The 225,712-nt window shown below is 67.9% G+C and carries 200 protein-coding genes, 4 tRNA genes and 2 pseudogenes (2 of these 206 only partly in view); 97 read left to right on the top strand and 109 right to left on the bottom strand.

What is annotated here, in order from left to right; translation table 11 throughout:
- A protein-coding gene (treA, locus tag AC06FD_RS07990) for an alpha,alpha-trehalase TreA (RefSeq protein WP_478077508.1) crosses the window boundary here: on the bottom strand, positions 1-1,248 show its 5' portion. 381 nt of this gene lie to the left of the window's left edge; the window shows 1,248 of its 1,629 coding nt (coding positions 1-1,248); the start codon lies at positions 1,246-1,248; its stop codon lies beyond the left edge, outside the window.
- A gap of 136 nt (positions 1,249-1,384) precedes the next feature.
- On the opposite strand from treA, the gene AC06FD_RS07995 reads away from it, so the two are divergent.
- From AC06FD_RS07995 to AC06FD_RS08005, 3 genes are all read left to right on the top strand, one after another.
- A tRNA-Thr gene (locus tag AC06FD_RS07995) sits at positions 1,385-1,460 on the top strand.
- 321 nt (positions 1,461-1,781) lie between these two features.
- Positions 1,782-2,702: an RHS repeat-associated core domain-containing protein gene (locus tag AC06FD_RS08000; RefSeq protein ID WP_478077509.1), complete on the top strand. Its 921-nt coding sequence runs from the start codon at positions 1,782-1,784 to the stop codon at positions 2,700-2,702.
- The gene (locus AC06FD_RS08005; protein WP_159095148.1) at positions 2,699-3,226 is read left to right on the top strand and encodes a hypothetical protein; all 528 of its coding nucleotides are present in this window, start codon (positions 2,699-2,701) and stop codon (positions 3,224-3,226) included. The genes AC06FD_RS08000 and AC06FD_RS08005 overlap by 4 nt, the downstream gene beginning before the upstream one ends.
- 315 nt (positions 3,227-3,541) lie before the next feature.
- Here the strand turns inward: AC06FD_RS08005 and AC06FD_RS08010 are convergent, their stop codons facing one another.
- Positions 3,542-3,949 (bottom strand): type ISP restriction/modification enzyme, encoded by a 408-nt coding sequence (locus AC06FD_RS08010; protein ID WP_478077766.1) that lies wholly within the window; start codon positions 3,947-3,949, stop codon positions 3,542-3,544.
- Between AC06FD_RS08010 and AC06FD_RS08015 the strand changes: the two genes are divergently transcribed.
- The 10 genes from AC06FD_RS08015 to AC06FD_RS08060 all read left to right on the top strand — a co-directional run bounded on the left by AC06FD_RS08015 (position 3,948) and on the right by AC06FD_RS08060 (position 11,338).
- Positions 3,948-4,799, top strand: a complete 852-nt coding sequence (locus AC06FD_RS08015) for an RHS repeat-associated core domain-containing protein (protein ID WP_478077510.1) — start codon at positions 3,948-3,950, stop codon at positions 4,797-4,799. The genes AC06FD_RS08010 and AC06FD_RS08015 overlap by 2 nt on opposite strands.
- Positions 4,789-5,106: a hypothetical protein gene (locus AC06FD_RS08020; RefSeq protein WP_478077511.1), complete on the top strand. Its 318-nt coding sequence runs from the start codon at positions 4,789-4,791 to the stop codon at positions 5,104-5,106. Before AC06FD_RS08015 ends, AC06FD_RS08020 begins: the two co-directional genes overlap by 11 nt.
- A 320-nt stretch (positions 5,107-5,426) precedes the next feature.
- Positions 5,427-6,350, top strand: a complete 924-nt coding sequence (locus AC06FD_RS08025; RefSeq protein WP_478077512.1) for an RHS repeat-associated core domain-containing protein — start codon at positions 5,427-5,429, stop codon at positions 6,348-6,350.
- 105 nt (positions 6,351-6,455) lie between these two features.
- Entirely contained in the window at positions 6,456-6,788 is a 333-nt protein-coding gene (locus AC06FD_RS08030) for a hypothetical protein (protein WP_478077513.1), read from the top strand.
- Positions 6,789-6,949: 161 nt separating this feature from the next.
- A complete protein-coding gene (locus AC06FD_RS08035; RefSeq protein WP_478077514.1) occupies positions 6,950-7,129 on the top strand; it encodes a hypothetical protein in 180 nt (59 codons plus the stop codon).
- Positions 7,107-7,628: a hypothetical protein gene (locus AC06FD_RS08040; RefSeq protein ID WP_478077515.1), complete on the top strand. Its 522-nt coding sequence runs from the start codon at positions 7,107-7,109 to the stop codon at positions 7,626-7,628. Before AC06FD_RS08035 ends, AC06FD_RS08040 begins: the two co-directional genes overlap by 23 nt.
- Before the next feature lie 378 nt (positions 7,629-8,006).
- Positions 8,007-8,369 (top strand): hypothetical protein, encoded by a 363-nt coding sequence (locus AC06FD_RS08045; protein WP_478077516.1) that lies wholly within the window; start codon positions 8,007-8,009, stop codon positions 8,367-8,369.
- Positions 8,370-8,911: 542 nt separating this feature from the next.
- Positions 8,912-9,310, top strand: a complete 399-nt coding sequence (locus AC06FD_RS08050; protein WP_478077517.1) for a DUF4279 domain-containing protein — start codon at positions 8,912-8,914, stop codon at positions 9,308-9,310.
- Positions 9,311-9,718: 408 nt separating this feature from the next.
- Positions 9,719-10,117, top strand: coding sequence for a hypothetical protein (locus AC06FD_RS08055; RefSeq protein ID WP_478077518.1), 399 nt, complete (start codon positions 9,719-9,721; stop codon positions 10,115-10,117).
- Positions 10,118-10,933: 816 nt separating this feature from the next.
- Entirely contained in the window at positions 10,934-11,338 is a 405-nt protein-coding gene (locus AC06FD_RS08060) for a DUF4279 domain-containing protein (protein WP_478077519.1), read from the top strand.
- 168 nt (positions 11,339-11,506) lie between these two features.
- On the opposite strand, the pseudogene AC06FD_RS08065 reads toward AC06FD_RS08060, so the two are convergent.
- The 5 genes and pseudogenes from AC06FD_RS08065 to AC06FD_RS08085 form a co-directional block, all read right to left on the bottom strand.
- Positions 11,507-11,905, bottom strand: a pseudogene (locus AC06FD_RS08065) (DUF695 domain-containing protein); the annotation flags it as partial.
- A 181-nt stretch (positions 11,906-12,086) separates the two neighbouring features.
- Positions 12,087-12,896: a hypothetical protein gene (locus tag AC06FD_RS08070; RefSeq protein ID WP_478077520.1), complete on the bottom strand. Its 810-nt coding sequence runs from the start codon at positions 12,894-12,896 to the stop codon at positions 12,087-12,089.
- Between the two features lie 91 nt (positions 12,897-12,987).
- A complete protein-coding gene (locus tag AC06FD_RS08075; protein WP_478077521.1) occupies positions 12,988-14,310 on the bottom strand; it encodes a GGDEF domain-containing protein in 1,323 nt (440 codons plus the stop codon).
- Positions 14,307-15,092, bottom strand: a complete 786-nt coding sequence (locus tag AC06FD_RS08080; RefSeq protein ID WP_478077522.1) for an alpha/beta fold hydrolase — start codon at positions 15,090-15,092, stop codon at positions 14,307-14,309. The genes AC06FD_RS08075 and AC06FD_RS08080 overlap by 4 nt, the downstream gene beginning before the upstream one ends.
- Before the next feature lie 271 nt (positions 15,093-15,363).
- A complete protein-coding gene (locus tag AC06FD_RS08085) occupies positions 15,364-15,714 on the bottom strand; it encodes a hypothetical protein (protein ID WP_478077767.1) in 351 nt (116 codons plus the stop codon).
- A 140-nt stretch (positions 15,715-15,854) separates the two neighbouring features.
- Between AC06FD_RS08085 and AC06FD_RS08090 the strand changes: the two genes are divergently transcribed.
- The 6 genes from AC06FD_RS08090 to cyoD all read left to right on the top strand — a co-directional run bounded on the left by AC06FD_RS08090 (position 15,855) and on the right by cyoD (position 22,876).
- Positions 15,855-16,859 (top strand): 2-hydroxyacid dehydrogenase, encoded by a 1,005-nt coding sequence (locus AC06FD_RS08090; RefSeq protein WP_478077523.1) that lies wholly within the window; start codon positions 15,855-15,857, stop codon positions 16,857-16,859.
- Between the two features lie 43 nt (positions 16,860-16,902).
- The gene (locus AC06FD_RS08095) at positions 16,903-18,531 is read left to right on the top strand and encodes an L-lactate permease (protein ID WP_478077524.1); all 1,629 of its coding nucleotides are present in this window, start codon (positions 16,903-16,905) and stop codon (positions 18,529-18,531) included.
- A 265-nt stretch (positions 18,532-18,796) separates the two neighbouring features.
- On the top strand, positions 18,797-19,885 hold the full coding sequence (cyoA, locus tag AC06FD_RS08100) for a ubiquinol oxidase subunit II (RefSeq protein ID WP_259203915.1): 1,089 nt from the start codon (positions 18,797-18,799) through the stop codon (positions 19,883-19,885).
- A gap of 8 nt (positions 19,886-19,893) precedes the next feature.
- On the top strand, positions 19,894-21,891 hold the full coding sequence (cyoB, locus tag AC06FD_RS08105) for a cytochrome o ubiquinol oxidase subunit I (RefSeq protein WP_259204912.1): 1,998 nt from the start codon (positions 19,894-19,896) through the stop codon (positions 21,889-21,891).
- Entirely contained in the window at positions 21,888-22,529 is a 642-nt protein-coding gene (cyoC, locus tag AC06FD_RS08110; protein WP_259203916.1) for a cytochrome o ubiquinol oxidase subunit III, read from the top strand. Before cyoB ends, cyoC begins: the two co-directional genes overlap by 4 nt.
- A complete protein-coding gene (gene cyoD / locus AC06FD_RS08115) occupies positions 22,529-22,876 on the top strand; it encodes a cytochrome o ubiquinol oxidase subunit IV (protein ID WP_259203917.1) in 348 nt (115 codons plus the stop codon). Before cyoC ends, cyoD begins: the two co-directional genes overlap by 1 nt.
- Positions 22,877-23,075: 199 nt before the next feature.
- Here cyoD and AC06FD_RS08120 read toward each other — a convergent pair whose 3' ends face one another.
- The gene (locus AC06FD_RS08120; RefSeq protein ID WP_478077525.1) at positions 23,076-25,139 is read right to left on the bottom strand and encodes a putative bifunctional diguanylate cyclase/phosphodiesterase; all 2,064 of its coding nucleotides are present in this window, start codon (positions 25,137-25,139) and stop codon (positions 23,076-23,078) included.
- Positions 25,140-25,288: 149 nt separating this feature from the next.
- On the opposite strand from AC06FD_RS08120, the gene radA reads away from it, so the two are divergent.
- Positions 25,289-26,668, top strand: coding sequence for a DNA repair protein RadA (gene radA / locus AC06FD_RS08125; RefSeq protein WP_259203920.1), 1,380 nt, complete (start codon positions 25,289-25,291; stop codon positions 26,666-26,668).
- A gap of 1,282 nt (positions 26,669-27,950) precedes the next feature.
- Here the strand turns inward: radA and AC06FD_RS08130 are convergent.
- On the bottom strand, positions 27,951-28,748 hold the full coding sequence (locus AC06FD_RS08130) for a cytochrome C assembly family protein (protein WP_259203921.1): 798 nt from the start codon (positions 28,746-28,748) through the stop codon (positions 27,951-27,953).
- Between the two features lie 131 nt (positions 28,749-28,879).
- Here AC06FD_RS08130 and ffh point away from each other — a divergent pair, with 131 nt between their 5' ends.
- The 9 genes from ffh to AC06FD_RS08175 all read left to right on the top strand — a co-directional run bounded on the left by ffh (position 28,880) and on the right by AC06FD_RS08175 (position 35,511).
- Entirely contained in the window at positions 28,880-30,259 is a 1,380-nt protein-coding gene (ffh, locus tag AC06FD_RS08135; RefSeq protein WP_259203922.1) for a signal recognition particle protein, read from the top strand.
- Positions 30,260-30,371: 112 nt separating this feature from the next.
- A complete protein-coding gene (locus tag AC06FD_RS08140) occupies positions 30,372-30,806 on the top strand; it encodes a hypothetical protein (RefSeq protein WP_259203923.1) in 435 nt (144 codons plus the stop codon).
- A 75-nt stretch (positions 30,807-30,881) separates the two neighbouring features.
- Positions 30,882-31,958, top strand: a complete 1,077-nt coding sequence (locus tag AC06FD_RS08145) for an NAD(P)H-dependent flavin oxidoreductase (RefSeq protein WP_478077526.1) — start codon at positions 30,882-30,884, stop codon at positions 31,956-31,958.
- Positions 31,955-32,761 (top strand): aminotransferase class IV, encoded by an 807-nt coding sequence (locus tag AC06FD_RS08150; RefSeq protein WP_478077527.1) that lies wholly within the window; start codon positions 31,955-31,957, stop codon positions 32,759-32,761. The genes AC06FD_RS08145 and AC06FD_RS08150 overlap by 4 nt, the downstream gene beginning before the upstream one ends.
- A gap of 111 nt (positions 32,762-32,872) precedes the next feature.
- Positions 32,873-33,133, top strand: a complete 261-nt coding sequence (rpsP, locus tag AC06FD_RS08155) for a 30S ribosomal protein S16 (protein WP_017356068.1) — start codon at positions 32,873-32,875, stop codon at positions 33,131-33,133.
- 43 nt (positions 33,134-33,176) lie between these two features.
- Positions 33,177-33,689, top strand: coding sequence for a ribosome maturation factor RimM (rimM, locus tag AC06FD_RS08160; RefSeq protein ID WP_259203926.1), 513 nt, complete (start codon positions 33,177-33,179; stop codon positions 33,687-33,689).
- Positions 33,690-33,694: 5 nt separating this feature from the next.
- Entirely contained in the window at positions 33,695-34,453 is a 759-nt protein-coding gene (trmD, locus tag AC06FD_RS08165; RefSeq protein ID WP_259203927.1) for a tRNA (guanosine(37)-N1)-methyltransferase TrmD, read from the top strand.
- A 155-nt stretch (positions 34,454-34,608) separates the two neighbouring features.
- Positions 34,609-35,013, top strand: coding sequence for a 50S ribosomal protein L19 (gene rplS / locus AC06FD_RS08170; RefSeq protein WP_259203928.1), 405 nt, complete (start codon positions 34,609-34,611; stop codon positions 35,011-35,013).
- 129 nt (positions 35,014-35,142) lie between these two features.
- Positions 35,143-35,511: a DUF6404 family protein gene (locus AC06FD_RS08175; RefSeq protein WP_449336023.1), complete on the top strand. Its 369-nt coding sequence runs from the start codon at positions 35,143-35,145 to the stop codon at positions 35,509-35,511.
- Here AC06FD_RS08175 and AC06FD_RS08180 read toward each other — a convergent pair.
- Positions 35,463-36,998 carry an MATE family efflux transporter gene (locus AC06FD_RS08180; RefSeq protein WP_259203930.1) on the bottom strand — a complete coding sequence of 512 codons (1,536 nt, stop codon included), beginning with the start codon at positions 36,996-36,998 and terminating at the stop codon, positions 35,463-35,465. The genes AC06FD_RS08175 and AC06FD_RS08180 overlap by 49 nt on opposite strands.
- A gap of 64 nt (positions 36,999-37,062) precedes the next feature.
- Between AC06FD_RS08180 and AC06FD_RS08185 the strand changes: the two genes are divergently transcribed.
- From AC06FD_RS08185 to AC06FD_RS08195, 3 genes are all read left to right on the top strand, one after another.
- Positions 37,063-37,350 (top strand): hypothetical protein, encoded by a 288-nt coding sequence (locus AC06FD_RS08185; protein ID WP_259203931.1) that lies wholly within the window; start codon positions 37,063-37,065, stop codon positions 37,348-37,350.
- Positions 37,343-37,750: an RNA-binding S4 domain-containing protein gene (locus AC06FD_RS08190; RefSeq protein WP_259203932.1), complete on the top strand. Its 408-nt coding sequence runs from the start codon at positions 37,343-37,345 to the stop codon at positions 37,748-37,750. Before AC06FD_RS08185 ends, AC06FD_RS08190 begins: the two co-directional genes overlap by 8 nt.
- A gap of 111 nt (positions 37,751-37,861) precedes the next feature.
- Positions 37,862-39,049, top strand: a complete 1,188-nt coding sequence (locus tag AC06FD_RS08195; protein WP_478077528.1) for a glycoside hydrolase family 5 protein — start codon at positions 37,862-37,864, stop codon at positions 39,047-39,049.
- Between the two features lie 131 nt (positions 39,050-39,180).
- Here the strand turns inward: AC06FD_RS08195 and katG are convergent, their stop codons facing one another.
- The 4 genes from katG to AC06FD_RS08215 all read right to left on the bottom strand — a co-directional run bounded on the left by katG (position 39,181) and on the right by AC06FD_RS08215 (position 45,569).
- Positions 39,181-41,409: a catalase/peroxidase HPI gene (katG, locus tag AC06FD_RS08200; RefSeq protein ID WP_478077529.1), complete on the bottom strand. Its 2,229-nt coding sequence runs from the start codon at positions 41,407-41,409 to the stop codon at positions 39,181-39,183.
- Positions 41,410-41,742: 333 nt separating this feature from the next.
- A complete protein-coding gene (locus AC06FD_RS08205) occupies positions 41,743-42,348 on the bottom strand; it encodes a DUF937 domain-containing protein (protein ID WP_259203937.1) in 606 nt (201 codons plus the stop codon).
- Between the two features lie 115 nt (positions 42,349-42,463).
- Entirely contained in the window at positions 42,464-45,019 is a 2,556-nt protein-coding gene (gene mutS, locus AC06FD_RS08210; protein WP_478077768.1) for a DNA mismatch repair protein MutS, read from the bottom strand.
- Positions 45,020-45,143: 124 nt separating this feature from the next.
- On the bottom strand, positions 45,144-45,569 hold the full coding sequence (locus AC06FD_RS08215; RefSeq protein ID WP_478077530.1) for a barstar family protein: 426 nt from the start codon (positions 45,567-45,569) through the stop codon (positions 45,144-45,146).
- Between the two features lie 94 nt (positions 45,570-45,663).
- On the opposite strand from AC06FD_RS08215, the gene AC06FD_RS08220 reads away from it, so the two are divergent.
- The 4 genes from AC06FD_RS08220 to AC06FD_RS08235 all read left to right on the top strand — a co-directional run bounded on the left by AC06FD_RS08220 (position 45,664) and on the right by AC06FD_RS08235 (position 48,315).
- Positions 45,664-45,939 carry an alpha/beta fold hydrolase gene (locus AC06FD_RS08220; protein ID WP_478077531.1) on the top strand — a complete coding sequence of 92 codons (276 nt, stop codon included), beginning with the start codon at positions 45,664-45,666 and terminating at the stop codon, positions 45,937-45,939.
- Positions 45,940-45,978: 39 nt separating this feature from the next.
- The gene (locus AC06FD_RS08225; protein ID WP_478077532.1) at positions 45,979-46,353 is read left to right on the top strand and encodes a hypothetical protein; all 375 of its coding nucleotides are present in this window, start codon (positions 45,979-45,981) and stop codon (positions 46,351-46,353) included.
- Positions 46,354-46,471: 118 nt separating this feature from the next.
- Complete coding sequence (locus AC06FD_RS08230) at positions 46,472-46,816, top strand: glycine zipper 2TM domain-containing protein (protein WP_259204942.1); 345 nt, start codon at positions 46,472-46,474, stop codon at positions 46,814-46,816.
- A gap of 122 nt (positions 46,817-46,938) precedes the next feature.
- Positions 46,939-48,315 (top strand): hypothetical protein, encoded by a 1,377-nt coding sequence (locus tag AC06FD_RS08235; RefSeq protein ID WP_478077533.1) that lies wholly within the window; start codon positions 46,939-46,941, stop codon positions 48,313-48,315.
- A gap of 6 nt (positions 48,316-48,321) precedes the next feature.
- On the opposite strand, the gene AC06FD_RS08240 is transcribed toward AC06FD_RS08235, so the two are convergent.
- The 6 genes from AC06FD_RS08240 to fabR form a co-directional block, all read right to left on the bottom strand.
- Positions 48,322-49,431: an ABC transporter permease gene (locus tag AC06FD_RS08240; protein ID WP_478077534.1), complete on the bottom strand. Its 1,110-nt coding sequence runs from the start codon at positions 49,429-49,431 to the stop codon at positions 48,322-48,324.
- Positions 49,428-50,603, bottom strand: a complete 1,176-nt coding sequence (locus AC06FD_RS08245) for an ABC transporter permease (RefSeq protein ID WP_478077535.1) — start codon at positions 50,601-50,603, stop codon at positions 49,428-49,430. Before AC06FD_RS08245 ends, AC06FD_RS08240 begins: the two co-directional genes overlap by 4 nt.
- Complete coding sequence (locus AC06FD_RS08250; RefSeq protein WP_478077536.1) at positions 50,600-51,616, bottom strand: HlyD family secretion protein; 1,017 nt, start codon at positions 51,614-51,616, stop codon at positions 50,600-50,602. Before AC06FD_RS08250 ends, AC06FD_RS08245 begins: the two co-directional genes overlap by 4 nt.
- On the bottom strand, positions 51,609-52,937 hold the full coding sequence (locus tag AC06FD_RS08255) for a TolC family protein (RefSeq protein ID WP_478077537.1): 1,329 nt from the start codon (positions 52,935-52,937) through the stop codon (positions 51,609-51,611). Before AC06FD_RS08255 ends, AC06FD_RS08250 begins: the two co-directional genes overlap by 8 nt.
- Positions 52,938-53,080: 143 nt before the next feature.
- On the bottom strand, positions 53,081-53,320 hold the full coding sequence (locus AC06FD_RS08260; RefSeq protein ID WP_478077538.1) for a hypothetical protein: 240 nt from the start codon (positions 53,318-53,320) through the stop codon (positions 53,081-53,083).
- A gap of 310 nt (positions 53,321-53,630) precedes the next feature.
- Positions 53,631-54,296 carry an HTH-type transcriptional repressor FabR gene (gene fabR / locus AC06FD_RS08265; protein WP_228886691.1) on the bottom strand — a complete coding sequence of 222 codons (666 nt, stop codon included), beginning with the start codon at positions 54,294-54,296 and terminating at the stop codon, positions 53,631-53,633.
- 92 nt (positions 54,297-54,388) lie between these two features.
- On the opposite strand from fabR, the gene AC06FD_RS08270 reads away from it, so the two are divergent.
- Positions 54,389-55,465, top strand: a complete 1,077-nt coding sequence (locus tag AC06FD_RS08270) for a ferredoxin reductase (RefSeq protein WP_478077539.1) — start codon at positions 54,389-54,391, stop codon at positions 55,463-55,465.
- A gap of 2 nt (positions 55,466-55,467) precedes the next feature.
- Entirely contained in the window at positions 55,468-56,604 is a 1,137-nt protein-coding gene (locus AC06FD_RS08275) for a fatty acid desaturase family protein (protein ID WP_259203950.1), read from the top strand.
- 17 nt (positions 56,605-56,621) lie between these two features.
- Here the strand turns inward: AC06FD_RS08275 and AC06FD_RS08280 are convergent, their stop codons facing one another.
- The gene (locus AC06FD_RS08280; RefSeq protein WP_478077540.1) at positions 56,622-57,749 is read right to left on the bottom strand and encodes a metallophosphoesterase; all 1,128 of its coding nucleotides are present in this window, start codon (positions 57,747-57,749) and stop codon (positions 56,622-56,624) included.
- Positions 57,750-58,000: 251 nt separating this feature from the next.
- Here AC06FD_RS08280 and AC06FD_RS08285 point away from each other — a divergent pair, with 251 nt between their 5' ends.
- From AC06FD_RS08285 to AC06FD_RS08295, 3 genes are all read left to right on the top strand, one after another.
- Entirely contained in the window at positions 58,001-59,032 is a 1,032-nt protein-coding gene (locus tag AC06FD_RS08285; RefSeq protein ID WP_478047663.1) for a cation diffusion facilitator family transporter, read from the top strand.
- Between the two features lie 76 nt (positions 59,033-59,108).
- On the top strand, positions 59,109-59,858 hold the full coding sequence (gene gpmA, locus AC06FD_RS08290) for a 2,3-diphosphoglycerate-dependent phosphoglycerate mutase (protein WP_478077541.1): 750 nt from the start codon (positions 59,109-59,111) through the stop codon (positions 59,856-59,858).
- A gap of 627 nt (positions 59,859-60,485) precedes the next feature.
- Entirely contained in the window at positions 60,486-62,582 is a 2,097-nt protein-coding gene (locus AC06FD_RS08295; protein WP_478077542.1) for a M13 family metallopeptidase, read from the top strand.
- A 176-nt stretch (positions 62,583-62,758) separates the two neighbouring features.
- Here the strand turns inward: AC06FD_RS08295 and AC06FD_RS08300 are convergent, their stop codons facing one another.
- From AC06FD_RS08300 to AC06FD_RS08325, 6 genes are all read right to left on the bottom strand, one after another.
- Complete coding sequence (locus tag AC06FD_RS08300; RefSeq protein ID WP_478077543.1) at positions 62,759-62,959, bottom strand: hypothetical protein; 201 nt, start codon at positions 62,957-62,959, stop codon at positions 62,759-62,761.
- 393 nt (positions 62,960-63,352) lie between these two features.
- Positions 63,353-63,958 carry an HD-GYP domain-containing protein gene (locus AC06FD_RS08305; RefSeq protein ID WP_478077544.1) on the bottom strand — a complete coding sequence of 202 codons (606 nt, stop codon included), beginning with the start codon at positions 63,956-63,958 and terminating at the stop codon, positions 63,353-63,355.
- 50 nt (positions 63,959-64,008) lie between these two features.
- Positions 64,009-64,530: a hypothetical protein gene (locus AC06FD_RS08310; RefSeq protein ID WP_259203958.1), complete on the bottom strand. Its 522-nt coding sequence runs from the start codon at positions 64,528-64,530 to the stop codon at positions 64,009-64,011.
- An 89-nt stretch (positions 64,531-64,619) separates the two neighbouring features.
- Positions 64,620-68,087, bottom strand: coding sequence for a transcription-repair coupling factor (gene mfd / locus AC06FD_RS08315; RefSeq protein WP_478077545.1), 3,468 nt, complete (start codon positions 68,085-68,087; stop codon positions 64,620-64,622).
- A gap of 242 nt (positions 68,088-68,329) precedes the next feature.
- The gene (locus AC06FD_RS08320) at positions 68,330-68,875 is read right to left on the bottom strand and encodes a GNAT family N-acetyltransferase (protein WP_038689569.1); all 546 of its coding nucleotides are present in this window, start codon (positions 68,873-68,875) and stop codon (positions 68,330-68,332) included.
- A 95-nt stretch (positions 68,876-68,970) separates the two neighbouring features.
- Entirely contained in the window at positions 68,971-69,828 is an 858-nt protein-coding gene (locus AC06FD_RS08325) for a 23S rRNA (adenine(2030)-N(6))-methyltransferase RlmJ (protein ID WP_394161394.1), read from the bottom strand.
- A gap of 45 nt (positions 69,829-69,873) precedes the next feature.
- Here AC06FD_RS08325 and creB point away from each other — a divergent pair, with 45 nt between their 5' ends.
- From creB to AC06FD_RS08350, 5 genes are all read left to right on the top strand, one after another.
- On the top strand, positions 69,874-70,563 hold the full coding sequence (gene creB / locus AC06FD_RS08330) for a two-component system response regulator CreB (RefSeq protein ID WP_259203963.1): 690 nt from the start codon (positions 69,874-69,876) through the stop codon (positions 70,561-70,563).
- A 3-nt stretch (positions 70,564-70,566) separates the two neighbouring features.
- Positions 70,567-72,027: a two-component system sensor histidine kinase CreC gene (creC, locus tag AC06FD_RS08335; protein ID WP_259203964.1), complete on the top strand. Its 1,461-nt coding sequence runs from the start codon at positions 70,567-70,569 to the stop codon at positions 72,025-72,027.
- Positions 72,028-72,126: 99 nt separating this feature from the next.
- Positions 72,127-73,446 (top strand): cell envelope integrity protein CreD, encoded by a 1,320-nt coding sequence (creD, locus tag AC06FD_RS08340; protein WP_478077546.1) that lies wholly within the window; start codon positions 72,127-72,129, stop codon positions 73,444-73,446.
- 10 nt (positions 73,447-73,456) lie between these two features.
- Positions 73,457-73,867, top strand: coding sequence for a hypothetical protein (locus AC06FD_RS08345; RefSeq protein WP_394161387.1), 411 nt, complete (start codon positions 73,457-73,459; stop codon positions 73,865-73,867).
- Positions 73,868-73,967: 100 nt separating this feature from the next.
- Positions 73,968-75,569, top strand: a complete 1,602-nt coding sequence (locus AC06FD_RS08350) for a M20/M25/M40 family metallo-hydrolase (protein WP_478077547.1) — start codon at positions 73,968-73,970, stop codon at positions 75,567-75,569.
- A 6-nt stretch (positions 75,570-75,575) separates the two neighbouring features.
- Here the strand turns inward: AC06FD_RS08350 and AC06FD_RS08355 are convergent, their stop codons facing one another.
- Positions 75,576-76,223, bottom strand: a complete 648-nt coding sequence (locus AC06FD_RS08355) for a hypothetical protein (RefSeq protein ID WP_478077548.1) — start codon at positions 76,221-76,223, stop codon at positions 75,576-75,578.
- 334 nt (positions 76,224-76,557) lie between these two features.
- Between AC06FD_RS08355 and gltX the strand changes: the two genes are divergently transcribed.
- Both gltX and AC06FD_RS08365 read left to right on the top strand, forming a co-directional pair.
- Positions 76,558-77,961 carry a glutamate--tRNA ligase gene (gene gltX, locus AC06FD_RS08360; RefSeq protein ID WP_259203969.1) on the top strand — a complete coding sequence of 468 codons (1,404 nt, stop codon included), beginning with the start codon at positions 76,558-76,560 and terminating at the stop codon, positions 77,959-77,961.
- Between the two features lie 16 nt (positions 77,962-77,977).
- Positions 77,978-78,463, top strand: a complete 486-nt coding sequence (locus AC06FD_RS08365; RefSeq protein ID WP_259203970.1) for a Fur family transcriptional regulator — start codon at positions 77,978-77,980, stop codon at positions 78,461-78,463.
- 160 nt (positions 78,464-78,623) lie between these two features.
- Here AC06FD_RS08365 and AC06FD_RS08370 read toward each other — a convergent pair whose 3' ends face one another.
- The 7 genes from AC06FD_RS08370 to AC06FD_RS08400 all read right to left on the bottom strand — a co-directional run bounded on the left by AC06FD_RS08370 (position 78,624) and on the right by AC06FD_RS08400 (position 87,027).
- Positions 78,624-79,355 (bottom strand): hypothetical protein, encoded by a 732-nt coding sequence (locus tag AC06FD_RS08370; protein ID WP_478077549.1) that lies wholly within the window; start codon positions 79,353-79,355, stop codon positions 78,624-78,626.
- Positions 79,352-80,533 (bottom strand): HlyD family secretion protein, encoded by a 1,182-nt coding sequence (locus AC06FD_RS08375; RefSeq protein ID WP_478077550.1) that lies wholly within the window; start codon positions 80,531-80,533, stop codon positions 79,352-79,354. The genes AC06FD_RS08370 and AC06FD_RS08375 overlap by 4 nt, the downstream gene beginning before the upstream one ends.
- An 8-nt stretch (positions 80,534-80,541) precedes the next feature.
- Positions 80,542-82,227 (bottom strand): MFS transporter, encoded by a 1,686-nt coding sequence (locus AC06FD_RS08380; protein WP_478047804.1) that lies wholly within the window; start codon positions 82,225-82,227, stop codon positions 80,542-80,544.
- A complete protein-coding gene (locus tag AC06FD_RS08385) occupies positions 82,224-82,790 on the bottom strand; it encodes a TetR/AcrR family transcriptional regulator (protein WP_478077551.1) in 567 nt (188 codons plus the stop codon). The genes AC06FD_RS08380 and AC06FD_RS08385 overlap by 4 nt, the downstream gene beginning before the upstream one ends.
- A gap of 99 nt (positions 82,791-82,889) precedes the next feature.
- On the bottom strand, positions 82,890-84,128 hold the full coding sequence (locus AC06FD_RS08390) for an MFS transporter (protein WP_394161375.1): 1,239 nt from the start codon (positions 84,126-84,128) through the stop codon (positions 82,890-82,892).
- Positions 84,125-84,559 (bottom strand): MarR family winged helix-turn-helix transcriptional regulator, encoded by a 435-nt coding sequence (locus AC06FD_RS08395; RefSeq protein WP_259203980.1) that lies wholly within the window; start codon positions 84,557-84,559, stop codon positions 84,125-84,127. The genes AC06FD_RS08390 and AC06FD_RS08395 overlap by 4 nt, the downstream gene beginning before the upstream one ends.
- 278 nt (positions 84,560-84,837) lie before the next feature.
- Complete coding sequence (locus AC06FD_RS08400; protein WP_478077552.1) at positions 84,838-87,027, bottom strand: TonB-dependent receptor; 2,190 nt, start codon at positions 87,025-87,027, stop codon at positions 84,838-84,840.
- Positions 87,028-87,194: 167 nt separating this feature from the next.
- Here AC06FD_RS08400 and AC06FD_RS08405 point away from each other — a divergent pair, with 167 nt between their 5' ends.
- Together AC06FD_RS08405 and AC06FD_RS08410 are read left to right on the top strand one after the other, a co-directional pair.
- Positions 87,195-87,608, top strand: a complete 414-nt coding sequence (locus AC06FD_RS08405; RefSeq protein WP_259203982.1) for a MerC domain-containing protein — start codon at positions 87,195-87,197, stop codon at positions 87,606-87,608.
- 108 nt (positions 87,609-87,716) lie between these two features.
- On the top strand, positions 87,717-87,899 hold the full coding sequence (locus AC06FD_RS08410; RefSeq protein WP_068850363.1) for a 30S ribosomal protein THX: 183 nt from the start codon (positions 87,717-87,719) through the stop codon (positions 87,897-87,899).
- A 121-nt stretch (positions 87,900-88,020) separates the two neighbouring features.
- Here the strand turns inward: AC06FD_RS08410 and AC06FD_RS08415 are convergent, their stop codons facing one another.
- Genes AC06FD_RS08415 through AC06FD_RS08425 form a run of 3 tightly spaced genes read right to left on the bottom strand, consistent with a single transcriptional unit; the run spans position 88,021 to position 91,287 of the window.
- Positions 88,021-89,274 (bottom strand): alkaline phosphatase family protein, encoded by a 1,254-nt coding sequence (locus tag AC06FD_RS08415; RefSeq protein ID WP_394161369.1) that lies wholly within the window; start codon positions 89,272-89,274, stop codon positions 88,021-88,023.
- A gap of 58 nt (positions 89,275-89,332) precedes the next feature.
- A complete protein-coding gene (locus tag AC06FD_RS08420; protein ID WP_259203987.1) occupies positions 89,333-89,824 on the bottom strand; it encodes a methylated-DNA--[protein]-cysteine S-methyltransferase in 492 nt (163 codons plus the stop codon).
- Positions 89,821-91,287: an AlkA N-terminal domain-containing protein gene (locus tag AC06FD_RS08425; protein ID WP_478077769.1), complete on the bottom strand. Its 1,467-nt coding sequence runs from the start codon at positions 91,285-91,287 to the stop codon at positions 89,821-89,823. Before AC06FD_RS08425 ends, AC06FD_RS08420 begins: the two co-directional genes overlap by 4 nt.
- 169 nt (positions 91,288-91,456) lie before the next feature.
- On the opposite strand from AC06FD_RS08425, the gene AC06FD_RS08430 reads away from it, so the two are divergent.
- From AC06FD_RS08430 to ubiM, 4 genes are all read left to right on the top strand, one after another.
- Positions 91,457-92,602 carry a COG3904 family protein gene (locus AC06FD_RS08430; RefSeq protein ID WP_478077553.1) on the top strand — a complete coding sequence of 382 codons (1,146 nt, stop codon included), beginning with the start codon at positions 91,457-91,459 and terminating at the stop codon, positions 92,600-92,602.
- Positions 92,603-92,659: 57 nt separating this feature from the next.
- Complete coding sequence (locus AC06FD_RS08435) at positions 92,660-93,199, top strand: DUF4019 domain-containing protein (protein ID WP_478077770.1); 540 nt, start codon at positions 92,660-92,662, stop codon at positions 93,197-93,199.
- Positions 93,200-93,209: 10 nt separating this feature from the next.
- Complete coding sequence (locus AC06FD_RS08440) at positions 93,210-93,599, top strand: MAPEG family protein (RefSeq protein WP_259203991.1); 390 nt, start codon at positions 93,210-93,212, stop codon at positions 93,597-93,599.
- Between the two features lie 98 nt (positions 93,600-93,697).
- Complete coding sequence (gene ubiM / locus AC06FD_RS08445; RefSeq protein ID WP_478077554.1) at positions 93,698-94,942, top strand: 5-demethoxyubiquinol-8 5-hydroxylase UbiM; 1,245 nt, start codon at positions 93,698-93,700, stop codon at positions 94,940-94,942.
- A gap of 6 nt (positions 94,943-94,948) precedes the next feature.
- On the opposite strand, the gene AC06FD_RS08450 is transcribed toward ubiM, so the two are convergent.
- Positions 94,949-95,179, bottom strand: coding sequence for an RNA-binding S4 domain-containing protein (locus AC06FD_RS08450; RefSeq protein ID WP_259203995.1), 231 nt, complete (start codon positions 95,177-95,179; stop codon positions 94,949-94,951).
- Positions 95,180-95,446: 267 nt separating this feature from the next.
- On the opposite strand from AC06FD_RS08450, the gene AC06FD_RS08455 reads away from it, so the two are divergent.
- The 6 genes from AC06FD_RS08455 (at position 95,447) to AC06FD_RS08480 (ending at position 104,944) form a co-directional block, all read left to right on the top strand.
- A complete protein-coding gene (locus AC06FD_RS08455; protein ID WP_478077555.1) occupies positions 95,447-97,396 on the top strand; it encodes a DEAD/DEAH box helicase in 1,950 nt (649 codons plus the stop codon).
- Positions 97,397-97,566: 170 nt separating this feature from the next.
- Complete coding sequence (locus tag AC06FD_RS08460) at positions 97,567-99,996, top strand: putative bifunctional diguanylate cyclase/phosphodiesterase (protein ID WP_478077556.1); 2,430 nt, start codon at positions 97,567-97,569, stop codon at positions 99,994-99,996.
- Between the two features lie 161 nt (positions 99,997-100,157).
- Positions 100,158-101,807, top strand: coding sequence for a sensor domain-containing diguanylate cyclase (locus AC06FD_RS08465; protein ID WP_478077557.1), 1,650 nt, complete (start codon positions 100,158-100,160; stop codon positions 101,805-101,807).
- Positions 101,808-101,852: 45 nt separating this feature from the next.
- The gene (locus tag AC06FD_RS08470; protein WP_394161357.1) at positions 101,853-102,575 is read left to right on the top strand and encodes a pseudouridine synthase; all 723 of its coding nucleotides are present in this window, start codon (positions 101,853-101,855) and stop codon (positions 102,573-102,575) included.
- 69 nt (positions 102,576-102,644) lie between these two features.
- Positions 102,645-103,715, top strand: a complete 1,071-nt coding sequence (locus AC06FD_RS08475) for a sensor domain-containing diguanylate cyclase (protein ID WP_259204007.1) — start codon at positions 102,645-102,647, stop codon at positions 103,713-103,715.
- A gap of 68 nt (positions 103,716-103,783) precedes the next feature.
- Positions 103,784-104,944, top strand: a complete 1,161-nt coding sequence (locus tag AC06FD_RS08480; RefSeq protein ID WP_394161355.1) for an AAA family ATPase — start codon at positions 103,784-103,786, stop codon at positions 104,942-104,944.
- 33 nt (positions 104,945-104,977) lie between these two features.
- Here the strand turns inward: AC06FD_RS08480 and AC06FD_RS08485 are convergent, their stop codons facing one another.
- A complete protein-coding gene (locus AC06FD_RS08485) occupies positions 104,978-105,925 on the bottom strand; it encodes a DMT family transporter (protein ID WP_259204011.1) in 948 nt (315 codons plus the stop codon).
- Between the two features lie 77 nt (positions 105,926-106,002).
- On the opposite strand from AC06FD_RS08485, the gene AC06FD_RS08490 reads away from it, so the two are divergent.
- Complete coding sequence (locus AC06FD_RS08490) at positions 106,003-106,662, top strand: Pr6Pr family membrane protein (protein WP_478077558.1); 660 nt, start codon at positions 106,003-106,005, stop codon at positions 106,660-106,662.
- A gap of 103 nt (positions 106,663-106,765) precedes the next feature.
- Here the strand turns inward: AC06FD_RS08490 and AC06FD_RS08495 are convergent, their stop codons facing one another.
- Together AC06FD_RS08495 and AC06FD_RS08500 are read right to left on the bottom strand one after the other, a co-directional pair.
- Positions 106,766-107,584, bottom strand: coding sequence for a DUF72 domain-containing protein (locus AC06FD_RS08495; protein WP_478077559.1), 819 nt, complete (start codon positions 107,582-107,584; stop codon positions 106,766-106,768).
- The gene (locus AC06FD_RS08500) at positions 107,581-108,021 is read right to left on the bottom strand and encodes a VOC family protein (protein ID WP_259204017.1); all 441 of its coding nucleotides are present in this window, start codon (positions 108,019-108,021) and stop codon (positions 107,581-107,583) included. The genes AC06FD_RS08495 and AC06FD_RS08500 overlap by 4 nt, the downstream gene beginning before the upstream one ends.
- 132 nt (positions 108,022-108,153) lie before the next feature.
- Here AC06FD_RS08500 and AC06FD_RS08505 point away from each other — a divergent pair, with 132 nt between their 5' ends.
- Positions 108,154-109,731 (top strand): serine hydrolase, encoded by a 1,578-nt coding sequence (locus AC06FD_RS08505; RefSeq protein WP_478077560.1) that lies wholly within the window; start codon positions 108,154-108,156, stop codon positions 109,729-109,731.
- A gap of 89 nt (positions 109,732-109,820) precedes the next feature.
- The gene (smrA, locus tag AC06FD_RS08510; RefSeq protein ID WP_449334817.1) at positions 109,821-111,653 is read left to right on the top strand and encodes a multidrug efflux ABC transporter SmrA; all 1,833 of its coding nucleotides are present in this window, start codon (positions 109,821-109,823) and stop codon (positions 111,651-111,653) included.
- A gap of 675 nt (positions 111,654-112,328) precedes the next feature.
- Here the strand turns inward: smrA and AC06FD_RS08515 are convergent.
- On the bottom strand, positions 112,329-114,137 hold the full coding sequence (locus AC06FD_RS08515; protein ID WP_478077561.1) for a DUF885 domain-containing protein: 1,809 nt from the start codon (positions 114,135-114,137) through the stop codon (positions 112,329-112,331).
- 102 nt (positions 114,138-114,239) lie between these two features.
- Between AC06FD_RS08515 and AC06FD_RS08520 the strand changes: the two genes are divergently transcribed.
- Both AC06FD_RS08520 and AC06FD_RS08525 read left to right on the top strand, forming a co-directional pair.
- Positions 114,240-114,596, top strand: coding sequence for a GFA family protein (locus AC06FD_RS08520; protein WP_478077562.1), 357 nt, complete (start codon positions 114,240-114,242; stop codon positions 114,594-114,596).
- On the top strand, positions 114,597-115,406 hold the full coding sequence (locus AC06FD_RS08525) for a DUF4349 domain-containing protein (protein ID WP_478077563.1): 810 nt from the start codon (positions 114,597-114,599) through the stop codon (positions 115,404-115,406).
- Between the two features lie 43 nt (positions 115,407-115,449).
- Here the strand turns inward: AC06FD_RS08525 and AC06FD_RS08530 are convergent, their stop codons facing one another.
- On the bottom strand, positions 115,450-115,743 hold the full coding sequence (locus AC06FD_RS08530; protein WP_259204024.1) for a hypothetical protein: 294 nt from the start codon (positions 115,741-115,743) through the stop codon (positions 115,450-115,452).
- Between the two features lie 86 nt (positions 115,744-115,829).
- Positions 115,830-116,759 (bottom strand): LysR substrate-binding domain-containing protein, encoded by a 930-nt coding sequence (locus AC06FD_RS08535; RefSeq protein ID WP_259204025.1) that lies wholly within the window; start codon positions 116,757-116,759, stop codon positions 115,830-115,832.
- 161 nt (positions 116,760-116,920) lie between these two features.
- Here AC06FD_RS08535 and AC06FD_RS08540 point away from each other — a divergent pair, with 161 nt between their 5' ends.
- The gene (locus AC06FD_RS08540; protein ID WP_478077564.1) at positions 116,921-117,802 is read left to right on the top strand and encodes a DMT family transporter; all 882 of its coding nucleotides are present in this window, start codon (positions 116,921-116,923) and stop codon (positions 117,800-117,802) included.
- 69 nt (positions 117,803-117,871) lie between these two features.
- Here AC06FD_RS08540 and AC06FD_RS08545 read toward each other — a convergent pair whose 3' ends face one another.
- Positions 117,872-118,771, bottom strand: coding sequence for a peptidylprolyl isomerase (locus AC06FD_RS08545; RefSeq protein ID WP_478077565.1), 900 nt, complete (start codon positions 118,769-118,771; stop codon positions 117,872-117,874).
- 156 nt (positions 118,772-118,927) lie between these two features.
- On the opposite strand from AC06FD_RS08545, the gene AC06FD_RS08550 reads away from it, so the two are divergent.
- Complete coding sequence (locus AC06FD_RS08550; protein ID WP_259204028.1) at positions 118,928-119,293, top strand: PadR family transcriptional regulator; 366 nt, start codon at positions 118,928-118,930, stop codon at positions 119,291-119,293.
- Complete coding sequence (locus tag AC06FD_RS08555; RefSeq protein WP_478077566.1) at positions 119,290-120,285, top strand: sensor domain-containing protein; 996 nt, start codon at positions 119,290-119,292, stop codon at positions 120,283-120,285. The genes AC06FD_RS08550 and AC06FD_RS08555 overlap by 4 nt, the downstream gene beginning before the upstream one ends.
- Positions 120,286-120,392: 107 nt before the next feature.
- Here the strand turns inward: AC06FD_RS08555 and AC06FD_RS08560 are convergent, their stop codons facing one another.
- Both AC06FD_RS08560 and AC06FD_RS08565 read right to left on the bottom strand, forming a co-directional pair.
- Entirely contained in the window at positions 120,393-121,709 is a 1,317-nt protein-coding gene (locus AC06FD_RS08560) for a polyhydroxyalkanoate depolymerase (RefSeq protein WP_259204032.1), read from the bottom strand.
- Between the two features lie 97 nt (positions 121,710-121,806).
- Positions 121,807-122,403 (bottom strand): class I SAM-dependent DNA methyltransferase, encoded by a 597-nt coding sequence (locus AC06FD_RS08565; RefSeq protein WP_259204034.1) that lies wholly within the window; start codon positions 122,401-122,403, stop codon positions 121,807-121,809.
- 159 nt (positions 122,404-122,562) lie between these two features.
- On the opposite strand from AC06FD_RS08565, the gene AC06FD_RS08570 reads away from it, so the two are divergent.
- Positions 122,563-123,018: a CopD family protein gene (locus tag AC06FD_RS08570; RefSeq protein WP_259204036.1), complete on the top strand. Its 456-nt coding sequence runs from the start codon at positions 122,563-122,565 to the stop codon at positions 123,016-123,018.
- 731 nt (positions 123,019-123,749) lie between these two features.
- On the opposite strand, the gene AC06FD_RS08575 is transcribed toward AC06FD_RS08570, so the two are convergent.
- The 16 genes from AC06FD_RS08575 to AC06FD_RS08650 all read right to left on the bottom strand — a co-directional run bounded on the left by AC06FD_RS08575 (position 123,750) and on the right by AC06FD_RS08650 (position 144,741).
- Positions 123,750-124,709, bottom strand: coding sequence for an acetyl-CoA carboxylase carboxyltransferase subunit alpha (locus tag AC06FD_RS08575; protein WP_259204040.1), 960 nt, complete (start codon positions 124,707-124,709; stop codon positions 123,750-123,752).
- 113 nt (positions 124,710-124,822) lie between these two features.
- Positions 124,823-125,695, bottom strand: coding sequence for a hypothetical protein (locus AC06FD_RS08580; protein WP_478077567.1), 873 nt, complete (start codon positions 125,693-125,695; stop codon positions 124,823-124,825).
- 31 nt (positions 125,696-125,726) lie between these two features.
- Positions 125,727-129,308 carry a DNA polymerase III subunit alpha gene (dnaE, locus tag AC06FD_RS08585; RefSeq protein ID WP_449334808.1) on the bottom strand — a complete coding sequence of 1,194 codons (3,582 nt, stop codon included), beginning with the start codon at positions 129,306-129,308 and terminating at the stop codon, positions 125,727-125,729.
- Positions 129,309-130,368: 1,060 nt separating this feature from the next.
- Positions 130,369-131,028: a ribonuclease HII gene (locus AC06FD_RS08590; RefSeq protein WP_259204048.1), complete on the bottom strand. Its 660-nt coding sequence runs from the start codon at positions 131,026-131,028 to the stop codon at positions 130,369-130,371.
- Positions 131,025-132,293 (bottom strand): lipid-A-disaccharide synthase, encoded by a 1,269-nt coding sequence (lpxB, locus tag AC06FD_RS08595; protein ID WP_259204052.1) that lies wholly within the window; start codon positions 132,291-132,293, stop codon positions 131,025-131,027. The genes AC06FD_RS08590 and lpxB overlap by 4 nt, the downstream gene beginning before the upstream one ends.
- Positions 132,290-133,081, bottom strand: coding sequence for an acyl-ACP--UDP-N-acetylglucosamine O-acyltransferase (gene lpxA, locus AC06FD_RS08600; RefSeq protein WP_259204055.1), 792 nt, complete (start codon positions 133,079-133,081; stop codon positions 132,290-132,292). The genes lpxB and lpxA overlap by 4 nt, the downstream gene beginning before the upstream one ends.
- A gap of 19 nt (positions 133,082-133,100) precedes the next feature.
- Entirely contained in the window at positions 133,101-133,556 is a 456-nt protein-coding gene (fabZ, locus tag AC06FD_RS08605) for a 3-hydroxyacyl-ACP dehydratase FabZ (RefSeq protein ID WP_259204058.1), read from the bottom strand.
- Positions 133,553-134,575 carry a UDP-3-O-(3-hydroxymyristoyl)glucosamine N-acyltransferase gene (lpxD, locus tag AC06FD_RS08610; protein ID WP_394161322.1) on the bottom strand — a complete coding sequence of 341 codons (1,023 nt, stop codon included), beginning with the start codon at positions 134,573-134,575 and terminating at the stop codon, positions 133,553-133,555. The genes fabZ and lpxD overlap by 4 nt, the downstream gene beginning before the upstream one ends.
- Positions 134,576-135,094: 519 nt before the next feature.
- Entirely contained in the window at positions 135,095-137,458 is a 2,364-nt protein-coding gene (gene bamA, locus AC06FD_RS08615) for an outer membrane protein assembly factor BamA (RefSeq protein ID WP_449334806.1), read from the bottom strand.
- A 73-nt stretch (positions 137,459-137,531) separates the two neighbouring features.
- A complete protein-coding gene (gene rseP / locus AC06FD_RS08620; protein ID WP_259204066.1) occupies positions 137,532-138,890 on the bottom strand; it encodes an RIP metalloprotease RseP in 1,359 nt (452 codons plus the stop codon).
- Positions 138,891-138,924: 34 nt separating this feature from the next.
- Positions 138,925-140,115 (bottom strand): 1-deoxy-D-xylulose-5-phosphate reductoisomerase, encoded by a 1,191-nt coding sequence (gene dxr / locus AC06FD_RS08625; protein ID WP_478077568.1) that lies wholly within the window; start codon positions 140,113-140,115, stop codon positions 138,925-138,927.
- Between the two features lie 2 nt (positions 140,116-140,117).
- On the bottom strand, positions 140,118-140,942 hold the full coding sequence (locus AC06FD_RS08630) for a phosphatidate cytidylyltransferase (RefSeq protein WP_259204070.1): 825 nt from the start codon (positions 140,940-140,942) through the stop codon (positions 140,118-140,120).
- On the bottom strand, positions 140,939-141,709 hold the full coding sequence (gene uppS, locus AC06FD_RS08635; RefSeq protein WP_259204074.1) for a polyprenyl diphosphate synthase: 771 nt from the start codon (positions 141,707-141,709) through the stop codon (positions 140,939-140,941). The genes AC06FD_RS08630 and uppS overlap by 4 nt, the downstream gene beginning before the upstream one ends.
- 5 nt (positions 141,710-141,714) lie before the next feature.
- On the bottom strand, positions 141,715-142,272 hold the full coding sequence (gene frr / locus AC06FD_RS08640) for a ribosome recycling factor (protein WP_256776804.1): 558 nt from the start codon (positions 142,270-142,272) through the stop codon (positions 141,715-141,717).
- A 113-nt stretch (positions 142,273-142,385) separates the two neighbouring features.
- Entirely contained in the window at positions 142,386-143,117 is a 732-nt protein-coding gene (gene pyrH, locus AC06FD_RS08645; protein WP_259204085.1) for a UMP kinase, read from the bottom strand.
- Positions 143,118-143,241: 124 nt separating this feature from the next.
- Positions 143,242-144,741 carry an HDOD domain-containing protein gene (locus AC06FD_RS08650; protein ID WP_478077569.1) on the bottom strand — a complete coding sequence of 500 codons (1,500 nt, stop codon included), beginning with the start codon at positions 144,739-144,741 and terminating at the stop codon, positions 143,242-143,244.
- Between the two features lie 281 nt (positions 144,742-145,022).
- On the opposite strand from AC06FD_RS08650, the gene AC06FD_RS08655 reads away from it, so the two are divergent.
- The gene (locus AC06FD_RS08655) at positions 145,023-145,718 is read left to right on the top strand and encodes an AIM24 family protein (protein WP_259204108.1); all 696 of its coding nucleotides are present in this window, start codon (positions 145,023-145,025) and stop codon (positions 145,716-145,718) included.
- A gap of 1,094 nt (positions 145,719-146,812) precedes the next feature.
- Here the strand turns inward: AC06FD_RS08655 and tsf are convergent.
- The 8 genes from tsf to AC06FD_RS08695 form a co-directional block, all read right to left on the bottom strand.
- Positions 146,813-147,691 (bottom strand): translation elongation factor Ts, encoded by an 879-nt coding sequence (gene tsf / locus AC06FD_RS08660; protein ID WP_259204118.1) that lies wholly within the window; start codon positions 147,689-147,691, stop codon positions 146,813-146,815.
- A 129-nt stretch (positions 147,692-147,820) separates the two neighbouring features.
- Positions 147,821-148,642: a 30S ribosomal protein S2 gene (rpsB, locus tag AC06FD_RS08665; RefSeq protein ID WP_259204130.1), complete on the bottom strand. Its 822-nt coding sequence runs from the start codon at positions 148,640-148,642 to the stop codon at positions 147,821-147,823.
- A gap of 212 nt (positions 148,643-148,854) precedes the next feature.
- The gene (locus AC06FD_RS08670) at positions 148,855-149,568 is read right to left on the bottom strand and encodes a fimbrial biogenesis chaperone (protein ID WP_478077570.1); all 714 of its coding nucleotides are present in this window, start codon (positions 149,566-149,568) and stop codon (positions 148,855-148,857) included.
- A complete protein-coding gene (locus AC06FD_RS08675; protein ID WP_478077571.1) occupies positions 149,568-149,849 on the bottom strand; it encodes a hypothetical protein in 282 nt (93 codons plus the stop codon). The genes AC06FD_RS08670 and AC06FD_RS08675 overlap by 1 nt, the downstream gene beginning before the upstream one ends.
- Before the next feature lie 74 nt (positions 149,850-149,923).
- Positions 149,924-150,973 (bottom strand): Csu type fimbrial protein, encoded by a 1,050-nt coding sequence (locus AC06FD_RS08680; RefSeq protein ID WP_394164835.1) that lies wholly within the window; start codon positions 150,971-150,973, stop codon positions 149,924-149,926.
- Positions 150,970-153,312, bottom strand: coding sequence for a fimbria/pilus outer membrane usher protein (locus AC06FD_RS08685; RefSeq protein ID WP_478077771.1), 2,343 nt, complete (start codon positions 153,310-153,312; stop codon positions 150,970-150,972). Before AC06FD_RS08685 ends, AC06FD_RS08680 begins: the two co-directional genes overlap by 4 nt.
- 13 nt (positions 153,313-153,325) lie before the next feature.
- Positions 153,326-154,072: a fimbrial biogenesis chaperone gene (locus AC06FD_RS08690; RefSeq protein WP_478077572.1), complete on the bottom strand. Its 747-nt coding sequence runs from the start codon at positions 154,070-154,072 to the stop codon at positions 153,326-153,328.
- Between the two features lie 8 nt (positions 154,073-154,080).
- Complete coding sequence (locus AC06FD_RS08695; RefSeq protein WP_259204151.1) at positions 154,081-154,605, bottom strand: Csu type fimbrial protein; 525 nt, start codon at positions 154,603-154,605, stop codon at positions 154,081-154,083.
- A 267-nt stretch (positions 154,606-154,872) separates the two neighbouring features.
- On the opposite strand from AC06FD_RS08695, the gene map reads away from it, so the two are divergent.
- Genes map through dapE form a run of 6 tightly spaced genes read left to right on the top strand, consistent with a single transcriptional unit; the run spans position 154,873 to position 161,760 of the window.
- Complete coding sequence (map, locus tag AC06FD_RS08700; protein WP_259204160.1) at positions 154,873-155,646, top strand: type I methionyl aminopeptidase; 774 nt, start codon at positions 154,873-154,875, stop codon at positions 155,644-155,646.
- 20 nt (positions 155,647-155,666) lie between these two features.
- Entirely contained in the window at positions 155,667-158,285 is a 2,619-nt protein-coding gene (locus AC06FD_RS08705) for a [protein-PII] uridylyltransferase (protein ID WP_478077772.1), read from the top strand.
- The gene (gene dapD / locus AC06FD_RS08710) at positions 158,285-159,361 is read left to right on the top strand and encodes a 2,3,4,5-tetrahydropyridine-2,6-dicarboxylate N-succinyltransferase (RefSeq protein WP_259204174.1); all 1,077 of its coding nucleotides are present in this window, start codon (positions 158,285-158,287) and stop codon (positions 159,359-159,361) included. The genes AC06FD_RS08705 and dapD overlap by 1 nt, the downstream gene beginning before the upstream one ends.
- Positions 159,358-160,230 (top strand): hypothetical protein, encoded by an 873-nt coding sequence (locus tag AC06FD_RS08715; protein WP_478077773.1) that lies wholly within the window; start codon positions 159,358-159,360, stop codon positions 160,228-160,230. Before dapD ends, AC06FD_RS08715 begins: the two co-directional genes overlap by 4 nt.
- Positions 160,231-160,273: 43 nt before the next feature.
- Entirely contained in the window at positions 160,274-160,636 is a 363-nt protein-coding gene (locus tag AC06FD_RS08720) for a Spx/MgsR family RNA polymerase-binding regulatory protein (protein ID WP_478077573.1), read from the top strand.
- Complete coding sequence (dapE, locus tag AC06FD_RS08725; RefSeq protein WP_478077574.1) at positions 160,633-161,760, top strand: succinyl-diaminopimelate desuccinylase; 1,128 nt, start codon at positions 160,633-160,635, stop codon at positions 161,758-161,760. Before AC06FD_RS08720 ends, dapE begins: the two co-directional genes overlap by 4 nt.
- An 83-nt stretch (positions 161,761-161,843) precedes the next feature.
- Here dapE and AC06FD_RS08730 read toward each other — a convergent pair whose 3' ends face one another.
- The gene (locus AC06FD_RS08730) at positions 161,844-162,527 is read right to left on the bottom strand and encodes a pentapeptide repeat-containing protein (RefSeq protein WP_259204185.1); all 684 of its coding nucleotides are present in this window, start codon (positions 162,525-162,527) and stop codon (positions 161,844-161,846) included.
- 204 nt (positions 162,528-162,731) lie between these two features.
- The gene (locus AC06FD_RS08735) at positions 162,732-163,610 is read right to left on the bottom strand and encodes a tetratricopeptide repeat protein (protein ID WP_478077575.1); all 879 of its coding nucleotides are present in this window, start codon (positions 163,608-163,610) and stop codon (positions 162,732-162,734) included.
- Positions 163,611-163,978: 368 nt separating this feature from the next.
- On the opposite strand from AC06FD_RS08735, the gene asnB reads away from it, so the two are divergent.
- Positions 163,979-165,670 carry an asparagine synthase B gene (gene asnB / locus AC06FD_RS08740; RefSeq protein ID WP_478077576.1) on the top strand — a complete coding sequence of 564 codons (1,692 nt, stop codon included), beginning with the start codon at positions 163,979-163,981 and terminating at the stop codon, positions 165,668-165,670.
- A 103-nt stretch (positions 165,671-165,773) separates the two neighbouring features.
- Positions 165,774-167,156, top strand: coding sequence for a cation:proton antiporter (locus AC06FD_RS08745; RefSeq protein ID WP_449334797.1), 1,383 nt, complete (start codon positions 165,774-165,776; stop codon positions 167,154-167,156).
- A gap of 69 nt (positions 167,157-167,225) precedes the next feature.
- Here AC06FD_RS08745 and AC06FD_RS08750 read toward each other — a convergent pair whose 3' ends face one another.
- A complete protein-coding gene (locus tag AC06FD_RS08750; protein WP_478077577.1) occupies positions 167,226-169,577 on the bottom strand; it encodes a penicillin acylase family protein in 2,352 nt (783 codons plus the stop codon).
- Between the two features lie 154 nt (positions 169,578-169,731).
- Between AC06FD_RS08750 and bfr the strand changes: the two genes are divergently transcribed.
- A complete protein-coding gene (gene bfr, locus AC06FD_RS08755; protein WP_259204204.1) occupies positions 169,732-170,220 on the top strand; it encodes a bacterioferritin in 489 nt (162 codons plus the stop codon).
- Between the two features lie 435 nt (positions 170,221-170,655).
- Here the strand turns inward: bfr and parC are convergent, their stop codons facing one another.
- Positions 170,656-172,899, bottom strand: a complete 2,244-nt coding sequence (parC, locus tag AC06FD_RS08760; RefSeq protein WP_478077578.1) for a DNA topoisomerase IV subunit A — start codon at positions 172,897-172,899, stop codon at positions 170,656-170,658.
- A gap of 58 nt (positions 172,900-172,957) precedes the next feature.
- Positions 172,958-173,839, bottom strand: coding sequence for an AraC family transcriptional regulator (locus AC06FD_RS08765; RefSeq protein WP_259204218.1), 882 nt, complete (start codon positions 173,837-173,839; stop codon positions 172,958-172,960).
- 147 nt (positions 173,840-173,986) lie between these two features.
- Here AC06FD_RS08765 and AC06FD_RS08770 point away from each other — a divergent pair, with 147 nt between their 5' ends.
- From AC06FD_RS08770 to emrB, 4 genes are read left to right on the top strand one after another with little or no spacing between them, the layout of a single operon-like run.
- Complete coding sequence (locus tag AC06FD_RS08770; RefSeq protein WP_259204981.1) at positions 173,987-174,430, top strand: MarR family winged helix-turn-helix transcriptional regulator; 444 nt, start codon at positions 173,987-173,989, stop codon at positions 174,428-174,430.
- Positions 174,427-175,920 carry an efflux transporter outer membrane subunit gene (locus AC06FD_RS08775; protein WP_478077579.1) on the top strand — a complete coding sequence of 498 codons (1,494 nt, stop codon included), beginning with the start codon at positions 174,427-174,429 and terminating at the stop codon, positions 175,918-175,920. The genes AC06FD_RS08770 and AC06FD_RS08775 overlap by 4 nt, the downstream gene beginning before the upstream one ends.
- Positions 175,921-175,930: 10 nt before the next feature.
- Entirely contained in the window at positions 175,931-177,112 is a 1,182-nt protein-coding gene (gene emrA / locus AC06FD_RS08780; RefSeq protein WP_394164825.1) for a multidrug efflux MFS transporter periplasmic adaptor subunit EmrA, read from the top strand.
- Positions 177,113-177,119: 7 nt separating this feature from the next.
- Positions 177,120-178,706, top strand: a complete 1,587-nt coding sequence (gene emrB / locus AC06FD_RS08785; RefSeq protein ID WP_394164824.1) for a multidrug efflux MFS transporter permease subunit EmrB — start codon at positions 177,120-177,122, stop codon at positions 178,704-178,706.
- A 733-nt stretch (positions 178,707-179,439) separates the two neighbouring features.
- On the opposite strand, the gene AC06FD_RS08790 is transcribed toward emrB, so the two are convergent.
- Both AC06FD_RS08790 and AC06FD_RS08795 read right to left on the bottom strand, forming a co-directional pair.
- Positions 179,440-179,526 (bottom strand) — tRNA-Leu (locus AC06FD_RS08790).
- A gap of 188 nt (positions 179,527-179,714) precedes the next feature.
- Positions 179,715-179,801: transfer RNA gene (locus AC06FD_RS08795), tRNA-Leu, on the bottom strand.
- A gap of 154 nt (positions 179,802-179,955) precedes the next feature.
- On the opposite strand from AC06FD_RS08795, the gene AC06FD_RS08800 reads away from it, so the two are divergent.
- Positions 179,956-180,642: a glutathione S-transferase family protein gene (locus AC06FD_RS08800; protein ID WP_478077580.1), complete on the top strand. Its 687-nt coding sequence runs from the start codon at positions 179,956-179,958 to the stop codon at positions 180,640-180,642.
- A gap of 67 nt (positions 180,643-180,709) precedes the next feature.
- Here the strand turns inward: AC06FD_RS08800 and AC06FD_RS08805 are convergent.
- Positions 180,710-180,796 (bottom strand) — tRNA-Leu (locus AC06FD_RS08805).
- Between the two features lie 128 nt (positions 180,797-180,924).
- Here AC06FD_RS08805 and rnr point away from each other — a divergent pair.
- From rnr to rlmB, 3 genes are all read left to right on the top strand, one after another.
- Complete coding sequence (gene rnr / locus AC06FD_RS08810) at positions 180,925-183,390, top strand: ribonuclease R (protein ID WP_449336425.1); 2,466 nt, start codon at positions 180,925-180,927, stop codon at positions 183,388-183,390.
- Positions 183,391-183,496: 106 nt separating this feature from the next.
- Positions 183,497-183,958 carry a GFA family protein gene (locus tag AC06FD_RS08815; RefSeq protein ID WP_478077581.1) on the top strand — a complete coding sequence of 154 codons (462 nt, stop codon included), beginning with the start codon at positions 183,497-183,499 and terminating at the stop codon, positions 183,956-183,958.
- Between the two features lie 162 nt (positions 183,959-184,120).
- Complete coding sequence (gene rlmB / locus AC06FD_RS08820) at positions 184,121-184,867, top strand: 23S rRNA (guanosine(2251)-2'-O)-methyltransferase RlmB (RefSeq protein WP_259204247.1); 747 nt, start codon at positions 184,121-184,123, stop codon at positions 184,865-184,867.
- 436 nt (positions 184,868-185,303) lie between these two features.
- On the opposite strand, the gene AC06FD_RS08825 is transcribed toward rlmB, so the two are convergent.
- The 3 genes from AC06FD_RS08825 to AC06FD_RS08835 are packed head-to-tail and all read right to left on the bottom strand — an operon-like array spanning position 185,304 to position 189,954.
- Positions 185,304-186,737 carry an efflux transporter outer membrane subunit gene (locus tag AC06FD_RS08825; protein ID WP_259204248.1) on the bottom strand — a complete coding sequence of 478 codons (1,434 nt, stop codon included), beginning with the start codon at positions 186,735-186,737 and terminating at the stop codon, positions 185,304-185,306.
- Between the two features lie 2 nt (positions 186,738-186,739).
- Entirely contained in the window at positions 186,740-188,710 is a 1,971-nt protein-coding gene (locus AC06FD_RS08830; protein WP_259204249.1) for a MacB family efflux pump subunit, read from the bottom strand.
- A complete protein-coding gene (locus tag AC06FD_RS08835) occupies positions 188,707-189,954 on the bottom strand; it encodes an efflux RND transporter periplasmic adaptor subunit (RefSeq protein ID WP_478077582.1) in 1,248 nt (415 codons plus the stop codon). The genes AC06FD_RS08830 and AC06FD_RS08835 overlap by 4 nt, the downstream gene beginning before the upstream one ends.
- A 201-nt stretch (positions 189,955-190,155) precedes the next feature.
- Here AC06FD_RS08835 and AC06FD_RS08840 point away from each other — a divergent pair, with 201 nt between their 5' ends.
- The 3 genes from AC06FD_RS08840 (at position 190,156) to AC06FD_RS08850 (ending at position 195,458) form a co-directional block, all read left to right on the top strand.
- Positions 190,156-190,884, top strand: a complete 729-nt coding sequence (locus AC06FD_RS08840) for a response regulator (RefSeq protein WP_259204255.1) — start codon at positions 190,156-190,158, stop codon at positions 190,882-190,884.
- On the top strand, positions 190,881-192,284 hold the full coding sequence (locus AC06FD_RS08845; protein ID WP_259204257.1) for a sensor histidine kinase: 1,404 nt from the start codon (positions 190,881-190,883) through the stop codon (positions 192,282-192,284). The genes AC06FD_RS08840 and AC06FD_RS08845 overlap by 4 nt, the downstream gene beginning before the upstream one ends.
- A gap of 249 nt (positions 192,285-192,533) precedes the next feature.
- Positions 192,534-195,458 (top strand): two-component regulator propeller domain-containing protein, encoded by a 2,925-nt coding sequence (locus tag AC06FD_RS08850; RefSeq protein ID WP_478077774.1) that lies wholly within the window; start codon positions 192,534-192,536, stop codon positions 195,456-195,458.
- Positions 195,459-195,672: 214 nt separating this feature from the next.
- Here the strand turns inward: AC06FD_RS08850 and AC06FD_RS08855 are convergent.
- The 18 genes and pseudogenes from AC06FD_RS08855 to AC06FD_RS08940 all read right to left on the bottom strand — a co-directional run.
- Positions 195,673-195,810: pseudogene (locus AC06FD_RS08855) on the bottom strand (ribonuclease T); the annotation flags it as partial.
- 121 nt (positions 195,811-195,931) lie between these two features.
- On the bottom strand, positions 195,932-196,252 hold the full coding sequence (locus AC06FD_RS08860) for a hypothetical protein (protein WP_478077583.1): 321 nt from the start codon (positions 196,250-196,252) through the stop codon (positions 195,932-195,934).
- Positions 196,237-196,824: a ribonuclease T gene (gene rnt, locus AC06FD_RS08865; protein WP_259205016.1), complete on the bottom strand. Its 588-nt coding sequence runs from the start codon at positions 196,822-196,824 to the stop codon at positions 196,237-196,239. The genes AC06FD_RS08860 and rnt overlap by 16 nt, the downstream gene beginning before the upstream one ends.
- 128 nt (positions 196,825-196,952) lie before the next feature.
- A complete protein-coding gene (locus AC06FD_RS08870; protein ID WP_478077584.1) occupies positions 196,953-197,705 on the bottom strand; it encodes an HvfC family RiPP maturation protein in 753 nt (250 codons plus the stop codon).
- Positions 197,702-198,580 (bottom strand): HvfB family MNIO-type RiPP peptide maturase, encoded by an 879-nt coding sequence (locus AC06FD_RS08875; protein ID WP_478077585.1) that lies wholly within the window; start codon positions 198,578-198,580, stop codon positions 197,702-197,704. The genes AC06FD_RS08870 and AC06FD_RS08875 overlap by 4 nt, the downstream gene beginning before the upstream one ends.
- On the bottom strand, positions 198,567-198,923 hold the full coding sequence (locus tag AC06FD_RS08880; RefSeq protein ID WP_478077586.1) for an HvfA family oxazolone/thioamide-modified RiPP metallophore: 357 nt from the start codon (positions 198,921-198,923) through the stop codon (positions 198,567-198,569). Before AC06FD_RS08880 ends, AC06FD_RS08875 begins: the two co-directional genes overlap by 14 nt.
- Before the next feature lie 147 nt (positions 198,924-199,070).
- Positions 199,071-199,406 (bottom strand): RcnB family protein, encoded by a 336-nt coding sequence (locus AC06FD_RS08885; protein WP_478077587.1) that lies wholly within the window; start codon positions 199,404-199,406, stop codon positions 199,071-199,073.
- A 133-nt stretch (positions 199,407-199,539) separates the two neighbouring features.
- Positions 199,540-200,244 (bottom strand): phosphate signaling complex protein PhoU, encoded by a 705-nt coding sequence (gene phoU / locus AC06FD_RS08890; RefSeq protein ID WP_259204265.1) that lies wholly within the window; start codon positions 200,242-200,244, stop codon positions 199,540-199,542.
- 35 nt (positions 200,245-200,279) lie between these two features.
- The gene (gene pstB, locus AC06FD_RS08895) at positions 200,280-201,110 is read right to left on the bottom strand and encodes a phosphate ABC transporter ATP-binding protein PstB (RefSeq protein ID WP_394164915.1); all 831 of its coding nucleotides are present in this window, start codon (positions 201,108-201,110) and stop codon (positions 200,280-200,282) included.
- Positions 201,111-201,129: 19 nt separating this feature from the next.
- Positions 201,130-202,005, bottom strand: coding sequence for a phosphate ABC transporter permease PstA (gene pstA, locus AC06FD_RS08900; protein WP_259204267.1), 876 nt, complete (start codon positions 202,003-202,005; stop codon positions 201,130-201,132).
- A complete protein-coding gene (pstC, locus tag AC06FD_RS08905; protein WP_259204269.1) occupies positions 202,005-202,973 on the bottom strand; it encodes a phosphate ABC transporter permease subunit PstC in 969 nt (322 codons plus the stop codon). Before pstC ends, pstA begins: the two co-directional genes overlap by 1 nt.
- A gap of 109 nt (positions 202,974-203,082) precedes the next feature.
- Positions 203,083-204,174 carry a phosphate ABC transporter substrate-binding protein PstS gene (gene pstS / locus AC06FD_RS08910; protein WP_449336486.1) on the bottom strand — a complete coding sequence of 364 codons (1,092 nt, stop codon included), beginning with the start codon at positions 204,172-204,174 and terminating at the stop codon, positions 203,083-203,085.
- 910 nt (positions 204,175-205,084) lie between these two features.
- Positions 205,085-206,104 (bottom strand): phosphate ABC transporter substrate-binding protein PstS, encoded by a 1,020-nt coding sequence (gene pstS / locus AC06FD_RS08915; RefSeq protein ID WP_259204272.1) that lies wholly within the window; start codon positions 206,102-206,104, stop codon positions 205,085-205,087.
- Between the two features lie 123 nt (positions 206,105-206,227).
- A complete protein-coding gene (locus AC06FD_RS08920; RefSeq protein ID WP_478077588.1) occupies positions 206,228-207,004 on the bottom strand; it encodes a PA3715 family protein in 777 nt (258 codons plus the stop codon).
- A 225-nt stretch (positions 207,005-207,229) separates the two neighbouring features.
- Positions 207,230-208,441 (bottom strand): OprO/OprP family phosphate-selective porin, encoded by a 1,212-nt coding sequence (locus AC06FD_RS08925; protein WP_259204275.1) that lies wholly within the window; start codon positions 208,439-208,441, stop codon positions 207,230-207,232.
- A gap of 178 nt (positions 208,442-208,619) precedes the next feature.
- The gene (gene nth, locus AC06FD_RS08930; RefSeq protein WP_478077589.1) at positions 208,620-209,309 is read right to left on the bottom strand and encodes an endonuclease III; all 690 of its coding nucleotides are present in this window, start codon (positions 209,307-209,309) and stop codon (positions 208,620-208,622) included.
- Positions 209,309-209,671, bottom strand: a complete 363-nt coding sequence (locus AC06FD_RS08935) for a hypothetical protein (protein WP_478077590.1) — start codon at positions 209,669-209,671, stop codon at positions 209,309-209,311. The genes nth and AC06FD_RS08935 overlap by 1 nt, the downstream gene beginning before the upstream one ends.
- A 3-nt stretch (positions 209,672-209,674) precedes the next feature.
- Positions 209,675-210,457, bottom strand: coding sequence for an enoyl-CoA hydratase/isomerase family protein (locus tag AC06FD_RS08940; protein WP_478077775.1), 783 nt, complete (start codon positions 210,455-210,457; stop codon positions 209,675-209,677).
- A 183-nt stretch (positions 210,458-210,640) separates the two neighbouring features.
- Here AC06FD_RS08940 and AC06FD_RS08945 point away from each other — a divergent pair, with 183 nt between their 5' ends.
- The 3 genes from AC06FD_RS08945 (at position 210,641) to AC06FD_RS08955 (ending at position 213,166) form a co-directional block, all read left to right on the top strand.
- Positions 210,641-211,342 (top strand): FKBP-type peptidyl-prolyl cis-trans isomerase N-terminal domain-containing protein, encoded by a 702-nt coding sequence (locus tag AC06FD_RS08945; protein ID WP_259204280.1) that lies wholly within the window; start codon positions 210,641-210,643, stop codon positions 211,340-211,342.
- Positions 211,343-211,451: 109 nt separating this feature from the next.
- Positions 211,452-212,264 (top strand): CoA pyrophosphatase, encoded by an 813-nt coding sequence (locus AC06FD_RS08950; RefSeq protein ID WP_478077591.1) that lies wholly within the window; start codon positions 211,452-211,454, stop codon positions 212,262-212,264.
- The gene (locus AC06FD_RS08955) at positions 212,261-213,166 is read left to right on the top strand and encodes a sulfurtransferase (protein WP_478077592.1); all 906 of its coding nucleotides are present in this window, start codon (positions 212,261-212,263) and stop codon (positions 213,164-213,166) included. Before AC06FD_RS08950 ends, AC06FD_RS08955 begins: the two co-directional genes overlap by 4 nt.
- Here AC06FD_RS08955 and AC06FD_RS08960 read toward each other — a convergent pair whose 3' ends face one another.
- Positions 213,167-213,736 carry an N-acetylmuramoyl-L-alanine amidase gene (locus tag AC06FD_RS08960; RefSeq protein ID WP_259204282.1) on the bottom strand — a complete coding sequence of 190 codons (570 nt, stop codon included), beginning with the start codon at positions 213,734-213,736 and terminating at the stop codon, positions 213,167-213,169. It abuts the gene before it with no gap.
- A 58-nt stretch (positions 213,737-213,794) separates the two neighbouring features.
- Here AC06FD_RS08960 and AC06FD_RS08965 point away from each other — a divergent pair, with 58 nt between their 5' ends.
- From AC06FD_RS08965 to AC06FD_RS08975, 3 genes are all read left to right on the top strand, one after another.
- Positions 213,795-214,322 (top strand): hypothetical protein, encoded by a 528-nt coding sequence (locus AC06FD_RS08965; protein ID WP_478077593.1) that lies wholly within the window; start codon positions 213,795-213,797, stop codon positions 214,320-214,322.
- A 195-nt stretch (positions 214,323-214,517) separates the two neighbouring features.
- Positions 214,518-216,662: a bifunctional 23S rRNA (guanine(2069)-N(7))-methyltransferase RlmK/23S rRNA (guanine(2445)-N(2))-methyltransferase RlmL gene (gene rlmKL, locus AC06FD_RS08970; protein ID WP_478047703.1), complete on the top strand. Its 2,145-nt coding sequence runs from the start codon at positions 214,518-214,520 to the stop codon at positions 216,660-216,662.
- A 14-nt stretch (positions 216,663-216,676) separates the two neighbouring features.
- Positions 216,677-217,213, top strand: coding sequence for a GNAT family N-acetyltransferase (locus AC06FD_RS08975; protein ID WP_478077594.1), 537 nt, complete (start codon positions 216,677-216,679; stop codon positions 217,211-217,213).
- A 129-nt stretch (positions 217,214-217,342) separates the two neighbouring features.
- On the opposite strand, the gene AC06FD_RS08980 is transcribed toward AC06FD_RS08975, so the two are convergent.
- The 5 genes from AC06FD_RS08980 to AC06FD_RS09000 all read right to left on the bottom strand — a co-directional run bounded on the left by AC06FD_RS08980 (position 217,343) and on the right by AC06FD_RS09000 (position 222,482).
- Positions 217,343-217,792, bottom strand: a complete 450-nt coding sequence (locus AC06FD_RS08980; protein WP_449335014.1) for a hypothetical protein — start codon at positions 217,790-217,792, stop codon at positions 217,343-217,345.
- Positions 217,793-217,831: 39 nt separating this feature from the next.
- Positions 217,832-218,167 carry a DUF3325 domain-containing protein gene (locus AC06FD_RS08985; RefSeq protein ID WP_478077595.1) on the bottom strand — a complete coding sequence of 112 codons (336 nt, stop codon included), beginning with the start codon at positions 218,165-218,167 and terminating at the stop codon, positions 217,832-217,834.
- Complete coding sequence (locus tag AC06FD_RS08990) at positions 218,164-219,813, bottom strand: PepSY-associated TM helix domain-containing protein (RefSeq protein WP_478077596.1); 1,650 nt, start codon at positions 219,811-219,813, stop codon at positions 218,164-218,166. The genes AC06FD_RS08985 and AC06FD_RS08990 overlap by 4 nt, the downstream gene beginning before the upstream one ends.
- The gene (locus tag AC06FD_RS08995; protein WP_478077597.1) at positions 219,810-220,133 is read right to left on the bottom strand and encodes a DUF3649 domain-containing protein; all 324 of its coding nucleotides are present in this window, start codon (positions 220,131-220,133) and stop codon (positions 219,810-219,812) included. The genes AC06FD_RS08990 and AC06FD_RS08995 overlap by 4 nt, the downstream gene beginning before the upstream one ends.
- Before the next feature lie 117 nt (positions 220,134-220,250).
- Entirely contained in the window at positions 220,251-222,482 is a 2,232-nt protein-coding gene (locus AC06FD_RS09000) for a TonB-dependent siderophore receptor (protein ID WP_478077598.1), read from the bottom strand.
- 286 nt (positions 222,483-222,768) lie between these two features.
- On the opposite strand from AC06FD_RS09000, the gene AC06FD_RS09005 reads away from it, so the two are divergent.
- A complete protein-coding gene (locus AC06FD_RS09005) occupies positions 222,769-223,998 on the top strand; it encodes an aminotransferase class V-fold PLP-dependent enzyme (RefSeq protein ID WP_478077599.1) in 1,230 nt (409 codons plus the stop codon).
- On the opposite strand, the gene AC06FD_RS09010 is transcribed toward AC06FD_RS09005, so the two are convergent.
- Positions 223,973-224,371, bottom strand: coding sequence for a DUF4124 domain-containing protein (locus AC06FD_RS09010; RefSeq protein ID WP_259204294.1), 399 nt, complete (start codon positions 224,369-224,371; stop codon positions 223,973-223,975). The two genes, AC06FD_RS09005 and AC06FD_RS09010, sit on opposite strands and share 26 nt — an antisense overlap.
- A gap of 97 nt (positions 224,372-224,468) precedes the next feature.
- On the bottom strand, positions 224,469-225,712 hold the 3' portion of the coding sequence (locus tag AC06FD_RS09015) for a DUF445 domain-containing protein (RefSeq protein WP_259204295.1). Its footprint extends 49 nt past the window's final position; 1,244 of the gene's 1,293 nt are visible here — the last part of the coding sequence; the start codon falls outside the window, past its right edge; its stop codon occupies positions 224,469-224,471.

Here is a 225,712-nt window from a genome sequence, read left to right on the forward strand (position 1 = left end):
CGCCGTCTGCCGCGCCTGCGGCCGCGTGGCGACCTGCAGCCAGAGCGGGAACAGTGCCGCCGCGGTGAGCGCGGGTCGGGTCTGGCCGCGCTCCAGGTCGCGGTCCACGTACCAGCCCTGGGTCGCATCCCAGAGAACGGTGTTTATTGCCTGCTGGCGCGCGTCCGCCTGTCGCGCGAAGTCGCGCGCCGCCTTGCCATCGCCGGCCACCTTGCTGGCCCGGGCGAGGGTCTTTTCCAGGTGGAACAGCAGGCTGTTCAAGTCCACTGGCACGATCGCAGTGGTGTGGATGCTGCCCAGTGACGCCGGTTCCGCCAGCCAGCGCGAGCTGAAATCCCAGCCCGATTCCGCGCCCGCGCGCAGGTCGCGATACACCTGCGACGGCGCGCGCTGCGGCGCTTGTGCGGCCGTGGCCAAGTCGTCGGTCCACGACTCGGTGCGCGGCACCGCGCGGGCATCCCAGTAGCGGTTGAGCAGTTGCCCATCGGCCAGGCGCACCACGCGTTCGCTGGCCTGGCCCGGTGCGAGCCCAGCGGCGCCGCGCATCCAGAACGCGTGCTCGGTGCGCAATTGCGGCAGGTAACGGCGATAGGCTGCCTCGCCTTCGTGGGTTGCCAGCAGATCCACCATCAGGCTGAAGAACGGTGGCTGCGAGCGGCTCAGGTAGTAGCTGCGGTTGCCATTGGGAATGTGCCCGTACTGGTCCAGCTGCCAGGCGAAGTTGTCCACCATGTCGCGCACCTGCTGCCAGCGCCCGCTGGAGGCCAGGCCGAGCAGGGTGAAGTAGCTGTCCCAGTAGTAGACCTCGCGGAAGCGTCCGCCCGGCACCACGTAGGGCTTGGGTAGCGGCAACAGGGAGCCGCGCGGGTCAACGCGGTCGGTGGTCCGGGTCAGCACCGGCCACAACCCTTCGATATGCGCGCGCAGGGCCTGCCCGGCTGGCGGCACGTAAGCGGCCGCCTCACCGGGCACGACGAAATGCTCGGCCACGAACCCGGCCAGGTCGGCCGATCGCCCCTGCATCGACCGCCACTGGGCCAACACCGCAGTGGGATCCTGCCGGGGCACGGCATCGGCGAAGGTCTTCTGGTCACCGAACAGGTGCGCGCCCTGGACCTGCTGGAACAGCGGCTGCCACTGCTGGTCCGGTGGCAGCGGCGGGGCTGGGCCGGGGCCGTTGGCGGTGGCCATGGCGGCGCACAGCAATGAGGCCAGCATCAGGCCGGCCAGGCGGGAACGGGGATGCATGCGGCGGTTCCGGGCGGGATGGCCCACTGTAGGGGCCCTTGCGTCAACGCCCGGTGCCCGCGGGGCGGGGCCGGGAGCTGGACGCGGCGCATGCCAATTGACCACTTCGGCCCCCCGCCGTAGAATTGCCTGCTCAGCCGGAATAGCTCAGTTGGTAGAGCGGCGCATTCGTAATGCGTAGGTCGTAGGTTCGATTCCTATTTCCGGCACCAGATACAGTAAAAAGCCCCGGCCTTGGTCGGGGCTTTTTTGTGCTCTGGTAGCGCCGGACCATGGCTGCAGATTGCGTGGTCCCCCAGTAGTGCCAGCCCATGGCTGGCAGCCAGGGATTTCGGAATATCGCGACCCGCTTGCCCATCCGGCTTCCCAAGCCCTAGCTACCCGCGCTACCCCCGCCTGGACGTCGCGTCTGCTTAAATGCATCCGCCAAGTTCCTCGATCCTCACTCCTGTGCTCTGAATACCCAGCCTTGCTTCAAGGCTCTTTCAGGGATTGAAAGGATGCATAGGTTCGGGGAAGCTGCGAGCGGTGTTTTGACCCGCTTCAGGGGATTTGAAGATCTAGTTCGGAAGCTGGGTGCGGTAGGCGGCTGGCTTTGCTTTGTGCTGTTGCTGGGTGCGGCTGCTGTGCCGACCGCAAGCGCACAAACGGTCACCTACATCCACACCTATGCCCTCGGCTCGGTCGTGGCCGAGAGCGATGCCAATGGCAACGTGATCAAGCGCTACGACTACGAGCCGTACAGTGCCGTGGTGGGTGGTCAGGTCACAGACGGGCCGGGGTATACCGGGCATGTCAGTGATGCGGCCACCGGGCTGAGCTACATGCAGCAACGGGACATGGATCCGCAATTGGGTGTGTTCCTGTCCGTAGATCCAGTGGCGGCGTATGAACAGCCGGTTGAGCAGTTCAATCGCTACCGGTACGCGAACAGCAATCCGTACAAGTTCACGGATCCGGATGGGCGGCAGAGCATTGCTGCATGCGGAATGAATCCTGCAAATGCTGCAGCATGCGCTGAAGCCGGTATCGCGACGGGGGGAGGGGCCTCAGGAGCAGGAGGGACCAGTGGCGGCGGCGGTGTCATCGCTGGGATTCTGAGTGCTTTAGGTTTGGAACGGCTTGTTCAGCGCTCTGACTCCGCAGGTTCGGCTGCGGACAAGATCAAGGAAGGCACTTCACCCTCCACGGGGAGCAAGTCAGGTAACGGCGATGTTCATCCTGGTGGTCAGGAGGCTGCCGACGCGGCATGGGATAGCATCAAAGGTGTAGGTGAAACAAAACGCTATGAAGATCGACATGGCAATGTAACCGAGGTCAAGGATCTCGATGGTGGTGGTGTGGCTGACAGGCACACGCGTACAAAGAGTGATCACAAAGGTGCGCCCACCATTAAGATTCGTGATGCAGAAAGTAAAGTTATTCAAACCACGCGCTATGAGAAGAGTCAATGAATCAGGAATCGAATTGCGTTGATCGCAATGAGGTGGAGAAAATGCTGAGTGATCAGCAGTTCCCAGCTTTCCCTTTCAAGGACGAGACATGGCGAGGGCTGTTCTTCAATCGTGATCTTCATGGGCTTGGAGGGGTGCCAAAAAGCATCTTTGATGCCTTGATAAACCAGCTCGAAGCGCGAGGCGCGATGCCGCTGTGGTTTGTTCCTGCGGTAACAGTAAGCTCGGGCGAGGATGTGTTTCCGTATGCCGATATCGATGGGTGGGGTCGATATGTTGATCTTCTTGGCTGTTTAGGTTTCTTTCCGGAGTACTACTTGGTACCAGCTGATCGATCAATTCTGCTGTGGTTTGATCCTGAGACAGTTCTGGTGGGCGGTGGAGCAGAATTAATCAGCGCGATTGCGGGTAACTGTGGCGGGGAGGAACTGGCGCGACTCTCGGTAAAGGAGTTTGGTGTCACATTGGATGATCACTGTTCTGATGTAGCAGTTTTTATCAAGCGCATCAGTGGCCTGGATTGATCTCGAGAGCTGCTCGTGGAAAATGCGGAATGGGAGCCATGGAAGCAGTCGGTAAACGTTAGACACGGTGCCCCGCAAGTGTGGGTGTTGGACATCCGTTTGGTCACGGACAACAACGTGCAGCTCTACATTGAGGATGGAGAGGTGTTTGAAGTGAACCTGAGTAGAGTGTAGGTCGCAGGTTCGACTCCTGTTTCCGGCACCAGTTGTACAAAAGCCCCGGCCCAGGTCGGGGCTTTTTGTTGGTGGGGGCGTTGGAACTCTTTGATGTGAAAGGGGTTCGCCGCAAGCCGTGTGGGAGCCCCGGGATCGCCCCTATGAGCTTAGGGATGCCCAGGTTCGCGGCCTGATCCTGCGCGTGCAGCCCTCTGGGCACAAGGCTTGGATCGTGACTTGGGCGCACGGTAAGCGTCCCGGCGACGCTCCTGATCCGTCATACCAACCCCGCTGCGTTCCCGTTCGCGAATGAGGGCGACCGTCGGACGCGTCGACCATTCTCTCACCGAAAGTGTGTAGCCAGATGACCTTCCGCCCGAGTTCCACTGCCTTGTGGAACAACTCAGCATCCGCAGTAACCGGAATTCGCAATCCCGGCGTCACCAGATCAGACTCAAATTTAAGAGTAAAAGCTGGACTTGCAGCAACCGCAGCGATGTAAGCGAATACATCTTCGGGGGTGACTTCTGAATTATACTGCTCGCTTAGCAAGCTTGGCCTTGGCATGCCACCATCCGCAATCGCCCAGACGACGGTCACCTACATCCATACCGACGCCTTGGGCTCGGTAGTGGCCGAGAGCGATGCCAACGGCAACGTGATCAAGCGCTATGACTACGAGCCCTACGGTGCCGTGGTAGGCGGTCAGGTCACGGATGGACCGGGGTACACAGGGCATGTGAGCGATGCAGCTACTGGGCTGAGTTACATGCAGCAGCGGTACATGGATCCGCAGTTGGGTGTGTTCCTGTCTGTTGATCCGGTGGCTGCGTATGAGCAGCCGGTGGGGCAGTTCAATCGATACCGCTATGCGAACGGGAATCCGTACAAGTTCACGGATCCGGACGGGCGGAGTGCCACGCTTCTCATCCCTATCGTGGTTATCCCGATCGTAGTCGCAACCACCTATTACGCTACGACAAGTTCAGAACAGCGTGCAGATCTCGGCAATAAATCGGAAAGCGCTGTAAGGGGGGTGTTCCAGAAGTCCGAGTCGACCCCGCAGCAACCAGCTCTTCAGGGCGATGGATCGATAGCGTCTGAGGGCGCCTCGGGGAATCGATTTCCTGATCGAGCGCTGCCAACCAAGCCTAGTGGCGAGCCAGCGCCTGATCTGATGCGGGCGGGCCCCATACTCAATTGGGACAGAAAGAAGGCAGAAACGGAAAGTATGACCAGGCCCGTGAGTTCGATGGGCAGGGCAGGCCGGTCAAGACAATCGACTTTACTGACCATGGGAGACCTGGAAGCCATACAAGTCCCCATGAGCATCCTTACGAGTCTAACGGTACTGGTGGGACACCATCCCGGGCGAAGGCCCGGCCACTCAATGGAGGCTGATCGCGATGAATACTGACGAATGGGGTTTTCCGATAACCGGATCAAAAGTCAGCCAGGTGCTCAGAGGGCACTTCAGCCCGGAGGATATCTGGGAGCTGTCCTCCTTGGATGTTCCATCTGGAGAATTGAAAGCTCCGTCGCTCGATGTACTAAGAGAAAAGCTCTCTGAACACGGTTCTCGCATTTCTACCGCAGGGTTATGCGAGGCTTTGGAAGGTGCTCCCCAGGTCTGGATCCTTGACATTCGCTTGGCTTCCGACAGAAATGTCGTGCTGTACATTGAAGATGGCGAAATATTCGAGATCAACCTTGAACGAGCCTAGGTACGCTTTGTACCTGGTGCGCATGTGGTAGGTCGTAGGTTCGATTCCTATTTCCGGCACCAGTTGTAGAAAAGCCCCGGCCCAGGTCGGGGCTTTTTGTTTGGGCAGGCAGCGCCGGGCCATGCCCGGCGGAATGCCGGCAACCCGTAGTGCCAGCCCATGGCTGGCAGCTCCCAATTTCCGAGTCTCGCGGCCTACTCGCCCGCCGGCTTCCCAGGCGCTTAGCACCGCGCCCTGTTCCTGACCTGGCAACCGCAGCCGGCGATTCCTGTGCTATGAATACACGGCCTTGCTTCAAGGCACTTTCAGGGATTGGAAGGATGCGCAGGTTCGGGGGAACTGCAAGCGGTGTGTCGACCCGCTTCAGGGGAGTTGAGGATCGAGTTCGCAAGTTGGGGGCATTTGGCACCTGGCTTTGCTGCGTGCTGCTCATTGGCCTTGGCGTGTCGCCAGCCGCAATTGCCCAAACGACGGTCACGTACATCCACACCGATGCACTGGGCTCGGTTGTGGCCGAGAGCGATGCCAGTGGCAACGTAATCAAGCGCTATGACTACGAGCCGTATGGAGCGGTGGTTGGTGGCCAAGTTGAAGATGGCCCGGGGTACACAGGGCATGTGAGCGATGCGGCAACTGGGTTGAGCTACATGCAGCAGCGGTACATGGATCCGCAGTTGGGGGTGTTCCTGTCTGTGGACCCGGTCACACCACACGACAATCCTGGATCGTCCTTCAACCGATTCAAATACGCTGCAAACAATCCTTACCGGTTTAATGACCCTGACGGTCGTCAGGAGCGTGCAGCCGAGCGACACGCTGATTCGGTAGCAAGCGATCCTGCCGCGTACAACACATTTGGTCCCGCGGCCCTTGTGTTGACCTACGCGATAATTCGAGCAACTCCCGTCGTTGGTCCTGCCGCCGCCTCGTTGATGTCAGGCGCGATCGACTCTGCACAACAGTCTCGCGCACTACCCGCACCAACAGCAGCGGCGTCAACATCTGCTGCAGTTGCCGCTCCAGCACCTGCTTCCTCTCCAAATTTTGTTGTCTCATCAAACGGTACGGCGTTTCCTGTGCCCGCAGGCTCAACAGGCCCCTCTCCAGTGAAAAATCCGGGGGGGAAGCAAACCGGTGTCGCCTTTACAGGTGGCGCGGGGGGCGCCAACCGACAAGTGGCAACCATGCGGATGATGGATCCGACGCCGCCGAGGGGGGGCAGTCCCGGATACCCGGCGGGCTAGATCAAATATGAGAACGCAGATAAGCAAGGTGTTGATCCATATTCAGGAAAGACCCTACCCAATTCCAAGTCGCATTTTCCAATCAAGTAGCGTGAGAAACGTCACATGAACGAGCATCGATCAGACACTTTTCAACATCTCAAGGGCAAGTATGTAACGTTGACCGTCGAGGATGAGCAGCTTCAGGTTGGAACTGATGATGGATGGTCGCTTCATATTTATAACGGATACACGCTCTCCTGCGGCGAGCGGGTGGGCGCACTGACACATGCGTCGCTCCGATTGAAGTTGGTCGATTGCCTGGTCGATGACGTCAAAATGACCATGATGTTTTCGGGCGATAAATTTCTCACCGTCGACTTGACGGACGACGGATACTCCGGGCCGGAAGCCATGCAGCTGAACGGGCCCGACGGTAGCATCGTTATCTGGAGCTGAGTCTGCTTCTTCAGATAATGATGGATAGCGCATTTCTGAAGATAATGAAATGGCAAGGACGAACGCATCTTGGCTGCATGCGGTGTCAGTGAACTTGCCCGTGCGTGGTCTCGGATATCTCATTGACCGCGGCCGTGAGCTGTTACATGTAGCAGCGGTACATGGATCCGAACTTGGGCGTGTTCCTGTCGGTGGATCCGGTCACGGCGTATGAGCAGCCTTTGGGGAAGTTCAATCGACACCTGTACGTGAACGGTCGCGACACCAACAGTTCAGGTGGGAAGAGCATGGACATTCCCGGTAGCGGAAATAAACCACATGAAACCCTTCACTACGATTGATTCTCTGGCTGATGGGTCGCTCTACCTTCCAGCGCAGCTTAAAGGGTTGGATTCTTTCGATCAACTCGATTTGTTGCGTGGGGCGGAAGTAACGCGTTTCTGCATTCCTGCTGCTCAGCGCTCGGATCTTGCGTGGTGGGCCTGTCTGGAGTTCAGTTCTGGATGCTCACTTGAAATTACTTCATCCAGCACCCTGGTTCGTGGCTGGGATGAGTATGGGACGATCAATCTTGCTTTGGCGCCAAGTGCCGTCAGTGATGGGGATCAGGTTGGCCTCTCAGAACCGGTGGGCTTTGTGATAGGCCAGATCAGCATCCTCCGGTGGCAACGTGATGGCATCCTTGTCGATGCGGGGATAGAGTTCCGTTCAAAGGATGGCGGAGAGGTATTCAGTGCAGTAGCTGTCGACATTCCCGGTGCCTTTTCGATGTCGTTTCCTGGTGGAGCCCCCAAAAATTGGCAGTTCCCTGCGGACGAGTACGCGCGGGTAGATGTATGAATGCTTAGGTCGTAGGTTCGACTCCTGTTTCCGGCACCGATTGTAGAAAAGTCCCAGCCTTGGTCGGGGCTTTTTGTTTGGGGCGACACGGCCGTTGGTAGTGCCGGCCGCTGGCCGGCAACCTCAGCCCCGCTTGATGCGCCTTGGCTGATGTCGCCACCGCGACCCGATCCGGCTTCGCTGGCGCTTAGCGCCAAGAGCGCTGCTCCCGTCAGGATGGGGTGATTGACCTCAATCGCACCGTTGGATCCCTGGCTGATCGTTACTGTGAGATCAATACCAAGCCTTGCCTCAAGGTATGGTCATGTTCCCGGTGTAACCAATGCCGACGGAACCCCATGGCTTCCGATTAAACAATGAGTTGGAGCGACGTAAATCATGGAAACTGAAACTGCGATCATTGAGATGACGAAGCTTGTGCAGGAATTTGCGCTAGGCTCCGTTAATGCCCATGCTTTCATTGAGCAATACTCCAATTTTTACTACTACGAATCGCTGGACGGACATGAAGCTTCAAGTGCGCTGCATCCCGAGAGCATGATGAAGCTCGGGCCCGCTATCGAGCTGCATCGCCGCGTTCAAGAAGATGTGGTGAACAAGATCTCGTTCGATGCGGGGCTTTCAACTGAAGCGATGAGGATGGCTGGGCGACTCCCCCCGGCGGAGGCGCGGGAGCACGCACTGAGGATATGTGCAGATGTTGGGATTGAAGTCGTTCTGTCGGCGATCAATGCCGCATGAAGCCGTCCGGCGACAGGTTGTCACCGCACGGCGACGAGGCGGCAGTGGCGGAAGTCGCTAGCTGCAGCGGAGTCGAATGGCTAGCCGTGCTTGCCGAGCGGGAGATGATCTCCAAACTGACCTGCTTGCGGACGATCCTCATCCAAACACCGCCTCGCATCCTGCCCTAAGTTGACCAGTAAGGTCAGGGGTTACTTTCAAGCAAGCCAGTCCGGTGATTCCCGCGGAACGACCGAGCGCCCGGCGCCATCGGGTGCGTGTGGCAACTGTGGGGGAGAGACAACTGATAGAGTGGGCACCATCTCTAGCGATACGGGCCGGTCAGCTCACGACGTCAAGGATGCGATTCACTCAGCGAAGGAAAATTTGCCGAAGTCAAGTGAGTGGCGAAACCCGGACGTTGAAGTTTGTCAAGCTGTGGCGAATTTTATCCTGAGGTCTCGGGTGGTAATTTCGGTGATTCTATTGCAGACATACATGACTGACCGATTTCTTTAGCATCGCTGAGGTAGTTTGGTGAGGGACTAGGAGTCTGATCGCGCATGGCCTGTATTCGAACTTATGTGACCCTGAGAATCTTTTCTGAATCGTTTGATGTCGGCGCAATTGGAGCGGCATTGAACCTGGCGCCTACGAGCATCCGTTTGCGCGATGCTCTCTCTTCCAGGCGGTTTGAGAGAGAGGGTTCGCTATGGAAGTACTCGTCCAAAGGCCAGTTGGATTCGATGGATCCGCAAGATCATATCGATTGGCTGCTGAGCCGCCTGTCTGGATCCGAGAGTAAGTTTGATGATTTGCGGGATGCAGGGTGTGTTGTGGACGTATTCTGCTTCCTTGAAACGGGTGAGCAGGGTGGCTTCACCCTGACCAGTTTACAGATGGGGACGCTTTCCAGCCTGGGATTGGACTTGACTTGGGATATATATCGGGCTGAAGCGTAAGCTCAGGGAGTCCAGTTGCACGTTGCGGATGCTTCAGTCGATTGCACTTGAAATGACATCGGTCGCTGCGAGCTCTGGTTGCCATCCGACTCGATGGAGCGATTCTCTTTCCATGCTTGGGTCGGAATCGCGGTCGTCGGTTTCGACGTATACAGGCTTGAGAGCGGTCGCCTTGAACCGACGTAAAAAAGTTGATATTGCAACAGACGTAATGGTGAGCAGTTCTGGATACTCTCAAGGCCATATCATGGAAGATCGTCGGGGGACTAGGCTGCGGGCGAGAGATGAGGATTCCATCAGGTCGAATGACTCGGCCACTAAAGTCAAATTAAGTTCGTTTCGGGGTGTTTTCAGGGTTGACGGAAGGATTGACTCAATGCGTCTTGAGAAAAGTGCTCGGGGAAAGTAATGTTAATTCTTATTCCAAAACGTTCCTTGGCGGCAGTATTTGCCATTGGTCTTCCGCTGCTACTGGCTGCATGTTGGAATGATCGCTGCGAGGTTGTGGTAATCAACGAGGCGCCGAGTGCTGGCCTGGCGCAGCGATATTTTGAGGGGTTGATGAAGGAGGTCAATCTAGCCCCTGACTCTACTTTCAAGTCAGGGCGGGCATGGAGGCTTGTAATCGTGAGTGCGAAACCCGATCAACGTCATAATGATGCGGGTGTGGATGGTTCTCTTCGGGTTGATTTTGAAGTTCACTCGCCTTCATCGAATGTACTGGCTGAGCGTTGCACGTCTCGATTCGATGAGTGCATGGTTAGGATAATCAAGGCGCTTCCGGCGCAATGCCGAATTCCGCGCTGAAAGAGCCTGCTTAACCGGGGGGGCGCACCGAGAGATGCGTCGATCCGATTGAAGTTGGTCGATTGCATGGTTGATGAGGTCGAAATGACCATCATTTTTTCGGGCGATAAATGTCTCACCGTCGACTTGACAGAAGACGGGTACTCCGGGCCGGAAGCCGTGCAGCTGAACGGGCCCGACGGAAGTACGGTCATCTGGAGCTGAGCCTGCTTGTTCATATGATGATGAATAGCGTTGGCAATAATTCACCTGCGATCAGAGGCGGCTTCATCGATCGTCATTGTGTGATGGTCTGGCAGCGTGGGTCGCAGGTTCGACTCCTGTTTCCGGTGCCAGTTGGAATGATAAGCCCTGGCCTCGTTGTTGCTGGTCGCGGACGGTAGGCGCTTGGCTGTCGCGGACAGTGCTGACTGGCCTGGGTTGATCGCCTTCCGCTGTCGCCGAGGCGACGGACACCTACATCCACTCGGACGCGTTGGGTTCGGTTGTGGCTGAGACCGAGGCCAATGGCGCCGTGATCGAGCGCCATGACTGCGAGCCCTGCGGTGCCGTTGTAGGTGGTCAGGTCACGGATGGGTCGGGGTACACAGGACATGTGGGCGACTCGGCCGCCGGGCTGAGGTACATGCAGCAGCGTATATGGATCCGCAGCTGGGAAATTCGAGTGAGCCGCGAAACCTGGATGTTTTAAGTGTGGCGAAGTTTATCCAAGGTGTGGCCTGGCAATCTCGGTGATTCTATGGAAGCGTACACGGCCGGCCGATTTCATCAGCATCGCTGAGCGGAGTCGGTGAATGACTGGGAGCTTGATCGTCCATGGCCTGTATTCGAACGTATGTGACGCTGAAAATATTTTCTGAGTCGTTTGATCTCGGTGCGATTGAGGCGGTATTGGGCTTGGCGCCTACCAGCATCCGTGTGCGCAATGCTCTCTCTCCAAGGCGGTTTGAGAGAGAGGATTCGTTATGGAAGTACTCGTCCAAAGATCAGTTGGATTCGATGGATCCGCAGGATCATATCGATTGGTTGCTGGGCCGCCTGTCTGGATCCGCGAAGACGTTCGATCATTTACGTGCTGCCGGGTGTGCTGCGGACATAGTCTGTTTTCGTGAAGTTGGCGAGCAGGGTGGATTCACCCTGACCAGTTTGCAGATGGGGGCGCTTTGCAGCCTCGGGTTGGACTTGACTTGGGACATCTATCCGGCAGAAGTGCGAGCTTAGGCCGTCCAGTGGAGCGGGCTCTTGCCGTTCCCGGCCAGCGGATGCACTGAACATTGAACTCAAGTGCATGAATCGCCAGCCGAGGCTCACTTGATGGTTATGGCGGGTTGGAGCGAGAAGGCGCTGCCAGTAGGTCCATTTCCGGTTCGCCAGTATCCAGTCGACGTCGTACTCCATCTGATATTCCCACTCGCGCAGACTGTCCGGCAAGGCGGTCAGGCGCTTTAATATCTGATCAGCCACTTCGGGGTCATGAACGCGGAACAAGAGTGCGCGCTCTCCACGGGCCGTGATTCGAGCCAGGAAAATAGTGTTACGGTCGGCCTCGATCGCCAGTGCAATCATTTCCTCCAGCCGGACAAGGGTGTCAATTTCTTCGTTGGTCGGCATGCCATTCAGACCTTGAAGCTTGCAATTTATTCCAATTCTCAGGTGCCACGGAAAGGCATTACGTCCCCTGAATGTACGTAATGCGGAATTGATAACTACAATAGCCGGATCGCTACCGATGGAAGTCTCAATCAAGCTATAGGAGGGAACAGGGACATCTCTCATTGGTCTATCCATCTGGTACCCGTGCGGAGTCTGGTGCCGAGCACGCTGACGGCTGAAGGAGGCGATGACGTTCGCGACATCGACGCCCTGGCGATGGTCCTGCCAGTGCACGGGCCGGCCACCTTCGTGGCCTTCGCCTGACGGCAAGTCGCGTGCGCGCCAGAGCGATCAGCCCGGCCTGGGCATCGGCGAATCAGCCGGGCCGCCCTTCCGCCGCCCCGAGCAATTCGCAGGCCGCCGCACATTCACTGCCCTTCAGTGCCTGCAGCAGCACATCACGCGCTTCGTGGTCGATATGCCCGTCGCGGTCTGGCGGGTCAAGAATCTGCTGCACCGCCTCGAGGGTGGCGGTCTTGGTGGCCGGGGGCATCGCGGCGGTGGCCTCCACCAGAACGGGCAGGCCATCGAGCGCGGTGCGCGCGCGCGAGTTCGGGTTGAGGTCGGTCAGGCTGGCGCCCAGGACGATGCCGGCAATGTTGCGTGGGAGGGTGTCGGCCTCCTTCTGCATCGCCGTGAGCTCTTCGGCAGTCGGCTGCTTGCCCGGCCGTGCCAGTATCGCGCGGCTCTGAATGTCGAGCTGCCGTGCCGAGCAGGCTGTGGCCATGATCATGGTGCCATCGACCGCCACGGACATGCGGGCCAGCATCCCTTCGGTATCGCCGGTGGCCCGCGCCATGCGGACCAGATGCGCGCCTGCGTGTGCGCTGTTGGCGCACAGGGTGCGTAGATCCGGGAGTGCCGTCAGCCCGGCCGATGCGTCGGGAAGCAATGCGGGATCAGCCACCGCCATCACCACGATCATGGCCCGGACCAGCGCGTCGCGGTCGGGTTGGTTGGTCGGTGAGGCGGCGTCGGCGGCCGCGCGCAGTGCGTCCACCCGGCGCTGCTGAAGCTGCAGCGGCGTCTCATTGGCGGGTGGATCGGCGGCCATGGCCGGAGCGGCTGAGCCAAGCAGGACGACGGCCATGCACAGGCGGCGTCGAAACGAGCGGACAACATCCATGTTGCGTCCTTCGAGGCGGGGCCGGAGGGCCCGGATGGCCCGAGTGTAGCGGGGCGCCCGGGGCAGGCAAGAGGGGCGGGTCGGTCGGCGGCTAGGCCGTGACCGGCTCCGCCATCCGCACCCGGTTGCGCCCCTCGGTCTTGGCCAGGTAAAGCGCCTCATCCGCGCGTGCGACCAGTTCCTCCAGCAGCGGCTGGTCGCCTCCTGGCAGCGCCTCGCCAATCGCGCCGCCCACACTGATCGACACGGGAATGCGTACCCCGGCAACGGTGATCGGCTCGGCGGCAATGGCATGCCTCAGCCGCTCGGCCGCGACGGGTACCTCGTCGATGACCGGCGCCGACAGCAACGCAATGAACTCTTCGCCGCCGAAGCGGGCGAACAGGTCGCGATCGCGCAGCGCCTCGCGGCAGCGGCGGGCGACGGCCTTGAGGACTTCGTCGCCGACCGGGTGGCCGTGGGTATCGTTGATCTTCTTGAAATGATCCACGTCCACCATGAGCACGGCCACGGCGTGGCCCTGGGCTTCGCGGGCGGCGATGATCTGTGCCGAGCATTCCTCGAAATGACGGCGGTTGGGGACGCCGGTCAGCGGATCGGAGGAGGCCAGGCGGCGCAGTTCGGCGGCCATCAGCAGGTCGGCGGTGACGTCGGTGAACAGCCAGATGCGCCCGTGCTCGCCGTTGCCGCGCACCGGGTGGGTGTCCACTTCGAAGGTGCGTTCGCCCAACGTCCAATTCAGCTTCGAGGCGAAATTGACGTCGCCCATCTGCCTTGCATAGGCCTGGTCCAGTTCGGCGTGGTTGTCGCAGCGCTGCCGCAGGGCGCGCATGGGCGCGGCGAGTTCGGCGGCGCGGTGGCGCCCCGGAGCGCACGCCATCAGCTCGGCGGCGCGCTCGTTGATTGCCGCCCCCACGCCATCGCCGTCGATCAGCACGATGCCGGCCGGCACGCTCTCGAACAGATCCTCGAACTGGTTGCGTACGATCACCTCGCGTGCGGCCTCCCGTCGTGCCGACAGCAGCCGCGCCACGCTGGCCGCCAGCATGGGTACCTGCTGCGTCATCGGCGCAGGCGCCGACGCCTGCCGCCATAGCAGCAACAGCCCGCTGAGCGGTGCGCCATGGGACGGGGAGGGGATGTACAGCACCGAGCCCGGGGTGCCACCGAGTGCGTGGAGGATCGCGGACGGCAGCCGGAACGCGGCGGCCTCTACCGGTTCGCCACGCCAGTCATGCTCGAAGATGCCGCTACGGGCCAGATTGAAGCCGGAGAACGACAGCGTGGGCGAGGACACTGCCCACGTGGCACGGCCGTCGGCCTCGATGTCGATAGCCATGACCCTGTCCGCCCCCGAGGCAAGCTGGGCGAAGTGGCACAGCGCGGCGAGCGCGTCGCTGTCGGAGCGGGTCAATGCGCCGCTCCGCCAAGACGCTGCTCGAGGATGCCGATGACCGCATCGGCGGCGGTCATGTGCGGCAGGTGGCCGGCGGCATCGATCACGTCGAGGGTCGCGCCGTCGATCGCCTTGGCCAGCCACTGCCCGACCTGCACCGGAACGGCTACGTCCACGGCGGTCTGGATCACATGGACGGGCTTGGCCACCTGCGCGGCCGAGCCGCGAAGATCGGAGGTGAAGATGGTGCGCGAGGTGTTGAGCGCGATGTCCGGGCGCATCTGGAACAGGGTGTTGGAGAAATCGGCGATCACCGCGCTGTCATCTACGCCCACCACCATCGGCGCGAACCCGGCCACCCAGGCCTGGTAGTTGGCGCTCATGCTCTGGAACAGGCCCTCCAGGTCCTGCGGCTTGAACCCGCCGGTGTAGTCGACATCATCGAGGTAACGCGGCGACGCGCCGATGAGGACAAGGCGCTCGAACAGGTCGGGCCTGGCGATGGCAGCCAGCGCGCCGATCATGCCGCTCATCGAGTGGCCGATGTACGTGCACTGCGACACGCCGCACTCATCCAGCAGGTCGATCAGGTCGTCGGCATAGCCGAACAACGCGCCATGCCGTTCGAAATCGTAGCGTTCCGCACCCTGGGGGCCGCAGCCGGCCAGGTCGAAGGAGATCACGTCGAAACGCGCCTCGAACCAGGGCCGCAGCGCGGTCCATGCGGTCTGGTCGGTACCGAAGCCGTGGGAAAGAACGGCGACCTGCCTGCCTTGGCCGCTGCGACGACCGTTGAACATTTCAAAACTGCCCACGTACGTCTACCCATGGCGCTGAAGGGCCGAATACTAGGGCACGGTGGTGGGCGGGGTCTATCGCGATGCGAGCTGGGGTTCATGTGCGGCAGCACCGCCGAAACGGCGAGTGCGGGCATCCGGCCTTGGGCGGGGCAAGCCGGAATGATGGGCGTACGCGCCAAGGCGGGGCTTGGTCGCGACGCGATCGAGGGGTGGACTCGCACGCGTCGTCCCGGTCATGGCGACAACATGAGCGACGCCACCCGGAGAATCCTCAGGATCCTGTCGTTTCAATGCGCAGGCGAATGCGCATTGCCTGCGCGGGCATCCAGCCGCCAAACAGAAACTGCCGCAGATAGCCGCCGGCGGCCCCGGCAACGATGCCGGCCAGTACGCGCCGCGCCGGCCCGGTCCAGCGGCGCGCACGGTCGACCAGCCACGGCAGCAGCGCCAGGGCCTGGGCGCCGATGAGCAGGGCAAGGACATCCAAGCCCACCGCATCGACCATCGTGAGCACCGGCAGCAACAGCGGATTGGAGGCGGCCATCAGGACGATCACGGTGGTCGCGATGATGACGATGCGGCGCCCGGTGGGCGTGCTGGTCCAGCGCAGCAAACGGGACATCAGGGACACGGCAGGGTCTCGGTGGGGGGGGGGGCGAGCCGGCCAGGGTTGCATGCGCGGGGCTGGCACGCGATCCTGCGGTGCACGGCAGGGCAGGCGCAAGTAGGCCGCCGTCGTCCGCCTTCCCCCGAGGAGTCGCCATGAAAATCGCCGTGTTCAGCGCGCGTCCCTACGACCGCCGATTCCTCGACGAGGCCCACCAGTGCGCCGACCTCGCGGAGCCGGCCGAGTTCCTGTACTTCGACGCGTCCCTGGATGTGCATACCGCCGCGCTGGCACAGGACTGCGCGGCCGTCTGTGTCTTCGTCAACGATCGCCTGGACGCACCGGTACTGCACGCGCTGCATGCACTGGGCGTGCGCGCGATCCTGCTGCGCTGCGCCGGCTTCAACAACGTGGACCTGGCCACGGCCGGGCAGCGGGGGTTCTTTGTCGCCCGGGTGCCGGCCTACTCGCCCGAGGCGGTGGCCGAGCACGCGCTGGCATTGGTGATGACCCTCAACCGGCACACCCATCGCGCCTACAACCGGGTGCGCGAGGGCAACTTCATGCTCGATGGCCTGCTCGGGCGCACCCTGCACGGCAAGACCGTGGGCATCGTCGGCACCGGCAAGATCGGCCTGGCCACGGCGCGCATCTTCAAGGGGATGGGCTGCACGGTGCTGGGCCACGATCCTTACCCGTCACCGGACTTCCCGTCGATCGGCACGTTCGTGGCACTGGAGGAACTGCTGGCGCGGGCCGACATCGTCTCGTTGCATTGCCCGCTGACGCCGGACACCCACCACCTGATCAACGCGACCTCGCTGGCGCAGATGAAGCCCGGCGCGATGCTGGTCAATACCTCGCGCGGCGGCCTGGTCGATACCCAGGCGGTGATCGGTGCGCTCAAGGCGCGGCAGCTGGGCCACCTGGCCATCGATGTCTACGAGCAGGAAAGCGCGCTGTTCTTCCAGGACTGGTCGGGCGAGATCATCGACGATGACGCCTTCCAGCGCCTGATGACCTTCCCCAACGTGCTGGTCACCGGGCACCAGGGCTTCTTCACCGTCGAGGCGCTGCAGGAGATCTCCGCGATCACGCTGGGCAACCTGGACGACTTCGCCCGCGGCCGCGCGTGTGCCAATCGCGTGGTCGCCGCCTGATCCACCGCGGTCGCCGTCCTCCCTCCACCTATCGCGCAGGGGCATGACCATGTGGCATCAGACCTACGATCCGCTCGGCAACGCGAACCTCTCGGCGCTGCTGGCCGCGCTGCCGGTGCTGGTGTTCCTGCTCGCGCTGACGGTGCTGCGCCTCAAGGGGCTCACCGCCGCGTTGCTGGCGGTGCTGGTGTCGGCGCTGGTGTCGGCCTGGGTGTTCGGCATGCCCGCGGGCGCCATTGCCGGCGCGGCGCTGCTGGGCATCGCCAACGGCCTCTTCCCGATCAGCTTCATCGTGCTGATGGCGGTGTGGCTGTACAAGCTGGCCATCCGCAGCGGCAAGTTCGAGGTGATCCGCGGCAGCATCGCCACCATCTCCGACGACCAGCGCATCCAGGTGCTGCTGATCGCGTTCTGTTTCGGCGGCTTCCTGGAAGGGGCCGCGGGCTTCGGCGTGCCGATCGCGATCTGCGCCGCGCTGCTGGTGGAGCTGGGTTTCCGTCCGCTCAAGGCGGCCATGCTGTGCCTGGTGGCCAATGGCGCGGCCGGGGCCTATGGGGCGATCGGGATCCCGGTGCTGGTGGGGGCGCAGCAGGGTGGGGTGGCGCTGGGCGGGATGTCGCAGATGCTGGTCCCGCTGGTGCAGGTGTGTGCGCTGCTGCTGCCGGCCGTACTGGTATGGATGCTGGATGGCTGGCGCGGGGTGCGCGAGACCTGGCCGGTGCTGCTGGTGGTCGGCGCGGTGTTCAGCGGGGCGCAGACGCTTACGCTGGTGCTGCTGGGGCCGGAACTGGTGGACATCATCGGCCCCCTGGCCGCGATGGGCAGCCTGGCCGCGTTCATGCAGGTCTGGCGCCCCGTGCGCATCTACCGCGAGGACCAGGCCCCGCCGGTCTCTGGGCAGCGCTGGACGCTGCGGCAGGTGCTGCTGGCGTGGTCGCCGTTCTACATCCTCACCGCCACCATCCTCACCTGGAGCCTGCCGGCGTTCAAGGCGCTGTTCGGCCCCGACGGCGCGCTCGGGGCGACGGTGCTGCACCTGCCCATCGCGTTGCTGGACCAGCGCGTGCAGGAGGTGCCGCCGCTGGTGGCCAGCGCGCGCACCCTGCCGGCGGTCTGGAACGTGGGGTGGCTCAATGCGTCCGGCACCGCGATCCTGATCGCCGCGCTGCTCACCGTGGTGCTGTCACCCCGGCTGACCGTGCGGTCGGCCGCGGAAGAACTGGCGCAGTCCGGCAACCAGATGTGGAAGCCGCTGGCGACGGTGGCACTGGTGATGGCGGTGGCCTACATCACCAACTATTCCGGGGCCTCGTCCACGATCGGGCTGGCGCTGGCCCAGGCCGGCGGCCTGTTCCCGGTGCTGGCGCCGGTGATCGGCTGGATGGGCGTGTTCATCACCGGCTCGGTGGTCAACAGCAATACCCTGTTCGCGCACCTGCAAGCGGTCACCGCCGGGCAGATCGGGGTGTCGCCGGCGCTGCTGGTGGCGGGCAACACCGCCGGCGGGGTGATGGCCAAGCTGGTGTCGCCGCAATCGATCGCCATCGCCGCCGCGGCGGTCAAGCTGGTTGGCCAGGAATCGGCGATCATGCGCAGCACCCTGGCGATCAGCCTCGGGCTGCTTGCCTACGTCTGCCTGTGCACCCTGCTGCTGTCGTGGATGACGGGCTGAAACTGAGGCATTCATGTCTATACATGAATGCCGCGGACGTGCCGATCCGGGCTGTTGCGCACCGCTGCGACAACGTGTCGCAGCCTATTTGTGGCCTTTCCTGCGCCGGATCATTGTCAATGCTCTTCTTAAATGTTGCGTGACGGCCTAAAATTGAAAGGCTGACATGATCGTCCCCGTGCCTGTCCCCCTGGACCGGCACATCCGGCCATTGGCCGGGCGGGGCGCGCTTGAGCTGGCATTCCCTACGCAATTGGATCGACCGATGATTCCGTTGAACCCCCTTGGACGCTTTTTGCGTCCGGGCCTGCTGTTTGCGTTGTCCGTGTTCCTCACGGGCTGCAACTCGGCCATCCTCAACCCCAAGGGCCAGATCGGCCACGATGAGAAGACGCTGCTGATCACGGCTACCGTGCTGATGCTGCTGGTCGTCGTGCCGGTCATCATCATGACCCTGACCTTCGCGTGGAAGTACCGTGCGACCAACACCAAGGCCCGCTATGAGCCGAAGTGGTCGCACTCCACCGCGATCGAAGTGGTGGTGTGGTCGATCCCGTGCATGATCGTGCTGGTGCTGGCCGTGCTGACCTGGCGTTCCTCGCACGCCCTGGACCCGTACCGTCCGCTGGACTCGGACAAGAAGCCGGTGGTGATCGAAGCCATCTCGCTGGACTGGAAGTGGCTCTTCATCTACCCCGAAGAGAACATCGCCACGGTCAACGAGATCACCTTCCCGGTCGATACCCCGCTGAACTTCAAGATCACGTCCGATTCGGTGATGAATGCGTTCTTCATCCCGCACCTGGGCAGCATGATCTACTCGATGACGGCCATGGAGACCAAACTCCACCTGATCGCCAACGAGACCGGTGAGTTCCCGGGCATGTCCTCGCACTACAGCGGCGCGGGCTTCAGCAAGATGCACTTCACTGCCCATTCGGTCAGCGAGGAGCAGTACCAGCAGTGGCTGGCCAAGGTCCGCGGCACTGCGGCGACCCTGGACAAGACCGCCTTCAATGCGCTGGTGGCCGAGAAGAACCACGACTGGCACCCGGTGACCTATTTCGGTACCAGCGAAGCCGGCCTGTTCGACTGGGTGATCGCCAAGCACATGGGCGACAACCAGCACTACGGCATGAAGCACGACCACCAGGCGATGGGCCATGACGGCGCCGCGGGCGAAAGCCATGCCGGCCACGACATGCCGGCCGCCGATGGTCCCGCCCCGGCCGACGTGCATGCCGACGATACGCACGCGGCCCACGCCGCTGGCGCCGCCGCCGAGCACGCAGACCACACTGCAGACGAGCACGCCGCCGCCGGTCACGCCGGCCACGCAGGCTCGGGAGAATAAGCATGAATCTGTTGGGTAAATTGACATTTGCCGACATCCCGCATGACCCGATCATCATCACCACGCTGGTCGGTGCTGGTATCGGCGGCATGCTGGTGCTGGCCCTGATCACCAAGTTCAAGCTGTGGGGCTATCTCTGGAAAGAGTGGTTCACCTCGGTCGACCACAAGAAGATCGGCGCGATGTACCTCATCGTCGCCTTCGTCATGCTGCTGCGCGGCTTTGCCGACGCGATCATGATGCGTGCCCAGCAGGCCATCGCGGCCGGCGGCAACGAAGGCTTCCTGCCGCCGCACCACTACGACCAGATCTTCACCGCCCACGGCGTGATCATGATCTTCTTCGTGGCGATGCCGCTGATCACCGGCCTGATGAACGTCGTGGTGCCGCTGCAGATCGGCGCACGCGACGTCGCCTTCCCGTTCGTCAACTCGCTCAGCTTCTGGCTGTTCGTGGCGGGCGCGGGCCTGGTGATGATCTCGCTGGGTGTCGGTGAGTTCGCGCAGACCGGTTGGCTGGCCTTCCCGCCGTTGTCGGGCAAGGAGTACAGCTCAGGTGTCGGTGTGGATTACTACATCTGGGGCCTGCAGGTCGCTGGCCTGGGTACCACGCTGAGCGGTATCAACTTCTTCATTACCATCCTGAAGATGCGTACCCCGGGCATGAAGCTGATGCACATGCCGGTGTTCACCTGGACCGCGCTGGTCACCAACGTGCTGATCATCGCCGCCTTCCCGGTGCTGACCGTCACCCTGGTGCTGCTCACCCTGGACCGTTACCTGGGCACGCACTTCTTCACCAATGACGGCGGCGGCAACGCCATGCTGTACATCAACCTGATCTGGATCTGGGGTCACCCGGAAGTCTATATCCTGGTGCTGCCGGCCTTCGGCGTGTTCTCCGAGGTCATCGCCACGTTCTCGCGCAAGGCGCTGTTCGGCTACAAGGGCATGGTCTACGCCACCGCCTGCATCGGCGTGTTGTCGTTCATCGTGTGGCTGCACCACTTCTTCACCATGGGCTCGGGTGCCAACGTCAATGCCTTCTTCGGCATCACGACGATGATCATCTCGATCCCGACCGGCGTGAAGATCTTCAACTGGCTGTTCACCATGTTCCGCGGTCGGGTGCAGTTCACCACCCCGGTGCTGTGGACGATCGGCTTCATGGTCACCTTCACCATCGGCGGCATGACCGGCGTGATGCTGGCGATCCCGGCCATCGACTTCGTGCTGCACAACAGCCTGTTCCTGATCGCCCACTTCCACAACGTCATCATCGGCGGCGTGGTGTTCGGCATGTTTGCCGGCATCACCTACTGGTGGCCGAAGATGTTCGGCTTCCGCCTCAACGAAACCTGGGGCAAGCGCGCGTTCTGGTGCTGGTTCATCGGCTTCTACGTGGCCTTCATGCCGCTGTACATCCTGGGCTTCATGGGCATGACCCGCCGCATGCAGAGCTACCCGAACCTGGAGTACCAGCCGCTGCTGGTGATCGCCATGTGCGGTGCGTTCATTATCGGCGCCGGCATCCTGTGCCAGGTGATCCAGATCGCCGTGTCGATCCGCGACCGCAAGAAGACCGCCGACTTGACCGGCGATCCGTGGGATGCCCGTACGCTGGAGTGGGAAACCTCTTCGCCGCCGTCGTTCTACAACTTCGGCGCGCTGCCCAAGGTCACCGAACTGGACGACTTCTGGGAGCGCAAGCAGCGTGGTGAGGCGTGGGAACGCCCGGCCAGGTACACCGACATCCACATGCCGCGCAACACCGGCACCGGCGTGGTGATCGGCGCCTTCAGCCTGGTGCTGGGCTTTGCGATGATCTGGCACATCTGGTGGCTGGCCATCGTGGGCATCGTCGGCATGATCGGCACCTTCATCTGGCGCACCTTCGACAAGGACACGGATTACTACGTGCCGGCCGCCGAAGTGGAGCGCATCGAAAATGAGCACCGTCGCCACCTGGTGGCGCAGGGCCTGGTGAAATCGGAGCTGAAGGCATGAGCAGCACTATCCCCAACAGCATGAACCATGGGCACGCCGCGCAAGCGGCGGCCCACGGCCATGATGACCACGAGCACCACGACACCGGCGGCAACACCGTCTTCGGTTTCTGGGTGTACCTGATGAGCGACTGCCTCATCTTCGCCAGCCTGTTCGCCACCTACATCGTGTTGTCCGGTGGCACCAACGGCGGGCCGGGCCCGAAGGACCTCTTCGACCTGAGCTTCGTCGCCTGGGAAACCACGCTGCTGCTGGTGTCTTCGCTGACCTTCGGCCTGGGCATGATCGCCCTGCACAAGCACAAGGTCGGGCAGATGTACCTGTGGCTGGGCCTGACCTGGCTGCTGGGCTTCGGCTTCATGGTCATGGAAGTGTGGGAGTTCAACCACCTCATCCATGAGGGCTACGGTCCCGACCACAGTGCGTTCCTGTCGGCGTTCTTCGCGCTGGTGGGTACCCACGGCCTGCACGTCAGTGCCGGCCTGCTGTGGCTGCTGGTCATGTTCATCCAGATCAAGCAGAACGGCCTGACCCCGACCAACAAGACCCGCATGGCGTGCCTGAGCCTGTTCTGGCACTTCCTGGACCTGATCTGGATCGGCGTGTTCTCCGTCGTCTACCTGAAGGGAGCGCTGTAATGGCACATGACAATCACGCACACGACCACGGCCACGGTGCCGGCGGCGAAAGCCACGGCAGCGTCAAGTCGTACCTGGTCGGCTTCCTGCTGGCAGCGGTCCTGACCATCATCCCGTTCTGGCTGGTGATGCACGGCAACCTGCCGACCTTCACCACCGGCGTGATCATCGTGATCGCCGCGGTGCTGCAGATCCTGGTGCACCTGGTGTTCTTCCTGCACCTGGACCGCTCCTCGGAGCAGCGCTGGAACGTCAGCGCCGCGGCCTTCACCGTGGTGGTGATCGGCATCATCGTCGCCGGCTCGCTGTGGGTCATGCACAACATGAACGTGCACATGATGCACTGACGTCCCCGCGACGTTGCCGCACGCAGAAAGGCCGCCCTCGGGCGGCCTTTTTGTTTGCGTCGATCAGGGCGGGATCAACGGCTGCAGGTGTGCGCGTCCGCCGCTCTGGGCGCCCCCGGGCACCTCAAGGAACGAGAGGCAACACCGGCGCGTGCTCGAGCGCAACGACGCCGTCCACTGAAGGTGGACGATTGAAGCGTTACGCCGCCTGCGCCAACCGCAGGAATTCGTCAGCCCCCACCGGCCGCCCCAGGTGGTACCCCTGCAGCAGGTCGCAGCCCATGTCGCTCAGGTACTGGCGTTGCCCAGCGGTTTCCACGCCCTCGGCGACGATCCGCAGTTGCAGCGAACGGCCCAGCGCGATGATCGACGACACGATCGCCGCGTCTTCGGCGTTGTCTTCCAGGTCGTGCACGAACGCGCGGTCGATCTTCAGTTCGGTGGCCGGCATGCGCTTGAGGTAGAGCAGGCTGGAGTAGCCGGTGCCGAAGTCGTCGATGGAGATGTTGACCCCCATCGCGGTCAGTCCGTGCAGGATCTGCAGACTCGCCTCGACGTCCTTCATCGCGGTGGTCTCGGTCACTTCCAGGGTCAGGTGGCGTGGGTCTAGCCCGTGCCGTTCCAGCGTGCGCTTGACCGTGTCGAGCAGGGTGGCCGAGCCGAACTGCAGCGGCGACAGGTTGACCGCCATCGACCACTCCGCATGGCCAGCGTCGTGCCACAGGCGCAGCTGCGCACAGGCGTGGTCCAGCACCCAGTCGCCCAGCGGCAGGATCAGCCCGCTGCGTTCGGCCACCGGAATGAACATGTCCGGGCCGAGCAGGCCCAGCTCGGGGTGCTGCCATCGCACCAGCGCCTCGGCGCCGATCAGCGGCTGGCCGCTGGCCGGGAACTTGGGCTGGTAGTGCAGCACCAGCTCGTTGCGGTGGATCGCCCGGCGCAGTTCCTGCAGCAGCTTGAGCTGGCGGTTGGCGCTGACATGCATCGATTCGGTGAAGAACGTATAGCCGTTACGTCCGCCGTCCTTGGTGTGGTACATCGCCGCGTCGGCGTGCGCCATCAACTCCCGTTCACTGGTGGCATCGGCCGGGTACAGCGCGATGCCGAGACTGGCGGTCACCTGCAGTTCCAGCGCATCGATCAGGAACGGCTCGCCCACGCTGGCGATGATGCGTTCGGCGACCACCGCTGCATCTTCGGGGTCGTCCACCTGGAACACGATGACGAACTCGTCGCCGCCCAGCCGCGCGAACGTATCCTGGCTGCGCAGCAGCGCACTGACGCGCTCGCTCATCTGGATCAGCAGCTTGTCGCCGAGCTGGTGGCCGTAGGCATCGTTGATGGCCTTGAAGCCGTCCAGGTCGCAGAACATCACGGCGAAACTGAAGTGCCGGCGCCGCGCCTTCTCGATCGCCTGTTCGATCCGGTCCTGCAGCAGCATCCGGTTCGGCAGCTGGGTCAGCGGGTCGTGCAGGGCGGCCTGCAGCAGTTTCTCGTTGGCGTGCGCCAGCGAGTCGGCCAGCATGCCGGTGCGGGTGCGCATCTGGCGGTCGAACACCGAGGCCAGCAGCGCGATGCCCAGCGTGGCCAGCGTGGTCACGATGACCAGCACGGCCAGCCACTTGGCGTCGATGCCCTCGCCATAGGCGGCGCCACAGATGCTGCCGGGCGGGAAGTGGGCCGCGGCCATGCCGGTGTAGTGCATGCCCACGATCGCCAGCCCCATCACCAGCGACGCCAGGCCGCGCAACAGGAATGCGCGGCGCTGCTCCAGGCGCAGCCGGAATGCGATCCACAATGCCGCACCGGCCGCGCTGATGGCGATCAGCAGCGACAGGGTGAACCAGACCGGGTCGTAATCGATGCCCGGCTGCATGCGCAGGGCGGCCATGCCCAGGTAGTGCATGGCGGCGATGCCCAGGCCCATCAGCACTGCGCCGGCGACCAGCCGGGCCCACGGCAGCGACGGGCGCGAGACCAGCCACAGCGCGTAGGCCGACGCGCCGACGGACACGGCCAGCGAGAACAGGGTGATGCCCAGGTCGTAGCCGACCGGGATCGGCAGGTGGAAGGCGAGCATGCCGATGAAGTGCATCGACCAGATGCCCAGGCCCATCGCGCCTGCGCCACCGGCCAGCCACCAGCGGGCCACGCGGCCCTGGGTGCTGGCCAGCCGGCCGGCCATGTCCAGTGCCGTATACGAGGCAAGGATGGCGACCAGCAGCGAGAAGACGACAAGACTCTGGCTGTAGGTGCCGGTCATGGGAGAAGCCTGGATAAAAGGGGGACGGGCGATGGCCCGCCCCGGTATCGGCCTGCCGGCGGGAAACTTGAACACCGTTGGCGGCGCGTCTCGGTTGTTGCGACGCGGCTCGGCTATCCTGCCCGCCAGACGATGAAGTGGACGTGGACATGGCCAAGCGACTGACCGCATACGTGTGCAGCGAATGTGGCGCCGAATACAGCAAGTGGCAGGGGCAGTGCACCGAGTGCGGCGTGTGGAACGTGCTCACCGAGATCACCCTGGAAAGCGCCACCCCGGCCAAGGCTTCGCCGGCTGCACGCCGCTCCGGCTGGGCGGGCAAGGTCGATGCGCCCAAGATCATGGCGCTCAAGGATGTGCAGCAGACCGAGCACCTGCGCGTCAGCACCTGCATCGGCGAGTTCGACCGGGTGCTGGGCGGTGGCCTGGTTGAAGGTGCGGTGATCCTGGTCGGCGGCGATCCGGGCATCGGCAAGTCCACCCTGCTGCTGCAGGCCGTGGCGAAGATGGCCGCGACCCTGCCGGTGCTGTACATCACCGGCGAGGAGTCGCTGTCGCAGGTGGCCGGGCGCGCGGTACGGCTGGACCTGCCGCTGGACAACGTCAATGCGCTGGCCGAAACCCAGGTCGAGGCGATCCTGCAGCACGCCAGCGTCGCCCGCCCCAAGCTGATCGTGGCCGACTCCATCCAGACCCTGTGGACCGAATCGCTCACCGCCGCGCCGGGCTCGGTGAGCCAGGTGCGCGAAAGCGCTGCGCGGCTGGTCCGCTTCGCCAAGGAAACCGGCACCGCCGTATTCCTGGTGGGCCATGTCACCAAGGAAGGCGGCATCGCCGGCCCGCGCGTGCTCGAGCACATGGTCGATGCGGTGCTGTATTTCGAGGGTGAGAGCGGCAGCCGCTTCCGCCTGCTGCGCGCGTTCAAGAACCGCTTTGGCGCGGTCAACGAGCTGGGCGTGTTCGCCATGGGCGAGAAGGGCCTGAAGGAAGTCTCCAACCCCTCGGCGATCTTCCTGTCCGGTGGCAGCACGCAGCAGCCGGGTAGCTGCGTGATGGTCACCCGCGAGGGCACCCGGCCGCTGCTGGTGGAGGTGCAGGCGCTGGTGGATACCTCGCCGCTGTCCAATCCGCGGCGGGTGGCAGTGGGCCTGGAGCAGAACCGCCTGGCGATGCTGCTGGCCGTGCTGCACCGGCACGGGGGCGTGCTTACCGGCGACCAGGACGTGTTCGTCAACGTGGTCGGTGGCATCCGCGTGCAGGAAACCGCGGTGGACTTGCCGGTGTTGCTGGCGGTGCTGTCCTCGCTGCAGGACCGGCCGCTGGCCGAGAAGACCATCGCCTTCGGCGAGGTCGGCTTGTCCGGCGAGATACGTCCGGTGCCCAACGGCGAGGACCGCCTGCGTGAAGCGGCCACCCATGGCTTCAAGCGCGCCATCGTGCCCAAGGCCAACGCGCCCAAGACCGGCAGCGTGAAGGGCATGGAGGTGATCGCGGTGGAGCGCTTGTCCGAGGCGATCGAGGCGGCCTGACCCCATCCGCGCCAACGATGCACCCAGGTAGCGCCGAGGCATGCGCGGCTGGTTGCGGCGCCCCACCTTGTACGCCCGCCCTGGTAGAGCCGAGCCATGCTCGGCTGCTTTCGGCGCCCCACCTTGTGCGCCCGATCCGGCAAGCCGAGCATGGCTCGGCTCTACCCAGGTGTCGGCCGGTACGCCCGGCCCGGCCAGTCGGGCAGGGCCCGCTCTGGTAAAGCCGAGCCATGCTCGGCTGCTTGCGGTGACCCATCTTGTACGCCCGATCCGGCAAGCCGAGCATGGCTCGGCTCTACCCAGACGTCAGCCGGTACGCCCGGCCCGACCAGCCGGGCAGGGCCAGCTCTGGTAGAGCCGAGCCATGCTCGGCTGCTTTCGGCGACCCACCTTGTACGCCCGATCCGGCAAGGCGAGCATGGCTCGGCTCTACGCAGGCATCAGGCGGTACGCCCGATCCGGCAAGCCGAGCATGGCTCGGCTCTACCCAGGTGTCGGCCGGTACGCCCGGCCCGGCCAGTCGGGCAGGGCCCGCTCTGGTAGAGCCGAGCCATGCTCGGCTGCTTTCGGCGACCCACCTTGTACGCCCGATCTGGCAAGCCGAGCATGGCTCGGCTCTACCCACGCGTCAGCCGGTACGCCCGGCCCGGCCAGCCGGGCAGGGCCCGCTCTGGTAGAGCCGAGCCATGCTCGGCTGCTTTCGGCGACCCACCTTGTACGCCCGATCTGGCAAGCCGAGCATGGCTCGGCTCTACCCGGGTGTCAGCCGGTACGCCCGGCCCGGCCAGTCGGGCAGGGCCCGCTCTGGTAGAGCCGAGCCACGCTCGGCTGCTTTCGGCGACCCACCTTGTACGCCCGATCCGGCAAGCCGAGCGTGGCTCGGCTCTACGCAGGCGTCAGGCGGTACGCTCGATCCGGCAAGCCGAGCATGGCTCGGCTCTACCCAGGTGTCAGGCGGTACGCACGGCCCGGCCAATCGGGCAGGGCCAGCTCTGGTAGAGCCGAGCCATGCTCGGCTGCTTTCGGCGACCCACCTTGTACGCCCGATCCGGCAAGCCGAGCATGGCTCGGCTCTACGCAGGCGTCAGGCGGTACGCCCGATCCGGCAAGCCGAGCATGGCTCGGCTCTACGCAGGTGTCAGCCGGTACGCCCGATCCGGCAAGCCGAGCATGGCTCGGCTCTACGCAGGCGTCAGGCGGTACGCTCGATCCGGCAAGCCGAGCATGGCGCGGCGCTACCCGGGCGACCGTGTTGTGTGCCCGAATACCCGCCAGCGGTCGGTCAGCGCGTGGTATGCCCGAATACCAGTTCGATGACGAACTGGCTGCCGAAGAAGGCCAGCAGCAGCAGCGCCATCGCGGTCAGGGTCCAGTGCACGGCCTTGGCGCCGCGCCAGCCGTAGCGACGACGGCCGATCAGCAACGTGCCGAACACGATCCACGACAGCACGCTGAGCACGGTCTTGTGCACCAGCTTCTGCGCCAGCAGGTCATCGACAAACAGCACGCCGGTGAGCAGGGTCAGGGTGAGCAGGGCGAAGCCGACGGCGATCACCCGGAACAGCAGCGATTCCAGGTCGGCCAGCGGCGGCAACGCACGCAGCCAGGGGCGGAAATCGCGTCGACGCAACGCGCGTTCCTGCAGCCACAACATGATCGCCAGCAGCGCGGCCACGCTGAGGGTGGCGTAGGCCAGCAGGGCCAGCCATGCGTGCGTGGCCAGCTGCCAGCCCAGCGGCCGGCTCGGTTCGTGACCGTAGGCGTGATAGGCCCACAACACCGCCGCGGCCATCGGGAATACCAGCACCCCCAGGGCGGCCATGCGCCCGCGCGCGGCCACCAGCGAGGTCAGCCAGGCCATGCCCAGGCCGACCAGCGACAGCGCGGCGAAGAAGTGCATGTCCGGCCCACCGGTGGTGCGCATCGCCACCAGCACGTGGTAACCACCGTGCAGCAGCATCGCCGGCAGCGCCGGCCACAGCCAGGCCGGCGAGGTCACCGCATCATCGCGGACGACCGCGCGCACCAGCAGCCCGGTGGCGGTCAGGTACAGCAGGGTCGCGATGAGAACGATTGTCATCGTTCCAGTTTCGCATACCCCCCGGCCACTGGCGATGCCTGCGGCCATGGGCCGCAGTCGCGGTCCGGGGCGCTTGGTGGACCGGCTATACTGTGCGTCTCTCTGTCTTTCGTTCTGAACAGGTTGCCTCCATGTTCGAGTCCCTGACCCAGCGCCTCTCCGGCACCATCGAGCGGCTGCGTGGCCGCGGTCGCCTCACCGAGGAAAACATCCGCGAGGCCACCCGCGAAGTGCGCATCGCGCTGCTCGAAGCCGACGTCGCCCTGCCGGTCGTGCAGGCGCTGGTCGAGCGCATCAAGGTGCGCGCGGTCGGCCAGGAAGTGCTCAAGTCGCTGACCCCGGGCCAGGCGCTGATCAAGGTCGTGCGCGACGAGCTGACCACGGTGATGGGCTCGGCCGCGTCCGACCTCAACCTCAACGTGCCGGCCCCGGCGATCATCCTGATGGCCGGCCTGCAGGGTGCGGGCAAGACCACCACGGTGGGCAAGCTGGCCAAGCACCTGAAGGAAAAGCGCAAGAAGAAAGTGATGGTGGTGTCGGCCGACGTCTACCGTCCGGCCGCGATCGAGCAGCTCAAGACCCTGGCCGACCAGGTCGGCGTGCTGTTCTTCCCGTCCAGTGCCGATCAGAAACCGGAAGCGATCGTCCGCGCCGCCATCGACGATGCGCGCAAGTCGTTCGTGGACGTGCTGATCGTCGATACCGCCGGCCGCCTGGCCATCGACGAAGCGATGATGGCCGAGATCAAGGCCCTGCACGCGGCGGTCAACCCGGCTGAAACGCTGTTCGTGGTCGACGCCATGACCGGCCAGGACGCGGCCAATACCGCCAAGGCTTTCGGCGAGGCGCTGCCGCTGACCGGCGTGGTGCTGACCAAGACCGACGGTGACGCCCGTGGCGGTGCCGCACTGAGCGTGCGCTACATCACCGGCAAGCCGATCAAGTTCGTCGGCGTCAGCGAAAAGCCCGACGGCCTGGACGTGTTCCACCCGGACCGTATCGCCAGCCGCATCCTGGACATGGGCGACGTGCTGTCGCTGGTGGAGCAGGTCGAGCAGCAGGTCGACAAGGACAAGGCGCAGAAGCTGGCCGAGAAGGTCGCCAAGGGCAAGAAGTTCGACCTGAACGACATGCGCGACCAGCTCGAGCAGATGCAGAACATGGGCGGCATCGGCGGCCTGATGGACAAGCTGCCGGGCCTGGGCAACATTCCCGAGCACCTCAAGCAGCAGGTCAGCCAGGGCAAGGAAGTGCCGCGCATGATCGCGATCATCAACTCGATGACCAAGAAGGAGCGCCGCAACCCCGGCCTGCTCAACGGCTCGCGTCGTGCGCGTATCGCACGCGGTTCGGGCCTGACCCCGGCCGACGTCAACAAGCTCATGAAGCAGTTCCAGCAGATGGAAAAGATGATGAGCAAGATGGCCGGCGGCGGCATGAAGGGCATGATGCGCAGCATGAAGGGGATGATGGGGGCCATGGGCGGCCGCGGCGGCATGCCGTTCCGCTGAGCCCTGCAATGGGCGGCGCAACGCCCGCTGCAGGGCGTGCTGCGCCGTGCCGTTGACCGTTCCCGCACCGGGCGCATCAGGCGCCCGCCAATTGATCCAACAAGGAATGTCCATGAAGAACTCGATCGTGGTGGTGGCGCTGGTCCTGGCGCTGACCGCTTGCAAGGACGACACCTCGATGTCGCAGAAGGCCGGTAGCGCGATCAGTGGCACGGCCGCCGATTTCGTCGCTGGACTGGGCGAGGGCGTGGACAAGCGCATGAACGTGACGCTGCAGACCGACCCCGGCCTGGCCGCACGCGGCCTCACCGTGACCCAGGGCAAGAGCCGTGGCATGGGCTCCAAGGACGCCGCGGTGTACGTGGTGGCCGACAAGCCGTTCAAGGGCAAGCTGGTGGCGCGCGCGCTGGATGGCGAGGGCACCGAGATCGGCCGCGCCGTGGTCGAGGAGGAGTTCGCCGCCGATGACGCGCGCTATGTGACCTTCACGTTCAACGAAGAGATGGACAGTCAGCTGGTCCGTACCTACGCGGTGTCGGCGCGCTGAATCCGGCCGGCGTGCATGCCCGGGTGGAGCGGTGCGGCGTATGCTGCAGCGTCAGACCCCACAGGTGCGCCGAACGTGAGTCCTTCGCCCATCCTCGAACGCGCCGACCGTTTCTGTCGGCGCTTTGCCGTGCAGGTTCCCATCCTGCTCGCCCCGATGGCCGGCGCCTGCCCGGTGCCGTTGTCGGCCACGCTGGCCACGGCCGGCAGCATGGGCGCGATGGGCGCGGTGCTGTCCCAGCCGCAGGACATCGTGGCGTGGATGGACGATTTCCGCGCCCAATCCAGCGGGCCGGCCCAGGTCAACGTATGGGTCCCCGATCCGCTGCCGCGACGCGATGCGGACGCCGAAGCGGCCAGCCGCCGCTTCCTGGCGCAGTGGGGGCCCGAGGTGCCGGCCAGTGCCGGTGATGCCGGCCCGGCCGATTTCGATGCGCAGTTCGATGCACTGATCCGCGCGCGCCCGGCGGTGGCCTCGACCATCATGGGCGTGTTTTCCGCCGCCCAGGTGCAGCGCCTGAAGGACGTGGGCATCGCCTGGATCGCCTGTGCAACCACCCTGTCCGAGGCGAAGGCCGCGCAGGCGGCGGGCGCCGACGCGGTGGTCGCGCAGGGCTTCGAGGCGGGCGGGCATCGCGGCGCCTTCGATCCGGACGCGGCCGAGCGCCAGCTGGTGGGGCTGTTCGCGTTGCTGCCAAGGCTGGTCGATCATCTGGACATTCCGGTCATCGCCGCCGGCGGCATCGCCGATGGGCGTGGCATCGCCGCGGCACTGACCCTGGGCGCCAGCGCGGTGCAGGTAGGCACCGCATTCCTGCGCACCCCCGAGTGCGGCGTGCGTCCGGCCTGGTCGCAGGCCCTGACCGACGCCGAGCCGGAAGACACCTGGCCCACGCGGGCCTTCAGCGGGCGCCTCGGTCGCGGCCTGGCCACCGCCTACGTGCGGGCCGCCGCCGCGCCGGAGGCACCGCCACCGCAGCCCTACCCGGTGCAGCGCGGGCTGACCGCGCCGATGCGGGCACAGGCGAACCGCGAGAACACCATCGAGACGATGCAGGCGTGGGCCGGGCAGTCGGCATGGATGGCGTCGGCGCGCCCGGCTGCCGACGTGCTCGGGCAGATGTGGGCCGATGCCAGGGCGCTGCTGGAATGATGCTGTACTGCAACGGCGCGATCGCCAGCGCCGACGACCTGGCCGGCGCGTTGACCAACTATGGCCACTTCACCTCGTTGCAGGTGCGGGGCGCGGCGGTACAGGGCCTGGACCTGCACCTGCAGCGCCTGCGGCAGGGCACCGACGAACTGTTCGGCTTCGCCCTGGACCTTGCCCGGGTGCAGGCATGGATGCGCGACGCGCTACGGTCCGCGCAGCTGCGCGATGCCTCGCTGCGGGTCACCGTGTTCTCGCGGCAGTTCGATTTCCGTCGGCCGCTGCAGCCGGTCGCGGTGGACGTGCTGGTGGCGGTGGCCGCGCCGGTCCACATGCCGGCCGACCCGCGGCGCCTGCGCGCGGCGGTGTACCAGCGCGAACTGCCGCACCTCAAGCATGTCGGTACCTTCCCGCTGTTCGAGCAGCGCCGGCGTGCCCTGCAGGACGGGTTCGACGACGCGCTGTTCGTCACCCCGGACGGAGCGGTCGGCGAGGGCAGCACCTGGAACATCGCCTTCCAGCACGGCCAGCAGATCGTCTGGCCGCAGGCGCCGGCCCTGCGCGGCACCCAGGAACGGCTGCTGCAGGCGGGTTTCGCGCCGGACGTGCAGCAGGTGCGCCCGGTGGCCCTGGCCGAGCTGGCGGGGTTCGACGGTGCCATCGCCTGCAATTCGGCCGGGGTCTGGCCGATCTCGGCGATCGATGCGGTGGCGTTCGCGCGCTCGGAGGCGTTCTGCCAGCGCGCGCGAGGGGTGCTGGAGACGGTGCCGTGGCAGCCCATCGGTGCCCACGGCGCTGCGGCGTAGACCCTGTTCAGGTTTGGCCGTCTTCACGGACTTGGAATGACCGCAGGCCGCCGCTATAATCGCCGACTTACCGCGCCATCCTGGCGACTGGGCAATTGAGGAAACAACACCATGGTCAAGATTCGACTGACCCGCGGCGGCGCCAAGAAGCGTCCGTTCTACCACATCATCGTGACCGACTCGCGCAGCGCCCGTGATGGCCGCAACATCGAGCGCGTCGGTTACTACAACCCGGTTGCCCAGGGTGCCGAGTCCCGCATCGTGCTGGACCTGCCGCTCGTCGACAAGTGGGTCGCCAACGGCGCCCAGATGACCGACAAGGTCCGCAACCTGTACAAGGAAGCGACCAAGGCCCAGGCCTCCGCGGCCTGATCCTGACGGGCCGCGCCTGCCGCGGCCCATTCGGTCTATTCAGATGAAAGATACCGAGCGCCGGATCCTGCTGGGCAGGATTGTCGGCGCTTTTGGTGTGCGAGGCGAGATCAAGCTCGAGTCCTGGACCGAGCCGCGTACCGCCATTTTCAACTACCAGCCCTGGATTCTGCGGACCCCCGCCGGCCAGGAGAGCACGCTCACCGGTGCGCGTGGACGTCAGTCCGGCAAGCACCTGGTCGCCGTGTTTCCCGGCATCACCGACCGCGACGTGGTCGAGGCGATGTACGGGACCGAAGTCTATGTCGCACGCAGTGCACTGCCGCCACCGAAGGCCGACGAGTATTACTGGGTCGACCTGGAAGGTCTGCAGGTGCGGACCGTCGAGGGCGTCGAACTGGGGCGGGCATCGCACCTGTTCTCGACCGGCTCCAACGACGTCCTGGTGGTGCAGGGTGACCGTGAGCGGATGATCCCGTTCGTGCAGCCCGAATTCGTCGTCTCGGTGGATTTCGAGGCCAACCTGATCGTGGTCGACTGGGATCCGGAGTTCTAGGCCGGATGCGTATCGACGTCGTCACGTTGTTCCCGGAGTTCATGGCGCAGTCGGCCGCGCTGGGCGTGGTCGGCCGTGCCGCCGAACGCGGCCTGCTGGCGCTGCACGGCTGGAATCCGCGTGACTATGCCGCGGGCAACTACCGCCGGGTGGACGACCGTCCGTTTGGCGGCGGCCCGGGCATGGTCATGCTGATCGAGCCGCTGCGGGCCTGCCTGGCGGCGGTCAAAGCCGCCGATCCCGCGCCCGCTCCGGTCATTTACCTCAGCCCGCAGGGCGCGCCGCTGACCCAGGCCAAGGTGCGCGAACTGGCCGCGTTGCCGCGGATGATCCTGCTCTGCGGGCGCTACGAAGGCATCGACGAGCGTTTCCTGGACGCCGAAGTCAGCGAGGAAATCTCGATCGGCGATTACGTCCTGTCCGGCGGTGAGCTGGGCGCGGCGGTGATCGTCGATGCGGTGACCCGCCTGCAGGACGGGGCCCTCGGCGATGCCGAATCGGCCGCCCAGGACAGTTTCGAAGGCCCGCAGGGGCTGTTGGACTGCCCGCACTACAGCCATCCGGCCCAGCATGAATGGGGCACTGTCCCGGACGTGCTGCGCTCGGGCAACCATGCCGCCATCGCCCGTTGGCGCCGGCAGCAGTCGCTGCTGCGCACCGCGCTGCGGCGACCGGACCTGCTCGATGAAGGCCGATTGTCCAAGGCCGACCGCCTCCTGCTGGAGCAGGCGCGGCAGGCCGTGGCCAAGGATCCAACCCCCTAGCGCGGGGGCGGGATCTTGTTTACAATTCGGGATTGCCATCGGCCTTTTGGGGCCGCTTGGTAGGAATCCCTACAAAAAACGTGCAGCACAGTCCGGTGACTGCATGAGCCCACGTTGTCGAACGACACGACCACCCGAACACTATCGGTGCACCCATGAGCAAGCTGAACAAATCCATCCTCTCGGACTTCGAATCCGCCCAGATCACCCGCGAGCTGCCGAAGTTCAGCCAGGGTGACACCGTCGTCGTCAACGTGAAGGTGAAGGAAGGCAACCGTGAGCGCGTCCAGGCTTACGAAGGCGTCGTCATCGGCACCAAGAATGCCGGCCTGAACTCCGCTTTCACCGTGCGCAAGATCTCGCACGGCTACGGCGTCGAGCGCGTCTTCCAGACCCACAGCGCCATCATCGACTCGGTCGAAGTGAAGCGTCGTGGTAAGGTCCGCGCCGGCAAGCTGTACTACCTGCGTGGCCTGGAAGGCAAGGCTGCCCGCATCAAGGAAGATCTGGCTGCCGCTGCGCAGGCCAAGGCTGCCCGCCTGGCTGCCAAGGCCCAGTAATTCCCGCCGACGACCTCGGTTGTCGCGGTACCAGAACGGCCACCTTCGGGTGGCCGTTCTGCGTTCGACGCCCTGAACATCCCCCACGTGCGGGAGCCCTGCGCTTCCTGCGCTCGCCGAAGGAACAACATGCAGGCTTATCCCGTTCGCATCCGCGCCGCGCTGCAGGTCATGCAGGCCGCCGGCGTCCCCAGGCAGATGCAGGCGCCGCTGATGTACCGGCTGCTGTGGCGGACGGGCCTGGTCGTGCCGCCGCCGGTGCTGGCCGGTTTCGTCGCCAACGCCGTGCTGATGGGCGCGATGTTCGCGCTGGGATGGGGTGGACTGATGTGGCTGTTGTTCGCGCGCGGCGCGCTGTTGTCGGGCGTGGGCGTGCTGGGCGCGGCCGGCGTGGCCGGCCTGCTGTTCGGTGGCGCGATGGCACTGCTGATGCGGTGGCAGCAGCAGCGCTATCGCTTGCCGGCGTGGGGCGAGATACGCGCCGCCGACGGCGGTTGACCGGCGCGGCTGGGCGTGGGCGCCGGCGCGGCCGTGGGCGGCGCTTCCGGGTTGGGATCGGCCACCGGTGAGGGGGGCATGGCCGGCACTTCGGCCGGCGCTGCCATCTCCCCGCGCTGGGCGGGCAGCATGTGCGCCTTGCGCCAGCCACCCCAGCGGTAATACGCCAGCGACATCAGCATCGCGCAGAACGAGCTGACCGGGAAACTCCACCACACCGCGTCGGCGCCCCAGTTGTCCTGCAGCAGTTCGGCGAACGGCACGCGGATGCCCCACAGCGACGCGGCCAGGATCAGCAGCGGCGGAATCACCGCACCGGTGGAGCGCACCACGCCGGAGATGACGAAATTGACGCCGAAGAACAGGAACGACCACACCGCGATGTGGTTGAGGTGCCGCGCCACCTCCAGCGACTGGCTGGCTTCTGGCAGGAACAGCGCCAGCGTGTAGCGGTCCAGCAGGATCAGCGGCAGGATCAGCACGCCGGTGAGCAGGAAGTTGTACAGCACGCCACTGCGCGCGGTGCCGCGCACGCGGTCCCAGTTGCCCGCGCCCACGTTCTGCGCGGCCATCGACGAGCACGCTGCGCCGATCGCCATTGCCGGCATCTGCACGTAGGTCCACAACTGCAGCGAGGCGCCGTAGGCGGCTGCGGTATCGGTGCCGTAGCCGTTGACCATGCTCATCATCAGGATCATCGACAGCGAGATCAGCACCATCTGCAGGCCCATCGGCACGCCCTTGACCACCAGCGCGCGCAGGATCGTGGTGTCGATCCGGAACATCGCCATGTCCTTGCGCCCCAGCCACAGCACATGGCGCTTGTTGCGCATGTACCAGAGCAGGCCGATCAGCGACAGCGTCTGCGCGATCAGCGTGGCCCACGCCGCGCCGGCAATACCCAGCTGCGGGAATGGGCCGATGCCGAAGATCAGCAGCGGATTGAACCCGATGTCCAGCACTACCGAGAGCAGCAGGAAGCGGAACGGCGTGCGCGAATCGCCGACGCCCCGCAGGGCCGAACTCAGAAACGCGAACGCGTACAGGGTCGGCATCGCCAGGAAGATGATGCGCAGGTAGGCCTCGGCCAGCGGCAGCGATTCGGCCGGGGTGCCCATCGCCGCCAGCAGCGGGTGCGACAGCCACCAGCCGGCCACCGCGATCACCACCGACAGCCCGATGAAGAACGTCGCGCTGGTGCCCATCACCCGGCGCGCCTGCACGATGTCGCGCGCGCCCATGGCCTGGCCGATCAGGATGGTGGCGGCCATGCCGATGCCGAACACCGAGCCGATCAGGAAGAACATGATGTTGTTGGCGTTGGCGGTGGCTGTCAGCGCCGCCTCGCCGAGGTAGCGCCCCACCCACACCGCATTCACCGAGCCGTTCAGCGACTGGGCGATGTTGCCGGCCAGGATCGGCAGGGCAAACAGGAACAAGTTGCGCCCGATCGGGCCGGTGGTCAGGTCAAGCGGCGCTTTGGCCATGTGCTCTGGAGATCAGGCGTGGAGAGCGGCACACTAGCACCAAGCCCGTCAGCGGGGTATCGCGATGCGACGTTCGATCCTGCAGGTCCCAGCGCCCGGCGTGCGCCGCGCCGCCGCGTCCCTCTTGATAGTGGCCGCGCTGGCCGCATGTTCCAGTACACAGCGCCTGGACGATGCCCAGGTGCGGCCGATGGACCGCCCGGAGTGCCAGGTCGGCAGCCAGCGCCGCGATCTCGATGCCGGGGTACCGGTGTTGATCGGCGGCACCGGTTGCCGCGGCAACCCCGATGCATCGCAACCCCTGAACAAACGACCGGCCAACGCCGTGGAGCTGGGCAAGCAGCATGACTGAAGCAGAAGCGCTGGTCGCCAGCGTGCGACTCGATGTGTGGCTCTGGGCCGCACGTTTCTACCGGACCCGCAGCCTGGCCAAGCAGGCGGTGGAAACCGGCAAGGTGGACGTGGCCGGGCAGCGGCCGAAATCCTCGCGCGCGGTCCGCGTGGGCGAGCAGTTGCAGATCAGCCGCGGCGATGAAACCTATGACGTGCAGGTGCGTGGCCTGAGCGAGATGCGCGGGCCGGCACCGGTGGCGCAGCAGTTGTACGAGGAAAGCGAGGCGTCGCGTGCGCGGCGTGCCGAGCTGCGTGCGCAGCGGGCGGCGGCGGCCAATGGCTATCAGCCGCCCGAACACCGCCCGGACAAGCGCGCGCGGCGGTTGATCCGGGCGTTGGGCGACATCGACGCGATCTAGCGGTGCGGCGTCTTTGACGCATACGAGCTATGTCCCGCGGAAACGCGTTGTCGGTCACGGTGCGCTCAATCCGCCTGCGTCAGGCTTCCGGCTCCGCTGATGGAGCCCGCCGTGCGTCTGCTGTTGCTGCTGTGCCTGTTGATCCTGTCCGTGCCTGCGGCGCGTGCCGCCGATGATGCCTTCTGGGCACAGCCGCAACGGGGCGGCAACAGCTTCAATGCTGTGCCACCGGACCGCGCCTATTTCGATGCGCTGCGGGCCACCGGCGCCACCTGGGTACGGCTGTCGCCGGACAAGTGGCGATCGGCCGGTGGGCGCGATTTCCTGATGGGCAACGCAGATCATTACGACGGGCTGGTGAAGGCCGACGTGGCCACGCTGCGCCGCGTTCTCGATGATGCCCATGCCGCCGGGCTCAAGGTGGTGCTGGTGCCGTTGTCGTTGCCGCTGCTGCGCTGGAAACAGAAGAACGGCGACGTGGTCGACCCGCGTTTGTGGCAGTCGCTGGACAACCACGTGCCGGCGCAGGCGTTCTGGCGCGACCTGGCGCGCGCGCTGCACGGCCATCCCGCGCTGGTGGCCTACAACCTGATCAATGAGCCGGCGCCCGAGTACGGCACTGCGTTGGCCGAACATGCCGATGCCGCCGCGATGCGCGCCTGGTATGCCACGGTGCAGGACGGTCCCCGCGATCTGCGCCGGCTGTATACCGGGCTGATCGCCGCCGTACGCGAGGTGGATGCGGACATGCCGCTGATGCTCGATGCAGGCTGGTATGCCGCGGCCGACAGCTTCGACTACTGGCCCGCGCCGCTGGACGATCCGCATCTGTTGTACAGCGTGCACATGTACGAGCCGTACGCCGCAACCAGTGCGCCCAACCAGAGCCGCGCCAAACCGTATCGCTACCCGGGCAAGGTTCCCTTTGGGCCGGGCAGCGGGCACTGGGATGCCGAGCGTGTGGCCCGCTATCTGCAGCAGCCGTTGGCATGGGCCGACCGGCACGGCATCGCGCGCCGGCAGATGGTGGTGGGGGAATTCGGGTGCATGCGCCGCTGGCCGGATTGCCGCGCCTATCTGGATGACGTGCTGCGTGTCCTCGAAGCGGAGAAGGTGCACTGGGCGTTCTATGCGTTCCGCGAGGATGGCTGGGACGGCATGGACTACGAACTGGGCGACAAGGCGTTGCCGTGGGCGTACTGGAAGGATGTGGAGGCGGGCAGGGTGCCGTCGCCGCCGCGCGCTGAGACGCCGGTGTTTGCGCCGATTCTGGAGCGCCTGCGCGCTGCCGGGCGCTGACACGCTTGTCCCGGCCCTCCGTGAGCGGATGTCTGGTGCGTGTCAGGGGGAGCATGCGGTTGCCGGCCAGCAGCCGACACTAGCCGCTGGGGTGGCGCCGGCACCGCCTGGGCGGTGCCGGCGCTGACGGCTCAGGCATGCAGGTCGTAACGATCCAGTTCCATCACCCGGGTCCAGGCGGCGACGAAATCCTGCACCAGCTTCTTCTCACCGTCCGCACTGGCATACACCTCGGCCAACGCGCGCAGCACCGAGTTCGAGCCGAACACCAGGTCGGCCCGGCTGCCCGTCCAGCGCGTGCCGCCGCTGCTCTCGTAGCCGTCGCCACTGGCCTTCCACTGCGTGCGCATGTCCAGCAGGTTGACGAAGAAGTCATTGCTCAGCGTGCCCGGGCGATCGGTCAGCACGCCCTGCGCGTTGCCATCGACGGTGGTGCCCAGCACACGCAGCCCACCGACCAGCGCGGTCATCTCCGGTGCGGTGAGGGTAAGCAGCTGCGCCTTGTCGATCAGCAGCACTTCGGCGGGCACGCTGTAGCGGCCTTTGACGTAGTTGCGGAAGCCATCCGCGTACGGTTCCAGGACCGCGAAGGATGCGACGTCGGTCTGTGCCTGGGTGGCATCGGTGCGGCCCGGGGTGAACGGCACGCGGATGTCGTGGCCACCGGCCTTGGCCGCCTGCTCCACACCGACGCCGCCGGCCAGCACGATCAGGTCGGCCAGCGATACCTGCTTGCCACTGCCGCCGCCGTTGAAGCTGGCCTGGACCTTTTCCAGCGCAGCCAGCACCTTGGACAGCTGCTGTGGCTGGTTCACCGCCCAGTCCTTCTGCGGGGCCAGGCGAATGCGTGCCCCGTTGGCGCCGCCGCGCTTGTCCGAGCCACGGAAGGTGGAGGCCGATGCCCAGGCGGTGGACACCAGTTCGGCCACGCTCAGGCCGGTGGCGGCGATCTGCTGCTTCAGCGCCGCGATGTCCTGCGCGTCGATCAACGGATGCGCCGCAGCGGGCACCGGGTCCTGCCAAATGAATTCCTCTGCAGGGATCTCCGGGCCGAGGTAGCGGGTGCGCGGCCCCATGTCGCGGTGGGTCAGCTTGAACCACGCCCGTGCGAACGCATCGGCGAAGGCCTGCGGATCGGCGAGGAAGCGGCGCGAGATCGTTTCGTAGGCCGGGTCCACGCGCAACGCCAGGTCGGTGGTGAGCATGGAAGGACGGTGCTTCTTCGACGGATCATGCGCATCGGGGATCACCGCCTCGCTGTCCTTGGCCACCCACTGGTGCGCGCCGGCCGGGCTCTTGGTCAGCTCCCACTCGTGCTTGAACAGCAGCTCGAAGAAGTCGTGGCTCCATTGTGCCGGGGTGCGCGTCCAGGTCACTTCCAGGCCGCTGGTGATGGTGTCGCCGCCCTTGCCGCTACCGAAGCTGTTGGACCAGCCAAGGCCCTGGCTCTCCAGGCCCGCCGCTTCCGGTTCCACTCCGACATGGTCGGCCGGGCCGGCGCCGTGGGTCTTGCCGAAGCTGTGGCCACCGGCGATCAGCGCGACGGTTTCCTCATCGTCCATGGCCATGCGGCCGAACGTGTCGCGGATGTCGAAGGCGGCCTTGAGCGGGTCGGGGTTACCGTCGGGGCCTTCGGGGTTCACGTAGATCAGGCCCATCTGCACCGCGGCGAGCGGGTTTTCCAGGTCGCGCGAGTGGATGTCGCCATCAGCGTCATCATCGGAGACCAGCACACCGTGGTCTTCCTGCACGCCCTCGGAACCATGTGCGTAGCGCACGTCGCCGCCCAGCCAGGTGGTCTCGCGGCCCCAGTACACGTCCTGGTCCGGTTCCCAGGTATCCGGGCGACCACCGGCGAAGCCGAGCGTCTTGAAGCCCATCGATTCCAGCGCGACGTTGCCGGTGAGGATCAGCAGGTCGGCCCAGGAGATGGCCTGGCCGTACTTCTGCTTGATCGGCCACAGCAGGCGCCGGGCCTTGTCCAGGCTGACGTTGTCCGGCCAGCTGTTGAGCGGGGCGAAACGCTGTTGGCCACGGCCACCACCGCCGCGGCCGTCACCGATGCGGTAGGTGCCGGCGCTGTGCCAGGCCATGCGGATGAACAGCCCGCCGTAGTGGCCGAAATCGGCCGGCCACCAGTCCTGCGAATCGGTCATCAGTGCCTTGAGATCGGCCTTGAGCGCGGCGTAGTCCAGCCCCGCAAACGCCTTGGCGTAGTCGAAGCCGTCATCGAGCGGATTGGATCGGTTGGAGTGCTGGTTGAGCAGGTCCACGCGCAGCTGCTTGGGCCACCAGTCGCGGTTGGTGGTGGCATCGCCGACCAAGGCGTGGTTGAAGGGGCATTTTGCTTCGCTTTTCATGGGGCGCTACCTGTGTACTTGCGAATGGGGACGCCTGCCGCGGCCGGGCAGGGCAATCGAAAAGAGCGTATCGCTCAGGGCGAGGAGCATCCGGCAGGGACGGCGGGAAGGGATTGGACGCGCGTGCGCGATGGGGTCAATCGATGCATCCGACGCTCTCCTGCGGGAATGCCTCAACGTTAAGCGCGTTCAGGCATTCGGTAAATTCGAACGAATCAACCAATGGAATAGGCGGGGTCTATCGTGTCGGCCGGCCAACAGGCTGCGGAGCTGGCTGCAGGCCGGCTCCTCGCAGCGCTGTCGGCGCGGGATGCGCCCACGGCCCGCGGGATCTCAGCGCTTGCCGAGCAATCCGCCGCCCAGCTTGAGCAGGTCGCCGATGCCGAGCTGGCCGTCGCCGTCCTGGTCCAGCACCGACGTCAGCAGGCCGCCGTTGCTGGCCGCCTGGGCTTCCTGCCCCAGGGCCTGGCTCAGCTGGGCCGGGTTACCGCCGCTGGCGAAGCGCTGGGCCAGGTAGGACATGACGATCGGGGCGAGGATGGCCAGCAGCTGGCTGGTCTTGCTGCTGTCCAGCCCGGTGGCCTGGCTCAGGCCTTGGGCGGCGCGGTCGCTGTTGCCGCCAAACACATGGCCGAGGATACCGGCGCCGTTGGTGGCGTTGCCGCCGCCGCCACCGAGCACGCTGCCGAGCAGGCCGCCCAGGTCGAAGCCGCCGGCCGCCGCGGGCGCGTGGTCGCGCTGCAGTGCGCCGAGCAGGGCTTCGGCCCCTTGCGGTTGCTGCGCATTGCGGCCCATCGCGCCCAGTAGCAGCGGCAACGCCGCGCCGATGGCGCCGCTGGCCTGGTTGGGGTCGATGCCGAGCTGCTGGGAGACCTGCTGCAGGCCTTGGCCCTGCTGCAGCTGCTGGAAGAGGGAAGCGGCAAGCGATTCGTTGTTCACGGCGGACTCCGGGCGGAATGGGAACCGCCCGAGCATAGCGCTGCCGTCACTACGAAAATGCGAAGGCGTTACCCCCGGAGAGACGGGCGGGAGCCGGCCAATGGCCGGCACTGGCTCAGATCAACGCCTTCAGGCGGTACAGCGCTTCCAGCGCCTGCTTGGGGGTCAACTCGTCCGGGTCGAGCGCGGCCAGCGCATCCTGCGCGGCGGTGTTGGGGGCGGTGAACAGGCCGAACTGCTGCGGCGCGTCCAGCGCCTGCGGGGCGACGCTGGCGGCATGGCTCTCGCCGCCGCGCTGCTCGAGTTCGGCGAGGCGTCGCCGTGCCTGCGCCACGGTGGCCTTGGGCAGGCCGGCCAGGGCCGCCACCTGCAGGCCGAAGCTGCGGTTGGCCGGGCCATCCTTGACCGCGTGCATGAACACCAGCGCGTCGCCGTGTTCGACCGCGTCCAGGTGCACGTTGGCGATGCCGCTGGGGCCACCTTCGTGCTGCTCGTCGGCCAGCGCGGTCAGCTCGAAGTAGTGCGTGGCGAACAGCGTGTAGCAGCGGTTGGCGTAGGCGAGGTGGCGGGCCACCGCATCGGCCAGGGCCAGGCCGTCGTAGGTGGAGGTGCCACGCCCGATTTCGTCCATCAGCACCAGCGAGTGCGCGCTGGCGTGGTGCAGGATGTAGCTGGTCTCGGCCATCTCGACCATGAAGGTGGACTGGCCGCGGGCCAGGTCGTCGCCGGCACCGATACGGGTGAGGATGCGGTCGATCGGGCCGATCACCGCGCGGCTGGCCGGCACGAAACTGCCGATATGGGCCAGTAGCACGATCAGCGCGTTCTGGCGCATGTAGGTGGATTTACCGCCCATGTTCGGGCCGGTGATCACCAGCATGCGGCGGTCCGGGTGCAGGTCCAGGTCGTTGGGCTCGAACGGCTGCTCGCGCACCGCCTCCACCACCGGGTGGCGGCCGCGGTCGATGCGCAGGCACGGCGATGTCTCCAGCTCGGGACGGGCCCAGTCCAGCGCCTGCGCGCGTTCGGCGAACCCGGCCAGCACGTCCAGTTCGCTGAGCGCGGCCGCGCATTGCTTGAGCGGTTCGAGCTGGCCGGCCAGGGTATCCAGCAGCTGTTCGTACAACAGCTTCTCGCGCGACAGCGAACGTTCGCGCGCGGACAGTACCTTGTCTTCGAAGGACTTCAGTTCTTCGGTGATGTAGCGCTCGGCATTGGTCAGGGTCTGGCGGCGGGTGTAGTGCACCGGCGCCTTGTCGCTCTGGCCCTTGCTGATTTCGATGTAATAGCCGTGCACGCGGTTGTAGCCAACCTTCAGCGTGGCGATGCCGCTGCTGATCCGCTCGCGCTGTTCCAGGTCGATCAGGAACTGGTCGGCGTGGGTGGACAGGCGGCGCAGCTCGTCCAGCTCGGCATCGAAGCCCTCGGCGATGACCCCACCGTCGCTGAGCTTCATCGGCGGGGTCGGCGCGATCGCGCTGGCCAGCAGGTGCGCGCATTCGTCATGCGAGCCCAGTGCATCGTGCAGCGCGACCAGGCGCGGGGAGTCCAGCGGAGCCAGCACCGCACGCACCTCGGGCAGCAGGCCCAGGCCGTCGCGCAGGGTGGAGAAGTCGCGCGGGCGCGCCGAGCGCAGCGCCACGCGGGTGAGGATGCGTTCGAGGTCGCCGAGCGCGCGGAACGCATCGCGCACGTCGCCGTCGGCACCGCGGTCGATCAGCGTGGCCACCGCGTCGTGGCGCTGCACCAGCACCTCGCGCAGGCGCAGCGGACGGTGCAGCCAGCGTCGCAGCAGGCGGCCGCCCATCGGGGTGACCGTGGTGTCGAGCACGCCGAGCAGGGTGTTGCGGGTATCGCCATCGACCCGCGTATCCAGTTCCAGATGGCGGCGCGTGGCCGCGTTCATCGCGATCGCTTCGCTGGCGGTCTCCGTGGCGATCGCGGTGAGGTGGGGCAGGCGCTGCTTCTGGGTCTCTTCGACATAGCCCAGCAGCGCGCCGGCCGCGGCGGTCGCGCGCGGCTTGTCGTCGATGCCGAAGCCGGTCAGGTCGTGCAGCTTGAAGAACGCCAGCAACTGGCGGCGGCCGCTATCGGCGTCGAACAGCCACGGTGCGCGCCGGCGGATGCCGCTGCGATGCTTGAGGAATTCAGGCCAGTTCTCTTCATCCGGCACCAGCAGCTCGGCCGGCTCCAGCCGCGCCAGTTCGGCCTCCAGCGCGTCCTCGGAATCGACCTCGTTGACCAGGAAGCGGCCGCCGGCCAGGTCGGCCCAGGCCAGCCCATAGCCGTGCTTGCCACGCGACAACGCCATCAGCAGGGTGTCGCGGCGCTCGTCCAGCAGCGCCTCGTCGGTGACCGTACCGGGGGTGACGATACGCACCACCTTGCGCTCGACCAGGCCCTTGGCCAGTGCCGGGTCGCCGATCTGCTCGCAGATGGCCACCGACTCGCCCAGCGCCACCAGCCGCGCCAGGTAGCCTTCGTAGGCATGCACCGGCACGCCGGCCATCGGGATCGGCGCGCCGCCGGAGCTGCCGCGCTGGGTGAGTGTGATGTCCAGCAACCGCGCGGCCTTGCGCGCGTCGTCGTAGAACAGCTCGTAGAAGTCGCCCATCCGGAAGAACAGCAGCAGGTCCGGGTACTCGGACTTGGCGGCGAAGAACTGCTTCATGAGGGGGGTGTGTTCGGGCTGCTTTTCGGTCACGCGGGGTCCATCAACGTCGAGGGCGGGCCGGGGGGCCGCCGGATGGACCATTGTAGGGGAGGGGGCGGAAGGGGCGAAGGCCGGGGTGGGGTCAGGCGTCGACCACGCGCACCTTTGGATGCGCGGCGAAGATCGCCATCACGATGTCGAAGTAGGTCTGGCCTTCGCCGCGGTCCAGGGCCTGCAGCTGTGCGCTCACGTGGGCGGTGTTGAACGTGCCGGGCGCGTCCAGCTTGGCCTGCAGCCAGGCGCGGGTGGCGGCGGTGCCGAGCGCTTCGCGGCTGTGTGCGATGTCTTTCCAGTGCAGTTCCACCTGCGTCTGGCCGGACAGCGCTCCGTAGCCGCCATGGAGCATGTCGTCCAGGGCGTCCAGGCTCGGACCGAGCTGCCAGTCCTCGTCGGCCATGAAGACGCGATTGATGGCGGCGTAGAAGCTGGCGATGTCGTCGATTGCGCTGCCGTCCAGCACCAGGCGGGCGCCGGGCGCAGGGTCGGCAGGGTGGAGGGAGCTGGGCATGGTGGGGTGCTCGGTCGGGTCCGTGTCGACCCTAGCAGCGCGGCCGTTGCGTTCGCGGTAATGTCGGGCTGCCAACCGCTCGTGCCTTGTCGGCGTGACTACCCGGCCCGCAGGGCAAGGGGCCGGCGGTGGTGCTGCTGCATGGGGTTGGCGATACCGGGACACGTGGGCGCCGCTGGCCACCGCGTTCGCGGCCCGGCACACGGTGGTGGTGCTCGACCTGCGCCGCACGCGGCGGTCCACGCACCCGGCCAACGGCTACGACAAGGATGTCCAGGGCGGCGACGTGCGCGCGGTGCTGGCCTCGCTCGGCGGCCGGCAGGCGACGGTCATGGGCCACGACATCGGCTCGACGGTGGCCATCGCCTAGGCGGCGCGTTATCCCACGCTGACCCGGCGCCTGGTGGTGATGGATGCGCCGGTGCCGGGCATTCCGCCGTGGGACGACATCTGCGCGCACTGCGCGACGTTGTCCGCGCGGCCGGATGCGATGACGTCGGCGTTCGCCCAGTTTCTCGCCTTGCGATGGGATGGAGGCCAGCAAGGCCGTGGTGGCAACACATTGACGATGCCGGTGTTGCCGGTGGGCGGTGAGACGTCTTTTGCTGCCAACGAAGCGGTGGTGATGCGTAGTGCGGCGGTGGATGTCACCGAGGAGGTCATCGCGGGTGCGCGTCACTGGCTGACGGAAGAAGCACCGGAGGCGACCGTCGCGGCAGGGGTCCGCTTCATCGAGGTACCGTCGCCACGCCAGCGCGGCGCGCGCGCGCCGGCTGGCACCTGAACGTCGTGCGCGGCGTTGACGCTGCGTGGACAAGATTTCACCGGTCATTGCAGGCCAGGGGCGGAGACTTCCCCCATGTCCTGGGAGTAAGGAGAAGACCGTGAAGAATATCCAACGCATGTTGTGCATGGGCGCGCTGGTCGCCGCATCGTTCGGCGCCGCCGCCCAGACCTACGGTCCGAAGGACGAAGGCCGCCGTTTCAATGACGGCAGCAAGGTGGTGTGCAAGAACGTGGAAGTGCAGCGCAACAGCAGGGATCCCAACCGTATCGCCGGTACCGCCACTGGTGCGGTCGTCGGTGGCCTGCTTGGTAACCAGGTGGGCGGCGGCAACGGCAAGAAGCTGGCCACGGTGGCTGGTGCAGTGGCCGGCGGTGCGGCAGGTCGCAATATCCAGGGCCGCAGCCAGCAGAACAACGGCGACCGCGTGGTCGAGCGCCGTTGCGAGCGCCAGTACCGCTGATCCTGGCGGACATCGCCGAGTTTGCCTCGACGCCGGCCCCAGGGCCGGCGTCGTCGTAAGTGGGGGCTGGGAAGTCGCGCGGACGGCCGTATACTCCGCCGACACCCAAGGACGACCTGCCCGTGAGCGAAGCGCTTGAGCCTGGCAGCACCCCCGGCCTTCCGCCACCGGAGCCGGACCATGTGGGACGCTTCGCGCGGTTGCGCGAACGCACCGATGAACTGGAGTTGTTCATCTCCGGCCTGCTCGCTTTTGCGCTGCTGGCCGTGCCCGGGCGCATCTTCGAGGCCTGGGCGACCAGTACCGTGCACACCGAAGGCGTCTACGCGTATGCGCTCTGGTTTGGCTTCAGCACCAGCGTTGGCCTCTGTTACGTCGTCGCCGTCGCGCTGATCGCCCACCTCGCCATCCGCGGCTACTGGGTGGGGCTGGTCGGCCTGAAGATCCACTTCCCGGAAGGCATCCGCTGGGATCGCATCCCGCTGTTGGGCCCGGTGTCGCGTGGCTTCTACCAGTCGCGGGTGGGCACGCTCGAACAGTCCATCGCCAATGCCGACAAGGCCGCCTCCACCCTGTTTGCCGCAACGCTGCTGTTTGCCTTGACCATGGTGCTGATCGGCGCCGGCTCGGTGGTGCTGCTGGCCGTTGCCGGTGCGGTGGGCGCGTTGTTCGGCAATACCGATCGCATCGCCCTGCTGATCGTCGGGTCGTTCTTCGGTCTGTTCATCCTGCTCAATCTGGTGCCGTTGTCGCTCGAGAAGTGGATCGCGTCGCGCAAGGCGCGGGGCGCCGCGAGCGCGCGGATCGAGCGGACGATGCGGGGCGTGCTGGCGATCAACCAGTGGCTGGTTCCGATGCGCCTGCTGCTGCCGGTGCAGTTGACCCTGCAGAGCAATCGCTACGCGCGCAATTTCATGGTGGCGTACTTCGTGGCGGTGATGGTGGCGATGACCATCGGCGGCGTGCAGGCGATCAGTTCGATGGAGTTCTCACTGTTCAACCGCTACGCCGTGGTCACCGAGGATGCCGTCGAAGAGGGCATGCTCAGTGCGCACTACGAGTCGCTGCGGGTCGAGCACGACCGCCTGCTGCGCTACCCGATGATCCCCAGCGACGTGGTGGAGGGCACCCTGCTGCGGGTGTTCATCCCGCACCAGCCGCAACGCGACAATGCGCTGGCACGGCAGCACTGCGCCGCGTTGCCGGAGGGCCGCAACCGTTTGCGGGGTCCGGCTGCCGAGGCCGCGGCGGTGCAGTGCCTGGCGCGCTTCTGGACCGTCACCCTGGACGGCAACCCGGTGGCGCTGGATGGCTTCGTCGCGATGGAGCGCCGCGACCTGGAAATGCGCGGGCTGGTCGGCTACCTGCCGCTGTCGGCGCTGGCGCCGGGGCGGCATGACCTGCGCCTGGTCTGGAACGCGTCCGGGCCCGAGCGCGGGACCGATCGCCAGCGCCGTTACCGCATTCCGTTCTGGTACGCACCGGATGCCGCGCGCTGAGCAGGTTCAGCGCGTGCGCGTGCCCAGCCGCCAGATCGCCAGCGCACCGTACAGCACCAGCAGCCCGGCCAGCGTCCACAGGTCGTGGCGGACCTCCCAGAGACTGGCGTCCATCTGGTTCAGCCGCACCATCAGGTTGATGCCCGCCGTAGTGGGCAGCAGGTGCGCCAGTGCGACCAGCGCCGGTGGCGAGGTGACCGCCGGCCAGGACAGGTTGGCCAGGAAGAACAGCGGGATCGAGCAGGCGATGACCACCTGGAAGGCGCGTTCGCGGGTGGCGAAGTAGCTGCCGATGAACATGCCGAAGGCGACCGTGGCGGCGATGAACAAGGTGCCGCCAAGCACTTGGCCCAGCGGGTTGCCACCGCGCGGATAGTCCTGCACCCAGGCGGTGAAGCCGGCGTAGTAGAGCAGGCCAAGCAGGCCGACGAGGCTGAAGCCCACGGCCATCCCGGCGAGCGTGGGCAGGTCGAATTGCAGCCGTCGGCCCAGTGCCAGCCGGCGCGCGCCGAGCAGCACGCCGATGCCCATCAGCAGCGTCTGGTGCACGATCAGTTCGGCCACGCCGGGCACGATGGCACTGCCGTAGCCTTCCTGGGTGTTGAACAGTGGCCGTTGCACCAGGGTGATCGGCGCGGGTTGCGGCGCCCCCATGAAGGCGGCCTGGCCCACGGCGGCCTCGCGGGCGAACGCGGTCAAGGCCTCGGCGACGCCTCCCAGCACCCAGCTGGCGCGGCCCAGGTAGGCGCCGTTGCCCATCAACACCAGGTGGCCGGCGCTGCCGCGCAGGATGTCGCGCTCGAGGTTGGGGGGTATCAGCAGGATGCCCTCGGCGTCGCCCCGTTCGAGCGCGTGCCGGGCCTGGTCGATGCTGCGTGGCTGGCCGACGATGCGTACCGTGCGCAGCGCATCCACGCGGCGCAGCAGTTCGCGGCTGGTGCTGCTCTGGTCGTGGTCCACCACCAGGATGGGCAGGTTGCTCGCGACCTGGTGACGGTAGGCGGCGGGATAGAAGAACGAGTACAGCACCACCGCGCCGATCATCAGCACCCGCGCGTAGCGGTCCGTGAGCACCGCGCGCAGGGTCTGGCGCAGGCTGCTGGCGAAGCGGTTCATGCGCTGGCTCCGTCGTGCGTGGCCGGCACGGTGCGCGAGGCGGCGATCAGCCGCCAGCCACCGATGCCTCCGGCCACCGCCACCATCAGCAGCAGGGTGGCCAGCGGCCATAGCGACACGCTCCACGGCGCGCCGATGAACTGCTGCTGGGTCTGCAGTTTGACGTAGGCGGTGAGCGGCAGCAGCAGGTTCCAGGCCCGGCTGAACAGCGGGGCATCGACTACCGGGAAGGTGGCGCCGGAGAAGGCCAGCGCGGTGCCGATGCTCAGGCCGATCGCCGACAGCGCGGTGCCCATGTCGCGGGTGAGCCCGACAAACAGCAGCGCCACCGCCGCGCAGGCGAGATAGAACAGCGGCTGGCCGAGCATCAGCAGCGCCAGGCTGCCGGCCACGCCATCGCCACGCAGCAGCGCCAGGTACAGCACGCCGAGCGCGCCATACAGTGAGAACAGGCCGACATACGGGGTGAGCTTGCCGGCGATCGCCGCCCACGGCGACTGGCCCAGCCACTCGCGCAGGCGCCCGTCGCGGACTTCGCGGCCGAGGCTGGCGGCCACCGCCAGGGCAAGGCCGAGCGACAGCACGGCGGGGAACACCAGCGGCAGCAGGAACAGTTCGTAGCTGCGTGCCGGGTTGTGCAGGATGTCCGACTGCACCGCGATCGGGGGCGCGCGCAATTTGGCCGGGCCCACCTGCTTGCCGATCTGCCCGACGAGCAGGCGCGCGTTCCAGGCCCCGGCGGCCTCGACGATATCGCGGACCGCCGATTGCCCGGTGGTGAGGTAGGTGGCGTTGTAGTACGCGAACACCGTGCCCTGGCTGCCGCGCAGCGCCTGGCGGGTGGCATCGCGTGGTATCAGCACCACGGCGAACACCTCCAGTTGGCGCAGCTGCGATTGCGCCTGGTCCAGGCTGGCCGGCTGGCTGGCCACGCGCAGCCCCGGGCTGGCATCGAGCATGCGTGCCAGCAGGCGGCTCTGTGCGCTGCGGTCGAGGTCGACGATGGCGATGGGGATGTCGCGCATCACCGAGGCGGCGAACAGCCAGGCCATCACCGCCAGCATCAGCAGCGGCAACAGCGTCACCAGCAGGCCATCGGCACGATCGTGGCGCAGGTGCTGCAGCTCGCGCCGGAACGAGGCGGCGAAGCCGGCCCGTGCCGCTGCGTTCATCCCTGCGGCCACGCGAAGAGCACGCTCATCCCCGGGCGGAAGCCGTCCACGCGCGCAGTGGGGCGCAGGCGGATCTCGAAGCTGCGCACGTCGTAGCCGGAGGACTGGCGGGTGCTGCGCCAGGTGGCGTAGTCGCCGGCGGGGTTGATGAAGTACACCTCGAACTCGGCGTCGCGGCCCAGCGCGGGAACGCTGCCGCGCAGGCGGCTGCCGACCTTCAGCCCGCGCATCTGCGATTCGCGCAGGTTCACCGAGACCCACATGCGGTTGATGTCCACCAGGGTGAACACCGGGTAGCCGGCCGGGACCAGTTCGCCGATATCGGCCATGCGTTTGTTGATCTCGCCCGCGAGCGGGGCGCGCCCGTGGACTTCGTCGCGCGCGGCATCCACTTCGGCCACCGCGCCCTGGGCCTGCCGGACCTGGCCTTGCGCGGCGCGCTTGTCCTGGTCGCGGGCACCGGCCAGTGCCTGGTCGTACTGTGCGCGGGCGGCATTGGACAGCTCGCGCGAACTGCGCGCCTGGGCCAGCGCCTCGTCGCGCTTCTGCCGGCTCATCACGCCTTCGTTGAACAGGTTCTGCACGCGCTGGTAGGTGGCATCGGCCAGCGTCGCCCCGGCCTCGGCGCGCTTCCAGTTGGCCTGCGCGGCGCGGATGTCTTCACTGCGGGCCCCTTCGTCGGCCTTGTCGGCCACCGCACGCGCGGCCTCCAGCGCCCCGTGGGCCTGCTCTTCCTTGGCGGCGACTTCGGGGCTGTCCAGTACGAACAGCACCTGCCCGGCGGCGACCCGGTCGCCCTCATGCACCTTCAGCTCGGCCAGGCGTGCGGTGATCTTGGCCGCCACGTTGATCGTGTCGGCGTCGGCCATGCCCTGCAACTGCTCGGCGGGCGTGCGCCAGGCCAGCCACAGCCCCCCCACCACCACGATCGCCAGGACCAGCGCGATGACGATACCGAGCTTGCGCTTGTTCGGCGGCGGCGCGTCGGCCGGCCCCTGCAATGTGTCATTCATGGGCGATCACCTCGTCGGCGCGACGGCGGAATTCTTCATAACGGTCCATCTGTCCACTGATCTCCAGCAGGTGTGCCAGGGCCACGTCGTACTGGTAGGCGGCCTGCGCGCGTTCCACCTGCGCACCGCCCAGCCCCAGCCGCGCATCGATGACATCCAGCGAGGTGGCCTGGCCCTCGCGGAACGCCAGTTCCTGCAGGCGCAGGTTCTCGCGGTTCTGCGCCAGGCTGCTGTCCAGCAGCAGGAACTGCTGGCGGGCGGTATCCAGCTCGTACCAGGCCTTGCGCACGCCCAGCGTCACCTGGTTCTCCGCTTCGCGCAGGCCGGCTTCGGCCTGGTCCTGCTGCGCGCGCGCCGCACTGATCTGCGCCGGGCGCGAGGTCGGCGACAGGAAGGTGTACTTCAGGCCGATGCCGAAGGCCCAGTCCGGGTCGGTCAGCATCTCGTCGCGCCGGCGGAAATCGTACTGGCCGAACAGGTACACGGTGGGCTTGAGCTTGGCCTGCTGCACGCGCACGCCCTGCTCGGCCTGCGCGACCAGCGCCCGCAGGCGCGCGATCTGTGGCTGGCGGGCCTGCGCATCGCGTTCGAAGCTGGCCAGTTGGCCGATGGGCATGCGGTGCACGAACAGCGGCGAGAGCGGCCGCACCTCGCCACCGCTGCGCAGCAGCGTGGCCAACGCGGCCTTGAGGGTCTGCAGGTCGTTGAGCGACTTCTGGTAATCGCGCTCGGCCTTGTCGCGGGCCACGTTGGCCTGCAGGCGCTGGGCGCGGGTGGCGAAGCCTTCGCGCTCCAGTTTCAGTGCGTCGTCGAGATGGCGCTGCAGACCGTCGCGCACATCGCGGCGCACGTCTACCGCCTGTTCGGCCAGGCGCTGCCCGAAGTAAGCCTGGGCCAACTGCACGCTCAGCGACTGCCGCTGCGATTCGCGCTCGGCGGTCGCCTGGTCGGTGGCACCGGCGGCGGCCTGCTGTGCGGCCGGGATCAGCCCGCCGGTATACAGCGGGAGTACCGCGGTCACCACCGGGCGGGTGCGCCAGTCGCGCTCGGTGAACTGCAACGGCGACTCGATGCCGAAGGCCTCGGCGACCGGGGTGAGCGAGCCCAGTGGCAGGGTCAGGGTCTTCTGGAACTGCAGCCGGCGCACTTCACCGGTGATCTCCGGCAGGCGCAGCAGCCGGGTCGCATCCTGCAGGTCCTGCTTGTTGCGCACCGAGGCATCGGCGGCAGCCAGCGCATCGGACACCTGCTCGAGTCGTTGTTGGGACTGCTGCCAGTCCAGTGCGGGGACCGCGGCATCGCCGAGGGGGGACTGGGCCATTACCGCGCCACTGCATAACAGCAGGGCAGTGCAGTGGAATCCTTTCGTTGCGCGCGCAAGCGCCATGGGCCTGATCACGATTGGGCGTTTGGTATGTAAAACATTCGGCAAAGTATGGTTGGCACTGTGTGAAGCCCGGGTCTTCACGCGCGCTGGCCAACGTGTCGCGCGGCCGTGGCGCGGATCGCGTCGGTGATGTGCTGGAACGTGGACGAGCAAACGGCCGCGTGGTGCCAGTACAGGGGCACATCCAGCCAACGATTCGGTTCGGGCAGCACGATGCGCCCCGCCTGCCGTGCCCGTTCCAGCAAGCCCTCCGGGGCCAGGCACCCGCCCATCCCGCGTGCGGCCGCATCGACGGACGAAGCACGCGTCCAGGTCATCCTTGCGGTTGAACACGATCATCGGTGCCGTCGCCAGCGCTGCGGCGTCCATGCCCTGGGCAACGTGGTGCGCGGCGAACGAAGGGGACGCAATGGCGTGATGGCGCATGGCACGCCTGCACGGCGTTTGATACCGATCAGGGCGCGTTCCGTGGCGCAGCGCAGCCTTGGGCATCGGCTGCGGAGGCTGCTGTCGAGGCAGTGCAACGGCGCCACCGTCTGGACAGGCGCCAACGCGCGCGACGCTCCGCGCTGGTGGGCGCCACGCGCGGGCCGGGCGGCGGCCAGGGGGCGGCAGGCGTGGCGCGGGTCAGCGCGTCGGCGGGTTGCCGGCGATGGTGCGCGCGCCGGTGATGATCATGCGCAGCATCTGCGACAACTGCTCGATCAGCTCGGCGTCCTTCTCCTGCGGCTGGTCTACGGCGGTGGCGCCCATCGCGAACACCAACCGGGTGATCGCCTTGGACGCCAGCGCCGGTTCGTGCAGTACCGCGCCACCGTCGGCGGCGGCAAGGCGGATCAGGTCCAGGCGCAGTTCGTCTTCGAAGTAGTTCAGTTCGCGGTCCACGGCCTGCTTGAACGCGTCCGAGCCGGCGCTGCCTTCGCGCAACAGCACGTGCAGCAGCTTGTGGTCGGCGCGTAGCTGCTCGAAGAAGGTTTCCACCGACAACCGGATCACGCTGCGCTCGGAGGAGGCCGCGCGCTGGCGCGCCTCGCCGATGATCGTGCGCAGGGAGCGCCCGGCCAGGTCGATCAGGGCCACGGTCAGCTCGTCCATGTCGCGGAACTGGCGGTAGAACGAATTGGGTGCGATGCCGGCCTCGCGCGCGACCTCGCGCAGGCTGAGCGTGGAGACGCTGCGGTGCGGGCCGATCAGGGCCAGCGCGGCGGCCAGCAGGTCGTCGCGCGAGATCGAGGCTTTGCGCGCCGGATGGGCATCGTCGGCGGCGGACAGGGGCAGGTCTGGGGAGGTCATCGGGCGCAGGGCGGTCAAGTCCCTGAATCATAGCCCGTCCATTCAATATACAACTGTATACACGCCTGTATGTGCGTGCGTATAGTGGTTCCATGAGCGCCAAACCCCGTCCGCCGTCCTCCCGCCGCAACCCCGTCTCGCCCCGCCACTGGGTGTCCGAAGAACTCTTCGACTTCTGGGCCGGGCGGCTGCATCCGTTGTGGACCCTGCGCCGGGCGCGGGCGCGGCTGGTCGCCCGCGAGCCGGCCAGCGCCGACGCCGTCACCCTGGTGCTGCGGCCGAACCGGCATTTCCGTGGCCTGCAGCCGGGCCAGCACATCACCCTCGGGGTGGACGTGGATGGCCGCCGCCTGTCGCGCAGCTACAGCCCGACCCCGCTGGCCGATGGCACGCTGGCGATCACGGTCAAGGCGATCGAAGGCGGCAAGGTCAGCCAGCAGCTGGCGCAGCGCGCCGTCGTCGGCGACACCTTCGAACTGGGGCAGGCGTTCGGCGAGATGACCCTCGCTCCACGCGCCGGGCAGCGCTTGCTGCTGCTGGCCGCTGGCAGCGGGATCACCCCGATGCGTGCGCTGCTGCGCCAGCTCGATGCTGCCGGCATGCCGGCGCAGGTGGACCTGGTGTACTGGGCGCGTCGCCGCGAAGAGCTGTGTTTTGCCGAGGAACTGGCCGCGCTGTCCGCGCGCCACCCGAACCTGCGCGTGCAGCTGGCGCTGACCCGCGACCCGTCGGCGCCGTCGCCGCGCGTGGATGCCTTCGCCTTCGACGCGCTGGGTGACCTGGCCAACGCGCAGGTGCTGGTCTGCGGCCCCGGTGGCTTCGTCGATGCGGCGCGTGCGCGCCTGCACGGCCAGGTGGCCGCGCTGCAGTCCGAAGCCTTCACCCCGCCGGTGCTGCCCGATGCGGAGACCGGCACCGTGCAGGTGGAGCTGCGCCGCAGCGGCCGCACCCTGGCCCTGCCGCGCGGTACCTCGCTGCTGCAGGCGCTGGAGGCTGAAGGCCTGCGCCCGGCCAGCGGCTGCCGCATGGGCATCTGCAATACCTGCGTGTGCGGCAAGGCGTCCGGCGTCACCCGCCACACCCTGACCGGCGAGTACGCCGATGAACCGGCCACGCAAGTGAAGCTGTGCGTCAACAGCGCCAGCACCGACCTGATCCTGGAGCTGTGACGATGTCTTCCGTGCAAAACCGTGCGCTTTCCGCCGCCGACCTGCAGTCCTTCGGCGATGAACTCGACGCGCTGCGTGCGCGCCAGCTGGCCACGCTGGGCGAAGCCGACGCGCGCTACATCCGCCGCGTGGTGGCCGGCGTGCGCTGGACCGGCGTGGCCGGCCGCGCGCTGCTGTTCCTCGGCGCCTTCGTGCACAGCGTGCTGATTCCGGCGTGGATCGCCGGCGTGCTGCTGCTGGCAGTGTCCAAGATCCTGGAAAACATGGAGCTGGCGCACAACGTCATCCACGGCCAGTACGACTGGATGGGCGACCCGCAGCTGCAGGGCAGCACCTACGAGTGGGACATCGTCGGCACCGCCGACAACTGGCGCAAGACCCACAACTTCCGCCACCACACCTACACCAACGTGCGTGGCCTGGACGACGATATCGGCTATGGGCTGCTGCGGATCTTCCCCGAACAGCGCTGGCGCCCGTTCTACCTGACGCAGCCGGTGGTGGCGGTGGTGTTCGCGCTGCTGTTCGAATGGGGCATCGCCATCCAGGACCTGCGTCTGGGCCGCTGGTTCGCCGGCAAGATCACCTTCCGCCAGCTGCTGGCGCAGGCGCGCCCGGTCGGGCGCAAGATGGGCAGCCAGATGTTCAAGGACTACCTGCTGTTCCCCGCGCTGGCCGGCCCGTTCTTCCTGCCAGTGCTGCTGGGCAACGTGGTGGCCAACCTGATCCGCAACGTGTGGACCTACGTCATCATCTTCTGCGGCCACTTCACCGCCGATGCCGAGACCTTCCCCAAGGAATGCGTGCGCGATGAGAGCCGGGGCCACTGGTACCTGCGCCAGCTGCGCGGCTCGTCCAACCTGACCGGCGGCAAGCTGATGAACCTGATGTCGGGCAACCTCAGCCACCAGATCGAGCACCATTTCTACCCGGACGTGCCGGCCAACCGCTATGCGGCGATCGCGGTGGAAGTGAAGGCGATCTGCGCGCGCTACGGCCAGCACTACAACACCGGCTCGCTGCCCAAGCAGTTTGGCCAGGTGATGTGGCGGATCCTGCGCCACGCGTTTCCGAGCAAGCCCGGCCGCGCGGCCGCGCGCGCGGCAGCCACCGCCCAGCCGCAGGTGCAACAGGGCTGAGCGGCGGACGGTGGGCCTCAGTCTTCCAGGCCCATCGTCCCTTCAGCCAGCGGCACCCGGCTGCCGTCGAGCAGGCCGCGGCTGAGCTTTCCGTCCTCGATGAACAGCAACTCGCCGTTCTCGCCGTTCTTGATGCTGCTGTCGATGGCGATGATGCGGTCGCCGTGGAAGCTGCCGACGTGTGGCATCGAGGTGTGGCCGACCACGATCCGCTTCAGCGCAAGCTGGCCGAGCAGCGCATCGACCTGGGCGGTGTCCATCTGCCCGTCGAAATAGCCGCGGTACCAGATCGGGCTCGTCTTGCCGTCGAACAGGCGTGCGCTGTCAGGCGCGGCCTTGACCTGGTCGCGCGGCAGCCCGACCGAGGCCTGGTAGGTGGCATTGGTGCTATCCATGTCGCGCACCAGGTCCAGGTTGTCCGGCGCGATGCCGCCGTGCAGGAACAGGGTGTCGCCGATCTTCAGCAGCACCGGGCGGGTGCGCAGCCACTGGCCGATCACCGAATCGGCGCCGTACAGCGCCGGGTAGCTGCGGCCCAGCAGCTGTGCGCTCTTGAGGTACTTCGGGTTGACGTAGCGCAGGTCGTCGTAGAGCACCATCGTCTCGTGGTTGCCGAGCACGAAGTGCACCGCGCCGCCGACGGCGTGGGCCTGCTGCTGCAGGCTGTACAGCAGCCAGAACGCTTCGGTGACCTGCGGGCCGCGGTCGAAGACATCGCCGGCCACCACCAGGGTGGCGTCGCCCAGCGACCACTGGTCCTGCGCATCGATCACGTGGTGGGCGCGCAGCAGCGTGACCAGCAGGCCGTACTGGCCGTGGATGTCCGACACGGCGACGATGCGCGGCGTGGCCGGGTACTGCGCCACCTCGGCCGTGCGCGGCGACAGCACGTGCAGCGGGTGCGGGTAGCCGCACTCGGGCAGCACCACGCTGGCATCGTCTCGCGCCGGCAGCGTGCGGCGCACCACGTGGTCGTTGCAGACCCACTCGGCCTCGCGGCCCTTGGCGGTGAGGAACACATAGGGACCATCGGCATCCACATGCTCGGCGGGTTGCGGCACCTCGCGGGCGGCGACGGAGGTGCACAGCAGCAGGGCGGACGGGAGCAGCGCGCACGACAGGCGCAATGAACGACGGAGCGGCATCGATGGAGTCCTTGGACAGCGGAGAACGGTGCAGGCCAACGCCCACGCGGTGATCCTACGCCGCCCATGCCGTGCCCGGGATGCGCCGTTGGTACTGCCGGATGTGCCGCAACAGGCGGCTCGCGCCCGAGATCGTCATGCCCACGCACGGGTGTCATGTCATGTCATTACAAAATGAACGCCGGCTCAAGTGTAATAGTCTCCGCGCGAGCGGCTGCTTACCCTGCGCGCATTGCCCTGGAGACACCGTTATGGGTCACGACCACGATCACCTGCCTAGCGAAATCCGCCACGAGAAGCCCCTGTGGTGGGCCCTCGGCCTGACCACCACGTTCCTGGTGGTGGAGGTGGTCGGTGCGTTCTGGACCAACAGCCTGGCGTTGCTGTCCGATGCGGCGCACATGGCCACCGACACCCTGGCGCTGATGATCGCGCTGGTCGCGGTGCGGCTGAGCCGACGCCCGCCCGACGCCAAGCGCACCTATGGCTACGCGCGGCTGGAAGCGCTCGGCGCGATGATCAATGGCGGCATGCTGTTCGTGGTGGCGGCCTACATCCTGTGGGAGGCGATCGCCCGCTTCCGCCAACCGCAGGAGATCGCGTCCACTGGCATGCTGGTGATCGCCGCGATCGGCCTGGGCATCAACCTCGTCTCCATGCGCCTGCTGCGCGCCGGCAGCGGTGAGAGCCTCAACGTGAAGGGCGCCTACCTGGAAGTGTGGGCCGACATGCTCGGCTCGGTCGCGGTGATCATCGGCGCGCTGCTGATCCGCTGGACCGGCTGGAAGCCGATCGATCCTATCCTGGCCGTGCTGATCGGCCTGTGGGTGCTGCCGCGCACCTGGGTGCTGATGCGCGAGGCGATCAACGTGCTGCTGGAAGGCGTGCCCAAGGGCATGGACGTGCATGCCGTGCGCCAGACCCTGTGCGCACAGCCGGGCGTGGTGGATGTGCATGACCTGCACGTCTGGGCGCTGGCGTCCAGCACGCCCGCACTGACCGCGCACGTGGTGATGGCCGACGGCATCGACGCCGATGCGCTGCGGCGCGTGCTGGGCACGGCGCTGCATGAGGCGTTCGATATCGACCACGTGACCCTGCAGATCGAGGCGGACCACTGCGGCGACAGCTGCAGCGTGGGCAGCCCGAAGGCGGGCGATGCGCATGCCGGTCATGACCACGGCGACCACGCCCACGGCCACGCCGACCACGCGCATGCCGCAACAGACGGCCGCCGCACCGGGCCCGACGCGCAGGGCCACCACGGCCATCCGCATCCCTGAACCGGGCCGGGTGCGGGGCAGGGCAGGCTTGCCGCTACAATGCGGGTCTGCCTTGCCATCTGTCGGAGATACTGCAGTGACCCGGAAACTCGTACTGTTGCGCCACGGCCAGAGCCAGTGGAACCTGGACAACCGCTTCACCGGTTGGGTGGACGTGGAACTGACCGAACAGGGACGCCGCGAGGCCGCCGCCGCCGGCCGCCTGATGCGCGAGGAAGGGCTGCAGTTCGATGTGGCGCATACCTCGGTGCTCAAGCGCGCCATCCATACCCTGCAGGGTGCATTGGCCGAGCTGGACCAGGACTGGCTGCCGGTGAGCAAGAGCTGGCGCTTGAACGAGCGCCACTACGGCGGCCTGCAGGGCCTGGACAAGGCCGAGACCGCCGCCAAGCACGGCGAGGACCAGGTCAAGATCTGGCGCCGTTCCTACGACATCCCGCCGCCGGCGATGGACATCGAAGACCCGGGCCATCCGATCCACGACCGCCGCTACGCCGGCCTGGACCGCAATGCGCTGCCGGGCACCGAGTCGCTGGCCACCACGCTGGACCGCGTGCTGCCGTACTGGTTCGATGCGATCGCCCCGCAGCTGAAGGACGGCAAGACGGTGCTGGTGACCGCGCACGGCAATTCGCTGCGCGCGCTGTACAAGTACCTCAACAACGTCCCGCAGGACGCCATCCTGGAGCTCAACATCCCGACCGGCATTCCGTTGCTGTTCGAATTGAACGATGACCTGAGCGTGCAGTCGTTCCGTTACCTCGGCGACCCGGAAGCCGCCCGCAAGGCCGCAGAGGCCGTGGCGAACCAGGGCAAGGCCAAGTAACCCGAACGACCGCGTAGAGCCACCCCATGGGTGGCTGCCCGCAATGCCGGATACCGCAGCCACGCATGGCGTGGCTCTACCGTTAGGTCGGATACCGCGCAGGCCCGCATGGCGTGGCGCCACGAGGGTACGCCACGTAGAGCCACCCCATGGGTGGCTGTCGCGATGCCGGATACCGCAGCCACGCGTGGCGTGGCTCTACACGTTTAGGCCGGATACCGCGCAGGCCCGCATGGCGTGGCGCCACGAGGGCACGCCACGTAGAGCCACCCCATGGGTGGCTGCCCGCAATGCCGGATACCGCAGCCACGCATGGCGTGGCTCTACCGTTAGGCCGGATACCGCGCAGCCACGCATGGCGTGGCTCTACCATTAGGCCGGATACCGCGCAGCCACGCGTGGCGCGGCGCCACGAGGGTACGCCACGTAGAGCCACCCCATGGGTGGCTGTCGCGATGCCGGATACCGCAGCCACGCATGGCGTGGCTCTACCGTTAGGCCGGGCACCGTCAGGCACGCATGGCGTGGCGGGGTGACCTTTGGCCGGTCCCCCGCCGCCGCGCGCGCGCTACGCTGCCTGATTGCCCGTGATCCGGGCGATGCATCCATCTGTAGCCGGAGAGTCGAATGAAGTTTTCCAAGCTGGTCCCGCTGGGCCTGACCGTCGCCATCGCCGCCTCCCTGGCGTCCTGCGGCAAGACCGATCCCGCGCCCGCCGCGACCGCCGACACGGCCAAGCCGGCCTTCGACATGTCGCAGATCAAGACCCCGCCGATCTCGCTCAACAGCGCCGACCTGGATCCGTCGATCGCCGCGTGCACGGACCTCAACGGTTTCGTCAACAGCAAGTGGCTCACCGCCAACCCGGTGCCCAACGACCAGACCACCTGGGGCAGCTTCGAGATCCTGCGCGAGCGCTCGCTCGAAGTGCAGCACGCGCTGGTGCAGCAGGCCGCCGCCAGCCAGGCCAAGGCCGGCTCGGTGGAAGCCAAGATCGGCGACATCTGGAAGACCGGTTCGGACGAAGCCAAAATCGAAGCTGCCGGCATCACCCCGCTGCAGCCGCAGCTGGACACGATCGCCGCCCTCAACGACACCGCCGCCATCACCCGGTACCTGCGCGACAGCCAGGCGCAGGGCCAGGGCGTGCTGTTCTCGCTGTTCGCCAATGCCGATTACAAGGACTCGGCCAATGTCATCGCCTATGTCGGCCAGGGCGGCCTGGGCCTGCCGGAGAAGGGCTATTACGTCGACGATGCGCAGGCCAAGATCCGCGATGCCTACGTCGCGTACATCGCCCAGGTGCTGACCCTGTCCGGCGTCGACGCCGCGCAGGCCAAGACCCAGGCCAAGGCGGTGATGGACTTCGAAACGCGGCTGGCCAAGGCCTCGATGTCGCGCATCGAGATGCGTGACCCGGCCAAGCGCTACAACCCGGTGAGCGCCGTTGAAGCCGACACGCTCACCCCGAACTTCAGCTGGACCGCGCTGTTCGACACCCTCAAGGTGCCGGCCGCGCAGAAGTTCTCGCTGGCCCAGCCGGCGTTCTTCACCGAAGTGGACAAGATGCTCGCCGATGTGCCGGCCAGCACCTGGCAGGCCTACCTGCGCTTCCACACCATCGATGACGCGTCGCCGTACCTGAGCAGCGCGTTCGAGAAGGCCAACTTCGACTTCTACAGCACCACCCTGCGTGGCCAGAAGGAAATGCAGCCGCGCTGGAAGCGCGTACTGGAGTCGGTCAATGGCGCGATCGGCGAAGGCCTGGGCCAGATGTACGTCAACGCGGTGTTCCCGGCCGAGTCCAAGGTGCAGATGCAGCACCTGGTGGAGAACCTCTCGGCGGCGCTGAAGGCACGCCTGGAGAAGCTCGAATGGATGGGCGAGGACACGCGCAAGAAGGCGCTGGAGAAGTGGGCCAGCTTCACCCCGAAGATCGGCTACCCGGACAAGTGGCGCGACTGGTCGGGCTTTGAAACCAACGCCGACAGCTACCTGGGCAACATGCAGGCCGCGCGCGCGTTCAACTACCGCTACATGTTGAACAAGATCGGCAAGCCGGTGGACAAGACCGAGTGGGGCATGACCCCGCAGACCGTCAACGCCTACTACAACGCCACCAAGAACGAGATCGTGTTCCCGGCGGCGATCCTGCAGGCGCCGTTCTTCGACGCCAAGGCCGATCCGGCGCTGAACTACGGCGGCATCGGTGCGGTGATCGGCCATGAAATGATGCACGGCTACGATGACTCGGGCAGCCAGTTCGCGGCCAACGGCAACTTCGACAACTGGTGGACCGACAGCGACCGCAAGGCCTTCACCGGCCGCACCGACCAGCTGGTGGCGCAGTTCGACGGCTACGAGTCGCTGCCGGGCGTGAACGTGAAGGGCAAGCTGACCCTGGGCGAGAATATCGGCGACCTGGGGGGCCTGACCGTGGCGTACGACGCGCTGCAGATGGCGCTGAAGGAAGACCCGAAGGCCAACGTGGCCGTCGATGGCCACAGCCAGGACCAGCGCTTCTTCATGAACTGGGCCACCGTGTGGCGCCGCAACTTCAACGAAGGCGAGCTGCGCGTGCGCCTGAACACCGACCCGCACGCCCCGGCCAACTTCCGTGCCAATGGCGCGCCGTCGAACATGCCGGCGTATGCCAAGGCATTCGAGTGCAAGGCCGGCGATGCGATGGTGCGTGCCGACGACAAGCGTGTCGTGATCTGGTGATCGCAGCGCGTTGAGTGGAAAAAAGCGCCACCCAACGCCGTACTGCACGTTCAGCCAAACGCCGCGATCCCCATCGGGATCGCGGCGTTTTTGTCTGGGTCTGGCGATTTCCAAATGCGGACGGGCGTGCCAGATCTACGGCCCGCCAGATCTGCAAGGAAGGAGCGTACCCGCCACTATGCGCGGTTCAAATTCACCTCGAACACTTCGCCATCTTCAATGTAGAGCTGAACGGCAGCGTCCGACGCCAGCCGAATGTCCAGCACCCAGACTTGCGGAGCGCCGGCCAGCGCCTCGCAGAGGTCTGCCGTGACCATCTCTGCCGGTCCACCCGTCAACGTCTCTCGACGTTCATCCAGCGCGTTCGTTGACGCCATTCCCGATAGCACATCCATATGCAATACGTGCCAACGTTCATCGGATCGAACGTTGCACGTTAGTGCATCACTTACGTCGTTCCCCGTGATTGGGAACCCCCATGTTCTCTGTGTCATTCCTTTCAACCTCCCTTGAGCGGTCGTGCTGATCCACGTGACGGCGTACGTCCTGTAGCCCTCGGTTCCTGGGGTGTTGGTGGGGTTCGTATGGCTGGCCTGTCACTATGACGTAGCCGTGAAAGGGCTTCAGGGGCGGCCAACAATGGCTGGCCGCGCATCCGCGGCCATTGACGCCCTCCTGTTCGCGAGCGCGTCGATCGCCTGTTGCTATGCACGGCGACCGGGCGCAGGCCACGGGAACTCCGTCGCGTGCGTGCGGCCGGACCGTGGGCGTCAGGCCAACGCCGGTTCGCGTCGCTGCAGGTCCTGGAAGGCACCCAGCAGGTAGGGATCGACCAGGCCGCCGGCGGCGTCATCGAGGAGGCGCATGGCACGGGCGGGGTCCATCGCGTCGCGGTAGGGCCGGTCGCTGGTCATGGCATCCCAGGCGTCGACGATGGTCAGGATGCGTGCGCCGAGTGGAATCGCGTCGCCACGCAGGCCATCGGGATAACCGCTGCCGTCGAAGGCTTCATGATGCGCGCGGATCAGGCGGGCCACGTCGACGGCATCGCCGCGTCCGGTGGCCAGGAAGATGCGTTCGCCGTGTTCGGGGTGCTGGCGCATGATCGCCTGCGCGGCGTCGTCGTGGCCGCCGCTGCTGAGCAGCACCTCGTCGGGGATGCCGATCTTGCCGATGTCGTGGAAGCAGGCCGCCAGTCCGATGCGGGTGCACTGCGCTGGATCGAGGCCGCAGTGGCGGGCCAGCGCGGTGGCCAGCAGGCCCACGCGGTCGCAGTGGAGGCGGGTATAGGCATCGCGCAACTGCAGCGAAAGCGACAGTGCGTCAATGGAGCAGGCCAGCGCGTGGCTGGCGCCGAATGGGGAAGAATCGGTCACGTGACGTTCTTGCAGCGCCCCCGGCTGCGGTGCGGCCGGGGGCGGTGGGATCAATGCCGTTGCAGCTGGATGCCGTGCTTCTTGGCGTAGGCGTCCTGCGCCGCGTCCAGGGCCTGCATTTCGCCATCGATGCGATTGCCCACGGCCTGCAGCTTCTCGGCCAGCGGCATGATCTGGGCCTTGTCGTAGCCGTCCGGCAGCGCGGCGATCTCCAGCAGGATGCCGAACATTTCATCCGCGCTCTGCACGTAGGTACGCAGCTTCTGGTGCACGTCCTTGGCGTCCTCGTCCGGTGGCATCTGGTCGATCATCGCCAGGTGCTGCCGGGTCTCTGCGCGCGCGCCTTCCAGCCCGGACTTGAACGTGGCCAGGCCCTTGCCTTCGCCCAGCGCCTTCTGCAGCTGCTCGCCGCGCGGACCGATGGTCCACTGCTGCACGGTCATGGTGGTGCCATTCCACAGCGCGACGTTTTCGGTCAGGTACTCGCTGGCGGTCATGCCGCTGCCGTTGCCACTACAGGCGCTGAGCAGGGCCAGGCCGGCGGCCAACAGCAGGGTTTGGAATCGTTTCAAAGCAACACTCCTTGTCGCGGGCTGTAAGTGCATACGCGGCCCCGGCCCGCAGCAGCGGAGGCGCGTCGAGGGATCAATGGGGCGGCCGATCAGCCCGGGGTGAGGGTCAGCAGCAGTGCCTTGGCCGCACTGAAGCGGTCTTCGGGCAACGGCAGCGGGTGCTTGATGCGCAGCTTGTCCGGGCCGTCCATGCTGTACAGCTTGGGTTGCTTCTGGATCATCTGGATGACCGCCATCGGATCGATGGCCGGCTTGGCCTCGAACACGATGCGTCCGCCGTTCTCGCCCAGCTCCAGCTTGCGCACACCCAGCGTGTTGGCCTGCAGCTTGAGCTCGGCGATGGCGAACAGGTGCTTGGCCGGATCCGGCAGCAGGCCGAAACGGTCGATCATTTCCACCTGCAGCTCGCGTAGTTCATCGGTGTCGCGCGCGCTGCTGATGCGCTTGTACAGGGTCAGGCGGGTATGCACGTCGGGCAGGTAGTCGTCCGGGATCAAGGCCGGCACATGCAGTTCCACTTCGGCGCCGCGCGCTTCTTCGCCGGCATCCAGGTCAGGCAGCTTGCCCAGCCGGATGCTGCGTACCGCACGTTCGAGCAGCTCGGTGTACAGGCTGAAGCCGACCTCGGCCATCTGCCCGCTCTGGTCTTCGCCGAGCAGTTCGCCGGCGCCGCGGATTTCCAGGTCGTGGGTGGCCAGGGTAAAGCCGGCACCCAGTTCGTCCATCGAGGCGATCGCATCCAGCCGCTTCTCCGCGTCCGGGGTCATCGCGCGCTTGTCCGGCACCACCAGGTAGGCATAGGCGCGGTGGTGCGAACGACCCACGCGGCCACGCAGCTGGTGCAGCTGGGCCAGGCCGAAGCGGTCGGCGCGGTTGATGATGATGGTGTTGGCGTTGGGGATGTCGATGCCCGATTCGATGATCGTGGTGGACAGCAGCACGTTGTAGCGCTGCTTCTGGAAGTCCAGCATCACCCGCTCCAGCTCGCGCTCGGGCATCTGCCCGTGGGCGATGCCGATGCGCGCCTCGGGCACCAGCTCGGCCAGGTCGCGCTGCATCCGGCCGATGCTTTCCACGTCGTTGTGCAGGAAGTACAGCTGGCCACCACGCGCCAGTTCGCGCTGGAATGCTTCGCGCAGCAGCGCGTTGTCCCAGGCGGTGATGAAGGTCTGCACGGCCAGCCGGTTCGGCGGCGGGGTGGCGATGATCGACAGGTCGCGCAGGCCGGCCATGGCCATGTTCAACGTGCGCGGGATCGGGGTAGCGGTCAGGGTCAGCAGGTGCACGTTGGCGCGCATCGCCTTCAGCGCTTCCTTCTGGCGCACGCCGAAGCGCTGTTCCTCGTCCACCACCACCAGGCCGAGGTCCTTGAACTTCACGTCCGGCTGCAGCAGGCGATGGGTGCCGATGATCACGTCGATGGTGCCCTCGGCGACCTTCTCCAGCTCGGCCTTGATCTCCTTGGTGCTCTTGAAGCGCGACAGCACCTCCACCCGCAACGGCCAATCGGCGAAGCGGTCGCGGAAGTTGCGGTAGTGCTGTTCGGCCAGCAGCGTGGTCGGCACCAGCACGGCGACCTGCTTGCCGGCGCTGGCGGCAGCGAACGCGGCACGTACCGCCACCTCGGTCTTGCCGAAGCCGACGTCGCCGCAGACCACGCGGTCCATCGGCTGGCTGCTGGCAAGGTCGCGCAGGGTGGCATCGATCGCGGCGAGCTGGTCCGGGGTTTCCTCGAACGGGAAGCCGGCCGCGAACGGTTCGTACATCGAGCGGTCCACGTGCAGTGCCAGTCCGGCACGCGCGCGGCGGCGGGCCTGGATCTCCAGCAGTTCGGCGGCCACGTCGCGGACCTTCTCGGCCGCCTTGCGCTTGGCCTTGGTCCACTGCTCGCCGCCGAGCGAGTGCAGCGGCGCGGTCTCGGCCGAGGCGCCGGAATAACGGCTGATCAGGTGCAGCTGCGCGACCGGCACGTACAGGCGGTCGCCCTTGGCGTACTCGATCTCCAGGAATTCGCCCGGCATGCCGCCGGCATCGAGCACGATCAGCCCGCGGTAGCGGCCCACGCCGTGGTCTTCATGGACGATCGGCGCGCCTTCGGTCAGCTCGCCCAGGTCACGGATGATCGCTTCGGGCTCGCGCCCGACCCGGCGGCTGCGGCGGGTAGTGCCGGCCCGCTCGGGGAACAACTGGCGCTCGGTGAGCACCGCGATCCGCGGTGCATCCAGCGCGAAGCCGTCTTCCAACGGCGCCACGGTGATCGCAAACCGGGTGCCGGCGTCGGCCAGGAACGCCGGCAGGTCGCCCAGCACCGGCGGTTTCAGTTCGGCGGCCTGCAGCACCTCCAGCAGCGCCTCGCGGCGCCCCGGCGAATCGGCGGCGATCAGCACCCGGCCCGGGTAATGGCCGAGGAAGGATTTCAGCGCTTCGCCGGCGGGGGCATCGCGCGCGGCCACCGGCAGCGGCGGCAACGGCTGGTCGCCCAGCGGCTGCGCGTCCTCGATGCGCGGATGGTCGGCGGCCCAGATGTCGATGCGCGGCAGTGCATTGAGCTTGGCGTTCAAGCCCTCCGGGCTGAGGTACAGCTCCGACGGTGCCAGCAGCGGGCGCTCCACGTCGTGGCGGCGCTGCTCGTAACGGTTGCCGGTCTGTGCCCAGAACGCAGCGGCCGCCTCGCCCACACCGACCCCGATCAGCGGCAGCACGTTCGGCTGCAGGTAGTCGAACAGCGTGGCGGTCTGGTCGAAGAACAACGGCAGGTAGTACTCCACGCCCGCCGGTGCCAGCCCGGCCTTGAGGTCCTGGTACAGCGCGCTGCGCCGGGTATCCACGTCGAAACGCTCGCGCAGGGTGGCCAGCACCCGCGACACGGCCAGGTCGTCCAGCGGCACTTCGCGGCCCGGCAGCATCCGCACCGCGTCGACCTTGTCGAGCGAGCGCTGGCTTTCCGGGTCGAACGCACGGATCGAATCGATGTCCTCGTCGAGCAGCTCGATCCGCAGCGGCGCCTCGGCGCCCATCGGGAACACGTCGAGCAGGCCGCCACGCACCGCGAAATCGCCCGGGTCCATCACCTGCGGCACGTTGCGGTAGGCGGCCGCTTCCAGCCGGCGCTTCTCCGCGTCCAGGTCCAAGCGCTGGCCGACCTTCAGGTCGAAGCTGCCGCCGATGATGTATTTGAGCGGGGCCAACTGCTGCAGCAACGTCTGCACCGGCACCACCACGATGCCGCGGGTGAGCGAGGGCAGCTGGTGCAGCGCGGCCAGGCGCTGGGAAATGATGTCCGGGTGCGGGCTGAAGGCGTCGTAGGGCAGGGTTTCCCAATCCGGGAACACCACCACCGGCAGGTCCGAGTCGCCGCCCAGCAGGGTGCGCAGATCCGCCTCGATCTGGTTGGCCCCGTGGTTGTCGCGTGCAATGAACAGCAGCGGCCCGTCATGGACCTCGGCGGCACGGGCGACATACCACGCCAGCGCAGTGGCCGAAGCGGGAGTGCGCCACCAGGCGCGGAGCTGACCGGGACGTGGCAGCGGCGGTGCGGGATAGGAGGTGCGTGACATGAACCGCCGATTTTAGCAGACGGCGCGGTCACGACCGTGTCAGCCCGGCGGGGTGCCGGTCGGCCCGCGCACCACGCCGCTGATCGTGGCCTGTCTGGTGGCACAGCCCCCTTGAGCCAAGGAGGCTGGCCGACAGGCGCGGGGATCTGGGTGCTGGTGAGCCGCAGCCCGCAGTCTGCGCAGCAGACCGTGGGGCTGTGCGCGACTACGCGCTGCATCGCCGGCCAACGGCCGGCGCGACCTCAACTGTCGAGTTCGAGCACCATGCGCACCAACCCGGGCGTGCCCTGCGGATGCGGTACCGGCTTGAAGCCCAGCGATGCAGCCAGCTGCTTCATCGGCTCGTTCTCTTCGGCGACATCGCCGTACAGGCGGTCCAGGTACTTGCCGCGCGCCCATTTGACCAGCTTGCGCATCAGCTGGCGGCCCAGGCCTTGGCCGACCAGGAAGCGGCTGACTAGGATGGCGTACTCCGCTTCGCGGGTGCCCTGGATGATCGACGCGCGTGCGACCGCCCCGACCACGGCTTCACCGGCGGGCAGGGACTCGGCCGCGACCAGGGTGATCTCGCTCTTGGGATTGGGATGGGTCAGGCGCTGGGTGGTTTCCGGCGACAGTTCGGTTACCGACTGCAGGAAACGGTCGCGGATCTCCTCCGGCCCGAACAGGCTGAAGGCCGCGTGCAGCGGTGCCCCGTCTTCGGGGCGGATCGGGCGGATCAGCAGCTCGTGGCCACTGGGTGCCTTGAAAATCTCGTGCCAGGGCGGCATGCGGTTACGGGTAGCCATACCGGTGATTCCTAGGTGGTCTTCGGATTCTCGCATCCCCGGGGGGCGGTTCCGTGAACGGAACGCTCACGCCGTTCAGGGGCGCGAAAGGGCGCTCATTCGGCCTGCTTGAGCCACTGCAGGCGGGTGCTGGCACCGGCTTCGCCCAGGAACTGCTTCAGCGCCGGCATCGCCGGTGCCAGGACCTGGTCGAACTGCCACGGCGGATTGAGCAGCAGCATGCCGCTGCCATTGAGCCGCAGCGGTGAATCGTCCGGACGGATCAGCAGCTCGGCGGTCAGTACCGACTTCACCGGCAGGGCACAGGCCTTGCGCAGGAAGTGCAGGATGGTGCGGCGTTGCTTGATCGGGAACCAGATCGCGAAGCTGGCCTGCGGCCAGCGCCCCAGGATCTCGGTCACCGAGGCCAGGATGGCCTGGTACTCGGCGTCCTGGCCCTCGTAGGGCGGGTCGATCAGGACCAGCCCGCGGCCGATCTTCACGCCGTTGGCCTTGGGCGGCAGCAGGGCCCTGTTCTGGGCATAGCCGTCGGCGTGGTAGACCGCCACGCGGCTGTCATGGGCAAACAGGGCCTTCAGCGAGGCCGCCTCGTCGTCCTGGACCTCGCAGACCGCCATGCGGTCCTGCTCGCGCAGGGTCTGGGCGGTCAGCAGCGGCGAGCCGGGGTAGCTGATCATCGCCCCGACCGGGTTGTCGGCCTGGACCGCCTTGAGATAGCGCTCGATCACCGCCGGCAGCGCCGGCTGGGCCATCAGCCGCATCACCCCGTCCTCGGCCTCCAGGGTCTTGCGGCTTTCCTCGCTGGCCAGCAGGTAGCGGCCCGCGCCGCCGTGGGTGTCCAGCACGAAGAACGGGCTGTCCTTGCGCTTGAAGGTGTCGAGCAGGGCAAGCTGCACGATGTGCTTGAGCACATCGGCATGGTTGCCGGCATGGAAGGCGTGGCGGTAATTCATCGGCGCAGTGTACGGGGCGGCGGGCCCAGCGGCTATGCTGCGCGCATGAACCGCCCCCTGCACAACGTCCTGGTCGTCGAGGACGAAACCGCCATCGCCGACACCGTGCTGTACGCCCTGCGCAGCGAGGGCTATGGCGCCCAGCACTGCCTGCTCGGTGGCGGTGCGCTGGATGCCCTGCGCCAGCAGGCCTTCGACGTGGTGGTGCTGGACGTGGGCCTGCCGGACATGAGCGGGTTCGAGGTGTGTCGCAGCCTGCGCACCTTCAGCGAGGTGCCGGTGATCTTCCTGACCGCGCGCAACGACGAGTTCGACCGCGTGTTGGGCCTGGAGCTGGGCGCGGACGATTACATGGCCAAGCCGTTCTCGCCGCGCGAGCTGGTGGCCCGGGTGCGCGCGCGCCTGCGCCGCAGCAGTGCCCCGGCCGATCAGGGCGGCTGGCAGCAGCACGGGCGCTTTGCGATCGATCGCGAAGGGCGCCGCATCCGCTTCGCCGAGCAACCGCTCGAGCTGACCCGTTACGAATATGCGCTGATGGCCGCCCTGCTGCAGCGGCCCGGGGCGATCCTCAGCCGTGCCCAGTTGATGGACCGCGGTTGGGACACCGACGCCGACAGCGCCGACCGCACCGTCGATACCCACGTCAAGACGCTGCGCGCCAAGCTGCGTGCCGCCGGGGCCGACCCCGACCCGATCCGCACCCATCGCGGCCTCGGTTACGCGCTGGAGGGCTGAGCGATGCGGCTCGGCCTCAAGCTGTTCCTCGGCTTCTTCCTGATCGTGGGCATCGCCGCGTTCTTCGTGATGCGCATCTTCGTCAACGAAGTGAAGCCCGGCGTGCGCCAGGCAATGGAGTCGACCCTGGTCGATGCGGCCAACGTACTGGCCGAGATGGCCGCCGCCGACGTCAAGGCCGGCACGATCCGCAACGGTACCTTCGTGGCCAACCTGGCCCGTGCGCAGCGCCGCGACCCCAAGGCGATGGTGTGGCGTTTCCCCAAACGCACGCTCGACTACCAGGTGACCATCACCGATGCCAGGGGCATCGTGATCTACGACTCCACCGGGAAGGGCATCGGCCGCGACAACTCGCGCTGGAACGATGTCTACCGCACCCTGCGTGGCGAGTATGGCGCCCGTTCCAGCCCGGAAGTCCCCGGTGATGACACCCATTCGGTAATGCACGTGGCCGCGCCGATCCACGACCCGGCCGACGCCAGGCGCCTGATCGGCGTGCTCAGCCTGGCCCAGCCCAACCGCAGCATCGATCCGTTCATTGCCGCCAGCCAGCGCGCCATCATGAAGCGCGGGGCGTGGTTGATTGGCCTGTCGGCGCTGATCGGGCTGCTGATGACCGGTTGGCTGATGCACGGGGTCAACCGGCTCAACCGCTATGCCAAGGCCGTCAGCGCCGGCGAGCCGGTGCCGCCGCCGAAACCGCGCCGCGACGAGATCGGCGACCTCGGCCAGGCGCTGGAGACGATGCGGCGCAAGCTGGAAGGCAAGGCCTACGTCGAGCAGTACGTGCAGTCGCTGACGCACGAGATGAAAAGCCCGCTGGCCGCCATCCGCGGCGCTGCCGAGCTGCTGCAGGAACCGCTGCCCGATGCCGATCGCGTGCACTTCGCACGCAGCATCCAGGGCCAGGAGCAGCGCCTCACCGAAACCATCGACAAGCTGCTGGCGCTGGCCGAGGTGGAGCAGCACGGCTGGCTGCAGAAGCGCGAGCCGATCGACCTGGGCGTGCTGTTGCGCAGCGCCGCCGATGCGGTGGCGGTGCGCGCGCAGGGCGCCGAGGTGCAACTGCAGGTGGAGGTGCCCGACGGCCTGGTGATCCAGGGCGATGGCTACCTGCTGCGCCAGGCGGTGAACAACCTGCTGGAGAACGCGCTGGCGTTCTCGGGTGCCGCCTCCTGCGTGCAGCTCAGCGCCGCGCGCGATGGCGACGGCGTGGTGCTGCGCGTGGCCGACCGTGGCAGCGGCGTGCCCGACTACGCGCTGGAGCGGGTGTTCGAACGTTTCTATTCGCTGGCGCGCCCGGCCACCGGCCTGCGCAGTTCCGGGCTGGGGCTGTCGTTCGTGCAGGAAGTGGCGCGGTTGCATGGTGGGCGCACGCAGTTGCGCAACCGCGAAGGCGGCGGCGCCATCGCTTCGCTGTGGCTGCCGTGGCGCGGCCCGGCTGCGCCGATCCGGCGCTGAGCCCTGGCGGGGGGCGCACTTCACACAGACTTCAAACTCAGCACAAACCCCGCACACCGCCACCGCCGAAGCTGGCCCCCTCCCAACCGAGGACGGGCCATGAAATCCCTGAAGATGCTGTTGCGGTTCGCCATTGTCGGCGGGCTGATCCTGTTGCTGCTGATTCCCCTGATGATGATCAAGGGCGTGATCAGCGAGCGCCAGTCCTACCGTGACGAGGCGTACCTGCGCGTGTCGCAGAGCCGCGCGGGCGCGCAGACGCTGACCGGGCCGGTGCGCGTGGTGCCGTGGACCGAGACGCGCGAGGTGGAAGTGGTGGACGCGGCCGGCAACACGACCAAGGGCGTGCAGACCGAGCAGGGCCACTGGCTGCAGATGCCGTCCAGGCTGCAGGTGGACGGCCGCATGCAGCCGGACGAGCGTCGCATCGGCCTGTTCCGGGTGCCGGTGTACAGCTGGACCGCGAAGATCAGCGCCGAGTTTGCTGACGACGATTACCCGATCAAGCAAGGCCGCGTGTACGGCACGCCGTACCTGGCCGTGGGCATCGCCGACGTGCGCGGCCTGGTCGGTTCGCCCCGGCTGCAGGTCGATGGCACGGCACTGACCCTGCAGCCGGGCATCGGCGACGTTACCGGGATGGGCAAGGGCCTGCATGTGTCGTTGCGTGGCTTCGACGACAGTGCCGGCGGCGTGCTCAAGGGCAGCAAGGTGGAGCTGGGCCTGGTGCTGGATGGCACCCGTTCGCTGGCCGTGGTGCCGGTGGGCGACGACAGCCGCATCGCCATCCAGTCGCCGTGGCCGCATCCGTCGTTTGGTGGCAGCTTCCTGCCCAACCAGCGCACGGTCGGCGAGCAGGGCTTCGAGGCGCAGTGGGCGGTGTCGTCGCTGGCATCGCAGGCGCAGCGCCAGCTGCGCGAGAACACCGACGTCGATCCGGAAACGGTCAGCGTCGAGCTGGTCAACCCGGTGGACATCTACACCCAGGCCGATCGCGCCAGCAAGTACGGCATCCTGTTCATCCTGCTTACGTTCGTGGGTTTCATCCTGTTCGAGCTGATCAAGCGCCTGCGCATCCATCCGCTGCAGTACCTGATGGTGGGCCTGGCGCTGGCGATCTTCTTCCTGCTGCTGCTCAGCCTGTCCGAGCACATTCCGTTCTGGCTGGCCTACGTGGCCTCGGCCGTGGCGTGCATCGGGGTGCAGGCGGTGTACCTGTCCGGGGTATTGAAGAGCTGGGCACGCGGGCTGGGGTTTGCCGGCATGCTCACCGTGCTGTACGGCGCGCTGTACGGCCTGCTGATTTCGGAGAACAACGCGCTGCTGATGGGCTCGCTGCTGCTGTTCGGCGTGCTGGCCACGGCGATGTGGATCACCCGCAGGATCGACTGGTACGAAGTCGGCGCCAGCCTCAAGTAAGGAGCACGACATGAGCTGGCGCCAGGGGTTGCGGCAACGGGCGGGGCAGGGCATTCCCGCGCTGCTGGAAGTGGATGCGCTGCTGCAAGCCAGTGGCGTGCTGGCAGCCTTGCCAGGGGCGCGTATCGCCCCCGGCCTGGTCCGCTTCAAGCTCGCCGAGCGCACCTGCGACGGCGTGCAGCGGCAGGGGTTGGCCTGGTTGAGCGGGGCGCGGCAGGGACGCGGCGCGGTGGCTGGCCGGGTGCCGCGTTACCGTGCATGGCAGGCCGGCAGCGCGGCGTTGCGTGAGATCGGCATCGCCGGCTTGCCTGCCGATTGGCCGGCGCATGCGGCGGTGTTCGGTTGCACCAGCGTGGACCGCCGGCACTGGCTGCTGCTGTTGCCCGCACAGGCACAGCTGTGGCTGGGCTGGAACGGCTGAGCGGCGTCGCACGCCCATGACCGATGGGACGGGGGCGCGGCGCGCCGGCTGGCTAGACTCGAGGGCTTGAACAAGCCAAGCCGAAGGGCCGGGGTGGAATGTGCTGAAGTGGGGCGTGCTGGCAATAGCGCTGGCGATGGGTGGCAATGCAATGGCGCAGCAGCGCGAGACGGTGGACCTGCACATGGTCGGCCGCATTCGGCAGGAAGCGTTCCACCGCTCGCAGGTGATGGCCACCTTCAGCCACCTCACCGAACGGATCGGGCCACGCCTGACCAACTCCCCGGCCATGGCCGAGGCCAACCGCTGGAGTCGCGGCAAGTTCACCGAGTGGGGCCTGGCCAACGTGCACGACGAGGCGTTCGACGCATTCGGTCGCGGCTGGGAGTTCAGCAACGCCAGCGTGGAGATGCTCGGCCCGCGCGTGGCACCGCTGTACGCGCTGCCCAAGGCGTGGACGCCGGGCACCAACGGCACCGTCGAAGGCGAAGTGGTCAAGGTCGACATCAAGAAGATCGCCGACCTGGCGCAGTACAAGGGCACGCTGACCGGCAAGATCCTGTTGCTCAACGATGCACGCGATTACGCGCGCGCCAGCCAGTCCGATTCGCACCGCCATGATGATGCCGGCCTGGCCGAGCTGCAGGTGTTCGCGGTGCCCAAGGACGTGGCCGACGCCAAGGCGGACCGCGCGAAAAAGGCCAAGGAGTACCTGGAGAAGCAGGAACTGACGCGTGCCACCAACGCCTTCTTCGCCGAGCAGGGCGTGCTGGCCACGATCAGCATCAGTGGCTGGGACAACGGCATCATCCGCGTCGGCGGCGGCGGTTCGCGCAAGGCGGGCGAGCCGGTCGGCGTGCCCGAACTGGCGATGATGGCCGAGCATTACAACCCGCTGGTGCGTGCGGTCGAGCAGAAGCAGCCGGTCAAACTGCGGGTCAACGTGGAGGCCCGCTTCACCGATGCGCAGGACCAGCCCGGCTACAACACGCTGGCCGAGATCCGCGGCAGCAGCAAGGCCGACGAAATCGTCATGCTCGGCGCGCACATGGATTCCTGGCACACCGGCACCGGGGCGGCCGACAACGCCGCCGGCGTAGCGGTGATGATGGAGGCCATGCGTATTCTTAAGGCCGTGGGGGCCAAGCCGAAGCGCACCATCCGCGTGGCGCTGTGGAGTGGCGAAGAACAGGGCCTGGTGGGCTCGCAGGACCATGTGGCCAGGCACTTCGCGCGCTACCCCGAACCGACCGAGCCCGCGCAGAAGCAGCTGCCGGCCCCGATGCGCGAGCCGACCGGCGCGCTGCAGCGCCAGCGCGATTACGACAAGTTCTCGGTGTACTTCAACATGGACAACGGCTCGGGTCGTTTCCGGGGCATCTACGCCCAGGAGAACCTGGCCGCGGTGCCGATCTTCGAGGCGTGGCTGGCGCCGTTCCATGACGTGGGCGCGACCACCGTGGCCACCCGCAACACCGGCAGCACCGACCACATCGCCTTCGACCGGGTTGGCCTGCCGGGCTTCCAGTTCATCCAGGATCGGCTGGACTACTTCACCAACGTGCACCACAGCAACCTGGACACCTGGGACCACGCCGAGCCGGAGGACCTCAAGCAGGCCGCGGCGATCGTGGCCTCGTTCGTGTACAACGCGGCAATGCGCGATGAGAAGATGCCGCGCAAGGCGCTGCTGGCGCCCTGAGCGCCGTCAGCGCGGCTGCACCGAATAGCCGCGGAGGGTCGGGTCCACCGAGATGACCGCGCGGTACAGCGCCGCGCCGCCCGCGGTGCCACCGCTGCGTTGCCGGCGCACGGCGGCGGTGTAGATGGGCGGCTGCCCGGCGACGGTATCGGTCAGCGCGTCGGTCATCGCCTCCGCTTCGTCGGGCATCAGGGTGATGCCCAGCAGGCACAGCTGCGGCGAACAGTCGAACGCCTGCAGCTGGGAGCTGGTGGTGGCCTGGCGCAGGCGCAGCTTCAGCGCGTCCAGGTGTTCCTGGCGGCGGTGCTGCGCCGTCGCATCGGTCGCGTAGCGTCGTTGCCAGTCGGCCACCTGGGCGTCCCACAGGGCCGGATCGTCGAGCAGGGCATCCATCGCCTCGGACCTGACGTGGCCGTCCTGGACCAGCGCGGGGGCGGCCAGCGCGGTACGCGCGCCGGCCACCGGCGCGGTGGCAGCTGCGGCGGCCACGGGGGCCGCCCTGCCACCGGCCGCCGTGTCGCGATCAGCCTGCCATTCGCCCGGTGGCGCAACGGCCTTGTCGGTAGCGACCGCATTCTGCGGTGTCACATCGTGGCAGCCGGCCAGCAGCAGCGCGGTCATGACGAGGGAAAAACGGGTACGGGGCAGCGGCAAGGGGCACTCCTTGTGCATAGGCAGGTCTACTCGCATCGGGCGGTCGTACTGGGCCCTCAGCGGACATCGCAGGATGCGGGGCGCCGTGCCGGCCTCGGCCCGGCCTTGCCTCCTGCTATCCGGCACGCGGCGAAGGGGGCAACCCGGAGGGCACCGTGGCCAGGCACGACAGGGACGCAGGGCGCATCAGGGGCATGGCCTGGCTCGGCGATGAAGGTTCCGGCATGAAACCACCCGCACAGCCGCCGTAACAGTCGGATTTTTCTGATTTAGGCAGCGCAGGGCCCGGGCGGGTAAAATTGCCGGGATTCCCGCTTCGTCCTGCGAGCCTTCCATGACCTGCCGCACCCGCTTCGCCCCCAGTCCCACCGGCTACCTGCACATTGGCGGGGCCCGCACCGCGCTGTACTGCTGGCTGGAAGCCCGTCACCGTGGCGGCGAGTTCGTGCTGCGCATCGAGGATACCGACCGGGAGCGCAGCACCCAGGGCGCGATCGATGCCATTCTGGAGGCGATGGACTGGCTGGGCCTGGGCTATGACGAAGGCCCGATCTACCAGACCCAGCGCGTGGCCCGCTACCTGGAAGTGGCCGAGCAGCTGGTCGCCGACGGCAAGGCCTACTACGCCTACGAGACCCGCGAGGAACTGGACGCGATGCGCGAGGCCGCCATGGCCAAGCAGGAAAAGCCGCGCTACAACGGTGCCGCGCGTGATCTGGGCCTGCCCTACCGGGACGACCCGAACCGCGTGATCCGCTTCAAGAACCCGCTCGAGGGCACGGTGGTGTTCGACGACCTGATCAAGGGCCGCATCGAGATCGCCAACAGCGAGCTGGACGACATGGTCATCTTCCGTCCGGACGGCTTCCCCACCTACAACTTCGCGGTGGTGGTGGACGACTGGGACATGCGCATCAGCGAGGTCATCCGCGGCGACGACCACATCAACAACACCCCGCGCCAGATCAACCTGTACGAAGGCATCGGCGCACCGGTGCCGAAGTTCGGCCACATGCCGATGATCCTGGACGAGCAGGGCGCCAAGCTGTCCAAGCGCACCGGCGCGGCCGATGTCATGCAGTACAAGGACGCCGGCTACCTGCCCGACGCGCTGCTCAGCTACCTGGCCCGGCTGGGCTGGTCGCATGGCGACCAGGAGCTGTTCAGCCGCCAGGAACTGATCGATCTGTTTGACGTAACCAACTGCAACTCCAAGGCCGCGCGCCTGGACATGGCCAAGCTGGGCTGGGTCAACCAGCACTTCCTGAAGACCGAGGCGCCGAGCAGCATCGCCCCGCACCTGGTCTACCAGCTGAACAAGCTGGGCCTGGATCTGGCCGCCGGCCCGGCGCCGGCCGACGTGGTGCTGGCGCTGCGCGACCGCGTGCAGACCCTGAAGGAAATGGCCGAGAAGGCGGTGGTCTGGTACCAGCCGCTGACCGAGTACGACGAGGCGGCGGTGGCCAAGCACTTCAAGCCGGGCGCGGAACTGGCGCTGGGCAAGGCCCGCGAGCTGTTGGGCGCTGCCGGGGAGTGGACGGTGGAGAGCGTCTCGGCCGCCCTGCACGACGTCGCCACGGCGCTGGAGATCGGCATGGGCAAGGTCGCCCAGCCGCTGCGCGTGGCCATCACCGGTACCCAGGTCAGCCCGGACATTTCCCAGACCGTGTTCCTGGCCGGGCGTGAAGAGGCCTTGAAACGCATCGACGTCGCACTCACTAAAGTACCGACGGCCTGACCACAGGAGACCGCGCATGCCTGCCAAAACCGCTTGTACCGCCCCGCACCACCACGTCCACGACGCATCCGACTTCGTGAAGGTGGTGGAGCGCGTGTGCTCGGAACGCGGGCTGCGCCTGACCCCGATCCGCGCCAACGTGCTGCGGCTGATCGCCGAGGCCGGCAAGCCGGTCAAGGCCTACGAGCTGCTGGAATGGGTGCGCAACGGCAAGGGGGTCGGTGCCGATGCGCCGCCCACCGTCTACCGCGCGCTGGATTTCCTGATGGCCAACGGCTTCGTGCACAAGCTCGAATCGGTGAACGCATTCGTGGCCTGCCACCACCCCAGCAGCGCGCAGCATTCGGTGCCGTTCCTGATCTGCAACAGCTGCCACAGCGCGGTGGAGCTGGAAGACCGCGAGATTGTCAGCCAGCTGGAAAAACGTGCCAAGGAACTGGGCTTCCAGCCGCAGGCGCAGACGCTGGAAGTGCACGGCCTGTGCGCGCGCTGCGCGGGGTAAGCCGCGCTGGCGACGACGGGGCCGACCCCAGGTCGCCCCGGTCCTGACGGAATGAAGCCGCGCATTGCGCGGCTTTTTCATGGGGCGCGTTGCTTGCGATGACCGCTGACTGGGCCGAACGTGCTCGTGGAGCCACGCCGTGCGCGGGCGACCCGTGCGATCAGGTGGCCCGACCGCGTGCCTTCGCCATCTCGCGCCTGTTGCGCGCACTCGGCGCTGCATAGCCTGGTGCCAGGCGGCGCTGGAGGCTTTTGAGGACGATCTTCCTGGCCGACACGAGCGTCGCATCGTCCACTGCCAGCGCGTCGGCCCATGCCAGCGACGCAGCAAGCGGGGCACCGCGCAAGGCATACAGCGCCGTTGCCTTGAGGTGCGCAGGCGAGGTTGCGCTCCATGCCTTCCGCACCGTCTCGTACAGCGCGCGCTGCAGCCTCTCATCGACCGGCACGCTGTCGTCGAAGGAAAGCAGGATGTTCAAGGCAGTCAGCGCCCTCCACGGCGCGGCATCGGCATCGCTCGTTCGCCAGTCGGCACGCTCGCAGCAGGCAAGCAGCGCGGCGACGGCATCGCGGTTGCGCACTTGTTCAAGCACGCCGATGGCGAAGGTCGCCATCGCCGGGTCCTCCAGCAGGGGGCGTAACCCGGCTACGCCCTCGCGCGCATAGGCCGCGCAGGCCCTGGCCCAGCGCGCGAACGGCACCACGCGCGTGCCGTCGGCCAGCAGACCGTCGTCCAGCCACCCGTGCACGACGCACACGCGTTCGATCTCGGCCGCGCCAGCGCCACCATGCTCGATGGCGAAGGCGATCAGGTGCTCCACCTCCAGCGCCCCGCCATAGGCCGCGGGCGCGCTGCCCTTGGCCGCTTTCTGCGCCAGCGCGGTGAACTTCATCGGCGCTCGGCGGCGGCGTCGCTGCCGTCCGCCGCCGTATCCACCTTCACCACCACCGACATGCCCGGGCGCAGCCGCTTGGCCAGTGGCTGGTCCGGGTCGATGGAAATACGGATCGGCAGCCGCTGCACCACCTTGGTGAAGTTGCCGCTGGCGTTGTCCGGGCGCAGCACGCTGAACTCCGAGCCGGTCGCCGGGGCGATCTGTTCGATATGGCCGTGCAGTTTTTCGCCGTCGAAGGCGTCCACCTTGAACGAGGCCGGTTGCCCGATGCGCATCTTCCAGGTCTGGCCTTCCTTGAAGTTGGCCACCACCCACAGGGTGTCCGGGACCAGGAACAACAGCTGCGAGCCGGCGGTGACGTACTGGCCCAGGCGCACCGATGCCTCGCTGACCTGGCCGTCGCGCGGGGCGTGGATGACCGTGTTGGCCAGGTCGATCCGGGCCAGTTCCAGCTGCGCCTGCGCGGTTTCCACCTTGGCTTCCAGGCTCCTGCGCGCCACCTGGGTGGAGGTGAGCGTTTCTTCCGCGATGCGGATCTGCGCCTGTGACTGCAGCACGGCGGCCTGTGCGGACTGCGCGCCGGTGCGCAGCTTGTCGCGGTCGCTGAGCGCGACCAGTTGCTGCGCCGCCAGCTCCTCGTAGCGCTTGAGCTCGGTGCGCGACCGCGCCAATTCCGACTGGCCGGCGACCAGGTTGGCCTGCGCGGCGCCGATCTGTGCGCGGTTCTGCGCCTGCGCCTGGTCGGAGTTGGCCAGCGACGCCTGGGCGCTGTCCAGGTCGGCCTGGGCCTGGGCGACCTTTTCCTTGTAGATGCGGTCGTCGATGCGCACCAGCGGCTCGCCCCGGGTCACGTGCTGGAAATCCTTGACCAGCACCTCGGTGACGTAGCCGTTGACCTGCGGCGCCAGCACGGTGATCTGCCCGCGCACGTAGGCGTTGTCGGTGCTGACCCGGGTGCTGTCGAACGGCCATAGCGACCAGGCGCGCAGGATCAGCGCGATGCCGAGCAGGGCGACCACCACCATCAGCACCACGCTGCGCGTGCTGGGCTTGAGGTACTTGGGGACGCTGGCCGGCGCCGCTGCCGCACTGGTGGCGGCCGGGGCGGCATCGGTGGGTGGGGCCGGATTGACGTTCTCCGGCGCGCTGTCGTCGCGAGGTGGCGTGGTGGGCATGGCAGGGCTCATCGGGGCGGCGCGGTGGACGGCGCCGTGGCAGGAAGGGAGGACGTGGGCGGATGGCGCTTGCGCCACTGCTTGCGCACGGCGGTGCGCACCGAGAGCAGCAGCAGCCAGCCCAGGAAGGCCAGCGCGACGGTGCCGCTCAGGCTGAACACGTCATTGAATGCGCGCACGTTGGCCTCGCGGCGGGTGGTGAGCGCCAGCTGCGCGGTGCCTTGTGCGCTGCGCTGGACCGGGTCGGTGAGCAGCCCGGCGTACAGTTGCTGCTGTTGCTTCAGGCGCTGTGCCACCACGCCGTCGGCCGGGTCGAGCTGGCTGACCAGGGCGCTGGAATAGACCTGCTCGCGATGCAGCTGGTAGGTGCCCAGCACGGCCGAACCGGCCAGCCCGCCCAGTGTCTGGGTGATCGACAGCGTGACCAGGAACGTGATCATGTGGTCCACGCCCTGCTTCAGGGCCTGGGTGATGCCGAGCATGATCAGCGGCCCCATGAACATGCCCGCGCCGACCGAGGCGAGGAACTGGCTGGCGTAGAAATCGTGCGGGCGGTCCAGGCTGGTGCGGTGCTGGTCAAGCAGCGCCGCGCTGCCCAGCAGCAGGATGGCCATCAGCAGCTGCGCGATGATCCGCTTCGGCCCGAAAGTGAGCGAGGCAGCGGCGATGCCGGTGACCACGCCGGCCAGCACCACGCCGAACAGCGGCCGCATCTGGTCCGGCCCCATGCCGAGCTGGCGCATCAGCCCGACCACGCCATAGGACTGTTCGGTGGTCAGGAAGCGGATCAGGAACGCACCCACGATGAAGTGCAGCACCGGCAGGCTCGCCAGCCAGCGCGTCTGCAACAGCGGGTTGCGGCGGTAGTGTTCGATCACGAAGGCGGTGGTGGCCAGCGCGATGGAGGCCACCAGCGCCCAGCCCAGCCAGGGCGTGTCCAGCCACCAGCGCACGTAGCCCTGTGCGAGCACGATCACCAGCAAGGCCACGGCCGGGGCGAGCAGCGCGAAGGTAAGGAAGTCCAGCGGCTCGAAGGCCTTGATCTGCACCCCTGGCGGCAGCTTCAGCAGCACCACCGCCGCGAAGGCGCACAGCGCCAGGCCGGCCTCGAACAGGTACAGGTTGTGCCATTGGCCGGTGTCCACCAGGCCCGGGGACACCAGCCAGGCGAGCGGCACCGCCAGCTGCGAGATGCCCACGCCGATCACCAGCAGGTTGCCGGTGTAGCGGCGGGGCAACGACTGCAGCATGTACAGCGTGCCCAGCGTGCTGCAGGCCGCGCCGGCGAAACCACTGGCCGCGCGGGTCAGCAGCGTGGTTTCGTAGCTGCCGACGAACAGGTGCAGCACCGCCAGCGCCGCGTACAGGCCCAGCCCGATCTCGGCGAACAGGCGGATGCCGTACTGCTGGCGGAACTTGAAGGCCAGCAGGTTGGCGGTGACGTTGACCATCGCATAGGCGGCCACCAGCCAGCTGCCCTGCGCCGGGGTGAGCCCGAGCTGGCCCTGCATGAAGGGCAGGTTGGCCGTGACCAGCGCGTTGCCGAGGCCGCCGGTGATGCCCACCAGCAACGCCACCAGCGCATACGCCACGCGCCGATGCGGCGGATGCCACGGCATCGACGCCGAACCGGGCAGGGTCGGTTTCTCGTGCTCTTCCCAGTCCGGGATGGGTTTGAGGTACTGCGGCATCAGTCCTCCGGGCGGATGGGTCCCTGCAATCCACTACGCAGCAACTGCAGGGCGCGTGCCACCAGCTTGGCGCGCTCTTCCCGGGACTTGCCACGCAACGCGGCTCCCAGCATGCCCGAGATCAGTGAAACATCCGTCGCCTGCAGATCCGGACGGCACAGGCCGGCGCTGATCGCGCGCTGGATCGGGGCGTCCAGCAGGGCCCAGATGGTCTGCCGGGCGGCCTTGATGGCCGGGTCGTCCGGGTCCACCGCGCGCCAGTAGTCCGACAGCGCCGGCGACTGCACGATGCGGGCGGCCATGCCCTCCAGCACCTCGAACAGCGCGTCGTCGCGTCCGCCCAGGGCGGTCACCTGCCGCTGGATGCGGGCCACGGTGCGTTGCAACAGCGCTTCCACCAGTGCCGTGCGATCCGGGAAATTGCGGTACAGCGTGGCGCGGCCAACCTGTGCGCGTTCGACCACCAGGTCGAGCGGGGCGGTGACGCCGTGTTGGCCGAACACCGCATCGGCGGCGTCCAGGATGAGAGCGCGGCGGGCTGCCGCATCGGCACGTTGGGAAGTCATGGGACATGATCGGACAATCATGTCCGTGAGGAAAGTGCCGTGCGCGTCCGCATGGGCCGTCGGTCGGCGGCGGCTGGGGAACATCAACGCGCGGTGAAATCAACCGCGGGCCGCGACCCCATGGCAGCTGTAACGCGCCTCGCGGATGGGCAGGTTGACCAGTGCGGCGATGGCGGCCAGCGCGATGTCGGCGTACCACATCCACAGGTAGTTGCCCGACTGCGCCAACGCCACCCCGCCCAGCCAGGCGCCGAAGAAGCCACCGAGCTGGTGCGAGAGCAGGGTGAGGCCGAACAGCGTGCCGAGGTAGCGCGGGCCGAACAGCTTGCCGACCAGGCCGGCGGTGGGCGGCACGGTGGCCAGCCAGGTGAACCCGAGCGCGGCGGAGAACACGTAGAAGGTGAGCGGAGTGGGCGGCGCGACGAGGTAGACGCCGATCATGAGCGCGCGGCTGGCATACATCCAGAACAGCAGGTACTTCATGCGGTAGCGCTGGCCAAGCGCGCCGACGATGAGGCTGCCGGCGATGTTGAACAGGCCGATCAGCGCGATCGAGGTGGAGGCGACGGTGGGGGAGAGGTTGCACAGCGCGATTTCGCCGGGCAGGTGGGTGACCAGGAAGGCGATATGCAGGCCGCAGGTGAAGAAGCCCAGGTGCAGGCACCAGTAGCTGCGGTCGCGCAGGGCCGCGCGCAGCTGCGCCCGCAGCCCACCGTCATCGCCGGCCTGCGCGGCCGCGGCGTGATCCCCGGCCTGACGCCGCAGCGGCCAGGCCAGCGGCAACGAGAGCAGGGTGATGGCGGCCATGGTGGACATGGCGCGTGCCCAGCCGGCGCTGCTGATGATCCATTGCACCAGCGGGGCGAACACGAACTGGCCGAGCGAGCCACCGGCGTTGATCAGCCCAGCGGCGAAGGAACGCTTCTCGGCGGGCAGGCGGTGGGCGGTGGCGCCGATCAGCACCGAGAAACTGCCGGCACCGGCGCCTGCGGCCATCAGCAGGCCGAGACTGGCGCTGAGGCCGAGCGGGCTGGTGAGGTAAGGCGCGAGCAGCAGCCCGACGGCCAGCAGGACGCCGCCGAACAGCAGGACGGGAAGCGCGCCGCGCTGGTCGGCCACGGCACCGAACACCGGCTGCACCGCGCCCCAGACGAACTGACCGATGGCCAGGGCGAAGCTGATCTCGACGATGCTGACGCCGGTGCTGCGGTGGATGGGGTCCAGGTACAGGCCGGAGGTCTGGCGCACGCCCATGGTGACCATGAGGATGGCGGAGGCGGCGACGAGCAGGCCCCAATGCATGCGCGGGGCGGGCGGTGCGGCGGGCAGGGCGCTCATGCGGGTTCTCCGGCGGGGAGGGCGTGGTCGAGCTGGTCGAGGAGAGCGTTGAGGCGTGCGGTGGGGGCAGGGCCGAAGGTGGCCTCCACGGCGTCCTGCGCGCGCCGCCACAACGGGCGTGCCCGGCGCAGCACGGCCTTGCCGGCAGGCGTGATGGCAATCAGGCGTTGGCGCGCATCGTCGCCACGCGTGGCCTCCAGCCATCCGGCGGCGAGCAGGGGCTTGAGGTTGCGGGTAAGGGTGGTGCGGTCCATGCCGAGTGCATCGGCAAGTTCACCGAGCTGGCGTGGCTGCGGGGCGCGGCGAAGGATGGAATAGGCGTTGAGGCTGAGCCCGGCCGGCGCGAGGTGGGCGTCGTAGAGCTGCGAGAGCTGGCGCGAGGCACGGCGCAGGCGGAAGCAGGTGCAGGGGCTGGCGCTGAGCGGGTCCATGGCGGGCTGGCCGGATGGGATGGCCGATCATACGTGTATATGCACGCAAGTGGTCAAGGCAGCGTCGGTGGTCCGGGCGCTGGGCCACCATGGCCCTCAGAAAAAGCCGGTTCCCCGCTCCTTTGTTTTGCCCAAGGGCCTGCCGGCCGCCACCGGGCTCGGCTTGCGGCGCGACAGATCCGATCGGAGGCGCTCCCGCCAAGCATGGAGGGACCCAAAAAAAGGGGGCCTTTCGGCCCCCCGGGGGTGATGCGACTACCCCAGTGGTGGAGAGAACATCAGAAGAAGGCGCGGATGCCGAAGGCGACGCCACGGCCCGGCAGCGGGGAGTAGTCGCGCAGCAGCGAGGTGTGCGGGCGCACTTCCTGGTTGGTCAGGTTGTTGCCGTCCAGGAACACCTCGTAGCTGTTGCTGTCCGAGCGGTCCCAGCGGTAGGCGAGGTGTGCGTCCACCAGCGTGTAGCCGTTGCTCGGCTCCTCGTTCTGGGCCACGTCCTTCTGGCTGCTGTAGCGCACCGCGCCCACCGACGCGCGCCATCCGTCCCGGGACCAGCGCAGGTCGGCACCGACACGGGCCGGGGAGATGCGCGGCAGGTAGCCGGTGTTGGCCAGTTCCACGGTGTAGTTGTGGTTGTGGTCGCCGTGCGGTACGGCGATGTCCACGTTGCGGCTGCCACTGCCGTCCAGTTCGGCCTTGACGTAGTCACCGAACACGCGCAGGTCCCAGTCGCCGGCCACGCCTTCAAACAGGTGGAACACCGCTTCGGCCTCGGCGCCCTTGAAAGTGGCGTCCTGCTGGGTCCACAGGCGTACCGGCAGCGATTCGACCACGCCGGTCTCGGCCAGGTAGATGAAGTTCTTGAACGTGGTCTGGTAGATCGAGGCGGAGAATTCCACGCGGTCGCTGTGCGTGTGGATGCCCAGTTCCACGCGCTGGCCGCGTTCGGTCTTCAGGTCGGCGTCGCCGATCTCCAGCGAACGGGTGGCGATGTGCGCGCCGGCCGCGTACAGCTCCTCGTTGGTCGGTGCGCGCTCGGAGCCGTCCACGCCGAAGCGCAGGTCCACGGCGTCGTTGAGCGTCCAGATGCCGGCCGCGGACAGGTTGGTGGCATCGAACGTCCGCGCACGGTAGTCGCCGGTCGGGTCCAGCTTGACCTGGTCGTGGCGGCCGCCGAGTTCCAGCTTGAACGGCCCGAACTGCTTTTCCTGCAGCACGAACAGGCCGATGTTCTTTGTACTGGTATCCGGCACGAAGGCTTCCTCGCCCCTGGCGCCGAAATCGCCGTTGCCGAACTGCAGGCCGAACGCGCCGTCCCAGCCGCCGATCTGCTGCTGCACCGCTTCCAGGCGGCCTTCGATGCCGCGGTTGGTGAAGCGCGTGGACGGCGTGCCCGCCTCCAGTTCCACGTGCTCGTAGTCGGTGTAGGCGGTACGCAGGTTGATGTTCTTCAGGAACGAGGTCGGGTTGTAGATGCCGCCCTTGGCTTCGAAGCGGTTCTGCACCATGTCGATGCGTACGTCGTGCTCGTCGCCTTCTTCCTCTTCGTCGCCATGGTCATGATCGTGGTCATGGTCGTCGTCGGCATGCACGTGCGCGCCGTTGGGGATGCCGTAGTTGGTGCGGTAGGTGCTGGCCGACGCACCGAAGTAGCCGCCTTCGCCGAGCCAGGTGGCGCCGACGCCGCCGGCGCGGGTGCGCACGGAACTGTTGTCCAGGCGGCCGCGACGCGGTTCATCGGTGTCGCCTTCCTCATGGTCGTGGCCGCTGTGGTCTTCCAGGCCATCGATCACCGCATAACCGGGGATGCGGTAGTCATCGCCATTGCGCACCAGGCCGTCCACATGCAGCACCCAGTTGCCGTTGACGCCATCCAGGCGGAACATGCCGCTGCGCTCGTCGTTGACCGAATTGCCGCGCAGTTCGGCGCGGCCGCTGAGCGGGCGGTCGGGCAGTTCGCGTGCGATGCGGCCATCGACCACGTTGACCGCGCCGCCGATCGCGCCGCTGCCGAACAGCAGCGTAGCCGGCCCCTTCAGTACTTCGATCTGGTCGGCCAGGAACGGCTCGATGCTGGTGGCGTGGTCGGCGCTCACGGTGGAGGCGTCCATGTTGCCCATGCCGTTGGACAGCACGGCCACGCGCGGGCCTTCCTGGCCGCGGATGATCGGGCGGCCGACGCCGGGGCCGAAGAAGGTGCTCTGCACGCCGGGCAGCTTGGCCACGGTGTCGCCCAGGGTGCCCGCCTTCTGTTCGTCCAGGCGTTCGCCGGCAAGCACGTCGACCGGGCGCGCCAGCGATTCGGCATCGCTCTGCAGCGGCGAGGCGGTGACTTTCACCGCGGACAGCTCGGTCAGGTGGTGGTCGCGGGTGCCGTCCGCGTCGTCGGCGGCCAGCGCCAGCGAAGGAAGAAGCGCGGCGGCGAGTGCCAGGGACAGGGCGTGGGGCTGGAGGGAGCGGGAAGAACGCATGGGCAGAGGGTCCGTCGTCAATTGTTACAATGTATCAATGGTGGGGCGCGCGAATCCCATCGGGTGGGGCTGAACACGGGGGTACAGGGGGAGGAGCGGAGTGCGGGAGTGCGCGCGGGATTGATGTTATATTATTCCATAACGCTTCGCCGACCCTGCTGGAAGTCATGCCCCTGTTCGCTCGAGTCCGTCATCTGCTGGATCGCTTCGGTGCCACCGGTTCGCTGCTGTGCGCGGTGCACTGCGCCCTGCTGCCGGTCCTGCTGGCCGCCGCGCCATCGCTGGGCCTGTCGGTCTGGTTGGGCGACGGCGTGGAACTGGCGCTGGTCAGCTTCGTGACCCTGCTGGGGCTGTTCAGCCTGGTCTGGGGCTATCGGCGCCACGGCGCGCTGCGCGCGCTGGGCTTCCTGGTGCCCGGCCTGGTCGCGTTGTGGGCCGGGCTGCTATACGACCCGCTGCACCATTCAGCCGTGCCGCATGCGGTGGTGATGACGCTCGGCGGCGTGCTGGTGGGCGTGGCCCACCTGGTGAACCTGCGCCTGAACCACGGCCACATCCATGACGCCAGCTGTGCGCATTGAGGCGCTGTGGTAGGCTTTCAGATCGTGCGCGGGGGCGCCTGAGAGGGCGGCCCCGCCGAACCCGTGTCAGTACGGGGTTATCAGATTTCAGACTAAGGAGTTGACGACATGGGTAAGGGTGACCGCAAGACCGCCAAGGGCAAGCGCTACAACGCCAGCTACGGCAATTCGCGCTCGCACGCGGTGAGCAAGGTGGCCGTGGGCGCAGCTGCGCCGGTCGCCAAGAAGACCGTTGCCAAGGCACCGGCAAAGAAGGCCGTTGCCAAGAAGGCTGTCGCCAAGGCCGGTTGATCCCGCCTGGCGGGTCGAAGAAAACGCGGCGCTTGCGCCGCGTTTTTTTTTGCCGTTTTTCCAGGGCCGGATCAAGGTCCGGATCACGGCCCCCAGCGCAGTCGCGGCGCCTCGTGCGCGATCAACGCAGCGCCGGCAGCAGGGTCTGCGGGTCGCCGTCGTTGGGCGCAGCGGGGATGCCGAGCAGGCGGGTCAGCAGCGGATAGACATCCACGTTGTCGAACCCCGGCAGCGTCTGGCCCTGCTTGAACGACGGACCGCGTGCAATGAATACCGCACGCATCGACGGCAGCGCGTTGTCGTAGCCGTGCGAACCGCGATTGCCGGGCGTGCGCTTGGCGATACTGGCGCGGCTCAGCGCGTTCCAGCCCTCGTGCATCTGGCAGATGATCGGCGGAATGCGCGGGTTGCTGCCGTAGTGCCAGCGTGCCGGCAGGGTCTGCCGGGTCCAGCAATCGTACTGCGCATGCGCGCCGAGCAGGGTCTTCTCCGCCTCGCGGCGCTTGCCCGGCAACGGCGCGAAACCGATCGACTGCCCCACCGACACGTCCTTGGCGATCGACGGATCGACCATGTCCTCGACGGCGATGGTGTGGCCTTCGGCGACAGTGGCCATGCCGTGGTCGGACACCACGATCACGTTGGTCCGCGCCTCCAGCCCGCGGGCCTGCAGGCCGTCCAGCAGCCGCCCCACGGCCGCATCCACCTCGACGACGGCCGCGGCGTACGCGGGCGAATCCGGGCCGTGGTCGTGGCCGGCATGGTCCACCTGTTCCATGTACAGGGTGACCAGGCGCGGTGCCTGCGCGTCGCTGCGCCCGACCCAGGCCAGCACCTGGTCCACGCGGTCGTCCAGCGGCACGCTCGCGTCGTACACGCGCCACGCACTTGGGCGCACGCCCTGGATCGCCGCCTCGCTCCCTGGCCAGGACCACGTGGCCGTGCGCACGCCGGCCTTCTCCGCCCCCACCCAGATCGGTTCGCCGCCCCACCAGCGCGGGTCGGTTACCGCTTCGCGCTTGCTCAGCCGGAACGTGCCCAGCTCCTCGGCCTGCATGCTGTTGTGGATGATGCCGTGGTGGTCCGGACGCAGGCCGGTCACCAGCGTGTAGTGGTTGGGAAAGGTCAGCGACGGGTACGACGGCGTCATCCAGCGCGCGCGCACGCCGCCATCGATGATGCGAGAGAGGTTCGGCGTGATGCCGCGATCGAGCATGTCCGCGCGCAGACCGTCGATGGAGACCAGCAACAGGGTTGGCGCGGCGGCCGCGGCAACGGGCGCGCCGGGATCACGTGGCGGGGTGGGGGAAACGCTGGCACAACTGGTCAGCGCGAGGGCGGCGGCGAGCGCCAGCGAAAGGCGGACGGAAATCATCCGGCCATGATAGTTCGCGGCGGTGACGCGGCGAAGACACCGCATGGCAGGCGTGCGCTCAGGCGAACAGCGATTCCCGCCGCGCTTCCAACTGCAGCAGCGCGGCCTTGGTCGGCAACCCGCCGCCGAAGCCGGTAAGCGCACCGCTGCTGCCGATCACGCGGTGGCAGGGCAGCACGATCGGCAGCGGGTTGCGCCCGTTGGCGGCGCCGACGGCGCGGCTCGCGGTGGGATGGCCGATATGGCGGGCCAGGTCGACATAGCTCCAGGTGTGCCCGAACGGGATGTCGGCCAGTGCCTTCCACACGCGCAGCTGGAAGTCGGTGCCGTGCGGGGCGAGCGGCAGCTCGAAACGCTGGCGTTGCCCGGCCAGGTACGCCAGCAACTGGCCACGCGCATCGCGCAGCGCATGCGCATCGCGCTGCCAGTGTTCGCGACCCTTGGCGTCGTAGCGGTTGTTCTCGAACAGGATGTGGTGGATGCCCTGGCTGTCGCCGGCCACGGTGAGGGGCCCGATCGGGCTGTCGAAGGTGTCGTAGAGCAGGGTCACGGGCGGTCTCCAGGAGAGGGGGCGGACAGGTACCACAGGTGCAGCACTGCATAGGCACGCCACGGCCGCCACGCGTGCGACCGCGCTTCGGTGGCCCGCTCGCTCAGCCGCGTGTCGCCGCCGAGCACTTGCTGCAGTACCAGGTCACCGGCGGGGAAGGCATCGGGCAGCGCCAGCGCGCGCAGCGCCATGTAGTGCGCGGTCCACGGCCCGATGCCGGGCAGCGCCACGCAGCGTGCGACGAAGGTTTCCAGGCGTTGGCCGGCACTGAAATCCAGGCGCCCATCGACCACGGCGGCCGCCACTGCGCGCACCGTGGCCGCGCGGGTGCGGGGCAGGCCGATGCTTTCCAGCGGCGCATCGGCCAGTGCCTGCGGGGTGGGGAACTGGCGGTCCAGGCCCTCCGGCATGCCGTCCAGGGCGCCGCCGAAGCGATCGACCACGCGGCGCGCCAGCGTGGTGGCCGCCGCAACGCTGACCTGTTGGCCCAGCACCGCACGCACCGCCACTTCGAAGCCATCCCAGCCGCCGGGCACGCGCAGGCCGGGGCGTTGCGCGATGCCACGCGCCAGCAGCGGGTCCTTGCCCAGCGTGGCGTGGACGATGCGCAGGTCGGCATCGAGATCGAAGATCCGGCGCACCCGGCGCACGATGCCGGGAATGGCGCGCGGGTCGACCTGGCCGAGCTGCAGCAGCAGTTCGGATCGCTTCGGGTCGGCGCTGACCCGGATCACGCTGGGGCGCTCGGGCGGCCCGATCACGCGCTGGTAGCTGTCCGGCCCGATGCACTCGATGCCCGGGATCGAGCGGCGGCGCAGGAAGTCGAGCATCGCCGCGAAGTCCAGCGGTGGCCGGTAGCCCAGGCGCAGGGTCAACGCGCCGGCGTCGAGACTGCCGCGCTGGCGACGGATCGCGGTGGGCGGCATGCCGCAGCCGTCGACGAAGGCGGCGTTGAAGCGACGCAGGCTGTTGTAGCCCGAGGCCAGGGCCACGTCGGTGATGGGCAGCGCGGTCTCGGTGAGCAGCTGCTTGGCCAGCAACAACCGGCGGGTGGCGTGGATCTGCGCCGGCGCGGCACCGAGCCGGGCCACGAACAGGCGTTGCAGCTGGCGCGCGCTCAGCCCGAGCCGCGCGGCCAGCTCGGCCACCGGCGCATCCTGCAGGAAACTGTCGTGGATGAGCGCGAGGGCGCGCTGCAGGGTTTCACTGCTGAGCGCATCCTGCGCCTCCGGTGCCAGTTCCGGGCGGCAGCGCAGGCAAGGCCGGAACCCGGCGGCCGCGGCTGCGGCGGCAGTGGGGTAGTAATCGACGTTGCGCGGCTTCGGTGGCGGTGCGGGGCAGACCGGCCGGCAGTAGATGCCGGTGCTGCGCACGGCGGTGAAGAACACGCCGTCAAAGCGCGCATCACGGGCCAGGCGGGCGCTTTCGCAGGCGGCGTAGTCCAGGGGCAGGGCGGTCTCCATGGCGGCCAGTCTATGCCCGGGGCGCAGGCCAGGCTCGCCATATTCGGACATCAATGCGCTGCCGGGACCGTGTGGTTCAGGGCAGGTTGCCGCCGGGCTGGCCGGGCACACTAGACTGTGGGCACACGTGCCGCTGCGCACGCTTCTCTGTACGGGTACCGGGTTGTTCATGTCGCTCAAGTCGTGGTGGTTGCCGCTGTTGTGCCTGGGGTTGGCCAGTTGCAGCCAGCTGGAAAATCCGGGCAATGTCACCGCCGCCGACAAGGCGGTGCGCGCGCAGGCCGCCGACGGCGACCACATGGTGTCGATCAACGCCGCCGATGCCCCGGCGCCGGTGCCCGCGCCGCCCAAGCGCGGCGACCAGGGGTGGCCGGAGGCGGCGCTGGAGAACGGCAAGGCCTGGGTGAGCTGCGATACCGATTACGCCGGTGAGGCCGGCGACGGCCTCGCGCTGGAACGACTGGATCGGGCGAGCATCGATGCGGCGCTGGCGCCCTGCGCCGACCGCGGCCTGGTGCGCGTGCGCTACGTGGGCAAGATCAATCCCGGTTTTTCCGAACTGGTCGCGCGGCTGGCGGTGGTGGCCGACGCGCAGCGCATCTCCAAGCGCATCCTCGACCTGGACTCCAGTGGCGGGCAGGTCGAAGCGGCGATCGTGGCCGGCGACCGCATCGGCGAATCCAACTGGACCATCTGGATCCGCGAGGGCTCGGTCTGCCACAGCGCCTGCGTGTTCGTGCTGGCCGCCGGCGACAACCGGCTGGTCGCCGGCAAGGTCGGGATCCATCGGATGATGCGGATCAGCTCCAAGGCGACCTCGCGCGCCGAACTCAACCGCGAACTCCACGAGGTCTACGACAACGTCAAGGACTACCTGCAGCGCAATGGCGTGGCGGTGGGCGTGGCCGACCTGATGATGACCGTGCCCAACCGCAGCCTGCGCCTGCTCAGCAGCGAGGAGCTGCGCCAGTTCGGCCTGGACGGCACCAATGCGGTGCAGGACGATCTGGAGCGGATCAAGCAGATGCGCAAATGCGGCGATGATTTCGTGCGGCGCAAGGATGCATTCCTGGTTGCCTTCGACCAGGAATGCAAGCGCGACGGCAGCGAACTGGAAGCGGTCAACAGCTGCGGGCAGACGCTCAAGCAGCGCTACGGTTTCCCCGACGCGAGCTGCCCCGACGAGAGCCCGCTGTCGGAGATCGACGTGACCACGCTGCTGCCGTCGCAGGCGCCGCCGTCGCGTGAGCCGCCGGTGGAGCGCACCGCCAGCGACGCCGGCCAGCCGCCGCCGGACGCCGCCGAGCGCAACTGACGGACCACTCACGGGGTTCCCGTAGACTGGGGCGGTTATTTCCAGCCAACGGTGTCCCTGATGCGTGTTCCGCTGCTGCTGTCCTCGTTCCTGCTTGCCGCCGTCGCCCAGGCCCAGACCCCGCCGCCTGCCACCCCGGCACCGGCACCGGCGCGCCCGACACCGTCCGCGGCGCCCGCGCCGGCGGCACGCCCGGCATTGACCCCGGCGCAGCAGGCGCAGGTGCACAAGCAGGACGCCGAGATGAGTGCGGCGGCCCTGCAGGTGGCACAGCTGGTGGACGGCAACCGCGCCGCCGAGGCATGGAAGGGCGCCTCGGCCGTGGCCCGCAAGTCGGTCACCGAGCAGGCGTTCGTCACCCAGATCAGCGCCGACCGCAAGCGCCTGGGCGCGCTGGCCGCGCGTGGCCAGCCGGTGGTGACCCGGGTCAAGTACGCGCCGGGCGCGACCGTGCCCGAGGGGCTGTACATCAACGTCAGCTTCCCCACCCGGTTCGCCAACAGCGCCCAGCCGGTGCGCGAGCTGGTCTCCTTCCGCCTGGATGAAGACCGCGTCTGGCGCCTGGCCGGCTACAGCGTGCGCGCCGCCACTCCCTGAGGAAACCGCCATGGGTATCGAGATCCAGATGCTGGTGTGGTCGATCGTGCTGGGCCTGGTGCATCTGTTCGCCGCCTCCACGGCGGTCACCCGCGAGCGCGGCCTGCAGTGGAACGCCTCGGCACGCGACGGCCAGAATCCGCCCGTGCGGCCGTTGACCGGGCGCCTGCAGCGGGCCCAGGCCAACTTCATGGAGACCTTCCCGTTCTTCGCCGCCGCGGTCCTGGCGGTGGTGCTGACCCAGCGCCAGGACGGGCTGACCGCGCTGGCCGCGCAGCTGTATTTCTGGGCGCGCGTGGTCTACCTGCCGCTGTATGCCGCCGGCGTGCCGTACGTGCGCAGCCTGGTATGGCTGGCCTCGCTGGTCGGCATCGTGCTGCTGGCCTGGTCGCTGCGCTAGGCGGCGGTGAACCGGCGCCGACCCTGCTGATCCAGATCAAGGCAGCGGCGCGGGCAGCGGCGTTAAGCTGGTCCGGACGAGCAACCGCAGGATGGGACATGTCGGACGGACGCGCGCAGGCGCAGTGCATGACGGAACAGACGGTGGACGTGGTGGTGGTCGGGGCTGGGCCGACCGGGCTGTGTTTTGCCCGCTCGCTGGCCGGCAGTGGCCTGAGCGTCGCCCTGGTCGAGCAGCAGCCGCGCGCGGCGCTGGCGGAGGCTGCCGCCGATGGCCGCGAGATCGCGCTGACCCATGCCTCGCGGCAGATCCTGGACACGCTGGGCATCTGGGCGCGGCTGGACCCGGCCGAGATTTCCCCGCTACGCGATGCCAAGGTGCTCGACGGCGGCTCACCGTTCGCGCTCACCTTCGCCGATACGCAGCGCACCGGCGGTGACCTGGGCTGGCTGGTGCCCAACCACCTCATCCGGCGCGCGGCCTGGGCCAGCGTGCAGGGCCAGCCCGGCCTGCAGGTGCTGGACGAGGCGCGGGTGGCCAGCGTGGTGGCCGGGGCCCAACGCAGCGTGGTGGCCGGCGCCCAACGCAGCGTGGTGACGCTGGCCGATGGCCGCCGCCTGGCAGCGCGGCTGGTGGTGGCGGCCGACAGCCGGTTCTCCAGTACCCGGCGCATGCTCGGGATCGGCGCGCGCCTGCGCGACTTCGGCAAGTCCATGCTGGTGTGCCGCATGCAGATCGAGGTGCCGCACCAGCACACCGCCTGGGAGTGGTTCGGCTATGGGCGCACGATGGCCCTGCTGCCGCTCAATGGCGCGCAGGCCTCGGCGGTGATTACCCTGCCGCCACGCCAGATCGAGGCGCTGATGGCGCAGGACGAGGGCGCGTTCGGGCGCAGCATCACCACGTTCTTCGAGCACCGGCTGGGCGCCATGCGGCCGCTTGCACGCCCGTCGGCCTATCCGCTGGTGGCGGTGTATGCCAATGCGTTCGTGGGTGATCGCTGCGCGTTGATCGGCGATGCCGCGGTGGGCATGCATCCGGTGACCGCGCATGGGTTCAACCTGGGCCTGCTCGGCCAGCACCGGCTGGCCACGGTGCTGGCCCGGGCGGCGGCGCGCGGTGGCGACATCGCCGCGCCGGCCGGGCTGGCCGCCTACGAGCGTGGCCACCGGCTGGCCTCGCGGCCGCTGTACGAGGCGACCAATGCGATCGCCACGCTGTACACCGATGACCGCCTGCCGGCACGGGTGCTGCGCAAGGCCGGGCTGCGCCTGGCGCACGGGGTGGCCCCGTTCCGCCAGCTGATTGCCGCCCACCTCACCCAGCGCGAGGCGCGGGCCTGACCCGGCTCAGGGGGCGTCGGTATCGGCGATGACGTTGATGGTGGTGTCGGCGAACTGCACCACCTGGCCGCCGCGGATCTTGCAGGCCTTGCGCAGTTCGACCTCGCCGTCGACCAGGACCTGGCCATCGGCGATCACCGTCTTGGCCTCGCCGCCACTGGTGACCAGGTCGGCCAGCTTGAGCAACTGCTTGAGCTCGACGTAGTCGCTGTCCAGTTCAAATTCGAGGGTCTGCATGGAGCGGGTATCCTGGGAAGGGGCGCGGAGGGGGCCCGGGCCGGAAGAGGGCGCGTATTGTGCGCCAGCACGCGCCAGAAACGGCATCCCGGCGAGAATCTGTACACGTTGTTCAGGAACGATGCGGTATCATCGCGCCCTGAGCGAGTGAATTCTCCTCCGACCGAGCAGCGCCAGGGCACGCGATAAGAAAGGGCGCCCAAAGCGCGGACCATCCCCTTTTTTATCTCACTGCCCCCTTTAATCGGCAGTGCTTTGGAGTTCCCCATGTCCCAAGAAACCTCCGCGCCGCTGCTGTTCGCAGACCTCGGCCTGTCCGACGCTGTGATGCAGGCCGTCGCCACCGTCGGCTATGAAACGCCGTCCCCGATCCAGGCGGCCACCATCCCGGCCATGCTGGAAGGCCGCGACGTCCTCGGCCAGGCGCAGACCGGCACCGGCAAGACCGCGGCCTTCGCGCTGCCGGTGCTGTCCAACCTCGATTTCAACCAGACCAAGCCGCAGGTGCTGGTGCTGGCGCCCACCCGCGAACTGGCCATCCAGGTCGCCGAGGCGTTCCAGACCTATTCCTCGGGCATCCCCGGTTTCCGCGTGCTGCCGGTGTACGGCGGCCAGCCCTACGGCCAGCAGCTGCAGGCCCTGCGCCGTGGCGTGCACGTCATCGTGGGCACCCCGGGCCGGGTCATCGACCACCTGGACCGCGGCACCCTGGACCTGTCCGAGCTGAAGACGCTGGTGCTGGACGAAGCCGATGAAATGCTGCGCATGGGCTTCATCGACGACGTCGAGGCCGTGCTGAAGAAGCTGCCGGAGACCCGCCAGGTGGCCCTGTTCTCGGCCACCATGCCGTCGCAGATCCGCCGCATCGCGCAGACCTACCTGAAGAACCCGGCCGAAGTCACCATCGTCAGCAAGACGACGACCTCGGCCAACATCCGCCAGCGCTACTGGTGGGTGAGTGGCATGCACAAGCTGGACGCGCTGACCCGCATCCTGGAAGTGGAACCGTTCGACGCGATGATCATCTTCTCGCGCACCAAGGCGGCCACCGAAGAGCTCGCCGAGAAGCTGCAGGCCCGTGGCCTGGCCGCGGCCGCCATCAACGGCGACATGCAGCAGGCCCAGCGCGAGCGCACCATCGGCATGCTCAAGGAAGGCAAGCTGGACATCCTGGTGGCCACCGACGTGGCCGCCCGTGGCCTGGACGTGGAGCGCATCAGCCACGTGCTGAACTACGACATCCCGTACGACACCGAAAGCTACGTGCACCGCATCGGCCGTACCGGTCGTGCCGGCCGCACCGGTGACGCGATCCTGTTCGCCACCCCGCGCGAGAAGGGCATGCTGCGTGCGATCGAGCGCGCCACCCGCCAGCCGATCGAAGAGATGCAGCTGCCGAGCGTGGACGCGGTCAACGACACCCGCATCAGCAAGTTCATGAGCCGCATCAGCGACGCGCTCGATGCCGGTGGCACCGAGTTCTACCGCGACCTGCTGCAGCGCCTGGAAGGCGAAAAGAACGTGCCGGCGATCGAGATTGCCGCCGCGCTGGCCAAGCTGCTGCAGGGCGATTCGCCGTTCCTGCTGACCCCGCCGGTGCGTGGCGCCCGTGAAGAGCGTGCGCCGCACCAGCGCAACGAGCGCAGCAACGACCGTGGCGAGCGCCCGGCCCGTTTCGAGCCGCGCTTCGAGCGTGGCCCGCGTCGTGAAGACGACCGTGGCCCGCGTCCGCCGCGTCCGGAAGGCGACTTCGGCAACACCGACGGTGGTTTCGAACGCGCTCCGCGCCGTGACATCGTCCCGCGCGGTGCCGCCGAGCCGGGCATGGAAACCTTCCGCATCGAAGTCGGCCACGTGCACGGCGTGAAGCCGGGCAACATCGTCGGCGCGATCGCCAACGAAGCCGGGCTGGAAAGCCGGTTCATCGGCCGCATCGACATCCACGACGACTTCTCGGTGCTGGACCTGCCGGCGGAAATGCCGCAGGACCTGCTGACCCACCTGAAGAAGGTGTGGGTCTCCGGCCAGCAGCTTCAGATGCGCAAGGTGGAGCCGGGTGAAGACCTGACCCCGTCGCCGCGCCCGGCCTTCAAGCCGAAGTTCGGTGGCAAGCCGCGCGGTCCGGGTGGTCCGGGTGGCCCGCGCAGCGGCCCGGGCGGCAACGACCGTCCGCCGCGTCGTGACGGCTTCAAGCCGCGCGGTCCGCGCAACGGCTGATCGCTCCCGCGGTCCCTGCAACGCCAGCCTCCGGGCTGGCGTTGTCGTTTCCGGGACCGGCCGGGCCCTGGCCGCCGGGTTTCGCACGGCGTCAACATTCCCCGATCTAGCCTGACCGCTCTGCGACAGGGACGTGCTATCCACTCCATGGTTCCCCGGGGAGATCGGCGATGCTGGCAACTGGCAAGGATGTTGGTGCGACGGCAGTTCCGTATCCCACGCGGGGACTGACCCTGCGTTTCGTCCTGCTGACCGGCATGGCGATCGGCCTGGTGGGCATCTCGGCCGTGATCCAGGAGCTGCAGGCCGCCTCGACCGCGTGGATCGTGGGCCAGAGCCACTGGTCGCGCAGCCAGCAGCAGGCCAGCTTCGCGTTGGGCCGCTACATCAACAGCGGCGACCCGGCCGACCTGGCCGAAGCCCGCAGCGCGCTGGCGGTACCGCTGGGCGACCTGGATGCGCGGCAGGCGCTGGAGCAGGCCGACCCCGACCTGGGCCGCGCCCGGCGCGGGTTCCTGCAGGGCGGCAATGCCCCCGGTGACATCAACCGCCTGATCTTTTCCTTCCGCTATCTGGGCCACCTGGGCTATTTCCGCGATGCGGTGCGGCTGTGGCGGCAGACCGACCCCGGGCTGCAGCAGTTGTCGCAGATTGCCGGGCGTGCGGCGGCGATGCATGCCCGCGGCGCGCCACCGCCCGCCCAGCGGCAGGCGCTGCAGGATCACCTGCACGCGCTCGATCGCAGCCTGCAGGCGCAGGCCAAGGCGTTCTCGCTGTCGTTGCTGCGTACCGCTTCGATCGTGCGCCTGACCACGCTGTTGGTGGGAGGACTGTCGGTGCTGCTGATCACCGTGGTGGCGGTGATGCTGTCCAGACGCGTGCGGCGCGACCTGCTCGAGCAGGAAAGCCGTTTCCGCGCCGCCTTCTACCAGGCCACCGTCGGCATGCTCAAGCTCGACCAGGCCGGCGCGGTGCTGGAGGCCAACCAGGCCATCGCCGATATCCTCGACCATCGCCGCGAGGTGCTGTTGGGCATGCAGCTGCAGGACCTGCTGGTGGACGGCGAACTGGTGCTGGACGAGACCGGGCGGATCGACTGGGTACGCCAGCTGCGCCCGGGCGAACTGCGCTTCCAGCGCGCCGACGGCGGGCTGTTGTGGGGCCGCTGGAGCGGCACCATCGTGCGCACGCCGGGGCGCGAGCCCACCGTGTTCGCCATCGTCGAGGATGTCTCGCAGAACCACGCGCTGGCGCGTGAAGTGGAGCACCAGGCCAGCCACGACCCGCTGACCGGGCTGATCAACCGCCGCGAGATCGAACGCCTGCTTGAACAGGCGCTGCTGGACGTGCGCAGCCACGGCGGCGTGCACAGCCTGTGCTACATCGACCTGGACTACTTCAAGCTGGTCAACGACGGGCTGGGCCACGCGGCCGGCGACCAGCTGCTGCGCAACTTCGCCGACTACCTGGTCGGGGCGGTGCGCGACGGCGACTGGGTGGGGCGCATGGGCGGCGATGAGTTCGCGCTGTTCCTCGCCAACGCCGGCCAGGACGAGGCCAAGCAGGTGCTGCAACGGATCGTGCGCAGCCTGGGCCAGGCCAGCGTGCAGCACGGCGACGGCAGCCCGCGGGTGAGCTGCAGCGTGGGCGTGGTCGAGGTCACCGGCGAGGCGACGGACGTCAACTGGCTGATGAGCGCGGCCGACAGTGCCTGCTACGCCGCCAAGGAAGCCGGGCGCAACCGCGTGCACTGCTACAACGAAAGCCGCCCGGCGCTGGACGAGCGCCGCCAGGAGGCCGAGCGCCTTGCTTCGGTGTCCAGTGCGATCGCCGAGAACCGCATGCTGCTGTACGCCCAGCGCATCGAGCGGATCGGCGATCCGGGGTTCCTGCATTACGAGGTGCTGGTGCGCATGCGCAGCCCCGAAGGCCTGCTGCAGACGCCCGGCGAGTTCATGCCGGCGGTGGAGCGTTACGGCATGGGCATGGCGCTGGACCGGCACGTGCTGGGGCTGCTGTTCCGCCACCTGCAGGTGTGTCCGGCGCATGTGCAGCGACTGGGGCTGTGCAACGTCAACGTGTCGGCGCAGTCGATCGCCGAGCCGACCTTCCTGGCCTTCGTCTGCGACCTGCTCGAACGCAACCGGGGCCTGGCCCGCAAGCTGTGCTTCGAGATCACCGAAACCGCGGCGATCAGCAACCTGGCCCAGGCCCGCAGCTTCATCGAGGCGGTCAAGGCGCGTGGCTGTCGCGTGGCATTGGACGACTTCGGGTCCGGCCTGTCCTCGTTCGGCTATCTGCGCCAGTTGCCCGCGGACATGCTCAAGATCGACGGCGTGTTCGTCCGCGACATGGACGTCGACCCGGTCAGCCGCGCGGCGGTGCGCGCGATCACCGAGATCGGCCGCGAGCTGCACATGACCGTGATCGCCGAGTGGGTGGAGTCGGCCGAGGTCGCCGAGCAGCTGCAACTGCTCGGCGTGGACGGCCTGCAGGGGTATGCGATCGAACGCCCGGTCGCGCTGGAGCGGATGACCCAGCCGGCGCTGTGGCCGGCGCGCACCGGTGCGGCTTCGGAGCGACATCCCGGACTGCAATGAGGCCATCGGCCTGGCCTGCACGGCCGGCGTGGCGCGTGAAACGGCAAGGTTCGGGCGATAATCGCGGCCAGGGGCGGCGCGCAACCTGCGTGGCGGCATCGAGGGCGGGGCAGGGCGTGAGGGCAAGGCACGGCGGGAGGGTCGGGAAGGGCGCGGCGTTGGTGCTGCTGGCCCTGCTGTGGCTGTGGCTGCCGCACGCGGCCCTCGGCGCCACGCTGGACGCGGCCACCGCCCGCGCCGGCACCGACGTGCTGCTGCTGGGCGCGGCGACGGCCGAGCGCACGCCCCAGCGCGCCTGTACGGCCGAGGTCCTGGCCCGCCACCAGCAGATCCTACACGTGCCGGCCCCGGCCAGGGGCTGGTCCGGCGAACCGCAGGCCGTGGATGTGTTCGGGGTCCTGGCCGGCGAAGTCCGGATCAGCCATGGCGATCGCCAGATCTGCGGCAGCATGCACGACGCGCGCACCCGTGATTCCCGCTTCCGCGCCGGCGTGGGCATGGTGGTGGTGCCCAAGGCCGGGGACCATGAACCGATCGTGGTGTCCTGGGCCGCACCGATCAAGCCGCGCTGGATCCCCACCGTGCAGTTGGGCGGGCCGAGTCCGGTGCAGCAGGACGACACCGCGCGGCTGCTGGTGCGCGCGGCCTGTGTCGCGGTGGTCATCGCGTTGGCGCTGTCGGCACTGATGGGCTATGTGACCACCAAGGACCGGTCGTTCCTGCTCTACGTGGCCATCTGTCTGCTGTTCGTGCTGTGGCAGGCGGTGCTGGGCGGCCTGAGCGGGTATCCGGAACCGTGGCTCCCGGTCCACAACCGCGCCTCGTGGTGGCTGGTGTCGTTGAGCGCCTTCACCGAGGCCGTGCTGCTGCCGGTGCTGTGGCGCCTGTGCGGTGGCGACCGCCGCTGGCCGCGCTCGCGGCCGGTCCAGCACGTGCTGCTGTGGGGGATGTTCGGCATCGGCCTGGTGGTGCCCTGGCTGCACTTCGCCGTGTTGCCCTGGCTGGCCGCGGGGCTGGAACACCTGTTCGTGCTCGGCTGCGTGGTGTGCCTGGCGGCGGGGGTCTGGGGCGTGCTGCAGCGCGACCGCTACGCGCTGGCAGGGTTGAGCGCGCTGGTGCCGTGGTGGGGCATGATCATCGCCGACGCGCTGCATGCCCAGTGGCTGGTGGCCTACCGGATCGAAACGCTGCAACTGTCGGCGACCTGGTTCCTGATGATGTCCGCCTACGCCTTGAACCTGCGCCTGGGGCGGCTGCGCCGGCAGCGCGACGAGATGCGCCAGCTGGCCGATACCGATGCGCTTACCGGCCTGCCCAACCGTCGTGCCGGGCTGCGCCTGCTGGCCGAGTACCTGGACCGGGCGCGCCAGGAAGACCAGCCATTGGCGATCGGGTTCCTGGATATCGACCTGTTCAAGGACATCAACGACCAGTTCGGCCACGAGGTCGGCGACCAGGTGCTGGTGGCGGTGGCGCGCAACCTGCGCGATTCGGTGCGCAACCGCGAGGATGTGATCCGGATGGGCGGGGAGGAGTTCCTGGTGCTGCTGCCCTGCGCCAACCGGGCCACCGCGCTGGCCCGCCTGGAGAGCGTGCGCCGACAGGTGCAGGCGGTCACCGCGATCCTGGCGGTGCCCGGCCTGGAGGTCTCGGCCAGCATCGGCCTGGCGGTCCTGCGTGGCGACGGCGACGACCTCGCCTCGCTGCTGCGCCGCGCCGACCACGCCATGTACTGCGCCAAGCGCGCCGGCCGCAACCAGGTCTACGACGCCGAACAGGCGGTGGCCGCCGGTGACCGGCAACCGGCCTGAACCACGGTTGCCCTGCGCGGCCCGGGTTTGCCGGATAATGGGCCGATGACTATCCGACTCAACAAGCACATCGCCGACACCGGCTTCTGTTCCCGCCGCGAAGCCGACCGCCTGATCGGCGAGCGCCGCGTCACCGTCAATGGCCATCCGGCCGGCACCGGTGCGGTGGTCGGCGAGGGCGACGTGGTCCTGGTCGACGGCCAGCCGCTGCGCGCGCGCGAAGCGAAAAAGGCCGGCGGCCGCAAGCACGTCTACATCGCGCTGAACAAGCCGGTGGGCATCACCTGCACCACCGAAAGCTCGGTCAAGGGCAACATCGTGGAGTTCGTCGGCCACGAACAGCGGATCTTCCCGATCGGCCGGCTGGACAAGGATTCGGAAGGGCTGATCCTGCTCACCAGCAACGGCAACATCGTCAACCAGATCCTGCGCGCCGAGAATGGCCACCAGAAGGAATACATGGTGGCGGTGAACAAGCCGGTCACCGACGAGTTCCTGCGCGGCATGGCGCGCGGCGTGCGCATCCATGACGAAACCACGCTGCCGTGCCGGACCAGCAAGCTGGCCAAGTTCGGTTTCCGGATCACTCTGCAGCAGGGCCTGAACCGGCAGATCCGGTTGATGGCGGCGGCCTTCGGCTTCCGCGTCACCCAGCTGCGCCGGGTCCGCATCGACAACATCAAGCTGGGCGCGCTCAAGCCCGGCCAGTGGCGCAATCTCACCGATGCCGAGCTCAAGGGCCTGCTGCCCAAACAGCTGGAATGGTGATGCCCCGCGTCACGCGCTGAGCCGGCACTCGGGCTAGACTGCGCGGGCACAACGACCGCGCCTGCCCCGATGATCAAGCCGTCCAAGCCGGACAACGAAGAACAGCGCCTGCAGGCGCTGCAGCGCTACCAGATCCTGGACACGCCCAGTGAACGGTCGTTCGAGGATCTGGTCACCATCGCCACCGCGCTGTGCGGTACCGGCATGGGCGCGGTGACGCTGATCGACCGCGATCGCCAGTGGTTCAAGGCACGCCAGGCGGTGGAGGTGAGCGAGGGCAGCCGCGATGTGTCCTTCTGCGGCCACGCGATCCTGCAGCCGGACCAGGTGATGGTGGTCGAAGACGCGTCGCAGGACCCGCGCTTCCACGACAACCCGCTGGTGGTCCAGGACCCGCATGTGCGCTTCTACGCGGGCGCGCCCCTGTTGAGCCTGGACGGCCTGCCACTGGGCACGCTGTGCGTGTTCGACGCCCGCCCCGGGCAGTTGCGCCCCGAGCAGGCCAAGGCACTGTCGGCGTTGTCGCGGCAGGTCTCGCTGGTGATGGAGCTGCGCCGCTATGCGCATGAGATCCAGCAGCACATGCGCGACCGGGCGTGGTACGAACAGCGCCTGGCCGAGTACAACAGCCTGCTGGAACAGCAGAACGCCGACCTGGCCGAACAGAGCCGCACCGATCCGTTGACCGGGCTGCCCAACCGCCGTGCCATGAGTGCGGCGCTGGAGACGGCGATCCGCGATGTCGACGGCCAGCCCCGGCAGACCGCCGTGGCCCTGCTGGACATCGACCATTTCAAGCGCGTCAACGACCTCTACGGGCATGCCACCGGCGACCACGTGCTGGCCGAACTGGCCCGCCTGCTGCGTGCGCATTTCGCCGGGCAGGGACTGGCGGCGCGCTACGGCGGCGAAGAGTTCGTGGTGCTGATGCCCGACACCGCGCTGGCCACGGCCGAGCTGCAATGCGATTTCCTGCGCATGGCCGTGGCCGACCTGCCGCTGGGCATCCCGCTGACGATCAGCATCGGCGTGGCCGCGCATCGTCACGGCGACAGCGTGGAGAAAACCCTCGCGCGCGCCGATGCGGCGCTGTACCAGGCCAAGCACCAGGGCCGCAACCGCGTGCTGCGCGCCGACTGAGCGCGCGTTCGCAGGCCCTGCGACCGCCTTGCGGCATGCTGGTGCCCCAACCCGCCATTGACCTCGCCATGCTGCAGACCCTGGCCATCGCCAACTACCGCTCGCTGTACGACCTGGTCGTGCCGATGGGGCGCCTGAACCTGGTCACCGGCGACAACGGCAGCGGCAAATCCAGCCTGTATCGGGCCCTGCGCCTGCTGGCCGAAACCGCGCAGGGCGGGGTTGCCGCCGCGCTGGCGCGCGAGGGCGGGCTGGGCTCGGCGCTGTGGGCCGGGCCCAGCCGGATCGACCAACGCATGGTGCGGGGCGAGATCCCCGTGCAGGGCCAAGCCCACGCGCCATCGGTCGCGCTGCGGCTCGGGTTTGCCGGTGAGGATTTCGGCTATGCGATCGACCTGGGGCTGCCGGTGGGCGGCGGGTCCATGTTCGACCTGGACCCGCAGATCAAATGCGAGAGTATCTGGGCCGGGCCGTTCCTGCGCAGCGCCAACGTGCTGGTCGAGCGACGCGGCGCGCTGGTGCGGCGCCGGCATGGCCGGCAGTGGGACGTGATGGACGAGCACCTGTCGGTATTCGACACCCTGTTTACCCAACTGGCCGATCCGCAGCGCATGCCCGAAGTGCTGGCGCTGCGCGAGTCGATCCGCGGCTGGCGGTTCTACGATCATTTCCGCAGCGATCCGCACGCGCCAGCGCGGCAGGCACCGCTGGCCACCCGCACGCCGGTGCTCAGCCATGACGGCCACGACCTGGCGGCGGCGTGGCAGACCATCGTGGAGATCGGCGATCCGCAGGCCCTGGCGCGCTCGCTGGACGATGCGTTTCCCGGTGCGCAGGTGCGCATCGAACCGCACGAAGGCCGGCTGCACCTGAAATTCCAGCAGCCGGGCCTGCTGCGTCCGCTGGCGGCGGCGGAACTGTCCGACGGCACCCTGCGCTACCTGCTGCTGATCGCCGCGCTGCATACGCCGCGGCCGCCACCGTTGATGGTGCTCAACGAGCCGGAGACAAGCCTGCATCCGGACCTGCTGCCGGCGCTGGCGCGCTTGATCGTCGCCGCCAGTGCGCGCAGCCAGCTGTGGGTGGTGTCGCATGCCAGCCGCTTGATCGCGGCAGTGCAGGAAGACCCGGCCTGCCAGCGCATCGGCCTGCACAAGGAACTCAGCCAGACCCGGATGGTCGGCCAGGGCCTGCTGGACGCCCCCGCCTGGTACTGGCCCGCGCGGTAGCCATCGGCACCGGGCCGGGCCGCGGCGGCGGCCTCAATCGGCGACGTTGTGCGCCTCGGCGGTGCCCAGCATCTCCGGGTGCTGCACCGGCTTGCGTCGGTTCAACAACGGGTGCAGGAACACCGCGCCGACGATGATCGCCACGCCCACGTAGAACAGCGGCGTCAGCTCACGCTGCTCGCTCAGCAGCACCATCGCCAGCAGGATCGCGTAGACCGGCTCCAGGTTGGTCACCAGTTGGGAGGTGTAGGCGCTGATGTGGCGCAGCGCGACCAGCGCCAGCGCGAACGGCAGCAGCGTGCACAGGCCGGCCAAGGCGAGCAGCAGCAGGCCGTCGTGCAGGCTGGGGACCACCCACAGCGGGCTGGCCAGCGGCGGCAGCAGGTAGGGCAGCAGCGGCGCCAGCAGGGTGAGGGTGACGGTGCCGGCGCCCAGTTCCAGCGCGGTCACCGTGAGCGGGTCGGCATGGCTGACCAGGCGCTTGTTGAGCGAGCCGAACACCGCCACCAGCAGCGCCGACAGCGCGCCGATCAACACCCCCAGGCGCATCCCATGCGGCACGCCACCCACCACCAGCGCCACGCCCGGCAGCACCGCGATGCCGAACGCCAGTTCGCGCAGCTGGAACGGGCGCTTGGCCACCCACGGTTCGATCACCGCGGTGAACACCGGTGCCAGCGCGATGCAGGTGGCCGCCACCGAGGCGTTGGCCAGTTTCACCGCGCCATAAAAGGTGAGCCAGTGCAGGGCAACCAGTGCGCCCACGCCGCAGTAGCCGGCAAACAGCGCCGGCGACAACTGGCGCAGCCCGCGCCACACCCGCGGCACCAGGGCCAGCATGGCCACCACCAGCAGCATCCGCCACCACACCAGCGGCAACGCGGGCAGGGTGATGAGCTTGCCGAGGATGGCGGTAATGCCCCACAGCAGCACGCAGAAGTGGATTTGCAGGAGCGCTTTACGGGTGTCGGTCATCGGCATCCCGCTATTGTGCGGCAAGCCGCCCGCCACCGCGATCCATCCACCCCAGGTTCAAGCCGGCGTGGCATCCTGCGCCGATGAACACCAGACCGCTCCCCGCACCGTCCCCGCGCGCCCGCGCCCTGGCCGGGATCACCGCGCTCACCGCCATCGCATCGCTGGTGCTGCAGTACGCGCTGCTGCTGCAGACCGTCGGCGCCACAGCCGGCACCGGCCAGGCGTTGCTGCGCCTGCTCGGCTATTTCACCATCCTCAGCAACATCGGCGTGGCCGCCGTGTGCCTGGCGCGCCTGCGTGGGCGCGGCGACGGCATGGCCGCGCCCGCAGCGAGTGCCGCAGTGGCGTTGTACATCGGCATTACCGGGCTGGTCTACGTGCTGGTGCTGCGCCCCCTGTGGCATCCGCAGGGGGCGCAGTGGTGGGCCGACACCGGCCTGCATTACGCCGTCCCGGTGCTGTACCTGCTGGGCTGGGTGGTGGGACCGCACGGTCATCTGCAGGCGCGCCAGTTGGCCTGGGCGATGCTGTTCCCGGCGCTGTACCTGGGCTGGGCGCTGCTGGTGGGGCGCTGGACCGGGCAGTACCCGTATCCGTTCCTGGACCTGGCCGCGCTGGGCGCGGCGACGGTCGCGCGCAACGCGCTGGTGGTCGGGTTGGCCTTCGCCGCGTTCGGCGCGCTGCTGTGGCGGATCGATGCGCGGCTCGGCGCGCGCAGCGCCGTATCCGCCCGGCGGTAACGATCGACCGTCGGGTCGATACGCAGCGGGTGGTCGGCACGCCGGCCTTGGGTCGATGGGGATCTGGTGCGAAACGCTGAAGGCAGCCGACCAACGGTCGGCGCTACGTTGCCCCGACGCGGGACAACTGCTCGCGCAGCGCCATCGCCGCGCCTGGATTGCGTTGTTTGGCCGCGCCAATGAACAGCACATAGACCTCGCGCGGCCCGCGTGCGGGCGCCTCGGCGGCGACATGTGGCAGGTCGGGGTTGTCGTCCCCGCGTGCCCAGCGCATCGCGCGCAGACACCATTGTTCCAGCGCCCGCTCCGGATAGCCTGCGCGCAGGTTGGCGCGCGCGTGCATCAACCGCGCATAGACGAAATCAGCGGTTGGATCGGCAAAGCTGGGGTAATCGTTGGAGCTGCTGAACACCAGCGCCACGTTGTGCGCGCGGGCCACGGCGACCAGGTCCGGCGTCCACGCGGCGGGGTTGCGCACCTCCAGGGCGTGCTGCAACCGGTGGCCGTCGGCCTCGCGCGGCAGCGCCTGCAGGAAGCCGTCGAACTCCGGTGCCGCGGCCGGGTGGGTATCGCCGAACTGCCAGACCAGCGGGCCCAGCCGATCGCCCAGCGTCACGATCCCGTCGATGAACGCCTCCGCCCGTGCGCCTACCCGGGACAGGTCGTGGGTCTGGGTGATCGTGCGCGGCGCCTTGGCCGAAAAGCGGAAGCCGGGCGGGGTCTGCTCACGCCACTGCGCGTAGACCGCCGGTTTCTGCGCCCGGTAGAAGGTGCTGTTGATTTCGATGCAGCCCAGTGCGCGGCTGGCATGGGCCAACTCTTCGCGCTGCGCCAGGCCGGCCGGGTAGAAGGTGCCGCCCCGCCAGGCCGGGAAGACCCAGCCGCCGATGCCGGTGCGGATGCGTCCGGGTGCCGCGGTCATGCGCCGCCGGCGGCCGCGCGCCAGGGATCGTAGCTGCCGAACCACCACAGGTAGCCTTCCAGGTCGCGGCAGGCGTAGCCGCGGCCGCCATAGGCCTGGTCGGCGATGTCGATCACCACCTGCGCCCCGGCGGCGACCGCGCGCGCGTAATGCGCATCCGGATCGGCCACGATCACGCAGGCACTCTGGGTCTGGCGGCCGCCCACCTCGTCGGGGTGCGCGCTGTAGCGCCCCCATTCGCTGGCGTTGTCCACCGAGCCGAGCATCACCATGCCGTGGCCATACACCAGCTGTGCGTGGTGGACCACGTCACCGTCGGCGTACACCGCCTGCGCGTGGAAGCCGAACGCGCGCTGCAACCACGCAATGGCCGCATGCGCGTCGCGGTAGCGCAGGCACGGGATGACGGTCGATACGGTATCGGCGGGCGCGGTCATGCGGGTCTCCGGAAACGGGCCTCCTTCTGGCACAGGCGAGCCTGCCGGTGCCCGCGTTACCATCGTGCGAAACCCGGCGCCGGGCCCCTGTCGGGCCTCAACGCCCCCGCGACATGCAACCGGAGACACTGTTTGAACACATCCTGGATCGGAGGCGTCGTGCTGCTGGCATGCGCACCTTTGGCGTCGGCAGCGGTGCCGACGGAACTGCAGCGGCTGGATGCCACTGTCGAACGCGTGCGCAGCCAGTTCGACGTGCCCGGCATCGCGGTGGCGGTGGTCAAGGACGGGCAGGTGGTGCTCGAGCGCGGCTACGGCGTGCGCGAGCTGGGCAAGCCGGCCCCGGTGCAGGCCGATACATTGTTCGCGATCGCGTCGAACACCAAGGCCTTTACCGCCACCTCGCTGAACCTGCTCGCCGAGCAGGGCAGGTTGAAGATGGACGACCGGGTGATCGACCACCTGCCGGGCTTCCGCATGTCCGACCCGTACGTCACCGGCGAGATGCGCATCCGCGACCTGCTTTCGCACCGCAGTGGGCTCAGCCTGGGGGCGGGCGACCTGCTGTTCTGGCCGACCACCGGCTACAGCAACCAGGAGGTGGTGCAGCGCCTGGCCAAGGTGCCGCTCAAGGCGGGCTTCCGCGACCGTTACGCGTACGACAACATCCTCTACGCAGTGGCCCAGCAGGTGATCGAGCAGGTCTCGGGGCAGTCCTACGCCGACTTCCTGCAGCAGCACATTTTCACCCCGGTCGGCATGGACGGTACCCGCTACAACGCCGACCATCTCAAGCCCGGCGACAACGCCGCGGTCGGCCACGCCAAATACGACTTCAGCACGTTGCGTACCGTCGCGCCGCTGACCTGGTCCAACAATGCCGGCGCCGGTGGCATCTATTCCAGCGTGCATGACATGGCGCGCTGGATGAACGTGCAGCTGGCGCACGGAACGCTGGAAAACGGGCAGGCGCTGTTCAGCGCCAAGAGCCAGCAGGGCATGTGGCAGATGATCACCCCGCAGGCGGTGCCCGAGCCGAGCGTGCCGCAACTGGCAGCGGCCAAACCCAACTTCGCCGGCTATGGTGAAGGCTGGAGCCTGAGCGATTACCGCGGCCAGAAGCTGGTCTGGCACACCGGCGGCTGGCCGGGCATGGTCTCGCGGGTGACCCTGGTGCCCGAACAGAAGCTGGGCATCGTGGTGCTGACCAACCAGGAAGTGGGCGCGGCCTTCAACGCCATCACCATGGAGGTGCTCGACGCGTATCTGCAGGCGCCGCAGACCGACTGGGTGGCCGCGTATGCCGCCGCCGTGGCGAAGGCACAGGACAAGGCCGACGAGGGCTGGGCCAGGCACCAGGCTGCGCGCGACGCCAGCTCCCGGCCGTCGCTGCCGCTTGCCGGGTATGCCGGCGGCTACCGCGATGCCTGGTATGGCGACGTGGCCGTGGAGCAGAAGGGGCGCACGCTGCGCCTGCGCTTCGGCAAGACCGCCCAGCTGGTCGGCACGCTGGAGCATTGGCAGCACGACACCTTCATCGTGCGCTGGGACGACCGCTCGCTCAATGCCGATGCCTTCGTGAATTTCAGCCTGGACCCGGACGGCAAGGTACGCGACATGCGCATGCAGGCGATCTCCTCGCTCACCGATTTCAGCTTCGATTTCCAGGACCTGTTGTTCGTCCCGGTCGTGGCCGACGCCAAGGGCTGAACCCCGCCGCCGACCTGTGATGGAGGCGCGAGTAAAAGAACGGGCCGTGGTGGGATAATCGCGGCCTGTTTTGTTTCGGGTGCACTGCGATGTTCCGCTGGTTCGAGTCGCTGATTCCGGTCTTTCCGCCCCTCGACGGCCGCATGCCGCCGCGCCGGGTGGTGCCGTTCTACATCCACTATCTGCGCCCGGTGTGGCCGGTGCTGCTGGCCACGTTGATCGGCGGTCTGCTGCTGGCGCTGGTGGAAGTGGCGATGTTCGATTTCCTCGGCCGCATCGTGGACATGGTCGCCGAGCAGCCCGGCAGCGGGTTTTTCGACCGCCATGCCAACACACTGCTGTGGATGGCCGGCATCACCCTGATCGCGCGGCCGCTGCTGGTGTCGCTGCACAGCCTGCTGGTCAACCAGGCGATCGTGCCCGGGCTGAGCAACCGCTCGCGCTGGCTGATGCACAACTACGTGGTGCGGCAGAGCCTGAGCTTCTTCCAGAACGACTTCGCCGGCAGCATGGCCAACCGCGTCATGCAGACCGGCACGTCGCTGCGCGAGTCGGCGGTGCAGATGGTCGATTCGCTGTGGTACATCATCGTCTACACCGGCACCGCGCTGTACCTGTTCGCGCAGGCCGACTGGCGGCTGATGATTCCGCTCGGGCTGTGGATGGCCGCCTACGCGGTGATCATGTGGTACTTCGTGCCACGGGCGAAGCAACGCGCATGGATCGCCTCCGAAGCGCGTTCCAAGGCGATGGGCCGCATCGTCGATGGCTACACCAACATTCCCACGCTGAAGCTGTTCGCCCATGGCGGGCATGAGCAGGCCTACGTGGCCGAATCGATCCAGGAACTGGCGGTCAAGCACCGCGGCCAGACCCGCGTCACCACCGGGCTGGAAGTGACCATCGCCATCGTCAACGGCTTCCTGATCGTGGGCACCTGCGGCCTGGCGCTGTGGCTGTGGAACGGCGGGCACATCACCGTCGGCGCGATCACCCTGGCCACCGGTCTGGTGATCCGCATCCACAACATGTCCGGCTGGATCATGTGGACCATCAACGGCATCTTCGAGGACATCGGTACGGTGCAGGACGGCATCACCACGATCTCCCAGCCGCTGACCGTGCAGGACCGCCCCGATGCGGTGCCGCTGGTGGTGGCGCGGGGCGGCGTGCATTTCGATGACATCCATTTCCACTACGGCAAGGCCGGCGGGGTGATGGCCGGGCTCAACCTGGACGTCAAGCCCGGCGAGAAGATCGGCCTGGTCGGTCCATCGGGCGCGGGCAAGTCGACCCTGGTCAACGTGCTGCTGCGGCTCTACGACCTGGAAAGCGGGCATATCCGCATCGATGGCCAGGACATCGCGGCCGTCACCCAGGAGAGTCTGCGCCGGCAGATCGGCGTGGTCACCCAGGACACGTCGCTGCTGCACCGCTCGATCCGCGACAACCTGCTGTACGGCCGCCCGGACGCCACCGAGGCGCAGCTGCGCAGCGCGGTGGCCAAGGCGCGTGCCGAGGCGTTCATCGAGACGCTGCGCGACGGCGAAGGCCGCACCGGCTACGACGCGCATGTGGGCGAGCGCGGCGTCAAGCTGTCCGGCGGCCAGCGCCAGCGCATCGCCATCGCCCGGGTGCTGCTCAAGGATGCCCCGATCCTGGTGCTGGACGAAGCCACCTCGGCCCTGGATTCGGAAGTGGAAGCCGCTATCCAGGACAACCTGGACGAGTTGATGGCCGGCAAGACGGTGATCGCGATCGCGCACCGGCTGTCCACCATCGCGCGCATGGACCGGCTGGTGGTGATGGACCAGGGCCGGATCGTGGAAACCGGCACGCACGCCGAACTGGTGGCCGCCGGTGGTCTCTATGCGCGCCTGTGGGCACGCCAGACCGGTGGATTCGTGGCCGCCGACGCGTAGGGCCGGGTGGGATGTGGTGGTGATTGCGCGCGGGTCCGGCGCTCGCCGACGCCAACCGCAGGGGCGGCAGGCGTCGGCAAAATAGGAGGCCATCGCCCCTATCCGGGGTAAGCAGAAGCGCACGTTGACCCGTTCCGGGCGCGGGGGACGGTGGGCCCGCGCTGGGCCCTCATGCCCTTTCCGGCGAATGTCCCCGGCGTCGGCCTCCTGCTGCTTGCCGAGCATGGCTCGGCACTACCGGGGAGGGGGCCTGCTGCTGCTTGCCGAGCATGGCTCGGCACGACCGGGGTCCTCCAAGGGCATGGGGGGCCAGCGCCCGACCCACCGACGGACCCCAGAAAATCCTGGCTACGGCCTGCTTACCGCAAGCCGAGCCCCGTAGCAGCCGGTAGGCCCCTGGGCAAAATAAAGGAGGAGGCCGCTTGGCGGCCGGGGGACATTCGCATCAGGGGCCTACCGGCTGTTGCGGGGCCCATACGCCCACGGGTAGCCCGGAACGAAGACACCCACCCGATCACCCACACGTCGCCGACACTATCCGTGCACGCGCGTAGCGTCGTGCTCATTCGGCGACGGCTCTTGCAACAAACCACGCCTGATCAGAGGGGAGAAGAACAAAAAACGGCCCGGGTCACCCCGGGCCGCTTGCCTGTCTGACGAGGAACGAGGCAGTGCTTACTCGATCGGCTGGTCCAGCATCAGCTGGCGCGCGAAACGCACCGGCGGTGCGCCGTAGGACAGCATCTGGTCATGGTAGGCCTTCAGGTTGAACTTCGCGCCCAGCTTGTCCTGCATCGCCTTGCGCGTATCGAAGTGCTCCTGCGCACCCACGAAGTAGGTCGGCAACTGCGCCGACGTCAACTGCGCGCGCACCCACTTGCCCGACGCCTCGCTTTCCTGCTGGAACGCATCGTGCGTCATCAGCTGCATCGCCTTCTCGCGGCTCCAGTTGTCCACGTGCACGCCCTGGTCCAGGATCGCGTTGGAGATGGTGCGCAGGTAGAACTTCAGCTGCACCAGGTGGAACAGCGGATCGTTGTCCAGGTAACCCTGCTCCTGCATCATCCGCTCGGTATAGACCGCCCAGCCCTCTGCGAACAGCCCCGAACGCAGCACCGCGCGCAGCGTCGACGGGAACTTGCCCGAATGCCAGCCTTCCAGGTAATGCCCCGGCGTGCCCTCGTGGATGCTCAGCAGATGGATCATCCGGCTGTTGTATTCGCGCAGGAACGAATCGACCTGCTTGTCGCTCCAATCGTCCGGAATCGGCGACACCGCGTAGAACGTCTTCAGGTTCTTGTCCAGCGGGCCGGGCGAATCGCAGTAGGCCACGGCGACGCCACGCTGGAACTCGGGCATCAGGATGATGTCCACCGGCGAATCGGGCAGCGTCATCAGGTCATGCTTGCGCACGAATTCGGTGGACTGCGCCAACGCCGCCTTCGCATCGTCCACCACCTTGTCGCGCGCCGGCTTGTCGGCGTAGGCCAGTTCCAGCGCCGCCTCGATCGCGGCCTGCTGCTGCGCGTCGGTCGGGTTGGCCGGCAGCGCCGGCGCGCCCGGCTTGTCCTTCAGCACGGTCTGCGCGATGCCGTACATGACCCCGCGCACGCGCTGCAGTTCAGCGCGCGCACGCTCGCCGATCTCCGCGCGCGACAGCGAGGAGTTCAGCGCGAACTTCAGCTTCTGGTCGTACAGCTCGGCACCGATGCGGAAGTCGCCCTTGGCGTTGGGCACCAGGGTGGTGTCCAGCCAGGTCTGCTGCTCCTCGACCGCCTTCTTCAGGCCGTCGATCGCCGCCTGCAGCCGCTTGCCGTCTTCGGCCGGCAGCTCGCCGATGTGCGGGGTGATGAAGGTATCGACGATGCTGAGGATGCCGCGGTTCTGCTTGGCCACCGTCTCGGCGTGGATCTTCGGCACGCGCGCCGGGTCCAGGTTCTCGCGCGCCTGCGCGAAGATCTGCGGCAGCTTCTCCATGCGCGCGGTGGCCGCCTTCAGGCGCTCGGGCAGCGGCGCGAACTCACGCGCCATCAGTCCGTACAGCGCGCTGCCGGCCATGCCGTTGTAGATCTGCGGGTCCCACTTGGACGACTGCAGCACCTCGGCCGTCCAGATCTCGGACTGCAGCTGGTTGCGCAGGATCGCCGCGTCGACCTGGTTCTCGCGCGAGAGCTTGCTCACGTCGATGCGGTCGAGGTCGGCGACCAGGGCCTTGTAGGCGGTCAGCATCTTCTGCTGGCCGGCGGCACTGAGGTCGTCGATCTCGGCATCGTAGCGGTGGTCGCCGATCTGGGTGGCGCTGATCGGCGACAGCTGCATCCAGGTGTCCAGGGCGCGCTTGGAAAGATCGGCGAAGGCGGTATCGACCGCCGCGTCACCGGCGCTGGCGGGCGCCGCGGTGCCGGTCGGGGCGGGCGGGGCATCGGCCTGCTGGCAACCGCCGAGGGCGGCGATCAGGGCGAGGGCGAGAAGATGCTGGCGCATCGGCGATCCTGTGCTGTGGTCAATCGCCGAGCATAGGCCCCCCCGCCCGATCGCACCCGTGCCATTGGATTACCATGGCCCTTTCCAGCCGGAGGGCGTGCCATGCAGTACGAAGGGAGCTGTCATTGCGGGCAGATCGCATTCGTGGTCGAGGCCCCCGAGCCGATCAGCGAGGCGCTGGACTGCAACTGTTCGTTGTGCCGCCGGCGCGGCGGCCTGCTGTGGTTCGGGCCGCGCGCCGCGCTGGACCTGAAGACGGCCGCGGCCGACGTGGCCACCTACCAGTTCAACCAGCACCACCTGGAGCACCACCATTGCCGCACGTGCGGCGTTGCCCCGTTCAGCGAGGGCGTGGACCCGCGCAGCGGGCAGGCGATGGTGGCGGTCAATGTACGCTGCCTGCCCGGGGTAGACCTGGATGGGCTCACGATCACGCGGTTTGACGGAGCAAGCAAGTAGATGAAACGGACGAACGGGCGCCACGCGGGCGCCTTGGCAGGGATGCTGCTGCTGGCCCTGGCCGGCTGCAGCAAGCACCAGAGTGCCGCCGATGGTGCTGCCGGCGGGGCCGGCGCAGTGGCCTCGCCCGATGGCGCGTCGCTGGCCTACGAGCATGACATCGACATCCAGCTGGACGCGGCGCAGATCGGTGCGCGCGTGAAGGCGATCGCCGATGCCTGCCAGGCCGCCCGCTTCGGCGACTGCGCGGTGCTGCAGGTCGGCCAGCAGGGCGGTGAGTACCCAACCGGGTCGATCCGCGTGCGCATCGCACCCAAGGGCGTGGAGGCGATCATCGGGCTGGCCGGGCAGGGCGGCGAAGTGGCCTCGCGCAACACCCATGCCGAAGACCTGGCCCAGCAGGTGGCCGACACCGCGCTGACCAAGGCGCGCCTGCAGAAGGAGCACGAGCGCCTGCTGGCCTACCAGGACAACAAGGACGTGAAGATGGCCGACCTGCTGGTGATCACCCAGCGGTTGTCCGAGATTGAAGCCGGCGTCGAGCAGGCCAGCAAGGAGGCCGCCCAGCAGCGGCGCCGCATCGATACCCAACTGGTCACGATGCAGTTCCACACGCCATCGGGGCAGCGCAGTCGCAGTGAAATCGGCGAGGCGCTGCGTGAGTCCGGCACGATCCTGACCACCAGCGTGGCCTTCGTGATCCGCGCCGTGGCCGCCTTGCTGCCGGTGGCGCTGATCGCGTGGCTGTTCGGCTGGATCGGGTTGAGGCTGTGGCGTCGGCGCCAGCGTCGCGCCGCGCGTGCCGGCTGAGTAACGCCCATGCGGTGCCGGCCTGGCCGGCACCGCAGGCGCATCAGCCTTCGTCGTTCTCGTACTCGACGAACACATCCAGTTCCAGCGCCAGCTCCTGCACCGCATCGCGCACGCGCTGGGCGGTATGGGCGTTGCCTACTTCCACTTCCAGTTCGTGGGTACCCGGGCCGATGTCGTCGGACAGGCCCGCCGAGCTGGAATCGTCGTCGTCCATGTGGGGCATCAGGTCGTCGGTCTCCTCGACATGCTCGATGCCCTCGATGCTCTGCAGCAGGTCGGAGATGGCACGTGCGTCGTCTTCGGTGCCGGTAATTCGGAGTCGCAACAGGGCCATGGAATGCGCCTTGGGGGAAAGGAACTCCAGCCTAGCCAGCGCGTGGACAAGGCCGGGTGAGGACGGGTTGAAACGTTCGTTGGGGCTCAGGGGCGGCCGAGCAGCTCGTCCGGCAGTGCCGGTATCGGCGTGCGTTCGTCCAGCGCCTCGCGCTTGAGCCAGTCCATGAAGGCCAGCGCGGTGGGGCTCAGCGGGCGGTGTTCGGCGTGCACCACGTAATAGGCGTAGCGCGCCTTCAGTGCCGGGCCCGGCAGGCGCACCAGCTCGTAGCGCTGCAGGTAGGGCTGGGCGATGTGCTTGCGCGCCAGCACGGCGCCGATCCCGTAAACCGCCGCACGCATCGCATCGGTGCTGTCGCTGAAGGTGTGCAGCGATGGCAGCGTCAGCCCGCGCACCCCGGCGGCACGGAACCAGTCGCGCCAGCCCTGCGGGGACATGTCGCTGATCAGCGGCAGCGCGGCGATCTGCGCCGGTTCGTGCAGTGCCGACACCCCGGCCAGCGCCGGCGACGCAACCGGGCACAGTTCATCGTCCATCAGGTGGTGCGCGCGCAATCCCGGCCATTGCCCCAGGCCATAGCGGATGCCCAGTTCCGGCCCGTTTTCGTCGAAGCGGACCAGCTCGGTGCTGGTCTGCAGTTCGATGCGCACCTGCGGATGCTGCGCGGTGAACCGCGCCAGCCGCGGCACCAGCCAGCAATAGGACAGCGAGCGGATGGTGGTGATGCGCAGCGGCACGATGTCCGCGTGCGGATGCAGGTTGCCGGCGACCGCGTTGAGATCACCCAGCGCCGCCGCCGCCGCGTCGGCCAGTTGGCGGCCTTCGGCGGTCAGCCGCACCCCGCGTGCATGGCGCTGGAACAGCATCGTGCCGAGCAGGTCTTCCAGCTTGCGCACGTGGTGGCTGACCGCGCTCGCGGTGAGGTGCAGCTCCTCGGCGGCGTGGGCGAAGTTCTGGTGGCGGGCGGCAACGGCGAACACCCCCAGGGCGGGGAGCAGGGCGGGGCGCAGCAACATGGTCAAGACCCAAATCAGATTTGTGGCTTGCCCGGATACTACGCGCTTGTGGGCCTCTGCCGGGAGGCGGATCCTGTGTCCCTGTCCCCCGGAGCCGCCCCCATGTTGTCGTCCGCGAACGTTCCCCAGCCGCGCATCCGCCTGTGGTCCGGGGGCCGGCCATGAGCGGCGTGCCGACGGCCAGCGCCGCGCTCGAGCGCGACTGGCGCACGCCGCTGGAGCTGACCGTGCTCGGCGCGATCTGGGGCTGCTCGTTCCTGTTCATGCGGGTCGCGGTGCCGGCCTTCGGCCCGTACGCACTGGTGGAAGTGCGCCTGCTGCTGGGCGCGCTCGTGCTGCTGCCGTTCCTGTGGCAGGCGCGCGACCGGTTCCCGGCCCGGCGCTGGCTGTGGCTGGCGCCGATCGGGGTGATCAACTCGGCCATCCCGTTCGTACTGTTCGCGTGGGCCGCGCAGCGCGCCCCGGCCGCCATCGGCGCGATCTGCAACGCCATGACGGTGCTGTTCGCCGCGCTGATCGCCTTCCTGTTCTTCGGCGAGAAGATCGGCATGCGCCGGGCCATCGCCCTGCTGGTCGGCTTTGCCGGCGTGGTGGTGCTGGCCACCGCCAAGGTCTCGGGCCTGAGCATCGGCGCGGCAGTGGTGGCCGGTGCCGTGGCCGCGCTGCTGTATGGGCTGGGCGTCAACCTGGTCAAGCGGCACATGACCGGCCTGCCGCCCGCCGCCTCGGCCGGCGCCACCCTCGGTTGCGCGGCCGTCGCGTTGCTGCCGATGGCGCTCACCCACTGGCCGACCACCCCGATCCCGACCCTGTGCTGGGCGTGCGCGGTCGCGCTGGGCGTGGTCTGCACCGGTCTGGCGTTCCTGATGTTCTATCGCCTCATCGCCCGCATCGGCCCGGCCCGCGCTTCCACCGTCACCTACCTCGTGCCGATGTTCGGCGCGCTGTTCGCCTGGCTGTTCCTGGGCGAGGCGGTGACCTGGGCGATGGTGGTGGCCGGCGTCTTGATCCTCGGCAGCGTCGCGGCCTCGCAGAAGCGGTAGCCCGGCCGGTCCGCGTGCAGCCACCCATGGGATGGCTGTACCCGTGCATGCCCGCGCGATGCCGCTCCGTTACCGCACCGGCACCGCGATGTTGCACAGGTCGATATGCCCCGCCGGCCGCTTGTAGAAATCATCCACCCGGTTGCGGCGCGCCTCCACCACATCGGCGAACGTTTTGGATTCGGTGCGCAGCACCTCCAGCGTCGGCCGCTCGGCCGCCGGCACGTCCGTCGCGCGCTGGATCGAGCGGATCGGCGTGCGCTGCGCGGCGTCGGCATAGAAACCCATCGGCGCCGGCCCGCGCGGCAGCGCGCTCAGCAGCTCCATCCCCTGCAGGACCCGACCCACCACCGTGATGTTGCGGTCCAACTGGCGCGGCGACTGCCCGGTCACCACATACAGCTCCGCCCCGATGCTGCTGTCTTCCTCGTTGCTGCGGCCCGCGCCCAGCGTGCCGTAGCAGTGCGCCAGCCACGTCTTGCCGTCCCGCCGGTCCTGGCCGACCGCGAACCCATCGACGAACCCGGTCTGGTCCGCCCAGCCATCGCGGTCGGGCAGCACGCTCACCTTCAGCCCCTTGCTGTCGCGCTGGAACTCGGCCGGGAGCTTGCGCCGGGCCGACCCCAGTGGCTTGGCCTTGGCGGCATCGTCGGCATCGATATCACCGAACTGCACCACGAAGTTGTCCTGCGCCCGGTACACGGTTTCGCCGTCCCAGAAGTGCTCGTGCGCCAGCGTCTGGATATTGGCCACGTGCTGCGGCGCGAAGGCCGGTGCCAGCTCGATGATGACCTGGCCCTTGTCCAGGTTCATGTACAGCAGGTTGGCTGGATCGGGAATGCGCCAGTCGCTGGCCGGCGACGCGTCCAGGATCTGCTGTGGACTGCGGTAGGGCGTGGCCGCGCTGGCGGCGACGGGCAAGGCGCAGGCCAGGACGAGGGCGAGCAGGGCAGGGCGACGTAGCGACATGGCGGACCCGATCAGGAATGTCGCCTGATTCTGCGTGAAGCGGCTACCGGGCCGCCACCCCGCCGCCCCCCCTGTCCCCCGGCACGGTGACTAAGGGCACATTCGCTATACCGGACTTCACACTAGTGTTGACTTCAACGTAGTGGAGACCCGGCCATGTCCGATGACGACGTCTACCTGAAGAAGTTCCAGAAGGAGCTCAGCGCCGGCACCGTGTCCCTGGCGATGCTCGCCGTGCTGGCCAGGGCCGGCGAGCCGCTCTACGGCTACCTGATCGCCAAGGAACTGGAGCGGGTCGGCGAGGGCGTGCTGAGCGGCAAGCAGAGCGCGCTGTACCCGGTGCTGCGCAACCTGGAGGGCGCGGGGTTGCTGGAGAGCCATGTCGAACCGTCGATGGCCGGACCGCCGCGACGCTATTACCGCATCAACGAACGCGGCCGCCAGGTGCTGGAGCAGTGGAGCCAGGCCTGGCGCGCCACCCGAGATTCCGTCGATTCCGTGTTGGAGGGGGTACTGCAATGAACGACCAGACCACGACGGGCAGCCGCCTGCCCACCACCATCCCGGACTACCTGGCGCAGCTGCGCGCGGCCCTGCACGACGCCGATCCGGCGATGGTGCAGGACGCGTTGTACGACGCCGAGGAATACCTGCGCTCGGAACTGGCCGCGCAGCCCGGGCGCAGCGAGGCCGAGGTGATCGCCGATGTCGCCGGCAGCTATGGCGCGCCGGAGGAGGTCGCCGAGATCTATCGCGAAACCGAAATCACCGTGAACCGCGCGCTGCGCACGCCGTCGGCCGGCGCGGCCCCAGTGCGGCAGGGCGCGGTCGTCGCCAGCGGGATGGCGGCCGCGACGGGCAACGTCGCGCCGCCCCCCTCGCCGGCGCCAAAGCCACGCGGCGTGCTCGCGCGCTTCTTCGGTGTCGCGCTGGACGCCCGCACCTACGGCGCGCTGTTCTACATGCTGCTGTCGCTGGCCACGGGCATCTTCTTCTTCACCTGGGTGGTGACCGGGCTGTCGCTGTCGCTGGGGCTGCTGGTGCTGATCATCGGCATCCCCGTGGCGGTGCTGTTCTTCGGCTCGGTGCGCGGCCTGTCGCTGCTGGAAGGGCGCCTGGTGGAAGCCCTGCTGGGCGAGCGCATGCCGCGACGGCCGGCCTATACCGACCGCAGCCGCAGCTGGCTGCAGCGTATCGGCGACATGTTCACCGATGGCCGCACCTGGCTGACCCTGCTGTACTTCGTGCTGATGCTGCCGCTCGGCATCGTCTACTTCACGATCGCCACGACGCTGCTGTCGATATCGCTGGGCTTCATCTGGGCACCGGTGGCGGCATTGATCTCCCCGGAGTACGTGGGGATCCATATCGACGGCACCCAGATGCTGCCGCTCTGGATCACTCCGCTGCTGGCGGTGGTCGGCATGCTGCTGCTGTTCGCCACCCTGCACCTGGCGCGCGGTATCGGCCGCCTGCACGGGATGATGGCCAAGCACCTGCTGGTGCGGCTGTAGCTGCCGACCGTTGATCCGCACGGGCAACCGTGGCGTGCCGGCCGTTGGCCGGCGCCACGCGATGCGCAACGAAAGCGCCGCCGACCGACGGCCGGCATTACCGTGCGTCAGCCCGCCTTGCGCCGCAGCGGGGTCACGTTGCTGGCGATCTTGGCCGCCTTCTTCGGCTTGGCAGTGGCCGGTTGCGCATGCGCCGCGAAGAAATCGCGCACCTTCGGGTACACCGTCTCACGCCAGCGACGCCCGCTGAAGATGCCGTAGTGGCCGGCGCCCTCGACGATGAAATGCTCGCGATGCTCGGCCGGAATACCGCTGCACAGCGCCTGTGCCGCTTCGGTCTGGCCCAGCCCGGCGATATCGTCCAGCTCGCCTTCGATGCTCAGCAGCGCGGTGCCGGTGATCGCGGAAGGATCCACGCGCTCGCCGTTGACGACCCACTCGCCGCGCGGCAGCAGGAACTGCTGGAACACCACCTCGATGGTGTCCAGGTAGTACTTGGCCGGCATGTCGAGTACGGCGTTGTACTCGTCGTAGAAGCGGCGATGCGCGTCGGCATCTTCCATGTCGCCCTTGACCAGGTCGGCGTAGAAATCCCAGTGCGAACTGAAGTGCCGGCTTGGGTTCATCGACAGGAACCCGGCGTGCTGCAGGAAGCCCGGATACACCCGGCGACCGGCGCCGGGGTAGGTGCCCGGCACGGTGTGGATGACATTGTTCTCGAACCACGACAACGGGTTCTGCGTGGCCAGGTTGTTGACCGCCGTGGGGCTGCAACGCGCATCGATCGGGCCGCCCATCATCACCAGCGTGCGCGGGGTCGGCTCGCCACGGCTGGCCATCAGCGACACCGCCGCCAGCACCGGCACGGTCGGCTGGCACACGCTCACCACGTGCAGCTTCTCCGCACCGAGGTGGCGGATGAATTCCTGCACGTAGGCGATGTAATCGTCCAGGCCGAACTCACCCTCGCTGCCCGGCACCATGCGCGCGTCCACCCAGTCGGTCACGTACACGCGGTGGTCGCGCAGCAGCGTACGCACGGTATCGCGCAGCAGCGTGGCGTGGTGGCCCGACAACGGCGCCACCACCAGCACGAACGGCTGGTTGAGCATGGTGTGCAGCTGTTCGGCTTCGTTGCTGTGGCGCTTGAAGCGCAGCAGCTTGCAGAACGGCTTGCTGACCTCCTCGTGCACCACGATCGGCACGCGTTCGCCCTCGACCTCGATTTCGTTGATGCCCCACTCGGGCTTCTCGTAATCCTTGCCGATGCGATGGAACAGCTCATTCACCGCGGACAGGCGATCGGCGCCGGGCATCTGCGACCACCAGTGTCCCGGGTTGGCGAAGAACTTGGCGTTGGCCTGGGCCTGGTGCACCCACGGGGCGAGCATGTTGCGGGTCAACTCATGCAGCTGATAGAGCATGGCGTCCGAATATGTATGGTCTTATGTTGCCGCGCAGCATAGCGCACCGACGGGATCGGCGCCTTAATGCGGGGCTTGTCTCAGTTGTTATCGAGATTCAGCGATCCGCGCGTTCCAGCGCGGCGGCGTGCCCGGCCAGCAGCGGCGACAGCCAGCAGTGCGAGCCCAAGGCTGTGAAGCCGGCCGCCGTGAGCTGGCGGCGGTACCAGCGCGCGGGGCGGGCCTGGAAGCCCTCGTGGTCGCCGTCGAACTCGTCCTCGGCGCTGAACGCCTCCAGGAATGCCACGCCGCCGGTCAGTTCGGCAAAGCCGTCCAGGGCGGGGCGCAGCTCACGGCTGGGGACGTAGTGCATCACGTCCGAGCAGACCAGCAGGTCGACCGGCGCACACGGGCGCAGCCAGGCGAAATCGCCGACCCGGGCCGGGTGCAGGTTGCGGCTGCGGCCATAGCGCTGCACGGCGTAGGCGCTGCTGTCGAAGCCCATGTACTGCACGCGCGGGCGCAGCTTCAGCAACGGCGCGCGCCATGCCCCTTCGCCGCAGCCGATGTCCAGCACGCTGCGGATCGGGCGTTCCAGGTAGTACTCGGCGCTGGCCACGGCCAGGGCGACCTTGCGCGCCAGGCGCGCGGCGCCACCGGCCTGGTCGGCCTGGTACCAGCGCTGGAAGTAGGTGGCGTCGTAGGTCTTGTCCATGGCGATCATGCGAAGTCGTGAAAACGGCGCCTATCGTACGGGTAGTGCCGCGCGATGGGGGCCGGGGTGAGTCGATGGGTCGCGCCGGCGCCCCGGCAGTGGTGCCCCCCGGGCATGCGAGAATGCGCGACAACCTACGCCAGCCGCCGGAGCGAGCGCATGCAGAGCTATTACTGGGTCAAGACCTTCCATCTGCTGTTCGTGGTGGCCTGGATGGCGGCGGTGTTCTACCTGCCGCGGATCCTGGTCAACCTCAGCGAGACGGCCGGGCAGTTGCCGGTGACCGAGCGGCTGCAGTTGATGGGCCTGCGCCTGTACCGGTTCGGCCACATGATGTTCGGCATCGCGTTGATCCTGGGCCTGGTGCTGTGGCTGGGCTACAAGGTGATCCCGGATTTCCCGACCATGGTCGCGCCGGGGGCGGCCGCGTGGCTGCATGCCAAGCTGGGGCTGGTGGTGCTGCTGCTGGTGTACTACTCGTGGACCGGGCGCCTGCTCAAGGGCAACGTGCGCGGCCGCCCGCTGCCGTCCTCGCGCGCGCTGCGCTGGTTCAACGAGCTGCCGCTGGTGCTGTTCATCGGCGTGGTGTGGCTGGTGATTGCCAAGCCGTTCTGAGGGGCGGCCGGGGCGGTGTCGGCCGCGTCAGCGGTTGGGTCGCCGCGACGGCTGCGGCAACGGCAACGGCAACGGCAACGGCAGCCGACCAACGGTCGGCTCTACGGGGCCGTGCATCGGGGCCGCGCATCGGGGTCGCGCATGGTGGGCCGCGCAGGGGGCCCGGGCACGGGGCCGGGTATGGGGTCGCGCATGGGGGCCCGCGCATGGGGCCGGACATGGGGGGCGCGCATGGTGGGCCCGTCGGATTTACTGGATGAGATAGCCGATACCGCCAAGGCCAGCCTCGAGCCGGGCCGCAACGGCGAGGTGCTGCTGCGCCCGTGAGGGCGACGCCGGATCGGTAGAGCCGACCGTTGGTCGGCTGCCTTGGGTAGGGCACCGCGATAGCCGACCAGGTATAGGGGCCGGGCATGGGGGCCGCGCATGGTGGGCCCGTCGGATTTACTGGATGAGATGGTCGATACCGCCAAGGCCAGCCTCGAGCCGGGCCGCAACGGCGAGGTGCTGCTGCGCCCGTGAGGGCGACGCCGGATCGGTAGAGCCGACCGTTGGTCGGCTGCCTTGGGTCGGGCACCGCGATAGCCGACCAGGTATGGGGGCCCGCGCATGGGGCCGGGCACGGGTGTCGCACATGGTGGGCCCGCGCATGGGCCCGCGCATGGGGCCGCGCATGAAAAAAGCCGGGCGCGTTGGCGTCCGGCTTTTTCGTGGCGCACTGCTGGGGTGGCTCAGACCGTTTCGTAGGTGCCGTAGCTGCGCAGGCGGGTGTAGCGCCTGGCCAGCAGTTCGTCCACCGACAGCTTCTGCAGCGCGTCCAGTTCGTTGAGCAGTACGGCCTTGAGGCGCTTGCCCATCTGGTTCGGGTTGCGGTGCGCACCGCCGGTCGGCTCGCGCACGACCTTGTCGATCAGGCCCAGGCCCTTCAGGCGCGGGGCGGTCATGCCCAGCTGCTCGGCCGCGTCCTTGGCCTTGCCCGCGTCCTTCCACAGGATCGAGGCGCAGCCTTCGGGGGTGATCGTGGAGTACACGCTGTATTCCAGCATCACGGTGCGGTCGCCCACGCCCAGGGCGAGGGCGCCACCGGAGCCGCCTTCGCCGATCACCGTGCAGATCACCGGCACCTTCAGCTCGGCCATCTCCAGCAGGTTGCGCGCGATCGCTTCGGACTGTCCGCGCGATTCGGCATCGATGCCCGGCCAGGCGCCGGCGGTGTCGATCAGGGTCAGCACCGGCAGGCCGAAGCGTTCGGCCATCTTCATCAGGCGCAGCGCCTTGCGGTAGCCCTCCGGCTTGGGCATGCCGAAGTTGCGCTTGATCTTTTCCTTGGTGTCGCGGCCCTTCTGGTGGCCGATCAGCATCACCGAGCGGCCGCCGATGCGCGCCAGGCCGCCCATGATCGCCTTGTCGTCGGCGAAGGCACGGTCGCCGGCCAGTTCCTGGAACTCATCGCAGATGATGCGGATGTAGTCGGCGGTGTACGGGCGCGAGGGATGCCGAGCCAGCTGCAGGACCTGCCAGGAGGACAGGTTGCGGAAGATCTGCGCGGTACGTACCCGCAGCTTGTCCTGCAGGGCGTTCACCTCGGCCTCGACATTGACCGCAGGGCCGGCGCTGGCGCTGCGCAGTTCCTGGATCTTCGCCTCCAGATCAGCGATGGGTTGCTCGAAGTCGAGGTAGTTCGGATTCATCGGAAACCGTCGTGAAGAAAAGAGGGAAAGTGTAGCCGAATGCGCCGAAAAGCCCCGTACGCCGTCGTCTGGAAACCGAAGGTAGCGCAGCGGGGCGGGGGGCGCCAGTCAGCTCAGGGCACGACCAGGGCGGCGCTGCCCATCAGGGTGGCGCGGGTCTGCACGAAGGTGTTGTAGCCCGTGTTGGCCTCCACCGGCAGATCGGCGCCGAGGCGTGCGGTGGCGGCGGTGAAGGCCATCTGTGCCTGGAAGGCCTCCTGCTGCAGCTGCAGCTGGGCGTCGGCGGTGGTGGCCTTCAGGTAGCGCGCATACAGCTCGCGCAGCGGGGCGGCATGGGCCTCGAAGGCCGGGGCCAGCGCGGGCAAGGCGGCCGGTGCCGGCTCCAGCGTGAAGACCGGGGCCTGGTAGCCGGCCGGCTGCTGGCGGCGGTAGGCGCCCGGCTCGCCGCGGCTGGCCTCGACATAGGCGATGAAGTCCGGGGCGGTGAAGATCTTGGTGCTGATCCGACCGCCGGTCGCGTCGACGTGCGCCACGGTCTGTTCGTCGGGGAACGGTTCGCGCACGCCGAAGCTCCAGGCATGGTCGATGAACAACGCGTGGGTCAAGCTGTAGGGCCCGTCGAAGCCCACGCCGCCCAGCTCGATGTGCTGGTTGGGGGTGCCGAAGTGCTTGAGCTTGTCCGGGTCGGTCACGTAGATCTCGCTGGCGATCACGTACTCGGCCAGCGTCGGGTTGATCAGGCCGCCCTTCCCGCGGGCGTAGACGATGAACCGCACATCGCCCAGTGCCGGGCTCTGCAGGTGGTGCTCGCCGGGCTTGAGCTTGACCGGGCGCGAGGCGTGCGCGGCGATCGGCAGTTCGTTGCCGTCGATACGCAGGGTGAGCGGCACGTCGCCCGGGTTGTCGATCTCGAAGGTCTGGGACGGGCTGGAGCAGCCGGCAATGGCAACGGCTGCAAGCAGCAGCACGGCGAAACGCTTGATCAAAACACGGTACCTGTCGAACGGATGGCGCGGGTCAGTTTGCCCACGGTGGGCTGTAGCGCACCTTCAGCGTGCGCACGGCGGGGTCGGCGCGCAGCGCGTCGACCAGGTGGCTGTCCACGCGCACGGCGATATCGCCGGCCACGTCGAGCATGCCGGCCACCGGTCCCTGTTCGGAACCGAGCAGCAGGTCCAGGCGCAGGGGCGTGCGGCCCGGGCGGTGGCGGTCGAGCAGCGCGTTGACACGGGTCCACACCGCGCTGTCCTGGCGCAGGTCCAGCCGCAGCGACAGGCGCGTGGCGTAGTTGGCGCAGATGTCTTCGTAGTCCCAGACCTGGCGGATGCGCAGGGCGTAGCCGCCGTTGAACTCGTCCTCGCGCAGGCCGCCCTTGACCACCAGGATGCGGTCCTTGGTCATCAGGTGGCCGAACTCGGCCAGGCCATCGGTGAACGCGCTGCACTCCACGCGGCCCTTGCCATCTTCGAGCTGCATGAAGATCTGGCTTTCGCCCTTGCGGCGCACGCCCACGACCAAGCCGGCCAGGATCACCGGGGTCTCCTGGCGCCAGGCCCGCTTCTCGCCATCCTTGCTCGGGCGCGCCGGCGGGATCAGCTTCTCAAGCATGCCCAGGTCGGTGCCGACCAGCTCCTTGACGTCATCGGCGTACGGGTCGAACGGGTGGCCGCTGAGGTAGAACCCCAGCGTTTCGCGTTCGCCTTCCAGCAGCTGGCCCAGCGCCCACTCTTTGGCCTCGGGCAGTTCCAGCTGCATCGCGGTGGTCACCGGGTCGGGCGCGCCGAACAGCGAGTTCTGGCCGGAGGCCTTCTCGCGCGCCATCTGGTCGGTGGCCTTGAGCACTTCAGGCAGCTGCAGCATGAGCGATGCGCGGTTCTTGCCGAGCCCGTCCATCGCGCCGCAGTTGATCATCGCTTCCAGCGTGCGCCGGTTGAGCTTGCCCGACTCCGACCGCATGCAGAAATCCAGCAGCGAGGCGTAGCGGCCGCCACGCTGGCGTTCCTCCACGATCGCCTCGCAGGCACCCTGGCCGACGCCCTTGATCGCGCCCAGGCCGTACACGATGGTGTCGGCACTGGACGCTTCGAACATGTACGCCGACTCGTTCACCCGCGGCGGCAGCACGGTCAGGCCGAGGTTGCGCACCTCGGCCAGGAAGCCGACCACCTTGTCGGTGTTGTCCATGTCCGAGGACAGCGTGGCCGCCATGAACTCGGCCGGGTAGTGGCGCTTGAGCCAGGCGGTCTGGTAGCTGACCAGCGCGTAGGCGGCGGCGTGGGATTTGTTGAAACCGTAGCCGGCGAACTTCTCCATCAGGTCGAAGATGGCGTCGGCCTTGGCTTCGCCCACGCCGTCCTTGGCCGCGCCTTCGCGGAAAATCTCGCGGTGCTTGGCCATCTCGGCCGGCACCTTCTTGCCCATCGCGCGGCGCAGCAGGTCGGCGCCGCCGAGCGAATAGCCGCCCACGATCTGCGCCATCTGCATCACCTGCTCCTGGTACACCATGATGCCGTAGGTGTCTTTCAGGATCGCTTCGGTGCGCGGATCGGGGTAGATGATTTCTTCCTGGCCGTGCTTACGCGCGTTGAAGGAGGGAATCAGGTCCATCGGGCCGGGGCGATACAGCGACACCAGCGCGATCAGGTCTTCGAAGCGGTCGGGGCGCGCGTCCTTGAGCAGGCGGCGCATGCCCGAGGATTCGAACTGGAACACCGCGCCGGTATTGCCGTTGGCGAAGATGTCCTTGTAGGTGGCCACGTCGTCGAGCGGCAGCGCGGTGATGTCCACCGGCGGGATGCCGGCGCGCTCGTGGCGCTTGTTGATCGCCTTGACCGCCCAGTCGATGATGGTCAGCGTGCGCAGGCCGAGGAAGTCGAACTTGACCAGGCCGATCTCTTCGACGTCGTTCTTGTCGAACTGAGTGACCGGGTTGCGGCCGCGGCCGCCTTCATCGTGTTCGGCGAACAGCGGGCAGAATTCGGCCAGCGGTTCGGGCGCGATCACCACGCCGCCGGCGTGCTTGCCGGCATTGCGGGTGAGGTCTTCGAGCTGGCGGGCCAGGTCGATCAGGTCGCGGACGTCGTCCTCGTTCTGGTAGCGCTGGATCAGCTCCGGCGAGGCCATTTCCGAGTCCTTGCCTTCGCCCATCGCATCCTTGAGCGAGATGCCCAGGATGTTGGGAATCAGCTTGGAGACGCCGTCGACCAGGCCATACGGGAAGCCGAGCACGCGGCCGGAGTCACGGACCACGGCCTTGGCGGCCATGGTGCCGTAGGTGATGATCTGGCTGACGCGTTCGCGGCCGTACTTGCGCGCGACGTAGTCGATGACTTCGTCGCGACGGTCCATGCAGAAGTCGATGTCGAAGTCGGGCATCGACACGCGTTCGGGGTTGAGGAACCGCTCGAACAGCAGGTTGTACGGGATCGGGTCGAGGTCGGTGATCTGCAGCGCCCAGGCGACCAGCGAGCCGGCACCGGAGCCACGGCCGGGGCCGATCGGGATGCCCTGGTTCTTTCCCCACTGGATGAAGTCGGCCACGATCAGGAAGTAGCCGGGGAAGCCCATCTTGATGATGGTGGCCAGCTCGAATTCCAGACGCTCGAAGTAGTCGGCGCGGGTCTTGCCTTCGGCGAGCGGGTTCTTTTCCAGGCGCGCTTCCAGGCCCCTGCGCGACTCGGCGCAGATCCAGCTGTCGAGGGTTTCCTCTTCGGGCACCGGGTAGTTGGGGAGGAAATAGGTGCCCAGGCGCATCTCGATGTTGCAGCGCTCGGCCAATGCGAGGGTGTTGTCGATCGCATCGGGGATGTCGGCGAACAGGGCGCACATGTCCTCGGCGGACTTGAGGTACTGCTGGTCGCTGTAGTCGCGCGGGCGCTTGGGGTCGTCGAGGACGCGGCCGGACGAGATGCAGACGCGTGCTTCGTGGGCGGCGAAATCCTCCGGCTGCAGGAAGCGCACGTCGTTGCTGGCAACGACCGGCAGGCCGCGTTGGCCGGCGGCGAGCAGGGCAAACTGGTTGAAGGCTTCTTCGCCATCGCGCCCGGTGCGGGTGAGCTCCAGGTGCAGGCCATCGCCGAATACGCGCTGCCAGTCGGCGAGCTGCTGTTCGGCCAGGTCGTGGCGGCCTTCGCTGGCCAGGCGGCCGGCGAGGCTGTCGCGGCCGGCGAGCGCAAAGAGGTTGTGGCACCCTGCCTTGAGCCACTCCGGGTGCACGGCGACGCCGCCCTCGGGGCGATGGCCTTCCATCCAGGCGCGGGTGAGCAGGCGGGACAGGCTCAGGTAGCCGTCGCGATCGCGGCAGAGCAGGGTCATGCGCCAGGGGGTCATGCCCTCTTCGGCGATCATGATGTCGGCACCGGCGATCGGTTTGATGCCAACGGTTTCGGCGGCCTTGTAGAACTTGACCAGCGCGAACAGGTTGTTGAGGTCGGTCACTGCCAGCGCGGGCAGTTTCAGTTCGACCGCACGGCTGAGCAGGTTGGCCTGCTTGGCTTTCTTCGGGTCAGCCTGATCCGGCTTCGCGGGGACACGGATGGTCGAATCCGCCAGCGAAAACTCGGTGTGGACGTGGAGATGTACGAAACGGGAAGTGGACATGCCGGGCCAATGTAATGCCCGGTCAGGGTAGCGGCGCGGGCGGGGACGGACAAGGCTTGACAGGCCAGGTCGGGCGGCGGGCGTTGCGGGGTGGGTTCAGGTTTCAGGGTTGGTTTTGCGGGTGCTGGGGGCGATTGGCTGACGGCAACTGCAACTGCAACTGCAACTGCAACAGCAACGGCAACAGCAACGGCGCCTGTCTTATGCTGGTGCTGAGGGTGGGGTGGCGGAGGCAGGGTCGCGGGACACGCCGCAAGTACGTCCCTGTAGGCTCGACATGCGCCATCCATGGCGCATGACGGTCCCGCGACCCTGCCTCCACCACCCCTCTACACATCTCTGGGGCGCATGGGGGAAGCGGGAGCAGGAGCAGGAGCGGAGCCAGGAGCAGGAGCGGAGCGGAGCCAGGAGCAGGAGCGGAGCCAGGAGCGGAGCTAGGAGCAGGAGCGGAGCCAGGAGCGGAGCTAGGAGCAGGAGCGGAGCCAGGAGCCGGAGCGGCTTGGTCGAGGGGTGAGAGAGGCGCCCCCGTGGGGGGAGGGGGAGGTAGTGCCGAGCGTTGCTCGGCACCTGAAGCCAAATCCAAACCCAAATCCAAACCCAGATCTAAATCCAGACCCAAATCCAAACCCAAACCCAAATCCAGATCCAAACCCAAATCCAAACCCAAATCCAAATCCAAATCCAAATCCAAATCCAAACGCGGATCAAGAACAGACCCAGATAAAAATCAGAGCCAGACCAGACTCAGCTTCCGCGTCTGCATAATCCCCAGATATCGACCCATCCCCTGCTTCCCAGCGCCCCCAAGACCTGCTCCTAAAAACCCCTGCGCACCGATCATCTGTCGAAGGGGGGCACGGTTGGGTTTGCGGGACCCGTTTTGCGCCATGGATGGCGCAAAAGGAGCCTACATGGACGTACTTGCGGCGTGTCCCGCGAACCCAACCGTGCCCCCCTCAACCCGTAACCACCGGCAATCAGGCTCTGGCTCTGGCTCTGGCCTTGGCTCTGGCTGTAGCTGTAGCTGTAGCTTTCAGCTCCGGCTCTTAAAAAAACCAAATCACCCCGCCAACACAACCCCGTCCTCAAAACACGCCCGCACCGGCGCGAAACTCCGCCGATGCTGTGGACAGGGGCCGTGCGAACGCAATGCAGCCAGATGGGCCGGCGTCCCGTAGCCCTTGTGCTGGTCGAACCCGTACTCCGGGTGCTGCGCGTGCAGCCCCAACATGAAACGATCGCGACTCACCTTGGCCAGGATCGACGCCGCCATGATCGCCCGGTCCAGCCCGTCGCCGCCCACCAGCGCCTGCGCCGGGCAGGGCAGCCCCTTGGGCACCACGTTGCCGTCGATCCGCGCGAACTGCGCCACGTGCGCCACCCCCTCCACCGCACGCCGCATCCCCAGCATCGTCGCCTGGTAGATGTTCAATGCGTCTATCTCGCCCACCTCCACCATCACCACGTGGAAGGCCAGCGCACGTTCCTGGATCCGGTCGAACAACTGATCACGCCGGGCCGCCGTCAACTGCTTGGAATCATCCAGCCCGTTCAGGCGCGGCCGGTCCGGGCAGAACACCACCGCCGCCACCGCCACCGGTCCCGCCAACGGACCACGCCCAGCCTCGTCCACCCCGGCTACATAGCGGGGCGCCACCGTCGCCAGTGCCGCCCCGTCGAACAGCGCCAGCGACGCCGCCGCTGCGTGGCGCCGGCTCACGCCGCCGCCTTGCGCGCCAGCAACTCGGCCACCGCATCGGCCGCACGCGCCGACGCGTCCTGCCGCAGTTGCAGGTGCAGCCGCTGGTAAGTGTCCTGCAGGTCGATCGCCCGTTGCGGGTGGTCGAACCACTGCAGGATCGCCGCGGCCAGCTTGTCGGGGATGCAGTCGTGCTGGATCAACTCCGGCGCCAGGTCCTTGCCCGCCAGGATGTTCGGCAGCGCGAAACGGTCCACCTTGATCAACCCCAGCGCCTTCACGATCCGATAGGTCAGCTCGGCCACCCGGTACCCCACCACCATCGGCCGCTTCACCAGCATCGTCTCCAGCGTCGCCGTGCCCGACGCCAGCACCACCACGTCCGCAGCGATCATCGCGTTGCGCGCATCGCCATCGAGCAGGTGCGAGTACGCCACCGGCAACGCCGAGCGCGACAACTGCTCGCTGATCAACTGGCGACACGCCGGGTTGGCTGCCGGTACCACCACGTGCAGCCCCGGAATGCGCTCGGATACCTGCCAGGCCGCCTCGAAGAAAGGCCCGCCCAACCGGCCGATCTCACCCAACCGGCTGCCCGGCAGCACCGCCAGCACTTTCGCGTTGGATGGCAGGCCCAGCGCCGCGCGCGCCTGCTCGCGGTCGCTGTGCAGGGGAATGTCGTCGGCCATCGGATGCCCGACGAAGCGGGCATCGATACCGTGCCTGGCGTAGATCGGCGGCTCCATCGGGAACAGGCACAGCACCAGGTCGGCGCTGGCCCCGATCTTTTCGGCGCGCTTCTCGCGCCAGGCCCACACCGACGGGCTCACGTAGTGCACCGTGGTGATCCCGCGTTCCTTCAGCCAGCGCTCCACGCCCAGGTTGAAGTCCGGCGCATCGATCCCGATGAACACGTCCGGTTCCCATGCCAGCGCCCGCGTGCGGAACTCGCCGCGCAGCTTCAACAGCCGCGGCAGGTGGCGCAGGATCTCCGTCAGCCCCATCAGCGCCAGCTCGCTGGCATCGAACCAGGTCTGGCAGCCGGCGCTGCGCATCGCATCGCCGCCGATGCCGGCGAACTCCGCATTCGGGAACCGCGCCTTGAGCTCGCGCACCAGGCCCGCGCCGAGCAGGTCGCCGGAGGCTTCGCCGGCGACCAGCGCGATCCGCACCGGCCGCGTCGAGCCATGCGCGTGGACCACCCGCTCGAGGGCATCGGCCGCCGTCGCCAGGTCGATGATCTCGGCGGTCGTGCCCGCTGGAAGGTGCCCGCCCGGCGCCGTCATCGCAGCAGCGGCCTCTCGGCGTGCTCGATGAAGTCCAGCAGGTCCTTGACGTCGGCACTGTGCTCGGCCTGTTCGGCCAGCTGCAGCTTGGCTTCGGCCAACGGCAGGCCGGCCACGTAGAGCGTGCGGTAGGCGCGCTTGATGCTGGCGATGCGCTCGGCATCGAAGCCGCGGCGCTTGAGGCCTTCGCTGTTGATCCCGCGCGGGCGACCCAGCGAGTCGCTGCCCACCATGGTGAACGGCGGCACGTCGCCATTGGTCAGCGCGCCCATGCCCAGGAAGGCATGCGCGCCGATCCGGCAGAACTGATGTGCCCCGGCGAAGCCGCTGATGATCACGTAGTCGCCGACGGTGACGTGGCCGGCCAGCGTGGTGTTGTTGGAGAACACGCAGTGGCTGCCCACATGGCAGTCGTGGGCCACGTGGGTGTAGGCCAGCATCCAGTTGTCATCGCCAACGGTGGTGATGCCGCCGCCACCCTCGGTGCCGCGGTTGATGGTGACGAACTCGCGGATGACATTGCCATCGCCGATCACCAGCTGGGTGCGCTCGCCGTTGTACTTCTTGTCCTGCGGCTCGCCGCCGATCGCGGCGTGGCCGATGAAACGGTTGTCGCGGCCGATCCGGGTCGGGCCGTGGATCGAGCAGTGCGGGCCGACCTCGGTGCCGGCGCCGATCTCGACATCGGCGCCGATCAGGCAGAACGCACCGACGCGCACATCCGCAGCCAATCTCGCCGACGGGTCGATGACCGCGGTAGGGTGGATGAGAGGGGCGTTGTTGCTCATTGCAGGTCTCCTGCCTGGGTCATTCGCGGGTGCCGGCGCACAGCACTTCGGCGCAGGCGACCACCTCGCCGTCGACCTTGGCCACGCAGTCGTACACCGCCATGTTGCGGATGACGCGTTTGATCTCCACGTGCATTTCCAGCACGTCGCCGGGCACTACCTGCTTGGTGAAGCGGGCCTTGTCCACCTTGACCATGTAGAACAGCTTGGACTGCGCGTCACGGCCGAGGGTCAACTGGGTCAGCACGCCACCGGCCTGGGCCATGGCTTCGATGATCAGCACGCCGGGCATGATCGGCTGGCTGGGGAAGTGGCCCTGGAAGAACGGCTCGTTGATGCTGACGTTCTTGGTGGCGATGATGGTCCGCTTCTCGTAATCGATCGCGATGACCTTGTCGACCAGCAGGAACGGATAGCGGTGGGGGATCAGTGCCTGGATCTGCTTGATGTCAGGCATCTTCTGGTCGTGGCTCATTCCTTCTCCTTGCTCACAGACAGGATGCGACGGGCCAGGGCATCCAGCTGCTTGAAGCGCGCGGCGTTCTTGCGCCACGTGCGGTTGTCGGTCAACGGGGTGCCGGACGAGTACTCGCCCGGCTCATGGATGGAGTTGCGCACCACCGACTTGCCGGTGATGACGACCTTGTCGCAGATCTCGAGGTGGCCGACGACGCCGACATGCCCACCGAGCAGGCAGTAGCGGCCGATCTTGGCGCTGCCGGCGATGCCGGTGCAGCCGGCGATGGCCGAGTGCGAGCCGATCTGGACGTTGTGCGCGATCTGCACGAGGTTGTCCAGGCGCACGTCGTCGTCGAGCACGGTGTCTTCCAGGGCGCCACGGTCGACGCAGGTATTGGCGCCGATCTCGCAGTCGTTGCCGATGCGCACGCCGCCCAGTTGGGGCACCTTGATCCAGGCGCCGGCGTCCATGGCCAGGCCGAAGCCGTCGGCGCCGAGCACGGCACCGGGATGCACGCGGACGCGCTTGCCGAGCCTGACCCGGGTAACCAGGGTGACCCGGGCAATCAGTTCGCAGCCGGTATCCAGGTGGCAGTCCTCGCCGATGATGCTGCCGGCACCGATGATGCAGTTCTCGCCGACGCTGCTGCCGGCGCCGATGCTGACGAACGGGCCGATATGCGCGCTGGCGGCCACCTGGGCGCTGGGGTCGATGACCGCGCTCGGATGGATGCCCGGCGGTCGCGATGGCGCGATGTCGAACAGCGCCGCGATCTTGGCGAAGGTGGTGTACGGGTCCTTGGCGATCAGCGCGGTGCCGGGGGCGGCATCGGCGTCCTCGGCGCGCAGCACCACGATCCCGGCCTGGCTGTCGGCCAGCAGGGAGCGGTAGCGCGGATTGGCGAGGAAGGTCAGCTGGCCGGGGCCGGCATGGGCGAGCGTGGCCACGCCATGGATGGCGGTATCGGCCTGGCCATGGACCTGCAGGCCAAACTGCTCGGCGAGTTGCTGGGCGGAGTAGGTAGGAGTATTCACCGGGGGAGTTTACCGTGCGCCGCCGAAACGGTCATGCGGGTCGGGGTTTTGGACATTGGCCGGCTAGTGGTGGCGTGGCGCCCTGGCGGCTGTCGCGCGGGCTCATGGCGGTCAGCCACGTCCAGGACAGGCGTAAAGCCCGTCCATGGGTGCTGGTGGGCGGCATCCATCAGTCCAACGGCCCAGGCCAGGACGCCCCGCCACGGCCCGGACGATTCGGTGCCAGCGCGGACGAGGAGTGCCGGCCGCTGGCCGGCTCCCGTTGATCCCGGGCATTCGTACCAAGCAAGGGTCGATACGCACCCCATGCGGTACCGAGCCACGATCACGCCCAGCCCGACTCGGCACCGATCATTCCCCACCCAAAAAACGAAAACGCCGGGCAAAGCCCGGCGAATGCGTACCGCATCTAGTGGAGAGCCCCCTTCTTGTTGAAGGGGGCGCGCCGACAGGCGCGGGGTTAAGGAGGCAGGACGGGCCCCAAGGTTTGCAACGCAAACCTTGGGTTACCTTCGACGGTCAGAACTGACCGCCGAAGGTAAATTGCAGGCGCTCGATTTCGTCGCCGTCTTCCTTCTTCAGCGGGAACGCGTAGCTGATCGAGATCGGGCCGACCGGGGCGCGCCACAGCAGGGCCACACCGGTGGACACGCGCAGCTCGTTGGCCTTGAAGTTGTCCACGCCGTTGTAGACGTTGCCGAAGTCGACGAAGGCCGAGATGCGCGCCGACGGGCTGTCGAACAGACGCGGGAAGTAGGCTTCCACCGAGCCCACGGTCTTGAGCGAGCCGCCCAGCGGCTGCCCGTTCGGGTAGCCACGGGTCACTTCGCGCGGACCCAGCGTGTTGTCTTCGAAACCACGCACCGAGTTGGTACCGCCGGCGTAGAAGTTCTCGAAGAACGGCAGGCCCGAGGCGGTCACCACGCGGGTGGTGCCGTCCGGCTCGGTGACCACGGCGGACATGTCCTTGCCGTAGCTGTCGCCGTAGCCGACTTCGGCGCGGGTGTTGATGACCAGCGACGGGATGATCGGCCAGTACTTGGAGAACTGGTAGTTCAGCTTGTAGTACTCGACGGTCGAGCCGGGCAGGGTGGTTTCCAGGCCGACACGCTGGTAGGTACCGCGGGTGGGCATGAAGTAGTCGTTGCGGGTATCGCGCGCCCAGCCCAGCTCGCTGCGCCAGGAGTGGAACGTCTTGCGGCCGACGGCGTTGATGTAGTCGATGATCGACTGCGGGGTCGAGCCCGGATAGGTGGTGATCTGGTTGCTGTCGATGCCCACCATCAGCGAGACGGTGTCGTTCTCGGTGATCGGCACGCCGAACACTACCTGCGCGGCACCGTTGGTGCTGTTGTACTGCGCGGTGTTGAAGTCGGAGTAGTCCAGCTCGCGCCAGGACAGGTTGTAGCCCAGCGAGACGCCGTCGTCGGTGAAGTACGGGTTGGTGTAGCTGAAGCCGTAACGCTGCAGGTAGCTGCTGCGCGACGCTTCGACCGACACGCGGTTGCCGCCGCCGAGGAAGTTGTTCTGCGACAGCTGCACCGAGGTGGTCATGCCGTAGGACTGCGAATAGCCCAGGCCGAACACGAAGCTGCCCGAGGTGGTTTCCTTGACGTTGTAGACCACGTCGACCTGGTCGTTGCTGCCGGTGACCGGCGGCGTCTCCACGTCGACCGACTCGAAGTAGCCCAGGCGCTGCAGGCGGATCTTGGAACGATCGATCGCGGCCTGCGAGTACCAGCTGTTCTCGAACTGGCGCATTTCGCGGCGCAGCACTTCGTCGGAGGTGCGGGTGTTGCCCTTGAAGGTGATGCGGCGCACCGACACGCGCGGGCCGGGAACGACCTGCATGTTGATGGCGACGGTCTGCTCGGCACGGTTGCTGGTCGGGATCGGGTTCACCTTGGCGAAGGCGTAGCCGATGTTGGACAGCGAGTTGGTGATCGCGTCGGAGCTGAATTCCAGCAGGGCACGCGAGAACGTGTCGCCGGACTTCTGGATGACCATGCGCTCGACATCGGCCTGCGGCAGGATGGTGTCGCCGGTGACCTTGATGTCGGAAATCTTGTACTGCTCACCCTCGGTCACGCCGGCGGTGATGAACATGTCGCGCTTGTCGGGGCTGATCGACACCTGGGTGGAGTCGATGCTGAAGTCCACGTAGCCACGGTCCAGGTACCAGGAGTTGAGCTTTTCCAGGTCGCCGGACAGCTTTTCCTTGGAGTACTGGTCATCGCGGCGGTACCACGAGGCCCAGTTGTGCTCCTTGGACTCCCACGTCTCCAGGATGTCTTCGGCCGGGTACTTTTCGGTGCCCACCAGGTTGACGTGCTGGATCTTGGCCGCCTTGCCTTCCTTGATCGCGATGGTGATGTCCACGCGATTGCGGTCCAGCGGGCTCACCGTCGGGGTGATGTCGACGTTGTATTTGCCACGGTCGTTGTACTGGCGGCGCAGTTCCTGGGTCACGCGGTCCAGGCTCAGGCGGTCGAAGGTGCCGCCCTCGCTCAGGCCGATGTCGCTCAGGCCCTTGAGCAGCTGGTCGCTCTTGATGTCCTTGTTGCCGGTGACGGTCAGCTTGTTGATCGCCGGGCGTTCCTTGACCGTGACCACCAGGATGTCGCCCTGGCGGGCCACCTGGACGTCTTCGAAGAAGCCGGTCTTGTACAGCGCACGGATGCTCTCGCCGACCTTGCTGTCGGTCAGGGTGTCGCCACGTTCCACCGGCAGGTAGGTGAACACGGTACCGGAGGTGATGCGCTGCAGACCATCGACACGGATGTCGCTGACGGTGAAGGGCTCGGCTGCCTGCGCCAGGGCGGGCACGCCGAAACCGGCGGCGAGTGCGAGGGCAAGCAGGCGGCGATTGGGGAGTCGCGTCATGTCACGTCCGGTTGGAGTCGAATGCAATGTTGCGGGATGCCGGCGCATAAGACGACGACAAAAGGGAAAAAGTTCATCGCAGCGGCAGGCTGAGGATGTCGTTGTAGAACGCCAGTCCCATCAGCCCGGCCAGCAGCGCCAGGCCCACGTACTGCCCGGCGGCCATGGCGCGCTCGCTCAGCGGGCTGCCCTTGACCAACTCAATAAGGTAATACAGCAGGTGCCCGCCGTCCAAGATGGGGATGGGCAGCAGGTTGATGATGCACAGGCTCAGCGACAGCAGGGCCAGGAAATACAGGAACCAGTCGGCCCCGCGCTGGGCCGAGACGTTGGCCACCCGGGCGATGGTGACCGGGCCGGAAATGTTCTGCAGCGAGGCGTTGCCGGTCACGATGCGGCGCATCATGCCCAGCGAGTCGCCGGCCATCCGCGCGGTTTCACGCAGCGCCGCCGGCAGCGCGGCCAGCGGCCCGTACTGGAGCTTGGCGTCATAGGCCGGGGCGCTGGCCTGCGCAAAGCCGATGCCCAGCTGCCAGACCGGCGCGCCCTGCGCGTCCTTGCCCTGGCGCGGGGTCAGCTCCAGCGCCAGCCGTTCGCCGCCGCGCAGCACCTCGACCATGCCGGGGCCGCCGCGCTCGCCGAGCGTGCGGATCTGCGGGGTCACCTGGTCGGCACCTTCGATGCGCTGGCCGTCGATGGCCACGATCAGGTCGCCGGGCATCACCACGCCCTGGGCGGCCGAATCGGGCAGGACCTTGTCCACCAGTGCCGGTTGCAGCGAGGACAGCCAGCCCACGCCCGCCAAAGCCAGCACGTGGCGCTCGTTGAACCCGGCGGGCAGTTGCGACAGCGGCAGGCTGCGGGTGTGGGCCTGGTCCAGGCTGTCGCGCACCTCGATGCGGGCGTCGTGGCGGTCCATCGCCGCGGTGGTCAGGGCCATGCTGGCCTCGCCCGCGGTGGCCACGCTGCGGCCGTCCACGCTGAGCACGCGGTCGCCGGCCTGCAGCCCGGCGGCCTGTGCCATGCCGGTGGTGCGGCCGATGGTGGCCGAGTAGTCCTGGCGGCCGAGTACGAACATCGCCCACAGCAGGGCGATGCACAGCAGCAGGTTGGCGACCGGCCCGGCGGCGACGATGGCAATGCGCTGCCAGACGGTCTTGTGGTTGAAGGCCTGGCCGCGTTCATGCGGATGCACCTCGACCTCGCGCTCGTCGAGCATCTTCACGTAGCCGCCGAGCGGGATCGCGGCAATGGCGAACTCGGTGCCCGCCCGGTTGCGGCGCATCCACAGCGGCCGGCCGAAGCCGACCGAGAACCGCAGCACCTTCACCCCGCAGCGCCGTGCGACCCAGTAATGGCCGAACTCATGGAACGTCACCAGCACGCCAAGGCTGACGATCATCCACCAGACGGATCGGATGAACTCACCCATGGGCGACGATGCTGGAGAAGGGCGGGAAGGGCATTCAGGCGTGGTCGATGGCGGTTTGGGTGATCAGGCGGGCGCGCTGGTCGGCGGCCAGCAGGACCTCCAGTGTATCGGCGGACTCCACCGACAGTGTTGCCAGAGCGTTAGCGACCAGCGCCGGAATGGCAAGGAAAGCGGTCTTTCCCTGAAGAAACGCTGAAACCGCGACTTCGTTGGCGGCATTGAGGATGGCCGGGGCAGTGCCGCCGGCGGCCATTGCCTGCCAGGCCAGGCCCAGGCAGGGGAAGGCGTCGTTGTCGGGGGCCTCGAAATCCAGCCGGCCCTGGCGCAGCAGGTCCAGCCCGCCGACGCCCGATTCGATCCGCTGCGGCCAGCCCAGGCCGACGGCCAGGGTGGTGCGCATGTCCGGCAGCCCCAACTGGGCCAGGGTCGATCCGTCGATGAACTCGACCAGCGAATGGACCAAGCTCTGCGGGTGCACCAACACCTCGATGCGCTCGCCGGGCACGTTGAACAGGTGGTGGGCCTCGATGACCTCCAGCCCCTTGTTCATCAACGTCGCCGAATCGACCGAGATCTTCGGCCCCATCGACCACTTCGGGTGCGCCACGGCCTGGGCCGGGGTGACCTGCGCCAGCTCGGCGCGACTGCGGCCACGGAACGGCCCGCCCGAGGCGGTCAGCAGGATCCGGCGCACGCCGGCCCCGTCCAGGCTGGCATCGCGCGAGCGCAGGCACTGGAAGATGGCGCTGTGCTCGCTGTCGATCGGGATGATCTCGGCGCCGCCCGCGGCGGCCTGGCGCATCAGCAGTTCGCCGGCCAGCACCAGCGACTCCTTGTTGGCCAGCAGGATGCGCTTGCCGGCCGCGGCGGCGGCCAAGGTCGAGGACAGCCCGGCGGCACCGACGATCGCCGCGACCAGGGTGTCGCACTGGTCGCTGGCCGCCAGGGCATCCAGCGCGGCGGCGCCGGCGTGGGCCTCGGTGGCAAGGCCGGCATCGCGCAGGCCATCGCGCAGCGCGGCATACAGGGCCTCGTCGGCGATCACGGCGTGCGCGGGGCGGTGCGCGGCACACAGCGCGACCAGCGCCTGCACCTGCCGGCCCGCCGCCAGCACGGTGACCTGGTAACGGTCCGGATGGCGCGCGATCACATCCAGCGCGGATGCGCCGATCGAGCCGGTGGCGCCGAACACGGCGACCCGGCGGGGAGCGTTGACGGCATCCATGGTCAGAATCCGAAGATTTCCTTGCCCAGCGCGAACACCGGCAGCGCGGCGAGCACGCCGTCGATGCGGTCCAGCACGCCGCCGTGGCCGGGAATGATGTGGCCCGAGTCCTTGGCGCCCGCGTGGCGCTTGATCAGGCTCTCGTACAGATCGCCCAGCACCGAGGCGAACACGGTGACCACGGCGGTGACGACCAGGCCGACCACGTGGCCGCCGTCGATGCCGGCCAGCCAGCCGAAGCCCAGCGCGACGATCAGGCCGGCGAGCATGCCGCCGCCCAGGCCTTCCCAGGTCTTGTTGGGGCTGATCCGCGGCGCCAGCTTGGTGCGGCCGAAGGTGCGGCCGGCGAAGTAGGCGCCCGAATCGGCGGCCCACACCACCGCCAGCGCGGTCAGCAGCCACAGGTGGCCGTTGTCGCCGCTGGCGTGGATGAGCACCAGCGAGGCCCATGCCGGCACGATGGCCAGGGTGCCGGCCAGCAGCTTGAGCGCGCGCGCCGGGCTGCTCGGGCTGGCGCCGAAGGTGAAGAAGCGCAGCCACAGCAGCGCCATCAGCCACCAGGCGATGCCGACCAGCGCGGCGATCTGGTACAGCACCAGCGAGCCGTCGCCGGCCCATACCATCAGCACCATCAGCAACAGGTTCAGCACCAGCAGCACGGTACGGGCGAGGGTGTCGTCCACGTCGGCCAGCTTCAGCCATTCCCACAGCCCGATCAGGAACACGGCGGCGGCGGCGGCGGCCAGCCACTGGGTGGGCAGCATGAGAATGGCGAGGATGGCGACCGGCGCCATGATCAGCGCGGCGATGACTCGGGTCTTGGTCATGGGGTGGACGTCTCGGTGGCCAGGGCGGCGATCTGGGCGCTGGTCAGGCCGAAGCGGCGTTCACGTGCGGCGTAGGCGTCGAGCGCCTGCTGCAGGACGGCGGCGTCGAACTCGGGCCACAGCACGTCGGTGAACCACAGTTCGGTATAGGCCAGCTGCCACAGCAGGAAATTGCTGATGCGGGTGTCGCCGCCGGTGCGGATGAACAGGTCTGGCGGCGGCAGGTCGGCCAGGGCGACCCGGCTGGACAGCATCGCCTCGTCGATCTGTTCGGGCAGCAGGCGGCCGGCGGCCACGTCCGCGGCCAGCTCGCGTGCGGCCCGGGCGATGTCCTGGCGGCCGCCGTAGCTGGCGGCGATGCTCAGGGTCATCGCGCGGTTGTCGGCCGTGCGCTGCTCGGCCAGCTGCATGCGGCTGACCAGCGCGGCGCCGAAGCGCTCGCGTTCGCCGATGAAGCGGACGCGCACGCCACGGCGGTGCAGTTCGTCCACCTCGCGGTCGAGCGCATTGAGGAACAGCTTCATCAGCGCGTCGACTTCCTCGCTCGGCCGGCCCCAGTTTTCACTGGAAAAGGCGAACAGGGTCAGCGCGGCGACGCCACGCTCCAGGCAGAAGTCGATGGTGCGGTTGACCGCGCGCGCGCCGGCGCGATGGCCGATCACGCGCGGGCGGCGTCGTTTCTGCGCCCAGCGCCCGTTGCCATCCATGATGATGGCAACGTGGCGCGGGATCGGCGCGAGGGTCGGGGTGGTCGGGGCCTGGGACATGGGGCTCAGACCGCCATCAGTTCCTTTTCTTTCTCGGCCACGACACTGTCGACGTCCTTGATGGACTTGTCGGTCAGCTTCTGGATGTCGTCTTCGCCGCGCTTTTTGTCGTCTTCGCTGATCGCCTTGTCCTTGATCAGCGCGGCGATCGCCTTGTTGGCGTCCTGGCGGATGTTGCGGATGGCGATCTTGGCGCCTTCGCCTTCCTTCTGCACCTGCTTGCCCAGCTCCTTGCGGCGCTCTTCGGTCGGCGGCGGCAGGTTCAGGCGGATGACGGTACCCGCCACGTTCGGGGTCAGGCCGAGGTCGGAGGCGTAGATCGCCTTCTCGACGTCCTTGATCATGCCCTTGTCGAACAGGGTGATGACCAGCGAGTGGCCTTCGGACACGCTGATCGAGGCCACCTGGTTGAGCGGGGTGTCGGTGCCGTAGGCCTTGACGGTGATGCGGTCCAGCAGGGCCGGGGACGCACGGCCGGTGCGGATGGAGGTGAGGGTGTGCTTCAGAGCATCGATGCTCTTTGCCATGCGCGTCTGCGCGTCCTGCTTGATTTCGTTGAGCATCGCCCGAATCCTGGATGTAACCGGTAATCGGGCGATTATAGGCGAATACGGGGCCTGGCCGCCTTATCGCTGCCGCCAGCGGCCGCTCCCCGGGGGAGCGGCGCGTGCCGCGTTCAGGCTGCCGGGTCGCGACCCTTCACCAGGGTGCCGATGTTCTCGCCGTGCAGGATCTTCAGCAGCTCGCCCGGCTGGCCCATGTCGAACACGCGCAGCGGCAGGTCGCTGTCGCGGGCCAGGGCGAAGGCGGCGGTGTCCATCACTTCCAGGCCGCGACGGATCACTTCGTCGTAGGTCAGGCTGTCGAAACGGACCGCATCGGCGTACTTGTTGGGGTCCTTGTCGTACACGCCGTCGACCTTGGTGGCCTTCAGCAGCAGGTCCGCGCCGATCTCGATCGCGCGCAGGGCCGCGCCGGAATCGGTGGTGAAGAACGGGCTGCCGACGCCGGCGGCGAAGATCACCAGGCGACCCTTTTCGAGGTGGCGGATGGCGCGGCGGCGGATGTAGTCCTCGCACACGTCGTTGATCTTGATCGCGCTCATCACCCGCGCCTTGGCGCCGAGCTTCTCCAGCGCGTCCTGCATGGCCAGCGCGTTGATCACGGTGGCCAGCATGCCCATCTGGTCGCCGGTGACCCGGTCCATGCCGCCCGCGGCCAGGCCGGCGCCGCGGAAGATGTTGCCGCCGCCGATCACCAGCGCCACTTCGGCACCGGCCTGCTGGGCTTCGATCACTTCGCGGGCGAGGCGGTTGATGACCTTCGGGTCGATGCCGTAGTCCTCATCCCCCATCAGTGCCTCCCCGGAAACTTTCAGCAGGATGCGACGATAGGAAAGATTGGACATGGTGGCCTCTGGATGCGTGGAAAACGCGGGAATTCTACTGGAAGCCGGGTCGCACCGTGAGAAAACTTGTTGCACTGCGGCGGCGGCCGGGAGGGCCCCGGCCACGGCCGGCGGGGCGCCCCGGTCAGGCCGGGGCGGTACCCGGAGAGCGAGCGATGACGCGGTTGCGGCCCAGGTTCTTGGAGCGGTAGAGGACGTCGTCGGCCGCCTTCAACAGGTCCTGAACATCGGCGAAACGCTCGTAGCCCCCCTGGGTCGCCACGCCGGCGGAAAACGTGACGAACAGGGGGCCGTCGGGGACTTCGGCCATGGGCGTGTTGACGATGTTGGCCAGTACCCGGCGCACCACGTCCAGCGCGACCAGCTCGGTGGTGTTGGGCAGCAGGGCGATGAACTCTTCGCCGCCGAAGCGGGCCACGGTGTCGCTGTTGCGCAGCTGTTCCTGCAGCTTGCCGGCGAAGGCGCGCAGCACCTGGTCGCCCATCAGGTGGCCGTGGGCGTCGTTGATCTTCTTGAAGTCGTCCAGGTCGATGAAGGCCACCGACAGCGGCCAGCCGTGCCGGGTGGCGCGCAGGAATTCCTGTTCCAGCACGGCCTCGAGCTGGCGGCGGTTGAGCACGCCGGTGAGCGCATCGCGGTGGGCCTGCTCGGCGAGGCGGTTGGCGCGGGCCTCGAACTCGTCGGCACGCTGCCGGGCCAGGGCGGCATCCTGCATTTCGCGCAGGTTGCGCAGGGTGGCCAGTTCCTGGGCGTGGTCGATCAGCTGCTGCACGCGCGAGGGCGAGAACAGGGTGGTTTCGAACAGGGCGCTGATGTCGGGCAGGGCCTCGCCGATGCGGGCCAGCACCTGGTCGAACTGGGCGCTGTCCAGCTGCAGGGTTTCGTTGACCTGCTGCAGCGCGTGTTCGCGCGCGGCATCGGCGTCGGCGTTGAGCCAGATGTCGGCGACCGCGCCGGACAGCGCCACGCAGGCCTGGAAAGTGTCTTCGGCGGCGGCCGGCGACTCGCTGCGCGCGATGCTGTCCACCAGGTAGCGCGGCAGATCCCATTGCTCGGCCACCCAGGCGCCGACGTCGGCATGGCTGGACTGCAGGTGCTCGCGTTCCAGCGCGACCAGCGCGTCGTTGTCGGTGGCCTGGTGCAACAGCGGCAGGTAGGTGTCCGGCTGCGACTGGGCCAGCACCAGGATGCCCAGGTCCTGCAGCAGGCCGGCCAGCATCAGTTCCTCGGCCTTGCGCAGGCCACGGGCCTGGCCGAGCAGGCTGGCGGCCAGGGCGCTGAGGATGCTGCGCCGCCAGGCGCGCTCACGCAGGTCCTGGCCCCGGCCCGGTGCGGTCAGGCCCTGGGTGACGGTGAAGCCCAGGGCGAGGCTGACGGTGGCGTTGAGGCCGAGCATGGTCAGTGCCTGGCCGAGGTTCTCGATCCGCCGGCGGCTGGCATACAGGGGCGAGTTGGCGATGCGCAGCATGCGCGCGCTCAAGGCCATGTCGATGGCGATGATGTCGGCGGCGGTGGTGATGTCCGCTTCCGGGTCCTGCGCCAGTTCGATGATGCGCAGGGCAATGCCTGGCGGCGAGGGCAGGTTGCGGCAGAGCGCCAGGGCGGCTGTCAGCTCGGGAGGCATGGCGGGATGATGTGTGTGTTGTGGCAAGAATACATGGAGTCCGTCACAGATTTGAGCGTTGATTCCTGCCCTGGGCTCCACGCTGGCGTGGGCATCACGATGGTGATGCGCCATGCCATGCAAGCCCGGTGGGCAGATCGCGGCGGGTGTGTTCGTCGCGCCCTTGGTAACACATTCGCCGGCGTAGGGGGAGGGTCGGAGGGCTCGGCTGCGGCCCGGCGCGGCGTTGCGGGCCGCGTAGCGCTACCATGCGCGGTTCATTCACAAGGAAGGCGCACCACATGGCGGTCAAGACGCTGCAGGAATTTCTGTCCACCACCCAGGAGAAGGACGTCAGTGCCGATGCTTTCGAGCTGGAAAGCCCGCACATGCTGGAGGTCCGGGTCGATGGGATGGTATGGGCCAAGGCCGGCTCGATGGTGGCACGCAAGGGCGGGGTGAAGTTCACCCGGCAGGGGCTGCTGGAGCAGGGGCTGGGTACGCTGCTGAAGAAGATGGTGAGCGGCGAGGGCCTTCAGTTGATGAAGGTCGAGGGGCAGGGCCGGGTGTACCTGGCCGATGCGGGCAAGCAGGTGACGCTGGTGCGGCTGGCGGGGGAGTCGATTTTCGTCAACGGCAACGATGTGCTGGCGTTCGAGACGGGCGTGGCGTCGAAGATCACGATGATGAAGAAGGTGGCGGGGATGCTGTCCGGCGGCCTGTTCAACGTGAAGCTGAGTGGGCACGGGATCGTGGCGATGACGTCGCACTACGAGCCGATGACGCTGCCGGTGACGGCGCAGGGCGGGCCGGTGTTCACCGATCCGAACGCGACGGTGGCCTGGTCGGGGTCGCTGGTGCCGGAGATCGTGACCGACATTTCGCTGGGGACGCTGGTGGGACGCGGGTCGGGCGAGAGCCTGCAGATGCGTTTCGCGGGCGAGGGCTGGGTGGTGGTGCAGCCGTACGAGGAAGTGACGTTCCAGTCGAAGGGGTGAGGGTGGGGGGGATGTGCGCTGGCGCGCGGCTTTTTTGCGTCAACTTCAACTTCAACGTCAACTTCAACTTCAACGTCAACTGCAACTGCAACTGCAACTGCAACTGCGGCGCCGCGGTGCTGCGGGTTGGGTCGGCGCGGGTAGGCTGGCGGGACACGCCGTGAATCCATCCCTGGAGGCTCGTGGGCGCCATCCATGGCGCCCAACGGTCCCGCCAGCCCACCCGCACCAACCCCCGACAATGTGCGGGCGCGTTGGGAGGGCAACGGCAACAGCCGGGGGCGGTGGGGGGGGGGGCGGTTTGCTGTGGGGAGGTGGCTGGTGAGTCAGTGGTGTTGGGTGGTGACGAGTGAGTCCGTGGTGGTGGGTGGTTAATGGCTGGCGAGTGATTGGTCGTTGGTTGGGGGCCGCACGGTGGTTGGCCTTCCGGCCGCCGGGTGGTTAGGGGATGGTGGATGGTGGATGGGGTGGTGGATTCGTCGAGAGATGGGGGGTAGAGCCGACCGTTGGTCGGCTGCTCCGGACCACTCGATATCCCACCCCAAAACCACACCTCATCTCCCCATCCAACCCATCCACAAACCAACGATACCGACCACGCCGACCACCCGGCCACTCAGCCACCCGGCCACTCAGCCAATCGGCCAATCGGCCAATCGACCAATCGACCAATCGACCAATCGACCAATCGACCAATCGACCAATCGACCAATCGACCAATCGACCAATCGACCAATCGACCAATCGACCAATCGACCAAGCCCGCTTCAACAGCAGAACCAAAGCCCCGCTGTCCCCCATCCATCCGTCCGCGGCACCATGTCGGGGCTGGCAGGCTTACCCCCTGCCGGGACCGTTGGGCGCCATGGATGGCGCCCAACGAGCCCCCATGGATGGGTTCACGGCGTGTCCCGGCAGGGGGTAAGCCTGCCGGCCCGCACGGAACCACAAACAGCAAGGAAGCCAGCTCTGCGCTTTACGCTTCAACGCTTCAACGCTTCAAAAAAACAACCACCCACAAAAAAACCCGGCCGAAGCCGGGTTTTTTCGTTGAAGCGAATCACCCGCCATCGCCGAAGCGACAGCGTGGTGGATCAGGCCAGGCCGGCCTGCTTCATCACTTCGGCGGCGTAGTCTTCCACCACCTTCTCGATGCCTTCGCCAACGGCCAGGCGCTTGTAACCGACCACATCGGCGTTGGCAGCCTTGACCACCTGCTCGACCGACTGGTTGGTGTCCAGCACGTACGGCTGGCCGTACAGGGTCACTTCGTTGACGATCTTGGCGATCTTGCCGCTGATGATCTTTTCCAGGATGTCGGCCGGCTTGGACTTGTCCTTGTCGGTCATCTTGGCCAGTTCGATTTCCTTTTCCTTCGCAACGAACTCGGCCGGCACGTCCGCCGCCTTGTTGTGCGGCGGGTTCATCGCCGCCACGTGCATCGCCAGGCCGCGGGCCAGCTCGGCGTCGCCACCGGCCAGTTCCACCAGCACGCCGATACGGCCGCCGTGCACGTAGGCAGCGACGTTGTTGGCCGATTCCAGGCGCACGATGCGACGCACGTCGACCTTCTCACCGACCTTGGCGATCACCGCGGCGCGGGATTCCTCGACGGTCTCGCCCGACGGCAGCTTGGCCGCCTTCAGCGCGTCGATGTCGGCGGCGCCCGAGCTCAGGGCCACCGAAGCAACGGCCTTGGAGAAGTCCAGGAAGTTGCTGTCCTTGGCGACGAAGTCGGTTTCGGAGTTGATCTCGACCAGCACGGCCTTGTTGCCGTCCTGTGCCGCCACGATGATGCCCTCGGCAGCCACGCGGTCAGCCTTCTTGTCGGCCTTGGCCAGGCCGGACTTGCGCAGCCATTCGGCCGAGGCGTCGATGTCGCCGCCGTTTTCGGTGAGTGCCTTCTTGCACTCCATCATGCCGGCGCCAGTGCGCTCGCGCAGTTCCTTGACCAGGGAAGCAGTGATTTCCACGGGATTTCCTCACGAAAGAAAGGGGTTGGGCCGGCATGGTGGCCGGCCCGTGTGACAGTGTCCTGTCGTCGCGCCGTCGGCAGCGGACAGGAGCAGCGGCGGGCGCGTGGCGCCCGCCGGGGGCCTGGATCAGGCCTGGGCTTCGCCAGCCTTGTCGGCAGCCGGAGCGGCAGCGGCCTTCTTGGCCGGAGCGCGGCGGGCCGGCTTGGCTTCGTCGGCAGCGCCGGCTTCGGCGAACTCTTCCTCACGCACGGTAGCGGCGTGCGGCGCAGCGGCCTTGCCTTCCAGCACGGCGTCGGCAGCGGCGCGGGCGTACAGCTGCACAGCGCGGATGGCGTCGTCGTTGCCCGGGATCGCGTAATCGACCAGTTCCGGGTTGTAGTTGGTGTCGACCACGGCGATCACCGGGATGCCGAGCTTCTTGGCTTCCTTGATGGCGATGTCTTCGTGGCCGATATCGATGACGAAGATCGCGTCCGGCAGACGGTTCATGTCCTTGATGCCGCCCAGCGAGGCTTCCAGCTTGTCGCGCTCGCGACGCAGGCCCAGCACTTCGTGCTTGACCAGCTTGTCGAAGCTGCCGTCGGTTTCGCCGGCTTCCAGTTCCTTCAGGCGGGCAACCGACTGCTTCACGGTACGGAAGTTGGTCAGCGTGCCGCCCAGCCAACGCTGGTTCATGAAGGGCATGCCGCAACGCTCGGCTTCTTCACGGATCGACTCGCGGGCGCTGCGCTTGGTGCCCAGGAACAGGATGGTGCCGCGCTTCTGCGCAACGCTGGAAATGAAGTTCATCGCGTCATTGAAGAGCGGAACGGTCTTTTCCAGGTTGATGATGTGGATCTTGCCGCGGGCGCCGAAGATGTACTGGCCCATCTTGGGGTTCCAGTAACGGGTCTGGTGGCCGAAATGGACGCCGGCTTCCAGCATCTGACGCATGGTGACCTGGGGCATTGCAGTAACTCCTGATGGGGAACCGGCCGCCACGGGGAATAGTTGGGCGGTCCGCCGCAAGGCGGGTGGTTCCGGGGTTTGGCTTCCCTGTCGCTTCCGTGGCCGAACTCCTCGCGGAGCACCCCGGCACGGATATGGGCGGCAGGTGTGGATTCACCGGTGACGTCCGGTGTTGACGTATTGCCGCGCCAAGGCGGCAGCAATCCGGTCGATTATAGCCCGCCCGGGGCGCTGCCCGCAATGTTGCCAGCGGCGGCGGGCAGGTCGGCCTCGCCGGCGTGGTCCAGGCGGGCGCGGAAACGCCCCCCGGCGTAACCCTCGGGACGGGCGGGCAATGGCCAGCCACGGGTGCTGCGCGGCAGGACATAGCCGGCCAACCCGTCGATCAGGGCGTGGCGCCGGCCCTGCGCATCGACGAACACCAGGTCGGCGAGGTGGGCGTGGCCATCGCCGTCATTATAAAGGCGCAGCAGCGGCGCCGACGGCCCCCCGGCCAGGGCCACGCGCAGGCGCGAGGACGGTGCCGCCGGCGCCTGCGGCTTCAGGAATACCGGCAGGGAGACGCGGGTGGCATCGGCACTGGCGTCCGCGCCCGGGCTGATCACCAGCCGATAGCCCTGCTCGGCCGCCGCCGGCGCGGCACCCAGCCGCACCACCCGCAGGCGCTGGCGCTGGCCGGGCGCGATGCGCAGCTGGGCCGGGCTCACCACCAGCGTGTCGTCGGCCTGCAGCCGCTCCTGGTCGCCGTCCTGCTCCCAACGGTACAGCCGGGCCTGGCCGGTCCATGGCGTGCCGGCGGGATTGGCCAGCCACAGCTCGGCGTGCGCGGGGACGGCCGGGACCGAGACGCTCAGCGGGCTGATCTCCAGGGCACGCGCGGACAACGGCACCAGCGCCGACAGCGCGACGACCAGCAGCGATCGCATCAGTAGGTCACCGTGACCCGCGGCGCCTGGCCGGCCTTGGTGGGCGGTGCGGGCGGGCTCAACGCACTCACCTGGGCCGGAACCGGGGCGCGGCCGTCGCTGCGCTGGTGCGCGGGGCGGCAGGCTGGATCGGCCGACGCACCGGCGCGGGCGCAGTCGGCGATGATCCGCACCCCGACCCGCAGCGCGGCGCTGCCGGCGGGCCGGGCCTGGGCGGTCGGGGCGCCCGCGGAAAGGCTCAGCAGGCAGGCCAGGGCAAGCGTGGACGGGCGCGGGGACATCGGGCGTCGCAAAGCGGGGGATGCGACCGTTAGCGGCCGGGATCGCAGCCGCTTGAGCAAATGTGTCTATTGGGTCAATAAGTGATGGTGACGGTGATCACATCGCTGTAGCTGCCCTGCGCCGGAACCGCGCCCGTGGTGGGTGGGGCGCGCCCATACACCGTCAGCGTCTGCGCCGCCCCGTTGCCGGTGCCGGCCTGGGTGTCCGTGTTGACGGTGGTGCCCCAGCGCTGCGAGCGGGCCGGATCGCGGTAGAGCTCGTAGGGGATGTAGTAGACGCTGTTGTCCGGTGCGGTGAAGCGCATGCGCCGGGTGGTGCCCTGCGCGTTCTGGCCGTTGCCCAGGCCGATGCTGTAGGCGGTGCGGTTGATGCAGGTCAGCCCGATCGTCGAGGTGCGGTCCAGGTTGGCGGTGATCGCCCCGGCATTGCTGCCGAAGTCCATGTCGGTGGTGACGTAGGCGCTGCACTGGGGCAGCACGTTGGCGCTGACCGTGAACGGGAAGGCGCTGTCGGCGGTCTTGTGGCCGCTCACGCCGCTGGCCGTGGTGCACAGCGCCGGCGGCTGCGCGGTGCCGATGATGCTCTCGTTGTAGGCGTATTCCAGGCTGACGTTGGCCGCGGTGAAATTGCTGGCGAAGCTGCCGGCCGAGAGCACCTGCGCGGCTGGCACCTGTCCGTACAGGGTGACGCTCTGCGCGCCGCTGCCGCCGGTGATCAGCGGCACGGCATAGCTGAGCGTGACGATCGCCGCCGGCGGTGAGCCGCCGGGAACGGCTCCCCATACGGTCGTGCGCCCGGCATTGGTGTACAGCTGGAAGGCCATGGGGTCGGCGGTGGCGTTGGTCATGCTGCGGGTCGGCAGCACGCTGGTGCCGGTGCTGCCCGTGCCGATTTTCAGGCAGGCGCGCACGCTGGCGCTGCCGAGGATGCTCAGCGCGGCGGTGCTGCAGGTGATGGTGAAGCTGGTCATGGCGTTGGTCGGGCTGGCCGCGCCATTGGTGATCGTGCCGAACGCCAGCGTCGTCGGTGCCGTGGCGGTGCAGGTGGTGTCCGCGCGCGCCGGCACCGCGTGGCCCCCCAGCACGATGACCAGCAGCAGGGCGAGGCGCAGCGCGGCGGTCATGGCGCCGGCGCCGGCAGGCAGCGCAGTGGGCCGATGCGCGTGGCGCCCGGCGAGGTTGCGGTGACGGTGGGCGCGACGTGCACGCGGCAGTGCCCGTTCGGCACCTGCACCTGCAGGTCGGCCGGCAACGCCACGTCTTCCAGGTAGGTTTCCCCGTCATAACCGACCGTCGCGCTGCGTCCGCCGGGCAGCCGCACGCTGCTGCCCACCGGCAGCGGTGCCCCGCTGGCATCGTGCAGGACCACGCTCCAGCCCTGGGTGCGGCGCAGCCCGAAATCCACGCCGAGCCCGGCACTCTGGCGCGGGGTGACCCAGGTATCCACGCGGTCGGCGCGCATGTCGGCGGGCAGGTCCAGGGTGTCGATCGACAGCCGGTTGCGCTGCCAGGACAACAGCGGGGTGACCAGCAGCAGGCCGTTGCGGTCGGTGCTGCCGATCAGCCGGTTCTCCAGCCGCACCGGGATGCCGGGATGGCCGTCGGTGGAGACCACGGCGAAGGCGTCGGAGACCTCGCGCGCGGCGAACAGGTGCCCGCCCATCCAGACCACGCTGCCGCTGGCACTGGCGTAGCCGTAGTCGAACTCACCCTGGCGCGCGTAGCCCAGCGAGTAGCGGCCCACCCGGTTGAGCCAGCCCAGCTCGGCCAGCCCGCCGCCGCCATCGTCGCCGCCACGCGCCTGCACGCGCCAGCCATGGCCGCCCTGGCTGCCATCGCCGGGCACCGGCTGGGAGAGGTCGGCGACATAGGTCATGCGCTCGCCGTTGCGCTGTGCCGACACGCTGCTCTGGCGGTTGCGGCCCAGCGCGGCCGAGACCGAGAGGTAGGCGCTGCGGTCCTCGCGGTCGGACAGGTTCTGGTTGAAGGACAGGTAGGCCGACCAGCGGTCGCCGAAGCTGCGCGACCAGAACAGGCTGGCATAGCGGTTGTCCTCGCCGTCGGGGTAGCGCAGGCGCAGGTAGCTGGCGCTCAACGAGCCGGCCCGCTGCAGGTTGAGGCCGAGCGTGGCCTGCTCGCTGATGTCCGGCGGCAGGGTGTCCTGCAGCGCGCCCAGGTCGCGATAGTCGCCATGGCTGCGCCGGGTGGACAGGTTGATGTTGAAGCGCCGGTTGTTCCAGCTGTAGCCCAGCGCGTATTGGCCGCCCTGCAGGCCGTCGAGGCGGCTGTGCGCATACGCCGCGTTGAGCACCCCGGCGCCGCCCAGCAGCCACCAGCCGCCGACCCCGCCATTGATCACCCCGCCGCCGCCCTCGACGTGCGCCTCGGCGGTGAACTGGTCGCTGGCGCCATGCCGCCAGGTCGCGCTGCCGATCACCGGCGCTTCGTAGCCGAACGAGCGGATCCCGTAGTCGCGGCGCATCTTGCCGAGCCCGGCCGACCAGTCCGATAAGCCCTTGGCGAGCAGCTGCTGCGCCCCGTAAAAGGCGAAGTCCAGGGTCTGCATGCGGCCGAACGCATCGGTGATGACCACCTGTGCGTTGCCGGTGCCGTTGATGCCCGGTTGGGCCGCCAGCTGGAACGGACCGACCGGGACCTCGCCGTTGTACTGGCGCAGGCCATCCACGTACAGCTCCACGTTGGAGGGCACGACCGCTTCGCCGAGGAAGGTCGGCGTGGGGGTCAGCACGCGGTACGGCTGCAGGCCGTAGTTGCGCCCGATCTGCACGCCGCCCATGCGCACCGGCCGGCTCCAGTCGACGAAGCCGCTGTAGAAATCGCCGACGCTGAGGGTCACCGCCGAATCAGGGAAGTCCAGGCGCCAGGCGGTATCCAGGCGCACGCTTTCGCCGCGCCACTGGTGGTCGGCCGGGTCCTGGTAAGTGCGCAGCAGCGCGCTGGACTCGAACACGCCGCTGCCCAGCCCGAACAGGCGCACTTCGGTGGTCAGGGCAAGATTGCCGCCGCCTTCGTTGTGGCTGCCGTAGAGGTCGTAGTTGAGCACCGCGCCGGGCGAGGCCGCGGCGGCGGGCGCGGTGTCGGTCGGACGCTCCAGGCGCGTGGTCGGCAGCGACAACTGGTCCAGCGGCACGTCCAGGGCCAGGGTCTGGAGGCTGGCGTCGTAGCGCACCACCACCCCGCTGAGCTGGTCCAGCGCGACCGGCTCCTCGCCCCGCGCCGAAAAACCGAGCTGGCGCAGGGTTGCCGCCGACGCCATCAGCCGGCCCTGCAGTTCGGTGAACGGCAGCAGGCCGCGCGGGGTCTGGTTGAGGGTGACGTCCAGGTACAGCGTCTGCGCGGCCGTCAGCGGCGTGGGCGGTGGCAGCAGTGCTTCCCCGGACGCGCCGATGTCGGCGTCGGCGGCCATCGCCGCGCACGGTGCCAGCGTCGCGGTGAGCAGCATCCGCACGCAGGCCTCAGCGAGCCGCTGGCGCGACGGGCAGTGGCGTCTGGGCCGACTCGCCATTGATCTTTGCCGAGAACGTGGCGCCCGCCAGGCGGGCCGCCGGAACCTCCAGCGGCCAGCGCATGGTCTGCCCGCCGAGGACGTAGCCGATCAGGCCGGGATGGATGATCTGCGGCCGTTCCGCCGTGCCCACGCCGATGTCGGCCAGCTGCGCGTAACTGTTGCCGCTGTTGTGCACCTCCAGGGCCGGGCGCCCGTCAGCGAGCCGGGCCACGCGCGCCTGCAGGGCGTGTTTGAGCGGCTGCTCGCCGGCCGGCTGGATAAAGACCGGCATGGAGTAGCGCAGCACGAACTGCATGCCGGTGCGGCGCGGGTCCACGCTGGGCAGTTCGTCCACCACCACCCGGTAGGCGCGCTGTGTGGTCGGCGCCGTGGGATCGCTGCGCACTACCCGGATCAACTGCTGCTGGCCGGCGGCCAGCGACTGCATGGGCGGGCTGACCTGCAGCGCGGTGGTTGGCAGGAGCTGGTCCTGGCCGGTGTCCTGGCGCCACTCGAACACGCGCACCTGCACCTGGACCGGCGTGGTGCCGCTGTTGGTGAGCCACAACGCGTCGGCGTTCTGGCGCGGCGTCAGTTGCAGCGACGTAGGGGCGACCTGCAGGCTTGCGGCGGTGGCGCTCCCCATCAGCAGCCACAGCCAGCCAAGGGCCGCGCACCCGAACCGCCAAGGGCCAGGCCCTGCGGAAATCGGCATGGCGGACCTCAGTAGGTGATGGTGGCGGTGATGGTGTCCTGGTAGTTACCCGCGGCGGCATTGTTGACGCTGGGGTTGGCGATCTGGCCGTAGACATTGAGCGTCTGCGCCAGTCCGGTGCCGATGCCGGCGGCGGTGTTGGTGCCGGTGGTGGTGCCCCACACGTTGGTATGGGCGGCATCCCGATACAACTGGTACCCGACGAAGTTGTTGGCGGTCACGCTGACGTCGGTGTTCTTCATGCGCCGGGTGGTCACGTCGTTGGCCGTGCCGGCATTGGCGCCGGCGTTGAGCGCTACGGTGTACGGGGTCAGCGCCGAGCACTGGGCGGTGATGGTGCCCTGGGCGTTGGACGGGGTGGTGGCGGTGGACAGTGCCGAGCCGAAGTCCACGTCGGTGGCGGCCGCGGCGGTGATCGTGCAGGCCTTGGTAATGATGATCTTGACGTTGAAGGTGGTGGTGTCGGCCGCGAAGGCGGGCGCCGCCAGGCCGGACAGGGCCAGGCTCAGTATGGTCGTGCGGAGGAATCGCATGGGCATGCTCCTTGGACGGATGTCCTTGCTGAACAACACGATGCTGCCGGGACTGCTACTGCGGGGGTCACCCCGGTTATAGGGAGGAACTTGTTGCGAAGCCGTGAGATTAGGAAAAATCAATGGCCGTTTTCGGCACGATCTGGCGTTGCGTGACTGCCATCACATATGTTCAGGAACCTGACACTGCCCCCAGCCCAAACCCCGCCTGTCAGCGTTCCACCCGATCCCGTTCAGATTGGCCCCGGATCGGCGATAATGGTCGACATGAGCGTGAATCTGAAAACCCCCGAGGAAATCGAACTGATGCGCATCGCCGGCCGCCTGGCCAGCGAGGTGCTCGACATCGTCACCCCGTACGTCAAGCCTGGCGTGACGACCGAAGAGCTGGACCGCATCTGCCACGACCACATCATCAACGTGCAGAAGGCCACGCCGGCCAACGTCGGGTACCGTGGCTTCCCGAAGACGGTCTGCACGTCGGTCAACAACGTGATCTGCCACGGCATCCCCAGCGAAGCCAAGGTCCTCAAGGACGGCGACATCGTCAACATCGACGTCACCGTGATCAAGGACGGCTGGCACGGCGATACCAGCCGCATGTACTACGTAGGTACCCCGTCGACGATGGCCAGGCGTCTGGTCGATACGACCTACCAGGCCATGTGGGCCGGCATCCGCGCGGTCAAGCCGGGCGCCACGCTCGGCGATATCGGCCATGCCATCCAGACCCTGGCCGAAGGCGAGCGGTTCAGCGTGGTGCGTGAGTACTGCGGCCACGGCATCGGCAAGGTCTACCACGATGAGCCGCAGGTGGTGCATTACGGCCGCCCGGGCCAGGGCCTGGTGCTGCAGCCGGGCATGACCTTCACCATCGAGCCGATGATCAACGAGGGCACCCGGTACAACAAGGTGCTGCCCGACGGCTGGACCGTGGTGACCAAGGACCGCAAGTTGTCGGCGCAGTGGGAGCACATGATCGCGGTCACCGAGACCGGCGTGGACGTGCTGACCCTCTCGCCCGGCGAATCGCAGGTCTGAGCATGCTGCCGGCGAGCCCGATGCTGGACGCGCCGGCCGACTCCGTCGCCGACCCGGACTGGGCGGCGCTGGCACGGCAGTCGCTGCAGCAGACCGATGCGCGGCTGTACCGCCGCTTCGACCAGGGCGACAGCATCGAGCGCCTGCTTGCGCTGCGTGCGCGCGCGGCCGATCACCTGATCCGGCTGGCCTGGCAGCGCTGCCTGCCCGCCGGCTCGGGGCTGGCGCTGTTCGCGGTGGGCGGCTACGGGCGCGGCGAACTGTTCCCGCGTTCGGACATCGACGTGCTGGTGCTCGGCGCGCCCGAACAGCAGCGTCGGCATGAATCGGGGCTGGCGCGCTTTTTCGCGCTGGTGTGGGATTGCGGCCTGCCGGTCAGCCATGCGGTGCGTTCGCCCGCCGAATGCACCCAGGCCAGCGACGACCAGACCGTGCTCACCGCCTTGATCGAATCACGCCCGCTGGTCGCCGACGAGGCCGCGCGTGCGGCGTTGAAGGCGGCGGTGAACGTGGACGGCCTGTGGTCGCCGCGTGCCTTCTTCCTGGCCAAGCGCGAGGAGTTGCTGGCCCGCCATCAGCGCTTCGGCGATACCGCCGACAACCTCGAGCCGGACATCAAGGACGGCCCGGGCGGGCTGCGCGATCTCAATACGCTGGGCTGGATGGCGTTGCGCGCCTTTGGCGTGCGCGACCTGGAGGCGCTGGTCGGCCTGGGCCATCTGGGGCCGGATGAAGCGGCCGCGCTGAAACGCGAGCGCTGCGCGCTGGCGCGGCTGCGCTTCGGCCTGCACCTGGTCGCCAACCGGCCTGAGGAACGCCTGCGGTTCGATTACCAGAAGACCCTGGCGGCACGCCTGGGCTTCGAGGACGACCTCGAAAGCCTGGCCGTGGAAAAAATGATGCAGGGCTTCTACCGCAGTGCCACCGTGGTGCGGCGGATCAGCGATCGGCTGCTGCAGCGCTTCGAGGAACAGTTCGACGGCGAAGCGGTGCCCGAGCCGGTCAGCGTCGGCTTCTCGCTGCGCCGCGGCTACCTGGCCGCCAACGACCCGGCGTGGCCGCAGGGCGACATCGAGCAGGTGTTCGCGCTGTTCTCCAGTTGGGCCTACAACCCGGAGGTGCGCGGCCTGCATTCGCTGACCGCGCGCGCGCTGGCCGAAGCGTTGCCGGAGCTGGCCGCCTATACCGATGCCAGCCCGGCCGCACGCGAGCAGTTCCTGGCCCTGCTGCGCAGTCCGCGCGCGGTGGACACGCTGGCACGGATGGCGCGCCTGGGCGTGCTGGGGCAGTGGATCCCCGCGTTCGCGCAGGTCTCCGGGCGCATGCAGTTCGACCTGTTCCATGTGTACACGGTGGACCAGCACACCCTGATGGTGCTGCGGAACATCGGGTTGTTCGCCAGCAGCCGCGCCGACGAGCGGTTCTCGATCGCGCACGAGGTGTGGCCGCGCCTGCGCAAGCCGGAGTTGCTGCTGCTGGCCGGCCTGTTCCATGACATCGCCAAGGGTCGCGGTGGCGACCATTCCGAACTCGGCGCGGTGGATGCGCACGCCTTCTGCCAGGCGCTTGCGCTGAGCAGTTCGGACACCGAACTGGTGGCCTGGCTGGTCGAGCAGCACCTGCGCATGTCGGTCACCGCGCAGAAGCAGGACATCTCCGATCCGGAGGTGATCCACCGCTTCGCCACGCTGGTGGCCAGCCGCGATCGTCTGGATTACCTGTACCTGCTGACCTGCGCCGACATCGCCGGGACCAGCCCGAAACTGTGGAACGCCTGGAAGGACCGGCTGCTGGCCGACCTGTACTTCGCTGCGCGCCGTGCACTGCGCGACGGGCTGGAAAACCAGATGCCGGCCGCCGAGCGCGTGGCCGAGGCGCGCGAGTCGGTGCGCCAGCTGGTGCGTGAGCGGGGTTACGACGATGCCACCATCGAGCGCCAGTTCACCGTGATGCCGGATGAAAGCTTCATCCGCCTGCGCCCGGAGCAGCTGGCCTGGCAGGCCGCGGCGCTGGTGCCGGTCAAGCAGGGCCAGACCCTGGTCAAGGTGCGTCGGATCACCCCCGACGACCAGGCGCTGGAAGTGTTCGTGCATTCGCCCGACCGCGATGGCCTGTTCGCCGCGATCGTGATGACCCTGGACCGCAAGGGCTATGGCATCCATCGTGCGCGCGTGCTGGATGGCCCGGTGGACACCATCTTCGATACCTTCGAAGTGACCCCGGCCGACAGCTTCGCCGATGGCAACGCACAGCGGCTGGAACTTGCCCTGCGTGAAGCGCTGGCCGGCGACCTGACTCGCTTGCGCCCGTCGCGACGGGTGATTCCGCGGCAGTTGCGGCATTTCCGCTTTGCCCCCCGCATCGAGTTCCGCGATGGCAGCGACGGCAACCCGGGCACCCGTTTCAGCCTGGTCGCGCCCGACCGCCCCGGCCTGCTGGCCGACGTGGCCTTCGTGCTGCGCAACCAGCGCCTGCGCGTGCATGACGCACGCATCGCCACCTTCGGCGAGCGCGCCGAAGATATGTTCGTGATCAGCGACGAGCACGACCACCCCCTTACCGAATCCGCCAGGCAGCAGTTGCACGACGCGATGCTGGCCTGCCTGGACCCTGATCGAAACGCCGGAGACCCCCACTGATGGCCACCAAGCCCGCCAAGAAGACCGCTGCCAAGACTGCAGCGGCCAAGAAGACTGCTGCCCCCAAGGCCGCGCCTGCCACCCGGCCGGCGGCGGTGAAAAAGGTCGCGACGAAGAAGGCCGCGACGAAGCAGGCGCCGGCCACCAAGGCTGTTGCCACCCCGGCCGAAAGCGCGGCCAAGCGCAGCGCCAGCCGCGATGCCACCATCGCCCGCAAGTCGCTGCGCAAGCCGGCCACCCCGGGCGTTGAAGAACTGAAGTTCGGCATCGAAAGCGCCTTCGAGCGCCGTGCCACGCTCACCCTGCACGAACTGGAAGGCTCGACCAAGCCGCTGGTCGGCCGGGTCATCGACGGCCTGGAAACCGGTGAATTCCGCGTCGCCGAGCCCGATGGCCACGGTGGCTGGAAGGTCAACGAATGGCTGAAGAAGGCCGTGCTGCTGTACTTCCGGGTCAACGACATGGCCGTGGTCGACGCGCGCCCGGCGCCGTTCTGGGACAAGGTGGAATCGCGCTTCGCCGGTTTCGATGAGGCCAAGTTCCGTCGCGCCGGCGTGCGCGTGGTGCCCGGCGCGATCGCCCGTCGCGGCAGTTACTTCGGCAAGGACGTGGTGCTGATGCCGAGCTTCACCAACATCGGCGCCTACGTGGGCGAGGGCACCATGGTCGATACCTGGGCCACGGTCGGTTCGTGCGCGCAGATCGGCAAGCACTGCCACCTGTCCGGCGGCGCCGGCATCGGCGGCGTGCTCGAGCCGCTGCAGGCCAGCCCCACCATCATCGAAGACCATTGCTTCATCGGCGCGCGTTCGGAAGTGGTGGAAGGTTTCGTGGTCGGCCACCACAGCGTGATCGGCATGGGCGTGTTCCTGGGCCAGAGCACCCGCGTCTACAACCGCGCCACCGGCGAAATCAGCTACGGCTCGGTGCCGCCGTACAGCGTGGTGGTGTCCGGGCAGCTGCCGTCCAAGGACGGGTCGCACTCGCTGTACTGCGCGGTGATCGTCAAGCAGGTCGACGCCAAGACCCGCAGCAAGACCAGCGTCAACGACCTGCTGCGCGGCCTGGCCGACTGAGCACGCCGCTGCCCGCGCTGGCGCAGGCAGCGCGCTACCGCCACCCGGTTGCCGGGTGGCCGGGACGCGGGCTGCAGCGTCTGCTGGCCTGCACGGCATTGACCGCCGCGCGGCGCGCACTGACCGGCGTGGTGCCGGTGCCGCCGCTGGTCAGCGACGTGCGCGAGGTGGTGTACCTGAGCTGGTGGGTGGAGGCGCGGCATGCGCCCCCGCCGCCGCCCGGCCACCGGCTGTTCGTGCATGACGGGCGCACCCCCTACACGATCCTGACCTACCGTCATGGCCACTTCGGGCCGGCCCTGGCCGGCCCGTTGCGTCGTCTGTTCCCGTCGCCATTGCAGAGCAACTGGCGCTGGTACGTGCTGCCGGACGCTGCCGACGCACGGTCGGACGAGCCGCGCGTGCTGTTCGATCGCAACGTGATCGACAGCGTGGTGCATGCGGTGGGCGCGCGGCTGTGGAGCGATGCCATGCAACCGCACCTGGCCGCGCGGTTCGAGCATGCCGTGGATGCGCACGGCGGCCACACCCTGATCGAACCGGGGCAGGGCAGTGCGCCCATGCTGCGGGCGCGGGTGCGGCCCGCCGATGCGCTTCCGGCGGCGTGGGCCGCCGGCGCCTTCGGCGATGCGGCCCGGGCGATGGCGTTCCTGGCCTGCCAGGACGCCGCGTTCGCGGTCGCCCCGGATGGCCGGCTGGCGCTGACCCGCATCGACCTGCCGATCGCGCTGGCAGCGGTGCAGCCGTTGCAGCTGGACGGGCCGGTGTCCTGCCCGCACCTGGCCGCGATGGGCGTGGCGCTGGACGATGCGTTCTGTTTCCGGGTGCCGCAGGTGCCGTTCCGGGTCGTGTCCGAACGTCTGTTGTGACATCCTCAGCGCGTCCTTCCTGATCGATGCTGCACGCCGCGCCATGACCACCACCCTGTACGGATTGAAGAACTGCGACACCTGCAAGAAAGCCACCAAGTGGCTGGATCGTTTCCAGGTGCCGTACACCTTCATCGACTACCGCGACCAGAAACCCTCGCCCGAGACGCTGATCGACTGGGCCCGCCAGGCCGGCGGCTTTCCCGCGCTGATCAACCGCTCCTCCACCACGTGGCGGCAGTTGCCGGAGAACCGCAGGGCGGCCGATTCGGACGCCGAATGGAAGCTGCTGCTGCGCGAGTACCCGCAATTGATCAAGCGCCCGGTGGTGGTCAGTGCCGATGGCGTGATGACCCAGGGCTTCTCGGACAACGGCTTCAAGCAGCGCTTCGGAGTGGACGCGTGAACGACGTCGTCGCCCTGACCTGCGACCTGATCGCGCGCGCGTCGGTCACCCCCGACGACGCCGGCTGCCAGGCGTTGCTCGCCGCGCGGCTGGAGCGCGCGGGTTTCCAGTGCGAACACCTGCGCCTGGGCGAAGTGGACAACCTCTGGGCCACGCACGGGCACGGTGCGCCGGTGCTGGTGCTGCTCGGGCATACCGACGTGGTGCCGACCGGGCCGGTCTCGGCCTGGACCAGCGATCCGTTCGACCCGCAGATCCGCGACGGCGTGCTGTACGGGCGCGGCGCGGCCGACATGAAGGGCAGCGTCGCCGCGTTCGTGGTCGCCGCCGAGCAGTTCGTCGCCGCCCATCCGAAGCACACCGGCACCCTGGCGGTGCTGCTGACCAGCGACGAGGAGGGCGATGCCATCGACGGCGTGCGCCGGGTGGCCGATATCTTCCGCGCGCGCGGGCAGGGCATCGACTGGTGCATCACCGGCGAACCGTCGTCCACCGCGGTGCTCGGCGACCTGCTGCGCGTCGGTCGTCGTGGCAGCCTGTCGGCAACGCTCACCGTGAAGGGGGTGCAGGGCCATGTCGCCTACCCGGACAAGGCGCGCAACCCCATCCACCTGGCCGCCGCGGCGCTGGCGGAACTGACCGCCCGGCATTGGGATGATGGCTTCGAGAGCTTCCCGCCGACCAGCCTGCAGGTGTCCAACATCCACGCCGGGACCGGGGCCAACAACGTGATCCCCGGCGCGCTGCAGGTGCTGTTCAACCTGCGCTACAACCCGCATTGGAACGCCCCCGCGCTGGAACGGGAGATCGCCACGCTGCTGGACCGGCATGCGCTGGATTACACGCTCGGCTGGCACCGCAGCGGTGAGCCGTTCTATACGCCGGAAGGCACCCTGCGCCGGGTCGCGCGCGAGGTGCTCGGCGAATTCGCCGGGGCACCGCCGGAAGAGAGCACCGGCGGTGGCACCTCCGATGCGCGCTTCATCGCGCCGTTGGGCGCGCAGTGCATCGAAGTCGGGCCGGTCAATGCGAGCATCCACCAGGTCGACGAGAACGTGCGCGTGGCCGACCTGGAACAGCTGCCGGCGCTGTACCTGCGCCTGATCGAACGCCTGCTGGCCTGAGCCAGGAAAGACCTGGCGCCGGCCGTTGGCCGGTGCCGGCGTCGGCCCGGCCATCACCGGCACGGGCCGGCGCGACGCCCGGGTCAGGCCACGATCAGCCCGAACGCGGCCAGGGCCGCGGCCGCCTGGCGCTGTGAAATCACCGCCTTCTTGAACAGCTTGGCGTCCATCACGTTGAGCCCGCTGATATCGGTGCCGCGCAGGTCCGCGCCTTCAAAGCGGGTCAGCCGGGTCTGCGCATTGCGCAGGCTGCCGCCGTTGAACACGGCATCGCGGAAGTCGCAGCCGGAGAGCTCGGCATCGGAAAAATCCATGCCCTCCAACTGCGCCTTGCGGAACGACAGCCCGCGCAGGTCGGCGCTGACCAGCAGGCAGTCGCGGAATTCCAGCGCCCACCCGGTCACCTCCTGCAGGTGCGCACCGGTCAGCTTGCAGTCGGCGAACTGCACCGAGGACAACGTTGCACGGCGCCAGTGGCTGTTGTTGAGGTCGCAATGCGAAAACCGCGCGTCACTCAACAGCGCCGCGCTGAAGTCGCACGCGCCGCCGCGGCACTTGTGCCACTGGCTTTCTTCCAGTGATGCCGCCAGCCAGTTGGCGCCGGCCAGCGAACACTGGTTGAACTGGAATCCATCCATGTCCAGCCGCGAAAAGTCGCCGTGGTCGAACGTGCAACCCTCGAAGACGGCTGCACGCGGATGCGCGGCGATGATCGCCTGCATGCGCGTGCGGGTGATGGATTCATCGCGGAAAGTGGCGGTGTTCATGCGGTCATTCTGGATGATGGGGGGCACAGGCGGCAGTCTTGAAGGCAGCGGCGGAGTGTGTACAGCGTCACCGGCGCACATCCCGCGGCTCCCTCCGACGTAGAGCCGACCGTTGGTCGGCTGCCGTGGGTGCAGACACGTGGGGCGACACGTGCAGCCGACCAACGGTCGGCTCTACCGGGTGGTTATCCTGGGTGTCCGGCGTCAGTCGAAGGTCCAGAACGGCGCGTTGATCCGCTCGCGCCAATAGGGCTCGCCGGCCAGGTAGAACCTCTGCGCATGGGCCTTTGCGAACCAGCCGGCGGCGGCGTCCAGATCGCGCGTCACGCCTGCGCGGCCACGGCCGAGCAGCAACCCGCTGAAATACTGCCCGTACACATTGCCCTGGTCAGCGGCCAGGCGGTACCAGCGCAGTGCGTCCACGCCATCGCGCGGCAGGCCCATCCCGAGTTCGTACATCGCGCCCAGATCCACCTGGGCGTCGGCATCGCCGCGCTGCGCACGCCGTTGGATGTCGACGACCAGGGGATGCAGGGTGCCATCGGCCTGCGCCGCGATCGCCTGTGGCAGCCGCGAGGATTCGGATGGCATGTGGAAGTAGATCGTTGCGCGCAGGTCCCAGCGCAGTGCGCTGACCGCGTCACCGTGTTCGCGATGGACCTTGGCCAGCATCAGCATGGCCATCGGATTGCCGTGCCCGGCGGCAGTGCGGTACCACCGCTCGGCTTTTCGGGGTGAGGCGCGCAAGGCGGTGCCCTGCACGATGTTCGGGCCGGTGCCATGCAGCAGCTCGCCGTGGGTCCAGATCCGGCCCAGGGCTTCTTCGGCCTGGGTGTTGTGGACGCTCCACGGGGTGACAGCGGCGGCACGTTCGTACCACGTCACCGCGCGGGGGTCGTTGAAAGTTTCAAAGGTCCTGGCTGCGTCCCAGGCACCCTCGAAGCTGCCATCGGCTGCCTTGGTTTCGATCGACTGCACGATGCTGGCCGGCGTCGGTGGCGGGGCGCTGCTGCAGGCAATGAGGGAAAGGGCCAGGGCGATGCCGGCCGGGCGTGAAGCGATGCGTCCGATGCGGGGGATCATGCCGGCCAGGTGATGCGGAAGGGCGCTGATTATCGCCCGGTCCCGCAGCGCCGGGTTGCCCGCGGTGGTCGGTTTGGTTGCCATCGCAACAGTTGCGCCGCTGCCAAAAGCCGGTTACGGTCGGTCCATGTCCTCGTTCCCGGCCACCGCTGTCAGCAATACCAACCGCACCAATCTGCGCGCGAATAATCGTGCGCGGCCGATGCGGGACTGCGACCAGGGCTAGTACAAGCAACACGCCCGGACCCCAGAAAACCCGCATCGACCGATGCGGGTTTTTTTGTGGCCCGGGTTTACCCCTTCCGGGCCTGGGTGGCCGGTCGAATGCCTGCAATACGTGTATTCCCCCATCATCAGGAGCTGTTCCCATGTGTTCGATCTTCGGTATTTTCGGCCTGCAGGTCGGTGACGACCTCCCGGCGCTGCGCCGCCACGCGCTGGACCTGTCCCAGCGCCAGCGCCATCGTGGCCCGGACTGGAGCGGGGTGTATGTCGATGCCGGCGCCATCCTGGTGCACGAACGGCTGGCCATCGTCGACCCGGCCGGCGGCTCGCAGCCGCTGCTGTCCGAGGACGGCCAACTGGCGTTGGCGGTCAACGGCGAGATCTACAACCACCGCGAACTGAAGGCCGAACTGGCCCAGCCCTACGCCTTCCAGACCGGCTCGGACTGCGAGGTGATCAACGCGCTGTACCGCCAGGACAGCCCGGCCTCGTTCCTCAACCGCCTCAACGGCATCTTCGCCTTCGCGTTGTGGGATCGCGAGCGGCAGCGGGTGCTGATCGCACGCGATCCGATCGGCGTGGTGCCGCTGTACTGGGGCCATGACAAGGACGGGCGTCTGGTGGTGGCCTCCGAGCTGAAGTCGCTGGTGGACATCTGCGCCGATGCCGCGCAGTTCCCGCCGGGCCACTGGTACGACAGCGCCACCGACACCCTGACCCGCTACTACGAGCGCCCCTGGCGCGACTATGACGCCGTGGAAGGCGTGGAGGCCGACCGGGTCGAACTGCGCGAGGCGTTCGAGCGCGCGGTGCACCGCCAGCTGATGACCGACGTGCCCTACGGCGTGTTGCTGTCCGGTGGCCTGGATTCCTCGCTGGTGGCCGCGGTGGCCGCACGCTACGCCCGCCACCGCATCGAGGATGGCGACCAGAGCGAGGCCTGGTGGCCGCGCCTGCACTCCTTCGCCATCGGCCTGAAGGGCTCGCCCGACCTGGCCGCCGCCGCCATCGCCGCCGAGGCGCTGGGCACCGTGCACCACGGCTTCGAATACACCTTCGAGGAAGGCCTGGACGCGCTGCCGGAGGTGATCCGGCACGTGGAAACCTACGATGTCACCACCATTCGCGCGTCCACCCCGATGTTCCTGCTGGCGCGCCGGATCAAGGCGATGGGGGTGAAGATGGTGCTGTCCGGCGAGGGCAGCGACGAGATCTTCGGCGGCTACCTGTACTTCCACAAGGCGCCGAACGCGCGCGAGTTCCACGAAGAGCTGGTGCGCAAGCTCGATGCGCTCAACAACTACGACTGCCTGCGCGCCAACAAGTCGATGATGGCCTGGGGCGTGGAACCGCGCGTGCCGTTCCTGGACCGCGAGTTCCTCGACGTGGCCATGCGCATCGATGCGCGGCACAAGATGGTCGGGCAGGGCCCGCAGGGCGCGCGCCGGATCGAGAAGGCGGTACTGCGCGAGGCCTTCGAAGGCTATCTGCCCGACTCGATCCTGTGGCGACAGAAGGAGCAGTTCAGCGATGGCGTCGGCTATGGCTGGATCGACGGGCTCAAGGCGCATGCCGAAACGCAGGTCAGCGACCGGGTGATGGCCGCGGCCGACAAGCGCTTCGTGCACAACCCGCCGCAGACCAAGGAGGCGTACTACTACCGCCACGTCTTCGAGCAGTACTTCCCCACCCAGGCGGCGGCGGAGACCGTGCCGGGCGGCAAGTCGATCGCCTGTTCCTCGCCCGCGGCGATCGCCTGGGATGCCAGTTTCGCCACGATGGCCGATCCGTCCGGCCGCGCCGTAGCCGGCGTGCACGAGCAGGCGCTGGCCTGATCGCAGGAGGGCCACCACGGCGTTGGCGCGCCGTGGTGGAAAGAGGACTGCCGTACGCCGCGCCACCCCGTAGAATCGCTCCCTCAATCGATGGGGATCGGTAATGGAATTGAAGAGCAGCGGCGGGATGCGTCGGAGCGGGTTGGCATGGCGCTACCTGGGGTGGGTGGCGGTGCCCTTGCTGGTGGGCCTGGGCCTGGCGCGGTATGCCGGCCCGAGCGTGACCGCGCAGGTCAGCCGTGCCGACGCCTCGCTCGGCGCCGACTGGGCCGCCCACCTGCATGCGCCGCTGGGCCTGTTCCTCATGCAACTGCTGGTGCTGCTGCTGGTGGCCAAGGGCGCCGGCTGGCTGTTCCGGCGCTTCGGCCAGCCCGGCGTGATCGGCGAGATGGCCGCCGGGCTGATGATGGGCCCGCTGGTGCTGGGCGCGCTGCTGCCGCAGGTGCACGGTGCACTGTTTCCTGCCGCGTCGCTGGGCTCGCTGGGCCTGCTCAGTCAGTTGGGCGTGCTGATGTTCCTGCTGGTGGCCGGTGCCGAGCTGGACCTGGGCGGCCTGCGCGGTCGTCGGCGCTTCGCCTTCGTGGTCAGCCATGCCGGGATCGCGGTGCCGTTCGTGTTGGGCGTGGCGCTGGCGATCTGGCTGTACGGCGCGCATGCGCCGCGCGGGATCGGCTTCACCGGGTTCGCGCTGTTTGTCGGGATTTCATTGAGCATCACCGCGTTCCCGGTGCTGCTGCGCATCCTCGCCGACCGCGGCATGACCAGCACGCCGCTGGGCCAGACCGCGATCGCCTGCGCGGCGCTGGGCGATGCCACCGCATGGTGCCTGCTGGCACTGATCGTGGCCGCCGCACAGGCGCAGGGCTGGGTGCCGGCGGCGATCAACCTGGGCTGCGTGGTGCTGTTCGTCGGGCTCATGCTGGGCGTGGTGCGGCCGTGGTTCTCGCGGCAGGTCATCGTGGCCGGGCAGGAAGGCCGCTGGCTGCTGGTGATGCTGCTGATGGCACTGGGGTGCGCGCTGGTCACCGAAATGCTGGGCATCCACGCGTTGTTTGGCGCATTCGCCGCGGGCGTGGCGGTGTCGGGCAATGCCACCTTGCGCCACACCGTGGCCAGCCGGGTCGAGCCCTTCGCGGTGACCCTGCTGCTGCCGTTGTTCTTTGCCATGACCGGCCTGCGCATGCGGGGCGATGCGCTGCAGGCCAGCGACCTGCTGCTGTGCCTGGTGGTGATCGCGGTGGCCACGCTTGGCAAGCTGTTTGGCACGTGGAGCGCGGCGCGCAGTGCCGGCATGGACAGCCAGGAGGCATGGAAACTGGGCGCGCTGATGAACACCCGTGGCCTGATGGAGCTGATCGTGCTCAACCTGGGCTACGAACTGGGGTTCCTCGGCGATCGCCTGTTCGCCGTGCTGGTGATCATGGCGCTGGTGACCACGGCGATGACCGGCCCGTTGTTGAGCTGGATGGAGCGCGGCAAGCGCTGACCGGCCCGGATGCACGCGCGCGGCGTGGAGCCGGTGGCCGCGTGGGGGGCAGCCCCGCATGGCGTGGCGCTACCTCGGTTGCAGCGTCAAGGTGTAGACCGTCGGTCCTGGCAGGAACGGCGTCGGCGCGCCCGTCACCCAGTCCGCATGCCCGGCCCCCCAGAACGGTGACAGCGGGTGCCCGCTCTGGCCGCCGGGCATGTGGATCACCCCGTCGGCCTCGTGCCCGGGCGACACCACCATGCGCTGTGACGCGCCGAATGCCGGGCCCTGCACGCGCGGCATGTCGCGGTCGCCGGGGAGGCGGTCGGCGGGCATGCACAACCAGCGCCTGGCGAGGTCGGGCAGGGCGCGGCTGACCGGGTGGCAGATCGCCGCGGTGTTGCGCTCGCCCCAGGTGCGGTCGGCCAACGTCGGCCCCTGCGCGGCGAGGTCGGCCTCCAGGCGTTTGGCCGCATCGGCCAACAGCGCATCCCAACTCGCGTACGGCGGTGGCAGCAGGTGCGCGGGGCGTTCGCTGACCAGCGGCCACAGCACCCCTTCCATCTGTGCCAGGCGGGGTTCCAGGTAGTCATCGCCCAGGCGTCGCTTCGCGGGGGCGAGCAGGCCGGTCGAGACGCTGTCCAGCACCATCCCGCGGAAACCGCGGGTGATCCGGTAGCTCACCGCGTTGGCCGACGCGTGCCCCTCCCAGTGCCGGGTGGCCACGTCCAGCCGCTTCAGCGCCGGGTCGTCGCTGTGCGCCACCACCTGCCGCAGCAGCACCCACCAGCGTTGCAGGAACAGCGCACGGTCGTCGAGCTGGATCGCCAGCAGATCGGCTTCGCTGAAGCGTTCCCTGGCCAGCAGGTCGTCGCGGATCTGGCGGCCGCGCGCGCCCAGGTCGTAGCCGGCATTGCCGGCCACCGCCAGCGCCTGGCCATCCAGCACGCGCCCGTTGGCGGTCCACAGGCGATGGTTGGCCGGGTCGACCAAGGCCGGTGAGGCATCGCTGCGGATCGGCCACGGCGCGCACTGCGCGGCTACCGGCGCCGCGCCGCTGGCGGGTGCGCAGTCGGCGGCGCGGTCAGGTCGCGCACCGATCAGGCGCCAGGCGATACGGCCATGGCGGTCCGCCAGCAGCAGGTTCTGGGTGGGGATGCCGGCGCGATCGGCAATGTGCAGGGCATCGTCGAGGTCGGCCGCGCGTGCCATGTCGGCGAAATCCAGGCGCACCGCGCCCGGCAGTTGCGCGGTCCAGCGCAGGGCATCGCCGCTGCCGTCGGCACGCGTGTGCAGGATCGGGCCCCAGGCGGTTTCGCGCACCCGCAGCACGGTGTCGGGCTGGCCCGCCACGCGGATGCGCTCTTCGTAGGTGCGGATGCCGTCCCCGCCACCCGGCGCGTCGGCCGGCACCGAGATGAAATCGGCGTTGTCGATGTAACTGTTGGTGAAGCCCCATGCCACGTGACCGTTGCTGCCGACCACGATCGCCGGCAGGCCGGGCAGCGAGAACCCGCTGACGTCGACCTTGCCGCCGGGGGCCTGCGCGTCGGCATAGCGCAACCGCACCCGGAACCACAGGTTGGGCGCGCGCAGGCCCAGGTGCATGTCGTCGGCGAGGATCGCGCGCCCATCGGCGGTGAGTGCGCCGGCCACGGCGAAATTGTTGCTGCCCTTGACGTCCTGCTCGGCCGGCGGGGCTGCCGCGGTGGGCGGCGAGCGTGGATCGGCGCGCAGATCGAGCTGTGCGGCCGACGGCAACGGCGCATTGCCGCGTGCCGCCCCGAACAGCGGTGCATCCCACTCGCTGCCGTCGTGGCTGAGCAGCGCATACAGCGCCGGCGGCACCACCGCGCGGATCCGCGCCATCGCCAGCTCGGTCTGGTTGCCGGGGTCCTGCAGGTCGGCGTACATCGCCAGCCCGGCGAGCACGCTGTCCTCGGCGGTCCAGGCCGCCGGCGCCTGGCGCAGCAGCAGGTAGGGCCAGGGGCGTACACGCAGGTCGGCCAGGCCCTGGTTGACCCCGGCCACGTAGGACTGCACTCCCTGCGGGTCGGCACCGACCGCGTGCGCCAGGTGAGCGTGGGTACGGGCGCGCAGGCGATGCACGCGCATGCGCTGGTCGGCGGGGATCGCGGCCGGCCCGAACAGCTCGGCCAGCTCGCCAGCCGCGCTGCGGCGCATCAGGTCCATCTCGAAGTAGCGCTCCTGCGCATGCACCAGGCCCAGGGCACGCATCGCGTCGCGCTGGTTCGCCGCATCGATGGTGACCACCCCCAGCGCGTCGCGGCTGACGCTGACCGGGGCCTGCAGCCCGTCGACGCGCTGCTCGCCCTCCAGCGGGGCCAGGCTGCCGCGCAGCAACCAGACAGTGCCAACGATGAGCAGCGACACCAGCACCAGCAACAGCCACAGCACCCGCGTGAGCCAGCGACGCATGCAGCGCCTCCCGTTGACGTTGTGCCCTGGATTGTAGGGGCTGTGAGGGCCATGTGCAGGCCAGGCGAAGCGCAACTGCAAGTGATTCCGATTAGATCATTGGATTTCTGGATGGGGCACCATGGCGCCCATCGATACACCAGGAAGCACCCCCATGAAAGGCAATCCGGACGTCATCGCGTGTTTGAAGGAGCTGCTGCGCGGCGAATTGGCGGCGCGCGACCAGTACTTCATCCATTCGCGTCGCTACGAGGACCAGGGCCTGATGGCGCTGTACGAGCGCCTCAACCACGAGATGGAAGAAGAGACCCAGCACGCCGATGCGCTGCTGCGCCGGATCCTGTTCCTCGGTGGCAACCCGGACATGCGCCCGCACGCCTTCGAGCCGGGCGTGACCGTGGAAGAGATGCTGCAGAAGGACCTGGACACCGAGTACAGCGTGCGCAACAACCTGGCCGCCGGCATGAAGCTGTGCGAACAGCACCAGGATTACGTGAGCCGCGACATGCTGCTGGTGCAGTTGAAGGACACCGAGGAAGACCATGCCTGGTGGCTGGAACAGCAGCTGGGCCTGATCAAGCGGATCGGCCTGGCGCTGTACCAGACCAGCAAGATGGATGCGAAGGGTACGGCCGCGCACTGACGCGCCTACGCGCATCAGCCCCACGATGTGCTGCGCACATCGCGGGCCCCGGCGTATCACCTTCCACATGCCCGCGCCTGTCGGCGCGCCCCCTTGGATTCCAAGGGGGCTGTTTCTCCAGACGGTGTCCTGGATGCGTGACGATCCACCGCCCCGTCATCGGGTTCTGCTCGCCAGCCAGCTTTCGCCAGCACGCTGCAGAAGCCCTCGTCCGCCCGCCAGCAACTGCCAGCCAGCCGACAAACGAAACAGCCGGGGATTCCCGGCTGTTTCGTTTTCCAGGCACGTAGCGTAGTGCCGGGCTCTGCTCGGCAACCGCGCAACGCGCGGCAGATGCGGCCGGGCAGAGCCCGGCGCAACGCAGTGGGGGTGTGGGGAACGCAGACGGCCGGGTTTCCCCGGCCGTTTTTTTTCATCTGCGCCGTTTGCTTGCGGTCATTCCACCGCCAACCCTTCCACCTTCTGCCAGCCGCGCGGCAGCAGGTGGCCACGCGTGGCGCGCGTGCCCAGGTAGGTCTCCAGGTCCTTGAACGACAGGTTCATGGTGCGCGTGCCGCTGCGCACCAGCAGCGTGTTGCCCGGGCCGACCGAGACCACCGCGACCACGCGCTCGGTGGCGAGCTTGGCCTTGGGGATGTCGATGATCTTGTTGCCCTTGCCCTTGTCCAGTTCCGGCAGGTCGCTGGCGGCGATCGCCAGCAGGTTGCCCGAACTGGTCACCGCCACGATGCGGTCCGTTTCCGGATTGGCGACCACCGCCGGGGTGAGCACCTTCGAGCCGGACGTCAGGTTGAGCATCGCCTTGCCGGCCTTGTTGCGCCCGGTGAGGTTCTCGAAGCGGGTGACGAAGCCATACCCGTGGGTGGAGGCCAGCACGAAGCGGGTGGTGTTCTCGCCGCTGGCCAGGGTCAGGAACTGGCTGCCCGGCGCCGGCGAGAAGCGGCCGGTGAGCGGTTCGCCGTTGCCACGTGCCGAGGGCAGGGTGTGGATCAGCGTGGAGTAGGCGCGCCCTTCGCTGTCCAGGAAGGCCACCTGCTGCGTGCTGCGCGCACGCACCGCGCCCAGCAGCGCATCGCCCTCGCGGTAGGAGAGGGTGGAGGGGTCCATGTCGTGGCCCTTGGCCGCGCGGATCCAGCCCTTTTCCGAGAGCACCACGGTCATCGGCTCGCTCGGCACCAGCTCGGTTTCGTCGATCGCCTGCGCGGCACCACGCTGCACCAGCGGCGAACGGCGCGCGTCGCCGAACTTCTTCGCATCGGCGGTGAGTTCGTCGCGGATCAGCTTCTTCAGCTTGGCCTTGCTGTCCAGGATGGCCAGGATCTTGTCGCGCTCCTTGGCCAGTTCGTCCTGCTCGCCACGGATCTTCATTTCTTCCAGGCGGGCCAGCTGCTTGAGCTTGGTTTCCAGGATGTATTCGGCCTGGTCGTCGCTCAGTGCGAAGCGCGCGATCAGCGCGGCCTTGGGTTCGTCCTCGGTGCGGATGATGTGGATCACTTCATCCAGGTTGAGGAACGCCACCAGCAGGCCTTCCAACAGGTGCAGGCGGCGCTCCACCTTCTGCAGGCGATGGTTGAGGCGGCGGGTGACGGTGGTGCCGCGGAACTGCAGCCACTCGCTGAGCAGCATCTTCAGGTTCTTCACCTGCGGACGCCCGTCCAGCCCGATCACGTTGAGGTTGACCCGGTAGCTGCGCTCCAGGTCGGTGGTGGCGAACAGGTGGCCCATCAGCTGGTCGGCATCCACGCGGTTGGAGCGCGGCACCAGCACCACCCGCACCGGGTTGGCGTGGTCGGACTCGTCGCGGATGTCTTCCAGCCACGGCAGCTTCTTGGCGCGCATCTGGGCGGCGATCTGCTCGATCACCTTCGACGGCGAAACCTGGAAGGGCAGCGCGTTGATGACGATGTTGCTGCCGTCCTTGAAGAACGTCGAGCGCGCACGCACGCTGCCGTAGCCGGTTTCGTACATGTTCCGCAGGTCGGCCGGCGCGGTGATGATCTCCGCTGCGCTCGGGTAGTCCGGGCCCTTGACGTGCTCGCACAGGTCGGCCACGGTCGCGTCCGGATCGTCCAGCAGGTGCAGCAGCGCGCTGACGATCTCGTTGAGGTTGTGCGGCGGCACGTCGGTGGCCATGCCCACGGCGATGCCGGTGGTGCCATTGAGCAGCAGGTGCGGCAGGCGCGCCGGCATCCAGGTCGGCTCTTCCAGGGTGCCGTCGAAGTTCGGGGTCCAGTCGGTCGTGCCCTGGTTGATTTCGCCCAGCAGCACTTCGGCGATCGGGGTGAGCTTGGATTCGGTGTAGCGCATCGCCGCGAACGACTTCGGGTCGTCGGTGGAACCGAAGTTGCCCTGGCCTTCGATCAGCGGGTAGCGGTAGGAGAATGGCTGGGCCATCAGCACCAGCGCTTCATAGCAGGCACTGTCGCCGTGCGGGTGGTACTTACCGATGACATCACCCACGGTACGCGCGGACTTCTTCGGCTTGGAGGCGGCATTCAGGCCCAGCTCGCTCATCGAATAGATGATGCGGCGCTGCACCGGCTTCAGGCCGTCGCCGATGAACGGCAGTGCGCGATCGAGCACCACGTACATCGAATAGTCCAGGTACGCCCGTTCGGCGTACTCGCGCAGGGGCAGCTGTTCAAAGCCGTGGAAGGCGGGGCGGGCAAGATCGGTCATGCGGGATTGTTACCTGTGGCAAGGGACGGCGACGGCTGTCGCCCTCGCAGGCGGTCGATTATCCGGATGCGGCCGGGGATGCCAAGCCGCGCGTTGGATTGAGGGGCTGGCCGTTGCGTGCCAGGTAGCGCCCGGGTGGGCAGCCGAAGTGGCGGCGGAACACCGTCACGAAGGCGCTGGGGCTGCTGAAGCCCAGCGCGTGCGCGATATCGGACACGCTGCGGCCATCGGACAACCGGCGCAGGCCGTCGGCCAGGCGGGCCTGTTGGCGCCACTGGGCGAAGCTGAGCGTGGTCTCGTCGCGGAAGTGCCGGGTCAGTGTACGCGGCGACAACCCGGCCCACTGCGCCCATTGTTCCAGGCTGCGGCCGTCGGCCGGGTTGGCGATCAGCTGCGAGGCGATCCGCAGCAGGCGGCGGTCCTGCGGCATCGGCAGGTGCATGCGCTGGCGCGGCGCGTTGCGGATCTCATCCAGCAGCACCTCGATCATGTGCTGCTGGCGCAGGTCGGCCGCGGCCGCGGGCGCCCAGCGGGTCACCCGCACGGCCAGCGCCTGCAGCAGGTCGGAGATGGCCACCACGCAAGGCTGGTCGGGCAGGTCGTGGGCCATCTCGGCCGAGACGATCAGGCCCCACCCGCGCAGCGGACCGGAAATGCCCACCGTGTGGGGCTCGCCGGGCGGCATCCAGCCGGCACAGCCGGGCGGCAGCGACCAGTTGCCGTGGCGGGTGCGGATGTTGAGCAGGCCGGCCTCGACGCTGATCAGCTGCGCCCGGCGGTGCTGGTGCCAGTCGATTTCGCGGTCCAGCCCGCGCGCACTCTCGATCTGGAAGCCCAGCACGGCCAGGCCGTCGTCGCGTTCGAGCCAGTCCAGCACGTCGTGCCGCACCTGGGCAGGGGGGAGGGCAACGGCGTCCTCTGGCCTGAAAACGTTATTCATTGTCCAGATTGTAATACCGGGCCACCGGAATGGGCCCTTAAGGTAGCCCCCCCCGCATTGTTCTGGATGTTGCAACACAGCATTTGGTTCCAGATTGAATATTTCCATTGAGAAATATATTTTCTGGAAGTAAAGTGCGCCCCCATGATGATCTGCCCTGAATCCACTCCTCCCAGCTTCGGGCTGCTGTTGCGCCAGGTGCGCGACGGCCTGGTCCGTCAGCTCGACACGTCGATGGCCGAGGAAAACCTCGGCATTGGGTTCACCCACTACCTCGGCTTGAAGGTGCTCTCGGTCAAGGCCCCGTGCACCGCCAACGAGTTGGCCCAGGCCCTGGACCAGGTGCCCAGCGCGGTGACCCGCCTGCTGGACAAGCTGGAAGCCATGGGCTGCGTGCGGCGCGAGCCGCATGCCCAGGACCGGCGGGCGTTGCAGATCGTATTGACTGAAGAAGGCCGCCAGTTGTGGGCCCGGCTGAAGCAGCGCGGCGACCAGACCATCGACGACGCGATGCGCGACTTGTCCTCCGACGAGCGCGCGCAGCTGCTTTCCCTCATGACCCGTGTACGTGACTCGCTGATTACGCCATGACCTCCTCCCCTGATCGCACTTCCCCGCTGCGTCCGCTGCGCCCGGTGCTGGTGTCCGTGCTGGCCCTGGCGCTGGCCGCCTGTGCCAGCAGCCGCGGCCTGCAACCGCAGGCCACGCTGCTCGACGCCGACAGCCTGCAGACCCAGCGCACCCTGGCCGCCGACGGCCTGAGCCAGCCCGGCTGGCCGGCCACCGACTGGTGGCGCGCGCTGGGCGACCCCCAGCTGGACGCGCTGATTGCCGAAGGCCTGCAGCGCAACCCGGGCCTGGACGCGGCCGATGCGCGCCTGCGCCAGGCCCGCGCCCAGATCGGCACCGCCCATGCCGAGCGGCTGCCCAGCCTGTCCGCCTCCGGCGGCTACACCGGCGTGCGCCTGCCCGAATCGATGGTCGGCGACGAACTGGGGGGCAGCTATGCCGGCAGCGGCCAGGCCTATCTCAGCTTCAGCTATGGCATCGACCTGTGGGGCGGCAAGCGCGCCGCCTGGGAAGCGGCCGTGGACAGCGGCCATGCCGCCGAAGTGGATGCACAGGCCGCACGCCTGAACCTGTCCGCCGCGATCACCGAGGCGTATGCGCAGTTGGGCTATGCCTACACGCTGCTCGACGTGGCCAGCGAAGAGCTCGGGCGCTCGCAGAAGACCCTGGACCTGACCCGGCAACGGCGCGCAGCCGGCATCGACAGCGACCTGCAGACCCGCCAGGCCGAAGCCCGCATCCCGGCCGCGCAGCAGCAGCAACAGGCCGCCCAGCAGCAGATCGACGAGGCCCGCACCGCGCTGGCCGCGCTGGTCGGGCAGGGGCCGGACCGTGGCCTGCAGATCGAGCGCCCGCGCGTACTCAGCCCGCTGGCGCTGCAGTTGCCCGGCGTGCTGCCCAGCGCGCTGCTTGGCCGGCGCCCGGACATCGTGGCGGCGCGCTGGCGCGTGGAGGCGGCCAACCGCCAGATCCACGCGGCCAAGGCGCAGTTCTACCCGAGCCTCAACCTGACGGCCCTCGGCGGGGTGGTCTCCAGTGAAGTGGACCAGTTGCTGAAGAGCGGCTCCACCTTCGCCTTCCTGGGCCCGGCGCTGAGCCTGCCGATCTTCGATGGCGGCCGCCTGCGCGCCAACCTGGACAAGACCGACGCGCAGTACGACCTGGCCGTGGCCGACTACAACCAGTCGGTCGTCAACGCGCTGCGCGACGTCGCCGACCAGGTCAATGCGGTGCGCTCGCTGGCCAGCCAGGCCGCCGCGCAGCAGCAGGCGGTGGATACCGCCCGCGCCGCCCACGACCTGGCCGAGCAGCGCTACCGCGCCGGCATCGGCAGCTACCTTGAAGTGCTGGTGGTCGAAGAGCAGCTGTTGGTGTCCCAGCAGCGGCTGGCCGAACTGCAGTCCCGCCAGATCCTTGTTTCGGTACGGCTGAGCCAGTCGCTGGGCGGTGGGTTCACCCCGTCCGGCGACACCGCCACGCTCGCCACCGCCCCTGATTCCACGCATTCCTGAGACGCCTCCCATGAGCCAGACATCCGCTCCCGCTGCCGCCCCGGCAGCTCCGTCCCGTCGCGGCAAGCTGCTGCGCGGCCTGTTGGTCATCGTGGTGCTGCTGCTGGCCGCGCTGGCGCTGTGGTACTTCATGTTCGGCCGTTGGTTCGAAGACACCGACGATGCCTACGTGCAGGGCAACCAGGTCCAGATCACCCCGCTGGTGGCCGGTACCGTGGTGGCCATCAACGCCGATGACGGCATGCGCGTCGAGCGCGGCCAGCTGCTGGTGCAGCTGGACCCGGCCGACACCGAAGTGGCACTGCAGCAGGCCGAAGCCAACCTGGCCAAGACCGTGCGCCAGACCCGCGGCCTGTATCGCAGCGTCGAAGGCGCGCAGGCGGATCTGAACGCCCGCCAGGTGACCTTGAAGCGCGTCCGCGAGGACTTCAACCGCCGCAAGGACCTGGCTGCCACCGGCGCGATCTCCAACGAAGAGCTGGCGCACGCCCGCGACGAACTGGCCGGTGCAGAAGCGGCCGTGGCCGGTTCGCGCGAAACCTTCGAGCGCAGCAATGCGTTGGTCGATGACACCGTGATTGCCACCCAGCCGGACGTGCAGGCCGCCGCCGCGCAGCTGCGCCAGGCCTACCTCAACAACGCCCGCGCCGGCATCGTCGCCCCGGTCAGCGGATATATCGCCCGTCGTTCGGTGCAGGTTGGCCAGCGCGTGCAGCCGGGTACCGCGCTGATGGCGGTGGTGCCCACCGACCAGATGTGGGTGGAAGCCAACTTCAAGGAAACCCAGTTGCGCCACATGCGCCTGGGCCAGGAAGTGGAGCTGCGCTCGGACCTGTACGGCGGTGATGTCACCTACAAGGGGCGCATCGACAGCCTCGGCCTGGGCACCGGCTCGGCGTTCTCGCTGCTGCCGGCGCAGAACGCCAGCGGCAACTGGATCAAGATCGTGCAGCGCGTGCCGGTGCGCATCGCCATCGATCCCAAGCAGCTGGCCGAGCACCCGCTGCGCATCGGCCTGTCGATCAAGGCCGAAGTGAGCCTGCGCGACCAGAAGGGCACCGTGCTGCCGACGCAGTTCGCCAAGGGCCAGGTGTTCGACACCGACGTCTACGCCAAGCAGCTGCACAGCGCCGATGACGTGATCCATACGATCATCCAGGGCAACCTGCCGCAGCAGGCCAAGGCGAACTGAGGCCGCCATGTCCGCACAAGCTCCCGCCGCGCCCGGCACCCCGGGCGCACCGTCGGCGCCAGGTGCGGCCGCCGGTTTCCTGCCGCCCAGCGTGGCCCTGTGCACCGTCGGCCTGGCGATGGCCTCGTTCATGCAGGTGCTCGACACCACCATCGCCAACGTCTCGCTGCCGACCATCGCCGGCAACCTCGGCGCCAGTTCGCAGCAGGCCACCTGGGTCATCACCTCGTTCGCGGTCAGCACCGCGATCGCGCTGCCCCTGACCGGCTTCCTGAGCCGTCGCTTCGGCGAACGCAAGCTGTTCGTCTGGGCGACGCTGGCCTTCGTGGTCACCTCGCTGCTGTGCGGCCTGGCCCAGAGCATGGGCATGCTGGTGCTGTCGCGCGCGCTGCAGGGATTCGTGGCCGGCCCGATGTATCCGATCACGCAGTCGCTGCTGGTCTCGATCTACCCCCGCGAGAAACGGGGGCAGGCGCTGGCGCTGCTGGCGATGATCACGGTGGTCGCGCCGATCTGCGGCCCGATCCTGGGCGGCTGGATCACCGACAACTACAGCTGGGAATGGATCTTCCTGATCAACGTGCCGCTGGGCATTTTCGCCGCGATGGTGGTAGGCAGCCAGTTGAAGGGCCGCCCCGAGCAGATCGAGAAGCCGAAGATGGATTACGTCGGCCTGATCACCCTGGTGGTCGGCGTGGGCGCATTGCAGCTAGTGCTCGACCTGGGCAACGACGAAGACTGGTTCTCCTCGACCAAGATCGTGGTGCTGGCCTGCGTGGCGGTGGTGGCACTGGCGGTGTTCCTGATCTGGGAGCTGACCGACAAGGACCCGATCGTCGACCTGAAGCTGTTCCGCCACCGGAATTTCCGCGCCGGTACGCTGGCGATGGTGGTGGCGTACGCGGCATTCTTCAGCGTCTCGCTGCTGATCCCGCAATGGTTGCAGCGCGACATGGGCTATACCGCGATCTGGGCGGGCCTGGCGACGGCGCCGATCGGCATCCTGCCGGTGATCATGACGCCGTTCGTGGGCAAGTACGCCTCGCGTTTCGACATGCGCATGATCGCCTCGTTCGCGTTCGTGTTCCTGTCCTTCACCAGTTTCATGCGCTCGGACTTCAACCTGCAGGTGGACTACGCGCACGTGGCCGGCGTCCAGCTGATCATGGGCATTGGCGTTGCGCTGTTCTTCATGCCGGTGCTGCAGATCCTGCTGTCGGACCTGGACGGTCGCGAGATCGCGGCGGGTTCGGGCCTGGCCACCTTCCTGCGCACGCTGGGCGGCAGCTTCGCGGCGTCGTTGACGACCTGGCTGTGGGCGCGCCGGACCCAGGTACACCACGCCGACCTGACCGAGCACATCTCGGCCTACCAGCCGGGCATGCAGGACCAGGTGGCGGCGATGGGGCAGGGCGACCTGCAGCATGGCGCGGCCGTGCTCAACAACATGATCAACCACCAGGCATCGCAGATGGGCTTCAACGACATCTTCTTCCTGCTGGGCTGGATCTTCCTGGCGATCATCGCCTTCCTGTGGCTGGCCAAACCACCGTTCGGTGCAGGCGCGGGCGCGGCGTCGGCCGGCGGGCATTGATCCGCAGTTGAGCTGAAACGAACAAAACCCCGTCGAAAGGCGGGGTTTTTTTCATGTTGGCTGCGAAGAGCACGTGCAGAGCAGAGCAACAGCAGAGCAACAGCGCATCGTCTGTATTTCTCGTGGCTTGGTCGGGTACGGGTGGGCTGGCGGGACACGCCGCAAGTACGTCCCTGTAGGCTCGTTCGCGCCATCCATGGCGCTCTACGGTCCCGCCAACCCACCCGTACCCGCCCTTGAAAGTGAGTCGGTGCGCGACGAAGAGCGAACGGCCAATAGCCCAACAGCTCTACAACCCAACAGCCCAACAGCCCAACAGCAAAGCAGCAGGCAGCAAAGCAGCAAAGCAGCAAAGCAGCAGGCAACAGGCAACAGGCAACAGGCAGCAAGTAGCGAGGCAGCAAGGCAGCCGACCAACGGTCGGCTCTACCGCGTTAGGTCTTGTACGTTGGCCACCGGCCCACTGTCTGGGGCGGGGGTGTGTGGGTTCGCGGGACCGTCGTACGCCATGGATGGCGTACGCGAGCCTCCACGGATGGATTCACGGCGTGTCCCGCGAACCCACACATCCCCGCCCAGCCCGGCGCAGGCACAAACGCAACGCACTGGCTCTGGGCTCTGGGCTCTGGGCTCTGGCTTCAGGCTCTGGCCTTGGCTTCTAAAAAAAGAAACAAACCCCAAACCCCAGACATGAAAAAACCCGCTTTCGCGGGTTTGATCATTATCTGAGTCATGGTGCCCAGGAGAGGACTCGAACCTCCACGAAGTTGCCCCCGCTAGCACCTGAAGCTAGTGCGTCTACCAATTCCGCCACCTGGGCGACTCAGGAGGAGAATTCTGCGGGAGAACTGAAATTGTGTCAACAGCATTTCGCGGGAAATTTCGATGCTGGCGCGACGCTGCTTCACCGCTCCACATGCCGCGTGAGGCATGGCGTCCCAGTCCAACGTCAGCCAACGCCAGAAACGAAAAAACCCGCTTGCGCGGGTTTGATCATTGTCTGAGTCATGGTGCCCAGGAGAGGACTCGAACCTCCACGAAGTTGCCCCCGCTAGCACCTGAAGCTAGTGCGTCTACCAATTCCGCCACCTGGGCGACTCAGGGGGCGAATTATGCGGAAGCATTGCAGGCCTGTCAACGCATTCTGCCCCGCTATCGACACCGGGTGGCGCCAGCGCTGCCGCGGCGCGGCTTGACCCCGCATGCGGCCACTCAAAATACTCGTCGTACCCCGCAGCAAGGCGTTCCCATGGACACCCCGATCCTGCACTTCCACCCGCTGTCTTCGTGCTGCCAGAAGGTGCTCATCGCCGCCGGCGTGCTCGGCGTCGCGCTGGACACGCGCCTGTCGAACCTCGGCGACCCGGTCGAGCGCGCGGCATTCCGGGCACTGTGGCCGCTGGACAAGATGCCGCTGCTGATCGAGCAGGGCACGCCCATCGGCGAGACCAGCATCATCATCGAGTACCTCCAGCTCCACCATGCCGCCGACGGTGCGTGGCTGATTCCAGCGGATCCGGCGCAGGCGCTGGCGGTGAGGTTCTGGGACCGGTTCTGCGACTTCTACGTCATGACCCCGATGCAGGCGCTGACCGCCGCGCTGCTGCAGCCGGACGCGCAGGGGGATGCGCAGGCCACGGCGGCGGCGCGGGCCACCCTGCTCAAAAGTTACGCATTGCTGGATCGCCAGCTCGAGGGGCGGCGCTGGCTGACCGGCGAGGCGTTCACCCTGGCCGACTGCGCCGCGGCGCCCGCCCTGTTCTATGCCGTGGCCTACGTGCCGTTGCCCGACGCGCATACCGCGCTGTCGGCGTACGTGGCGCGGTTGATGGCGCATGCGGACGTGGCCGCGGTGGTCGATGCGGCCCGCCCGTGGTTCAAGTACTTCCCGGGACGGGCGGGGCTGGCCCGCCGCTACTACGACCCGCAGGCCTGATCCGCGCGGTGCGGGAGGGCAGAAACGAAAAAACCCGCTTGCGCGGGTTTGATCATTGTCTGAGTCATGGTGCCCAGGAGAGGACTCGAACCTCCACGAAGTTGCCCCCGCTAGCACCTGAAGCTAGTGCGTCTACCAATTCCGCCACCTGGGCGACTCAGGAGGCGAATTGTGGCGATGCCGCCGGGGCTTGTCAACGCTTTTGTTAAATTTCTTCACAAACCTGCATCCGCATCTGCCTAGACCGGTTCTGCACACCATCAGCGGTTACCATGGAGGCCAATGAAACCAAAGAAACCGACCCGGGGCGCGAAAGCCCCCAAGTCCCCGGCGCCCCAGGCTGCCGGTCCGTCGGGCAAGCCCCGCGCTGCCGCCAAGAAGGCCGGCAAGCTGCCACCGTGGATGCCCGAATCGATGAACACCCCGGCGCCGCCGCGGGGCGGCAAGCGCGGCGGCCCGAAGCCGGACACCGGCGCGCCGATCCCGACCCGCCGACGCCCGCACCCGAGTACCGCCGACATGAACGTGATCGACCCGCACGCGGCGCGTGAGGCCGAGCGCTATGCCCAGCCCATCGCCAGCCGCGAGGCGATCCTGCAGCTGCTGGACCGCTGCGACGGCCCGCAGACCGCCGAGGAGATCGGCATCCACCTGGGCCTGACCGAACCGGATCGCGCCGATGCACTGGGCAAACGCCTGGGCGCGATGGTGCGCGACGGCCAGCTCGTACAGAACCGCCGCGGCGGCTTCGCCCCGGTGCAGGCCACCAACCTGATCACCGGCGTGGTCATCGCCAACCCGGAAGGCTTCGGCTTCCTGCGCCCGGTGGAGGGCGGCGACGACCTGTTCCTGCCGCCGTATGAAATGCGCAAGGTCATGCATGGCGACCGCGTGCTGGCCAACGTCACCGGCATCGATCGTCGTGGCCGTCGCGAGGGCAGCATCGCCCGCGTGCTCGAGCGCGGCATGACCCGCCTGATCGGCCGCTTCAGCGTCGAGTTCGGCATCAATTACGTGGTCCCCGACGACAAGCGCGTGCAGCGCAATGTGCAGATCCCGCCCGACCAGACCGGCGATGCCCGCGACGGCCAGCTGGTGGTCTGCGAGCTGACCCAGGCGCCGGATACGCGGCGCCCGCCGATCGGCCGCATCATCGCGGTGCTCGGCGACAAGCTGACCGCTTCGCTGATCGTGGAAACGGCGATCCATGGCCACGAGCTGCCGTTCGAGTTCCCGCAGGAGGTACTCAACGAGGCCTCGGCGGTGCCGCTGGTGGTGGAGCCGTCGATGATCGGCGGCCGCGTGGACCTGCGCAGTACGCCGCTGGTGACCATCGATGGCGAGGATGCCAAGGACTTCGACGACGCGGTCTATTGCGAACCCAATGCCGACGGCTTCCGCCTGGTCGTGGCCATCGCCGACGTGTCCAATTACGTGCGCCCCGGCACCCCGCTGGACGATGAAGCCCAGAAGCGCGCCACCTCGGTGTACTTCCCGGGCTTCGTGGTGCCGATGCTGCCGGAGACTCTCTCCAACGGCATCTGCTCGCTGATGCCCAAGGTCGACCGCATGTGCTTCGTCTGCGACATGCAGGTGAGCCGCGAGGGCGAGGTGGTCCATTCGCGCTTCTACGAGGCGGTGATGAATTCGCACGCCCGCCTGACCTACACCCAGGTCTGGCAGGCGGTCGGCGAGAACGACACGGCCGTGCGCAACCAGATCGCCGCGGTGCTGCCGCAGGTCGAGCGCCTGCACCAGCTGTACAAGGTGCTGGCCAAGGCGCGTACCAAGCGCGGCGCGATCGAGTTCGAGTCGTCTGAAGTGCGCTTCGTGCTCGACAACACCGGTGAGGTCACCCAGGCCGGCATGCTGGTGCGCAACGATGCGCACAAGCTGATCGAAGAATGCATGATCGCGGCCAACGTGCAGGCCGCCCGTTACCTGCTGCACAAGCAGGTGCCGGCGCCGTTCCGCGACCATGCCAAGCCGCCGGAAGCCAAGTACGACGACCTGCTGGAGTTCCTCAAGGAATTCAAGCTGAGCCTGCCGCCGTGGTCGAAGGTGCAGCCGGGCGATTACACCAAGCTGCTCAAGAAGGTGCGCGAGCGCCCGGATGCGGCACTGCTGGAATCGGTCCTGCTGCGCAGCCAGAGCCTGGCGGTGTATTCGCCGGACAACCAGGGCCACTTCGGCCTGTCGCTGGACGCCTACGCCCACTTCACCTCGCCGATCCGTCGCTACCCCGACCTGCTGGTGCACCGCGCGATCAAGCATGCCCTCAGCGGCGCGCCGGTGGAGAAGTTCACCTACTCGGCACGCGAGATGGCCGCACTGGCGCTGCAGTGTTCCGAGCGTGAGCGCCGCGCCGACGAGGCCGAGCGCGAAGTCGACGAGCGCTACCGCGCGGCGTGGATGGAAAAGCACGTCGGCGGTCAGTTCGACGGCGTGATCAGTGGCGTGACCAGCTTCGGCCTGTTCGTGGAACTGGACGAATCCAAGGTCAACGGCCTGGTCCACGTGACCCAGCTCCCGCACGACTATTACCAGTTCGACGCTACCCGCAAGACCCTCAGCGGCGAACGCCGCGGCAAGGCCTACCGCCTGGGTGACCGGGTGCGCATCCTGGTGCTCAAGGCCAGCATGGAGGAGCGCAAGATCGACTTCCGCCTGGTCGAGGAAAAGGACGACGAGGTGGCCGAGCTGCCGCCGCGCGGCCAGCCCGCCAAGCGCCAGAAGCAGAAGTACTGACCGACGCGCGTACCGGCTCCGGCCGGTACCCCGCCCGTGCCGGTGCCGACCCTGGGTCGGCATCCGCTTGGGCCGCACCCTGCACACACCGATCGGAGCGCATGCCATGCCCGACGACACCCCCCAGTACAGCGGCGGCTGCCAGTGCGGCGCGGTCCGCTTCCATGTGCGCGGTGCGCTGACCGACAGTTCGATCTGCCACTGTCGGATGTGCCAGAAGGCGTTCGGTGCCTATTACGCACCGCTGGTGTCGGTGCGCCAGGTCGACTTCCGCTGGACCCGGGGCGAGCCGCGCCGGTTCGCCTCGTCCAACCTGGTCAAGCGCGGTTTCTGCGCGGACTGCGGCACGCCGTTGACCTACGAGGCGCCCGACGGCATGGCCATCGCCGCCGGGGCCTTCGATGCGCCGGCCCGTTTGCCGCCGACCGTGCAGTACGGGGTGGAGAGCAAGCTGCCGTTCGTGGACGGCCTGGGCGCCCTGGCCGTGATCCGCGACGAGGACGATCCGGAAATGGCGCTGCTGCAGGGCCTGGTCTCGCACCAGCACCCTGACCATGACACGCCATGATCAGGGGCAGGCAGGGCCTGGCCGGGGCGCGTGGGCGCCCGCGGACGCGGCCGGCGCGGAGGGGGCAGCGGTCCCTGCGCGGCCGGGAGTGAACGCCCGGCAGGGCAGGGCGGGCCTTGATGCTCTACCATTACCACCCCCTGTACCGGTCGTGCCCCCGCAATGAGCAAGCAAAGCCAGTGGATCGTCGGCGTCAACGCCGTCGCCTCTTCGATCGAGAACGATGCCGAGAACGTCCGCGAGGTGCTGATCGAAGCCAGCGCGAAGAATCCGCGGCTGGTCGAGATCGAAGAGAATGCGCGGCGCAAGGGCATCGACGTGCGCAAGGTCAACACCCAGGCGCTGGACGGCGTGGGCGGCTCGGTGCGCCACCAGGGCGTTGCCGCGCGCTACCAGGCCGCACGTACCTATAGCGAAAACGAGCTGGAAGGCCTGGTCGAGGCCGCCGAGGGCAAGGCCCTGCTGCTGGTGCTCGACGAGGTGCAGGACCCGCACAACCTCGGCGCCTGCCTGCGCAGCGCGGCTGCCGCCGGTGCCACCGCGGTGATCATTCCCAAGGACAAGTCCGCGACGGTCAACGCCACCGTGCGCAAGACCTCGGCCGGTGCCGCCGATCGCATCCCGGTGGTGGCGGTGACCAACCTGTCGCGTTGCCTGAAGGATCTGCAGAAGCTGGGGGTGTGGATCTACGGACTGGCCGGCGAAGCCACCGCCTCGCTGTATTCGATCGACCTGAAGGGCAACGTGGCGCTAGTGCTGGGCGGCGAAGCCGACGGCCTGCGCCGCCTCACCCGCGAGAACTGCGACAGCCTGGTCAAGATCCCGATGCCGGGCGACATTGAAAGCCTGAACGTCTCCGTCGCCACCGGCGTGAGCCTGTTCGAAGCCGTCCGCCAGCGCGGTCTGTAACCGCGCCGGTAGAGCCGACCGTTGGTCGGCTGCAGACCCGGTACGTAGAGCCGACCGTTGGTCGGCTGAAGACCCGGTACGTAGAGCCGACCGTTGGTCGGCTGAAGACCCGGTACGTAGAGCCGACCGTTAGTCGGCTGAAGACCCGATGCGTAGAGCCGACCGTTGGTCGGCTGAAGACCCGATACGTAGCGCCGACCGTTGGTCGGCTGAAGACCCGATACGTGGATCCGACCGTTGGTCGGCTGCAGACCCGGTACGTAGCGCCGACCGTTGGTCGGCTGAAGACCCGATACGTAGCGCCGACCGTCGGTCGGCTGCAGACCCGGTACGTAGCGCCGACCGTTGGTCGGCTGCACACCCGATACGTAGAGCCGACCGTTGGTCGGCTGCAGACCCGGTACGTAGAGCAGCCGACCAACGGTCGGCTCTACGGTTACCCCGCGCTGCCGCCCAGCGCCTTGAACAGCGTCACATCGTTGATCAGCTGCTTCTGCTTCACCGAGGCCAGCGACAGCTCCGCGTCGCGGCGGGTCTGCTGCGCTTCCAGCCAGGTGCGCAGGTCGGTGGCACCCACGCGGTAACGCACTTCGTACATCCGCTCGATCTCCACCGCCTCGTCATACGACGCCTGCGACGAGGCTACCTGGCGCGCGAACTGCTCGCGGGCCGACAGCGCGTTGTCCACCTCCGACAGCGCGGTATACAGCGTGCGACGGAACTCGTTGGCCGCGATCTGGTAGTCGGTGCCGGCCATGCGCGTGTTCAACTGCGCCTGGCGGATGTTGAGGAACGGCAGCGACAGGCCGGCGCCCAGCGTGGCGACCGGGTTTTCCAGCACGTTGGACAACGACGTCGCGCCGCTGCCGACGCTGCCGGTGAGGCTCAGCGCGGGGTAGTACTGGGTGGCGGTCACCTTGATCGTCTTGAGGCTGTTGCGCAGCCGCAGCTCGGCCGCGCGCAGGTCCGGTCGCCGCCCGAGCAGGTCGGCCGGCAGGCCTTCGGCCACGACCGGGCGGCCACCATCACGCAGTTGCTGCGGCTCTTCGTCCAGCGGCCACGGTTGCCCGTCCAGCAGCACGGTCAGGGCATTGCGGCTGGCCACGCGCTGCTGCTCCAGCGCGCTCTGCGCGGCGCGCTGCGCTTCCAGGCTCTGGGTGGCCTGGCGGACCTCCAGGCGCGACACCGCGCCGGCGTCGAAGCGCGCCTGGACCAGTTGCCGGGTGCGCTCCAGGCGGGCCAGGTTGGCCTGGCCGGCGGTGATCGACTGGTTGAGGAAGGCCAGCGTCCAGTACTGCGTGGCCACATCGCCGACCACCAGCAACGCGGTGTTCTGCAGGTCTTCCTCACGCGCCTGCGCCTCCCACTGGGCGATGTCGCGCTGGGTGCGCAGGCGGCCCCACAGGTCGATTTCCCACTGCAGGGACACGCTGGCCGAGCTGTTACGGCTCCAGTCGGCGCGCTGGTCGATGGCGCGGCTGCCGTTGCTGCCGACGCTGCCGCCGGGCTGCGGCCACAAGGCGTTGTCGGCCAGCCCGGCCTGCAGGCGTGCGCGCTGCACGGCCAGCCCGGCCGAGGCCAGGTCGGTGTTGGCGGCCAGGGCGCGCTCGACCACCCGGTCCAGGCCCGGGTCGCCAAACTGGTGCCACCAGGGGTCGTCGCGCACATCGGTGCTGGCGGCATGCGGCAGCGCGTCCACGGTTTCGGTGGGGGCGTTGCGTGCCGCATCGCCCCGCCCGTAGCCGGCCGGCACGGTCGGTGCATCGACCTGGTAGTGCCCGGTGCTGACGCAGGCGCCGAGCGCCAGCGTGGTGGCGCAGGCTAGGGCCAGTGGGCGAAGGCGGGCGAGGGTAAGCGGAGAAAGGACCATCATCATTCGCGCGCCAGCGCCTCCACGGGATCAAGTTGGGCGGCATTGCGCGCCGGAAGGAAGCCGAACGCCACGCCGATCAGGCTGGAGCAGGCGAAGGCCGCGACGATCGACGCGGTCGAGTACACCATCTGGAAATCCGGGGCGAACTTGCCGAACAGCCAGCCCACCAGCAGCGACAGGCCCACGCCGAGCAGGCCGCCGAGCAGGCACACCAGCACCGCCTCGATCAGGAACTGCTGGCGGATGTCGCTCTGTCGCGCGCCCACGGCCATGCGCACGCCGATTTCGCGGGTGCGCTCGGTCACCGACACCAGCATGATGTTCATCACCCCGATGCCGCCCACCAGCAGCGCGATCGCGGCGATCGCGCTGATCAGCAGGGTCATGGTGCGGGTGGTCTGCTCGATGGTCTCGCGGATCTCGGCACTGTTGCTGAGGAAGAAGTCCTCGGTGCCGTGGCGCATGATCAGCAGCTTGGAAATCGCCGCCTGCGCTGCATCCATCGGCGTGCTGTCATCCACGCGCACGGTGATGCTGGATACATAGCTCTGGCCGAGCATGCGCGACATCACCGTGGTGTACGGCACCCACACGCCCAGGCTGGTGCTGCCACCGAAGCCGAAGCTCTGTCGCTGCGCCACGCCGATCACCCGTACCGGCACGTTGCCGAGTAGGATCACCTGGCCGATGGGATCGGCGCCGTTGGGGAAGAACTGGGTGCGCGTGTTCTCGTCGATTACCGCCACCTGGGCCAGGCCCTTGACCGCATCGCCATCGAAGAAGCTGCCCTGGCTGAGGGTGACGCCCTTGACCCGGAAGAACTGCTCGCCCACGCCACTTACCTGCGCGGTGGCCGACTGGTTGCGGTAGCGCGCGGTGACCGAGGAGGAGACGCTCGGGGTGGAGCTGTCCACATAGCTCTGCCGTGCCAGCGCGTCCGAATCGCTGGCCTTGAGGGTCTGCACGCGCGCCGAGCGCATGTCGCCGAAGCCGCGCCCGGAGTAGACGTCGATGGTGTTGGTGCCCAGCGCACTGATGTTCTGCAGGATCTGCTGCTGCGACCCATTGCCCAGGGCCACCACCGAGACCACCGAGGCGATGCCGATGATGATGCCGAGCATGGTCAGGAACGTGCGCAGGCGATGGGCATTCATCGCCAGCAAGGCCATCCGGAATGCCTCGGTGAAGCGGTCGCGCGCGGCGCGCCAGCTGTGGCCCTTGCCGGCGGCCACGGTGGCGTCGCGCTGGGCACGATAGGTCGGTGCGTTGGGGTTGGCGCGGTCGGCGATGATTTCACCGTCGCGGATCTCGATGATGCGCTGGGCGTGCTCGGCCACGCTCATGTCGTGGGTGACGATGATGATGGTGTGGCCTTCGGCGTGCAGCTCGCCGAGGATGCCCATCACTTCCTCGCCGGACCGGGTGTCCAGCGCGCCGGTCGGCTCGTCGGCCAGGATCACCTCGCCACCGTTCATCAGCGCCCGTGCGATCGACACGCGCTGCTGCTGGCCACCGGAAAGCTGGCCGGGCTTGTGCTGCATGCGATCGCCCAGGCCCAGCCGCTGCAGGAGCTGTTCGGCGCGCGCGGTGCGCACGGGGGCGGGGCTGCCGGCATAGACCGCCGGCACCTCCACGTTGCCGCGCGCGTCGAGGTCGCCGAGCAGGTGATAGCGCTGGAAGATGAAGCCGAAATGCTCGCGGCGCAGTTCGGCCAGCTCATCCGGCAGCATGCTGCCGGTCTCGCGGCCGGCTACCTGGTAGCTGCCGCGGGTGGGGCGGTCCAGGCAGCCGAGGATGTTCATCAGCGTGGACTTGCCGGAGCCGGACTGGCCGACGATGGCGACGATCTCGCCGGCGGCGATGTCCAGGTTGACGTCGCGCAGCACGGCGATGGTCTCATCGCCGGCGGGAAACTCGCGGCGCAGGTCGCGCAGGCGCAGCAGTGGCATGTCTTTCGACGCCGGGCTCATCGACGCGGCCCACCCATGCCCGGGCCACCGATGCGGACCTGGGCGCCGCGGCCACCGCCGCCGCCACTGCCGGCCGCGGCCGCGGCCGCGCCGCCTTCGCCGACCACCACCTTCTCGCCTTCCTCCACGCCGGACAGCACCTCGGCCGTAGCGCCGTTGTTGATGCCGATCCTGACCTTGCGCGGGGCCGGCATGCCGTCGGCGTCGGCCACGCGCACCATGTACTGGCCATCGCGGGTCTTCGGGCCCAGCGCCACCGCCGGGATGGTCAGCACGCCCTTGGCCTGCTTGAGCATCACCGAGACCTGCGCGGTCATGTCGATGCGCAGGCTGCCGTCCGGGTTTTCCACGTCGAACAACGCGTTGTAGTACACCGCGCTGCTGGAACTGGAACTGGACGCACTGGAACTGGACGAACTGTCGTTGGCGATCGAGGCCGGCGCCGGATTGATCTGGCGCAGGGTGGCGTGGTACTTGCGGTCCGGCTCGCCCAGCGTGGTGAAGTACACCGGCATGCCGGCCTTGATCTTGACCACGTCCGCCTCGGAGACCTCGGCATTGACCGTGACCAGGTCCAGGCGGGCCAGCATCACGATCGTCGGCGCGGTCTGGTTGGCGTTCACCGTGCGCCCTTCCTCGGCGACCACGGCGACCACGGTGCCATCCATGGGCGCGGTGATGCGGGTATAGGACAGGGTGGCGCGGGCGGTGGCCAGTTCGGTCTCGCGGCCCTTGATCTGCGCGTCGTAGGACTGGATCTGCGCGCGGGCGGTCTTCAGCTTGGCGTCGGCGGCGTCGTACTCGGCACGCGAGGTGGCCTCGGCGGCCAGCATCTGCTGCTGGCGCGCGAACTCCAGCTCGGCTTCGCGCAGGCTGGCCTGCTGCACCGCGCGCTGCGCCTTGACCTGGTCCAGCGTGGCCTGGGCGTTGAGCACCTGGTTCTGCTGGGTGGTGGCGTCGATCTCGGCGATCAGGTCGCCTTCCTTGACGGTATCGCCCAGCTGTACCTTCAACGACTTGATCTGGCCGGAGGCCTGCGCACCCACGCTGACCAGCTTGTAGGCATCGATCACGCCGGTGGCTTCCACGGTCTGCTCGATGTCGCCACGGGTGACCGCGGTGGTGGCCAGGGCCGGGGCAGCCGGCTTGCGCAGGTACCATGCGACAATCGCGGCCACCGCGACAAGGACGATGATCGACAGCAGCAGGCGGCCGCGACGGGTGGTGGGCAGGCGGGGCTTCACGATGATCGTCTACTCGGCAGGCCGGCGTGCGGCGTTGTCAGCATTGTGAAGACCCCTCCGCGCTGGCTCAACACTCATCGTGTGTCGGGGCGTAACCGCAGCGTGGCTTTCTTATGTCGTTGTGTGTCGAGCGGCTTGTTTGAAACACGCGTACGCAAACCACTGGATGCGGTTCAGCTCCCGACAGGGGATCATGGCCGCATGGAGACTCTCAATCCGATGCATCGACTGCTGATCGTCGACGACGACCACGACATCCGCCACCTGCTGGCCGAACAGCTCGGCCGTGCCGGCTATCAGGTCAGCACCGCCAGCGATGGCCAGGCCATGCGCCAGGTGCTCGAGCGCGAGCACGTGGACCTGATCGTGCTCGACCTCAACCTGCCGCGCGAAGATGGCCTGACCCTGTGCCGCGACCTGCGCGCGCGCTCGAGCACGCCGGTGATCATGCTCACCGCGCGCAGCGAGCCGATCGACCGCGTGCTGGGCCTGGAAATGGGGGCCGACGACTACCTGGGCAAACCGTTCGAGCCGCGCGAACTACTGGCGCGTATCCGCAACGTGCTGCGCCGTACCGAAGCGCTGCCGGCCAACCTGGAGCCGCTGGCGATCCGGCGCGCGCGCTTCTCGCACTGGATCTTCGACCTGGAGCACCGCCACCTGCTGGATCCGGATGGCCGCGTGGTAGTCCTGTCCGGTGCCGAGTTCCGGCTGCTGCGGGTGTTCGTGGGGCACGCCAACAAGGTGCTCTCGCGCGAACAGCTGGTGGCGCTGAGCAGTGGCCGCAGCTACGAATCCCAGGACCGCGCGATCGACCTGCAGGTCAGCCGGCTGCGCAACAAGCTGGCCGACGATGGCGGCAGCGACGGGTTGATCAAGACCGTGCGCAATGAAGGGTACGTGCTGGCCACGGCGGTGACCCTGGAATGAGACGCCTGGGCCGGTTCTTCGCCTCGATGGTGGGGCGCCTGTTCGTGATCCTGCTGCTGGGCATGAGCGTGGCCGCGATCGGCGCGACGATGCTGGCCAGCGCCAAGCGGCAGCAGGAGTTCGAGCGACAGAACCTCAATCGCATCGCCGACCGGCTGCAGGGCTTCGTCAACATGCTCGACGGCAACCCCGAGCTGCGCGACCGCCTGCTCGACAGCGGTGGCCCGAGCGTGCGGCGGCTGCCGCCCGGCGCGCGGGTGGGGCGCCCGGACACCGCGCTGATGGAGGTGCTGGACGACCGCCCCGGGCCGGTGGCCAGCAGCCAGGTTGCCTTCACTTCGTTCCGCTCCTGCCTGCCGCGGCTGCCCGAGCTGCCGCACCCGAAGAAGCCGCGCAACGGCCCGCCGCGCGAGAGTGACCCCGCCTTCATCCCGCCCAAATGCCGGATGGTGGCGCTGCGCCTGAGCGATGGCACCCCGCTGCAGCTCGCGCTGGATTCGCCGGCGGTGGCGCACAACGGCATCCTGGCCGTCGACCCGCTGTTCCTGAGCCTGCTGGTGCTGGCCATCGCGGTGCTGGCCTACGTGGTCGCGCGCATGGCCAGCGCGCCGCTGCAGCGCCTGGCCGCCGCGGCGGCCGCACTCGGCGATGACCTGCAGGGCGCGCCGATGCCGGTGACCGGGCCGCTGGAGGTACAGCGCGCCGCCGAGGCCTTCAATGCCATGCAGAAGCGCCTGCAGCGCCACCTGGGGGAGCGCACCCAGATGCTGGCGGCCATCACCCATGACCTGCAGACCCCGGTGACCCGGCTGCGGTTGCGGCTGGAGAACGTGGGCGATGAAGCCCTGCGCGAGCGCCTGATCGGCGACCTGGCGGCCATGCAGGCCTTGATCCGCGAGGGCCTGGAGCTGGCCCGGAGTGCCGAGAGCGCCGAGCAGCGCGCCGCGCTGGACCTGGATTCGCTGCTGGAGAGCATCGTGGAGGACGCGGTGGAAGCCGGTGCCGACGTGCGCTTCGACCGGCCCAGCGGGGCGGTGCTGATGCTGCGCCCGCTGGCCATGCACCGGTTGTTCTCCAACCTGGTCGACAACGCGGTTACCTACGGCCAATCGGCCCGGGTCAGCGTGGAGCAGGACGCGGACAAGGTGGTGGTCCGCATCCGCGACAGCGGCCCGGGCCTGGCCGAGGACGAACTGGAGGCGGTGTTCGACCCGTTCGTGCGGCTGGAGACCTCGCGCTCGCGCGCGACCGGCGGTGCCGGCCTGGGCCTGACCATCGCCCGCGCCCTGGCCGAGAAGGACGGTGCCCGGCTGAAGCTGCGCAACCACCCGAAGGGCGGGTTGGAGGCGGTGGTGGAGTGGCCGGCCAGCCTGCGGGCCAGCGGCACCCGCCACGCCTGAACGACGTGGACACAAAGTGGTGCGGTTTTGCCTACTATGGGCAACCCCACCGCGTTGTCCTGCATGAGCGCGTCTTTGCCCGTCGGTTGCCATTGGAGTGCATCGCCGCCTGTTGCCTGCTGTCCTGCCCACCCCGGCTGGTCCTGATCGATGGGCCAAGGGGGAGGCGGTAGCCGGTGGCGGCCGGCACAACGAAAGGTCTTGCAGCGCGTCGGCGCGGCGTTGCTGTGGCTGTGCCTGTGCGGGCTGATGTCCTGGCCGCTGTCGGCCCAGGACGGGCCACCGCCGCTGCGCGATTACGCCATCGACGTGTGGACCTCGCGCAACGGCCTGCCGCACAACTCGCTGCGCGACATTGCGCAGACGCCCGAAGGCCACCTGTGGTTCGCCACGTGGGAAGGCCTGGTGCGCTACAACGGCCTGGATTTCACCGTCTTCGACCGCAGCACCAAGCCGGGCCTGCGCGATAACGGCGTGGGCGCGCTGTTCGTCGATCGCGCCGGCGCGCTGTGGATCAGCGACTCGCGTGGCAACGTCACCCGGCGCGGCACCGACGGGCGCTGGCAGGTGTTCGAACATGCCCCGGGCGCGCCGGAGGTCCTGATCCAGGCGATGCAGATGGACAGCCACGGGCGCCTGTGGCTGCTCTACGAGGGCCAGGGCATCGGCAGCCTCGGCGCGGACGGCACCTTCCAGTACCAGAAGCCACCGGCGGACGTGCCGATGGCGATGAGCTTCACCAAGCTGGTGGTGGATGCGCAGGACCGGGTCTGGGTGGGCACGCTGGATGGCCTGGTGGTGCGCGACAACGACGGCGTGCTGCGCCGCGCCCCGGAGAGCTTCGGGCTGGGCCGCGGCCTGGTGTGGCCGTACCGCGCGCCCGACGGGGTGATGTGGATCGTGGCCGGCGAGCGCGTCTACCGCATGCAGGACGGCCTGCCGCAGCTGCAGCACCGCCTGCCCGGGGTGATGCATATCACCGCGATGCTGCAGGACCGGCACGGCGACCTGTGGCTGGGCACCGAGAACCAGGGCCTGCTGCGCTTGTCCCGCCATGGGCTGGAGCGCCTGCCGAACGGGCTGTCGCTGCCCGGAGGGCGGGTGGTGAGCCTGCGCGAAGACGCCGAAGGCAGCATCTGGGTGGGCGCCAACGGCGGCCTGTACCGCTTGCGCGAGACCTTGTTCAGCAGCTTCACCGAGCGCGATGGGCTCAGCGGCGACTACGTGCGCACGGTGCTGGAGGACCAGGACCGGCAACTGTGGATCGGCAGCGCCAACGGCCTGGACCGGCGCGATGCGCAGGGCCGGTTCGTGCCGGTACGGCTGCACAACAGTGGCGGCAAGACTCCCTCGGTGCTGAGCCTGGCCCAGGACCACGACGGCGACCTGTGGGTGGGCACCTTCGGCGATGGCGTGTTCCGCCTGGACTCCCACGGGCGCACGCTGCGCATCTACGGCACGGCCGATGGCCTGCCCGGCGGCAACATCCGCGCGATGAGCGTGGACCGCGCCGGCGCGGTGTGGGCCGGCACCCAGAAGGGCGTGGTGCGGATCGACCGCAGCGGCGTGCACGTGCCCGACCTGCCGGGGATGCCCGGTGGACTGATCACGGCGATGACGCACGACGCCGATGGCGCGTTGTGGATCGGCACCATCGAAGGGATCAAGGTGCTGCGCGGCGACCACGTGCAGAGCATCGACCTGGCCCCGCTGGGAGGCGGGCGCAGCGTGTTCGGTTTCCAGCAGATCGGCGATGCGATGTGGATCAGCAGTGATCGCGGCCTGTACCGCTGGGAAGACGGCACGCTGGCGCGGGTCGGCCTGGAGCAGGGCATGCCGGTGGACACGGTCTTCCAGCTGGTGCCCGACCGGGTCGGCAATGTCTGGATCAGCAGCAACCGGGGCGTGCTGCGCACCGACATGGCCATGCTCAACCAGGTCGCCGACGGCCGCGCCAAGCGGGTCGAGGTGGAGCATTACAACGAAATCGACGGCATGGCCAACTCGCAGGCCAACGGCAGTTCCGGGCCGTCGGCGCTGCTGCGCCAGGACGGGACGTTCTGGGTGGTCACCGCCGGTGGCCTGAGCATGGTCGACCCGTTGCGCCTGCAGCGCTTCCGCGAGCGCCTCGCCCCGCCGGCGGTGATCGAGAACGTACTGGTGGATGGCAAGCCGCTGCATTGGCAGGGCAGCGACCACAACCGCATTCCCGGTGGGCGCCGGCTCAGCGTGAGCTATGTCGGCCTGAGCTACCTGATGTCCGAGCGGATCCGCTACCGCACCCGCCTGGCCGGCCTGGACAACGGCTGGATCGAGCGCGGCCAGCAGCGCAGCGTGGAGTTCATCGGCCTGCCGCCCGGCGACTACACCCTGCACGTATCGGCGGCCCACCCGGGCGGTAGCTGGAGCGACAGCGAAGCGGTGTGGGAGTTCACCGTCGAACCATTCCTGTGGCAGCGCCGCAGCGTGCAGGCGATCGCCGCCCTGCTGTTGCTGGCCGGGTTGGTCGCGCTGTACCGCTACCTGATCAACCGCTACAAGACCAGCAACATCCGCCTGGCGCGGATGGTGGACGAGGCCACCCGCGACCTGCAGGCGCAGACGGTCAACCTGCAGGCCCTGAACCAGGAAAAGACCGAACTGGCCGACCGCCTGGCGGTGCAGGCCGAGCAGTTCGGCCGCCAGGCGCGCGAGGACGCGTTGACCGGGCTGCCCAACCGGCGCGCATTCGACGAGGCGCTGGCCCGCGATTTCGCCCGCTCGCAGCGCAGTGGCCATCCGCTGTGCCTGGTGGTGCTGGACATTGACCACTTCAAGGAGGTCAACGACCAGCACAGCCATAGCGTGGGCGACGTGGTGCTGGTTGAGGTGGCGCGGGTGATCGCCTCGGCCTGTCGCGACTCGGACATGCCGGCGCGTACCGGTGGCGAAGAGTTCACCCTGCTGCTCAACGACACCCGCCTGGCGGAAGCGGCGCAGGTCTGCGCGCGCCTGCGCGGGCTGTTCCATGACCATCCGGACTGGGCCGGCGTGCCGGGCCTGAAGGTGACCTTCAGCGCCGGCCTGGTCGAACTGGATGCCGCCGACCGCACCCCGATGCTGCTCTACCAGCGCGCCGACCGTGCGCTGTACCGCGCCAAGAGCGAGGGACGGGACCGCACCGCAATCGGGTAGAGCCGACCGTTGGTCGGCTGCGCGAGATGATCGATACACCCGTAGAGCCGACCGTTGGTCGGCTGCGCGCAGTGATCGATACACCCGTAGAGCCGACCGTTGGTCGGCTGCGCGCGATGATCGATACATCCGTAGAGCCGACCGTTGGTCGGCTGCGCGCGATGGTGGTTGTGCAGGCGGTTGGCGTTGAAGAGCAGCCGACCAACGGTCGGCTCTACGGTCGTGGCCACGCGGTGCCGATGGTCCAGAACGACTTGGCGTTGTGCTCGGTGTCGTACACCGCGCTGTGCGCCTCGTCGGCATCCCAGCCCAGGCCCGCGGCGGTGGCCGCAGGTAAGAGCACGGTCTGGCCACAGACCGTGCTCGGCTGCGCGCGGTGATCGATACACCGGTAGAGCCGACCGTTGGTCGGCTGCGCGCGATGGGGATGTGCAGGCGGTTGGCGCTGAAGAGCAGCCGACCAACGGTCGGCTCTACGGTCGCGGCCACGCGCTGGCGATGGTGCAGAACGGCTTGGCGTTCTGCTCGGTGTCGTACACCGCGCTGTTCGCTTCGTCGGCATCCCAGCCCAAGTCCGCGGCGGTGACCGCGCGTAAGAGCACGGCCTCGCCATAGACCGTGGTCGGCTGCGCGCGATGATCGATACGCCGGTAGAGCCGACCGTTGGTCGGCTGCGCGAGATGATCGATATACCCGTAGAGCCGACCGTTGGTCGGCTGAGCGCGATGGGGAGTGTGCAGGCGGTTGGCGTTGACGAGCAGCCGACCAACGGTCGGCTCTACGGTCGCGGCCACGCGTTGGCGATGGTGCAGAACAACTTGGCGGTCTGCTCGGTGTCGTAGACGGCGCTGTGCGCCTCGTCGGCATCCCAGCCCAGGCCTGCGGCGGTGGCCGCGCGTGCCAGCACGGTCTGGCCGTAGGCGATGCCGGCCATGGTCACCGTGTCGAATACGCTGAAGGGGTGGAACGGGTTGCGCTTGTGGCCCACCCGGTTGACCGCGGCATTGACGAAACCCAGGTCGAAGTGCGCGTTGTGGCCGACCAGGATCGCGCGCTGGCAGCCGTACTTCTTCACCGCTGCCCGGACCGGGGCGAAGATGTGGTCCAGCGCGTCCTTCTCGGACTTGGCCAGGCGGAACGGGTGGTCCAGGATGATCCCGGTGATCTCCAGGGACTTCGGATCGATCTCCAGGCCTTCGGCCGGGATCACGTGCGCGCTGGCGGTCTGGCCGGGGTAGAGCAGGCCGTTGTCGTCCATTTCGATCGGCACCGCGGCGATTTCCAGCAGCGCGTTGCGGTTGCAGTCGAAGCCACCGGTCTCCACGTCGATCACCACCGGCAGGAAGCCCCGGAAGCGGGTTGCCATCAAACGCTGGGCGAGGGAGGGCGAAACAGTGGCGTCCGCGGCGGTCGCGGCGGGCTGGGGGAGGTCTTCGGTCATCGCGGCAGTCTACCAGAGCAGCTTGAACGGGCCGTTTCAGGGCCGGCTGCGTGTCAGCAACCGGCCGACTGTTCGGCGCCGATCACGCCAGCGGCAAGCAGTTGCGCCAGGAGCGCGCGACCGTCCGGTTCCAGATCCTGCAGGGCCAGGCCATGCTGGTCTGCCAGCTGCTGCAGGTGCTCGGCGCCGCTGCGGGGTGGGGCGGTGTCCATCTGCTCCAGCAGTTGCCAGGCCAGCGCGCTCAACTGGGAGAACACGACGGTGCCGTCCGGCGCGCGGCGTGCGAGCAGGAAGGTGGGATGCACGGGCGCGAGAGCCGGCTGGCAAGCGCGGCCCAGCTGCGGCACGGGCCAGCGGTAGGCCAGCGGCCAGGCCAGCGACGCGCGTCGCAGCCGGGTCGACCACGGATCCATGCCCGGCTCCGGCGCCGGCAACGGTGACGCATCCAGGCCCTGCAAGGCCTGTTCGACCCATTCGTAATGCGCCAGTTCGGCAAGAAACGGCCGGGGCAGATCGTCCGCCGCCTGCAGCCAGGCGACGAACTCGGCCGCCACCTCGGTGAACAGCGGTGAGGCGCAGCGGTGCGTGACGAAATAGCGTCGGCACAGCGCCGCCCATTCGTCGTCGTCCAGCACCTGCAGCAGCACCGGGAAGCTGCCGGCCAACAGCGCCTGCAGGGTGTTGAACAGCAGGTCGCGATAGACCTGCAGGCGTGTCTCGTCCAGCCCGGCCGGGGCCGCCTGGTGCTGCGGATCGCGCAGGTGCGCGGTCAGGGCCCACTGCTGCGCGCGCAGGGTGTCGCTCATGCCGCCACCTCACCTGCGCTGCGGTCGAGGATGCGCCGGACCTGGTGCAGTTCCTGGCGCAGCTCTGCATAGGGCGGGATATTGAAATCGCGTTCGAGCAAGGTCGGGCGCGGCCCGAAACGGGCGCAGGCGTCGCGCAACAGGGCCCAGACCGGATCGGTCACCGGGCTGCCATGGGTATCGATCTTCAGGTCGGCCGCCGCATCGAAGTGGCCGGCCACGTGCATGCACACCACGCGCTCGGCGGGCAGGCCGGCAAGGTAGGCGCTGGCATCGAAGCCATGGTTGGTGGCGTTGACGTAGACGTTGTTGACGTCCAGAAGCAGGTCGCAGTCGGCCTCGGCCAGCACCGCGCGGGTGAAGTCCAGCTCGCTCATCGCCGCGTGCGGGGTGAGGTAGGTCGATACGTTTTCCACCGCGATCCGGCGCCCGAGGCGGTCCTGCACCTGGGCGATGCGGTGGGCGGTGTGGCGCACGGCTTCCTCGGTGAACGGCAGTGGCAGCAGGTCGTAGAGGTGGCCGTCGTCGCTGCAGTAACTGAGGTGTTCGCTGTACAGCACCGCCTGGTGCCGGCGCAGGAAGCGGTCTACCTGGTCGAGGAAATCCATGTCCAGCGGTGCGCTGCCGCCGAGCGACAGCGACAGCCCATGGCAGGTGAGGGGATAGCGTGCGCCGAGTGCCTGCAGGCGCTCGGCCCAGATGCCCCCCAGGCCGATCCAGTTTTCCGGCGCGCATTCGAGGAAGTCGATGTCGCCGGCCGGTGCACGGTCCAGGTCATCGAGCAGCGCGCGGCGCAGCCCCAGCCCCACCGCCGCCGCGGGCAGCGACGCTGGGCCAAGGGCGGCGGGTTCAGCGCTGGGATCAGTGCCTGGCACCGCACTTGCCTTCGCCGCACTTGCCTTCGGCCCCCTTCCTGTCGCCCGCCTTGGGCGCCGGGGCGGGTGTGGTCTTGCCCTTGTCGGCCCCGCACGCGCCTTCGCCACATTTGCCCTCGGCGCCCTTGCCGGCCGCCGCCGTGGTCGTGCCGGCGCCGCACTTGCCTTCCCCGCATTTGCCCTCGGCCGCCTTGTCGGCCGTCTTCGGCGCGGCCTGCGTGGCCAAGGCATAGCCCTGCACCAGATCGGTCATCGACAGCGCCGATGCGGTCGCGCTCATGCCAAGGCTGCCGGCCAACGTGGCGCAGGTCAGCAGGCCGATGCGGGGGCGGGTCTTGTTCATGCAGGGAATCCTTGGAAGGGCACGGGGCCGGAGAGAGGCCTGCGGAGCATGCCGGATTGGCGGCGCGTGGGGAACATCCGGGCGGTCCCCAAACGAAAGAAGCGCCGGTTGCCCGGCGCTCCTGGAGATCACACCAACGGCCCGGGCTCAGCGCCCGTTGAGCACCACGTCGGCGATCAACCCAGTGGCGGCGGCGATCAGCACGTAGCGGCCATCGACATGGCGCCATTGCTGGCCACGGCCAGGCGCGCGCAGGCCGTGGCGCTTGTAGTCGCGCACGTAGTCGCCGCGATGGTCGCGCTGCAGGTGGCCACCGCGACGGGGCGGCTCGTGCCGGTCGTGGCCGCGCGAGTTGGCGTGGTTGCGGTCCTGTTGCCCGTGGCGGTCGCGGTTGTCGCGATCGGGTTGGTGGTCAGGGCCGGCAAAGGCCGATCCGCTGGCGAGAAGGGTCAACGACAAGGTGGCGGCGAGCAGGCGTTTCATGGGGGAGATCCTTCCGGGAGCGGTGGGTTTCAACCGCAGCTCCAGACTCGGATTTTCTGCATGAACAGGTAATTAAAAAGGCCGATACGCGGGTATCGGCCTGTAACGACGTGTATCGGGCGGGGCGAACGGCTTACAACTGTTCGCCACTGGTTTCGTCGGCCTTCGCGCGCGGCGGCAGCACCTGCTCGCCGTGCACCAGGAACCACACGTTCTCGGCGATGTTGGTGGCATGGTCGCCCACGCGCTCCAGGTTCTTGGCCATGAACAGCAGGTGCGTGCACGGGGTGATGTTGCGCGGGTCTTCCATCATGTAGGTCAGCAGCTCGCGGAACAGCGCGGTGTACTGCGCGTCCAGGCGCGCGTCGTCATCGCGCAGGGCCAGGGCGGCGGCGGCGTCGTTGTCGCGGTAGGCCTGGATGGCGCGGCGAACCTGCTCGGCGGCCAGCCGGCCAAGCGAGCGCAGGCCTTCGATCTGCGGCAGCGGCGGCACCTTGCTCAGCGCGATCGAACGCTTGGCCACGTTGGCGGCGTAGTCGCCGATGCGTTCGATGTCGGCCGGGATGCGCAGGCCGGCGAGGATCTCGCGCAGGTCGCGGGCCATCGGGCCACGCAGCGCCAGGCGCATCACGTCGTGGCTGATCTGCTGTTCCAGCGCGTCGATCGCTTCATCGTTGGCGATGATGCGATGGGCGGCGTGGTCGTCGCGCTTTTCGATGACGTCCATGGACGCCTCGAGCTGGGCGACGGCCATCTCGCCCATGCGCACGATCTCGGCCACCAGGCGCTGCTGCTCTTCGTCGTAGCTTTTGACGATGTGGTCGTTGGGAATGCTCATGCGGTTCTATCCAGAGGTTCGTGGGCGGGCCGGAATCAGCCGAAGCGGCCGGTGATGTAGTCTTCGGTCTGCTGCTTGTTGGGCTGCGAGAAGATCACTTCGGTGCGGTCGTGTTCGATCAGGTCGCCCAGGTACATGAAGGCGGTGTAGTCGGACACACGCGCGGCCTGCTGCATGTTGTGGGTGACGATGACGATGGTGTAATCGTGCTTGAGCTCTTCGACCAGTTGCTCGATGCGGCTGGTGGAGATCGGGTCCAGCGCCGAGGTCGGTTCGTCCAGCAGCAGGACGTCCGGGCGCAGGGCCACGGCGCGGGCGATGCACAGACGCTGCTGCTGGCCACCGGACAGGCCCAGCGCGCTCTGGTTGAGCTTGTCCTTCACTTCGTCCCACAGCGCGCCCTGGCGCAGCGCCTGTTCGACGCGCACGGTCATGTCGGCCTTGGACAGCTTTTCGTGGTGGCGGATGCCGTAGGCGACGTTCTCGAAGATGGTCATCGGGAACGGCACCGGCTTCTGGAACACCATGCCGACCTTGCTGCGCAGGCGGTTCATCGGGTACTTCGGCGAGAGGATGTTCTCCCCGTCCAGCAGCACTTCGCCGCGCGCTTCCAGCTTGGGGTACAGCGCGTAGATGCGGTTGAAGATGCGCAGCAGGGTGGACTTGCCGCAGCCGGACGGGCCGATCAGCGCGGTGACGCGCTTCTCGGGGATTTCCAGCTCGATGTTCTTCAGGGCGTGGAATTTGTCGTAGTAGAAGTCCAGCCCGCGCGCGGCCAGCTTGATCGGCGCCGGGGTCTGCAGGCTTTCATGCGAGGCCGGGACCACGATGCGCTGCATCGGCACGGCGTTGGAGAGGTCGTTCATGGCGAGGTCCGCGGAAAGGTCAGTCATGTGAGATACGGTTGCGCAGCAGGATGCCGCGCGCGGAGAGGCTGACCAGCAGGACGAACACGGTCAGCACCAGCGCACCGGCCCAGGCCAGCGTCTGCCAGGATTCATACGGGCTGCCGGCGAACTGGTTCATCACCACCGGCACCGAGGCCATCGGCTGGAACACGTTGCTGTTCCAGTACTGGTTGCCGAAGGCGGTGAACAGCAGCGGGGCGGTCTCGCCGGAGATGCGGGCCAGCGCCAGCAGGATGCCGGTGACGATGCCGGCGGCGGCACTGCGGTACAGCACCTGCACGGTCACTTTCCACTGCGGGATGCCCAGCGACAGCGCCGCTTCGCGCATCTGCGAGGGCACCAGGCGCAGCATCTCATCGGTGGTGCGCACCACCACCGGCAGCACGATGAAGGCCAGCGACAGCGCACCGGCGAAGGCCGAGAACTGCCCGCCGGTCTGCATCACGTACAGGGTGTAGACGAACAGACCCAGCACGATGGAGGGCGCCGACAGCAGGATGTCGTTGACGAAACGGACCACCGTGCCGGCCTTGCGGAAGTTGCCGTACTCGGCCAGCCAGGTGCCGGCGAGCACGCCGAGCGGGGTGCCGATCGCGATCGCCAGGCCACACATCACGGCACTGCCGAAGAACGCATTGGCCAGGCCGCCGTCCTGCATCGGCGGCGGTGTCATCTTGGTGAACAGGTCCAGGTTGATCCCGGCCAGGCCCTTGGAGGCCAGCGTCCACAGAATCCAGCCGAGGAAGAACAGGCCGAACAGGGCGGTCAGGCAGGACAACAGCAGCGCGACCACGTTGACGATGCGGCGGCGCAGGTACAGCGGCTGGGAAGCGGTGTTGACGACGGCGGACATCAGTTGCCCTCCTTGCGGGACAGACGCATCAGCATCAGGCGGGCGATCGCCAGTACGACGAAGGTGACGATGAACAGGACGAAGCCGAGCAGCAGCAGCGCCGAGCGGTAGGTTTCGGTGGCTTCGCCGAAGTCATTGGCGATCAGCGCGGCGATGGTGGTGCCGGGCTCCAGCAGCGACGGCGACAGGCGCACGCTGTTGCCGATCACGAAGGCCACCGCCATGGTTTCGCCGAGCGCGCGGCCCAGGCCGAGGAAGATGCCGCCGATCACCGCCGAGCGGGTGTAGGGCAGCACGATGTCCCAGCTGACTTCCCACTTGGTGGAGCCCAGCGCATACGCCGATTCCTTCAGGCGGGTCGGCACGGTGAGGAACACTTCGCGCATCACCGAGGAGATGAAGGGGATGACCATGATCGCCAGCACGAAGCCGGCGGTGAGCACGCCGATGCCCAGCGGCGGGCCCTGGAACAGCGGGCCGATGATCGGCCACTCGCCCAGGGTTTCGTTGAGCGTGGGCGTGACGTACTCGGTCATCACCGGGACCAGCACGAACAGGCCCCACATGCCGTAGATGATCGAGGGGATGCCAGCCAGCAGTTCGATCGCGGTACCGATCGGCCCGCGCAACCAGCGCGGCGCCACCTCGGTGAGGAAGAAGGCGATGCCGAAGCTCACCGGTACGGCGATGACCATCGCGATCAACGCGGTGACCAGGGTGCCGTAGATCGGGGCGAGGGCGCCGAATTTGTTCTCGACCGGATTCCATTCGGAGGAGTAGAAGAAGCTCAGGCCCTGTTCCTGCAGGGCATGGCGACCGCCCCACAGCATCGAGAGCGCAGCGCAGGCCAGGGCGGCCAGCACCAGGATGACGGTGGCGATCAGCACCCAACGGAACAGCTTGTCGTTGCGGGCATCGCGCAGGTCGCGGGTGGACGGTGCGGGGACTGGCTGGGCAATGGCATTCATGGCAAAGGCTGGGGCCCAAAATGAGGTGAGGTAGTGCCAGGCCGGGCCTGGCAGAACGGTGGCATGGTGCGAAGCAGCGGACCCGCGCAGTGCGCGGGTCCGCTCTGGATCACTTGAATTCAGCGGTCCAGTACGCCTCGATCTGGGTCACCAGTTCAGCCGGCAGCGGCACGTAGTGCAGTTCGTTGGCCTGCTTCTGGCCGTTTTCGAAGGCCCACTTGAAGAACGCCAGGGTGTCCTTGCTGCGCTGCGCATCCTTGGGCTGCTTGTGCATCAGCATGAAGTTGGTGGCGGTGATCGGCCACGCCTGGTCGCCCGGGGCATTGGTGATGACCAGGTTGAAGTCCTTGGCGCTGGCCCAGTCGGCGCTGGCGGCCGCGGCGGCGAAGGTCTCGGCGGTCGGCTGGACCCAGTTGCCGGCGGCGTTCTGCATGGAGGCGTAGGGCATGCCGTTCTGCAGGGCGTAGGCCAGTTCGACGTAGCCGATCGAGCCCTTGATCTGCTTCACGTAGGAGGCCACGCCTTCGTTGCCCTTGCCGCCGACGCCGTCGGGCCACTGCACCGAGGTGCCTTCGCCGACCTTGCTCTTCCAGTCCGGGCTGACCTTGGACAGGTAGTTGGAGAAGTTGAAGGTGGTGCCCGAGCCATCCGAACGGTGGACCAGGGTGATCTTGCCGTCGGGCAGCTTCACGCCCGGGTTGGCGGCGACGATGGCCGGGTCGTTCCAGGTCTTGACCTTGCCCAGGAAGATGTCGGCCAGCAGCGCGCCGCTCAGGCGCAGCTTGCCGGCGTCGAGGCCTTCGATGTTGACGACCGGGACGACGCCGCCGATGGCGGACGGGAACTGCCCGAGGCCGGCCTGGGCGAGTTCTTCGCTGCTCAGCGGCTTGTCGGTGGAGCCGAAGTCGACGGTGCCGGCCTTGATCTGGGCGATGCCGCCGCCGGAGCCGATGGACTGGTAGTTGATCTTGGCGCCGGTGGCGGTGTTGTAGTCGGCCGACCACTTGGACACCAGCGGGAAGATGAAGGACGCGCCGGCGCCGGAGATTTCGGCGGTGAGCTTGTCGCCGGCGGCCGGGGCCGCGGCGGGAGCATCGGTGGCCGGCGCGCTGGCCTGGCCTTCGGCGCCCGGCTTGCAGGCGGAAAGGCCCAGCGCGATGGCCAGGGAAAGGGCGGTCAAGCCAGCCGTGTGCAGTTTCATGCGTCACTCCGTAGCGGGATAGGGGCCGGTCTCTCCGGCGACGCTGCTATGAAATGATGTTTTTGTTACAGCCGTATGACGGTGTGACCGGGGGCACGTGGAGGGCTTGTGGGGCGTGGGTTTCCCGAAAATTCCAAAGCGGAACGCATGAAGCGCGGGGTGCAGGGTGCGCCTTGGCTGGGCGGGGGTGTGGGGTGTGGGGGGGGCACGCGGCAACTACGTGCTGGGTTGGCCCTTGGGACTTGGGGTTGCCCAAAATCCTGGAGCGGGAAGCGGGAAGCGGGAAGCGGGAAGCGGCGGGTGCAGGGTGCGGCTTGGGTGGGCGGGGGTGTGTGGGTTCGCGGGACACGCTGCAAGTACATCCTTGTAAGCTCGCGTACGCCATCCATGGCGTACGACGGTCCCGCGAACCCACACACCCCCGCCCCAGACAGTGGGCCGGTGGCCATGGGTACACCAACATCCACAGCCAACAACCACTACCAACAACCACACGGTCACTGACGTCGGAGCGGGCGCATTCCCAAACACGTCACTTGCATGAGGCAGCGCGTCTGCTCCCCTGTGAGAACCGGAAAACTGTCGGGGGCGGGTGGGGGTGGGTAGCCGGGGCCCTCCATCGCATGGATGCGATGGTGGAGCTTGCATGGACGTACTTGCAGCGTGACCCGACTACCCACCCCCACCCGCGCAGCCTCCGGAGCCAACACAGCAAGACGTTTTCTGCTCGGCTCTGCTTGGCTCTGCTCTGCGCTTTCCGTTTTTAAAAGAAAAGAACCACAAAAAGAAAAGGCGCGGATCTTTCGATCCGCGCCCGGCGGCGGCAGGGGGAGAGAGGACCTGCCGCCGCCATTGCCTCGTTGTTACCCGCCCTGCGTACCGACCCGCGGTCGGCACCTGCAAGGGGTACTCAGTACTTCAGGTTCTGCGACCAGTAGGTCTCGATCTGCTTGACCAGGGTGTCCGGCAGCGGTACGTAGTCCAGCTGCTTGGCCTGGGCGTCGCCGCTCTTGTAGATCCAGCGGAAGAAGTCCTGGGTGGCCTTGGCGTTGGCGACGTTCTTGGGCTGCTTGCGCACCAGGATGAAGTTGGTGGCGGTGATCGGCCATGCGTCGGCGCCCGGGGCGTTGGTCATGACCAGATAGAAGTCCTTCGCGCTGGCCCAGTCGGCGCTGGCGGCCGCGGCGGCGAACGAGGTATCGCTCGGCAGCACCACCTTGCCCGACGCGTTCTTCATCGCCGCGTAGGACATCTTGTTCTGCAGTGCGTAGGACAGTTCGACGTAGCCGATGCCGCCCTTGATCTGCTTCACGTAGGCGGCCACGCCTTCGTTGCCCTTGCCACCGATGCCGACCGGCCACTGCACCGAGGTACCTTCACCGACCTTGCTCTTCCACTCCGGGTTGACCTTGGAGAGGTAGTTGACGAAGTTGAAGGTGGTGCCCGAACCGTCCGAGCGGTGCACCACGGTGATCTTGCCGTCGGACAGCTTCACGCCCGGGTTCAGCGCGGCAATCGCCGGGTCGTTCCAGGTCTTGATCTTGCCCAGGAAGATGTTGCCCAGGGTCGGGCCATCCAGCTTCAGCGCACCCGGGGCGATGCCGGCCACGTTGATCACCGGCACCACGCCGCCGATCACCGACGGGAACTGGGCCAGGCCGGCCGCCGCCAGTTCTTCCGGCTTCAGCGGGGCATCGGAGGAGCCGAAATCAACGGTCGCCGCCTTGATCTGGGCGATGCCGCCGCCGGAACCGATCGACTGGTAGTTGACCTTCTTGCCGGTCGCGGTGCTGTAGTCGGCCGACCACTTGGACATGACCGGGTAGATGAACGAGGCGCCCGCGCCGGTCACATCGGCGGCGTTGGCGGCGAACACGGACGACGCGGCGAGGACGGCAACGGCGGCGCGCGACTTGAAGGCGTGGATCACGGGGTGGCTCCTGGGATGGATGACGGTGCGGGGTGTCCCGCCCGGCGCTCATTCCATAACCATTCGATGACAGTGCAGCGACTGTCATATGACGGCCTGGTTACATGCATCCCGGGGTGCCGGTCACAGCGGCTGCAGGGCCGCCGGAACCGTGTACTGGCGACCGTCATAGCGCAGCACGCGGCGCTCGCCTTCCACCGGCGTGTCCTGGTCGTGACAGTCTTCGCCGTCCATCCAGCTGCGCGTGCTGACCCGGCGTTCGCGCAGGACCAGGTCGGCCAGGCCGTTCCTTGCCTGGGGGCCGACCGCCACGGTGCGTGACACCTCGGTGGACTCACCGGCGCAGCGCGTGTCCCATTCGGCCTGGAACCGCCGCACGACGATCGGTGCGCCGAGCACGCGCAGCGCGCCTGCCTGCAGTGCCAGCAGCTGCAGCTGCTCTTCGCTGAAGGGATTGGGGCCGGAACCATTGCGTCGCTGCACGCGCAGCCCGAAGGCGAGCGTGCCGGGCGCGAGCTGGTAGCGCGCGGTATCCAGCTGCATGCCGTCGAAGAAGATCGCATCGCTGTCCAACGCACCGGGCAGCACCGTCCACGCGCGCGGTGCCAGCGTGTCGCTGTCGATCACCATGACCTCCACATCGCCATCGCGAGAATCGTTGTCGCCGCCATCGCGCCACACCGGTGTTGCCAGCAGGGTCAGCTCGGGGCGCGCCGGCCATCGACGGCAGACGCTGGCGGCGGTGTCGCGGCTGTAGCCGGAGCGATCAGGCAGCACGTGGTCCGCCCGCCCCACGTACGCCTCCTCCGCCGCCGCCCGGGCGTCGTGGCAGTCCTGCGCGTGGGCGGGCAGGGCAGCGCCGCACGCGGCGGCCAGCAACAGCGACAGGGCGATACGCATCGGATTCCATCCATGGGCAGGGGCGCCCAGCATACCCGCGCATTCCGCGGCGGTAGAGCCACCCCACGGGTGGCTGCACGGGGTGCCGGACAGGTAGAGCCACCCCGTGGGTGGCTGCACGCGGTGCCGGAGCGGAACGTAGCCACCCATGGGGTGGCTCTACAGGGGCACAAAAAAGGGCGCAGCCCAAGCTGCGCCCTTTCTGTCACACCTTTGCCGCAACGCTTACCAGAAGAACTGCAGGCGCGCTTCGAGGATGTTCGGGTCGTCGTTGACGAAGGTGCGGGCGGTGGAGCTGTACTTCTTGCTGTCCACCATCACGTAGTTCAGGGCGAACTTGGTGTTGGAGCGCCAGTAGTAGTTCACGCCCACGGTCCAGATGTCCATCTTGCCGCCCAGCACGCCATCGACGATCGGCGGGCGACCGGCGACCGGGTTGGCCGCCAGGTTGCCGTCGTTGAGGTCCATGTGGTCGTAGCGCGCGCCCAGCTGCCACATGCCACGGCCCGGCTCGTCCGGCAGGCCGGTGGTCGGGGTGCCGCCCTTGTAGCCCCAGGTCTCGCCGCTGATGTTCCACAGGCCGCTGACGTAGTAGCCGTCGCTGCTGTAGTTGTCGTGCGCGTAGCGCTTGGCCTTGCTGGTGTAGTACTCGGCCTGGGCCTTGAACGGGCCGCCGATGTACATCGCTTCGGCGCCGATCGTGCTGACGCGGTCGGTGTCGACCAGGTTGCCGCTGTCGACCAGGCGTGCGGTGGCCAGGTCGGCATTGGGACGGGCGCGCACGCGCAGGGTGTCCGCGTCGGTGTCGTAGTCGACATAGCTCAGGCCGAAGTGGAGGACCTGGCCCTTGTCGTTGATCGGTGCCCAGGTGCCACGCGCGCCATAGCCGCTGCCGTGGGCCAGGTTGCGGGTCAGCTCGCGACCGAAGGCGCTGGCGGTGACCGACCAGTTGTTGTCGCCGATGCTGTAGGCGCCGCCGAGGCGACGGGCCACCGCGTAGGTGTTGGTGACCGCGGCCTTGGAGATGAAGTCGTTGTTCTTGGTGCTGGACAGTTCTTCCAGGCTGTTGGGCTGCTTGAACTGGCCGAACTGCACGAAGTGGTTGGCGTTGCCGGCCAGCTTGTACTTCAGGTTGGTGTCCAGGAACTTGTCGGCCTTGGCGTCATAGCCGACCACCCACTCGATGTTGCCCGGGCCCTTGCCCTTGAGCACCAGCTCGGCGCGGCGCAGTTCGAACTCGCTGTCCTTGCCGTTGCCGGCATCGCCGCCGTTGAGGTCGGTCAGGTCGTTGTCGAACCAGTTGCCGTCAGCCTGGACCAGGCCTTCGAAGGTGATCTCCGAGCCGCCGATCACGTCGATGGCCACTTCGGCGTGTGCAGCCGGGACGAACAGCGCAGCCGCAACGGCCGCAGTCAGGAGTTGGCGATGCAGTTTCATGGAGAGCCTTGCAGGCAGGTGGGAAGTTGCTGCGCAGGCTAGTTAGTGAAGATTGCGTAAATATGACAGTTTCGGACAAACCGACGGCCGGCCGGGGCCCAGCCACGTCAGGGCCCGCCATTGATGCCCGACGCAGATGACGGCCGGGTTGCGCGGATGTGGCAGTCGCGACCGCGCCTCAGGCGGCGGTTTTCTGCTTGAACCGGCACAGGTCGTGGATCACGCATTGCGGGCAGTCCGGCTTGCGCGCCTTGCACACATAACGCCCGTGCAGGATCAGCCAATGATGGGCATCGAGCAGGAACTCGGCCGGGATCACCTTCACCAGCAGGTCCTCCACCGCGCGCACGTCCTTGCCCGGGGCCAGCCCGGTGCGGTTGGAGACGCGGAAGATGTGGGTGTCCACGGCCATCACCGGCTCGCCGAACGCGGTATTGAGCACCACGTTGGCGGTCTTGCGCCCGACCCCGGGCAACGCTTCCAGCGCGGCGCGGTCGCGCGGCACCTCGCCACCGTGCTGCTGCACCAGCAGCGCGCAGGCGGCGATCACGTTCTTGGCCTTGGCGTTGTACAGGCCGATGGTGGCGATGTATTTCTTCAGGCCGTCCTCGCCCAGGTCGAGGATCGCCTGCGGCGTGTTGGCCACCGGGAACAGTTTGCGCGTGGCCTTGTTGACGCCCACGTCGGTGGCCTGCGCCGACAGCGTGACGGCGACCAGCAGTTCGAACGGCGAGCTGTACTCCAGTTCGGTCTTCGGGTGCGGGTTGAGTTCGCGCAGGCGCGTGAACATTTCGACCACGTCGGCCCGGGGCATGCGCGCGCTGCGCGGCGCAGGCTTGGCCGGCGCGGATGTCTTCACGGTACTCATCAAGGGGTTTTTCCGGCGGCCTTGGCTTTGGCGCGCGCCAGGATCGCGGCGGCGGCGGGCGGCAGGGCGGGTTTCAATGCAGGGGTGGGCGCGGGAGGCGCACGCCGCGCGTCCCGTTCGGCGGCGCGACGCGCCAGCCGCTGGCTGCGCTGGCGGTAGCGTTCGCGCGCGGCCCAGGCGCGTTGCAATTGTTGCTGGGCATGCAACAGGCGCGCCGGCAGGTCGGGGTGTCCGGGCAGCAGGTCGACGTCACCGGGCTGCGGCACGTAGTCCATCAGCCCGGCGTCGAGCGCGGCGTCGAGGTCGTCTTCAAGCACCAGGTGCAGCAGGCGCACGGGCAGGGCGGGATCGGCGTGCGGCATGGTTCAGCGGTTCTGGAACACCGGCGGGCGCCGGGCAAGGAACGCCGCGGTGCCTTCGCGCATGTCTTCGGTGGCGAACATCAGACCGAACTGCGCGCTCTCGTACTCCAGCCCTTCGCCCAGCGCGCACTCGCCGCCGACGTGGATCGCGTCAAGAATGCCGCGCAGCGCCAGCGGCGCGGCCGTGGCCAATTGCGACGCCAGTGCGGCCACGCGTGCGTCCAGTGCCTCCACGCCCACCACTTCATTGACGATGCCCAGCTGCAGGGCGCGTGCGGCGTTGATCGGGCTGCCCAGCAGGCACAGTTCCAGCGCGGCGGCGCGGCCACACAGGCGCAGCAGGCGCTGGCTGCCGCCGAAGCCGGGGATCAATCCCAGATTGATCTCCGGCTGGCCCACTTTGGCCGTGTCCGCGGCGATGCGCAGGTGGCAGGCCATGGCCAGTTCCAGGCCGCCGCCCAGCGCAAAACCGTTGATCCGGGCCAGTACCGGCTTGGGCATGCGTTCGATGCGGCGCATCAGCTGCTGGCCCAGCAGGGAGAAGTCACGTCCCTGAACCGGGCTCAATCCGTTCATTTCAGCGATGTCGGCGCCGGCGACGAAGGCCTTCGGCCCGGCCCCGGTCAGCACCACCACGCGCACGCCCGGGTCGGTGGCGGCGCCTGCAAACGCGGCGTCCAGGGCCTCCAGGGTGGCGCGGTTGAGCGCGTTGAGCTTGTCCGGGCGGTTCACGGTGACGGTGCGGACCGCGCCGTCGTCGGCGATCTGGACCGGGGCGGGGGCGATGGGGGCGTCGACCACGGCGGGGCTCCTGAAAAACGTTAAAAAAAAGTGATGTTGAACTCTTGAAACGAAGTCAGGTCAGAGCCTGCGTCGTTAGTGGCGGTTCAACGTTGCGGCGGCTATCCTAACCCGTCGCCTCAGGGCGGCCCAACGCGTCCTGAGTTACCACCCCTGGAGAAAAGTTTGATGAAGTTGCGTTCTATCGCGGTCGCCGTCGCGGCCCTGGCCCTGACGGGCAATGCCTTCGCCCAGGACACCTCGTCCGAAAAGGGCAAGCTGAGCTATTACTTCGGTTACGACTACGGTAACAACCTGGCTGAACTCACCTCGCGTGGCGAGCAGCTGGACATCAACTCGGTGGTGAAGGGCCTGCAGGATGCCTACGCCAAGAAGCAGCCGTCGATCACGGCTGAGCAGTTGAAGCCGGCCGTCGAAGCCTTCCAGAAGCGTGAGCAGGGTCGTGCCCAGGCCGCCAAGGCCGAGTACGAAAAGGCTGCCGCTGAAAACAAGACCAAGAGCACCCAGTTCCTGACCGCCAACAAGGCCAAGGCCGGCGTTCAGGCGCTGCCGAGCGGCGTGCAGTACCGCGTGATCGAAGCCGGCAAGGGCGCCAAGCCGACCCAGGCCAGCACCGTGCAGCTGGAAGTCGCCGGCCCGTACCCGTATGGCACCCGTCCGACCGATGCGCGCCCGGCGCAGCAGATTCCGTCGATCAAGGTCAGCGAAGTCGAAATGAAGGCCATGCGCGAAGTGCTGCTGCAGATGCCGGCGGGTTCGAAGTGGGAAGTCACCCTGCCGCCGGAACAGGCTTACGGTGCCGACCCGCGCACCCCGTTCCCGCCGAACGTGGCCGTGCAGTTCGAAATCAAGCTGATCAGCGTCAAGTAAGCAACAGCGGTCAACCAGAACGCGCCGGTAGTTTCTACCGGCGCGTTTTTTGTTTCCGGCATCGACCGCCGTCGCCGCATCCGCCCGCCAATCGCGCTACTGTTGCCCGGTGAATCCCACGGAACGTCCCACCCATGCGATACCCACGCCCTGCATCGGCCTCTGCGCACTGGACCGCGCCGGATACTGCGCGGGCTGCCTGCGCAGCGTGGATGAAATCACCCGCTGGTCAACCATGAGTCGACACGAACAGAACCACCTCATGCAGCACGCGCTGCCGCTGCGCGAGCAGTTGCGGCAGGCACTGCATGGCTCGCCGGTGGAGCACGAACGCCTGCTGCGCGCGCTGCACCCGCTCGATCAACCGCCTGCTGGCGATGGCTGGAACCGCAGCGAACTGAGCGACCTGCTGCCCCCGGGGCCACCGGTCGAGGCGGCGGTATTGGCCGGCATCGTGCCGCGCGCCAGTGGCGCGCAGGTGATCCTGACCCGGCGCACCGAAACCCTGCGCCAGCACGGTGGCCAGGTCGGTTTTCCCGGCGGACGTACCGAGCCGGACGACCGCGATGCGGTGGCCGCGGCGCTGCGCGAAAGCCAGGAAGAAATCGCGTTGTCGCCCGGGCAGGTGCAGGTGCTGGGGTACCTGGATCCGTTCGTGACCATCACCGGTTACCGGGTGATGCCGGTGGTGGCGGTGATCGATCCTGCGTTCGTGGCGGTACCGCAACCGGAAGAGGTGGCCGACGTGTTCGAAGTGCCGCTGGCCTATCTGATGGAGCCGGCCAACCTGCACCAGATCGAGATCAACCACCGCGGCCGCGTCCGCCACGTCCTCGAATACGGCTGGCCCGGCCAGCGCATCTGGGGCGCGACCGCCGCCATCCTCTACAACCTGCGTCGTCGCCTGGAGCAGACCGAATGAATGCCGCCGTTCCCACCTGGACCACCCTGGTCGATGCGGCCGCGCTTGCGGACGTGCTGGGCCGCGACGGAACCCGGGTCATCGATGCGCGCGCCACCGCCAGCACCGCGGTGCGCGTGGTGGATGCGCGGTCCTCGCTGGCCGATCCCCCATCGGGTGCACAGGCGTATGCGCAGGGGCATCTCCCCGGTGCGTTGCATGCCGACCTCAATGGCGACCTCGCCGACATGGACAAGGTCGGCCACGGCCGCCACCCGCTGCCCGACAGCGACGCATTCGCGGCCACCGTCGGCCGTTGGGGCATAGCGCCGGACACCCAGGTGGTCGTGTACGACGCCGGCGACGGCAGCATGGCCGCCGCGCGGCTGTGGTGGTTGCTGCGCCTGCTGGGGCACACCCGCGTGGCGGTGCTGGATGGCGGGCTGGCGGCATGGACGACGGCAGGGCAGCCGCTCACCCCGGCGCTGCCGGACGTGACGCCGTTGCCGGCCTACCCGGGCCGCTTCGACCAACGCCAGATCGCCTCGGTGGACGAGATCGCCGCACGGCTGAAACACGCCCCCGGCTGGTTGCTGGACGCGCGCGCCGGCGAGCGCTTCCGTGGTGAGGTGGAACCGCTCGACCCGGTGGCCGGGCATGTGCCTGGCGCGGTCAACCGGCCCTTCGCCTTGAACGTGCACGACGGTCGCCTGCGCCCGGCGGCCGAGCTGCGCGCGGCCCTGCAACCGTTGATCGGCGCGCATGATCCGCAGCAGGTGGTGTTGATGTGCGGGTCGGGCGTCACTGCCTGCCACCTGCTGCTGGCGATGGAAGTGGCCGGCCTGCACGGTGCCCGGGTCTACGCTGATTCGTGGAGCGGCTGGGTCGGCGATGCCTCGCGCCCGGTTGCCACCGGCGCCTGATCAGCCGCGCAGTTCCTGCAGCGGTGCCGCCGCCAGGACCCGCGGCCAGGGGAACAACGGTCCGGGATCGCGCTTGCGCGGGACGCGCCGCTCGGGATCGTCGCTGGCCACTTCCTCGCGGGTGTCCAGCCACTCGTGGCCGGCGATGTGGCGCAGGCTTGGCACGGCCTGGCACAGGTGCTGCAGCAGGTCGATCAACGCGGCGATCTGCGCATCGGGGTAGGCCTCGTCCATGGCCTGGTGGCGCGAGTCCAGCCAGTGCGGATAGCGCCCGCGGTTGACCAGCTCGATGCCGATCGAGCGCGGGTTGAACCCACTGACATGGTGGGCCACGCGCTCCAGTGCGACGTACTGCACGATGCTGCCGTCGCGGTCGATGTAGAAATGCCCGCTGTTGCCGCTGCCGCTGGCATACAGCACGCGCTCGCCGTACGCGCGGGCCATCGCCAGGTCGGGCAGTTCGGTGCAGTGGATCACCACGAGGTCGATCTGTTCCGGGGCGCGCGCGAGCAGGCTGTCCTGGTAGGGCAGGGGCTGCTGGGCGATCGGTGGCGGGGTGCGGTCGGGCATGCGCCGAATGCTAGCATTCCGCCATGACTGCCCACATCCAAGCCCGCCCGGTGCACGCATGAGCCGCGGCCACTGCATCCTCTCCCATGGCTTTGAAAGCGGCCCGGACGCCACCAAGGTGACCGCGCTGGCCGAGGTCGCCCAACGCCTGGGCTGGACCCACGAACGCCCCGACTACACCGACCTGGATGCGATGCGCGAGGTCAGCAGCGTCGGCGACGTGCGCGCCCGTCTGCAGCGCCTGCTGGCGCGGGCGGCCGAGGCGGCGGCGGAGGGCCCGGTGGTGCTGGCCGGTTCCAGCCTGGGCGCCTACATCTCGGCCATCGCGTCGCTGCAGGTGCCCACCCGCGGCCTGTTCCTGATGGTGCCGCCCACCAGCATGGGCCCGATGCCGGCGCTGGAGGCCGCCAAGGTACCCACCAGCGTGGTCCACGCCTGGCACGACGAACTGATCCCGGCCGCCCAGGTGATCGCCTGGGCCCAGGCGCGTTCGGCGCGGCTGCTGCTGGTCGATGACGGGCACTGCCTCAACAACCACGTGGCCGCGTCGGCGACCGCGTTCGAGGAACTGCTGCGGTCGCTTTGACCGGGGCGTGAGGGCGCCTGCCCACGGCCGGCATCACCCGCGTCCGGCGCCTGGGACGGCTCGCGTCCGGCGCCGTGCCCGGCCGCATCCCGGCGATTCCGTCCCGGTCACGTACAATGCCCCTCCTGGCGCCTGCGCCAGGCCGCGTGCCGTGCCCGAGGGCACCCCCTTCCGCTGACCTGCGATACCGATTCCGTGAAATTCTTTGTTTCCTGCGCCAAGGGCCTGGAGTACCTGCTCGCCGACGAACTGCTGGCGCTCGGCCTGGACAAGGCCACCGCCACCATCGCCGGCGTCAACGCCGAAGGCGAGCTGCCGCAGGCGCTGCAGGTGGTGTTGTGGTCGCGGCTGGCCAGCCGCGTGCTGTGGCCGCTGGCCGAGTTCGACTGCCCCGACGAAGGCTCGCTGTACCAGGGCGTGTCGGGCATGGCGTGGGAGCAGCACATCAGCCCCGAGCTGACCCTCTCGGTGGACGCGCATGTGTCCGGCACCGAGATCACCCACGCGCGCTTCGCCGCGCAGCGGGTCAAGGACGGCGTGGTCGACAGCCTGCGCTCGCAGGGCCTGGAGCGGCCGTCGGTGAACACCGAGTTCCCCGACGTGCGCATCAACCTGTCGCTGCGCAAGGGCCGGGCCACGATCTCGATCGACCTGGGCGGTGGCCCGATGCATCGCCGTGGCTGGCGCATGGCGCAGAACGATGCGCCGCTGAAGGAAAACCTGGCCGCCGCCGTGTTGCTGCGCGCCAACTGGCCGAAGATCCACCGCGAAGGCGGCGGCCTGCTCGACCCGATGTGCGGCAGCGGCACGCTGCTGATCGAAGGCGCGCTGATGGCCGCCGACGTCGCCCCGGGCCTGCAGCGCCACGGCAGCATCCCGCCGAGCCGCTGGCTGGGCTTTGATCGCGACGCCTGGAACACCCTGCTGGCCGACGCGCGCGCGCGCGAGACGGCCGGCCTGGCCGCGCTCAAGCAGGTGATCCATGGCAGCGACGTGGACCCGCATGCGATCCATGCCGCCAAGCAGAACGCGGAAACCGCCGGGGTCGCGCATGCGATCTGGTTCGGCGTGCGCGACATCGCCGACGTGCAGGTGCCGCCGCAGGAGACCGGCTGCGTCGTCTGCAACCCGCCCTACGATGAGCGCCTGGCCGCCGACGCGGTGCTCTACCGGCGCCTGGGCGACGCGCTCAAGCGAGCGGTGCCGCAGTGGCGTGCCAGCCTGTTGTGCGGCAGTGCCGACCTGGCCTTCGCCACCGGCCTGCGCGCCAACAAGAAGTACCAGCTGTTCAATGGCGCGATCGAGTGCGCGCTGATCGTCTGCGACCCGATCGCGGTGCCGCAGCGCGAGAACGCCGGCCAGCCGCGCGAGCTCAGCGAAGGCGCGCAGATGGTAGCCAACCGCCTGCGCAAGAACATCAAGAAGTTCAAGAACTGGCGCGCCCGCGAGGCCATCACCTGCTATCGCGTCTACGACGCCGACCTGCCCGAGTACGCGGCGGCCATCGACGTGTACGAAGAAGATGCCGGCGCCCGCCGCACCTTCCTGCACGTGCAGGAATATGCCGCGCCGGCGACCATCCCCGACGTGGACGTGCGCCGCCGTCGCAACGAGTTGTTGTCGGCCGCACGCGAGGTGTTCCAGGTCCCGGCCGAGCAGGTTGCGCTGAAGTCGCGCGAACGCGGCAAGGGCGGCAGCAAGTACGGTCGTTTCGAACAGCGCGGCGAGTTCGTGCTGGTCCGCGAGAACGACGCGCTGCTGCGGGTGAACCTGTTCGACTACCTCGATACCGGCCTGTTCCTGGACCATCGCCCGCTGCGCTGGCACATGGCCCAGGAAGCGATCGGCAAGCGCTTCCTCAACCTGTTCTGCTACACCGGCGTGGCCAGCGTGCAGGCCGCGGTGGCCGGCGCGGCATCGACCACCAGCGTAGACCTGTCCGGCACCTACCTGCAGTGGTGCGCCGACAACCTGGCGCTGAACGGCAAGGGCGGCAGCGCCCACCAGTTGATCCAGGCCGATGCACTGGCCTGGCTGGAAGCCGAGCGCCATCGCTTCGACGTGATCTTCTGCGATCCGCCGACCTTCTCCAATTCCGCGCGCGCCGAAGACTTCGACGTGCAGCGCGAACACGTGCGCCTGCTGCGCGCGGCCGTGGCGCGGTTGAGTCCGGAGGGCGTGCTGTACTTCTCCAACAACTTCCGCCGTTTCAAGCTGGACGAAGACGCGATCAGGGAATTCGCCGAGTGCAAGGAGATCTCCGCCGACACCATCGGTGAGGATTTCGAACGCAACCCGCGCATCCATCGCGCCTGGGAACTGCGCCGCTACGGCGCATGACGGACGGGGCCGCCATGGACGATCGCCCCCTCCACGCCGACGGCCTCCTCCTGCGTCCTTTCGAGGAGGCCGATGCCGCCGCGTTCGCGGCGGCGGTGCGCGAGTCGGCCGTGGGCATGCAGCGCTGGATGCCGTGGTCTTCAGCCGATTACAGCGCCGACCAGGCGCTGCAGTGGTTCCAGGCCTGTCGCGATGGCTGGGCGGCAGGCTCGGCCTGCGAGTACGGAATATTCGAGCAGGACACGGCCGCGTTTGTCGGCGGCGCGGGATTGAACAAGATCCAGCATGATCCCCGGTTCTGCAACCTGGGCTACTGGGTGCGGCAGTCGTGCCGTGGCCAGGGCGTGGCGCCCCGCGTTGTCCGGGCACTGGCTGCCCAGGCGTTCGGGCCGCTAGGCCTGCAACGGGTGGAGATCGTGGTGGCGGTGGGCAACCTCGCCAGCGAGCGGGTGGCGGAGAAGGCCGGCGCGTTTCGCGAGGGCGTGGCACGCAATCGACTGGTCATCGACGGTCGTCCTGCCGACGCGCACATGTTTTCACTCGTTCCCTGACAAGCGATCGCGATGCGGCGACGCCCGTGAGGGTGCGGCGGGGGCGCCGCAGGGATCGATCTGAAGGTAGAGCCACGCCATGCGTGGCTGGGTCCCAGCGATGCGTTCTCACCTCCCACAAGCACCGCGTTACACCACCAGCAATTGCCCTGGTGCATGACCCACCGGCCAATGTCCGCGCTCGTACCAGTCAATCACGCGCTGCCAGTGGGGCGGCAGGCCGAGGTGACGTTCGAGGATCCAGTGGCGATAGCCGTACATCGCAGCATTGCGTGCGACGATATGGAAGTCGTGTGGCGCTACCCGCAGGCTGTCGTGTGCATGGGCGGACAGGGCGCGCATCAAGGCGCGATTGAGCTGTCGGCGTGGTTGCAGCAGCTCGACGGGCGTCGCCTGCGGACCATGAAATGGATCCACGTCTTCCAGCGAAGATGGCATCCAGTCGAAGGCACCGTCCTCGATGACTTCCATCGCCTCGGCCAAGGACAATGCGACGCAAACACCCTCTGTTAACGGTATCGGCTGGCCCATGCGCGAGAAATAGGACGTATCCGCGATCCTTTGCAAGTGTCCTGCCATCTCCATCCTTTGATGCTAGCACAGCCGATATGCGCTCCCTCAGCGCGCGACCACCGCCACCACCAGTCCCACCAGCGGCAACACCCACGCCAGCGGCGCGATCCAGCGCGGTCGGAACGGGTACAGGCCAAAGGCGATCAGCATGCCGCTGACCGTCATCGCCCCCAGCCACAGCACCGGGCCGGCGGCCCAGCCGTGGTCCCATACGCACAGCCCGAAGCCCAGCACCAGCAGCGTCCAGCCCAGCCAGCGCCACAGCCGCATGCGCGCAGGCGTGGCTGCCGCCTTGCCGTGCAGGTCGAGCTGGTGCTTGTCCATCGCCAGCGACAACGCGGTGAAGGACGAGAAGCACACGGCGATCGCCAGCAGCATCATGCGTTGACCTCCGTGCCCGCGCTTGCCTGGGCCTTGGTTGCCGCCGCCGCGGCCGCCTGGCGCTTCTTCTTTTCCGCCGCGCTCAGCGCCGGCTGCCAGCGCTGCATGCGCAGGCCGCAGTACGCCAACACGGCACCGAAGGCGAGCATCACCAGGTCGAACCCGGCCAGCACCCAGTCACCGTTCCGCAGGGTCACGCCCAGGTGCGCGTGGGTGGTGAGCGCGTTGACCACCGGGATCAACGCGAACAGCGCCGCGCCCAGGTACAGCTGCCATGCCCACATCAGCCGTTTCGGCCAGAGGAAGGCGGCCAGCAGCGCCGCGCCCCATGCGTAGAAGAAGACGTTGGCTTCCGCATCGGCGCGTTCGGCAAGCTGCACGGGCAACAGCCGGTTGCCCAGGAAGTAGGCCGCAAACGCGATCGGCAGGCCGGCCACCGCGCCGATGTTGAGCGCGTCCACCAGGCGCAGGCCGACGCCGATCCTGCCGGACTTGGCATGCTTGGGCCGTTCCTTCACCGCCCACAGGACCACGCCGCTGGCCACCATCAGGCAGCCGATCAGCCCGGACACGAAGAACAGCGCGCGCAGCCCCCAATCGGCGAAGCGCGCCAGGTGCAGGCCGTACATCACCCCGCGGGTCTGGATGGCGCCACCGGACAGCGGGCTGGCCTCGATCAGGGTTCCGTTCACCGCGTCATAGCGCAGCGATGGGGTATCCACCGAGAGGCGCTTGCCGTCGCGCTGGTACACATCGATCACCGCATTGGCGCCGCCCGGGTGGTACAGCGTGAACCCGCTGACCTGCGCGCCCTTCCATTCCGCACGCGCAGTGTCCAGCAGTTGCTGGATCGGCAGCGCGGTGGCGGTGCCTTCGGTCGGGGTGTCGATGTCGGCCAGGCGCGCGAAGGCCTCGCTGAAGAACGCCTCCTCGTCCTTGGGGTAGGCCACGTTCACCCCCCACGGCAGGTACATGAACATCAGCGTGACGATGCCGGTGTAGGTGATCATCGCGTGGTAGGGCAGGGCCATCACCGCGCTGACATTATGGAAATCCAGCCACGACCGCAGGCCCTTGTCCTTGCGGAAGGTGAAGAAGTCCTTGAAGATTTTCTTGTGGGTGATCACCCCGGTGATGATCGCCACCAGCATGAACATCGCGCAGAAGCCGACCAGGTAGCGGGCCCACAGCACCGGGATGTAGTGCAGGTCGAAATGCAGGCGGTAGAAGAAATCGCCGCCGCGGGTTTCGCGCGCGGCCACTTCCTCACCCGTGCCCGGGTCGACGGTGGCGTCGCCGAAGCGGCCGCCGCCGCGGCGACGGCGCTTCTCGCCCTCGGCCGGTGGCTTGACCATCGATTCGGGGTTGCGCCAGAACATCCGCATCGCCGGGTTGCGCGGGTCGGGCAGGGTCACGTTCCAGCTTTCGGCCTGCGGTGCCTTGTGCTGCAGGAACGCGATCGCGCGCTCGGCGGCAACCTCGCTGGACACCGTGCTGCGCGGCAGTTCCGGGCGCATCCAGCGGCTGATCTCCTCGCGGTAGTAGCTGGCGGTGCCGGCCATGAAGATCAGCAGCAGCAGCCAGCCGACCAGCAACCCGGTCCAGGTGTGCAGCCAGGCCATCGACTGGCGGAATCCGTTCTTCATGCGCTGGTCCTCAGCAGGGCGATGCCGATCCAGAACGCGGCGGTCGGCAGGGCGATGCCCACCCAGGCGCGCAGCGCGGTGCGGGTGGCAAAGGCCCACAGGGCCGCGCAGGCGCACAGCACGATGGCCACCATCATGCCGGTCAGGACGGCCTGCCCGCGCGCGATCGGCAGGGCTACGGCGAAGAACATCGAACAGGTTGCCGCCAGCGCATAGCCACCGAAGATGGCGGCCAGCGAGCGCGACAGCACCCCCGACCAGGGGCGGGCGAAGAAACGTCCGAAACGGCTGAACCAGCTGGCGTCAGGCGTGCTGTCCACGGGAACCTGCAATGTAGAGTCGATCAACGGACATCACCGGCCGCGGCCGGTGATGCATGGAATAGTGGCCGTCCATGGCCGTGTCGCTGCACAGGGCAACGTTCCCTTGGAGAACGGTTACAGCGTCCAGCGCAGGGTCGCCATCACGTTGCGCGGCTCGCCCCAGTACACGCCGTTGTAGAAACCGACGTTGCTGTAGTACTTCTTGTCGAGCAGGTTGTTGATGTTGAGCTGCGCCGAAAAATTCGGGGTGAAGCGATAGCCGGCGAACACGTTGACCAGGTAGAACGCGTCCTGGGTGATCAGCGCCGATTCGGTGCGGCCGCTGGTCAGGTAATCGGCGCGGGGCTTGGTGCTGTTGCGGTAGATCCTGCTCTGCCAGGTCACCCCGCCGCCCAGCGACAGCCGGTTTCCCGCAACGCCCGGGCGCCAGCTGGTGTTGAGGCGGAAGGTGTCCACCGGGTTGGTGGTGTTCTGTGCCACGCCGGCCTGGTTGCGCACGGTGGTGTGGGCAAAGCCACCGGAGATGTTCCAGGTCTCGGTGATGCTGCCCTGGGTTTCCAGCTCCCAGCCCTTGACCTTGTTGCCCTTGCCGGTGGAGCGATAGGCATCGGTGCCATCGGGCAATGCACCCGGCGGTACCGAATCGTCCACCTCGGCCACGTTGTCCTTCTCGCCCTTGAATACCGCAGCCGACGCATTGAGGCGACCGCCGAAGAACTCGCCCTTCAGGCCGGCTTCCCACATGTCGCCGACCACCGGCTCGAGGTAGCTGTTGTTGCGGTCGCGGTAGTTCTGCGGCTGGAAGATGTCGGTGTAGCTGACATAGGCGCTGAGATCGCGGCTGACGTCGTAGATCACGCCCAGGTAGGGCGTGAGCGAATCGTCGGGCTTGTAGCCGCCGCGGGTGGTGCCGGTGAGCCTGCCGGCCTCGTCGTGGGTGTAGGCCCAGGTGCGGGTTTCCCAGCTGCCGTACCGCGCGCCGACCACCGCCAGCAGCGGGTCGGCCAACTGCAGGCGCGCAGCCAGGTAGGCGGCCTTCTGCTTGAGTTCGTTTTCCGAGGACAGCCAGTCGTAACGGGTCACCGGCAGCGGGGCGACATCGCCGGTCCAATGCCGCCAGTCCGGGACCTGGTCGTAGGCGCCGGTGTAGTCGTAGTCGGCGGCGGGCACTTCGCCCTTTCGCACCGACTGGCCGATGCCGACCACCAGCTCATGCTCGCGGCCGAACAGCTGGAACGGGCCGCTGGCATTGAGGTCGAACACGTTCATCCGGCTGCGCTCGGCGAAGTGCGAGATGAAGCCGGACACGCCGGTGCCGTCCGCGCGCGGATAGCCCGAGGCGCCGTACCAGACGTCGCCGTCGGTATCGCGTTTGGCCTGGGTGGCGGCCGCCTTGAGCGACCAGCTGTTGCCCAGCTGCTGTTCCAGCCGCGCGAAGGTGGTCTTCTCCACGATCGGCCAGCTGCTCCAGGTGGCGGACAGGTTGGTCGAGCGCGGCAGGTTGGCCGGTTTGCCATCGGCGCCCCAGTACGGCACCACGCCCCAGGTGACGCCGGTGGTCCTGGGCGACTGGTAGTCATAGCCCACTTCCAGCAGGGTACGGTCGCCGAGGTCGGCCTGGACGATGCCGTAGAACACGTCCTTGTCCAGCGCGTAGACATCACGGAACGAATCGCTCTGCTGCTTGGCGGCGACAAAACGCGCCCGCACGCGCCCCTCCAGCGCGATCGGGCCGCCGATGTCCGCTTCCAGGCGCTGGTTGCCCCAGCGGCCCACGGTGAGCCCGGCGCTCATCGCCACGTCGGTGGTCGGGCGCTTGCGCACCATGTTGATCGTGCCCGAGGGGTCGCCGGCGCCGGTGGTCAGGCCGGTGGCGCCGCGCACCACGTCAATGCGTTCGTAGATCACGCTGTCGGTGTTGGTCTTGAGCGACCCGCCGAACGTGTTGAGCATGCCGTCGATCTGGAAGTTGTTGATGGCATAGCCACGCGAGATGTAGCTGATGCGCTCGCTGTCGGTGACCGAGACATGCACGCCGGTGACCTGGCCCATCACGTCCGACAGCGCGTACAGGCCCATGTCATCCAGGCGCTGTCGGGTGACCACGGTCACCGACTGCGGCGTGTGGCGCAGCGACAGGTCCAGCTTGGTCGCGGTGCGCGCCTGCTTGACCGTGTACGAGGTGGGGATATCGCCGTCGGCGGTGACCTTGACCGTGTCCAGCGTGGTGGCGTCGGCCGGCGCGGCGTCTGCCAGCGCCATGGGGGCATGCCCGGCAAGCGCGGCGAGCAGGGCAAGGGCGAGCAGCGACGGTCGGGACGGCGGCGAGGCAGGTGCGGCAGACATGGCAGGCATTCCAAAGGGGTGAAGTGGCGTCAATGCAATCCATTGCGGGCCGCGCCGGGCGCGACGCCACGTTGCCGGCGGCAACACCGGCAGGTACGGAATCGAAGCAGGGGATGTACGCGGGGCGCAGGCGGCGAGGCACGCAGGGTGCCGTCGGGGCCGATGGGCTGGGCGTACACCCATTGCCTGAATGATAGTCATTATCATTTCGTTCGGCAAGCGTCCTGCATGGGTTCGACACGCCGGCGTGGCCATACTGGCGTCTCCGAACACAGCAGGAAAATCGATGAGCGATCCGGTGGTGCTGCCTGCAATCGATGGGCGCTCGCCTGCGCAACTGGCCGGTGACGAGGCCTGGTGGGGGCAGGTGCGCGCGCTGTACGACCTCACCGACCAGGTGGTCATGCTCGACAACGGCTACTGGGGGGCGATGGCGCGGCCGGTGCTGCAGGCGTACCAGCAGGCCACGGCCACGGTGAACGCCGGCAACGCCTGGTTCGGGCGGCTGGCATTCCCGCCGCTGTTCGACCAGGCCCGCGTGCAGCTGGCCGACGCCCTCGGCGTGGACACCGATGAGATCGTGCTCACCCGCGGCGCCACCGAGGCGATGCAGGCATTGATCGGCGGCTACAACGCGCTGGCCCCGGGGGACGGCGTGCTGTACGCCGATACCGACTACGACAGCATGATCGCGGCGATGCAGTGGTTGCGGGTGCGCCGCGGGGTGGAGGTGCAGCACATCGCGCTGCCCGAGCCATTCGACCATGACAGTGTGATCGAGGCCTATCGCCAGGCGCTGGCGCGCTACCCGCGCACGCGGCTGTTGCTGCTTACCCAGGTCAACCACCGCAACGGCATGCTGCTGCCGGTAGCCGAGATCGCCGCGATGGCGCGTGCCGCAGGCGTGGAGGTGATGCTGGATGCCGCGCATGGCATCGGCCAGGTGGAGACGCCGCTGCGCGCACTCGGCGTGGATTTCGTCGGCATCAACCTGCACAAGTGGATCGGTGCGCCGGTGGGGATGGGGGCGATGTACGTGCGTCGTGGCCGCGTACGTGACCTCGACCCCTACATGGGCGAAGCCGACCACGATGACATCGGTACCCGCATCCACACCGGCACGGTCAACTTCGCCGCCTACCTGGCGCTGCCGGTCGCGCTTGAACTGCACCAGCGGATCGGCGTGGCCAACAAGCGCGCCCGCCTGCTGTACCTGCGCAACCGCTGGCTGGAGGCGCTGGCCGGGGACGATCGCGTGCAACTGCTGGCATCGCCCGATCCGCGCCTGTCCAGCGCGATCGCGTCCTTCCGCCTGCGCGGGCAGGCCAGCATGGCCGCCAACACGGCCACCGCCGAGCGCATGGTCCGGCAGTCCGGTGTGTTCGTGGTGCCGCGCGACGGGCTGGCCTCCGGTGCCTGCCTGCGCGCCACCCCGGGCATCTTCAGCACGCCGGCGCAGATGGACGCGCTGGTGGCGGCGGTGCGGGCGCTCAGCGCGTCGCGCACGCCTTCTTGATCTCGTCGTCGATGCGCGGCGGCGGTGCGCGCCCGAAGGCCTCGCTGATCTCGCGGCGCATGCGCAGGTCCTCGCATTTCTCCGGGTCCACCGCGCCATCGATGACGGTGCCACGCACCGCCGGCTGGCCCCGGCCGGCGTCGGCCTGCATGCGCCGGCGCGCGTCGTACAGCTCGCGCTGGGCGCGGCTGCGCTCTTCCCAGGTGAGGTTGGGGTCCTTGGTGATCGGCCGGGTCACGCCGGTATCGTGCTCGGGCGCGCAGGGCACGGTCTGGTAGCTGGTCTGGCCGCCGGCCAGGCATTTGTAGACGCGCCCGGCATGGGCGCTGCCGGCCAGCGCACACAGCGCCAGCACGAAAATGGTTCGTCGCATGATTCCCCCTGTGGGCCACTCCGGCCCGGAATGCGCGGCAGAATACGCGAACCATTTCACAAAAACACCCGGTCAATTCGTCAACCGGCTGGCCGTGCTACCAGTGCATCCACACCGTCAGCGCGTGCAGCAGCAGGCCGATCAGGCCACCGACCAGGGTGCCGTTGAAGCGGATGAACTGCAGGTCGCGGCCGACGCTCAGTTCCAGTTGTTCGACCAGGTGACGCTCGTCCCAGCCCTTGACGGTCTGTGCGATGTGCTGGGTGACGCCCTCGCGCAGGCGGCTGGTGAGCCGTTCGGCGCCGTCCATGAGGTGCTGGTTGAGTGCCTCGCGCAACGAGGGATCGTCCTGCAGGGCCTGGCCGACCGAGGCCAGGCTGCGGCGCAGGTGGCCGGCGAGCGCGGAGTCTTCGCTGGAGAGGTCGGCGCGCAGGCTGGCGTGGATGCGCTCCCACAGCCCCTGCACATAGTCCTGCACGGCCGGGTGGTCGATCACCTGCTGCTTGATCTGGTCGATCTTCCCAGCCAGCGCCGGGTCGCTGCGCAGGCGCTGGATATAGTCGGCCAGCCAGGTCTCGTAGTCGCGGCGCAGCGGATGCTCGGGCTGGGCCAGGATCTGCTGCAGCTCGCCCAGCACCGCGTGCGCCATGCGCTCGGCCAGGCTGTCGCCGATCTCGTCGATCGGCTTGACCCAGTTCACCGTGCTGGCCAGCTTGGGCCATTCGCGCTGGATGTAGCGCACGATGAGTTCGGAGGCGCGCTGTTTGACCGCGGGGGTGTCCAGCCACTCGCCGACCCGGGTCAGGCCTTCATCGAGCACGCGCTGGTGACGGTTGTCGGCGGTGAGCAGGCCGAGCAGTTCACCGGCGGTCGCGGCGGCATTCCACTGCCGCAACTGCTGGATCACGAAGCCCTGGATGCTGCGCCGGACCGCGGCCTCGTCGAGGAAATCCAGCGCCTGCAGGGCCCAGCCGCGGGCCATGTCGGCCAGCAGCCTGGAGCGCGCCGGATCGGCCAGCCAGCTGCCGAGCCGGCTGGCCGGGTCGAAGACCTGCAACCGCGCCAACAGCGCCTGCGGTTCCAGGAACTGGTCGCGCACGAACACCGCCAGGCTGTCGGCGATGCGCTCCTTGCTGTGCGGGATGATCGCGGTGTGCGGGATCGGCAGGCCGAGCGGACGGCGGAACAAGGCCACCACCGCGAACCAGTCCGCCAGCGCGCCCACCGCGGCGGCCTCGCAGAAGGCCGAGACCCAGGCCCAGATGCCGCGTTCGCCCTGCAGGTGGCTGATCACAAAGCCGGCCAGCATCGCCAGCAGCATGGCCAGCGCGATCAGCTTGA

It is taken from the genome of Stenotrophomonas sp. Steno-Z1 (assembly GCF_056393175.1).

Bases quoted from the DNA above. Each gene is read 5' to 3' on its own strand.
- rnr (WP_449336425.1), top strand. From the start codon at position 180,925: ATGAAACCAAAGAAACCGACCCGGGGCGCGAAAGCCCCCAAGTCCCCG.
- cyoA (WP_259203915.1), top strand. From the start codon at position 18,797: ATGATTCCGTTGAACCCCCTTGGACGCTTTTTGCGTCCGGGCCTGCTG.
- AC06FD_RS08270 (WP_478077539.1), top strand. From the start codon at position 54,389: ATGAGCGCCAAACCCCGTCCGCCGTCCTCCCGCCGCAACCCCGTCTCG.
- AC06FD_RS08495 (WP_478077559.1), bottom strand. From the start codon at position 107,584: ATGACCGCGGCACCCGGACGCATCCGCACCGGCATCGGCGGCTGGGTC.
- AC06FD_RS08655 (WP_259204108.1), top strand. From the start codon at position 145,023: ATGGCGGTCAAGACGCTGCAGGAATTTCTGTCCACCACCCAGGAGAAG.
- AC06FD_RS08830 (WP_259204249.1), bottom strand. From the start codon at position 188,710: ATGAGCCCGGCGTCGAAAGACATGCCACTGCTGCGCCTGCGCGACCTG.
- AC06FD_RS08055 (WP_478077518.1), top strand. From the start codon at position 9,719: ATGTTAATTCTTATTCCAAAACGTTCCTTGGCGGCAGTATTTGCCATT.
- AC06FD_RS08450 (WP_259203995.1), bottom strand. From the start codon at position 95,179: ATGCAGACCCTCGAATTTGAACTGGACAGCGACTACGTCGAGCTCAAG.
- pstS (WP_449336486.1), bottom strand. From the start codon at position 204,174: ATGAAACTGCACACGGCTGGCTTGACCGCCCTTTCCCTGGCCATCGCG.
- AC06FD_RS08325 (WP_394161394.1), bottom strand. From the start codon at position 69,828: ATGAATTACCGCCACGCCTTCCATGCCGGCAACCATGCCGATGTGCTC.
- rnt (WP_259205016.1), bottom strand. From the start codon at position 196,824: ATGGCAACCCGCTTCCGGGGCTTCCTGCCGGTGGTGATCGACGTGGAG.
- AC06FD_RS08975 (WP_478077594.1), top strand. From the start codon at position 216,677: ATGGACGATCGCCCCCTCCACGCCGACGGCCTCCTCCTGCGTCCTTTC.
- AC06FD_RS08650 (WP_478077569.1), bottom strand. From the start codon at position 144,741: ATGCCTCCCGAGCTGACAGCCGCCCTGGCGCTCTGCCGCAACCTGCCC.
- creD (WP_478077546.1), top strand. From the start codon at position 72,127: ATGAAATCCCTGAAGATGCTGTTGCGGTTCGCCATTGTCGGCGGGCTG.
- AC06FD_RS08535 (WP_259204025.1), bottom strand. From the start codon at position 116,759: ATGTTGCTGCGCCCCGCCCTGCTCCCCGCCCTGGGGGTGTTCGCCGTT.
- AC06FD_RS09005 (WP_478077599.1), top strand. From the start codon at position 222,769: ATGAGCGATCCGGTGGTGCTGCCTGCAATCGATGGGCGCTCGCCTGCG.
- AC06FD_RS08555 (WP_478077566.1), top strand. From the start codon at position 119,290: ATGAACGACCAGACCACGACGGGCAGCCGCCTGCCCACCACCATCCCG.
- AC06FD_RS08285 (WP_478047663.1), top strand. From the start codon at position 58,001: ATGGGTCACGACCACGATCACCTGCCTAGCGAAATCCGCCACGAGAAG.
- cyoD (WP_259203917.1), top strand. From the start codon at position 22,529: ATGGCACATGACAATCACGCACACGACCACGGCCACGGTGCCGGCGGC.
- AC06FD_RS08415 (WP_394161369.1), bottom strand. From the start codon at position 89,274: ATGATTTCCGTCCGCCTTTCGCTGGCGCTCGCCGCCGCCCTCGCGCTG.
- AC06FD_RS08085 (WP_478077767.1), bottom strand. From the start codon at position 15,714: ATGTCCCGTTTGCTGCGCTGGACCAGCACGCCCACCGGGCGCCGCATC.
- AC06FD_RS08240 (WP_478077534.1), bottom strand. From the start codon at position 49,431: ATGAACCGCTTCGCCAGCAGCCTGCGCCAGACCCTGCGCGCGGTGCTC.
- AC06FD_RS08815 (WP_478077581.1), top strand. From the start codon at position 183,497: ATGCCCGACGACACCCCCCAGTACAGCGGCGGCTGCCAGTGCGGCGCG.
- smrA (WP_449334817.1), top strand. From the start codon at position 109,821: ATGTTCCGCTGGTTCGAGTCGCTGATTCCGGTCTTTCCGCCCCTCGAC.
- AC06FD_RS08880 (WP_478077586.1), bottom strand. From the start codon at position 198,923: ATGAACAAGACCCGCCCCCGCATCGGCCTGCTGACCTGCGCCACGTTG.
- AC06FD_RS08980 (WP_449335014.1), bottom strand. From the start codon at position 217,792: ATGGCAGGACACTTGCAAAGGATCGCGGATACGTCCTATTTCTCGCGC.
- AC06FD_RS08730 (WP_259204185.1), bottom strand. From the start codon at position 162,527: ATGAACACCGCCACTTTCCGCGATGAATCCATCACCCGCACGCGCATG.
- AC06FD_RS08960 (WP_259204282.1), bottom strand. From the start codon at position 213,736: ATGCCCGACCGCACCCCGCCACCGATCGCCCAGCAGCCCCTGCCCTAC.
- AC06FD_RS08500 (WP_259204017.1), bottom strand. From the start codon at position 108,021: ATGACCGCGCCCGCCGATACCGTATCGACCGTCATCCCGTGCCTGCGC.
- pstC (WP_259204269.1), bottom strand. From the start codon at position 202,973: ATGAATGCCATTGCCCAGCCAGTCCCCGCACCGTCCACCCGCGACCTG.
- uppS (WP_259204074.1), bottom strand. From the start codon at position 141,709: ATGTCCCAGGCCCCGACCACCCCGACCCTCGCGCCGATCCCGCGCCAC.
- ffh (WP_259203922.1), top strand. From the start codon at position 28,880: ATGTTCGAGTCCCTGACCCAGCGCCTCTCCGGCACCATCGAGCGGCTG.
- rseP (WP_259204066.1), bottom strand. From the start codon at position 138,890: ATGGGTGAGTTCATCCGATCCGTCTGGTGGATGATCGTCAGCCTTGGC.
- AC06FD_RS08945 (WP_259204280.1), top strand. From the start codon at position 210,641: ATGAAGTTGCGTTCTATCGCGGTCGCCGTCGCGGCCCTGGCCCTGACG.
- AC06FD_RS08460 (WP_478077556.1), top strand. From the start codon at position 97,567: ATGCTGGCAACTGGCAAGGATGTTGGTGCGACGGCAGTTCCGTATCCC.
- lpxB (WP_259204052.1), bottom strand. From the start codon at position 132,293: ATGACGGCGCCGGGCGGGCACCTTCCAGCGGGCACGACCGCCGAGATC.
- AC06FD_RS08845 (WP_259204257.1), top strand. From the start codon at position 190,881: ATGAGACGCCTGGGCCGGTTCTTCGCCTCGATGGTGGGGCGCCTGTTC.
- AC06FD_RS08180 (WP_259203930.1), bottom strand. From the start codon at position 36,998: ATGGCCAAAGCGCCGCTTGACCTGACCACCGGCCCGATCGGGCGCAAC.
- emrB (WP_394164824.1), top strand. From the start codon at position 177,120: ATGTCCGCACAAGCTCCCGCCGCGCCCGGCACCCCGGGCGCACCGTCG.
- AC06FD_RS08550 (WP_259204028.1), top strand. From the start codon at position 118,928: ATGTCCGATGACGACGTCTACCTGAAGAAGTTCCAGAAGGAGCTCAGC.
- AC06FD_RS08260 (WP_478077538.1), bottom strand. From the start codon at position 53,320: ATGACCTGGACGCGTGCTTCGTCCGTCGATGCGGCCGCACGCGGGATG.
- gltX (WP_259203969.1), top strand. From the start codon at position 76,558: ATGACCTGCCGCACCCGCTTCGCCCCCAGTCCCACCGGCTACCTGCAC.
- AC06FD_RS08560 (WP_259204032.1), bottom strand. From the start codon at position 121,709: ATGCTCTATCAGCTGCATGAGTTGACCCGCAACATGCTCGCCCCGTGG.
- ubiM (WP_478077554.1), top strand. From the start codon at position 93,698: ATGTCGGACGGACGCGCGCAGGCGCAGTGCATGACGGAACAGACGGTG.
- AC06FD_RS08230 (WP_259204942.1), top strand. From the start codon at position 46,472: ATGTTGTGCATGGGCGCGCTGGTCGCCGCATCGTTCGGCGCCGCCGCC.
- AC06FD_RS08060 (WP_478077519.1), top strand. From the start codon at position 10,934: ATGGCCTGTATTCGAACGTATGTGACGCTGAAAATATTTTCTGAGTCG.
- AC06FD_RS08425 (WP_478077769.1), bottom strand. From the start codon at position 91,287: ATGGAGACCGCCCTGCCCCTGGACTACGCCGCCTGCGAAAGCGCCCGC.
- AC06FD_RS08540 (WP_478077564.1), top strand. From the start codon at position 116,921: ATGAGCGGCGTGCCGACGGCCAGCGCCGCGCTCGAGCGCGACTGGCGC.
- dxr (WP_478077568.1), bottom strand. From the start codon at position 140,115: ATGGATGCCGTCAACGCTCCCCGCCGGGTCGCCGTGTTCGGCGCCACC.
- rlmB (WP_259204247.1), top strand. From the start codon at position 184,121: ATGAGCAAGCAAAGCCAGTGGATCGTCGGCGTCAACGCCGTCGCCTCT.
- AC06FD_RS08050 (WP_478077517.1), top strand. From the start codon at position 8,912: ATGGCCTGTATTCGAACTTATGTGACCCTGAGAATCTTTTCTGAATCG.
- AC06FD_RS08480 (WP_394161355.1), top strand. From the start codon at position 103,784: ATGCTGCAGACCCTGGCCATCGCCAACTACCGCTCGCTGTACGACCTG.
- AC06FD_RS08685 (WP_478077771.1), bottom strand. From the start codon at position 153,312: ATGCTGCTCACCGCGACGCTGGCACCGTGCGCGGCGATGGCCGCCGAC.
- AC06FD_RS08045 (WP_478077516.1), top strand. From the start codon at position 8,007: ATGGAAACTGAAACTGCGATCATTGAGATGACGAAGCTTGTGCAGGAA.
- AC06FD_RS08365 (WP_259203970.1), top strand. From the start codon at position 77,978: ATGCCTGCCAAAACCGCTTGTACCGCCCCGCACCACCACGTCCACGAC.
- AC06FD_RS08245 (WP_478077535.1), bottom strand. From the start codon at position 50,603: ATGAACGCAGCGGCACGGGCCGGCTTCGCCGCCTCGTTCCGGCGCGAG.
- AC06FD_RS08705 (WP_478077772.1), top strand. From the start codon at position 155,667: ATGCTGGACGCGCCGGCCGACTCCGTCGCCGACCCGGACTGGGCGGCG.
- AC06FD_RS08040 (WP_478077515.1), top strand. From the start codon at position 7,107: ATGAAACCCTTCACTACGATTGATTCTCTGGCTGATGGGTCGCTCTAC.
- mfd (WP_478077545.1), bottom strand. From the start codon at position 68,087: ATGTCACGCACCTCCTATCCCGCACCGCCGCTGCCACGTCCCGGTCAG.
- AC06FD_RS08320 (WP_038689569.1), bottom strand. From the start codon at position 68,875: ATGGCTACCCGTAACCGCATGCCGCCCTGGCACGAGATTTTCAAGGCA.
- fabZ (WP_259204058.1), bottom strand. From the start codon at position 133,556: ATGAGCCACGACCAGAAGATGCCTGACATCAAGCAGATCCAGGCACTG.
- map (WP_259204160.1), top strand. From the start codon at position 154,873: ATGAGCGTGAATCTGAAAACCCCCGAGGAAATCGAACTGATGCGCATC.
- cyoC (WP_259203916.1), top strand. From the start codon at position 21,888: ATGAGCAGCACTATCCCCAACAGCATGAACCATGGGCACGCCGCGCAA.
- AC06FD_RS08670 (WP_478077570.1), bottom strand. From the start codon at position 149,568: ATGCGATCGCTGCTGGTCGTCGCGCTGTCGGCGCTGGTGCCGTTGTCC.
- AC06FD_RS08400 (WP_478077552.1), bottom strand. From the start codon at position 87,027: ATGCGTTCTTCCCGCTCCCTCCAGCCCCACGCCCTGTCCCTGGCACTC.
- AC06FD_RS08295 (WP_478077542.1), top strand. From the start codon at position 60,486: ATGAAGTTTTCCAAGCTGGTCCCGCTGGGCCTGACCGTCGCCATCGCC.
- rpsB (WP_259204130.1), bottom strand. From the start codon at position 148,642: ATGCCCCAGGTCACCATGCGTCAGATGCTGGAAGCCGGCGTCCATTTC.
- AC06FD_RS08470 (WP_394161357.1), top strand. From the start codon at position 101,853: ATGACTATCCGACTCAACAAGCACATCGCCGACACCGGCTTCTGTTCC.
- AC06FD_RS08675 (WP_478077571.1), bottom strand. From the start codon at position 149,849: ATGTCCCCGCGCCCGTCCACGCTTGCCCTGGCCTGCCTGCTGAGCCTT.
- AC06FD_RS08130 (WP_259203921.1), bottom strand. From the start codon at position 28,748: ATGACAATCGTTCTCATCGCGACCCTGCTGTACCTGACCGCCACCGGG.
- AC06FD_RS08395 (WP_259203980.1), bottom strand. From the start codon at position 84,559: ATGGACCCGCTCAGCGCCAGCCCCTGCACCTGCTTCCGCCTGCGCCGT.
- AC06FD_RS08925 (WP_259204275.1), bottom strand. From the start codon at position 208,441: ATGAAACTGCATCGCCAACTCCTGACTGCGGCCGTTGCGGCTGCGCTG.
- AC06FD_RS08455 (WP_478077555.1), top strand. From the start codon at position 95,447: ATGTCCCAAGAAACCTCCGCGCCGCTGCTGTTCGCAGACCTCGGCCTG.
- AC06FD_RS08735 (WP_478077575.1), bottom strand. From the start codon at position 163,610: ATGATCCCCCGCATCGGACGCATCGCTTCACGCCCGGCCGGCATCGCC.
- AC06FD_RS08525 (WP_478077563.1), top strand. From the start codon at position 114,597: ATGAAACGGACGAACGGGCGCCACGCGGGCGCCTTGGCAGGGATGCTG.
- AC06FD_RS08485 (WP_259204011.1), bottom strand. From the start codon at position 105,925: ATGCCGATGACCGACACCCGTAAAGCGCTCCTGCAAATCCACTTCTGC.
- AC06FD_RS08935 (WP_478077590.1), bottom strand. From the start codon at position 209,671: ATGCCGCACGCCGATCCCGCCCTGCCCGTGCGCCTGCTGCACCTGGTG.
- AC06FD_RS08190 (WP_259203932.1), top strand. From the start codon at position 37,343: ATGACTGAAGCAGAAGCGCTGGTCGCCAGCGTGCGACTCGATGTGTGG.
- phoU (WP_259204265.1), bottom strand. From the start codon at position 200,244: ATGAGCATTCCCAACGACCACATCGTCAAAAGCTACGACGAAGAGCAG.
- AC06FD_RS08300 (WP_478077543.1), bottom strand. From the start codon at position 62,959: ATGGCGTCAACGAACGCGCTGGATGAACGTCGAGAGACGTTGACGGGT.
- nth (WP_478077589.1), bottom strand. From the start codon at position 209,309: ATGAGTACCGTGAAGACATCCGCGCCGGCCAAGCCTGCGCCGCGCAGC.
- AC06FD_RS09010 (WP_259204294.1), bottom strand. From the start codon at position 224,371: ATGCGACGAACCATTTTCGTGCTGGCGCTGTGTGCGCTGGCCGGCAGC.
- AC06FD_RS08090 (WP_478077523.1), top strand. From the start codon at position 15,855: ATGAAAATCGCCGTGTTCAGCGCGCGTCCCTACGACCGCCGATTCCTC.
- AC06FD_RS08345 (WP_394161387.1), top strand. From the start codon at position 73,457: ATGAGCTGGCGCCAGGGGTTGCGGCAACGGGCGGGGCAGGGCATTCCC.
- AC06FD_RS08005 (WP_159095148.1), top strand. From the start codon at position 2,699: ATGAATCAGGAATCGAATTGCGTTGATCGCAATGAGGTGGAGAAAATG.
- frr (WP_256776804.1), bottom strand. From the start codon at position 142,272: ATGCTCAACGAAATCAAGCAGGACGCGCAGACGCGCATGGCAAAGAGC.
- pyrH (WP_259204085.1), bottom strand. From the start codon at position 143,117: ATGTCCAATCTTTCCTATCGTCGCATCCTGCTGAAAGTTTCCGGGGAG.
- AC06FD_RS08035 (WP_478077514.1), top strand. From the start codon at position 6,950: ATGGATCCGAACTTGGGCGTGTTCCTGTCGGTGGATCCGGTCACGGCG.
- AC06FD_RS08520 (WP_478077562.1), top strand. From the start codon at position 114,240: ATGCAGTACGAAGGGAGCTGTCATTGCGGGCAGATCGCATTCGTGGTC.
- AC06FD_RS08490 (WP_478077558.1), top strand. From the start codon at position 106,003: ATGAACACCAGACCGCTCCCCGCACCGTCCCCGCGCGCCCGCGCCCTG.
- AC06FD_RS08010 (WP_478077766.1), bottom strand. From the start codon at position 3,949: ATGCCAAGGCCAAGCTTGCTAAGCGAGCAGTATAATTCAGAAGTCACC.
- AC06FD_RS08770 (WP_259204981.1), top strand. From the start codon at position 173,987: ATGATCTGCCCTGAATCCACTCCTCCCAGCTTCGGGCTGCTGTTGCGC.
- AC06FD_RS08575 (WP_259204040.1), bottom strand. From the start codon at position 124,709: ATGAATCCGAACTACCTCGACTTCGAGCAACCCATCGCTGATCTGGAG.
- pstA (WP_259204267.1), bottom strand. From the start codon at position 202,005: ATGTCCGCCGTCGTCAACACCGCTTCCCAGCCGCTGTACCTGCGCCGC.
- AC06FD_RS08225 (WP_478077532.1), top strand. From the start codon at position 45,979: ATGGATGCGCCGGTGCCGGGCATTCCGCCGTGGGACGACATCTGCGCG.
- rpsP (WP_017356068.1), top strand. From the start codon at position 32,873: ATGGTCAAGATTCGACTGACCCGCGGCGGCGCCAAGAAGCGTCCGTTC.
- AC06FD_RS08750 (WP_478077577.1), bottom strand. From the start codon at position 169,577: ATGCGTCGCTGGCTCACGCGGGTGCTGTGGCTGTTGCTGGTGCTGGTG.
- fabR (WP_228886691.1), bottom strand. From the start codon at position 54,296: ATGACCTCCCCAGACCTGCCCCTGTCCGCCGCCGACGATGCCCATCCG.
- AC06FD_RS08965 (WP_478077593.1), top strand. From the start codon at position 213,795: ATGAGCCGCGGCCACTGCATCCTCTCCCATGGCTTTGAAAGCGGCCCG.
- rimM (WP_259203926.1), top strand. From the start codon at position 33,177: ATGAAAGATACCGAGCGCCGGATCCTGCTGGGCAGGATTGTCGGCGCT.
- pstB (WP_394164915.1), bottom strand. From the start codon at position 201,110: ATGAACGACCTCTCCAACGCCGTGCCGATGCAGCGCATCGTGGTCCCG.
- AC06FD_RS09000 (WP_478077598.1), bottom strand. From the start codon at position 222,482: ATGTCTGCCGCACCTGCCTCGCCGCCGTCCCGACCGTCGCTGCTCGCC.
- AC06FD_RS08370 (WP_478077549.1), bottom strand. From the start codon at position 79,355: ATGAAGTTCACCGCGCTGGCGCAGAAAGCGGCCAAGGGCAGCGCGCCC.
- creB (WP_259203963.1), top strand. From the start codon at position 69,874: ATGAACCGCCCCCTGCACAACGTCCTGGTCGTCGAGGACGAAACCGCC.
- AC06FD_RS08150 (WP_478077527.1), top strand. From the start codon at position 31,955: ATGATGCTGTACTGCAACGGCGCGATCGCCAGCGCCGACGACCTGGCC.
- AC06FD_RS08955 (WP_478077592.1), top strand. From the start codon at position 212,261: ATGAATGCCGCCGTTCCCACCTGGACCACCCTGGTCGATGCGGCCGCG.
- dapD (WP_259204174.1), top strand. From the start codon at position 158,285: ATGGCCACCAAGCCCGCCAAGAAGACCGCTGCCAAGACTGCAGCGGCC.
- rplS (WP_259203928.1), top strand. From the start codon at position 34,609: ATGAGCAAGCTGAACAAATCCATCCTCTCGGACTTCGAATCCGCCCAG.
- creC (WP_259203964.1), top strand. From the start codon at position 70,567: ATGCGGCTCGGCCTCAAGCTGTTCCTCGGCTTCTTCCTGATCGTGGGC.
- AC06FD_RS08680 (WP_394164835.1), bottom strand. From the start codon at position 150,973: ATGACCGCCGCGCTGCGCCTCGCCCTGCTGCTGGTCATCGTGCTGGGG.
- AC06FD_RS08080 (WP_478077522.1), bottom strand. From the start codon at position 15,092: ATGTTCAACGGTCGTCGCAGCGGCCAAGGCAGGCAGGTCGCCGTTCTT.
- AC06FD_RS08885 (WP_478077587.1), bottom strand. From the start codon at position 199,406: ATGAAACGCCTGCTCGCCGCCACCTTGTCGTTGACCCTTCTCGCCAGC.
- AC06FD_RS08215 (WP_478077530.1), bottom strand. From the start codon at position 45,569: ATGCCCAGCTCCCTCCACCCTGCCGACCCTGCGCCCGGCGCCCGCCTG.
- AC06FD_RS08690 (WP_478077572.1), bottom strand. From the start codon at position 154,072: ATGCCGATTTCCGCAGGGCCTGGCCCTTGGCGGTTCGGGTGCGCGGCC.
- emrA (WP_394164825.1), top strand. From the start codon at position 175,931: ATGAGCCAGACATCCGCTCCCGCTGCCGCCCCGGCAGCTCCGTCCCGT.
- AC06FD_RS08920 (WP_478077588.1), bottom strand. From the start codon at position 207,004: ATGCGTATCGCCCTGTCGCTGTTGCTGGCCGCCGCGTGCGGCGCTGCC.
- AC06FD_RS08530 (WP_259204024.1), bottom strand. From the start codon at position 115,743: ATGGCCCTGTTGCGACTCCGAATTACCGGCACCGAAGACGACGCACGT.
- AC06FD_RS08545 (WP_478077565.1), bottom strand. From the start codon at position 118,771: ATGTCGCTACGTCGCCCTGCCCTGCTCGCCCTCGTCCTGGCCTGCGCC.
- AC06FD_RS08630 (WP_259204070.1), bottom strand. From the start codon at position 140,942: ATGACCAAGACCCGAGTCATCGCCGCGCTGATCATGGCGCCGGTCGCC.
- AC06FD_RS08720 (WP_478077573.1), top strand. From the start codon at position 160,274: ATGACCACCACCCTGTACGGATTGAAGAACTGCGACACCTGCAAGAAA.
- AC06FD_RS08565 (WP_259204034.1), bottom strand. From the start codon at position 122,403: ATGGACAAGACCTACGACGCCACCTACTTCCAGCGCTGGTACCAGGCC.
- mutS (WP_478077768.1), bottom strand. From the start codon at position 45,019: ATGAAGCAGTTCTTCGCCGCCAAGTCCGAGTACCCGGACCTGCTGCTG.
- AC06FD_RS08185 (WP_259203931.1), top strand. From the start codon at position 37,063: ATGCGACGTTCGATCCTGCAGGTCCCAGCGCCCGGCGTGCGCCGCGCC.
- AC06FD_RS08175 (WP_449336023.1), top strand. From the start codon at position 35,143: ATGCAGGCTTATCCCGTTCGCATCCGCGCCGCGCTGCAGGTCATGCAG.
- katG (WP_478077529.1), bottom strand. From the start codon at position 41,409: ATGAAAAGCGAAGCAAAATGCCCCTTCAACCACGCCTTGGTCGGCGAT.
- AC06FD_RS08255 (WP_478077537.1), bottom strand. From the start codon at position 52,937: ATGGCCCAGTCCCCCCTCGGCGATGCCGCGGTCCCCGCACTGGACTGG.
- dnaE (WP_449334808.1), bottom strand. From the start codon at position 129,308: ATGTCCACTTCCCGTTTCGTACATCTCCACGTCCACACCGAGTTTTCG.
- AC06FD_RS08430 (WP_478077553.1), top strand. From the start codon at position 91,457: ATGTCGCTCAAGTCGTGGTGGTTGCCGCTGTTGTGCCTGGGGTTGGCC.
- asnB (WP_478077576.1), top strand. From the start codon at position 163,979: ATGTGTTCGATCTTCGGTATTTTCGGCCTGCAGGTCGGTGACGACCTC.
- AC06FD_RS08015 (WP_478077510.1), top strand. From the start codon at position 3,948: ATGCCACCATCCGCAATCGCCCAGACGACGGTCACCTACATCCATACC.
- trmD (WP_259203927.1), top strand. From the start codon at position 33,695: ATGCGTATCGACGTCGTCACGTTGTTCCCGGAGTTCATGGCGCAGTCG.
- AC06FD_RS08515 (WP_478077561.1), bottom strand. From the start codon at position 114,137: ATGCGCCAGCATCTTCTCGCCCTCGCCCTGATCGCCGCCCTCGGCGGT.
- AC06FD_RS08695 (WP_259204151.1), bottom strand. From the start codon at position 154,605: ATGCGATTCCTCCGCACGACCATACTGAGCCTGGCCCTGTCCGGCCTG.
- AC06FD_RS08095 (WP_478077524.1), top strand. From the start codon at position 16,903: ATGACCATGTGGCATCAGACCTACGATCCGCTCGGCAACGCGAACCTC.
- AC06FD_RS08800 (WP_478077580.1), top strand. From the start codon at position 179,956: ATGGACACCCCGATCCTGCACTTCCACCCGCTGTCTTCGTGCTGCCAG.
- AC06FD_RS08775 (WP_478077579.1), top strand. From the start codon at position 174,427: ATGACCTCCTCCCCTGATCGCACTTCCCCGCTGCGTCCGCTGCGCCCG.
- parC (WP_478077578.1), bottom strand. From the start codon at position 172,899: ATGACCGATCTTGCCCGCCCCGCCTTCCACGGCTTTGAACAGCTGCCC.
- AC06FD_RS08825 (WP_259204248.1), bottom strand. From the start codon at position 186,737: ATGGTCCTTTCTCCGCTTACCCTCGCCCGCCTTCGCCCACTGGCCCTA.
- AC06FD_RS08375 (WP_478077550.1), bottom strand. From the start codon at position 80,533: ATGCCCACCACGCCACCTCGCGACGACAGCGCGCCGGAGAACGTCAAT.
- AC06FD_RS08070 (WP_478077520.1), bottom strand. From the start codon at position 12,896: ATGGATGTTGTCCGCTCGTTTCGACGCCGCCTGTGCATGGCCGTCGTC.
- bamA (WP_449334806.1), bottom strand. From the start codon at position 137,458: ATGACGCGACTCCCCAATCGCCGCCTGCTTGCCCTCGCACTCGCCGCC.
- AC06FD_RS08870 (WP_478077584.1), bottom strand. From the start codon at position 197,705: ATGAGCGACACCCTGCGCGCGCAGCAGTGGGCCCTGACCGCGCACCTG.
- AC06FD_RS08745 (WP_449334797.1), top strand. From the start codon at position 165,774: ATGGAATTGAAGAGCAGCGGCGGGATGCGTCGGAGCGGGTTGGCATGG.
- bfr (WP_259204204.1), top strand. From the start codon at position 169,732: ATGAAAGGCAATCCGGACGTCATCGCGTGTTTGAAGGAGCTGCTGCGC.
- AC06FD_RS08475 (WP_259204007.1), top strand. From the start codon at position 102,645: ATGATCAAGCCGTCCAAGCCGGACAACGAAGAACAGCGCCTGCAGGCG.
- AC06FD_RS08280 (WP_478077540.1), bottom strand. From the start codon at position 57,749: ATGCCGCTCCGTCGTTCATTGCGCCTGTCGTGCGCGCTGCTCCCGTCC.
- lpxA (WP_259204055.1), bottom strand. From the start codon at position 133,081: ATGAGCAACAACGCCCCTCTCATCCACCCTACCGCGGTCATCGACCCG.
- AC06FD_RS08025 (WP_478077512.1), top strand. From the start codon at position 5,427: ATGCGCAGGTTCGGGGGAACTGCAAGCGGTGTGTCGACCCGCTTCAGG.
- AC06FD_RS08765 (WP_259204218.1), bottom strand. From the start codon at position 173,839: ATGAATAACGTTTTCAGGCCAGAGGACGCCGTTGCCCTCCCCCCTGCC.
- AC06FD_RS08850 (WP_478077774.1), top strand. From the start codon at position 192,534: ATGTCCTGGCCGCTGTCGGCCCAGGACGGGCCACCGCCGCTGCGCGAT.
- AC06FD_RS08250 (WP_478077536.1), bottom strand. From the start codon at position 51,616: ATGAATGACACATTGCAGGGGCCGGCCGACGCGCCGCCGCCGAACAAG.
- AC06FD_RS08440 (WP_259203991.1), top strand. From the start codon at position 93,210: ATGGGTATCGAGATCCAGATGCTGGTGTGGTCGATCGTGCTGGGCCTG.
- AC06FD_RS08120 (WP_478077525.1), bottom strand. From the start codon at position 25,139: ATGACCGGCACCTACAGCCAGAGTCTTGTCGTCTTCTCGCTGCTGGTC.
- AC06FD_RS08030 (WP_478077513.1), top strand. From the start codon at position 6,456: ATGAACGAGCATCGATCAGACACTTTTCAACATCTCAAGGGCAAGTAT.
- AC06FD_RS08405 (WP_259203982.1), top strand. From the start codon at position 87,195: ATGCCCCTGTTCGCTCGAGTCCGTCATCTGCTGGATCGCTTCGGTGCC.
- radA (WP_259203920.1), top strand. From the start codon at position 25,289: ATGGCCAAGCGACTGACCGCATACGTGTGCAGCGAATGTGGCGCCGAA.
- AC06FD_RS08410 (WP_068850363.1), top strand. From the start codon at position 87,717: ATGGGTAAGGGTGACCGCAAGACCGCCAAGGGCAAGCGCTACAACGCC.
- AC06FD_RS08385 (WP_478077551.1), bottom strand. From the start codon at position 82,790: ATGACTTCCCAACGTGCCGATGCGGCAGCCCGCCGCGCTCTCATCCTG.
- AC06FD_RS08990 (WP_478077596.1), bottom strand. From the start codon at position 219,813: ATGAAGAACGGATTCCGCCAGTCGATGGCCTGGCTGCACACCTGGACC.
- AC06FD_RS08390 (WP_394161375.1), bottom strand. From the start codon at position 84,128: ATGAGCGCCCTGCCCGCCGCACCGCCCGCCCCGCGCATGCATTGGGGC.
- AC06FD_RS08570 (WP_259204036.1), top strand. From the start codon at position 122,563: ATGCAGAGCTATTACTGGGTCAAGACCTTCCATCTGCTGTTCGTGGTG.
- AC06FD_RS08020 (WP_478077511.1), top strand. From the start codon at position 4,789: ATGAATACTGACGAATGGGGTTTTCCGATAACCGGATCAAAAGTCAGC.
- AC06FD_RS08275 (WP_259203950.1), top strand. From the start codon at position 55,468: ATGTCTTCCGTGCAAAACCGTGCGCTTTCCGCCGCCGACCTGCAGTCC.
- AC06FD_RS08840 (WP_259204255.1), top strand. From the start codon at position 190,156: ATGGAGACTCTCAATCCGATGCATCGACTGCTGATCGTCGACGACGAC.
- AC06FD_RS08140 (WP_259203923.1), top strand. From the start codon at position 30,372: ATGAAGAACTCGATCGTGGTGGTGGCGCTGGTCCTGGCGCTGACCGCT.
- AC06FD_RS08985 (WP_478077595.1), bottom strand. From the start codon at position 218,167: ATGATGCTGCTGGCGATCGCCGTGTGCTTCTCGTCCTTCACCGCGTTG.